General features: G+C 61.9%; 218 protein-coding genes and 2 pseudogenes (2 of these 220 cut by a window edge). 120 read left to right on the top strand and 100 right to left on the bottom strand.

Annotated features, from left to right (window positions below; genetic code table 11):
- The 7 genes from FHX03_RS16200 to FHX03_RS16230 all read left to right on the top strand — a co-directional run.
- On the top strand, nt 1-298 hold the 3' portion of the coding sequence (locus FHX03_RS16200; RefSeq protein WP_097628986.1) for a GNAT family N-acetyltransferase. Its footprint begins 182 nt before the window's first position; the window shows 298 of its 480 coding nt (coding positions 183-480); its start codon lies beyond the left edge, outside the window; its stop codon occupies nt 296-298.
- Nucleotides 299-322: 24 nt separating this feature from the next.
- Nucleotides 323-1345: a glycoside hydrolase family 3 protein gene (locus FHX03_RS16205; protein ID WP_183854538.1), complete on the top strand. Its 1023-nt coding sequence runs from the start codon at nt 323-325 to the stop codon at nt 1343-1345.
- 42 nt (nt 1346-1387) lie between these two features.
- Entirely contained in the window at nt 1388-3031 is a 1644-nt protein-coding gene (locus FHX03_RS16210) for an ABC transporter substrate-binding protein (RefSeq protein ID WP_183778112.1), read from the top strand.
- A gap of 107 nt (nt 3032-3138) precedes the next feature.
- The gene (locus FHX03_RS16215) at nt 3139-4116 is read left to right on the top strand and encodes an ABC transporter permease (RefSeq protein ID WP_097628983.1); all 978 of its coding nucleotides are present in this window, start codon (nt 3139-3141) and stop codon (nt 4114-4116) included.
- Nucleotide 4117: 1 nt separating this feature from the next.
- Nucleotides 4118-4996, top strand: a complete 879-nt coding sequence (locus tag FHX03_RS16220; RefSeq protein WP_183778110.1) for an ABC transporter permease — start codon at nt 4118-4120, stop codon at nt 4994-4996.
- Nucleotides 4993-5796, top strand: a complete 804-nt coding sequence (locus tag FHX03_RS16225; protein ID WP_183854540.1) for an ABC transporter ATP-binding protein — start codon at nt 4993-4995, stop codon at nt 5794-5796. The genes FHX03_RS16220 and FHX03_RS16225 overlap by 4 nt, the downstream gene beginning before the upstream one ends.
- A complete protein-coding gene (locus tag FHX03_RS16230; RefSeq protein WP_097628980.1) occupies nt 5793-6692 on the top strand; it encodes an ABC transporter ATP-binding protein in 900 nt (299 codons plus the stop codon). The genes FHX03_RS16225 and FHX03_RS16230 overlap by 4 nt, the downstream gene beginning before the upstream one ends.
- A gap of 6 nt (nt 6693-6698) precedes the next feature.
- Here the strand turns inward: FHX03_RS16230 and FHX03_RS16235 are convergent, their stop codons facing one another.
- Nucleotides 6699-7136, bottom strand: a complete 438-nt coding sequence (locus FHX03_RS16235; RefSeq protein WP_012555158.1) for a VOC family protein — start codon at nt 7134-7136, stop codon at nt 6699-6701.
- 243 nt (nt 7137-7379) lie between these two features.
- Between FHX03_RS16235 and FHX03_RS16240 the strand changes: the two genes are divergently transcribed.
- Nucleotides 7380-8060, top strand: coding sequence for a spermidine synthase (locus FHX03_RS16240; RefSeq protein WP_183854541.1), 681 nt, complete (start codon nt 7380-7382; stop codon nt 8058-8060).
- Between the two features lie 14 nt (nt 8061-8074).
- On the opposite strand, the gene FHX03_RS16245 is transcribed toward FHX03_RS16240, so the two are convergent.
- The 3 genes from FHX03_RS16245 to FHX03_RS16255 all read right to left on the bottom strand — a co-directional run bounded on the left by FHX03_RS16245 (nt 8075) and on the right by FHX03_RS16255 (nt 10125).
- Nucleotides 8075-8869, bottom strand: coding sequence for an HpcH/HpaI aldolase family protein (locus tag FHX03_RS16245; protein WP_097628977.1), 795 nt, complete (start codon nt 8867-8869; stop codon nt 8075-8077).
- A gap of 61 nt (nt 8870-8930) precedes the next feature.
- Complete coding sequence (locus FHX03_RS16250) at nt 8931-9131, bottom strand: hypothetical protein (protein WP_183854542.1); 201 nt, start codon at nt 9129-9131, stop codon at nt 8931-8933.
- Between the two features lie 88 nt (nt 9132-9219).
- On the bottom strand, nt 9220-10125 hold the full coding sequence (locus FHX03_RS16255) for a choline sulfate utilization transcriptional regulator (RefSeq protein ID WP_183854543.1): 906 nt from the start codon (nt 10123-10125) through the stop codon (nt 9220-9222).
- Nucleotides 10126-10219: 94 nt separating this feature from the next.
- Between FHX03_RS16255 and betC the strand changes: the two genes are divergently transcribed.
- Nucleotides 10220-11734, top strand: coding sequence for a choline-sulfatase (betC, locus tag FHX03_RS16260; protein WP_183854544.1), 1515 nt, complete (start codon nt 10220-10222; stop codon nt 11732-11734).
- Nucleotides 11735-11752: 18 nt separating this feature from the next.
- On the opposite strand, the gene FHX03_RS16265 is transcribed toward betC, so the two are convergent.
- Nucleotides 11753-12613 (bottom strand): sugar phosphate isomerase/epimerase family protein, encoded by an 861-nt coding sequence (locus FHX03_RS16265; protein WP_183854545.1) that lies wholly within the window; start codon nt 12611-12613, stop codon nt 11753-11755.
- Between the two features lie 65 nt (nt 12614-12678).
- A complete protein-coding gene (locus tag FHX03_RS16270; protein WP_183854546.1) occupies nt 12679-14049 on the bottom strand; it encodes an amidase in 1371 nt (456 codons plus the stop codon).
- A 274-nt stretch (nt 14050-14323) separates the two neighbouring features.
- On the opposite strand from FHX03_RS16270, the gene FHX03_RS16275 reads away from it, so the two are divergent.
- Entirely contained in the window at nt 14324-14602 is a 279-nt protein-coding gene (locus tag FHX03_RS16275) for a hypothetical protein (RefSeq protein WP_183778318.1), read from the top strand.
- Nucleotides 14603-14692: 90 nt separating this feature from the next.
- Entirely contained in the window at nt 14693-15124 is a 432-nt protein-coding gene (locus tag FHX03_RS16280) for a DUF1810 domain-containing protein (RefSeq protein ID WP_183854548.1), read from the top strand.
- Between the two features lie 102 nt (nt 15125-15226).
- Here FHX03_RS16280 and FHX03_RS16285 read toward each other — a convergent pair whose 3' ends face one another.
- Nucleotides 15227-15424 (bottom strand): hypothetical protein, encoded by a 198-nt coding sequence (locus FHX03_RS16285; RefSeq protein ID WP_183854550.1) that lies wholly within the window; start codon nt 15422-15424, stop codon nt 15227-15229.
- Nucleotides 15425-15495: 71 nt separating this feature from the next.
- Nucleotides 15496-16119 (bottom strand): TetR/AcrR family transcriptional regulator, encoded by a 624-nt coding sequence (locus tag FHX03_RS16290; RefSeq protein ID WP_097628969.1) that lies wholly within the window; start codon nt 16117-16119, stop codon nt 15496-15498.
- Between the two features lie 124 nt (nt 16120-16243).
- Here FHX03_RS16290 and FHX03_RS16295 point away from each other — a divergent pair, with 124 nt between their 5' ends.
- On the top strand, nt 16244-16459 hold the full coding sequence (locus FHX03_RS16295; RefSeq protein WP_183854552.1) for a hypothetical protein: 216 nt from the start codon (nt 16244-16246) through the stop codon (nt 16457-16459).
- A 55-nt stretch (nt 16460-16514) separates the two neighbouring features.
- On the opposite strand, the gene FHX03_RS16300 is transcribed toward FHX03_RS16295, so the two are convergent.
- A complete protein-coding gene (locus tag FHX03_RS16300) occupies nt 16515-17045 on the bottom strand; it encodes a winged helix DNA-binding protein (protein ID WP_183854554.1) in 531 nt (176 codons plus the stop codon).
- A gap of 85 nt (nt 17046-17130) precedes the next feature.
- On the opposite strand from FHX03_RS16300, the gene FHX03_RS16305 reads away from it, so the two are divergent.
- On the top strand, nt 17131-20742 hold the full coding sequence (locus FHX03_RS16305; protein ID WP_183854557.1) for a hydantoinase B/oxoprolinase family protein: 3612 nt from the start codon (nt 17131-17133) through the stop codon (nt 20740-20742).
- A 91-nt stretch (nt 20743-20833) separates the two neighbouring features.
- Here FHX03_RS16305 and FHX03_RS16310 read toward each other — a convergent pair whose 3' ends face one another.
- Nucleotides 20834-21691: an SDR family oxidoreductase gene (locus FHX03_RS16310; protein WP_183854559.1), complete on the bottom strand. Its 858-nt coding sequence runs from the start codon at nt 21689-21691 to the stop codon at nt 20834-20836.
- A 205-nt stretch (nt 21692-21896) separates the two neighbouring features.
- Between FHX03_RS16310 and FHX03_RS16315 the strand changes: the two genes are divergently transcribed.
- The gene (locus FHX03_RS16315) at nt 21897-22736 is read left to right on the top strand and encodes an IclR family transcriptional regulator (protein WP_131710852.1); all 840 of its coding nucleotides are present in this window, start codon (nt 21897-21899) and stop codon (nt 22734-22736) included.
- A 39-nt stretch (nt 22737-22775) separates the two neighbouring features.
- On the opposite strand, the gene FHX03_RS16320 is transcribed toward FHX03_RS16315, so the two are convergent.
- Both FHX03_RS16320 and FHX03_RS16325 read right to left on the bottom strand, forming a co-directional pair.
- Complete coding sequence (locus FHX03_RS16320) at nt 22776-23990, bottom strand: amidohydrolase/deacetylase family metallohydrolase (RefSeq protein WP_183854561.1); 1215 nt, start codon at nt 23988-23990, stop codon at nt 22776-22778.
- A 165-nt stretch (nt 23991-24155) separates the two neighbouring features.
- Entirely contained in the window at nt 24156-25025 is an 870-nt protein-coding gene (locus FHX03_RS16325; RefSeq protein WP_183854563.1) for a sigma-70 family RNA polymerase sigma factor, read from the bottom strand.
- Between the two features lie 127 nt (nt 25026-25152).
- On the opposite strand from FHX03_RS16325, the gene FHX03_RS16330 reads away from it, so the two are divergent.
- On the top strand, nt 25153-25611 hold the full coding sequence (locus FHX03_RS16330) for a carboxymuconolactone decarboxylase family protein (RefSeq protein ID WP_037074429.1): 459 nt from the start codon (nt 25153-25155) through the stop codon (nt 25609-25611).
- A gap of 48 nt (nt 25612-25659) precedes the next feature.
- On the opposite strand, the gene rhaI is transcribed toward FHX03_RS16330, so the two are convergent.
- Nucleotides 25660-26952 carry an L-rhamnose catabolism isomerase gene (rhaI, locus tag FHX03_RS16335; protein WP_183854565.1) on the bottom strand — a complete coding sequence of 431 codons (1293 nt, stop codon included), beginning with the start codon at nt 26950-26952 and terminating at the stop codon, nt 25660-25662.
- Between the two features lie 213 nt (nt 26953-27165).
- Nucleotides 27166-29262: a bifunctional rhamnulose-1-phosphate aldolase/short-chain dehydrogenase gene (locus FHX03_RS16340; protein WP_183854567.1), complete on the bottom strand. Its 2097-nt coding sequence runs from the start codon at nt 29260-29262 to the stop codon at nt 27166-27168.
- A gap of 197 nt (nt 29263-29459) precedes the next feature.
- Here FHX03_RS16340 and FHX03_RS16345 point away from each other — a divergent pair, with 197 nt between their 5' ends.
- From FHX03_RS16345 to FHX03_RS16385, 9 genes are all read left to right on the top strand, one after another.
- Nucleotides 29460-30272, top strand: coding sequence for a DeoR/GlpR family DNA-binding transcription regulator (locus tag FHX03_RS16345; protein WP_097628961.1), 813 nt, complete (start codon nt 29460-29462; stop codon nt 30270-30272).
- A gap of 48 nt (nt 30273-30320) precedes the next feature.
- Nucleotides 30321-31316: a rhamnose ABC transporter substrate-binding protein gene (gene rhaS, locus FHX03_RS16350; RefSeq protein ID WP_183854569.1), complete on the top strand. Its 996-nt coding sequence runs from the start codon at nt 30321-30323 to the stop codon at nt 31314-31316.
- 72 nt (nt 31317-31388) lie between these two features.
- The gene (locus FHX03_RS16355) at nt 31389-32924 is read left to right on the top strand and encodes a sugar ABC transporter ATP-binding protein (protein ID WP_183854571.1); all 1536 of its coding nucleotides are present in this window, start codon (nt 31389-31391) and stop codon (nt 32922-32924) included.
- A 9-nt stretch (nt 32925-32933) separates the two neighbouring features.
- A complete protein-coding gene (locus FHX03_RS16360) occupies nt 32934-33935 on the top strand; it encodes an ABC transporter permease (RefSeq protein ID WP_097628958.1) in 1002 nt (333 codons plus the stop codon).
- Nucleotides 33932-34939 (top strand): ABC transporter permease, encoded by a 1008-nt coding sequence (locus FHX03_RS16365; RefSeq protein ID WP_097628957.1) that lies wholly within the window; start codon nt 33932-33934, stop codon nt 34937-34939. The genes FHX03_RS16360 and FHX03_RS16365 overlap by 4 nt, the downstream gene beginning before the upstream one ends.
- A complete protein-coding gene (gene rhaM, locus FHX03_RS16370; RefSeq protein ID WP_183854573.1) occupies nt 34936-35256 on the top strand; it encodes an L-rhamnose mutarotase in 321 nt (106 codons plus the stop codon). The genes FHX03_RS16365 and rhaM overlap by 4 nt, the downstream gene beginning before the upstream one ends.
- A complete protein-coding gene (locus FHX03_RS16375) occupies nt 35253-36632 on the top strand; it encodes an FGGY-family carbohydrate kinase (RefSeq protein WP_183854575.1) in 1380 nt (459 codons plus the stop codon). Before rhaM ends, FHX03_RS16375 begins: the two co-directional genes overlap by 4 nt.
- A gap of 89 nt (nt 36633-36721) precedes the next feature.
- Complete coding sequence (locus FHX03_RS16380; RefSeq protein ID WP_183854577.1) at nt 36722-37480, top strand: fumarylacetoacetate hydrolase family protein; 759 nt, start codon at nt 36722-36724, stop codon at nt 37478-37480.
- 97 nt (nt 37481-37577) lie between these two features.
- Nucleotides 37578-38357: an ABC transporter ATP-binding protein gene (locus FHX03_RS16385; protein WP_183854579.1), complete on the top strand. Its 780-nt coding sequence runs from the start codon at nt 37578-37580 to the stop codon at nt 38355-38357.
- A 7-nt stretch (nt 38358-38364) separates the two neighbouring features.
- On the opposite strand, the gene mmsB is transcribed toward FHX03_RS16385, so the two are convergent.
- The 7 genes from mmsB to FHX03_RS16420 all read right to left on the bottom strand — a co-directional run bounded on the left by mmsB (nt 38365) and on the right by FHX03_RS16420 (nt 45497).
- The gene (gene mmsB, locus FHX03_RS16390) at nt 38365-39246 is read right to left on the bottom strand and encodes a 3-hydroxyisobutyrate dehydrogenase (RefSeq protein ID WP_183778059.1); all 882 of its coding nucleotides are present in this window, start codon (nt 39244-39246) and stop codon (nt 38365-38367) included.
- Between the two features lie 9 nt (nt 39247-39255).
- The gene (locus FHX03_RS16395) at nt 39256-40851 is read right to left on the bottom strand and encodes a GMC family oxidoreductase (protein WP_183778057.1); all 1596 of its coding nucleotides are present in this window, start codon (nt 40849-40851) and stop codon (nt 39256-39258) included.
- Nucleotides 40852-40919: 68 nt separating this feature from the next.
- Nucleotides 40920-41909: a branched-chain amino acid ABC transporter permease gene (locus FHX03_RS16400; protein ID WP_131710857.1), complete on the bottom strand. Its 990-nt coding sequence runs from the start codon at nt 41907-41909 to the stop codon at nt 40920-40922.
- A 1-nt stretch (nt 41910) separates the two neighbouring features.
- Nucleotides 41911-42798, bottom strand: coding sequence for a branched-chain amino acid ABC transporter permease (locus FHX03_RS16405; protein ID WP_003553893.1), 888 nt, complete (start codon nt 42796-42798; stop codon nt 41911-41913).
- A gap of 4 nt (nt 42799-42802) precedes the next feature.
- On the bottom strand, nt 42803-43504 hold the full coding sequence (locus FHX03_RS16410; protein ID WP_183854581.1) for an ABC transporter ATP-binding protein: 702 nt from the start codon (nt 43502-43504) through the stop codon (nt 42803-42805).
- Nucleotides 43504-44286, bottom strand: a complete 783-nt coding sequence (locus FHX03_RS16415; RefSeq protein ID WP_097628949.1) for an ABC transporter ATP-binding protein — start codon at nt 44284-44286, stop codon at nt 43504-43506. The genes FHX03_RS16410 and FHX03_RS16415 overlap by 1 nt, the downstream gene beginning before the upstream one ends.
- Nucleotides 44287-44291: 5 nt before the next feature.
- On the bottom strand, nt 44292-45497 hold the full coding sequence (locus tag FHX03_RS16420; protein ID WP_097628948.1) for an ABC transporter substrate-binding protein: 1206 nt from the start codon (nt 45495-45497) through the stop codon (nt 44292-44294).
- Nucleotides 45498-45672: 175 nt separating this feature from the next.
- Here FHX03_RS16420 and FHX03_RS16425 point away from each other — a divergent pair, with 175 nt between their 5' ends.
- The gene (locus tag FHX03_RS16425) at nt 45673-46626 is read left to right on the top strand and encodes a LysR family transcriptional regulator (protein ID WP_183854583.1); all 954 of its coding nucleotides are present in this window, start codon (nt 45673-45675) and stop codon (nt 46624-46626) included.
- On the opposite strand, the gene FHX03_RS16430 is transcribed toward FHX03_RS16425, so the two are convergent.
- The gene (locus FHX03_RS16430) at nt 46627-46965 is read right to left on the bottom strand and encodes a cupin domain-containing protein (protein ID WP_097629064.1); all 339 of its coding nucleotides are present in this window, start codon (nt 46963-46965) and stop codon (nt 46627-46629) included.
- A 174-nt stretch (nt 46966-47139) separates the two neighbouring features.
- Between FHX03_RS16430 and FHX03_RS16435 the strand changes: the two genes are divergently transcribed.
- From FHX03_RS16435 to FHX03_RS16450, 4 genes are all read left to right on the top strand, one after another.
- Nucleotides 47140-48327 carry an acyl-CoA dehydrogenase gene (locus tag FHX03_RS16435; RefSeq protein WP_183854584.1) on the top strand — a complete coding sequence of 396 codons (1188 nt, stop codon included), beginning with the start codon at nt 47140-47142 and terminating at the stop codon, nt 48325-48327.
- Nucleotides 48328-48416: 89 nt separating this feature from the next.
- Nucleotides 48417-48878 (top strand): DUF4126 family protein, encoded by a 462-nt coding sequence (locus FHX03_RS16440; protein ID WP_183778048.1) that lies wholly within the window; start codon nt 48417-48419, stop codon nt 48876-48878.
- Nucleotides 48875-50242: an FAD-containing oxidoreductase gene (locus FHX03_RS16445; protein WP_183854586.1), complete on the top strand. Its 1368-nt coding sequence runs from the start codon at nt 48875-48877 to the stop codon at nt 50240-50242. Before FHX03_RS16440 ends, FHX03_RS16445 begins: the two co-directional genes overlap by 4 nt.
- 33 nt (nt 50243-50275) lie before the next feature.
- The gene (locus FHX03_RS16450; RefSeq protein WP_183854588.1) at nt 50276-50845 is read left to right on the top strand and encodes a DedA family protein; all 570 of its coding nucleotides are present in this window, start codon (nt 50276-50278) and stop codon (nt 50843-50845) included.
- Nucleotides 50846-50860: 15 nt separating this feature from the next.
- On the opposite strand, the gene FHX03_RS16455 is transcribed toward FHX03_RS16450, so the two are convergent.
- A complete protein-coding gene (locus FHX03_RS16455; protein ID WP_183854590.1) occupies nt 50861-51904 on the bottom strand; it encodes an NAD(P)-dependent alcohol dehydrogenase in 1044 nt (347 codons plus the stop codon).
- Nucleotides 51905-52399: 495 nt separating this feature from the next.
- On the opposite strand from FHX03_RS16455, the gene FHX03_RS16460 reads away from it, so the two are divergent.
- The 8 genes from FHX03_RS16460 (at nt 52400) to FHX03_RS16495 (ending at nt 61730) form a co-directional block, all read left to right on the top strand.
- The gene (locus tag FHX03_RS16460) at nt 52400-52759 is read left to right on the top strand and encodes a copper resistance protein CopC (protein WP_183778039.1); all 360 of its coding nucleotides are present in this window, start codon (nt 52400-52402) and stop codon (nt 52757-52759) included.
- Nucleotides 52760-53059: 300 nt separating this feature from the next.
- Nucleotides 53060-53149: a K(+)-transporting ATPase subunit F gene (locus FHX03_RS16465; RefSeq protein ID WP_003594574.1), complete on the top strand. Its 90-nt coding sequence runs from the start codon at nt 53060-53062 to the stop codon at nt 53147-53149.
- A 69-nt stretch (nt 53150-53218) separates the two neighbouring features.
- Complete coding sequence (gene kdpA / locus FHX03_RS16470) at nt 53219-54922, top strand: potassium-transporting ATPase subunit KdpA (RefSeq protein WP_183854592.1); 1704 nt, start codon at nt 53219-53221, stop codon at nt 54920-54922.
- A 65-nt stretch (nt 54923-54987) separates the two neighbouring features.
- Nucleotides 54988-57048, top strand: coding sequence for a potassium-transporting ATPase subunit KdpB (gene kdpB / locus FHX03_RS16475; RefSeq protein ID WP_183854594.1), 2061 nt, complete (start codon nt 54988-54990; stop codon nt 57046-57048).
- 13 nt (nt 57049-57061) lie between these two features.
- Nucleotides 57062-57631 carry a potassium-transporting ATPase subunit KdpC gene (gene kdpC / locus FHX03_RS16480; RefSeq protein ID WP_183854596.1) on the top strand — a complete coding sequence of 190 codons (570 nt, stop codon included), beginning with the start codon at nt 57062-57064 and terminating at the stop codon, nt 57629-57631.
- Nucleotides 57632-57835: 204 nt separating this feature from the next.
- Nucleotides 57836-60544 (top strand): sensor histidine kinase, encoded by a 2709-nt coding sequence (locus FHX03_RS16485; protein WP_183854598.1) that lies wholly within the window; start codon nt 57836-57838, stop codon nt 60542-60544.
- The gene (locus tag FHX03_RS16490) at nt 60541-61233 is read left to right on the top strand and encodes a response regulator transcription factor (RefSeq protein ID WP_183778029.1); all 693 of its coding nucleotides are present in this window, start codon (nt 60541-60543) and stop codon (nt 61231-61233) included. The genes FHX03_RS16485 and FHX03_RS16490 overlap by 4 nt, the downstream gene beginning before the upstream one ends.
- Nucleotides 61234-61274: 41 nt before the next feature.
- Nucleotides 61275-61730: a PTS sugar transporter subunit IIA gene (locus FHX03_RS16495; protein WP_183854600.1), complete on the top strand. Its 456-nt coding sequence runs from the start codon at nt 61275-61277 to the stop codon at nt 61728-61730.
- Nucleotides 61731-61779: 49 nt separating this feature from the next.
- Here FHX03_RS16495 and FHX03_RS16500 read toward each other — a convergent pair whose 3' ends face one another.
- Entirely contained in the window at nt 61780-62796 is a 1017-nt protein-coding gene (locus FHX03_RS16500; protein ID WP_183778025.1) for a porin, read from the bottom strand.
- A 108-nt stretch (nt 62797-62904) separates the two neighbouring features.
- On the bottom strand, nt 62905-63039 hold the full coding sequence (locus FHX03_RS34930) for a hypothetical protein (protein WP_281413127.1): 135 nt from the start codon (nt 63037-63039) through the stop codon (nt 62905-62907).
- A 117-nt stretch (nt 63040-63156) separates the two neighbouring features.
- Here FHX03_RS34930 and FHX03_RS16505 point away from each other — a divergent pair, with 117 nt between their 5' ends.
- The 5 genes from FHX03_RS16505 to FHX03_RS16525 all read left to right on the top strand — a co-directional run bounded on the left by FHX03_RS16505 (nt 63157) and on the right by FHX03_RS16525 (nt 67984).
- Complete coding sequence (locus FHX03_RS16505; protein WP_183854602.1) at nt 63157-64182, top strand: sulfate ABC transporter substrate-binding protein; 1026 nt, start codon at nt 63157-63159, stop codon at nt 64180-64182.
- Between the two features lie 8 nt (nt 64183-64190).
- Nucleotides 64191-65048: a sulfate ABC transporter permease subunit CysT gene (gene cysT / locus FHX03_RS16510; protein ID WP_097625482.1), complete on the top strand. Its 858-nt coding sequence runs from the start codon at nt 64191-64193 to the stop codon at nt 65046-65048.
- Nucleotides 65038-65910 carry a sulfate ABC transporter permease subunit CysW gene (gene cysW, locus FHX03_RS16515; RefSeq protein ID WP_097625483.1) on the top strand — a complete coding sequence of 291 codons (873 nt, stop codon included), beginning with the start codon at nt 65038-65040 and terminating at the stop codon, nt 65908-65910. Before cysT ends, cysW begins: the two co-directional genes overlap by 11 nt.
- 10 nt (nt 65911-65920) lie before the next feature.
- Complete coding sequence (locus FHX03_RS16520) at nt 65921-66961, top strand: sulfate/molybdate ABC transporter ATP-binding protein (RefSeq protein WP_183778017.1); 1041 nt, start codon at nt 65921-65923, stop codon at nt 66959-66961.
- 156 nt (nt 66962-67117) lie between these two features.
- A complete protein-coding gene (locus FHX03_RS16525) occupies nt 67118-67984 on the top strand; it encodes a cell wall hydrolase (RefSeq protein ID WP_183778015.1) in 867 nt (288 codons plus the stop codon).
- A 40-nt stretch (nt 67985-68024) separates the two neighbouring features.
- Here FHX03_RS16525 and pepT read toward each other — a convergent pair whose 3' ends face one another.
- From pepT to FHX03_RS16560, 7 genes are all read right to left on the bottom strand, one after another.
- Entirely contained in the window at nt 68025-69257 is a 1233-nt protein-coding gene (gene pepT / locus FHX03_RS16530) for a peptidase T (RefSeq protein ID WP_183854604.1), read from the bottom strand.
- A 94-nt stretch (nt 69258-69351) separates the two neighbouring features.
- Complete coding sequence (locus FHX03_RS16535) at nt 69352-70410, bottom strand: ABC transporter ATP-binding protein (protein ID WP_183778011.1); 1059 nt, start codon at nt 70408-70410, stop codon at nt 69352-69354.
- Nucleotides 70411-70414: 4 nt separating this feature from the next.
- Nucleotides 70415-71245 (bottom strand): carbohydrate ABC transporter permease, encoded by an 831-nt coding sequence (locus FHX03_RS16540; protein WP_097625486.1) that lies wholly within the window; start codon nt 71243-71245, stop codon nt 70415-70417.
- Between the two features lie 4 nt (nt 71246-71249).
- On the bottom strand, nt 71250-72185 hold the full coding sequence (locus FHX03_RS16545; RefSeq protein ID WP_183778009.1) for a carbohydrate ABC transporter permease: 936 nt from the start codon (nt 72183-72185) through the stop codon (nt 71250-71252).
- 233 nt (nt 72186-72418) lie between these two features.
- The gene (locus FHX03_RS16550; protein WP_012555219.1) at nt 72419-73678 is read right to left on the bottom strand and encodes an ABC transporter substrate-binding protein; all 1260 of its coding nucleotides are present in this window, start codon (nt 73676-73678) and stop codon (nt 72419-72421) included.
- 30 nt (nt 73679-73708) lie between these two features.
- Complete coding sequence (locus FHX03_RS16555; protein ID WP_183778008.1) at nt 73709-74881, bottom strand: PLP-dependent transferase; 1173 nt, start codon at nt 74879-74881, stop codon at nt 73709-73711.
- Entirely contained in the window at nt 74878-75600 is a 723-nt protein-coding gene (locus tag FHX03_RS16560; protein ID WP_049732927.1) for a FadR/GntR family transcriptional regulator, read from the bottom strand. The genes FHX03_RS16555 and FHX03_RS16560 overlap by 4 nt, the downstream gene beginning before the upstream one ends.
- A gap of 218 nt (nt 75601-75818) precedes the next feature.
- Between FHX03_RS16560 and FHX03_RS16565 the strand changes: the two genes are divergently transcribed.
- Together FHX03_RS16565 and FHX03_RS16570 are read left to right on the top strand one after the other, a co-directional pair.
- Nucleotides 75819-76316, top strand: a complete 498-nt coding sequence (locus FHX03_RS16565) for a DUF995 domain-containing protein (protein WP_183854606.1) — start codon at nt 75819-75821, stop codon at nt 76314-76316.
- Nucleotides 76317-76634: 318 nt separating this feature from the next.
- The gene (locus tag FHX03_RS16570; protein ID WP_183778004.1) at nt 76635-77204 is read left to right on the top strand and encodes a hypothetical protein; all 570 of its coding nucleotides are present in this window, start codon (nt 76635-76637) and stop codon (nt 77202-77204) included.
- Between the two features lie 65 nt (nt 77205-77269).
- Here the strand turns inward: FHX03_RS16570 and FHX03_RS16575 are convergent, their stop codons facing one another.
- Nucleotides 77270-77809 carry a cytochrome c gene (locus FHX03_RS16575; RefSeq protein WP_183778002.1) on the bottom strand — a complete coding sequence of 180 codons (540 nt, stop codon included), beginning with the start codon at nt 77807-77809 and terminating at the stop codon, nt 77270-77272.
- A gap of 196 nt (nt 77810-78005) precedes the next feature.
- On the opposite strand from FHX03_RS16575, the gene FHX03_RS16580 reads away from it, so the two are divergent.
- From FHX03_RS16580 to FHX03_RS16610, 7 genes are all read left to right on the top strand, one after another.
- Nucleotides 78006-78509: a cytochrome b gene (locus FHX03_RS16580; protein WP_183778000.1), complete on the top strand. Its 504-nt coding sequence runs from the start codon at nt 78006-78008 to the stop codon at nt 78507-78509.
- 124 nt (nt 78510-78633) lie between these two features.
- The gene (locus FHX03_RS16585) at nt 78634-79032 is read left to right on the top strand and encodes a hypothetical protein (RefSeq protein WP_183778316.1); all 399 of its coding nucleotides are present in this window, start codon (nt 78634-78636) and stop codon (nt 79030-79032) included.
- A 92-nt stretch (nt 79033-79124) separates the two neighbouring features.
- Nucleotides 79125-79352: a hypothetical protein gene (locus FHX03_RS16590; RefSeq protein WP_183777998.1), complete on the top strand. Its 228-nt coding sequence runs from the start codon at nt 79125-79127 to the stop codon at nt 79350-79352.
- Entirely contained in the window at nt 79349-80812 is a 1464-nt protein-coding gene (locus FHX03_RS16595; RefSeq protein WP_183854608.1) for a TolC family protein, read from the top strand. The genes FHX03_RS16590 and FHX03_RS16595 overlap by 4 nt, the downstream gene beginning before the upstream one ends.
- Nucleotides 80813-80826: 14 nt before the next feature.
- The gene (locus FHX03_RS16600; RefSeq protein WP_183854610.1) at nt 80827-82173 is read left to right on the top strand and encodes a multicopper oxidase family protein; all 1347 of its coding nucleotides are present in this window, start codon (nt 80827-80829) and stop codon (nt 82171-82173) included.
- Between the two features lie 34 nt (nt 82174-82207).
- The gene (locus FHX03_RS16605; RefSeq protein WP_183854612.1) at nt 82208-82696 is read left to right on the top strand and encodes a plastocyanin/azurin family copper-binding protein; all 489 of its coding nucleotides are present in this window, start codon (nt 82208-82210) and stop codon (nt 82694-82696) included.
- A gap of 14 nt (nt 82697-82710) precedes the next feature.
- The gene (locus tag FHX03_RS16610) at nt 82711-82998 is read left to right on the top strand and encodes a copper-binding protein (protein ID WP_183854614.1); all 288 of its coding nucleotides are present in this window, start codon (nt 82711-82713) and stop codon (nt 82996-82998) included.
- Between the two features lie 188 nt (nt 82999-83186).
- On the opposite strand, the gene FHX03_RS16615 is transcribed toward FHX03_RS16610, so the two are convergent.
- The 5 genes from FHX03_RS16615 to FHX03_RS16635 all read right to left on the bottom strand — a co-directional run bounded on the left by FHX03_RS16615 (nt 83187) and on the right by FHX03_RS16635 (nt 87184).
- The gene (locus FHX03_RS16615; protein WP_183777987.1) at nt 83187-83555 is read right to left on the bottom strand and encodes a hypothetical protein; all 369 of its coding nucleotides are present in this window, start codon (nt 83553-83555) and stop codon (nt 83187-83189) included.
- A gap of 94 nt (nt 83556-83649) precedes the next feature.
- Nucleotides 83650-84033, bottom strand: coding sequence for an EF-hand domain-containing protein (locus FHX03_RS16620; RefSeq protein ID WP_183854616.1), 384 nt, complete (start codon nt 84031-84033; stop codon nt 83650-83652).
- Nucleotides 84034-84182: 149 nt separating this feature from the next.
- Nucleotides 84183-84488, bottom strand: a complete 306-nt coding sequence (locus FHX03_RS16625) for a hypothetical protein (RefSeq protein WP_183854618.1) — start codon at nt 84486-84488, stop codon at nt 84183-84185.
- A gap of 235 nt (nt 84489-84723) precedes the next feature.
- Nucleotides 84724-85539: an endonuclease/exonuclease/phosphatase family protein gene (locus FHX03_RS16630; protein WP_183777982.1), complete on the bottom strand. Its 816-nt coding sequence runs from the start codon at nt 85537-85539 to the stop codon at nt 84724-84726.
- A gap of 181 nt (nt 85540-85720) precedes the next feature.
- Nucleotides 85721-87184, bottom strand: coding sequence for a phospholipase D-like domain-containing protein (locus FHX03_RS16635; RefSeq protein ID WP_183854804.1), 1464 nt, complete (start codon nt 87182-87184; stop codon nt 85721-85723).
- 161 nt (nt 87185-87345) lie between these two features.
- Here FHX03_RS16635 and FHX03_RS16640 point away from each other — a divergent pair, with 161 nt between their 5' ends.
- From FHX03_RS16640 to FHX03_RS16655, 4 genes are all read left to right on the top strand, one after another.
- On the top strand, nt 87346-87987 hold the full coding sequence (locus FHX03_RS16640) for a UdgX family uracil-DNA binding protein (RefSeq protein ID WP_246699260.1): 642 nt from the start codon (nt 87346-87348) through the stop codon (nt 87985-87987).
- A 142-nt stretch (nt 87988-88129) separates the two neighbouring features.
- Nucleotides 88130-88384: a DUF2934 domain-containing protein gene (locus FHX03_RS16645; protein ID WP_003574663.1), complete on the top strand. Its 255-nt coding sequence runs from the start codon at nt 88130-88132 to the stop codon at nt 88382-88384.
- Nucleotides 88385-88523: 139 nt separating this feature from the next.
- Nucleotides 88524-88706, top strand: coding sequence for a hypothetical protein (locus FHX03_RS16650; protein ID WP_183777980.1), 183 nt, complete (start codon nt 88524-88526; stop codon nt 88704-88706).
- Nucleotides 88707-88717: 11 nt separating this feature from the next.
- On the top strand, nt 88718-88891 hold the full coding sequence (locus FHX03_RS16655) for a hypothetical protein (RefSeq protein WP_165503953.1): 174 nt from the start codon (nt 88718-88720) through the stop codon (nt 88889-88891).
- Between the two features lie 37 nt (nt 88892-88928).
- On the opposite strand, the gene FHX03_RS16660 is transcribed toward FHX03_RS16655, so the two are convergent.
- Nucleotides 88929-89309 carry a hypothetical protein gene (locus FHX03_RS16660; RefSeq protein ID WP_183777978.1) on the bottom strand — a complete coding sequence of 127 codons (381 nt, stop codon included), beginning with the start codon at nt 89307-89309 and terminating at the stop codon, nt 88929-88931.
- 156 nt (nt 89310-89465) lie between these two features.
- Between FHX03_RS16660 and FHX03_RS16665 the strand changes: the two genes are divergently transcribed.
- The 3 genes from FHX03_RS16665 to FHX03_RS16675 are packed head-to-tail and all read left to right on the top strand — an operon-like array spanning nt 89466 to nt 90858.
- Nucleotides 89466-89780 (top strand): plasmid stabilization protein, encoded by a 315-nt coding sequence (locus FHX03_RS16665; protein WP_131711522.1) that lies wholly within the window; start codon nt 89466-89468, stop codon nt 89778-89780.
- Nucleotides 89781-89835: 55 nt separating this feature from the next.
- A complete protein-coding gene (locus FHX03_RS16670) occupies nt 89836-90126 on the top strand; it encodes a DUF3175 domain-containing protein (protein WP_097625495.1) in 291 nt (96 codons plus the stop codon).
- A 6-nt stretch (nt 90127-90132) separates the two neighbouring features.
- Complete coding sequence (locus tag FHX03_RS16675; RefSeq protein WP_183777976.1) at nt 90133-90858, top strand: glutathione S-transferase; 726 nt, start codon at nt 90133-90135, stop codon at nt 90856-90858.
- A gap of 12 nt (nt 90859-90870) precedes the next feature.
- Here the strand turns inward: FHX03_RS16675 and ligD are convergent, their stop codons facing one another.
- The 9 genes from ligD to FHX03_RS16720 form a co-directional block, all read right to left on the bottom strand.
- Nucleotides 90871-91749: a non-homologous end-joining DNA ligase gene (ligD, locus tag FHX03_RS16680; RefSeq protein ID WP_183854620.1), complete on the bottom strand. Its 879-nt coding sequence runs from the start codon at nt 91747-91749 to the stop codon at nt 90871-90873.
- Entirely contained in the window at nt 91746-92750 is a 1005-nt protein-coding gene (locus tag FHX03_RS16685; protein WP_183854622.1) for a DNA topoisomerase IB, read from the bottom strand. Before FHX03_RS16685 ends, ligD begins: the two co-directional genes overlap by 4 nt.
- A gap of 15 nt (nt 92751-92765) precedes the next feature.
- Nucleotides 92766-94922, bottom strand: coding sequence for a glycogen debranching protein GlgX (gene glgX, locus FHX03_RS16690; protein ID WP_183854624.1), 2157 nt, complete (start codon nt 94920-94922; stop codon nt 92766-92768).
- A gap of 102 nt (nt 94923-95024) precedes the next feature.
- Nucleotides 95025-95819, bottom strand: a complete 795-nt coding sequence (locus FHX03_RS16695) for an SDR family NAD(P)-dependent oxidoreductase (protein ID WP_183777972.1) — start codon at nt 95817-95819, stop codon at nt 95025-95027.
- Nucleotides 95820-96000: 181 nt separating this feature from the next.
- Nucleotides 96001-97215 carry an MFS transporter gene (locus tag FHX03_RS16700; RefSeq protein ID WP_183777968.1) on the bottom strand — a complete coding sequence of 405 codons (1215 nt, stop codon included), beginning with the start codon at nt 97213-97215 and terminating at the stop codon, nt 96001-96003.
- A 128-nt stretch (nt 97216-97343) separates the two neighbouring features.
- Nucleotides 97344-97826, bottom strand: a complete 483-nt coding sequence (locus FHX03_RS16705) for a GNAT family N-acetyltransferase (protein WP_183777966.1) — start codon at nt 97824-97826, stop codon at nt 97344-97346.
- Between the two features lie 40 nt (nt 97827-97866).
- Nucleotides 97867-99072, bottom strand: coding sequence for a 3-oxoadipyl-CoA thiolase (pcaF, locus tag FHX03_RS16710; RefSeq protein WP_183777964.1), 1206 nt, complete (start codon nt 99070-99072; stop codon nt 97867-97869).
- A 10-nt stretch (nt 99073-99082) separates the two neighbouring features.
- Nucleotides 99083-99772, bottom strand: a complete 690-nt coding sequence (locus tag FHX03_RS16715; protein WP_183777962.1) for a CoA transferase subunit B — start codon at nt 99770-99772, stop codon at nt 99083-99085.
- Complete coding sequence (locus FHX03_RS16720) at nt 99769-100476, bottom strand: 3-oxoacid CoA-transferase subunit A (RefSeq protein ID WP_183854626.1); 708 nt, start codon at nt 100474-100476, stop codon at nt 99769-99771. Before FHX03_RS16720 ends, FHX03_RS16715 begins: the two co-directional genes overlap by 4 nt.
- Before the next feature lie 153 nt (nt 100477-100629).
- Between FHX03_RS16720 and FHX03_RS16725 the strand changes: the two genes are divergently transcribed.
- Nucleotides 100630-101388 (top strand): IclR family transcriptional regulator, encoded by a 759-nt coding sequence (locus tag FHX03_RS16725; RefSeq protein WP_183854628.1) that lies wholly within the window; start codon nt 100630-100632, stop codon nt 101386-101388.
- Between the two features lie 55 nt (nt 101389-101443).
- Here FHX03_RS16725 and FHX03_RS16730 read toward each other — a convergent pair.
- Nucleotides 101444-101761, bottom strand: a pseudogene (locus tag FHX03_RS16730) (alkaline phosphatase family protein); the annotation flags it as partial.
- Nucleotides 101762-101905: 144 nt separating this feature from the next.
- Between FHX03_RS16730 and FHX03_RS16735 the strand changes: the two are divergent.
- From FHX03_RS16735 to FHX03_RS16765, 7 genes are all read left to right on the top strand, one after another.
- A complete protein-coding gene (locus FHX03_RS16735) occupies nt 101906-102829 on the top strand; it encodes an ArsR/SmtB family transcription factor (RefSeq protein WP_097625507.1) in 924 nt (307 codons plus the stop codon).
- 210 nt (nt 102830-103039) lie between these two features.
- Nucleotides 103040-104548, top strand: a complete 1509-nt coding sequence (locus FHX03_RS16740) for an alpha-N-arabinofuranosidase (protein WP_097625508.1) — start codon at nt 103040-103042, stop codon at nt 104546-104548.
- Between the two features lie 194 nt (nt 104549-104742).
- Nucleotides 104743-106647, top strand: a complete 1905-nt coding sequence (locus FHX03_RS16745) for an ABC transporter substrate-binding protein (protein WP_097625509.1) — start codon at nt 104743-104745, stop codon at nt 106645-106647.
- Between the two features lie 119 nt (nt 106648-106766).
- Nucleotides 106767-107771 (top strand): ABC transporter permease, encoded by a 1005-nt coding sequence (locus FHX03_RS16750; RefSeq protein WP_131711530.1) that lies wholly within the window; start codon nt 106767-106769, stop codon nt 107769-107771.
- 3 nt (nt 107772-107774) lie between these two features.
- Nucleotides 107775-108632 (top strand): ABC transporter permease, encoded by an 858-nt coding sequence (locus tag FHX03_RS16755; RefSeq protein WP_097625511.1) that lies wholly within the window; start codon nt 107775-107777, stop codon nt 108630-108632.
- A 1-nt stretch (nt 108633) separates the two neighbouring features.
- Nucleotides 108634-109623 carry an ABC transporter ATP-binding protein gene (locus tag FHX03_RS16760; RefSeq protein WP_097625512.1) on the top strand — a complete coding sequence of 330 codons (990 nt, stop codon included), beginning with the start codon at nt 108634-108636 and terminating at the stop codon, nt 109621-109623.
- Nucleotides 109620-110432, top strand: coding sequence for an ABC transporter ATP-binding protein (locus FHX03_RS16765; RefSeq protein WP_183854629.1), 813 nt, complete (start codon nt 109620-109622; stop codon nt 110430-110432). Before FHX03_RS16760 ends, FHX03_RS16765 begins: the two co-directional genes overlap by 4 nt.
- Before the next feature lie 69 nt (nt 110433-110501).
- Here the strand turns inward: FHX03_RS16765 and FHX03_RS16770 are convergent, their stop codons facing one another.
- The 3 genes and pseudogenes from FHX03_RS16770 to FHX03_RS16780 form a co-directional block, all read right to left on the bottom strand.
- Entirely contained in the window at nt 110502-111248 is a 747-nt protein-coding gene (locus FHX03_RS16770; protein WP_183854631.1) for a hypothetical protein, read from the bottom strand.
- A 150-nt stretch (nt 111249-111398) separates the two neighbouring features.
- Nucleotides 111399-111557, bottom strand: a pseudogene (locus FHX03_RS16775) (DUF1778 domain-containing protein); the annotation flags it as partial.
- Nucleotides 111558-111694: 137 nt separating this feature from the next.
- Nucleotides 111695-113812, bottom strand: a complete 2118-nt coding sequence (locus FHX03_RS16780) for a carboxy terminal-processing peptidase (RefSeq protein WP_183777952.1) — start codon at nt 113810-113812, stop codon at nt 111695-111697.
- Nucleotides 113813-114481: 669 nt separating this feature from the next.
- Here FHX03_RS16780 and FHX03_RS16785 point away from each other — a divergent pair.
- Complete coding sequence (locus FHX03_RS16785; RefSeq protein ID WP_183854635.1) at nt 114482-115633, top strand: hypothetical protein; 1152 nt, start codon at nt 114482-114484, stop codon at nt 115631-115633.
- A 206-nt stretch (nt 115634-115839) separates the two neighbouring features.
- Here FHX03_RS16785 and FHX03_RS16790 read toward each other — a convergent pair whose 3' ends face one another.
- Nucleotides 115840-116751: an HNH endonuclease gene (locus FHX03_RS16790; RefSeq protein WP_183854637.1), complete on the bottom strand. Its 912-nt coding sequence runs from the start codon at nt 116749-116751 to the stop codon at nt 115840-115842.
- Nucleotides 116752-116867: 116 nt separating this feature from the next.
- On the bottom strand, nt 116868-118829 hold the full coding sequence (locus tag FHX03_RS16795; RefSeq protein ID WP_183854638.1) for an elongation factor G: 1962 nt from the start codon (nt 118827-118829) through the stop codon (nt 116868-116870).
- A 416-nt stretch (nt 118830-119245) separates the two neighbouring features.
- On the opposite strand from FHX03_RS16795, the gene FHX03_RS16800 reads away from it, so the two are divergent.
- Nucleotides 119246-120073 carry a DUF4274 domain-containing protein gene (locus FHX03_RS16800; RefSeq protein WP_183854640.1) on the top strand — a complete coding sequence of 276 codons (828 nt, stop codon included), beginning with the start codon at nt 119246-119248 and terminating at the stop codon, nt 120071-120073.
- Nucleotides 120074-120163: 90 nt separating this feature from the next.
- Here FHX03_RS16800 and FHX03_RS16805 read toward each other — a convergent pair whose 3' ends face one another.
- From FHX03_RS16805 to FHX03_RS16830, 6 genes are all read right to left on the bottom strand, one after another.
- The gene (locus tag FHX03_RS16805) at nt 120164-121534 is read right to left on the bottom strand and encodes an alpha-glucosidase/alpha-galactosidase (RefSeq protein WP_183777949.1); all 1371 of its coding nucleotides are present in this window, start codon (nt 121532-121534) and stop codon (nt 120164-120166) included.
- Nucleotides 121535-121556: 22 nt separating this feature from the next.
- A complete protein-coding gene (locus FHX03_RS16810; protein ID WP_183854642.1) occupies nt 121557-123224 on the bottom strand; it encodes an ABC transporter ATP-binding protein in 1668 nt (555 codons plus the stop codon).
- A 10-nt stretch (nt 123225-123234) separates the two neighbouring features.
- Nucleotides 123235-124374, bottom strand: coding sequence for an ABC transporter permease (locus FHX03_RS16815; protein ID WP_183777947.1), 1140 nt, complete (start codon nt 124372-124374; stop codon nt 123235-123237).
- A 1-nt stretch (nt 124375) separates the two neighbouring features.
- Entirely contained in the window at nt 124376-125383 is a 1008-nt protein-coding gene (locus FHX03_RS16820; protein WP_183777946.1) for an ABC transporter permease, read from the bottom strand.
- Nucleotides 125384-125555: 172 nt separating this feature from the next.
- Nucleotides 125556-127643, bottom strand: a complete 2088-nt coding sequence (locus tag FHX03_RS16825; RefSeq protein ID WP_183854805.1) for an ABC transporter substrate-binding protein — start codon at nt 127641-127643, stop codon at nt 125556-125558.
- 124 nt (nt 127644-127767) lie between these two features.
- Entirely contained in the window at nt 127768-129234 is a 1467-nt protein-coding gene (locus FHX03_RS16830) for an alpha-glucosidase/alpha-galactosidase (protein WP_183854644.1), read from the bottom strand.
- A gap of 245 nt (nt 129235-129479) precedes the next feature.
- Here FHX03_RS16830 and FHX03_RS16835 point away from each other — a divergent pair, with 245 nt between their 5' ends.
- The gene (locus tag FHX03_RS16835; RefSeq protein WP_131711579.1) at nt 129480-130322 is read left to right on the top strand and encodes an AraC family transcriptional regulator; all 843 of its coding nucleotides are present in this window, start codon (nt 129480-129482) and stop codon (nt 130320-130322) included.
- A gap of 22 nt (nt 130323-130344) precedes the next feature.
- On the opposite strand, the gene FHX03_RS16840 is transcribed toward FHX03_RS16835, so the two are convergent.
- On the bottom strand, nt 130345-131406 hold the full coding sequence (locus tag FHX03_RS16840; RefSeq protein ID WP_183777944.1) for a class I SAM-dependent methyltransferase: 1062 nt from the start codon (nt 131404-131406) through the stop codon (nt 130345-130347).
- Between the two features lie 420 nt (nt 131407-131826).
- Here FHX03_RS16840 and FHX03_RS16845 point away from each other — a divergent pair, with 420 nt between their 5' ends.
- From FHX03_RS16845 to FHX03_RS16865, 5 genes are read left to right on the top strand one after another with little or no spacing between them, the layout of a single operon-like run.
- Nucleotides 131827-132147, top strand: coding sequence for a helix-turn-helix transcriptional regulator (locus FHX03_RS16845; RefSeq protein WP_183777943.1), 321 nt, complete (start codon nt 131827-131829; stop codon nt 132145-132147).
- Nucleotides 132148-132150: 3 nt separating this feature from the next.
- Nucleotides 132151-132411, top strand: a complete 261-nt coding sequence (locus FHX03_RS16850; RefSeq protein WP_088940643.1) for a hypothetical protein — start codon at nt 132151-132153, stop codon at nt 132409-132411.
- Nucleotides 132412-132420: 9 nt separating this feature from the next.
- Nucleotides 132421-132660: a hypothetical protein gene (locus FHX03_RS16855; protein ID WP_097625540.1), complete on the top strand. Its 240-nt coding sequence runs from the start codon at nt 132421-132423 to the stop codon at nt 132658-132660.
- Nucleotides 132545-132805: a hypothetical protein gene (locus FHX03_RS35000; RefSeq protein ID WP_183854646.1), complete on the top strand. Its 261-nt coding sequence runs from the start codon at nt 132545-132547 to the stop codon at nt 132803-132805. Before FHX03_RS16855 ends, FHX03_RS35000 begins: the two co-directional genes overlap by 116 nt.
- 12 nt (nt 132806-132817) lie before the next feature.
- Entirely contained in the window at nt 132818-135379 is a 2562-nt protein-coding gene (locus FHX03_RS16865; RefSeq protein ID WP_183777940.1) for an FAD-dependent oxidoreductase, read from the top strand.
- A 56-nt stretch (nt 135380-135435) separates the two neighbouring features.
- Here FHX03_RS16865 and FHX03_RS16870 read toward each other — a convergent pair whose 3' ends face one another.
- Nucleotides 135436-136173 carry a phosphatase PAP2 family protein gene (locus FHX03_RS16870; protein ID WP_097625543.1) on the bottom strand — a complete coding sequence of 246 codons (738 nt, stop codon included), beginning with the start codon at nt 136171-136173 and terminating at the stop codon, nt 135436-135438.
- A gap of 158 nt (nt 136174-136331) precedes the next feature.
- On the opposite strand from FHX03_RS16870, the gene FHX03_RS16875 reads away from it, so the two are divergent.
- Complete coding sequence (locus FHX03_RS16875; protein ID WP_183854648.1) at nt 136332-136874, top strand: hypothetical protein; 543 nt, start codon at nt 136332-136334, stop codon at nt 136872-136874.
- Nucleotides 136875-136886: 12 nt separating this feature from the next.
- Here the strand turns inward: FHX03_RS16875 and hutH (FHX03_RS16880) are convergent, their stop codons facing one another.
- The 5 genes from hutH (FHX03_RS16880) to FHX03_RS16900 all read right to left on the bottom strand — a co-directional run bounded on the left by hutH (FHX03_RS16880) (nt 136887) and on the right by FHX03_RS16900 (nt 141567).
- Entirely contained in the window at nt 136887-138380 is a 1494-nt protein-coding gene (gene hutH, locus FHX03_RS16880) for a histidine ammonia-lyase (protein ID WP_183854650.1), read from the bottom strand.
- On the bottom strand, nt 138377-139153 hold the full coding sequence (locus FHX03_RS16885; RefSeq protein WP_183854652.1) for an ABC transporter ATP-binding protein: 777 nt from the start codon (nt 139151-139153) through the stop codon (nt 138377-138379). The genes hutH (FHX03_RS16880) and FHX03_RS16885 overlap by 4 nt, the downstream gene beginning before the upstream one ends.
- Before the next feature lie 25 nt (nt 139154-139178).
- Nucleotides 139179-139883: an ABC transporter permease gene (locus FHX03_RS16890; protein WP_097625545.1), complete on the bottom strand. Its 705-nt coding sequence runs from the start codon at nt 139881-139883 to the stop codon at nt 139179-139181.
- Nucleotides 139884-139893: 10 nt separating this feature from the next.
- Nucleotides 139894-140619, bottom strand: a complete 726-nt coding sequence (locus tag FHX03_RS16895) for an ABC transporter permease (protein ID WP_183777936.1) — start codon at nt 140617-140619, stop codon at nt 139894-139896.
- Nucleotides 140620-140724: 105 nt separating this feature from the next.
- Nucleotides 140725-141567: a transporter substrate-binding domain-containing protein gene (locus FHX03_RS16900; RefSeq protein WP_183854654.1), complete on the bottom strand. Its 843-nt coding sequence runs from the start codon at nt 141565-141567 to the stop codon at nt 140725-140727.
- Nucleotides 141568-141761: 194 nt separating this feature from the next.
- Here FHX03_RS16900 and hutC (FHX03_RS16905) point away from each other — a divergent pair, with 194 nt between their 5' ends.
- Nucleotides 141762-142517: a histidine utilization repressor gene (gene hutC / locus FHX03_RS16905; protein ID WP_183777934.1), complete on the top strand. Its 756-nt coding sequence runs from the start codon at nt 141762-141764 to the stop codon at nt 142515-142517.
- Between the two features lie 38 nt (nt 142518-142555).
- On the opposite strand, the gene hutC (FHX03_RS16910) is transcribed toward hutC (FHX03_RS16905), so the two are convergent.
- Both hutC (FHX03_RS16910) and FHX03_RS16915 read right to left on the bottom strand, forming a co-directional pair.
- Nucleotides 142556-143278 carry a histidine utilization repressor gene (gene hutC / locus FHX03_RS16910; RefSeq protein WP_183777933.1) on the bottom strand — a complete coding sequence of 241 codons (723 nt, stop codon included), beginning with the start codon at nt 143276-143278 and terminating at the stop codon, nt 142556-142558.
- Between the two features lie 60 nt (nt 143279-143338).
- A complete protein-coding gene (locus FHX03_RS16915) occupies nt 143339-144685 on the bottom strand; it encodes a formimidoylglutamate deiminase (RefSeq protein ID WP_183854656.1) in 1347 nt (448 codons plus the stop codon).
- A 122-nt stretch (nt 144686-144807) separates the two neighbouring features.
- Between FHX03_RS16915 and hutI the strand changes: the two genes are divergently transcribed.
- From hutI to FHX03_RS16945, 6 genes are all read left to right on the top strand, one after another.
- A complete protein-coding gene (gene hutI, locus FHX03_RS16920; protein WP_183777931.1) occupies nt 144808-146070 on the top strand; it encodes an imidazolonepropionase in 1263 nt (420 codons plus the stop codon).
- Nucleotides 146067-147602: a histidine ammonia-lyase gene (hutH, locus tag FHX03_RS16925; RefSeq protein WP_183777930.1), complete on the top strand. Its 1536-nt coding sequence runs from the start codon at nt 146067-146069 to the stop codon at nt 147600-147602. Before hutI ends, hutH (FHX03_RS16925) begins: the two co-directional genes overlap by 4 nt.
- Nucleotides 147603-147758: 156 nt before the next feature.
- Nucleotides 147759-148565 (top strand): N-formylglutamate deformylase, encoded by an 807-nt coding sequence (gene hutG / locus FHX03_RS16930; RefSeq protein WP_183854658.1) that lies wholly within the window; start codon nt 147759-147761, stop codon nt 148563-148565.
- A 24-nt stretch (nt 148566-148589) separates the two neighbouring features.
- Entirely contained in the window at nt 148590-150263 is a 1674-nt protein-coding gene (gene hutU / locus FHX03_RS16935) for a urocanate hydratase (protein ID WP_183854660.1), read from the top strand.
- 5 nt (nt 150264-150268) lie between these two features.
- Complete coding sequence (locus FHX03_RS16940; protein WP_183777927.1) at nt 150269-150844, top strand: HutD family protein; 576 nt, start codon at nt 150269-150271, stop codon at nt 150842-150844.
- A 176-nt stretch (nt 150845-151020) separates the two neighbouring features.
- Nucleotides 151021-151650: a J domain-containing protein gene (locus FHX03_RS16945; protein WP_183854662.1), complete on the top strand. Its 630-nt coding sequence runs from the start codon at nt 151021-151023 to the stop codon at nt 151648-151650.
- A 12-nt stretch (nt 151651-151662) separates the two neighbouring features.
- Here FHX03_RS16945 and FHX03_RS16950 read toward each other — a convergent pair whose 3' ends face one another.
- The gene (locus FHX03_RS16950; protein ID WP_183777925.1) at nt 151663-152364 is read right to left on the bottom strand and encodes a DUF899 family protein; all 702 of its coding nucleotides are present in this window, start codon (nt 152362-152364) and stop codon (nt 151663-151665) included.
- A 471-nt stretch (nt 152365-152835) separates the two neighbouring features.
- The gene (locus FHX03_RS16955; RefSeq protein WP_183854664.1) at nt 152836-153018 is read right to left on the bottom strand and encodes a hypothetical protein; all 183 of its coding nucleotides are present in this window, start codon (nt 153016-153018) and stop codon (nt 152836-152838) included.
- Nucleotides 153019-153088: 70 nt separating this feature from the next.
- Between FHX03_RS16955 and FHX03_RS16960 the strand changes: the two genes are divergently transcribed.
- Nucleotides 153089-153727, top strand: a complete 639-nt coding sequence (locus FHX03_RS16960; protein ID WP_183854666.1) for an alpha/beta fold hydrolase — start codon at nt 153089-153091, stop codon at nt 153725-153727.
- On the opposite strand, the gene FHX03_RS16965 is transcribed toward FHX03_RS16960, so the two are convergent.
- The 3 genes from FHX03_RS16965 to pcaQ form a co-directional block, all read right to left on the bottom strand.
- Nucleotides 153724-154395, bottom strand: a complete 672-nt coding sequence (locus tag FHX03_RS16965) for an RES family NAD+ phosphorylase (protein WP_183777922.1) — start codon at nt 154393-154395, stop codon at nt 153724-153726. The genes FHX03_RS16960 and FHX03_RS16965 overlap by 4 nt on opposite strands.
- Entirely contained in the window at nt 154392-154916 is a 525-nt protein-coding gene (locus FHX03_RS16970; RefSeq protein WP_183854668.1) for an MbcA/ParS/Xre antitoxin family protein, read from the bottom strand. The genes FHX03_RS16965 and FHX03_RS16970 overlap by 4 nt, the downstream gene beginning before the upstream one ends.
- Nucleotides 154917-154988: 72 nt before the next feature.
- Nucleotides 154989-155906 (bottom strand): pca operon transcription factor PcaQ, encoded by a 918-nt coding sequence (gene pcaQ / locus FHX03_RS16975; RefSeq protein ID WP_183777920.1) that lies wholly within the window; start codon nt 155904-155906, stop codon nt 154989-154991.
- A gap of 404 nt (nt 155907-156310) precedes the next feature.
- Here pcaQ and pcaD point away from each other — a divergent pair, with 404 nt between their 5' ends.
- From pcaD to FHX03_RS17000, 5 genes are all read left to right on the top strand, one after another.
- A complete protein-coding gene (gene pcaD / locus FHX03_RS16980) occupies nt 156311-157120 on the top strand; it encodes a 3-oxoadipate enol-lactonase (protein WP_183854670.1) in 810 nt (269 codons plus the stop codon).
- On the top strand, nt 157117-157518 hold the full coding sequence (gene pcaC, locus FHX03_RS16985) for a 4-carboxymuconolactone decarboxylase (protein ID WP_183777918.1): 402 nt from the start codon (nt 157117-157119) through the stop codon (nt 157516-157518). The genes pcaD and pcaC overlap by 4 nt, the downstream gene beginning before the upstream one ends.
- Nucleotides 157519-157527: 9 nt before the next feature.
- Nucleotides 157528-158277 carry a protocatechuate 3,4-dioxygenase subunit beta gene (pcaH, locus tag FHX03_RS16990; RefSeq protein ID WP_183854671.1) on the top strand — a complete coding sequence of 250 codons (750 nt, stop codon included), beginning with the start codon at nt 157528-157530 and terminating at the stop codon, nt 158275-158277.
- Nucleotides 158278-158279: 2 nt separating this feature from the next.
- Nucleotides 158280-158891 carry a protocatechuate 3,4-dioxygenase subunit alpha gene (gene pcaG / locus FHX03_RS16995; RefSeq protein WP_097625610.1) on the top strand — a complete coding sequence of 204 codons (612 nt, stop codon included), beginning with the start codon at nt 158280-158282 and terminating at the stop codon, nt 158889-158891.
- Nucleotides 158892-159086: 195 nt separating this feature from the next.
- Nucleotides 159087-160133 carry a 3-carboxy-cis,cis-muconate cycloisomerase gene (locus tag FHX03_RS17000; RefSeq protein ID WP_183854673.1) on the top strand — a complete coding sequence of 349 codons (1047 nt, stop codon included), beginning with the start codon at nt 159087-159089 and terminating at the stop codon, nt 160131-160133.
- Nucleotides 160134-160151: 18 nt separating this feature from the next.
- On the opposite strand, the gene FHX03_RS17005 is transcribed toward FHX03_RS17000, so the two are convergent.
- The 7 genes from FHX03_RS17005 to FHX03_RS17035 form a co-directional block, all read right to left on the bottom strand.
- Complete coding sequence (locus FHX03_RS17005) at nt 160152-160982, bottom strand: shikimate dehydrogenase family protein (RefSeq protein ID WP_183777916.1); 831 nt, start codon at nt 160980-160982, stop codon at nt 160152-160154.
- Between the two features lie 4 nt (nt 160983-160986).
- Nucleotides 160987-162054 (bottom strand): Gfo/Idh/MocA family protein, encoded by a 1068-nt coding sequence (locus FHX03_RS17010; protein ID WP_183854675.1) that lies wholly within the window; start codon nt 162052-162054, stop codon nt 160987-160989.
- A 42-nt stretch (nt 162055-162096) separates the two neighbouring features.
- Nucleotides 162097-162861, bottom strand: a complete 765-nt coding sequence (locus tag FHX03_RS17015; protein WP_281413133.1) for an amino acid ABC transporter ATP-binding protein — start codon at nt 162859-162861, stop codon at nt 162097-162099.
- Nucleotides 162862-162917: 56 nt separating this feature from the next.
- Nucleotides 162918-163559, bottom strand: a complete 642-nt coding sequence (locus FHX03_RS17020) for an amino acid ABC transporter permease (RefSeq protein ID WP_183854677.1) — start codon at nt 163557-163559, stop codon at nt 162918-162920.
- Nucleotides 163560-163568: 9 nt separating this feature from the next.
- Nucleotides 163569-164237 (bottom strand): amino acid ABC transporter permease, encoded by a 669-nt coding sequence (locus tag FHX03_RS17025; protein WP_012555312.1) that lies wholly within the window; start codon nt 164235-164237, stop codon nt 163569-163571.
- Nucleotides 164234-164683, bottom strand: a complete 450-nt coding sequence (locus FHX03_RS17030; protein ID WP_097625750.1) for a type II 3-dehydroquinate dehydratase — start codon at nt 164681-164683, stop codon at nt 164234-164236. Before FHX03_RS17030 ends, FHX03_RS17025 begins: the two co-directional genes overlap by 4 nt.
- Nucleotides 164684-164990: 307 nt before the next feature.
- A complete protein-coding gene (locus FHX03_RS17035) occupies nt 164991-165821 on the bottom strand; it encodes a transporter substrate-binding domain-containing protein (RefSeq protein WP_183777912.1) in 831 nt (276 codons plus the stop codon).
- 220 nt (nt 165822-166041) lie between these two features.
- Here FHX03_RS17035 and FHX03_RS17040 point away from each other — a divergent pair, with 220 nt between their 5' ends.
- Nucleotides 166042-167937, top strand: coding sequence for a bifunctional sugar phosphate isomerase/epimerase/4-hydroxyphenylpyruvate dioxygenase family protein (locus FHX03_RS17040; RefSeq protein ID WP_183854679.1), 1896 nt, complete (start codon nt 166042-166044; stop codon nt 167935-167937).
- 25 nt (nt 167938-167962) lie between these two features.
- Here FHX03_RS17040 and FHX03_RS17045 read toward each other — a convergent pair whose 3' ends face one another.
- Both FHX03_RS17045 and FHX03_RS17050 read right to left on the bottom strand, forming a co-directional pair.
- Complete coding sequence (locus tag FHX03_RS17045) at nt 167963-168637, bottom strand: GntR family transcriptional regulator (protein WP_183854681.1); 675 nt, start codon at nt 168635-168637, stop codon at nt 167963-167965.
- A gap of 38 nt (nt 168638-168675) precedes the next feature.
- Nucleotides 168676-169344 (bottom strand): GntR family transcriptional regulator, encoded by a 669-nt coding sequence (locus tag FHX03_RS17050; protein WP_054184068.1) that lies wholly within the window; start codon nt 169342-169344, stop codon nt 168676-168678.
- 497 nt (nt 169345-169841) lie between these two features.
- Between FHX03_RS17050 and FHX03_RS17055 the strand changes: the two genes are divergently transcribed.
- The 3 genes from FHX03_RS17055 (at nt 169842) to FHX03_RS17065 (ending at nt 172053) form a co-directional block, all read left to right on the top strand.
- Nucleotides 169842-170672 carry an MBL fold metallo-hydrolase gene (locus FHX03_RS17055; protein WP_183777908.1) on the top strand — a complete coding sequence of 277 codons (831 nt, stop codon included), beginning with the start codon at nt 169842-169844 and terminating at the stop codon, nt 170670-170672.
- Between the two features lie 116 nt (nt 170673-170788).
- Nucleotides 170789-171163: a GFA family protein gene (locus FHX03_RS17060; protein ID WP_183777907.1), complete on the top strand. Its 375-nt coding sequence runs from the start codon at nt 170789-170791 to the stop codon at nt 171161-171163.
- Nucleotides 171160-172053, top strand: a complete 894-nt coding sequence (locus tag FHX03_RS17065) for an alpha/beta fold hydrolase (protein WP_183854682.1) — start codon at nt 171160-171162, stop codon at nt 172051-172053. Before FHX03_RS17060 ends, FHX03_RS17065 begins: the two co-directional genes overlap by 4 nt.
- 33 nt (nt 172054-172086) lie before the next feature.
- Here the strand turns inward: FHX03_RS17065 and FHX03_RS17070 are convergent, their stop codons facing one another.
- Together FHX03_RS17070 and FHX03_RS17075 are read right to left on the bottom strand one after the other, a co-directional pair.
- The gene (locus FHX03_RS17070; RefSeq protein WP_183854684.1) at nt 172087-172839 is read right to left on the bottom strand and encodes a polysaccharide deacetylase family protein; all 753 of its coding nucleotides are present in this window, start codon (nt 172837-172839) and stop codon (nt 172087-172089) included.
- Nucleotides 172836-173930 carry a glycosyltransferase family 4 protein gene (locus FHX03_RS17075; protein WP_183777904.1) on the bottom strand — a complete coding sequence of 365 codons (1095 nt, stop codon included), beginning with the start codon at nt 173928-173930 and terminating at the stop codon, nt 172836-172838. Before FHX03_RS17075 ends, FHX03_RS17070 begins: the two co-directional genes overlap by 4 nt.
- A gap of 180 nt (nt 173931-174110) precedes the next feature.
- Here FHX03_RS17075 and FHX03_RS17080 point away from each other — a divergent pair, with 180 nt between their 5' ends.
- Both FHX03_RS17080 and FHX03_RS17085 read left to right on the top strand, forming a co-directional pair.
- Complete coding sequence (locus tag FHX03_RS17080; protein ID WP_183777903.1) at nt 174111-175829, top strand: adenylate/guanylate cyclase domain-containing protein; 1719 nt, start codon at nt 174111-174113, stop codon at nt 175827-175829.
- Complete coding sequence (locus FHX03_RS17085) at nt 175829-176707, top strand: FkbM family methyltransferase (RefSeq protein ID WP_183854686.1); 879 nt, start codon at nt 175829-175831, stop codon at nt 176705-176707. Before FHX03_RS17080 ends, FHX03_RS17085 begins: the two co-directional genes overlap by 1 nt.
- Before the next feature lie 207 nt (nt 176708-176914).
- On the opposite strand, the gene FHX03_RS17090 is transcribed toward FHX03_RS17085, so the two are convergent.
- The 4 genes from FHX03_RS17090 to FHX03_RS17105 all read right to left on the bottom strand — a co-directional run bounded on the left by FHX03_RS17090 (nt 176915) and on the right by FHX03_RS17105 (nt 182841).
- On the bottom strand, nt 176915-177814 hold the full coding sequence (locus FHX03_RS17090) for a hypothetical protein (RefSeq protein WP_183854688.1): 900 nt from the start codon (nt 177812-177814) through the stop codon (nt 176915-176917).
- Nucleotides 177804-181058 (bottom strand): RNA-directed DNA polymerase, encoded by a 3255-nt coding sequence (locus FHX03_RS17095; protein ID WP_183854689.1) that lies wholly within the window; start codon nt 181056-181058, stop codon nt 177804-177806. The genes FHX03_RS17090 and FHX03_RS17095 overlap by 11 nt, the downstream gene beginning before the upstream one ends.
- Entirely contained in the window at nt 181045-182082 is a 1038-nt protein-coding gene (locus FHX03_RS17100) for a toprim domain-containing protein (protein ID WP_183854691.1), read from the bottom strand. Before FHX03_RS17100 ends, FHX03_RS17095 begins: the two co-directional genes overlap by 14 nt.
- Before the next feature lie 279 nt (nt 182083-182361).
- Nucleotides 182362-182841, bottom strand: a complete 480-nt coding sequence (locus tag FHX03_RS17105) for a class I SAM-dependent methyltransferase (protein WP_183854693.1) — start codon at nt 182839-182841, stop codon at nt 182362-182364.
- A 124-nt stretch (nt 182842-182965) separates the two neighbouring features.
- Here FHX03_RS17105 and FHX03_RS17110 point away from each other — a divergent pair, with 124 nt between their 5' ends.
- Complete coding sequence (locus FHX03_RS17110; protein WP_183854695.1) at nt 182966-184141, top strand: DUF3095 domain-containing protein; 1176 nt, start codon at nt 182966-182968, stop codon at nt 184139-184141.
- Here the strand turns inward: FHX03_RS17110 and FHX03_RS17115 are convergent.
- Nucleotides 184131-185468: a nucleotide sugar dehydrogenase gene (locus tag FHX03_RS17115; RefSeq protein ID WP_183854697.1), complete on the bottom strand. Its 1338-nt coding sequence runs from the start codon at nt 185466-185468 to the stop codon at nt 184131-184133. The two genes, FHX03_RS17110 and FHX03_RS17115, sit on opposite strands and share 11 nt — an antisense overlap.
- A gap of 580 nt (nt 185469-186048) precedes the next feature.
- Here FHX03_RS17115 and FHX03_RS17120 point away from each other — a divergent pair.
- From FHX03_RS17120 to FHX03_RS17180, 13 genes are all read left to right on the top strand, one after another.
- On the top strand, nt 186049-187392 hold the full coding sequence (locus FHX03_RS17120) for an adenylate/guanylate cyclase domain-containing protein (protein WP_183854699.1): 1344 nt from the start codon (nt 186049-186051) through the stop codon (nt 187390-187392).
- Nucleotides 187393-187546: 154 nt separating this feature from the next.
- Nucleotides 187547-189442, top strand: a complete 1896-nt coding sequence (locus FHX03_RS17125; protein ID WP_183854701.1) for an ABC transporter ATP-binding protein — start codon at nt 187547-187549, stop codon at nt 189440-189442.
- Nucleotides 189436-191343 (top strand): ABC transporter substrate-binding protein, encoded by a 1908-nt coding sequence (locus tag FHX03_RS17130; RefSeq protein ID WP_183777887.1) that lies wholly within the window; start codon nt 189436-189438, stop codon nt 191341-191343. The genes FHX03_RS17125 and FHX03_RS17130 overlap by 7 nt, the downstream gene beginning before the upstream one ends.
- 3 nt (nt 191344-191346) lie before the next feature.
- Nucleotides 191347-192345: an ABC transporter permease gene (locus tag FHX03_RS17135; protein WP_088940698.1), complete on the top strand. Its 999-nt coding sequence runs from the start codon at nt 191347-191349 to the stop codon at nt 192343-192345.
- Nucleotides 192345-193517, top strand: coding sequence for an ABC transporter permease (locus tag FHX03_RS17140; RefSeq protein WP_183777885.1), 1173 nt, complete (start codon nt 192345-192347; stop codon nt 193515-193517). Before FHX03_RS17135 ends, FHX03_RS17140 begins: the two co-directional genes overlap by 1 nt.
- Before the next feature lie 97 nt (nt 193518-193614).
- A complete protein-coding gene (locus FHX03_RS17145) occupies nt 193615-194820 on the top strand; it encodes a glycosyltransferase family protein (protein WP_097625635.1) in 1206 nt (401 codons plus the stop codon).
- Between the two features lie 9 nt (nt 194821-194829).
- A complete protein-coding gene (locus FHX03_RS17150) occupies nt 194830-196077 on the top strand; it encodes a glycosyltransferase (RefSeq protein ID WP_183777884.1) in 1248 nt (415 codons plus the stop codon).
- Nucleotides 196074-197222 carry a glycosyltransferase family protein gene (locus FHX03_RS17155; protein WP_183854703.1) on the top strand — a complete coding sequence of 383 codons (1149 nt, stop codon included), beginning with the start codon at nt 196074-196076 and terminating at the stop codon, nt 197220-197222. Before FHX03_RS17150 ends, FHX03_RS17155 begins: the two co-directional genes overlap by 4 nt.
- A gap of 111 nt (nt 197223-197333) precedes the next feature.
- Nucleotides 197334-198029, top strand: coding sequence for a helix-turn-helix transcriptional regulator (locus FHX03_RS17160; RefSeq protein ID WP_183854705.1), 696 nt, complete (start codon nt 197334-197336; stop codon nt 198027-198029).
- A 66-nt stretch (nt 198030-198095) separates the two neighbouring features.
- Nucleotides 198096-198470: a VOC family protein gene (locus tag FHX03_RS17165; RefSeq protein ID WP_183777881.1), complete on the top strand. Its 375-nt coding sequence runs from the start codon at nt 198096-198098 to the stop codon at nt 198468-198470.
- A gap of 3 nt (nt 198471-198473) precedes the next feature.
- Nucleotides 198474-198926, top strand: a complete 453-nt coding sequence (locus FHX03_RS17170) for an EVE domain-containing protein (protein ID WP_183854707.1) — start codon at nt 198474-198476, stop codon at nt 198924-198926.
- Between the two features lie 378 nt (nt 198927-199304).
- Nucleotides 199305-202019 carry an ABC transporter ATP-binding protein gene (locus FHX03_RS17175; RefSeq protein ID WP_183777879.1) on the top strand — a complete coding sequence of 905 codons (2715 nt, stop codon included), beginning with the start codon at nt 199305-199307 and terminating at the stop codon, nt 202017-202019.
- Nucleotides 202020-202117: 98 nt separating this feature from the next.
- Complete coding sequence (locus tag FHX03_RS17180) at nt 202118-202585, top strand: cyclic nucleotide-binding domain-containing protein (protein ID WP_003563501.1); 468 nt, start codon at nt 202118-202120, stop codon at nt 202583-202585.
- Nucleotides 202586-203127: 542 nt separating this feature from the next.
- Here the strand turns inward: FHX03_RS17180 and FHX03_RS17185 are convergent.
- Nucleotides 203128-203655, bottom strand: coding sequence for an alpha/beta hydrolase (locus FHX03_RS17185; protein WP_246645367.1), 528 nt, complete (start codon nt 203653-203655; stop codon nt 203128-203130).
- An 80-nt stretch (nt 203656-203735) separates the two neighbouring features.
- Complete coding sequence (locus FHX03_RS17190; RefSeq protein ID WP_183777877.1) at nt 203736-205067, bottom strand: MFS transporter; 1332 nt, start codon at nt 205065-205067, stop codon at nt 203736-203738.
- 378 nt (nt 205068-205445) lie between these two features.
- Here FHX03_RS17190 and cyoA point away from each other — a divergent pair, with 378 nt between their 5' ends.
- From cyoA to FHX03_RS17220, 6 genes are all read left to right on the top strand, one after another.
- Nucleotides 205446-206639, top strand: coding sequence for a ubiquinol oxidase subunit II (gene cyoA / locus FHX03_RS17195; protein ID WP_097625643.1), 1194 nt, complete (start codon nt 205446-205448; stop codon nt 206637-206639).
- A 42-nt stretch (nt 206640-206681) separates the two neighbouring features.
- On the top strand, nt 206682-208685 hold the full coding sequence (cyoB, locus tag FHX03_RS17200; RefSeq protein WP_183854709.1) for a cytochrome o ubiquinol oxidase subunit I: 2004 nt from the start codon (nt 206682-206684) through the stop codon (nt 208683-208685).
- 5 nt (nt 208686-208690) lie between these two features.
- Nucleotides 208691-209311 carry a cytochrome o ubiquinol oxidase subunit III gene (gene cyoC, locus FHX03_RS17205; RefSeq protein ID WP_097625753.1) on the top strand — a complete coding sequence of 207 codons (621 nt, stop codon included), beginning with the start codon at nt 208691-208693 and terminating at the stop codon, nt 209309-209311.
- Nucleotides 209308-209709 carry a cytochrome o ubiquinol oxidase subunit IV gene (gene cyoD / locus FHX03_RS17210; RefSeq protein ID WP_183777874.1) on the top strand — a complete coding sequence of 134 codons (402 nt, stop codon included), beginning with the start codon at nt 209308-209310 and terminating at the stop codon, nt 209707-209709. Before cyoC ends, cyoD begins: the two co-directional genes overlap by 4 nt.
- A 46-nt stretch (nt 209710-209755) precedes the next feature.
- Entirely contained in the window at nt 209756-210514 is a 759-nt protein-coding gene (locus FHX03_RS17215) for an SURF1 family protein (RefSeq protein WP_183854710.1), read from the top strand.
- Between the two features lie 109 nt (nt 210515-210623).
- Nucleotides 210624-211793: an acyltransferase family protein gene (locus tag FHX03_RS17220; protein WP_183854712.1), complete on the top strand. Its 1170-nt coding sequence runs from the start codon at nt 210624-210626 to the stop codon at nt 211791-211793.
- 71 nt (nt 211794-211864) lie between these two features.
- On the opposite strand, the gene FHX03_RS17225 is transcribed toward FHX03_RS17220, so the two are convergent.
- From FHX03_RS17225 to FHX03_RS17235, 3 genes are all read right to left on the bottom strand, one after another.
- Entirely contained in the window at nt 211865-213793 is a 1929-nt protein-coding gene (locus FHX03_RS17225) for a PAS domain-containing sensor histidine kinase (RefSeq protein WP_183854714.1), read from the bottom strand.
- Between the two features lie 69 nt (nt 213794-213862).
- Nucleotides 213863-215269 (bottom strand): FAD/NAD(P)-binding protein, encoded by a 1407-nt coding sequence (locus FHX03_RS17230; RefSeq protein ID WP_183854716.1) that lies wholly within the window; start codon nt 215267-215269, stop codon nt 213863-213865.
- Nucleotides 215270-215566: 297 nt separating this feature from the next.
- Nucleotides 215567-216184 (bottom strand): flavodoxin family protein, encoded by a 618-nt coding sequence (locus tag FHX03_RS17235; RefSeq protein WP_183777869.1) that lies wholly within the window; start codon nt 216182-216184, stop codon nt 215567-215569.
- Nucleotides 216185-216306: 122 nt separating this feature from the next.
- Here FHX03_RS17235 and FHX03_RS17240 point away from each other — a divergent pair, with 122 nt between their 5' ends.
- The 5 genes from FHX03_RS17240 (at nt 216307) to FHX03_RS17260 (ending at nt 223230) form a co-directional block, all read left to right on the top strand.
- A complete protein-coding gene (locus tag FHX03_RS17240) occupies nt 216307-218268 on the top strand; it encodes an ABC transporter ATP-binding protein (protein WP_183854718.1) in 1962 nt (653 codons plus the stop codon).
- A gap of 219 nt (nt 218269-218487) precedes the next feature.
- Complete coding sequence (locus FHX03_RS17245) at nt 218488-220386, top strand: ABC transporter ATP-binding protein (RefSeq protein ID WP_183854720.1); 1899 nt, start codon at nt 218488-218490, stop codon at nt 220384-220386.
- Between the two features lie 95 nt (nt 220387-220481).
- Nucleotides 220482-220799 (top strand): hypothetical protein, encoded by a 318-nt coding sequence (locus FHX03_RS17250; RefSeq protein ID WP_097625652.1) that lies wholly within the window; start codon nt 220482-220484, stop codon nt 220797-220799.
- Between the two features lie 150 nt (nt 220800-220949).
- Nucleotides 220950-221990 (top strand): LacI family DNA-binding transcriptional regulator, encoded by a 1041-nt coding sequence (locus FHX03_RS17255; RefSeq protein WP_183777866.1) that lies wholly within the window; start codon nt 220950-220952, stop codon nt 221988-221990.
- 202 nt (nt 221991-222192) lie between these two features.
- Nucleotides 222193-223230, top strand: a complete 1038-nt coding sequence (locus tag FHX03_RS17260) for a LacI family DNA-binding transcriptional regulator (RefSeq protein WP_183777865.1) — start codon at nt 222193-222195, stop codon at nt 223228-223230.
- A gap of 6 nt (nt 223231-223236) precedes the next feature.
- On the opposite strand, the gene FHX03_RS17265 is transcribed toward FHX03_RS17260, so the two are convergent.
- Nucleotides 223237-224529, bottom strand: a complete 1293-nt coding sequence (locus FHX03_RS17265) for an MFS transporter (RefSeq protein WP_097625655.1) — start codon at nt 224527-224529, stop codon at nt 223237-223239.
- Between the two features lie 140 nt (nt 224530-224669).
- Entirely contained in the window at nt 224670-225869 is a 1200-nt protein-coding gene (locus tag FHX03_RS17270; protein ID WP_183777864.1) for a multidrug effflux MFS transporter, read from the bottom strand.
- A gap of 170 nt (nt 225870-226039) precedes the next feature.
- Here FHX03_RS17270 and FHX03_RS17275 point away from each other — a divergent pair, with 170 nt between their 5' ends.
- Nucleotides 226040-226777, top strand: coding sequence for a TetR/AcrR family transcriptional regulator (locus FHX03_RS17275; protein WP_183777863.1), 738 nt, complete (start codon nt 226040-226042; stop codon nt 226775-226777).
- 23 nt (nt 226778-226800) lie between these two features.
- Here FHX03_RS17275 and FHX03_RS17280 read toward each other — a convergent pair whose 3' ends face one another.
- The 3 genes from FHX03_RS17280 to FHX03_RS17290 all read right to left on the bottom strand — a co-directional run.
- On the bottom strand, nt 226801-227241 hold the full coding sequence (locus FHX03_RS17280; protein ID WP_183777862.1) for a response regulator: 441 nt from the start codon (nt 227239-227241) through the stop codon (nt 226801-226803).
- A 660-nt stretch (nt 227242-227901) separates the two neighbouring features.
- Nucleotides 227902-229128 carry an HlyD family secretion protein gene (locus FHX03_RS17285; protein ID WP_183777861.1) on the bottom strand — a complete coding sequence of 409 codons (1227 nt, stop codon included), beginning with the start codon at nt 229126-229128 and terminating at the stop codon, nt 227902-227904.
- Nucleotides 229129-229542: the 3' portion of a hypothetical protein gene (locus tag FHX03_RS17290; protein WP_097625660.1), read on the bottom strand. Its footprint extends 33 nt past the window's final position; only the last 414 of its 447 coding nucleotides appear in the window; its start codon lies beyond the right edge, outside the window; its stop codon occupies nt 229129-229131.

Here is a 229542-nt window from a genome sequence, read left to right on the forward strand (position 1 = left end):
GCCGGTTGGCTGCCTGATCGCCGTCGACGGCGGCAAGCTGCTCGGCTTTGCCTGCTACGACACGACGGCGCGCGGCTTCTTCGGCCCGACCGGCGTCGACCCGCAAGCCCGCGGCAAGGGTATCGGCCTCGCCCTGTTTTCCGCCTGCCTGCAGACCATGAAGACGCTTGGCCATGCCTATGCCTTCATCGGCGATGCCGGCCCCGTCGATTTTTACGCGAAGACCGCAGGCGCCATCATCATCCCCGCCCCCGACAAGGGCATTTACGAAGGCATGCTGAGACGCACGCCGACCTGACCATCTGATCCCGGAGTTACAGAATTGTCCTCGACCCCGCTCGCCCTTTTCGTCGGCCTTCCCAATCCAGTCCTTTCGGATGATGAATTCGCCCTGTTTCGTGAGACCAATCCGATGGGCCTCTTCGTTGGCCGGCGAAATCAGCGCGAGCCGGAGCAGACGAAGCGGCTGATCGAACGCTTTCGCGAAGCCGTCGGCCGCGACGATGCGCCTGTTTTCACCGACCAAGAAGGCGGCCGCGTGCAGCATCTCGATGCCGGCCCCTGGCCGCTGTTCCGCAGCTTCGGCCAGTTCGCCGAACTTGCGCGCCGCGATTTCGCGCTCGCCAAAAAAGCATTGCGCCTTTCCTCCCAGGCCATGGGGGCGATGATGACGGAACTTGGCCTTTCCAGCGGATGCTCGCCCGTGCTCGACCTCGTCTTCGAGACGACGAGCGCTGTCATCGGCGCCCGCTCTTTCGGCCCCGATCCTGATGTCATCGCCGCCCTCGGCCGCGAGGTGATCGACGGCCTGCTCGAGACCGGCAACATGCCGGTGATGAAGCACATTCCCGGCCATGGCCGCGCAACGCTTGATTCCCACAAGGAACGCCCGGTGGTCGATGCCAGCCGCGAGACGCTCGCTGCGACGGATTTCAAGCCCTTCGTGGCGCTGAAGGATACGCCCTGGGCCATGGTCGCCCACGTCGTCTACTCGGCCTACGACAAGGAATTGCCGGCCTCCATCTCGCCGGTCATGCACGACCTCATCCGCAACGACATGGGGTATGACGGCGTGCTGATTTCCGACTGCATCTTCATGGAATCGCTCTCCGGCACCCTGCCGGAACGCGTCAAACAGGTGCTCGAAGCCGGCTTCGACATCGCCCTCCACAGCCATGGCGACGTCAGGGAAAGCGAAGCCGCCGCCAGGGCGGCCCGGCCGCTGACGGACGCAGCTCTCAAGCGGATTGCCGCCGGCAAGGCCCGCCTCGGCAATCTCAAGATCGATGTCCGCGCAGCCCATGCTGAAGTCGAAGACATGTTTGCAAGCGCGCTGGTTTCCTGACCGGCGCGCCATCTCTCACCGCATAAAAAAGGGGAATAAGACATGAAAAAATATCTTCTTGCCGCCGCCCTGACGCTGCTTTCGGGCTCCGCAATGGCGCAAACGGTCCTGACGGCGAATATCGAACCGGCGACGACCTGGGTGCGCAACTTCAACCCGTTCAACCAGACCTCGTCGCGCCAGTCGACGCTCGATTTCATCTATGAGCCGCTGGTTATCTTCAACCGCTTCGACAGCAACAAGCCGGTCTATCGCCTGGCCGAAAGCTTCAAGCTCTCCGACGATCTGAAAAGCATCGATTTCAAGCTGCGCCCGAACCTGAAATGGTCTGATGGGAAACCGCTGACCGCAGCCGACGTCAAGTTCACCTATGATTATCTGAAGAAATTCCCGGCGCTCGACTTCGTCAGCATCTGGAGCTTCATCACCGATGTCAAAGCCGTCGACGATCAGACGGTGCGCTTCACGCTCGCCAATCCGAGCTCGCTCGCCGCCGAGCAGATTTCACAGCTGCCGATCGTTCCGGAACATGTCTGGAAGGATGTTGCCGACCCGGTCACTTTCGCCAACGAGAACCCGGTCGGCAGCGGCCCACTGACCGAGGTTCCGCGCTTCACCGGCCAGACCTACGACCAGTGCCGCAACCCGAACTATTGGGACAACGCCCATCTGAAGGTCGATTGCCTGCGCTTTCCGCAGCTTGCCGACAACAACCAGATGCTGACGGCAACGGCCGACGGCACGCTCGACTGGGGCGTCTCCTTCATTCCCGATATCGACAATGTCTATGTTTCCAAGGATCCGGCCCATTTCCACTATTGGTATTCGCCGAGCAGCATGGTCGCCTTCCTGTTCAACCTGGAAACGGCAAACGAGAACAACAAGAAGGCCTTCAACGACCTGAAATTCCGCCGGGCCGTCTCGATGGCGCTCGACCGCAAGACGATGATCGACGTCGCCGGCTACGGCTATCCGACGCTGAACGAAGATCCCGGCCTGATGGGCGAACTTTACAAGAGCTGGGCGGACCCCTCCGTCAAGGCCGATTTCGGCAAATTCGCCACCTATGATGCTGACGCCGCCAAGGCCCTGCTCGACGAAGCGGGCTATAAGGACAAGGACGGCGATGGTTTCCGCGACAATCCCGACGGCAGCAAGATCTCTTTCTCGATCATCGTGCCCAGCGCCTGGACCGACTGGATCGACACCGTCAATCTCGCCGTCGAAGGCATGCAGGCGGTCGGCATCGACGCCAGGATCGAAACGCCTGAAGAAGCCGTCTGGACCGGCAACCTTATCAACGGCACCTTCGATGCGGCGATCAACAGCCTGCCGGCCTCGGCCTCGCCCTATTATCCCTATAAGCGCGCCTTCAGCGCTTCGGACAAGGGCAAGACCCGCTTCACCGCGCAGCGCTGGTTCAATCCCGAGGTCGAAAAGCTCGTCACCGAGTTCACCCAGACCGCGGATCTTGCCAAGCAGAAGGACGCGATGAACAAGGCGCAGCGTATCGTCGCCGAGAACATGCCGATGATTCCGGTGTTCAACAATCCGAACTGGTATCAGTACAACACCAAGCGTTTCACCGGCTGGTCGACCAAGGAAAATCCCTTCGTCAATCCGTCGATCTCACGGACCAATCCGGCACGCCTCCTGAACCTGCTCGCGCTCGAGCCGGTCAAGTAAGACACCTCCCGGGAGCGGCGTCAGAGCATGATGCCGAAAAGTGTAAGCGGTTTTCGGATGACATCACGCTCATCCAGAAGCGCCGCTCCCGTCACGACGGAGTTCTCATGGCTTTTCTGCTTCGCCGCCTCGTCTTCTACATGGCAGCCTTCATCGCCGCAGCTACGATCAATTTCTTCCTGCCGCGCCTGATGCCGGGCGATCCCGTGCAGATCATGTTCTCGAGCGCCGGCACCGAATTACCGCCGGAAAGCCTGCAGGCGCTGAAGCTCACCTTTGGCTTCGTCGACGGGCCGCTCTGGCAGCAATATCTCACCTATCTCGGCAGCATCTTCACCGGCGATCTCGGCCGCTCGATCAAGTATTTCCCGCTGCCGGTCACCTCGGTGCTCGGTCATGCCCTTATCTGGACCGTCAGCCTGATGGGCACAGCGACGATCATCAGCTTTGCGCTCGGCACCCTCCTCGGCATCGCCGCCGCCTGGCGCCGCGGCAGCAGGTTCGATGTTGTCGTCTCCGTCGGCGCGATTTTCGCGACATCGGTGCCGGCCGTCGTCACCTCGCTGATCGTGCTCTTCATCTTCGGCTTCACACTCGGCTGGTTCCCGAACGGCTATGCCGCCGATCCATCGCTCGATCCGGCCTTCAGCCTGCAATATCTCGGCAGCGTCGCCTATCACGGCATCCTGCCGATGGTCACGCTCTGCACCGTGCTGATCGGCGGCTTCACCGTGACCATGCGCAACAACATGATCAACCTGATCGGCGAGGACTATATCGTCATGGCCCGCGCCAAGGGCCTTTCCGACCGGCATGTGATGCTCTGGTATGCGGCGCGCAACGCCCTGCTGCCGACCGTCTCCAGCCTTGCCATCGCCATCGGCACCATTCTCGGTGGCTCGCTGGTGACCGAGGTCGTCTATAACTATCCCGGCCTTGGCAATATTCTCTACCAGGCGATCCTCGCCCGCGATTACCCCGTCATCCAGGGCCAGCTCCTCATCATGACCGCGACCATGCTGATCGCCAATTTCATCGTCGACGTCAGTTATATCCTGCTCGACCCGCGGCTGAAGGGAGCGTGAGATGAGGAGCCTGCTGCGAAACCGCAAGGCGCTCACCGGCCTCGTCATCATCGCCGTCATCGTCATCGTCGCGATCGCAGCACCGCTGCTGACGCAATACGATCCCGCCGCCCGCACCGGGCGGCCGCACCGGCCGCCGTCGCTCGACCATATTCTCGGCACCACCCGCATCGGCCAGGATGTCTTTGCCCGGCTGATCTACGGCGCCCGCACATCGCTCGCCGTCGGCTTCGGCGCCGGGCTGCTGATCACCCTCGTCGGCACCGCGCTCGGCATCATCTCCGGCTATCGCGGCGGCAAGACCGACGAGATCATCAGCTTTTTCACCAATATGGTTCTAGTCGTTCCCAATCTGCCGCTGCTGCTCGTACTCGCCGCCTTCATCGGCCAGGCAAGCCCCGTGGTCATTGCGCTGATCCTGGGGGCCACGTCCTGGGCCTGGGGCGCCCGCGTCACCCGCGCCGAAACGCTCTCCGTCAAACACAAGGATTTCGTCAAATCCGCCGAGATGATGGGCGAGCCGCAATGGCGGATCATGACATTCGAGATCTTTCCCAACGTGATATCGATCGTCGGCATCAATTTCATCGGCAGCGTCATCTTCGCGATCATCACCGAGGCGACGCTCGAGTTTCTCGGCCTCGGCGACCCCAGAGCGATCTCCTGGGGCACCATGCTCTACAATGCGCAGAAGGCCTCTGCCCTTTCGGTCGGCGCCTGGTGGGATATCCTCACCCCCTGCTTCGCGCTCGCCTTCCTCGGCATCGGCATGTCGCTGCTGAATTTCGCCGTCGACGAGATTGCCAATCCGCGTCTGCGCACCGGCAATCACCTGAAGCGCTGGTCGCTGCTGGTCCGTTCCGGGGAGGGCCGCCTGTGACGCAGCCGCTGCTGTCGGTGAGAAATCTCACCATCGATTATATCGGCGAGGAGAAAGATTTCCGCGCCGTCGACGACGTCAATTTCGACGTCGCACCCGGCGAGGTTTTCGGGCTCGCCGGCGAATCCGGCTGCGGCAAGAGCACCATCGCCTTCGCCATCAGCCGCCTGCACAAGCCGCCGGCGCTGATCCGCAAGGAAAGCCGCATCCTGCTCGACGGCCGCGATGTGCTCGATCTCGACCAGCAGGCGCTTGCCGCCTTCCGCTGGCGCGAGGTCGCCATGGTCTTCCAGAGCGCCATGAACTCGCTGAACCCGGTGCTGCGCATCGAGACGCAATTCTACGACTTGCTGCGCACCCACAAGGGCATGAGCCGTGCTGCGGCCCGCGAGCGCACCGCCGAAATGCTGAGGCTCGTCGATATCGCGCCGGATCGCATGCGCGACTACCCGCACCAGTTTTCCGGCGGCATGCGCCAGCGCATCGTCATCGCCATCTGCATGGCGCTCGATCCGAAGCTCGTCGTCATGGACGAGCCGACGACGGCGCTCGACGTGGTCGTCCAGCGCGAAATCCTGCAGCGCATCAACGAGCTGCGCCGCCGCTTCGGTTTCTCGGTGTTGTTCATCACTCATGATCTCGGGCTGATGGTGCAATTCTGCGACCGCATCGGCATCATGCTGTCAGGCAGGCTGGTGGAGCAGAACGCGGCCGAGGCGATCTACCGGACGCCGCAGCACGACTATACGAAAAGGCTCTGGGCCTCCTTCCCCTCGCTTCACGGAGGAGTGCTGCTATGAGCGACGCCATCCTCGCGCTCGACACCGTCACCAAGAGGTTCGGCCATGGTTCGGCGGCCGTGCATGCGGCGCGCGCCATTTCCTTTTCGCTGCACGCCGGCCGGGCGCTGGCACTCGTCGGCGAATCCGGCAGCGGCAAGACGACCTGCGCCCGCATGGCGATGCGCGAATATCTGCCGACATCGGGCCGCATCCTCTATAAGGGCCGGCCGGTCGAGGCGGCGAACTCCGCCGAAATCGGCCGCTACCGCCGCTCGGTGCAGATGATCTTCCAGGACCCCTTCGCCTCGCTCAACCCCGCCCATACCATCGCCTTTCATCTCCGGCGGCCGCTGAAGCTGCATCGCCCGGAGATCAAAGGAAGCGAGATCGACGTCGCGGTCCGCGAACTGCTGACGCGCGTCAGGCTCGATCCCGATCTCGTCGCGCCAAAATATCCGCATGAACTCTCCGGCGGCCAGCGCCAGCGCGTTAACATCGCCCGCGCGCTTGCGGTCCAGCCGGAGGTGATCGTCGCGGACGAGCCGACCTCCATGCTCGACGTCTCGGTCCGCCTCGGCGTATTGAATCTGCTGAACGAGATGAAGCAGGAGATGAATCTCGGCCTGCTCTATATCACCCATGACATCGCCACCGCCCGCTATGTCGCAGAAGATATCGCCGTAATGTATGCCGGCCAGATCGTCGAATGGGGCAGCACCGCAAGAGTGATCGACAATCCGCTGCATCCCTATACAAGGCTGCTGCTCTCCGCCGTGCCCGATCCGGACGTCCGCTTCGAGGACCCGAAGGCACGCCTCAGGCCCGAGGAGGTGGAGGACATCCGCCGCCGTTCCGCTGCGCCGCAGGACGAGATCGTCGAAGCGGAGCCGCAGCATTTCATACGGATGATCTGAGGCGCCTCAGCTGAGTTCCTGGGCGAGTCCGAGGAGAAGCCCTTCGGGGCCTCTTATGTAGCAGAGCCGATATGTGTCTCCATACTGGACGACTTCGCCGACGAGCTGCGCGCCACGCGCGCGAAGCCTTTCAAGCGTGTCGTCGATGTCCTCAACGGTGAACATGACGCGGAGATAGCCAAGCGCGTTGACCGGAGCGTTGCGGTGATCTGCGACGACATCAGGCATCAGGAAGCGGGAGAGCTCGAGCCGGCTGTGGCCATCAGGTGTGCGCATCATGGCGATCTCGACACGCTGATCGCCCAGTCCAGTGATCCGCCCCGCCCATTCTCCTTCGATCATGGCCCGTCCTTCGAGCTCGAGGCCGAGTTCGCCAAAGAAATCAATCGCCACTGCGAGGTCTTCGACGACGATGCCTACATTGTCCATCCGCTTGAGCGCCATGTTTCCAATCTCCGAAAGTGTCGTTGCAATCTCCGAGGCGTCGCCTCGTGCAACAAAGGACGTGTGAGGATTCCCAGCGCCGACAACCATCCGAGCATAATTCGCTGCTCTTGACATCGGAAGCTTGAATCATGGACCGCCTCTAGCCACCGCCCCGCCTTCAAACGGTCCCGAGGCCTGCTGACTGGCCCCGCTCATCACCCTATGCTAGGGGACGGTTCTTTCAAATGAGGCGAAACCGTCATGCTGCCCTGGATCCAGCTCGATTCCGCGACCATTCCCGGCGAAGGCGGCGAACTCAGGCTGAAGCAGCGCGGCAGCGAGTTCTCGATCATGCTCGGCGCCAACGAGCTGATGAACAGCCGCCTCAGCGGCTCGGAAGAAGCGCTGGCGACCCTTTCCTGGGAGCGGATCAAGGCGCATCCGAAACCGAAGGTCCTGATCGGCGGCCTCGGCATGGGCTTTACCCTGCGCGCCGCCCTCGCCATCCTTCCCGAAAATGCCGGCGTCACCGTCGCCGAACTGGTGCCGGCCGTCGTCGCCTGGGCGCGCGGGCCGATGGCCGAGGTCTTCAAGGGCTGTCTCGACGATCCGCGCGTCGTCATCCATCAAGGCGATGTCGGCGAGGCGATCCGTGCCGGCAAGGAGGCCTATGACGCCATCCTGCTCGATGTCGACAATGGCCCGGATGGGTTGACCCGCAAATCCAACGATCGGCTCTATGATTTCGCCGGCCTGCGCGCCGCCCGCGACGCGCTTCGCCTCGGCGGCGTGCTCGCCGTCTGGTCGTCCGGCCCCGACCCCGATTTTACCCGCCGCCTGAGGGACAGCGGTTTTTCCGTCGATGCAGTCAACACCCGCGCTAACGGCAAACGCGGCGGCGCCCGCCATGTGATCTGGCTGGCGGTGAAGCCGGCCCGCTGACTAAAGCACCGTAATCAACTGGCCGACGCGATCCTGCGGGCGGCATTGATGGCGCGGCGGGCGCCTGCGCGCAACTGCGTGGTCTCGGCGCCGGCGATGACCAGGTCGAAGCCGAATTTCAATAGTTCGCCGGCCCGCTCGCCGTCGGCGGCGAACGCGCAGGCGAATTTGCCGTGGGCGCGGCAGCGCGCGACGGCATGCTGCATGGCGCTGTCGATTTCGGCAGCGTTCGGCGCCACCTGATCACCGTTAGACAGCGCAATCGAAAGATCGGAAGGGCCGATGAAAATGCCGTCGATGCCGGTCACGTCGAGAATGCCGTCGATCGCATCGAGCGCGGCGCGGGTCTCGATCATGGCGATGGCAACGGTGAGCGCATTGGCGTTCTTCAAATAATCGTCGCCCGACAGGCCGGTATGATTCAGCGCCAATGACGGCCCCCAGCTGCGCTCGCCGACGGGCGGATATTTCGTCGTCCGGACCAGGGCTCTCGCATCGTCTGCCGAATTGATCATCGGCGCGATGATGCCGGTGGCACCGGCGTCGAGCAGCCGCGAGGCGGAAGCGAAATCGCCGACTGGGATGCGCGCCAGGGCCGGCTTGCCGGCCAGGCGCACCTGCGCGATGCCATTGGCCGCCGACGGCATGTCCCACATGCCGTGCTGCATATCCAGCACGACGGCATCGAAGGCCTCCTGCGCCAGATGGTTGACGAGCATGGGGTCGGGAATGCCGACCCAGGCGGAGATCATCCCGCCCCGGCTGCCCCTGATCCGGTTCGCAAAGCCGTCTATGTCAGCTGCACCCATGCCATTCTCCCACAATTCTTCAGACCGCCGGCGGCCATTGCTGCCAGGCAGCGGCGGCGGTTCAGACTCTCTGGCGCAGTCGCGAGACGATGATCATGAGAGCAATGCCGGCCGCGGCGAGAATGGCACCCCACAACACCCAGATCGTTTGGGCTATCATGAAGCTCGACGCCGGATAAGGAAAATAGCCGCTTCCCTGTCCGATCCAGATCAGCCCGAGGAGGACCATCAGCAGTCCGATGATATATCCGATTGTTCGCATGCTTGCGTCACTTTCGCTATGGATTCGTTCCCACAATGTCGGCCGCCGCCGCCGATGGCAAGGGTTCTGCTGCGGAGAATAATCCACGTCAGCCGTTCCCTCCGACTTCGCCCATCAGCCAGGCGCCGAGGCTTTCGCTATGCGGGCTTGGAGATCGCGGCGGCACCAGCCAGTAACCGCGGTCTTGCGCCTCGAGCGGCCGGCCGGCTTCGACCAGCATGCGTGCTTGGAGCAGCGTATCGACGAGCCCCATCCAGCCGATCGCCACGCCCTGCCCGCTCAACGCAGCCTGAATGACCAGCGAGTAGGTATTGAAGCTGATATCGCCGCGGCCGGCATGGCCGTCGCGCAGGACGGAGAATTCGGTCAGATAACTGCGCCAGTCGAACCAGGGTGATGGCATCGGCGTGTCGAGATGGATCAGTACCGCCTTGGCAAGCTGCCTCGCATCCTCGCACGGGCCGTTGCGATCGAGAAATCCCTGCGTGCAGACCGGCACAACCTTTTCACGCAGCAGAAGCGTACCGATGGCGCCGAATTCCGCCCGCGTGCCGAAAACGACAGCGACATCCGCTTCGTCTCGAAAACCGGCTGAAAATCGCTGCGTCGCGACGATCTGGATGTCCGTTTCCGGATGAAGAAGCCGAAAGCCGTCCATGCGCGGGATCAGCCAAAGCGATGAAAAAGCATAGTCGGTTCTGAGCCGAACAACTGGTCGTTGGGCTTCCGCGCGGAAACTGCGGGCGAGCGCATCGAGGTCACCGACCACTTTGGCGGTGACGTCGAGAAGCCGTTCACCTTCGGCAGTCAGCGTCACGCCGCGATGCTGGCGGCGCAGCAGGCTGACGCCGAACTGCTCCTCCAGCCGGCGGATCTGGTAGCTGACGGCCGGCTGGGTAAGCCCGAGCAGCGCTGCAGCCGACGAAAAGCTCCCGAGTCTCGCGACCTCAACGAAGATGCGCATCCATCCAAGCTCAAGCGGGTGGTCTGGCATAAAAATTCCTTTATGCATGCATTCAAAAATGCCGTCTTTACAGGCGCGACAATAGGCGTTTCAATAAAATCTGCAAATAGCATAGGAAAACGACATGGCGCGCCCGAATATTCTCATCCTGATGGTGGACCAGCTGAACGGGACCTTGTTTCCCGACGGGCCTGCCGACTTCCTGCATGCGCCGCATCTGAAAGCATTGGCTGAACGTTCCGTGCGCTTCGCCAACACCTATACGGCAAGTCCGCTCTGTGCGCCGGCGCGGGCGTCCTTCATGTCCGGGCAATTGCCGAGCCGGACGCGCGTCTATGACAATGCCGCGGAATTTGCCTCCGACATTCCGACCTATGCGCATCATCTGCGCGCCGCCGGATATCAGACGGCGCTATCGGGCAAAATGCATTTCGTCGGCCCAGACCAGCTTCATGGCTTCGAGGAGCGCCTGACGACCGATATCTACCCTGCCGATTTCGGCTGGACGCCCGACTATAGCAAGCCCGGCGAGCGCATAGACTGGTGGTATCACAATTTGGGTTCGGTGACCGGCGCCGGCGTTGCCGAGATCACCAACCAGTTGGAATATGACGATGAGGTTGCCTACCACGCCACCCGCAAGCTGTTCGATCTCTCACGCGCCCACGACGGACGCCCCTGGTGCCTGACCGTCAGCTTCACCCATCCGCACGACCCCTATGTAGCACGCCGCAAATTCTGGGATCTCTATAAAGACTGCCCGGCGCTTGACCCGGCGGTGGCGCCAATCGCCTTCGAGCAACAGGACCCGCATTCGCAGCGGCTGATGAAAGCTTGCGACCACGAGGCTTTCGACATCAGCTCGGACGAAATACGGCGCGCAAGGCGAGGCTACTTCGCCAATATCTCCTATGTCGACGAGAAGATCGGCGACATTCTCGGCGTGCTGGAACGGACCCGCATGGCCGACAACACGATCATCCTCTTCGTTTCTGATCACGGCGACATGCTTGGCGACCGCGGCCTCTGGTTCAAGATGAACTTCTTCGAAGGATCGGCGCGCGTCCCGCTGATGATTGCTGCACCCGGCTGGAAGCCGAAACTCATCGAGCAGCCGGTCTCCACCCTCGACGTGACGCCGACGCTCGCCGGTCTTGCCGGGATCGACATCACCGCGTTGAAACCATGGACCGAGGGCGAGGATCTCGCGGGCCTCGCCGAGGGCACCGGCAGCCGCAGTCCCGTGCCGATGGAATATGCCGCTGAAGGTTCCGAAGCGCCACTCGTTTGCCTCAGGGACGGTCGCTACAAGCTTTCGCTCTGCGACAAGGACCCGCCGATGCTGTTCGACCTAGAAGCCGATCCTCAGGAGCTCGACAATCTGGCGGGAAAGCCGGCGCATGCCGACACCCTGGCGAGGCTTGCCGACCAGGCTAGGCGGCGCTGGAACCTTGCCGATTTCGATGCAGCCGTGCGCGAAAGCCAGGCGCGCCGCTGGGTGGTCTACGCAGCGCTGCGCAACGGTGCTTACTATCCCTGGGACTACCAGCCGCTGCAGAAGGCCTCGGAGCGCTATATGCGCAACCACATGGACCTGAACGTGCTCGAGGAAAACCAGAGGTTTCCGCGCCGGGAATGAGCGCGAAATCCTTTGGGATCAGGCCGTCCTGCGCGCCGGCGCCTCGCGCAGGAAATCCTCGATGAACTGCTTCTGCAGCAGGATGCCGTCCCATTCGTCGGGGAAGAAGGGCGAGTCGTAGATCAGCGTGAAGGGGCCGGCGTAACCGGCCCGCTCGCACATCTCCAGGCACTTGCGGTAATCCTCTGCATCGAGGCCGGCAACGGTGTAATCGGCCTTGGCATGGCAGATTTCCGCCCGGCGCATGATGTCGGCGAGACCCTCGTATTTCGCGGGCGCTGCCCAATTGCCGAGGTCGCCGTTGAGGCCGACCTTGGCGTCCAGCCGATCCAGCAGCCAGTTCATCTCCACGGGCGACGGCAGCAGGTCGAACCAGTTCTCGACGACGACGCGCACACCACTACCTTCGGCTTTTTCGGCCAACCAGCCGAGGTGACGGGCGGCACGGCTCAGGTTTTCCTCGGTCGGCTTCTGCTTGCCGGCGATGACGCGCATTCTCTGCGCTCCAAGGGAAACGGCGATATCGATCCACTGCGCCATCCATCTGACGTCGCGTTCAGCCGTCTCGGGATGGCTTGGATCGCCGTCCTCGACGAGCAGTGTCTGGAACAACACGTCCGAGGCCGTCATTGCGTCGCGCAATTCACTTAGATAGCCGGCCTCAAGGCTCGGCAGATGGAAGGAACATATCTCCAGACGATTGACGCCGCGCGCCGCAAGCGCCGCCGGCATATCGATCAGTGCCGCGGCACCAGGGCCATAGGGTTCTTTCGGCGCAGAACTTTTGTGAGGATCGGGGCTGTAGCCATAAACGGCACCGAGCAGCCGATGCAGCGACCACGTCGAAACCGCGAAGCGTCCGTTTTGCAAGATCTGCACGTGCGTTCCTCCCAGATTTCCTCCTGCCATCAATCGCAATAAAAGCCCGGCGGTTCAATTGCCAATCAGGCGAAATCGCCGCGGATGACCGGCTCGGCGGCTAGGGCAACTCCCAGCAGCGCTTCGTCGCGACGGGCGGTGGCCGAGAGCAGCAGGCCGACCGGCATGCCGAAGGCACCCGTGCCGCAGGGGATGGAGACGGCGCACCAGTCGAGGAAATTGCCGAGCGCGGTGTTGCGCAGCGTCTTGTTGTTGGTCGCGAAGAACAGCTCGTCGTCCTGCTCCAGCGGACCGATTGGCGGCGCGACATGGGCGACCGTCGGAAAAGCGAGCAGGCGGTCGCCGACAAGGCGCTCGACATCCGCGATCATCCGTTTGCGCGCATCGAGGATCGCCAGGTAATCGGCCAGGGTCGTCCTGCTTCCCAGGCGGGTGCGCATGACGACGCGGTGGTCCATCCTGTCCGCGTCCGGTCCGGCCAAGCGCTCATGGTGAAGTGCGAAAGCTTCGGCGGTGACCAGCGGGCCATATCTCGTCATCAGATCGAAAATCACGTCGAAGGCGGGAATGACGGCACGGGCAACATGGGCGCCGGCCCTTTGAAGCCGTTCCAAACCGGCCTCGAAGGCGGCGATGACGCCCGGTTCGGCTCCGTCGAAGACGATATTTTCAGGCACGAGCAGTTCCAGACCCTGCAACGGACGCTCGACGACGTCAGGCGCGATCCGGCCGCGCATCGCCGCATCGATCCACACCGCATCCCTGACGCTGCGGCAGAGCGGCCCCAGCGAATCAAGGCTCTTGGCCAGCGGATAGACGCCTTCCATCGCATGACGGCCGCGGGTCGCCTTGTAGCCGACAATGCCGTTGAAGGCGGCGGGAATGCGCACCGAGCCGCCGGTGTCCGTGCCCATCGCGACCGGCACCAGGCCGGCTGCGACGGCGACACCGGCACCCGAGGACGAGCCGCCCGGAATGCGCGGGAGATCGGTGCCACGCGGATTGACCGGCGTGCCGTAGTGCGGATTGATGCCGAGGCCGGAAAAGGCGAATTCACTCATATTGGTGCGGCCGATAGCGACCATGCCCGCCTGCCTGAGGAAGCCGACGACGGCCGCATCGCGCCTGGCCGGCGCATCGGCGGCCAGCACGACGGATCCCGCCGTCGTCGCCAGGCCTTCGATATCGAAAAGATCCTTCCAGGCGATTGGAACGCCGTCCAGCAATCCGAGCGATCGGCCTTCCCGCAGACGTTTGGAAGAGGCGCGCGCTTCCTCCATCGCGCGGCTTTCGGTCAACGTGGTGAAGACCGCCTTGTCGGCATAATCAGCGATGGTGCCGAAGAAAGCCTCGGCCACATCGACCGGATCGGCCGCGCCACCTTGAATGAGGACGGAAAGCTGGGCGACCGACATCGCGCCGAAGGATTTGCTCATGGGACGATCCACAGAAAGATGATCCTCTGGACTACCCCGGATCATTCCGGCGAGCCAGAGCATCACGATATTTTGCATTTATTAGGACGATTTTTTGAACACTGAGTTTGCAGATTGCCCCTTCAATTGCCGCGATTAAAGACACACATGCTGCACGCATGCGGGAGTCGGTCCGCCATGAGGGTTGAGAGTTTATTCTTGAGAGGCCGGCGCCGCATGTGTTGCAGGAGTAATTTAGATGACAGATTGTGAAACTTTGACCCATCGCCAGGATATGGTGACCCTCCATGTGAAAGAGGACGAAACCACCGGCTTGGGGGAGCGCGACTATGTGGAACATGTCAGCGCCCAGAAACTTTCGGGCTTCGAGCGCATTGTCGTCGTCGCCGCGCTGGCTCTCTTGAGCTTTGTCGGTTTCGCCGCATATTCTTCCAATGAGACGGACCCGGTGACGACATCGGCCATCGCTGCCCCCGCCGGCGACAGCGCGCCGCACCATCAGCCTTACGGCCATTGCCGTGAGAGCAGCCCATACGCTGAAAGGGTCTGCTGAAGGCGAGCTCGGCTCGCGCGGGTAAAATCACCTCGCCGGGCATGGAGACCTTGGCCCAGGCTGCATAATGCAGGAAAAGGGAAAAGGACCATGGCCGGTGATATCGATTACAATCTCGACCGTTTCGTCGACGCTCAGAACGGCGTCTACGAAAAAGCGCTCTTGGAGCTGAAAGCCGGGCGCAAGACCTCCCACTGGATGTGGTTCATCTTCCCTCAGATATCAGGTCTCGGCACCTCGCCAATGGCGGAAAAATACGCGATCCGCTCGGCTGAGGAAGCCACCGCCTATCTCGCCGATCCCATTCTCTCCAGCCGGCTGCTGCGCTGCGTCGAGGCGATCCTGTCGGTGGAGGGCCGATCGGCGCATGAGATCCTCGGTTCGCCCGATGACCTGAAGCTGCGCTCGTCAATGACCTTGTTTGCCGCAATCAGCGACCATGGCTCGCCCTTTCACCGCGTGATCGAGCGTTTCTATCAAGGGAAATTCGACGACCGGACGATGGATATCCTCCGGACTTAGAATAGGTGATTTGGGTCCGGTCGGCCTAATGTCGCCCGAGACTGCTCACAGCTTTCCGCACTCTCTAATTTAGAACAGGATTCAGGCAGGCCGGGCTTGAAATCATCCTGTTCTGGCGGTCCGGCCTGCTTCCAATTCGTCAATTTCGTCGGAAATTTCGCTCAGCCGCTGACGCAGGTCGCTGTCGGTGCCGTCATCGACCTCTTCCTCGCCGAAACAATAGCGCGCATCGTGAAGCTCCAGCTTGGCTTCGAGTTCGGCACGTTTGGCATACAGGCGCTTGAGATAGACGTAGTTCATCTCCCGGTCTCCACTTGTCCTCCGGTGAGGGAAAAACGGTATGGAAGCGGTAAGGTTCCCGAAAAACCGGTTCAGGCGAAAGAGGCGATCGCCGCATTGCAGGCCTTGGCGAAATGACCGCAGCAGCTGGCAGCACCCATCGCCTGACGGCTGACGCGAGCACCTTCGAGCAGCAGCGTCAGCGTATCGGCAAGAAGCTCCGGCTCGCGCGCATTGGCCGCCGAACAGAGCGCGGCCAGACGATCACGCTGTTCTGCCTTGTGGCGCTCGATCATCTCGTGGGCGGGATGGCCCTCGCCCTTCAGTTCGATGGCGGCATTGGCGAGATCGCAGCCGGCGGGCTCGCCGTTCAGACATTGCGCCCGCATCTCCACCCAAGCGTAGAGCTGGGCGCGCGGATTGCCGGGATAGGCCGCCTCCAGCTCGCGCCAGATCGCACCCGCCTTTTCCGACGCGCGGCGCAGCGTCTCGCAGACAAGCTCGTCCTTCGAGCCGAAATGCCGGTAGAGCGTCATCTTGTTGGTCAGAGCCGCGTCGGCGATGGCATCGACGCCTATGCCGCGGATGCCGCGCTCGCGGAAAAGCTCCGAGGCGGTCGAGACGATACGTTCCCGCGGCGGGATGCGATCTTCTGGAACGGCTGCGGAGATTTCATTCGAAGTTTCTGATTTTTTTGCGGACGTAGTCCTTGACATCGATGTGACCGATCGGTAACAAATGCATTGTTACTTACCGGTAACACCACCAAACGCGAAAGTCAATGAGAACACGGCAGCGCAAAGTGGAACACGGGCGACCGCCCACGAAAGGAGGACAACCATGAGAAAGACCAGAGACGACCTGACGATATCCGAAGCCCTTCGCGACCCCCTGATCGCCATGGTGTTGCGCGCCGACGGCGTGAAGCTTGAAGATTTCAAGCAACTCCTTGAGACGGCCGCCGGCAAACGCGAACCGCGCTCGACGCCGGTCGGCAACATCATTGGAGCGATCGCAAACCGCACCAATCTGCCGGCGATGCCCTGCTTCGGCTGAACACGCTGCCTGAAAATTTCGGGGGATCTCTCCCTGCCCCCGTCAAGGGCTGTCGTCAGAAAGAGGCGGCGGCCCTTGCTGCTTGATCATAGTGGCCGGAAAGCGCCCTGAGCGTCGCCGCCACCGCCGATGCCGCTGCGGCATCGAGCCCCAACCCCTTGACCGATTCCACCAGCAGCGCTTCGCGCACCGCCCGATATTTCAGGCAGATTTCCAAGCCCTTTTCGGTGGCGGCGATCAGCTTCTCCTTGCCTGCCCGCGTGCTTTTCACGAGGCCGCGCTTTTCCAGCTTCTTGATCGCATAAATCACCAGATGAGTATCCTCGACGCCGAGCACGCTGCACAGATCGCCGAGCCGTTTCGGCCGCTGCCGGTGCGCCACCGAATGCAGCACCAGAACGTCGATCGGGGCGCATCCAGGCTCGCCAGCCGCCGTCATGCAGCGTACCATCCAGCGGTCGAAGGCATTGCCGGCGAGGATAAGGCCGAACTCCAGCTCCGAAAGAGCCGGAAGCGCGCCATCGGCCAGATGTGCGGAGGAGACGATCGGCCCGATTTCCGCTTGTCTTCCACGCCCATCTGTCATGTCCACCCTCCATGATCCGAGAGGAAACGTTGACATTTTATCGATAAATCGTCAATAAATTTTCAGTTCAACAGGAGGCCGGACGATGGGCGGACAGTGGGATTTCTGGATCGATCGCGGCGGCACCTTCACCGATATCGTCGCACGCCGTCCCGACGGTGCGCTGATCGCCCACAAGCTGCTTTCGGAAAATCCGGAAGCCTATCGCGACCCGGCCGTGCACGGCATTCGCGAACTGCTCGGGCTCAAAGCCGGTGATCCTGTCCCTTCCGAGCGCATCGGCGCGGTGAAGATGGGAACGACGGTCGCCACCAATGCGCTCTTGGAACGCAAGGGGGATCCGACCCTCCTGGTGACGACCAAAGGTTTCCGCGATGCGCTGGAGATCGGCTACCAGGCCCGCGCCGATATCTTCGCCAAGAAGATCGTCAAGCCGGAACTGCTCTATGCCGGCGTCATCGAGGCCGACGAGCGCGTGCTGGCGGACGGCACGGTGGAACGTCCGCTCGACGAGGGCAGGCTGCGGCAGGCGCTCGAAGCCGCCTATGCCGAGGGCCTGCGCGCCGTCGCCATCGTCTTCGTGCACGCCTACCGCTATCCCGAGCATGAGCAACGGGCCGCCGCCATCGCGCGCGCGATCGGCTTCACACAAATCTCGCCCTCGCACGTCGTTTCCCCGCTGATCAAGCTCGTCGGCCGCGGCGACACTGCCGTCGTCGACGCCTATCTGTCCCCGGTTCTCCGGCGCTATGTCGATCAGGTCGCCACCGAACTCGGCGCCGTCGAGGGGCAAGGCCCGAAGCTGATGTTCATGCAGTCCTCCGGCGGGCTGACCGACGCGCATCTGTTCCAGGGTAAGGATGCGATCCTCTCAGGCCCCGCCGGCGGCGTGGTCGGCGCGGTCGAGGTGTCGCGCATTGCCGGCTTCGGCCAGATGATCGGCTTCGACATGGGCGGCACCTCGACGGATGTGTCGCATTACGACGGTGAACTGGAGCGCGCCTTCGAGACCGAAGTCGCCGGCGTGCGCATGCGCGCGCCGATGATGAAGATCCACACGGTGGCCGCTGGCGGCGGTTCGATCCTGAGCTTTGACGGTTCGCGCTTTCGCGTCGGCCCTGAATCAGCCGGCGCCACGCCCGGCCCGAAATCCTATCGCCGCGGCGGCCCGCTCACCGTCACCGACGCCAACATCATGACCGGCAAGCTCCTCCCGGAATTCTTCCCGGCGATCTTCGGCCCGAGACAGGACCAGCCGCTCGATGCCGGGGCGGTGCGCGCCGCCTTTGCCGAGATGGCAAAGACGATCGGCGGCGGTCGGACGGCTGAGGACGCCGCCGACGGTTTCCTCGCCATCGCTGTCGAGAACATGGCCAATGCCATCAAGAAGATCTCGGTCCAGCGCGGTTATGACGTTTCGGGCTATGCGCTCACCTGTTTCGGCGGCGCCGGCGGCCAGCATGCCTGCCTCGTCGCCGATAGCCTCGGCATGAAAAGAGTGCTGATCCACCCCTTCTCCGGCATCCTTTCGGCCTATGGCATGGGCCTCGCCGATATCCGCGCCACCCGCCAGCGCGCGGTGCTGACCGAACTTGCTACGGCGTTGGTGACGATCGGCGAGATCAGGGCCGGGTTGGAGGCGGAGGTGCGCGAGGAGTTGACGCTGCAAGGCGTCGAGGCCGCCGACATGGAGGTCGTCACCCGGCTGCACCTGCAATATAAGGGCACCGACACCGCCCTGCCCGTCGCCTTCGGGCCCCAGGAGGAGATGGTGCAGGCCTTTGCCATCGCCCATAAGAAACAGTTCGGCTTCATCTTCGAAGACCGGCCCGCTGTCGTCGATTCCATCGAAGTCGAGGGCATCGGCGGCGGCGCCGATATCGAGGAAGCTTATAGGGAGGCGAAAGTCTTCGAGCCGGAAGCGCTGCGCACGACCCGCTTCTATTCCGGCGGAACATGGCAGGACGCCGGAATTTTCAAGCGCGACGCGCTGAAGCCCGGCGCCATCCTCAGAGGGCCTGCCCTTATCATCGAAGCACATCAGACGATCGTCGTCGAAGCCGGCTGGCAGGCGCGGCTCACCGGCCACGATCATATCGTCCTCACCCGCGAGATCCCGCTTGCCCGCCATGCCGCGATCGGCACCAATGCTGATCCGGTCATGCTCGAAGTCTTCAACAATCTGTTCATGGCGATCGCCGAGCAGATGGGCGTGACGCTGCAGAACACCGCGCATTCGGTCAATATCAAGGAGCGGCTCGATTTCTCCTGCGCCGTCTTCGACCGCACCGGCGCACTCGTCGCCAATGCGCCGCATATGCCGGTGCATCTCGGCTCGATGGATCGTTCGGTCGAAACCATCATCCGCCTCAACGAAGGCCGCATCCATCCGGGCGACGTCTTCGCGCTCAACGCGCCTTATAATGGCGGCACGCATCTGCCCGACATCACCGTCGTCACCCCTGTTTTCGACGATGCCGGAGAGGGGATCCTGTTTTACGTCGCCTCGCGTGGCCATCATGCCGATATCGGCGGCAAGGCGCCGGGTTCGATGACGCCGCGAGCGACGAAGGTCGACGAGGAAGGCGTGCTGATCGACAATTTCCTGCTGGTCAACAAAGGCCGTTTCCGCGAAGCGGACTTCGCGGCGATGCTGACCGACCATCCCTATCCCGCCCGCAATCCGGCTCAGAACCTTGCCGACGTCAAGGCGCAGATCGCTGCCAACGAAAAGGGCGTGCAGGAGTTGCGCAAGACGGTTTCCCATTTCGGGCTCGACGTCGTCGAAGCCTATATGGGCCATGTGCAGGACAATGCCGAAGAAAGCGTCCGCCAGGTGATCGCCCGCCTCAGTGACAGCGAATTCACCTATCCCACCGATCAGGGCGCCGTCATCAAGGTGAAGATCACCGTCGACAGGCAGGCACGTGAGGCGACGGTCGATTTCACCGGCACGAGCGCGCAACAGCCGACCAATTTCAATGCGCCGGAACCGGTGACGCGCGCCGCCGTGCTCTATGTCTTCCGCGTCATGGTCGAGCAACCGATCCCGATGAATGCCGGCTGCCTTCGGCCGATCCGGATCATCGTGCCGGACGGGTCGATGCTTCGCCCAGCCTATCCGGCCGCCGTCGTCGCCGGCAATGTCGAGACCAGCCAGCATGTGACGAATGCGCTGTTCGGAGCGCTCGGAACGCTCGCGGCAGCCCAGGGCTCGATGAACAACCTGACCTTCGGCAACGCCGCCTATCAATATTACGAGACGATATGCGCCGGCGGCCCCGCCGGCCTGCTCAACGACGGCACCGGCTTTAGCGGTGCCGATGGCGTGCACGCGCATATGACCAATTCGCGGCTGACCGATCCCGAAGTGCTAGAATTCCGCTTTCCCGTCGTGCTCGAAGATTTCCACATCCGCCGCGGTTCTGGCGGCAAGGGACAGTATAGTTCCGGCGGCGGCACCGAGCGCACCATCCGCTTCCTGGAGATGATGGATTGCAGCATTCTGTCCTCGCATCGCACGATCCGGCCTTTCGGCCTTTTCGGCGGAGAAGACGGGCAGCTGGGAAAAACCGAGATCCGCCGCGCGAACGGCACCGTCGAAAGACTTGACGGCTGCGACCAGACAATGCTCGCCGCCGGCGACGCCGTGATCGTCACGACGCCGACCGGCGGTGGCTACGGCAAGCCGGACTGAAACGCGTCAAGTCAAACTTTGATCGACCCGCTTCAGCTCCTTGTTTCACGCATGTCTTTAACCCGGAACCGCCAATCCCAGGCGACTTGCGTCAAAGGATCGGCTTGCCGCCAGTGACCGCGATTGTCGTGCCGGAGACATAGCTCGACAAGGGATCGGCCAGCATCACATAGGCTGTAGCCAGCTCCGCCGGCTGGCCGGGCCGTTTCATCGGCACCTGCTTGCCGAAATTGCTGACGCTTTCCTCGGGCAGCGTCGAGGGAATGAGTGGCGTCCAGATCGGCCCCGGCGCCACGGCATTGGCGCGGATGCCCTTCTCGGCCAGAAGCTGGGCAAGGCCGGCGGTGAAATTCTGGATCGCGCCCTTGGTCGTCGCATAGGCAAGCAGTGTCGGGTTCGGACTGTCGGAGTTGATCGAGGCGGTGTTGATGATTGAGCTGCCGGGCTTCATATGGGGAACGGCCGCCTTGGTCAGATAGAACATCGCATGGATATTGACCTTGAAGGTCAGTTCCCACTCCTCGTCGCTGATTTCGTCGATGCTCTTGAAGCTCGCCTGATGGGCCGCATTGTTGACGAGAATGTCGATACCGCCGAGCTCCTTGACCGCCGTCTCGACGATCTGCCGGCACAGAGCCGGATCCTGGATATCGCCGCTGACCATCACGGCCTTGCGACCGGCCTCCTCGACCAGCCGCTTCGTCTCGTCGGCATCCTCATCCTCGTCGAGATAGGAAATTACGATATCGGCACCTTCCCTGGCATAGGCGATCGCCACCGCCCGGCCGATGCCGCTATCGCCGCCGGTGATGATCGCCCGCTTGCCCTTCAGCCGCTCGGAGCCGCGATAGCTTTTTTCGCCATGGTCGGGAACCGGGTCCATCTGTGCGGTAAAACCAGGCATCGGTTGTTTCTGGGACGGGAACGGCGGTGTCGGATAATTCGTCATCATGACCTCCTGGGTTCAGGATCAAACTCAGGCTGCGGTTTGTTGTTCCAAGTTTTTGATGGAGTTCTTTCCGAGCGGGCACACCGTACAGAGAATGATCTTGCTGCCACATTCCTCCGCACGATCAACCTACAAAATGTTGCGATTTGCCACAGCGACCGCTATGCCATAGTAATGTAACATGATCGCAGTTTTAACGAGGTGCATGGAATTGGACGGAAAAACATCACCCGCAGTTTACGCCGAAGACGAGGGCCATTCCGAGGAAGCCGCCGGCAAGGGCGCGCGGCGCGCGCGCGTCAGCGGTATCGACCGGGCGCTTCAGGTGATCGATCATCTCTATGAGACGGGATCGCCTGCCGGTGTCTATGCCATCGCCAAGGCCGTGAAGGCGCCGCTGTCGACCGTCTACGTCATCGTCGACGATCTGGTCGAGAAGAACATGCTGACACGCCAGGCTGATGGTTCCATCTGGCTCGGCGCACGGCTTTATCACTACGGGCTCGCCTATGCCCGGTCGCTGGATTTCATGAGCATCGCCACCCACGAAATGCACGATCTCTGCCGCCAGGCCGGCGAAACCGTGCAGGTCTGCGGCCGCGACGGTGATTATATGCTGGTGCTTGCCATGGCCGATGGCCCGAGCCACTTCCAGGTGGCGTCGCGCGTCGGCACAAGGGTGCCGCTGAACTGGACGGCGTCGGGCCGCCTGCTTGTCGGCCATCTGCCGGAAGAGGAGCGCATCGAGCTGTTCAAGCGCTGCGCCCGCTCGTCTCCGACCGGCCGCGCCGAGATCGATCCAAGCACGCTGTCGGAAGCCGCCGCCAAGGCCTTTGAGGCGCGCCTGTCGATCCAGGCGGGGGAATCGGACTATGCGGTTGCCTGCATCGCCTCGCCGATCTGCGATCGCGACGGCCACTGCGTCGCCACCATTTCCATCGTGCTGCCGGAGCAGAAAGCCTTCTCCGACGAGAACCACTATACCGCGCATGTACGCAATTCGGCGGAGCGGATCGAAAAGCTGATGGGCTGGCGCAACCGCTGAGGCTTTCCTCGGTCGCCGAACCAATCCCGGCGGCCGGTCCTAACGGTAGGAATAACCGTGGCTGTGGCGCACCAGCTTGCGCGCCCGCGGCACGTAGCGGCTGGCTGCAACGGCATCGGCGCCCATCACCGCGTAACGCGGCTCGAACAGCTTGCTGAGGACCGAAACGTCGCCGTTGGAATCCGTCGTCTCGAGTTCGCAATCGACAAGGTCGAAAATGGTGAATTCGGCTTGCGCGCCGACCAAAAGCCGGTTCTCCATCGACAGCTTGATGACCGAGGCCGGTGCATGGGTGACGGCCTCGACCACCTTGTCGAAGGGCATGCCGACGCTGAGCAGCTTCGACATCGTCGTCGCCAGGTCCCAGACCGGAAAATTCATCGAATGGCCGTGCAGGTCGGTCGAGATCGAGAACGGCAGCAGCCCGCGCGCGATCGCCGCTTCCGCCACCTTGAAGGAGAAGGAGGCGCCGCCGTGGCCGATGTCGAGGCGAATGCCCTCGGAGGCGCAGCGCTCGGCGAGATTGAAAAGATCCTCGTCCTCCATGATGCTCGAACCCGCCTTGCCGTTGAAGCAGTGGGTGACGACATCGCCGGGACCGAGGATCTCCAGCACTTCGTCATAGAGCGCCGGCGGTTCGCCGACATGCACCATCATCGGCACTTTCAGAATCTTGGCGATCTTCTTGCCGAGCTTGACAGGGGTGACACCCCAGGAGCCGGTGATGACATGGCTGGCGCGCACCTTGATGCCGACGATGTGCTCGCTGTTTTCGGCGTAGACTTCAAGGATCCGGTCGAGATCGATATCTCTTATATCCCTGAGTTCGGCGACGCGATTGCAGGCGACAAGGCCGATCGAGCCGAAGTTCAGGAAGGCCTTGATGCGCTCGCGCGAGGGCTCGATGATATATTCGCGGAAGCCATGGAAATTCGCCTCACCAGCCGAACCGGCATCGACCAGCGTCGTGACGCCGCGCTCGAGACCGCATTCGGAGGGACGAATGGAAATGTCGGTGCCCCCATGCCAGATATGCACATGCAGGTCGATCCAGCCCGGCGAGACGAAGGCGCCCTTGCCGTCGATGCGGGTCACATCCTCAGAAACGGCGAGCGCCGGACCGATCTTTGCGATTTTGCCGTCGCGATCGACGAGAATGTCGAGCGCCCCTTCGACAGTCCCCGCACCGAAAGCCATCGGTTTCACATTGGTGAGGAGGAGCGGCTTTTTCGCCTGGTCGCCGGACTTGCTCATATCGCGTCATTCCACAGTTATGTTATATAAATCTTTATAATAGAATAAAGCTGGAGGTGCGCCTGTCAAGCAAAATGACGCGACGAGGGCGGCCGCGAAAAATGCTGGCGAAGGCGCGCCAATCTGAAATCCACCTACTGAAGGAGCACCGGATCGCCGTCTGTTTCAGCTGGAAAGCACGGAATAATCGACGTGTTCGAGATAATCCGGATCTGCGAAGGCGTCGATCACCGTCACCCTCCCGTCGGCGATGGTCAGCGTCACGACGACGCGCAGTTCGTCCTTGATGCGGACGATGAATCCGACTTCGCCGTCGACGAGCGCGGCTTCCGCCGCCTGTGCCCGGCCCTTGAACAGCTCTGCGACCTCGAACGCGCCGCGCCTTCCGCCAAATGGACCGAATCGCGCTGCCGTCGCATCCGGCCGGAAGACGACATCGGGGGCAAGCACGGCAAGCAACGCCTCGAGATCACCGTTGCGCGATGCCGTCAGGAAGGCTTCCGCGATCGTCCGCTTGTGGCCGAAATCGAGATCGGGCGCCTCGTCCGTGCCCTGCACTCGGCGGCGGGCGCGGCTTGCGAGCTGCCGGGCGGCGGCGGACGTGCGGCCGATGATCGGCGCGATCTCGTCAAAAGGCAGATCGAACATGTCATGCAGCACGAAGGCGACACGCTCGGCCGGCGCCAGCGTCTGCAGCACGACGAGCAAGGCCACGCCGACCGATTCGGCGAAGGCCGCATCGCGCTCCGGATCGTTTGCCGGATCGGCGATCGCGGCATGAACCGGCATCTCCAGCGGCTCCTCCCGCCGGGTCTTGCGCGCACGCAGCATGTCGAGACAGATGCGCGCCACCACTGTCGTCAACCAGCCGCCGAGATTGCCGACGTCGGTCGTATCCGCGCGGTTGAGCCGCAGCCAGGCCTCCTGGACGGCGTCTTCAGCCTCGCTGCGCGAGCCGAGCATGCGATAGGCCGCCGCCCGCAGATGCGCCCGGTTCGCCTCGAATTGATCGGCCAGCCATTTTTTCTCGTTCATCCGTCACATTCCTTCGCTGCGTTCCGTCAAGCCCATGACGAATGAAACCCGGCCGGTGTGACAGCGCCGGCGGATCGTCGAAGAGCAAAATGCATCAAGGAGACATATCATGCAGGAAAAATTGGTCATGCAGGAGAGAATGGGAAATCCCGCCCTGGTGCTTCCCGCCGCCATGCAGGCGCTGACGGCGCTTGCGAAGGTGCCGGCCGAGGCTGGCCTTTCGCCGAAGCTGCTGGAACTCGTCAATCTGCGCGCCAGCCAGATCAACGGCTGCAGCGTCTGCATCGACGGTCATCCGCGCATCGCCAAGAAGCTCGGCGAGACCGATGAAAGGCTTTTTGCCGTCAGCGCCTGGCGCGACACGCCCTATTTCAGCGGTGCCGAGCGGGCAGCCCTTGCGCTGACCGAGGCCGTGACCCGCACCAGCGACCGTTCCGACCCCGTGCCCGACGAGATCTGGGACGAGGCGACCCGGCACTATGACGGCAAGAGCCTCGCGGCCCTCGTCATCGCCATCGCTAATATCAATGTCTGGAATCGGCTGAACATCGCCACACGGCAGATCGCCGGCGCCTGGAAGCCGTAGATGCGGTTGCCGGCAGCGAATCACCCCTACGCTGCCGGCAACTGAAGTTCAGATGATACCACCGCCGCCGGCAACCGAAGCCGGGCGCTCGGCCGCAATCTTCTTGCGGTAGCCGCTGGCGCGATAGGCCGCGATCGGGTCGATCGCGCCGCCGGACCTGCGCCGGGCTTCGGCGAGGATCGGCTCGACATCGGCGCGATAGGCGCGCTTCAGCGTTTCCGACGCCATCAACGCGTCATTGTCGTCCTGATAGCCGGACAGCGCCTTGCGGTCGACGAGCAGCGCCTGCGCGTAGGCGCGGCGGATTTCGTTGGCGCTGTTGATCAGGCTCTCAATCGGGTCGGTGACATTATGCGACTGGTCGATCATATGGGCCGGGTTGAAGTCGTTGACCCCACGCTGCTCGGCATCGACCAACTCGTTGAAGACGAGAAACAGCCGATAGGGATCGATCGCGCCGGCATCGAGATCGTCGTCGCCATATTTCGAATCGTTGAAGTGGAAGCCGCCGAGCTTGCCGAACTGGATCAGCCGGGCGACGATCATCTCGATATTGGTGTTCGGCGCATGATGGCCGAGATCGACGAGGCAATGAGCCTTGGGACCGAGCGTCTGGGCGATCAGATAGTTGGTGCCCCAATCCTGCACGATCGTCGAATAGAAGGCCGGCTCGTACATCTTGTGCTCGGTGAACAGCTTCCAATCGTCGGGCAGCGCCTGGTAAATGTCAGCCATCGAGGCGAGGTAACGCTCGAACGCCTTGGTGAAATTGCTCTGGCCGGGGAAATTCGAGCCGTCGCCGATCCAGACGGTCAGCGCCTTCGACCCGAGTGCCTTGCCGATCTCGATGCATTCGAGATTGTGCTTGACCGCCTGTGCCCGCGTCGCCGCGTCGGTGTGGCTGAGCGAGCCGTATTTGTAGGAATGGGCTTGTCCCGGCGCATCAGAGAAAGTGTTCGAATTCATTGCATCGAAGCCGAGGCCGAGCGCATCGCCCCTGGCCCTCAATTCCTTGGCATCCGCCTTGTCCCAGGGAATATGCAATGAGACATTCGGTGTCGCCTGCGTCAACTGATTGATGACGGCGCAATCGTCGAGCTTGTCGAAGATGCCGCGCGGCTCGCCCGTGCCGGGAAAGCGGGCAAAACGCGTGCCGCCGGTGCCGACACCCCAGGAGGGAACGGCGACGAAAAATTCCGCGACCTTGCGGGTGATTGCCTCGATATCGACGCCGCGGCGGTCAAGGTTCGCACCCAGCGCCTCGTAATCGGCTTTCAGTGCGGTCGCCCGCTTGTCGTTATCCGTCGCGATGAGATCCTGCGCGATCCTGAACTCGGCCATTCTTTCCTCCCACTGATGCAATTTCTACATTGGGACCGCCGTGGGGCCGCCCCTCATCCGCCTGCCGGCACCTTCTCCCCGTTCAGACGGGGAGAAGGGGGTGTGGCGCATCGTCTCCGTCCCACTCCAACATTTCGTTGGGCAAGTCCCTCTCCCCGTCACGACGGGGAGAGGGTTAGGGTGAGGGGCAGACGCATCCGCCGCCGATCAAAATTACCGCGTAAAGCTCTGCACGTTGCCGGCATCGACGTTGATGATATTGCCGGTCGATTTTGCCGAAAGGTCCGATGCCAGGAAATAGATCGCCTCGGCGATATCCTCCGGAAACACGTTGAGTTTCAGCATCGAACGCTTGCGGTAATGTTCCTCGAGATCATCCACCTCGATCTTCGAGGAGGCGGCGCGCTGCTCGCGCCATTCGCCGCTCCAGATCTTCGAACCGCGCAGCACCGCATCCGGGTTGACCGTGTTGACGCGGATGCCGGCATCGGCACCTTCCAGCGCCAGGCAGCGGGCGAGATGGATCTCGGCGGCCTTTGCGGTGCAATAGGCAGCGGCATTCGGCGAAGCGGCGAGACCGTTTTTCGAGGCGACGAAGACGATGTTGCCGCCGAGCGCCTGACGGCGGAACAGGCGGAAGGCTTCGCGCGAAACCAGGAAATAGCCGGTCGCCAGAATATCGATATTGCGGTTCCACGTCGCAAGCTCGGTGGCTTCGATCGGCGCGGAGGAGGCAATGCCAGCATTCGAGACGAGGATATCGATGCCGCCGAATTCGACCGAGGCTTCCGCAAAGGAGGCGATCACCGCATCTTCCTTGGTGACGTCAAGCCGGACGCTGCGCACCGCGTCGGCGCCAAACTTCTTGACGAAATCGGCCTCGGTGCCCTCAAGCGCCGCCTGGTCGATATCGGCAAGCACCACGCAGGCGCCCTCGCCGACGAGGCGCGCAGCGGTCGCCCGGCCGATGCCGCCGGCGCCGCCGGTGACGAAGGCCACTCGGCCGGCGAGGCTCTTCGGCTTCGGCATGCGCTGCAGCTTGGCCTCTTCGAGAAGCCAGTATTCGATATCGAAGGCTTCCTGCTCCGGCAGGCCCTGATATTCCGAGACCGTCGAAGCGCCGCGCATGACGTTGATGGCGTTGACATAGAATTCGCTGGCGATGCGCGCCGTCGCCTTGTCGCGGGCGAAGGACAGCATGCCGACGCCGGGAACGAGGAAGATGACCGGATTGGCGTCGCGCATGGCGGGCGAATTGTCATGCTTGCAGTCGTTGTAATAGCGGGCGTAATCGGCGCGGTAATCCTCCAGCGCCTGGTCGAGGCCGGCAACGATCGCGTCGACATCCGGCTTGGCGGGATCGAAATCGACGATCAGCGGGCGGATCTTGGTGCGCAGGAAATGATCGGGGCAGCTGGTGCCGAGCGCGCCGAGCGGGCGCAAATCCTTCGAATTGACGAATTCGAGCACGGCGTCCTGATCGTCGAAATGACCGAGCTTGCGCTCCTGCTTGCCGATGCGGCCGCGAATCTCAGGCATCAGCCGGGCAGCGATGGCGCGGCGTTCGGCAACCGGCAGACTCTCAGCGACGGCACCGCCGAAAATCGTCTTGCCTTCAGTCTTTTCGGCAAACCAGACGATCGCCTTGTTGATGATATCGAGCGTCAGCTCGTAGCAGGCCTTGGCATCATCAGCCCAGGTAAAGAGGCCGTGGCTTTCGAGCACGACGCCCTTGGCATTCGGGTTCGCCTTGACGAAGGCTTCGAGATCGAGGCCGAGCTGGAAGCCCGGACGGCGCCAGGGCAGCCAGCCAATCTCGGCGCCGAAGATCTGCTGCGTCAGCTCTTTGGAATTCTTCGATGCGGCAATGGCGATGATGGCGTCGGGATGCATGTGATCAACATGGGTGAACGGCACGAAGCCGTGCAGCGGCGTGTCGATCGAAGCGGCGCGGGCATTGAGGTTGAAGGTACAATGCGGCAGGAAGCCGACCATGCGGTCCTCGTCTTCGACGCCCTTATAGATTGATTTCAGCGCTTCCAGCTTGTCCTGGTAGAGTGTGGCAAAGCCGTCGAGCTTGATGGTGCCGACATCGCCGCCGGAGCCCTTGACCCAGAGCACCTTGACCGTGCCGCTGGTCAGCGGATCGGTCTCCATCACCTTCGCCGAGGTGTTGCCGCCGCCGTAATTGGTGATGCGCTTGTCGGCGCCGAGCAGGTTGGAGCGATAGAGCAGCTTGCCGGGCTCATCGAGGCCTGCCGCATATGCATCATCCCACCGGTTATCCAGAAGCCGGACGTTCGCCGCCATATCATCCTCCCATATAGGCTTGTCAGGGGCCGCGATCAGCGCGCCCTTTCGCTCACGGTATCGCGCATCAAAAGTGTGCTTGTCAATCGAAAACGATCATATTCGATTATGCTGCATCGCAATATGAAAATTTATGATCGTTTGTGATTGACAGTCATTAAGGGATGCGAAATAAATGTGACAAGAGGAGGAGCCCAATGCACGAACGCGAACGCCATCGCATCATCTTAAGCGCTGTTCAGGAAAAGTCGGTGGTGACGATCCAGGACATTGCCGAGCTGACGGAAGCTTCCGAAGCGACGATCCGGCGCGACATTGCGGCTCTTCATGTGCAGGGCAAGATCCGTCGCGTCCGCGGCGGCGCCGAAGCGGTGCATCCGCCGCAGCTCGGCAATCTCGCCGGCCGGCCCTTCCGGGTTTCAGAATCAGTCAACATCGATAAAAAACGTGCAATTGCCCGCGCAGCCGTCGATCTCTGCGAAGCGGGCGATGCCATCATCATCAATGGCGGCACGACAACCTTCCAGATGGTGCATTACATGGCCGGCCATCGCCTGCAGGTGATGACCAATTCTTTTGCCATCGCCGAACATCTGGTCAAACATTCCAAAAACACGGTGACGGTGCCGGGCGGCGCGATCTATCGCGAGCAGAGCCTCATCCTGTCGCCTTTCGACAATGACGCGATCCGCAATTTTTATGCGCGACGCATGTTCATCGGCGCCCAGGGCGTCGGCCCGCTCGGCATCATGGAGGCGGACGCCCTCATCATTCAGAGCGAGCAGAAGCTGATGCACCAGGCCGACGAACTCGTCGTCATGGTCGATTCAAGCAAATTCAATCGCCGGTCGAGCCTCATTCTCTGCGCGCTCGACCGCGTCTCTGCGATCATCACCGATGACGGGATTTCGGAAGAGGCAGCTCGCATGGTCGAGAATGCCGGTGTCCGGCTGGTTGTCGCGACCCCGGTGGCGCAGCTTGCGAAGGAGGATTCCTCGTCGGTCGCATGAGGCGCCGCCGAGGTGTGGAAGTCTAAATCTTAATGGGAGGAAAGTGACATGAAATTCGCAAAGACACTGGCGCTCGGCGCAGCGCTTGCCGTCGCTATGATGGCCGGCACTGCCAGCGCCAAGGACATCAAGATCGGCCTCGTCGTCAAGTCGCTCGGCAACGGCTTCTTCGACGCCGCCAACAAGGGCGCCCAGGAAGCCGCCAAGGAACTCGGCGGCGTAGAAGTGATCTACACCGGCCCGACCTTGACGACGGCCGAAGGCCAGATCGAAGTCATCAACTCGCTGATCGCCCAGGGCGTCGACGCCATCGCCGTCTCGGCCAACGATCCGGATGCACTTGTCCCGGCACTGAAGAAGGCGACCCAGCGCGGCATCAAGGTCATCTCCTGGGATTCGGGCGTTGCGCCGGAAGGCCGTATCCTGCAGCTCAACCCTTCGTCCAACGAGCTGATCGGCAAGATGTGCCTGACGCTCGTCAAGGACCATCTCGACGGCGGCAAGGGTGACTTCGCCATCCTGTCGGCAACCACCACCTCGACCAACCAGAACATCTGGATCGACCAGATGAAGAAGCAGCTCAAGGATTTCCCGGGTCTCAACCTCGTCACCACGGTTTACGGCGACGACCTCTCGGACAAGTCCTATCGTGAAGCCGAAGGCCTCTTGAAGTCGAACCCGAACGTCAAGGTCATCGTCGCTCCGACGACGGTCGGCGTTCTCGCCGCTTCCAAGGTCGTCGAAGACAAGGGTCTCGTCGGCAAGGTCTACGTCACCGGCCTCGGCCTGCCGTCCGAAATGGCCGGCGCGATCAAGTCGGGCGCCACCAAGGAATTCGCCATCTGGAACCCGATCGACCTCGGCTACTCCGCAACCCAGATCGCCTATCACCTGGCAAAGGGTGATGCCGATGGCAAGCCGGGCAGCGAAATCGAAGCCGGCCGCATGGGCAAGATCAAGATCGGCGACAACGGCGAAGCCGCTATGGCCGATCCCTTCGTCTACAATGCTTCGAACATCGACCAGTTCTCCAAGGTCTTCTGATCCACAGCCGACGAATAAGATCCCGGCGGCCTTGCCGCCGGGATTTCCCTTTCGACATTTGGTAGAAATCTGATGAACGCCGCCTTTCAACAAACCGTCACGGACAGCAAAACCGGCGATGCGCCCGCCATTCTGGAAATGCGCGGCATCTCCCAGATCTTTCCGGGCGTGAAAGCGCTCGACAATGTCAGCATCGCCCTTCATCCCGGCACGGTGACGGCGCTGATCGGCGAAAACGGTGCCGGCAAATCGACGCTCGTCAAGATCCTGACCGGCATCTACCGGCCGAACGAAGGCGAGATCCTGGTCGACGGCCGGCCGACGAGTTTTGCCAGCGCCCAGGCGGCAATCGATGCCGGCGTCACCGCCATCCATCAAGAAACCGTGCTTTTCGACGAGCTGACGGTTGCCGAAAACATCTTCCTCGGCCATGCGCCGCGCACGCGCCTGCGCACCATCGACTGGCAGGTGATGAACAACCGCTCGAAGACGCTGCTGACCGCGCTCGAAAGCAATATCGATCCGACCATCCGGCTCAAGGACCTCTCCATTGCGCAGCGCCATCTGGTGGCGATCGCCCGCGCTCTGTCGATCGAGGCCCGCATCGTCATTATGGACGAGCCGACGGCCGCCCTTTCCCGCAAGGAAATCGACGATCTCTTCCGCATTGTCCGGGGCCTGAAGGAACAGGGCAAGGCGATCCTCTTCATCAGCCACAAGTTCGATGAGGTTTACGAAATCGCCGACGATTTCGTCGTCTTCCGCGACGGCCGCGCCATCGGCCAGGGCCGGCTCAAGGACACGCCGCAGGACGAGATCGTCCGCATGATGGTCGGCCGCGACGTCGAGAACGCTTTCCCGAAGATCAATGTCACCATTGGCGGCCCGGTGCTGGAAATCCGCAACTACAGCCACCGCACCGAATTCCGCGACATTTCCTTCACCCTGCGCAAGGGCGAGATTCTCGGCATTTACGGGCTGATCGGCGCCGGCCGCTCGGAACTCTCCCAATCCCTCTTCGGCATCACCCGGCCGCTCTGCGGCACGATGATGCTCGAAGGCCGCGAGATCACCATCCATTCGCCACAGGATGCGATCCGCGCCGGCATCGTCTATGTGCCGGAAGAACGCGGCCGCCACGGGCTGGCACTGCCGATGCCGATCTTCCAGAACATGACGCTGCCCTCGCTCACCCGCACCTCGCGCCGCGGCTTTCTGAGAGCGGCGGAAGAATTCGCGCTTGCGCGCAAATATGCCGAGCGGCTGGATCTGCGCGCCGCCGCGCTTTCCGTGCCGGTCGGCACGCTGTCGGGCGGCAACCAGCAGAAAGTCGTCATCGGCAAATGGCTGGCGACGTCGCCGAAGGTGATCATTCTCGACGAACCCACAAAGGGCATCGACATCGGCTCGAAGGCGGCCGTGCACGGCTTTATCAGCGAACTTGCCGCCGAGGGCCTGTCGATCATCATGGTCTCTTCCGAACTGCCCGAGATCATCGGCATGTCGGACCGGGTTCTGGTGATGAAGGAAGGGCTCGCCGCCGGAATTTTCGAGCGGGCCGAACTGTCGCCGGAAGCGCTGGTGCGCGCCGCCACCGGCAATGCATGAGGTAGAAGTATGGCAAGACTGATCAGAAAACGCGAAACCCTGCTGTTCCTCATCATCGTCGTGATGATCGCGATCTTTTCGACGCGGGCAGCCGATTTCGCCACACCGGACAATCTCGCCGGCATCTTCAACGACACCTCGATCCTGATCATCCTGGCGCTGGCGCAGATGACGGTCATCCTGACGAAATCGATCGACCTGTCGGTCGCCGCCAATCTCGCCTTTACCGGCATGGCGATCGCGATGATGAATGCCGCCCATCCCGATCTGCCGCTCGTCGTGCTGATCCTGATGGCTATCGTCATCGGCGCCTGTCTCGGCGCGATCAACGGCTTTCTCGTCTGGGCGCTGGAAATCCCGCCGATCGTCGTCACCCTCGGCACGCTCACCATCTATCGCGGTATGGCCTTCGTGCTCTCGGGCGGAGCCTGGGTCAACGCCCACCAGATGACGCCGATCTTCCTGTCCGTGCCGCGCACGCCGATCCTCGGTCTGCCCGTGCTCGGCTGGGTCGGCATTATCATCGTGCTGCTGATGTATGTGCTGCTTCGATATACCCAGTTCGGCCGCTCGGCCTATGCGACCGGCGGCAATCCGACCGCGGCCGTCTATGCCGGCATCGATACGGGCTGGACAAAATTCCTCGCCTTCGTTCTGTCAGGGGCGCTCGCCGGGCTTTCGAGCTATCTCTGGGTATCGCGTTATGCCGTCGCCTATGTCGATATCGCCAACGGCTTCGAGCTCGACAGCGTGGCTGCCTGCGTCATCGGCGGCATATCGATTGCCGGCGGCGTCGGCTCGGTCGCCGGCACTGTGCTCGGCGCGCTCTTCCTCGGCGTCATCAAGAATGCGCTGCCGGTGATCGGCATTTCACCCTTCACCCAGATGGCGATCTCCGGAACCGTCATCATTCTCGCCGTCGCCTTCAACGCCCGGCGTGAACGCAACCGGGGCCGCATCATCCTGCGCGACCGCGCCGCAGCCGAGATCAGAACGGGGGCCGCAGCATGAGCACCGTGTCCACACCCGAAAAGCGGGTCATCCCCGATCGCCTCGGCACGCCGTTGCGGCGCATCGTCGCCAGCTGGGAAGTGCTGCTCTTTGGCGTCGCCGTCCTGATCTTCATCTTCAATTCCCTGGCCTCGCCCTATTTCCTCGATGCCTGGAACCTCTCCGACGCCACCTTCAACTTCACCGAAAAGGCGATGATCGCCTTCGCCATGGCGCTGCTCGTCATCTCGGGCGAAATCGACCTGTCGGTCGCTGCGATCATCGCGCTCGCTTCGACGGCGATGGGGGCGGCAGCCCAGTTCGGCATCGGCACGCCGGGCCTGGTGCTGATCGGCATCGGCACCGGCCTTGTCTGTGGCACCTTCAACGGCGTCCTGGTCTCGGTGCTGAAACTGCCGTCAATCGTCGTCACCATCGGTACGATGAGCCTTTTCCGCGGCATTTCCTATATCGTGCTCGGCGATCAGGCCTATGGCAAATATCCCGCCGACTTCGCCTATTTCGGCCAGGGTTATGTCGTCTGGGTATTCTCCTTCGAATTCGTGCTGTTCATCGTGCTGGCGATCGCCTTCGCCATTCTGCTGCATGCGACGAATTTCGGCCGGCAGGTCTATGCGATCGGCAATAACGACTTTGCCGCCCGCTTCTCCGGCATCCCGGTCGAGCGCGTCAAATTCATCCTCTTCCTGCTGACCGGCATCATGAGCGGCATCGCCGCCGTCTGTCTGACCTCGCGCCTCGGCTCGACCCGGCCGTCGATCGCGCAAGGCTGGGAGCTCGAGGTTGTCACCATGGTCGTGCTCGGCGGCATCTCGATCCTCGGCGGCTCCGGCACGATCGGCGGCGTCGTCATCGCCGCCTTCGTCATGGGCCTCGTCACCTTCGGCCTCGGCCTGCTGAACGTGCCCGGCATCGTCATGTCGATCTTCATCGGCCTGCTCCTCATCATCACCATTGCCATCCCGATCATCGCCCGCCGCATCAAGCTCATGAGTTCCCGATGACTTTGGAAAAACACGCCTTCAAGATGCAGCTCAATCCCGGCATGGAAGCCGAATACCGCAAGCGGCATGACGAAATCTGGCCGGGACTGGTCGATCTCCTGCATCAGTCGGGGGCCAGCGACTATTCCATCCATCTCGACCGGCAGACCAATACCCTGTTCGGCGTGTTGACGCGGCCGGCCGACCACACGATGGCGAGCCTGCCGGAACATCCGGTCATGAAGAAATGGTGGGCACACATGGCCGACATCATGGCTGTAAATCCGGATAATTCGCCTGTTCAAAGCGACCTCGTCACCCTCTTCCATATGCCATGACCGCTCCCTCCTATCGCCGCATCGCCGTACTCGACATCGGCAAGACCAATGCCAAGGTTGTCGTGCTCGACAGCGGGACGGGCGCCGAGATCGCCGTGCTGAAACGGCCGAACGTTACGATCAAAGCCGGCCCCTACCCGCATTACGACATAGAGGCGCTCTGGTCCTTCGCGCTCGATGCGTTGAAGCGCCTGGCGAGGGAACCGGGCTTTGACGCCATTTCGATCACCACCCACGGCGCCGCAGCCGCCCTGCTCGATCGGCACGGTCAGCTCGCCATGCCTGTGATCGACTACGAACATGAATACCCCGAGGAAATCCGCGATGCCTATACGGCCTTGCGTCCCGCCTTCGACGAAACCTTCTCGCCGCGGCTTACGATGGGCCTTAATGTCGGCGCCCAGCTGCACTACCAGAAGAGCGCCTTCCCCGAGGCATTCGCCAAGGTCGCGACTATTCTCACCTATGCGCAATATTGGACGGCGCGGCTGACCGGTGTCGCCGCCAACGAGCTGACCTCGCTCGGCTGCCACACCGACCTCTGGAACCCGAAAACATCAGACTATTCGTCGCTCGTCGACAGGCTCGGCATCCGCGCGCTGATGGCGCCGATCCGCTCCGCCTTCGATGCGCTCGGCCCGGTCCTGCCCGGGATCGCCGAAGAGCTCGGGCTTGCCGCGCCGGTGCCGGTTTATTGCGGCATTCACGATTCCAACGCCTCGCTGCTGCCGCATCTGGTCCATCGGGAAGCCCCCTTCGCCGTCGTCTCCACCGGCACCTGGGTCATCAATTTCGGCGTCGGCGGCGATCTCGATCACCTCGATGCCAAACGCGATGCGCTCGCCAATGTCGATGCCTATGGCCGGGCCGTCCCCTCCTCGCGTTTCATGGGCGGGCGGGAGTTCGAAATCCTTTCGGCCGAGATCGGTCCCGTCGGTGAAAAGGCCGCCCAGGCGGCGATCGGCCCAGCCATCGAAAAGGGCGTGATGCTGCTGCCTAACATGGCCCCCGGCTCCGGACCTTTTCCCGGCAAGGCAAGCCGCTGGATCGGCGCCGAAGGAGCGAGCCGCGAGGAGCGCCACGCCGCCGCTTGCCTCTATCTCGCTTTGATGACCGATGCCTGTCTCGGACTGATCGGCGCCAAAGGCCCGGTTATCGTCGAGGGTCCCTTTGCGCTCAACGAGACCTATCTGAAGCTGCTTGCGGCGCTTGCCGGCCGCGAGGTCCTCGCCCTTCCCGGCTCGACCGGCACCAGCCAGGGTGCCGCCCTTCTCACCGGCATCCGGCCGGTATCCGGCGCCGAAACGCGTGTTCCGCTTGCCGAGATCGCGGAGCTGGCCGCCTATCGCGATCGCTGGTACGCGGCGATGGAATAAGAGCTTTTCCAAATACGGCTCAACAACGTCCTTGCTCCCCCCTGCCTTGCGGTTAGTGTGCCCCTCGAAAATCAATTCGAGGAGACAGCATGACCGAGACATTCGATCCGCGCGGGCTCGCGGCCCGGCTTCATAGCCTGCGCCAGGCCGGCAGGCAGGAGGAAACCGGCACTTTCACGCTGCCGGCCGATCTGCATCAGGCGATGGAGGCGCAGAATTTCCTGACTTCCGCCGACGACATCTCCAGCAATGCCTGGAAGGTGACGGTCTCGCCGCAGGGCCAGGCGGTCACCGCACCGCTGCATCCCTATGCCGAGGCCGCCTCGAGCGCCAGCATCCCCTGGTATCCGGGCATGAAATTCGAAACCGAGATCGCCGTGCGCCTTGGCAGGGATCTGCCGATCCGCACCGGCACTCCCTATAGCCGCGCCGACTTGGTCGAGGCGATCTTGGCTGTCCATCTCGGCGCCGAGCTGCTGGTCAGCGCCGTCAAGGAAGGCGGCAGCGTCTCCTTTCTGCTGTTTACATCAGACCGCCTCGGCAACAGCGGCTACGTCCTCGGCCCGCAGCTCGACAAAAGCGCCGTCGATACCGCCGTCGGCACGCCGCTCAAGGTCACCCATGGCGGCCGCACGATCTATGACGGTCCGGCCCAGCATCCGAAGGGTGACGTTCTCACCTGGCTGGTCGATTACGCCAATGACGGTCTGCGCCCCGAGACATCGCTGAAGGCAGGCGCGCTGATCACCACAGGTACGTTGAGCGGCGCGATCGAACTGACCGAACCTGGCGAGATCGACATCCTGTTCGGGGACAGCAAACTGCACTTCTCCGTGTCGAAGGGTTAATGTCCGAAGCGTAAGTTGACAATTCCGGTTTAGTTTTGCAAGGAAAGGGAGGGTTCGCCCTCCCCGAACCCGTGCGACACCGAACCCGGAGCAGACCATGCCTTCGCCTTTCCTTGCGCTGTCGGGAATCGAATATGCCATCGGGCCGAAATCCATCCTGCGTGGCATCGACCTGACGCTCGAGCAGGGCCGTATCTACGGTCTGGTGGGGCCGAACGGCTCCGGCAAAAGCACGCTTTTGAAGATCATCGCCCGCCAGGTCGCGCCGAAATCCGGCGCCATCGCCTTCGGCGGCAAGCCGGCCGGTGATTGGGGCGCCCGCGAGTTTGCCCGGCATATCGCCTACATGCCGCAATTCACGCCGGCAACCGATGGGATGACCGTGCGGGAACTGATCGCGCTTGGCCGTTTTCCCTGGCACGGCACGCTCGGCCGCTTCACCGCCACCGATCGTAACAAGGTCGAGGACGCGATCGTCCGTACCGAGCTCGAGAATTTTGCCGACCGTCTCGTCGCCAACATGTCCGGCGGCGAGCGTCAGCGCGCCTGGATCGCCATGATGCTCGCCCAGGACGCCCGCTGCCTGCTGCTCGACGAGCCCACCTCCGCGCTCGACCTTGCCCATCAGGCAAGTGTCCTCTCATTGGTGCAGGAGCTCAGCCACGAACGCGGGCTGACCGTTATCCTCGTGCTGCACGATATCAACCTCGCCGCACGCTATTGCGACGCGATCGTCGCGCTCAACCGCGGCCAGATCACCGCCGAAGGCACGCCTGGCGAGATCATGCAGGCTGACAAGCTGCACTCGATTTTCGGCGTCGGCATGGGCGTCTTTCCCCATCCGGTTCGAAACGAGCCGGTCAGCTATCTCCTGTAGGTTTCGTTTAGGGCTTTTCCCGAAACATCTCGATGATGGCGGAGAAATCCCGTCCGCCGTTACCCTGCTTTTCGAAGAGCGCAAAAAGCTGGGCCGCTTCGGCACCCATCGGCGTTGACGCGCCGCTCGCCAGCGCTGCCTCCTGCGACAGTCTCAGATCCTTCAGCATCAGTGCCGCGGCAAAACCCGGCTTGTAGTCGTTGTTGGCCGGCGAGGTCGGCACCGGCCCGGGCACCGGGCAATAGGTATTGATCGACCAGCACTGGCCGGATGAAGTCGAGGCGACGTCGAACAGCGCTTGATGCGAGAGGCCGAGTTTTTCGGCGAGCACGAAGGCCTCGCATACGCCGACCATCGAGATGCCGAGGATCATGTTGTTGCAGATCTTTGCCGCCTGGCCGGCACCGGCCTCGCCGCAATGGACGATCTTCTTGCCCATCGCCTCGAGAATGGGTTTCGCCCTGGCGAAGGCCTCGTCCGAGCCGCCCGCCATGAAGGTCAGGGTGCCGGCGCTCGCCCCGCCGGTGCCGCCGGAGACGGGCGCGTCGAGCGACAGGCAGCTTGCGGCCTTGGCCATCTCATGCGCCTTGCGGCTGCTGTCGACGTCGATGGTGGAGCAATCGATGACAAGCGTGCCCTGGGCCGTGGCCTGCAGGATATCGGTCCAGGCCGTCAGCACGTGCCTGCCCTGCGGCAGCATCGTGATGACGATCTCCGCGTCCTTGACCGCCTGGCTGGCATGGCTTGCCGGCTTGACGCCGCCCGCCTCAGCCGCCTTCAGCACCGAGGCCGCGAGATCGAAGCCGAGGACCTCGTGACCCGATTTGACGAGATTGGCCGCCATCGGCCCGCCCATGTTGCCAAGCCCGATGAATGCGATCCTTGCCATGGTCTTCTCCTATCGATTGTCTTCGAGGATCATCGCCGCTGCCTTTTCGGCGATCATGATCGTCGGCGAATTGGTATTGCCCGAGGTGATCGACGGCATCACCGAGGCATCGGCGATCCTGAGCTTGCCGAGCGCCCGGAACCTCAGCCGCGGATCGACGACGCTGTCCCTGTCGGCGCCCATGCGGCAGGTGCCGACGGGATGGAAGATCGTCGTGCCGATATCGCCCGCCGCCCGCTCCAGATCGACTTCGGTCTGATAGGCGGGACCGGGCTTGAATTCCTCCGGCCGGAACCTCGCGAAGGAAGGCTGCGCGACGATCCTGCGCGTCAACCGTATCGAACGGACAGCTATGTCACGATCGCGCTGCGTCGAGAGGTACCTTGGGCTGATCGTCGGCTGCGCGGCAAAATCCGGGCTCGACAGGTGTACCGAGCCCCGGCTTTCCGGCCTCAGATTGCAGACGCTGGCCGTGATCGCCGGGAACGGATGGACGGGATCGCCGAACTTCTCCAGCGAGACCGGCTGTACGTGATATTGCAGGTCGGGCGTTTCCCGGTCCGGGCCCGAGCGGGTGAAGATGCCGAGCTGGCTCGGCGCCATCGCCATCGGCCCGGAGCGGCGGACGAGATATTCGAGCCCGATCGCCGCCTTGCCGATCAGCTTCGTCGCCTTCTCGTTCAGTGTCGGAACGCCGGTCACCTTATAGGCGAGCCGCAGTTGCAGATGGTCCTGCAGGTTCTCGCCAATGCCCTTCACCTCGGTGATGACATCGACGCCCGCCCGCTGGAGAACCTCGCCCCTGCCGATCCCTGAGAGCTCCAGAATATGCGGCGAACCGATCGACCCGGCCGAAAGGATGGTTTCCTTGCCCGCATAGGCACGTTTCGCCACGCCATCGTGCTGGAATTCGACACCGGCGACGGCCCCCTCCTCGACCAGCAGCCGCCGGACCTGCGCCTTGGTCAGAACGCTCAGGTTGGAGCGCTTGCGCGCCGGGCGCAGGAAGGCTTTGGAGGTGTTCCAGCGAATGCCGGAACGTTGGTTGACGTCGAAATAGCCGGAACCCTCGTTGCTGCCGCGGTTGAAATCCGCCGTCTCCGGAATGCCGGCTTCTCTCGCCGCCTGCTGAAAGGCATCGAGCACCGCCCAGCGCACCCGCGCTCTCTCGATGCGCCATTCGCCGCCGGCGCCGTGCATCTCGTCTTCGCCGCGATAAAAATCCTCGGACTTGCGGAAGAAGGGCAGGACATCGTCCCAGCCCCAGCCGCTGCAGCCCATCTGCAGCCAGAGATCGTAATCGCGCGCCTGGCCGCGCATATAGATCATGCCGTTGATCGACGAGCAGCCGCCGAGCACCTTGCCGCGGGGGTAGCTCAGCGCCCGGCCGTTCAATCCGGCTTCCGGCGCGGTGGTGAAACACCAGTCGGTGCGCGGATTGTTGATGCAATAGAGATAACCGACCGGGATGTGGATCCAATGGTAATTGTCGCTGCCCCCGGCTTCAAGCAGCAGCACCCGGCTCCGGCCATCGGCCGACAGCCGGTTGGCCAGCACGCAGCCGGCACTGCCCGCCCCGATGATGATATAGTCGTAACGATCCATGTGTGCCCTGCACGAACTCCAGATGCTTGCCGCTTCCCCTCCCCGCGGACGGGAAGAGGTCCGCCCGTTCAGCGGCGATAGACGAAGCCCAGCTTCCGCCCCAGCCGCGAAGCGTAGAATTCGCCGATGATGCCGCGGCGGAAGATCAGCACGCAGATCATGAAGACGATGCCGGTGATGATCGTCACCGGGAATTCCGAGGTGGCGAGGTAATTTTCCAGCGCCACCACCAGCCCGGCGCCGAAGAGCGGGCCGATCAGCGTGCCGATGCCGCCGAGCAGTGTCATCAGGATCACCTCGCCCGACATCTGCCAGGCGACGTCGGTCAGGGTCGCGAATTGGAAGACGATCGATTTCACCGCGCCCGCCAGCCCCGCAAGCGCTGCCGACATGACGAAGGCGCCGAGCTTGTAACGCGCCACGGAATAACCGAGCGAGATCGCCCGGTTTTCGTTCTCACGGATCGATTTGAGGATCATGCCGAAGGGCGAGTTGATGAAACGCCAGATGATCAGCACACCGACGATGAACACACCAAGCACGAAATAATACATGTTGGTGGAACTGTTCAGATCGATGAAGCCGAAGAGATGGCCGCGCGGCACCGACTGGATGCCGTCCTCGCCTTCGGTAAACTTCGCTTGCAGGCAGAAGAAGAAGAACATCTGCGACAGCGCCAGCGTGATCATCGCGAAGTAGATGCCTTGGCGGCGGATGGCGAAGAAGCCCATCACCAACCCGAGGAACGCCGCACCCGCCACGCCGATCAGGATTCCGAGTTCCGGCGGCAGGCCCCATGCCTTCACTGTATAGGCGGTGAAATAGGCCGCCCCGCCGAAGAAGGTGGCATGACCGAAGGACAGCAGGCCGGTATAGCCGAGCAGCAGGTTGAAGGCGCAGGCAAACAGCGCGAAGCACAGCAGCTTCATCAGGAAGATCGGATAGAAGAAGAACGGCGCCAGAAGCAGCAGCAGCAGCCCGATGGCGAGGAAGCCCGCCTGGACCGAAAGGGCGGTCCGGCTTCTTTCCGTTCGAATGGTGTCGGTGATGTCAGCCATGTCAAGCATCCCGGCCGAAGAGGCCCGCGGGCCTGATGAGAAGCACGATCGCCATGATGACGAAGATCACGATGTTTGAAGCCTCGGGATAGAAGACCTTGGTCAGGCCCTCGGCGATGCCGAGCACATAACCGGTGATGATCGCGCCCATGATCGATCCCATGCCGCCGACGACGACCACGGCGAAGACGACGATGATCATGTTCGAGCCCATCAGCGGCGAGACCTGGTAGATCGGCGCCGCCAGCACGCCGGCAAAGGCGGCAAGACCGGCGCCGAGCGCGTAGGTCAGCGTCAGCAGCACCGGCACGTTGACGCCGAAGACTTGCACCAGCACCGCGTTTTCGGTGGCGGCCCGGAGATAGGCACCGAGCTTGGTCTTCTCGATCAGCAGCCATGTGCCGAGGCAGACGACAAGCGAGACCACGACCACCCAGCCGCGATAGATCGGCAGGAACATGAAGCCGAGATTGGCCCCGCCGGCCAGTGCTGCCGGCGTCGCATAGGGCTGGCCGGAGGAGCCGTAGAGATAACGGAAGGTGCCTTCGACCGCCAGCGCCAGCCCGAAGGTGAAGAGCAGGCCATAGAGAGGATCGAGATCGTAGAGCCGGCGCAGGAACAGCCGCTCGATGATCGCCCCGGCAAGGCCGACAATGACGGGCGCCAGGATCAGCGACGGCCAATAGCCGATGCCCGCATAGGTGAGCAGCAGATATGCGACGAAGGCGCCGAGCATATATTGCGCGCCATGGGCGAAATTGATCACCCTGAGCAGGCCGAAAATGATGGCGAGGCCAAGGCTGAGCAGCGCGTAGAACGAGCCGTTGATCAGGCCGATCAGCAGTTGGCCGAGCAGCGCCTGCAGGGGAATGCCGAAGATCATCGTCATCTGGTCACACTCCCAGAACCTTGTGCAGCGTATCCATGCGCTGCGGCAGTTCGCCGACCGGCAATTCCGACACCATCTGCCCATGATCCATCAGATAGAAGCGATCGGCAATACGGCTGGCGAAACGGAAATTCTGCTCGACGAGCAGGATCGTCATGCCGCGCCCTTTCAGCGTCTGCAGCACCTCGCCGATGCGCTGGACGATGACCGGGGCGAGCCCCTCCGTCGGTTCGTCGAGAATGAGCAGCCGGACGCCGGTGCGCAGGATCCGGGCGATCGCCAGCATCTGCTGCTCGCCGCCTGACAGTTTGGTGCCGGGGCTGCCGCGGCGTTCGTAGAGATTGGGGAAGAGCTCGTAGATCTCGTCGAGCGTCATGCCGCCTTTCGCCACGACAGGCGGCAGCAGCAGGTTTTCCGACACGGTGAGCGTCGAGAAGATGCCGCGCTCCTCCGGCACGAAGCCGATGCCGCGATGCGCCGTCTTGTGCAGCGGCACCTGCATCATGTCGCGGCCGGCAAAGCTGATCCTGCCCTTGCGGGCCCGCACGATACCGGTGATGGTGCGCAGCGTCGTCGTCTTGCCCACGCCGTTGCGGCCGAGAATGGTGATGGTCTCGCCTTCGGCCACCCGCATGTCGACGCCGTGCAGGACATGGCTTTCGCCGTACCAGGCGTTCAATCCCTGAATTTCGAGGAGAGCGGCCATCAATGCTCCTCCGTGCCCATATAGGCCACGCGCACGCGCTCGTCCTGGCTGACAGTGGCATAATCGCCCTCGGCAAGGATCTCGCCGCGCTGCAGCACGGTGACATGCTGGCAGATATTGGCGACGACGGAGAGATTGTGCTCAACCATCAGCACCGCCCGGTCGCGGGCGACATCGCGGATGATCGCCGAGACGACGCCGACATCCTCAAGCCCCATGCCGGCCATCGGCTCGTCGAGCAGCAGCACCTTCGGATCGAGCGCCAGCGTCGTGGCGATCTCCAGCACCCGCTTGCGGCCATAGGAAAGATCGGCGGCGATATGATCGCGCTCCTTGGAAAGCCCGACGCTGGCGAGCAGCTGCTCGGCGCGCTCGTTCAGCCGGTCGAGCGCCGAGAGCGGCCGCCAGAACTGGGTGGAAAGATTGTTCGGCCGTTGCAGCGCCACGCGCACATTGTCGAGAACGGAGAGATGCGGGAAGACCGCCGAGATCTGGAAGGAGCGCACCAGCCCCATGCGCGCCACCCTGTCGGGCGGCGTTCCGGTGATGTCGGTGCCCATCAGCGTGATCGTGCCCGATGTCGGCTGCAGGAACTTGGTCAGCAGGTTGAAGACCGTCGTCTTGCCGGCGCCGTTCGGGCCGATCAGCGCATGCACGCTGGCATCATGCACGTCGAGATCGACGTTCTTGACGGCGGTGAAGCCGCCGAAATCGCGGCGCAGGCCGCGGGCGGATAAGACCACCCGCGGTTTTTCCTTAGTTTCAATCGCGGAAACCGCCATTGCGCTCACTTCACCAGATCGCAGCCGCTCTTGGCGGGGTCGATATAGGCTTCCTTGCCAGGAATGGTGGCGAGAACGTTGAAGTAGTCCCACGGCTCCTTGCTGTCGGCCGGCTTCTTGACCTGCAGCAGGTACATGTCGTGGATCATGCGGCCGTTGGCGCCGACCGTGCCGCCGCGACCGAAGACGTCATCGACAGGCATTTCATGCAGCTGTTTGGCGACGGCTTCCGTCTCGTCGGTGCCGGCCTTCTGCACCGCCTTCAGATATTGCGTCACCGCCGAATAGGTGCCGGTGTGGATCATATTCGGCATCTTGCCGGTGCGGGCGAAGAATTTCTTGGCGAAGGCCCGGCTTTCGTCGTCGCGATTCCAGTAAAAACCTTCGGTGAGCGTCAACCCCTGCGCCGCTTCGAGGCCGAGGCCATGGACTTCGGCGAGCGTGAAGAGCAGCGCCGCCAGATGCTGGCCGCCCTGTGTGATGCCGAATTCGGCCGCCTGCTTGATGGCGTTCGAGGTATCGAGGCCGGCATTGGCAAGGCCGATCACCTTGGCGCCTGAGGATTGCGCCTGCAGCAGGAAGGACGAGAAATCCTGAGTCGACAGCGGATGGCGGACGGCGCCGACGACCGTGCCGCCGCTCGCCTTGACATAGTCGGTGGTCTGCTGCTCCAGCGAATAGCCGAAAGCATAGTCGGCGGTCAGGAAGAACCAGCTGTCGCCGCCCTGCTTGACCAGTGCACCGCCGGTGCCGACGGCGAGCGCATGGGTGTCGTAGGCCCAATGGAAGCCGTAGGGCGAGCAGGCCTTGCCGGTGAGATCGGTCGTCGCCGCACCGGTGACGATGTCGATCTTTTTCTTTTCCTTGGCGATCGCCTGCACGGCGAGCGCCACCGACGAAGTCGTCAGTTCCATGATCGCATCCACCTGCTCGGTGTCATACCACTGGCGGGCGATGTTGGAGGCAATATCAGGCTTGTTCTGGTGGTCTGCATCGACGATCTCGACCGGCACACCAAGTACCTTCCCGCCGAAATCCTCGACCGCCATCTTGGCGGCTTCGACGGAAGACTTGCCGCCAAAATCGGCATAGACGCCCGACTGGTCGTTCAGGATGCCGATCTTGACCTTGCCGTCGGTCGCGCTCTGCGCGAGCACCGCGGTGCTGCTCGCCAGCAGAAATGCAACTGATGCAACGAGATTCTTACGCATATTCTCTCCTCCCAGAGATGAGCCAGATTGCGGTTCTGTTCAGATTTGGCCAGCCGCACTCCTCAGAACGACGGACCCTCTCCCTACGATCACGGAAATTCCGCGTTGAAGCAACGGGTGGTTTACAACTAATTCCAAACAGTATCTGTTCGTTTTTGAACAGATGGGGATCGCGATGAATAATCCGCCGCAGTTTACTTGGGACGATCTTCAGTTTTTTCTAGCCGTCGCCCGCACCGGACAGCTGTCGACGGCGGCCCGCCAGCTGCGCTCCAGCCATGCGACCGTCTCGCGGCGCATCGACCGGCTGGAATTCACCCTCAAGGTCAAGCTTTTCGAGCGCAATCCGCGCGGTTATGTGCTGACCGCCATGGGCACGCGTTTCGTCGAAACGGCCGAGAAAATGGAGCAGGAGACCGAGCGGCTGCGCGCCGACCTCGCCGATGGCTCGATGGCACAGCGCGGCCTCGTGCGCTTCAGCGCGCCCGAGGGTTTTGCCAATTTCTTCTTCGCGACCGTTCTGCACCGCTTTGCCGCCCAGCATCCCCATCTCTCGCTCGAATTGGTGACGATTCAGCAGATCATGTCGCTGTCGCGCAAGGAGGCCGATCTTTCCGTCGTGCTCGACGAGCCGAAGGGTGGGCCTTATTTTGCCGAGAAGCTGACCGATTATCACCTGCAGATCTATGGCTCGCGCGACTATCTGGCGAAAGCGCCTGCCATCACCTGCCGCGAGGACCTGCTTGAGCATCCCTTCGTCAGCTATATCGAGGAAATGATTTTCGCGCCGGGCCTGGATTATCTCAGCGATGTGCATCCGCGCATCAAGCCGCAATTCCAGAGTTCCAGCATCTTCGCCCAGCTCACCGCCACCCGAAACGGCCTCGGCCTCTGCATCCTGCCCCATTTTTTCGCCAGCCGTTATCCCGAGCTCGTGCGCGTGCTGCCCGAGGAGATCGACCTCAAGCGCCATTACTGGATCACCTGCCACCGCGACCTGAAACAGGCGCCGCGGGTGCGCGCCGTCATCGACTTTCTGCGCGAGGCGGTGCGCGGCGAGGATGCTCGCTTCGTGCCACCCTATGTCACTCCCGCCGGCCCGGCGCGTCGCTCGGAAGCCGAAAGCTGACTATTTGAGAAATTCAGCCCGGTGCGGCGTGAAGCTATCGATCAGTCGGCCCTTTTCCAGCGCCTTGACGCCGTGGACGAGATTGGGGGGCACGATGAAGCTGCCGCCCTGCTTGAGCACCTCGGTCCGGCCGTCGATCGTTACCTCGAAGCTGCCCTCGGCGACATAACTTGCCTGGATGTGCGGATGCGAATGGGCCGCACCTACGGCACCGCTCTCGAAGGCGACTTCAACCATCATCATCTCCGGAAGACAGGTCATGATGCGCCTGGTAACGCCGGGCTCGGGATTGACCCATTCGGCGCCTTCAGCCGATACGAACAGATCGCTTGACGACATTTCCGTCTCCTCGTTCCAGAATCGATCGCCGGCAAAGTGGAGCATGCCGGCGCTTTTGAAAAGATGGCGCGCCCTGTCTTTTCGATGAGGCGGCCTTCTGTTGACGCGGTCGGCTGGCGGGTTTATGCGACCTTGAGCGAGGCAAGCCTGAGTCAAGGGTGAGGAGACGCCGACATGCAGCATACGCGCGAGGTTTTCGACTGGGCCGACCCGTTCCGCCTGGTGGAGCAACTGACCGACGAGGAGCGCATGGTGCAGAATACGGCCCATGCCTATGCGCAGGAAAAGCTCGCGCCCCGCGTTCTCGACGCCTTCCGCAATGAAAAGACCGACCCTGAAATCTTCCGCGAAATGGGCGAACTCGGCCTGCTCGGCCCGACGATCTCGCCGGATTACGGCGGCGCCGGCCTCGGTTACACCGCCTACGGCCTGATCGCCCGCGAGGTCGAGCGGGTTGACAGCGGCTATCGTTCGATGATGAGCGTGCAGTCCTCGCTGGTCATGGTGCCGATCGACACCTTCGGCTCTGAGGCGCAGAAGCTGAAATACCTGCCGAAACTCGCCACCGGCGAATGGATCGGCTGTTTCGGCCTGACCGAACCCGATCACGGCTCCGATCCCGGCTCGATGGCGACACGCGCGAAAAAGGTCGACGGCGGCTACAGCCTCACCGGCTCGAAGACCTGGATCTCGAACGCGCCGATCGCCGATGTTTTCGTCGTCTGGGCCAAGACCGAGGACGGGTTTATCCGCGGTTTCATCCTCGAAAAGGGCTGGAAGGGGCTTTCGGCGCCTGCCATCCATGGCAAGGTCGGCTTGCGCGCCTCGATCACCGGCGAAGTGGTGATGGACGGGGTCTTCGTGCCCGAGGAAAATCTTCTGCCCGGCGTGACCGGCCTGAAAGGACCGTTCACCTGCCTCAACTCGGCCCGCTTCGGCATCGCCTGGGGCGCGCTTGGTGCTGCCGAGGATTGTTACGCCAGGGCGCGGCAATATACGCTGGAGCGCAAGCAGTTCGGCCGGCCGCTCGCCGCCAACCAGTTGATCCAGAAGAAGCTCGCCGACATGGCGGCGGAGATCTCGCTCGGACTGCAGGGCTGTCTGCGGCTCGGCCGCATGAAAGAGGAAGGACATCCGCCGGTGGAACTGACCTCGATCCTCAAGCGCAACAGCTGCGGCAAGACGCTGGAGATTGCGCGCGCGGCCCGCGATATGCTCGGCGGCAACGGCATCTCCGACGAATTCGGCATCGCCCGTCATCTCGTCAACCTCGAAGTAGTCAACACCTATGAGGGCACCCACGACATCCACGCGCTGATCATCGGTCGAGCGATCACCGGCATCGCCGCCTTTGCGAACTAACTCGCTTGCAGGGCAAGGCGAATTGCCACGCGCCTGACAATGTGCAACCTTCCCTCTCGCGGCACAAAGCCGGCAATGAGGGGGATCGCATGTTTCTGCTTCTTGCATTGCTGATTGGTGTCATTTCAGGCCTTCGCACCATGACGGCGCCGGCCGCCGTCGCCTGGGGCGCAGCACTCGGCTGGTTCGACCTGTCGCAGACGCCGCTTGCCTTCATGGGCTATCGCTGGACGCCGTGGATCTTCACGATCCTCGCGGTCACCGAGCTGGTCGCCGACCAGCTGCCGTCGACGCCGTCGCGCAAGGTGCCAATGCAGTTCGGTGCCCGCATCGTCTCAGGCGCGCTGTCGGGTGCTGCAATCGGGGCCGCCAGCGGCCTGCTCTTCGGCGGGCTGATAGCCGGCGTGATCGGCGCCGTCATGGGCACCTATGGCGGCGCTGCCGCCCGCAGCCGGCTTGCCGCCTCCTTCGGCAAGGACCTGCCGGCCGCCCTTATCGAGGATGCCGTAGCCGTCATCGGCGCGGTGCTGATCGTGGGAGCCGTCGCATGACAAATTTCGACGCTATCGTTATCGGCGCCGGCCAGGCCGGCCCGTCGCTTGCCGCCCGCATGGTGGAAAAGGGCATGAAGGTGGCGCTGATCGAGCGCAAATTCCTCGGTGGCACCTGCGTCAATGCCGGCTGCATGCCGACCAAGACGCTGGTCGCCAGCGCCCGGGCCGCCCATGTCGCCAGAAGCGGCGCCGCCTACGGCGTCAAGATTCCCGGCGAGATCGCCATCGATATGAAGGTGGTCAGAGCCCGCGCCGAAACCGTGACGATGAATGCCCGCAACGGCCTCATCGGCTGGCTCACCGGGATGGACGGCATGAGCGTGATCTACGGCCATGCCCGTTTCGAAGGCCCGAAGACCGTCCGCGTCAACGGCGAGACGCTGACTGCGCCGCGCATCTTCCTCAATGTCGGCGCGCGGCCTGTTATCCCCGAGCTGCCGGGTATCCATGATATCGACTACCTCACCAGCACCTCGATCATCCAGCTCGACACGCTGCCGCGGCATCTGGCGGTGATCGGCGGCAGTTATATCGGGCTGGAATTTGCGCAGATGTATCGCCGCTTCGGCGCCGAAGTCAGCGTCATCGAGCATGGCCCTAAGCTCGCATCGCGCGAGGACGAGGATATATCGGATGCGATCGCCGACATCCTGCGTGCCGAAGGCATCGGCGTGCACACCGATGCCGGCAACATTGCCTTTGCCGGAAACGGCAGCGGGGTAAGCGTCACCGCCGGCTCGGCGACAATCGATGCGAGCCATGTGCTGATCGCCACCGGCCGCACGCCGAACACCGACGATCTCGGCCTCGATGCCGCCGGCGTCGCCACCGATAAACGCGGCTTCATCACCGTCGACGACGGGCTCGCCACCAATGTCGAGGGCATCTGGGCGCTCGGCGACTGCAACGGCCACGGCGCCTTCACCCACACCTCCTACAATGATTTCGAGATCGCCGCCGCCAATCTCCTCGACGGCGACGACCGCAAGGTCTCAAGCCGCATTCCGGCCTATGCGCTCTACATCGACCCGCCGCTCGGCCGTGTCGGCATGACGGAGAAACAGGCGCGGGAGTCGGGGCGCAAGATCATGGTCTCGACCCGGCCGATGAGCCGCGTCGGCCGCGCAACCGAGCGCGGCGAGACCAGGGGCTTCATGAAGGTGATTGCCGATGCCGAGACCAAGCAGATCCTCGGCGCTGCGATCTTGGGCATCGAGGGCGACGAGGTGATCCATGGGCTTATCGACGCGATGAATGCGGGCACCACCTATCCCGCCTTGCAATGGGCGGTGCCGATCCATCCGACGGTGTCGGAGCTGATCCCGACGCTGCTTGGCGATCTGAAGCCGGTTCAGCCGTGACCTGACCTCGGGAAGAGCTGGAGGCGAACCCGCGTGTCCATCGAACTGCTGATCGAGAATTACGGCCTGCTGGCAATCTTTCTGGGCGCTGCCTTCGAAGGCGAAACGGCCGCCTTTCTCGGCGGCGTGGTCGCTCATCGCGGGTTGCTTCCCTATTGGTCGGCGTCGCTCGCAGCCATGGCCGGATCCTTCGCCGGCGATCAGTTCTGGTTCTTTGCCGGCCGTTACGCGGCCCGATGGAGCCTCGTCCGCCGGCTGATGGAAAAGCCAGCGCTCGCCCGCGTTACCCAACTTCTGGAAAAATATCCGACCGGCTTCATCCTTGCGTTTCGTTTCCTCGTCGGATTGCGCACGATCAGCCCTGTCGTCATCGGGACGACGCGGATATCGACCGGAAAATTCGTCATCCTGAACGCCATCGCCGCTTTGATCTGGGGGCAGCTTTTCACCGCGCTTGGCTATTTGTTCGGGCACGGCATCGAGCAGATATTGGGCCACATTTCCCTTCACCGCCATCTGCTGATTGCCATCGGAGCCGCGGCTGTCGCCGCCGCCGCGGCCCTTGCCTTTCGCAGAATGAGACCAAGCGCCAGGCACTCGTAGCGGCGCTTAGAGCCTTTATTCCATGACGATCTGCAGCTTGACGTCGCTCGGCCTTGCCTCGACAGCGCGATCGAAGGCCTTGATCGAATCTGCGAATGTGAAGGTCTCTGATATCAGCGGCTTCAGATCGACGCGGCCCGATGCCAAGAGCGCGATCGAGCGCTCATACTGGTGCGCGTAGCGGAACACCGTCTCGATACGGATCTCCTTGGTCGATGCCGTGGAGACATCGAAGCCGATAGGGTTGACCGGCAGGCCGACGGCGACGATGACGCCGCCCGGGCGCGGCAACGCCATGATCGTCTCCCAGGCCTTCGGCGAGCCGGAGCATTCGAAGACGACGTCGGCACCCCAATCGTCGGTCAGCCGCACGACCTCTTCGCTCAGGTTCTTATCGCGGATATTGACCGGAATGACGCCCTGATATTGCGCGGCGATATCGAGCTTCGGCTGGGCGAGATCGGCGACGATCGCCCGGGCGCAACCGCCGGCCAGGGCGGCGATCGCTACCATCGTGCCGATCGGGCCGGCGCCGAGGACGACGGCGGTATCCCCAGGCGTAATCTTCGCTTTGGCTGCCGCCTGCATGCCGACCGCGAAGGGCTCGACCATGGCGCCTTCGGCGAAGCTGACATTGTCCGGCAGCTTGAAGGTATAATTGGCGGGATGCACGACCTCAGGCGTCAGCACGCCGTGGATCGGCGGCGTCGCCCAGAAGGTCACGGCCGGGTCGATATTATACATACCGAGCCGGCTTGCCTTGGAATTCGGATCTGGAATGCCGGGTTCCATGCAGACGCGGTCGCCGACTTTCAGATGCGTCACCCCGGCCCCGACCTCGACCACCGTGCCCGCCGCCTCATGGCCAAGCACCATCGGCGCGTTGACGATGAAGGGGCCGATCTTTCCATGGGTATAATAGTGAACGTCCGAACCGCAGACGCCGACGGTATGAATCTTTATCTTCACCTGCCCCGGCCCTGTTTCGAGCGGCAGATCAATATCGCGAAGCGCAAGCTCATGCTGGCGCTCCAGTACCAGCGCACGGACTTTGGTCATGATCGGTTTCCTTCCCTTGTGCCCGCGGTTCGTCGCGTGCCGTTGAAGCGACTATAAGACTTTAAGGGGCGGCAATTCAATCGAAGAGATCAAGCTTTTGCTCAACATGCGATGAAATGCCCATTTCCTATAATCCGAAAGATTTGTCTTCCAAGACCTCCGTATGATTCCAGCCTTGACCGTCGGGGAGTACATTCTTCATTCGAGCATCCCGGCCACGAGGACAGGCAGAGAGATGAAGAAAAATCACGATAATGCCGGCGGAAATCGATCCAACGGCCCGACGATATCAAGGTCATTGCGGCAGTTCTGGCAACGGCTTGTGGACCTGATCGCCGCACTGCCGAAAGACCGCCAACCGCGGCCGGTACGTATTGTTGTAAAGACAAGGGATCGAAATCATCGCTTGCAGCGTTATTAGCCATGCGCCGGCATGGCGTCGCGGAAGCATGACGGCTCCGGCCCATGCGGATCGGCAAGATAAGGAAGACCATCATGAAGTCGATCGTGTCATTCTGTCTGTTCGCATCCCTTCTCTTCACCGCAGGTGAAGCGTCTGCGGCCCTGGAGCAAGCGTCGCTCCCGCCGCAGCAGGAAGAACGGCTGGTGCCGGCCAATCTGGAGCTCACCTTCAGCGGCCCGGTCGATCTTGCCCGCTCGACTGCCGTCCTGCTGAATGCACAGGGAACGGCGCTTCCCACCGGCAAGCCGTTTCTCTCCGGTCCTGAGGGATCGATCTTCAAGGTTCCGCTCGATCCTGCCATGGCACCCGGCGATTATACCGTCGACTGGCGCGTCCTCTCGATGGACGGCCGCAGTGCCGAAGGCCAATACCGGTTCCGGGTCGATCCTTAGCTCGCTGCCTGAAAAGCATTTATAAGATTTTTATATTGACGGCCCTCCGGCCGTCTCGAACCTTTATGGCCTCCGGCTCCATATTGAAGCCCGAGAGATCGACCGATCATCTCCACGCCAGAAAGCATGAAAGGCGGCCTTCCCCAGGGAATGACGCCCTTTGTCTTGTCTGACTCCAACAAGAACAACAGGAGTCACGATCATGATGGATATCATTCTGCTTGGCACCGCGATCCTATTCTTCGCGCTGTGCTTTGCCTACACACGAGCCTGCGACAGGCTTTGACCGGAGAAACGACGATGACCCTCGATTATATCTTGAGCGGTGCCGTGACCGTGTTTCTCACCGTCTACCTCACCTACGCTCTGCTTCGCCCAGAACGCTTTTGAAGAGAATCGGCGCTTCCGGGGTCGCGCATACGTGACCGAGAAGCCGCCGGGTATTGAAAGTTGACCTCCATGACCCTCAACGGATGGCTTCAGATCCTGCTTTATTGCGGGATCGTGCTTACGCTCGTCAAACCGCTCGGCGGCTACATGACGCATGTCTTCAGCGGCGAGCGCACCTTCCTGTCGCCCGTCCTCGTTCCGATCGAACGGGGACTTTACCGCGCGGCCGGCACCAGCGAAGGCGAGGAGCAGCATTGGACCTCCTATGCCTTCGCCATGCTGCTCTTCAATCTTCTCGGCGTCATCGCGCTTTATGCGCTGCAGCGCTTCCAAGCCGGGCTTCCCTATAATCCGGCCGGCATGGCGACCGTCCCGCCGGAGCTTGCCTTCAACACCGCCGTCAGCTTCGTCACCAATACGAATTGGCAGAACTACGGCGGCGAAAGCACCATGTCCTATCTCACCCAGATGGCCGGCTTCACCGTCCAGAACTTCGTGTCGGCCGCGACCGGCATTGCGATCGCACTCGCCTTCATCCGCGCCTTCTCGCGTGCTTCGGGCAAGGCGATCGGCAATTTCTGGGTCGATATGACGAGGGCGACCCTCTACGTGCTGCTGCCGATCTGCATCGTGCTGACGCTCGTCTATGTCTATCTCGGCGTGCCGCAGACACTCGGAGCCTATGTCAATGCGACGACGCTCGAAGGCGCGCAGCAGACGATCGCCGTCGGCCCCGTCGCCTCGCAGCTTGCGATCAAGATGCTCGGCACCAATGGCGGCGGCTTCTTCAACGCCAATTCCGCTCATCCGTTCGAAAACCCCGATGCGATCTCCAACCTCATCCAGATGGTCTCGATCTTCGCGATCGGTGCGGCGCTGACCAATGTTTTCGGCCGCATGGTCGGCAATCAGCGCCAGGGCTGGGCGATCCTCGCCACGATGGGCGTGCTGTTCCTCGCCGGGGTCGTCGTAACCTATTGGGCGGAAGCGGCCGGCAACCCGCTGATGCACGCCTTCGGTCTTGGCGGCGGCAACATGGAAGGCAAGGAAGTCCGCTTCGGCGTCGCCCTCTCCTCGCTCTTTGCCGTCATCACCACCGCCGCCTCCTGCGGCGCGGTCAACGCCATGCACGGGTCGTTCACCGCGCTTGGCGGCCTCATTCCGCTGATCAACATGCAACTCGGCGAGATCATCGTCGGCGGGGTCGGCGCCGGCTTCTACGGCATCCTGCTGTTCATCATCGTCGCCGTCTTCGTTGCCGGCCTGATGGTCGGCCGCACGCCGGAATATCTCGGCAAGAAGATCGAGGCGAAGGAAATGAAGATGGCCGTCCTTGCCATCCTCTGCCTGCCGCTCGCCATGCTGGTTTTCACCGCGATCGCCACGGTGCTGCCCTCCGCCGTCGCCTCGATCGGCACCGCCGGCCCGCACGGCTTCTCCGAAATCCTCTATGCCTATACCTCGGCTGCGGCCAATAACGGCTCGGCTTTCGGCGGACTGACGGGCAACACGCCCTGGTACAACGTGACGCTCGGCATCGGCATGCTCGCCGGCCGCTTCCTGGTCATCATCCCTGCCCTTGCCATCGCCGGTTCGCTGATCGGCAAGAAGACGGTCCCGGCCTCGGCAGGCACCTTCCCGACGGACGGCCCGCTCTTCGTCGGTCTGCTCGTCGGCACCATCCTGATCGTCGGCGGCCTGACCTTCTTCCCGGCCTTAGCACTCGGCCCCATCGTCGAGCACCTGGTCATGATCGCCGGGCAAACCTTCTGAGGCGATGCCATGACCCTTCGTCACAGGTTTCGTCCACCATCCTCGTTTCAAAGCTGGAGTCTCTTATGAGCCAGGCAAAATCCGCGAGTATCGTCGATAGTCGCATCCTCATTCCGGCCGTGGGCGCCGCCTTCAAGAAGCTCGACCCGCGCGCACTTGCCAGAAATCCGGTCATGTTCGTCGTGGCCACGGTCTCGGTGCTGACCACCGTGCTTTTCCTGCGCGACCTCGCAGCCGGCAACGGCAATCTCGGCTTCTCCTTCCAGATCAATCTCTGGCTATGGTTTACCGTGCTCTTTGCCAATTTCGCCGAAGCCGTCGCCGAAGGCCGCGGCAAGGCGCAGGCGGATTCGCTGCGCAAGGCCCGCACCGAAACCCAAGCCAAGCTGCTCGCCACCAACAATGGCAGCGACTACCGCATGGTGCCGGGCACCAGTCTCAAGGTCGGCGACGTCGTGCTGGTCGAGGCCGGCGATATCATACCTTCGGACGGCGAGGTCATCGAAGGGGTGGCCTCCGTCAACGAGGCGGCAATTACCGGCGAATCCGCCCCGGTCATCCGCGAATCCGGCGGCGACCGCTCGGCGGTCACCGGCGGCACCCAGGTGCTGTCCGACTGGATCCGCGTCCGCATCACCGCAGCCGCCGGCTCGACCTTCATCGACCGGATGATCGCGCTGGTCGAAGGCGCGGAGCGCCAGAAGACGCCGAACGAGATCGCGCTTAACATATTGCTGGCCGGCATGACGCTGATCTTCGTGCTCGCCACCGCGACGATCCCGAGCTTTGCCATCTATGCCGGCGGCTCGATCCCGATCATTGTGCTCGTCGCCCTCTTCGTCACCCTGATCCCGACGACGATCGGTGCGCTGCTGTCGGCGATCGGCATTGCCGGCATGGACCGTCTCGTCCGCTTCAACGTGCTCGCCATGTCCGGCCGCGCCGTCGAAGCTGCCGGTGACGTCGACACGCTGCTGCTCGACAAAACCGGCACGATCACGCTCGGCAACCGCCAGGCGACGAGCTTCCGCCCGGTTCGCGGCGTTTCCGAACAGGATCTCGCCGACGCCGCCCAGCTTGCCTCGCTGGCCGACGAAACGCCTGAAGGACGCTCCATCGTCGTGCTCGCCAAAGAGCAATATGCGATCCGCGGCCGTGACATGGCGAGCCTCAAGGCCACCTTCGTGCCCTTCACCGCCCAGAGCCGCATGAGCGGCGTCGACCTCGAGGGCGCTTCGATCCGCAAGGGGGCAGTCGACGCCGTGCTGACCTATGTCAACGGCGACGCCCCTTCGAAGAACGGCAGCGAGGTCGTGCGCGAACTGCAGTTGCTCGCCGACGAGGTCGCCAAATCGGGCGGCACGCCGCTCGCCGTTGCCCGCGACGGCCGGCTGCTCGGCGTCATCCAGCTGAAGGATATCGTCAAGGGCGGCATCCGGGAGCGCTTCACGGAGCTGCGCCGCATGGGCATCCGCACCGTGATGATCACAGGCGACAATCCACTGACGGCCGCGGCCATCGCTGCCGAAGCCGGCGTCGACGATTTCCTCGCCCAGGCGACGCCGGAGATGAAGCTGGCGCTGATGCGCGAGGAGCAGGCCAAGGGCAAGCTCGTCGCCATGTGCGGCGACGGCACCAACGATGCGCCGGCGCTTGCCCAGGCCGATGTCGGCGTCGCCATGAACACCGGCACGGTCGCCGCCCGCGAGGCCGGCAACATGGTCGACCTCGATAGCGACCCGACGAAGCTTATCGAGATCGTCGAGATCGGCAAGCAGCTCCTGATGACGCGCGGCGCGCTGACGACCTTTTCGATCGCCAACGACATCGCCAAATATTTCGCCATCATCCCGGCGATGTTCCTGACCTTTTACCCTCAACTCGGCGTGCTCAACATCATGGGGCTTTCGACGCCGCAAAGCGCCATCCTCTCGGCAATCATCTTCAACGCGCTTGTTATCGTCGCGCTGATCCCGTTGTCGCTGAAGGGCGTGCACTACCGTCCGATCGGCGCCGGCGCGCTTCTGTCGCGCAACCTTCTGATCTACGGCCTCGGCGGCATCATCGTCCCCTTCATCGGTATCAAAGCGATCGACCTGGCCGTCGCAGCCCTCGGCCTCGCTTAAAGGAGCAGGAACAATGTTGAAAGAACTTCGCCCGGCCGTCGTCATGATCGTCGCCACCACCGCGATCACCGGCCTTCTCTACCCCCTCGCCATGACCGGGGCGGCCCAGGCCCTCTTTCCCGCCCAGGCAAACGGCAGCCTGGTCGAGAAGAACGGCCAGGTGATCGGCTCGACACTGATCGGCCAGGCCTTCACCTCAGACAAGTATTTCCACGGCCGTCCCTCGGCTGCCGGCGACGGCTATAATGCCGCCGCCTCCAGCGGCTCGAACCTCGGCCCGACCAGCCAGAAACTGATCGATCGCGTCAAGGGCGACTACGAGGCCGCCAAGGCGACGAACCCCAATGCCGAGGTGCCCGCCGACCTCGTCACCGCATCGGGCAGCGGCCTCGATCCCGACATTTCGCCCGACGCCGCCTACTTCCAGGTGGCCCGCGTGGCCAAGGCGCGTGGCGTGGATGAGGCCAAGGTCAAGACGCTGGTCGACGGCGCCGTTCACGACCGCGAACTCGGCCTTCTCGGCGAACCCACCGTCAATGTTCTGGCGTTGAACCAGAGCCTTGATGCTTCTATGACTGAGTGAGTTTCGTTGGCTGGGTGCCGCCTTCTCTTCCCTCATCCCTGTGCTTGTCACAGGGATCCAGCAGCGTCGCGTCTGCGACGCGGGAGACTTCCTTTCACGCGAAGGACTTCGCGTGACTGGATTCCTGTGACGAGCACGGGAATGAGGGAGCAGTAGGCGTAGCGCCCGTCCTCAAGCACAGGCATTGGCAGAAAGACCACACGCATGCCAGACGACAACCGCGACCAGGCCGGCAGGCCATCGCCCGATGCGCTGCTCGAAAAAGCCCGGGCGGAAACGCGCGGCCGTCTGAAGATCTTCTTAGGCGCCGCCCCTGGCGTCGGCAAGACCTATGAGATGCTCCTCTCCGGCCGCGCCAAGATCGCCGATGGCTTCGATGTCGTCATCGGCGTCGTCGAGACCCACGGCCGCAAGGAGACCGAGGCGTTGCTCGCCGGCTTCGAGATCATCCCCCGCGTCGAAATCGACTATAAGGGAAGGCTGCTCGAGGAGATGGATCTCGACGGCATCCTCGCCCGCAGGCCAGATCTCGTGCTGGTCGACGAACTCGCCCATACCAATGCCGAGGGCAGCCGCCATCCGAAGCGCTACCTCGACGTCAAGGAGCTGCTCGACCGCGGCATCGACGTCTATTCAACGCTGAACATCCAACATGTCGAGAGCCTGAACGACGTCGTCTCGCAGATCACCCGCATCCGGGTGCGGGAGACGGTGCCGGACTCGATCATCGACCTTGCCGACGACGTCGAGATCATCGACCTGACACCGGACGACCTCATCAAGCGCCTGCATGACGGCAAGGTCTACATGCCGCGCACCGCCGAGCGGGCGCTGACCAACTATTTCACGCCCGGCAATCTGACGGCGCTGAGGGAGCTTGCGCTGCGCAAGACCGCCCAGCGTGTCGACGATCAGCTGCTCACCCATATGCAGGCCCACGCCATATCAGGCCCCTGGGCGGCGGGCGAACGCGTCCTCGTCTCGGTCGATCATCACCCGCGGTCGGCCTCGCTGGTGCGTTACGCCTCTCGCATGGCCTCGCGGCTGCGGGCGCCCTGGGCGGCCGTCTATGTCGAGACCAACCGCTCGATCAACCTCAGCGAAGCCGAGCGCGATACGATCGCCTCGACGCTGCGGCTTGCTGAGCAGCTCGGCGGCGAGGCCATCACCATCCCCGGCCGTGAGGTGGCCGACGAACTCGTCCGCCACGCCAGCGCCAACAACGTCACCCATATCGTCATCGGCGCGCCGAAGAAGCCGACCTGGCGCGACTGGTGGGGCCGCTCGATCACCGACGAGCTGATCCGCAAGGCCGGCGAGATCAGCGTCCACGTCATCTCTGGCACCGAGAAGGACGGGACCACCGCGCGCGGCGTCAAGGCGGCCGCCACCGCGCCGCAGCTGGATTTGCGGGCTTATCTGCTGGCAACCGTCTATGTCGCGATCGCGCTCGGCGTCAGCATCGTGCTCGACCAGGTCCTCGACGTGCGCAACCTCGCCCTGGTCTTCCTGATGGCGGTGCTGACCTCGGCCGTGCTGCATGGGCTGCGGCCCGCGCTTTACAGCTGCATCCTCAGCGCGCTGTCCTTCAACTTTTTCTTCCTGCCGCCACGCTACACGCTGACGATCAGCGATCCGGAAAGCGTGCTTGCCCTGTTCTTCTTTTTGGGCGTCGCCATCATCGCCAGCAATCTGACCGCGACCGTGCAGCGTCAGGCCGCCGCCGCCCGGCAGCGGGCGCGAACGACCGAGGATCTCTATCTCTTCTCGAAGAAGCTCGCCGGCACCGGCACGCTCGACGACGTGCTCTGGGCAACCGCCTTCCAGCTCGCCTCGATGCTGAAGGTCCGCGTCGTGCTGCTCTTGCCTGAGGAGGGTAGCATCGCCGTCAAGGCCGGATATCCGCCCGACGACACGCTCGACGATGCCGATATCGCCGCCGCCCGCTGGGCCTGGGAGCACAATCACGCCGCCGGCCGCGGCGCCGACACGTTGCCCGGCGCCAAGCGCCTTTACGTGCCGCTGAGAACCGGCCGCACCGCCGTCGGCGTCATCGGCCTCGACAGCGACCGACGCGACGGGCCGCTGCTGACGCCCGAGCAGCAGCGGCTGCTCGACGCGCTGGCCGACCAGGCGGCGCTTGCCATCGAACGCGTCCAGCTCGTCGCCGATGTCGACCGGGCGAGGCTCGCGGCCGAAGCCGACCGGCTGCGTTCGGCGCTGCTCACGTCGATCTCGCATGACCTGAAGACCCCGCTTGCCGCCATCCTCGGCGCCGCCGGCACGCTGCGCGATTATTTCACCTCGATGCCGGAGGAAGATCGCAGCGACCTGCTTTCCACCGTCGTCGACGAATCCGAGCGGCTCAACCGTTTCATCGCCAATCTGCTCGACATGACCAAGATCGAATCCGGCGCGATGGAGCCGAACGGCGCGCTGCATTATGCCGGCGATATCGTCGGCAGCGCACTGCGTCGCGCCGCAAAGATGCTCGAACGGCACAGAACCGAGACGAGCATTCCAGCCGACCTGCCGATGGTGCGCGTCGATCCGGTGCTGTTCGAGCAGGTGATCTTCAACCTGCTCGACAATGCCGCGAAATACGCGCCCGAAGGATCGGTGATCCATATCGGCGGCTGGGCCGATGCCGACAATGTCGTTGTGCAGGTCTCCGACGAAGGCCCGGGCATCCCGCCGGCCGATCTTACCCGTGTCTTCGACACCTTCTACCGGGTGCGCAAGGGCGATCAGGTGCGCGCCGGCACCGGGCTTGGCCTTTCCATCTGCCGCGGCTTCATCGAGGCGATGGGCGGCACGATCGCGGCCGGCAACCGGACGGGTCGCCCCGGCGCCGTCTTTACCATCCGCCTGCCGAAGCCCAACGACATTCCGAAACTGGATGAACTCAAATGACCGGTTCAGCCGTCAAAATCCTCGTCGTCGACGACGAGCCGCCGATCCGCAAACTGCTCCGCGTCGGCCTGAACGCCCAAGGTTACGAGGTGCAGGAAGCGGCAAATGCCGCCAGCGCCCGTCAGTCGGTCGCCGACAGCCTGCCCGATCTTATCGTGCTCGACCTCGGCCTGCCCGACATATCTGGCCACGACCTCTTAAAGGCGTGGCGCGATGATGGGCTATCCGTGCCCATCGTCATCCTCTCCAGCCGCACCGACGAGGCCGGCATCGTCACGGCGCTGGAAAGCGGCGCCGACGATTACGTGACCAAGCCTTTCGGCGTCAACGAACTCGGCGCCCGCATCCGCGTAGCGCTGCGCCACCGCCTGCAGCAGCAAGGGGAAAAGGCAATCTTCCAGACGGGCGGGCTGTCGATCGACCTCGTCAAGCGCATCGTCAAGGTCGACGGCCAGGACATAAAACTGTCGCCAAAGGAATACGACATCCTGCGGGTGCTCGCCCAGCACGCCGGCAAGGTGCTGACCCACCAGTTTCTCTTAAAGCAGGTATGGGGGCCGGCGGCGGATGTGCAATATCTGCGCGTCTACATCAGGCAGCTGCGGCAAAAAGTCGAACAGATTCCCGACCAGCCGCACTATATCACCACCGAGACCGGCGTCGGCTACCGGCTCAGGGAACCGGACTGACCGCCCTTGCCTCCCGCTGCCCGAACAGTATTGAGAATGACATGAACCTTCCCAACATCATCCGGCCGGAACACACCTTCATCGGCGTGCCGGCGCCGACCAAATGGCGCGCGCTGCAGGGGATAGCGGAGAAGGCCGGCAAGGCTTTCTCGGTCGACGGCCAGACCATCCTGAAAGCGCTTGAAGCGCGCGAGAAGCTCGGCTCCACAGGGATCGGCAACGGTATCGCCATTCCGCATGCGGCGATCGACGGCATGACGAGCCCGCGCGGCCTGCTCCTCAGCTTCGCCCAGCCGCTGGATTTCGAGGCGATCGACGATATCCCGACCGATATCGCGGTCGTGCTGCTTTTCGGGGAGAACAATCGCGGCGAATATCTGAACGTCTTGTCCGCCATCGCCCGGCGGCTGCAATCGGACGGCGTGCTCGCCGCCATGCGCAAGGCAAGGACGGTCGACGAATTTTATTCCGATTTCATCGCCGACTCCAGGGTATGAAAAAGGCGCGGCCCAAGGGTCGCGCCTCCTCGTCTGCAATCAGGCAATCTTAGAAATCGCGCTGGAAGCGCAGGAAGCCGAACACTTCGTCGTCGCCTTCGTCCTCATCGTGATATTGCACGCTGAGCTTCGTACGGAGATCGTCGACGATGCGATAGTCGATCGTGACGCCAGTCGTGTAGGCGCTGCCGCCTGTGAAGCCATTGCCGTCAGCTTCGAGAGCGATGTTTTCGAAGTACTGGAAGCCGGGGGTAACCGACCACTTATCGTTGATCTTCAAGGCGTATTCTGCTGCGATCGTCCATTCGGACTCTTCGTAGTAGTAGTTGGCGCCGCTTGCCCAAACGCCGGCAATGCCGAGCGTGCCCGGGCCGATGTCGGCATAGACGATACCGCGGACGGCGACTTCGCTGGTGTCGGTGTCATAACCGGCAAGCAGGTAAGCGCTGACGGCGCCGGCCTTGTAGGAAACCTGGCCTGCGACACCGAAGTTGTTCGGGCCTTCGCCCGGCTTGGTGGCATAGTCTTCTTCCAGCTCGTCGACCGAGAGACCGGCAGCGAAAGCGCCGTTCTCGTACTGATAGCGGATCGAGTTGTGGGTGGTCTCGTTGCTGGCGAGCGTATCGGTCTCGCCGCTCATGTCGTCATCCCACCAGCTGTAGAGCTTACCGACGCGGAAACCGGCGATGTCGATATAGCCTTCATCCAGCAGAGCTTCCTGATCGGAGGCATTGTCGGCATTGTAACGCAGCGTGATGACGCCGGTCAGCGTGCCGTACTCGGTGTCGTTCTTGGCCTGGAAGGTGACCTGACCGCGAGTCCAGAAGTTTACGTCGGAATCGCCGGAGATTTGGTCGCCGAAGCGCACTTCGGTACGGATGTAGCCGCCGACCGAAAGGCATGTTTCCGTCCCCGGAATATAAAAATAGCCGGTTCCGTAGGCGTCGCAAACGCGAACATATTCCACGGGCTCGGGTTCCGCCGCCACGATGGCGTCGGCTGCGCGGGCTCCGGAGGCCGCGGCAAGGGCGGCAACGGAGGCAAAAAGGATAGTTCTGATATTCATTTTGAATGGCCCTAACAGGTTTGGAATGCGAGGCACATTTCAAGGGATGCCCCCGCGTAGCGGCCGGAAAAAACGGACGCACGGTGGCCATATAGGAATCCGCAAGTGTCATCGCGGCAAAATCTGGGCAAAAATCAGCGCCACCATGGCGCTTTCGTGGAAGAACTGTGGCCGAAAAAGCACGGTCGCTCGAGTGACGGCGGGCGGCCATAAATTGGCCGCGGCCAACTTCGGCACGTCCATTTCAAAATCACCCCTTAAATGGAATGACATTCTACCAGCAGGGCCCGTGCCGGAAGAACCTTCGTTTCATTATACGACTGACTTGATAGAGTTAAGACAGATAACAGGAGGGTTCCCATGCAGACACAACGGCTCACCCGGCTCATCGCAGCCGCGGTCATGGCAGGCAGCTTCGCGATCGGGAGCATCGCTCCGGCTTTCGCGGATCAGACGTTGCTTAACGTTTCCTATGATCCGACGCGCGAATTGTACAAGGATTTCAACGCCGCATTTTCTGCGAAGTGGAAAAAGGACAACGGTGAAGCCGTGACGATCCAGGCCTCGCATGGCGGTTCCGGCGCCCAGGCCCGCTCGGTCATCGACGGTCTCGACGCCGATGTCGTGACGCTTGCCCTCGAAGGCGATATCGACGCCATCGCCAAGGCCACCGGCAAGATCCCGGCCGACTGGAAGACGAAATTCCCCAACAATTCGACGCCTTATACATCGACGATCGTCTTCCTCGTCCGCAAGGGCAACCCGAAAGGCATCAAGGATTGGGGCGACCTGGTCAAGGACGACGTGCAGGTGATCACACCGAACCCGAAGACCTCGGGCGGCGCCCGCTGGAACTTCCTCGCCGCTTGGGCATGGGCCAAGCAGGCGAATGGCGGCGACGAAGCCAAGGCGCAGGATTATGTCGCCAAGCTCCTGCAGCATGTACCGGTTCTCGATACCGGCGCGCGCGGCGCCACGACCACCTTCGTCCAGCGCGGCCTCGGCGACGTGCTGCTTGCCTGGGAAAACGAAGCCTATCTCTCGCTCGAAGAACTCGGTCCAGACCAGTTCGAGATCGTGACGCCAACCTTCTCCATCCGCGCCGACCCGCCGGTCGCCGTCGTCGACGGCAATGTCGACAAGAAGGGCACGCGCAAGGTCGCCGAAGCCTATCTCAGTTACCTCTATTCTGACGAAGGCCAGAAGATCGCCGCCAAGCATTATTACCGGCCGATCAAGCCGGAAGCTGCCGATCCCGCCGATATCGCCCGCTTCCCGAAGCTGACGCTCGCGACCATCGAAGACTTCGGCGGCTGGAAAGAAGCGCAGCCGAAATTCTTCGGCGACGGCGGGGTATTTGACCAGATCTACAAGCCGGCCCAATAATAGACTTCATGAAAGCACATAGCCCCACGCGGTGGCGGTTCAGACGGCCGAGCGTCATTCCGGGTTTCGGAATGGCGCTCGGCTTTACCTTGACCTGGCTCACCCTTCTGATTCTCATCCCGCTCTCGGGCCTTGCCGTCCGCTCGAGCGCGCTCGGCTGGGAGAAATTCTGGTCGATCGCGCTCGATCCGCGCACGCTGAACGCGCTGCGCATCAGCTTCGGCAGCGCCTTCATCGCCGCGATCGTCAATGCCGTCTTCGGCATCCTGCTTGCCTGGGTGCTGGTGCGCTACCGCTTTCCCGGCAAGCGCATCATCGACGCCATGGTCGATCTGCCGTTCGCGCTGCCGACCGCCGTTGCCGGCATCGCGCTGACGACGCTCTATGCGCCGAACGGCTGGATCGGCCAGTTCCTAACGCCGCTCGGCATCAAGATCGCCTTCACGCCGGCCGGCATCGTCGTCGCGCTGATCTTCGTCGGCCTGCCCTTCGTGGTGCGCACCGTGCAGCCGGTGATGGAAGAAATCGACAAGGAAGTGGAAGAGGCCGCAGCAACGCTCGGCGCCAACCGCTTCCAGACGATTTTCCGTGTGCTGCTGCCGGGGCTGGCGCCCGCCGTGCTCACCGGCTTTGCGCTCGCCTTTGCCCGCGGCGTTGGCGAATACGGCTCGGTCATCTTCATCGCCGGCAACCTGCCGTTCAAATCGGAGATCGCGCCGCTTTTGATCATCATCAAGCTGGAAGAGTATAATTATGCAGCGGCGACCGGCATCGCGGCGATCATGCTGATCATCTCGTTCGCCATGCTGCTCGTCATCAACCTCATCCAGAGCTGGAGCAGGCGGAGGTACGGCTATGGCGCTTGATACAACCGCTCAACCCGTGAAACTGCGTTCGGTCACCACCGAAAACCGCATCGCGCGCTTCACGCTGATCATCGTCTCACTGGTCTTCCTGCTGCTGATCCTGCTGCTGCCGCTGGCCGCCGTCTTCGTCGAGGCCTTCCGCAAGGGTGCCGGCCCCTTCATCGAGGCGCTCGGTGATGCCGAAACCTTCTCGGCGATCCGCCTGACGCTGATCGTTGCCGGGGTCAGCGTTCCCCTTAACCTCATCTTCGGGGTTGCCGCCGCCTGGGCGATCGCCAAGTTCGAGTTCAAGGGCAAGGCTTTCCTGACGACGCTGATCGACCTGCCCTTCTCGGTTTCTCCCGTCATATCGGGCCTAGTCTTCGTGCTGTTATTCGGCGCCAATACTTGGCTCGGCCAATGGCTCAGCGCCCACGACATCAAGATCCTGTTTGCGGTGCCGGGCCTGATCCTCGCCACCATGTTCGTCACCTTTCCCTTCGTCGCCCGCGAGCTGATCCCGCTGATGCAGGAACAGGGAACCGCCGACGAAGAGGCTGCCCTTTCGCTTGGCGCCAGCGGCTGGCAGACCTTCTGGCACGTGACGCTGCCGAACATCAAATGGGGCCTGCTCTACGGGGTGCTGCTCTGCAACGCCCGCGCCATGGGCGAATTCGGCGCCGTTTCGGTGGTGTCGGGCCACATCCGCGGCCAGACGAACACCATGCCGCTGCAGGTGGAGATCCTCTATAACGAGTATAATTTCACCGGCGCTTTTGCCGTCGCCACGCTCTTGGCCTTGCTGGCGCTCGTCACTCTTGTTTTGAAGACGCTGCTGGAAATGCGCTATAGCGCTGAAATCTCCGCCAGCCGGCGGCACTGAAGGATTGGGAATGGAAGTACGCGTTCAAAACATCCGCAAGGAATTCGATCGTTTTCCGGCGCTGCACGATGTCTCGCTCGGCATCCGCTCCGGCGAGCTGATCGCCCTGCTCGGCCCGTCGGGCTCCGGCAAGACGACGTTGCTGCGCCTGATCGCCGGCCTCGAAAGTCCGACGGAGGGGCAGATCTTCTTCGGCGACGAAGATGCCTCGAAGAAATCAGTGCAGCAGCGCAATATCGGCTTCGTCTTCCAGCATTATGCCCTGTTCCGCTACATGACGGTGCTCGACAACGTCTCCTTCGGCTTGAGAGTCAGAAACAGCGCGCGGCGGCCGGCCAAGGCTGATATCCGCAAGCGAGCGCTGGAACTGCTCGAGCTCGTGCAGCTCTCCGGTCTTGAAAAACGCTACCCGGCGCAGCTTTCCGGCGGCCAGCGCCAGCGTGTGGCGCTCGCCCGCGCGATGGCCGTCGAGCCGAACGTGCTGCTGCTCGACGAGCCCTTCGGGGCGCTCGACGCCCAGGTGCGCAAGGACCTGCGCAAATGGCTGCGCGAGATCCACGACCGCACCGGCCACACCACCGTCTTCGTCACCCATGACCAGGATGAGGCGCTGGAGCTTGCCGATCGCGTCGTCGTCATGAGCCAGGGTGCGATCGAGCAGGTCGGCACGCCGGATGAGGTTTACGACAATCCGAACTCGCCCTTCGTCTTTGGCTTCATCGGCCAGTCGAACTGCCTGCAGGTGGAAATCTCAGATGGCGATATTCGCTTCGAAGGCCGGTCGCTCGGCCTCAATGCCGAGGGCGAGCCGGACGGCACGGCGCAGCTCTATTTCCGCCCGCATGACGTGCGGCTCTGCGAATCAGCGGAAAACTGCATCGCCGGCCAGCCGGTTTCCAGCCGCCGCGTCGCCGGCACCCGCCACATCGAACTGGATATCGGCAATGACCGCCCGCATATCGAGATCGAGCTGCCGCCGAGCGAGGCCGACAGGCTCGACCGCCACCGCGTGGCCTTCAAGCCGACCCGCTGGAAGCTGTTCCGCAGCTGAGGGGGTGTTGTCACGGCCCGACTCCTTGCAGGACTCTCATTTGGCGAGAGGCCCTTTGGTTTTTTGTGATCTATGGTTGTTTGTATTTTTGTCACATGACGAGTAAAAGATTTTCACGTTAATAAGTAGGACTAATCCCACAGGAGGCACCTTGCGTTGAGGGCGGAGATTTCCTTTGGAATATCCCTGATCGGGATTTTGTTCGTAGGGCTGGCGGCTACAGGCTGCACGACGACACCGAAACCGGCGGCAACGGCGGCGAAGACAAAGCAACCGGCGAAAGTTACCTTCAACTACACGAACAAGGACCGCGACTGCCTGCAGCGTGCGATGTATTTCGAATCGCAGCACTCCGATGAGGACGGCTATATGGCTGTCGGAACCGTGGTCATGAACCGGCTGACGTCAGGCGCCTATCCGCCGTCGATCTGCGGCGTCGTCGCCCAGGAAAAGCAGTTTGCGCCGGGCGTGATGACGCGCGAAGTCAAGCCGCAGGCCGAAACCGAGCTGGCGACCGCCGCCGATGCGATCCTCAAAGGCGCCCGTCATCCCGCGGTCAAGGATGCGATGTTCTTCCACACCGACGGGCTGAAATTCCCTTACAACAACATGCATTATGTGGCGGTCGCCGGCGGCAACGCCTTCTACGAGAAGCGCGGCGCCGATGGCATGCTGCAAACGCCGCCGCCGCTGCCCGCCTATGAGGTGGCGATGAACTATGTGCCGGGAGAAAGCATGCTGCCGCCGCAGTTCGAGGCTTTGATCCCCTCGGCCGTTCCGGTTCCGCTTCCGGCGCCGGATCCGATGCCGACGGCGAGCACGATGTCCCCGATCAATGCGGCGCCCACGGCCGCCCATATGGCGCCCATCGCAAATCCCATGCCGATGCAGATCACGGCGCCGGTGACCGCGCCGGAAACCTCGATCGAACCGGACCCGGGAATGCGGATCGCGATCCCCATCCCCCGCCCCGCCTATGACAGCGTCATGCTGCGCGGCAGCGTCGCGGCGAACGGCGGCTAAGCCCGTCGTTCTTCCGGTTGTGGGTTAAATTGCAGGGCGCTCACGCGCGGTCTTCCCACACCTTGGCGAGTTCCACGATCGTCTTAACTGCCTTTTCCATATCCTGCCGGCTGACCCACTCGAGCGGCGAGTGGAAGGCATGGCCGCCGGCGAAGATGTTCGGGCATGGCAGTCCCATGAAGGAAAGGCGTGAGCCGTCCGTGCCGCCGCGGATGCTGCCGCGCACCGGCGTCATGCCGGCACGGCGCACGGCTTCGATGGCGTTGTCGACGATCTCCGGGTGCCGGTCGAGCACCACCTTCATGTTGCGATACTGTTCCTTGACCTGAAAATGATAGGTCGAGCCGGGATAGCCCGCCATGACCTCCTTGACGATGGCTTCGAGCATCGTTTCCTTTTCCACCAGTCCCTTGTCGGTGAAGTCGCGGATGATGAGGCTGAGCGAGGCCTTTTCCATCGAGCCGGTCACGCCGGTGGGATGGATGAATCCCTGCTTGCTCTCGGTGGTCTCCGGCGCCATCTCCTTCGGCAGCCGGTCGATGATGGCGCCGGCAATCTTGATGGCGTTTTCCATGCGGTCCTTGGCAAAGCCCGGATGAATAGCCACGCCTGAAATAGCGATCTCGACGCCATCGGCCGAGAAAGTCTCGTCCTCGATATGGCCGGCCGTCTCGCCGTCCATGGTATAGGCGAAGTCGGCACCGAGTTTCCTCAGGTCAACCTTGTTGACGCCGCGACCGACTTCCTCGTCGGGCGTGAACAGGATCTTGATCGTCCCGTGGCGGATCTCGGGATTGTCGATCAGGAACTGCGCGGCAGTCACGATTTCCGCCAGCCCCGCCTTGTCGTCGGCGCCGAGCAGGGTCGTGCCATCGGTGGTGACGATATCGTTGCCGATCTGGTTATTCAGCTCGGGATGCTCGGAAACGCGGATCACCCGGCTCGAATCGCCGGCAAGTTCGATGTCCCCGCCGGCATAGTTGCGGATGATCTGCGGCTTGACACCCGTGCCGCTGAAATCGGGCGCGGTATCCATATGCGAGCAGAAGCAGATGACCGGCACCGCCTTGTCGCTATTTCCAGGAATGGTCGCATAGACATAACCGTGTTCATCGAGATGCGCGTCGGCCAGCCCAATCTTCAGCAGTTCATCGACCAGCACCCGGCCGAGATCCTTCTGCTTTTCGGTGGTCGGCTGCGTCGACGAGGCAGGATCGGATTGCGTGTCGATAACGACATAACGGAGAAAGCGGTCGAGAACAGTGTCGGTCATGGCATCCAATCCAGCAAATCACCTGGTTGATATAATCCTCACGGACGATGCGGCAAAAGGTTTTTCCGCTCGCAATGCGTGAGGATTGACCTGATCAATCGACGCGTAGCCCCTCGTCGTCGAACACATGCAGGTACTGCGCCGGGAAAGCCACATTGACCTTCGGGCCTGCCTTCAGCGCTTCGCGATCGAGCGTGAAGATCTTGAACGGCAGGCCGTGCAGGGCAAGATGCAGGATGATGCCGAAGCCGGTGGGTTCGACGAGTTCGACATCGGTGGCAAGGCCCGCCCCGTCATTCGTCATCAGCACATGCTCCGGCCGAATGCCGAGCGTAACCTTGGCACCATCTTCAAGGGGCAGCGGCTTTGCCAGCGGAACGATCGTTCCGTCCTGCAGCTTGACGCCGCCGTCGACATAGCTCGCATCGAGAAAATTCATCCCCGGCGAGCCGATGAAGCCCGCGACGAACAGATTGGCGGGGTGATCGTAGAGTTCGAGCGGACTGCCGACCTGCTGCACCACGCCGCCGTGCATGGCGACGATCCGGTCCGCCAGCGTCATTGCCTCGATCTGGTCATGGGTCACGTAGATCGAGGTCGCCTTCAGGTCGCCGTGCAGCTTCTTGATTTCGGCACGCATCTGTTCGCGCAGGCGCGCATCGAGATTGGACAGCGGCTCGTCGAACAGGAAGGCCTTAGGCTGGCGCACGATGGCGCGGCCCATGGCGACGCGCTGGCGCTGGCCGCCGGAGAGCGCCTTCGGCCGACGTTCAAGCAGCGGATCGAGACCGAGCTTGGAGGCGGCCGCGGAGACGGCACTGGCGATCTTCTCCTTCGCCGTCTTCCGCAGTTTCAGGCTGTAGCTCATATTGCCGGCAACGTTCATATGCGGGTAAAGCGCATAGGACTGGAACACCATGGCGATGTCGCGGTCCTTGGGATGCCGCTCGTTCACCCGGGCGCCGGCAATGCGGATCTCGCCTGATGTGACGTCCTCCAGTCCGGCGATCATCCGCAGCAGCGTGGACTTGCCGCAGCCGGAGGGGCCGACGAGCACGACGAATTCGCCGTCCTTGATCTCGAGGTCGACACCGTGCAGCACCTGCACATGGCCATAGGCTTTGCGGATATTCTGGATCTCGATCGATGCCATTTGTTTAACCCTTGACCGCGCCGGCCGTCAGGCCCTGGACGAGATAACGCTGGATGAGCAGGAAGAAGAGGCCGGCCGGAATGAGCGCCATGACGCCCGCCGCCATCATCTGCCCGAAATCCACCGAGAATTTCGAAACGAAGGTGAGAAGCCCGACCGGGAAGGTCGCCGCGTCGTTGCCGTTGATCAGCATCAGCGCAAAGAGCAGTTCGCTCCAGGCGGCGGTGAAGACGAAGCCGAGTGTGGCAGCGATGCCGGGCAGCGTCAGCGGCAGGATGATCTGGCGAAAAGCCGTGAACTGCGTCGCACCGTCGATCATCGCTGCCTCTTCCAAATCCTTGGGGATACCGTCGAAGAAGGACTGCATCAGAAAGGTGGCGAAAGGCACGTTGAAGGCGGTGTAGACGATGACGAGCCCCGTCAGGCTGTTGGTCAGGTGCAAGGGCGACAGGATCTTGAAGATCGGCGCCACCAGCATGACGAGCGGGAACATCTGGGTCAGCAGCATCAGCGCGACGATCCAGTATTTCGCCCGGAAATTGAAACGCGACAATGCGTAGCCGGAAAGCGAGGCGCAGACCGTCACGGTCACCGCCGTCGAGGCCGAGACGATCAGGCTGTTCTTGAAGAAAGTCGGAAAGGCGCTGTGCTGCAGCACGAAGGCATAGTGATCCCATGTCGTGCGCGACGGCCACATGCGCACGCCTTCGCTATAGAGCAGGTCGTTCGGCGTCACCGAGACCTTGAGCAGCCAGAACAGCGGGAAGAGCGCGAAGGCGATATAGCAGAGGATTGCCAGGCGGTGCGCGATGGTGGGGATGGCGGATCGTCTCATCGGCTCAATCCTTGTTCAGCAGCGTCTGCCGTAGCAGGATGATCAGCATCGAATAGGCAAGCAGCAGCACGAGCAGCACCAGCGCGATCGCCGAGGCATAACCGAAATCGAGCCGCTTGAACGCCGTGGTGAAGATGTAGCTTGCGACGATCTGGGTGCGGTCGGCCGGCCCGCCATTGGTCATGACGACGATCAGATCGGCGAAATTTGAGATCCAGACGGTGCGCAAGAGCACGGTGATGGCGATGGTCGGCGCCAGAAACGGCAGGGTGATCGAGCGGAAGCGCTGGAACCATCCGGCGCCGTCGATCGACGCCGCCTCGTAGAGATCGCGCGGGATCGCCTGAAGGGCGGCCAGCAGCGTGATCGCGAAGAACGGAATGCCCCACCAGACATTGGCGACGATCGGCCCCCACATCGCATAATTGGGATCGGAAAGGATATTGCCCGGCTCATGCATCAGGCCGAGCCCGAAGAGCCAATGCGGGATCGGCCCGATGACCGGATTGAACAGCCAGGCCCAGTTGAGGCCGGCAAGAAAGGACGGCACGGCCCAGGGCAGGAAGACCAGCGCCTGCGCAATCGCCCTGCCCGGGAAGGGCTTGTCGAGCAGAAGCGCCAGGATAAGCCCGAAGGTAAACTGCAGGACGACGGAGGCGCCGGTCCACCAGAGCGTATTCCTCAGCGCTCCGTAAAAGGCCGGATCGCCCGCAAGCTCACGGAAATGATCGAGCCCGATGAAGCCGCCGGAAAACGGATTGAGCAGCTGGATATCGCGAAAGGCGTAGGAAACGCCCAATGTCAGCGGCACCAGCATCACCGCAATGATCAGGACCAGCGACGGCGCGCTGTAGAGATAAGGCTGCGAAGCATCGGCAAGACGACGCAGCCATGGCCTGCGGTCACGACGCATGTCGAGCGTATCGGCGGAAATGGTCATCAGATTGCAGTTTCCATCGTCTTACCCGGTTGGGAATTGGTGATGTTTCTGAATGGAGAGACCGGAGCCCCCTCATCCGACCCTTCGGGCCACCTTCTCCCCGCTGGGGAGAAGGGGAATGAGGCGCCGCCACGAGTCTCTTCTCCCCAGCGGGGGTCCGAAGGACGGGTCGAGACCGGCGGCTCGACGTAAGGCGGATGAGGGGGCTTCTGGCTCGAAGCCCCCATCACCCCTTACTTCTTGCTCAGGAACTTCTGCTGCGCCTTGGTCAGATAGTCCGCCCACTGGTCGGCCAGATCCTTCGCCGAGATATCGCCGAGCAGCGCCTGCTGCGAGGTCTTGATAGCCAGCGAATCCTTGAAGAAGGCGAACTCCTCGAGGTAGGTCGGCATCACGGTCGGCACCGTGTTCGGGTCCGCCAGTTCCTCGAACCAGCCCTTGAACTGGTCACCGGCATAGAAGGGGTCCTTCTCGGCGGCCGTATAGGCCGGCAGAGCGCCGATGCGCTTGTTCCACTCGATATTGCCTTCCGGCCCTTCGAGGGTGGCAATCAGCTTCCAGGAGAGATCCTTGTTGCCGCTGGTCGCAAACATCGACCAGCCGCCATAGCCGATCGTCGGGAAGGACTTGCCATCCGGGCCTTTCGGCAGCGGCATGACGCCGAAATCTTCCTTTTTCATCCGTTCGGCAATGGCGATCAGCGCATCCGGATCCTGGTCGAGGAAAGCACAGGTGCCGGAATAGAAGCCGGCGACGACTTCGTTGAAGCCCCAGTTGACGCTGTCCTTCGGCGCATAGCCCTTCTTATAGAGATCGACCATCCATTCGATGCCCTTGGCCCAGCCCGGGCTGTTCATCGTCGAGGTACCGTCTTCGTTGAAGTACTTGTTCGACCCGGCCATCGAGGCGGCAAAAATCATCCAGCCGTTGAGCCCGCCCGCGCCGCCGCGCATGCAGTAGCCGTATTTACCCTGCAGTTTGGAGATCTTTTCCGAAGCGGCGGTGAACTCTTCCAGCGTCTTCGGCGGCGCTGCGACGCCAGCTTCCGAAAGCAGCTTCTTATTGTAGAACATCGCCCTCAAATAGAAGCCGTAGGGCAGCATATAGGCGGTGTTCTTCACGTCGCGGCCAAGTTCGAGCGCGCGCGGCGTCAGCTCCTTGGTGTGCTCCCACTTTGCGAGATAGGGCTCGAGGCTTTCGAGCATGCCGTTATTGGCATAGAGCGACAGCCAGGTATCGGGCATCTCCATCACATCGGGCACGTCGCCGGCCGATACCATGGTCGCGAACTTCTGGAAGGCTTCGTTCCACGGCAGCGAGATGATGTCGACCTTGGTGCCGGGATTGGCGGCCTCGAATTTGCCGACGATCGATTTCAGCGTTTCGGTGCGCTCCGGGCTGGTGATGACTTCGACAAGCTTCAGCGTCGTATCGGCAAAGGCCGTACCCGCCATCATCGAAGCAAAGAGCGTCGAGATTATTAGTTTTTTCATGCTCAGTTCCCCCTTTTAGGTTCTTGGGTTTCAGGATTGCGAGGCGGCGGCGAGCGCCTCCTCGATGTCTCTCCACAGCGCCTCGGTTCCTTCGAGGCCGACATGGAGGCGTACGGATCGCGCATGGATGCCAAAGGTTTGCGCGGAATTCGGCTGTGCCTTCTGCTGCAGCACCACCTCGCCCGGTACGATCAGGCTTTCATGACCGCCCCAGCTTACACCCAATTTGAAGAGCTTGAGGTGGTCGGCGAAGGCGCGGATATCGACGCCGTCGCGGAAGATGAAGGAAAACAGGCCCGAGGTGCCGTTGAGCCCGGCCGGCAGTCGGTTGGCGAGGCCGGGATGGCAGACCGTCTCGACCACTTCGAGCTTCTGCAGGCGCCTGGCGATCTCGAGCGCCGATGCCTCATGCGCCCGCATGCGCAGCGGCAGCGTGCGCAGGCCGCGGATCAACAGCCAGGCATCGAAGGGCGAAAGCTTGCCGCCGAGATAGGGATAGGCCTCGGCCTTGATGCGGGCGATCATTTCCTTCGAGCCGGCAACGATGCCCGCCACCACATCGCTGTGGCCGCCGAGATATTTCGAGGCTGAATGGATGACGAGGTCGACGCCGAGCGTCAGCGGCCGCTGGAAGAACGGGCTTGCCCAGCTGTTGTCGATCATCGAGACGACGCCGTGGCGCTTGGCCAGCGCTGCGAGCGCGCCGACATCATGCGCCTCCATCACCCAGCTCGTCGGGCTTTCCAGGTAGAGGAGCTTGGCGCCGGGCAGTGCCTTGGCGACCGCCTCCTCGTCGCGCCCGTCGACATAGGTCACTTCGATCTTCATCCGTTTCAGGATGGTGCCGAACAGGCGGAAGGCATCGGGATAGACGTGTTTGACGGCAACGATGCGGTCGCCCGGCTCGACGAAGCTCAGCACGGATGAGGAGATCGCCGCCATGCCGCTGGCAAAACCCAGCGCATCCTCGGCACCTTCGAGCTTGGCCAGCATCTCCTCGAAGGCGCGCACCGTCGGGTTCAGCCCGCGCGTATAGGTCGGCCGTACCTTCTCGCCACGATAGACGGTGATCATCTCGTCATAATCGGAAAAGGTGAAAAGCGAGGTCTGGAAGATCGGCGGCACGACGGCGTCGGCGAAATTGCCGTCGTCGTGGGCGGTGATGATGGAGGCAAGATCGAACGGGTCTTCGCCGCTGCTCATTTGGACATTTCCTTGATGTCTTCCTCGACGATGTCGAGGATCTTCAATGTTTCCGCGCGCGCCGCCTCGGCATCCCCGGCCGCGATCGCGTTGAAAAGGGTGCGGTGGAAGGGAAAGGACCGGCGGGCGAAATCCTGCCGGTCGAACGGATGTTCCCAGAAGCGCTCGAATGTCTCGCGCATCTGCTCGAGAAGCTGGCGAAACAGCGGATTGTGGGTGGCGTCGTAAACGGCGAGATGGAAAGCCAGATCCTCCGGCCCCGAGGTGCCCTTCTCCAGATGCACCCGCTCCATCTCGTTGAGCTTTTCCTCGATGACGACAAGATCCTTCGCAGTCCGCCGCCTAGCTGCGACCATGCCCGCCTCGCACTCGATGCCGCGGCGAACCTCCAGCGTCTGCAGCAGCGCATCGCGAAGATGCACCGCATCGAAGGACAGCGGCATATGGATCGTCGCCCGGGACACCGGCTTCAACAGATAGGTGCCGCTGCCCTTGCGCGTCTCGATCACCCCGAGCGCCTGGAAATGGCGGATTGCCTCGCGAATGGTCGAACGCCCGACGGCAAGGGCCGCCATCAGCTCGCGCTCCGCCGGCAGCCGATCACCGGCCTGCAGCCGTGCATCCTCGACATAATCCGCCAGCGCATCCGTCACCTGACGCGCGCGGTCCATGGCGGGAAGCGGCCGGATCACCGGCCTGTCGCTAAGCTTTGCCTTCATGGTTCCCCATTTTTCTTGTCAGGCAGTCAGTTCGTCAAATTGGTCTGACATCTTAGCATTTATCAAAGAGCGAAATCCGTCAAGCGATGTTTGGGATAAAGTGGTGGTGGCTTGTCAAGTGACGTAACGGTAGGGCTAACGCCCTTAGCTAGATCAGGCGAATTGGCGAACATTCCGAAAAGGTGTTCCGTCACATCGTCAAAATGGAGGAACCAGCCATGAATAAGCTGTCAGTGCTCGCAGTTATTTCTGTGACGGTTATTGGCCCATCGATATCGTTCGCCAAAGATGAAGGTAAGTTGCCGAAAGGCGCCGTTGAATTGTCCGAGCAGGAAGTCAAAGATCTCTACGTCGGCAATTCGGTCAAATATGATGTCGGAGACGGGTTGGTATACTACACCTGGTCAGCGGATGGGACGTTGAAAGGCGTTAAGGTTGGAAAGAAAAAGGGAGAATACGGTTATGCGGACGGCACGTGGACCGTAACGGGCAATATGTTTTGCTTCAAATCCGACTGGAAGAACAAGGCCGGCGATGTCGTATATGTTTACCAACCGTGCAAAGCGTGGTGGCGTGTGGGTAAACAGAAATGGACCAAAAACGTTTCCGGGGACGATCAATACAACGGCGACATTTATAACAACGAGATAAAGAAGATGTCGAAGGGTGACAAGGTGACGGCAATGTTTGATACAGCAAAAGCGTCGGCCAAATAGCATGACAGCAGCAGTCGGCGGCAACGATGATCGTCAACTTGAAACTCGTCTAATAACTCGACCGCCTGAGCCCTCGAACGACAGCACCGATGGCTTTACCAGTGGCGCTTTCATCGAAGTGTAACCCACGGTGCCCTCATCTTCGCTCTGCCGCCTCCACGTCATCCGCCTTGCCGAGTTGATGGGATAGACGGGTGAAGTGTATGTTGCGGGAAGCAAAAGCCCTGATGACTTGGGTAGCATCACGCCAGGGATTGTGCCTCCAAGCTTGCCATGACCGCTTCAAAGGGTTGTGGCCCAAAGTATAGGCTGTGAAGCATGCGCGACTATGTGAAAAGTGCAGGTTTTCATCGACATATGCGCTTACTGCTGGCTTCCAAATTTCAGGAGCTCGGCTGGGAATCGCAAACGGGCAAATGCAGCTTTGCCCGTGGAAAAAGGGTTTTCTGGCTTCAGATATCCCAATCGTCGAACAGCCTGATCGGCGGCAAATTTACACTCAATGTTTCCGAAGGTTCCGGCGCCGCTGGCGACACAAGGATATTGCGCCACTTGAACGAGGCTGACCGGGCCATTGGCAAGGCTTTGGAAGAGCACATTATCGCCCGCCGTCCCCGGCCTGATCCCGATCCGGACATAGAGGTCGTCGGAGACGGCGGACCTCTCCTGTTAAAACTCGGTGATCTGGCGAAGGCAAATCCAAGACAGTGGGATGGTCCCTCCGACGTCTGGCTGCCCTACTTCAGCAAAAGCGATCTCGACGAATGGGCCGCGTTTTTGTTGCCCCGTCTTGAGCGACTGATTCGGCCGTCTACGCCTGAAATCACCGATCCGATGACGTGGACCAAGCGGTTTGACCGCCTCACGGGTCTGTTTCGCTGGAGATGAGCGGGACGTTCGACCTTGGACCACTGGCGAATGAGTGGTGCCGCCGCATGCACGGAAACCTGACGTCAGCGCTCCATCCTGAACCGAGCATGGCAGGTCGTGCAGGTCTGCAGCATCAAATGGAAAATGTGTTCGGCGGGAAGCGACGAAAGGCTCGCCGCGTTGGTGACTTGGGTTCCGAGCGGTCCGCCGCCCATCGGCTCTCCTGGCCGCATCCGCATGCGGTCGGTCATCGCCCCGGGATTGGCCTGCGCCTGCGCATCAAGTGCGCGCGCATAGACCCGAAGATCCTCCGCGAGGCGGTCGAAGCGGTCGCGCTCCTCGATGATGTCAGGCTTCGCCTCCGACCTTGCATCCTCGACGCCATCGGTGAAATGTCCAGCAAGGATCTCGCCCGACCTCTCGGCAATGGCACCGGCGGCGGCCGCGAATTGCTTCGATGAGTAAGTGTCGGGGTTTCGGAACATCTCGGCTATGGCTTTCGCCGCCGCTGCCATGGCCTTCATGTCGGCCTGTCGGTCGCTGATAATATCCGCCCTCGCCGGTGGAACCAGCGTAGACACGGCGACGATGGCGCCGAAAATGGGGGCCACTCCTGAAATCATCGAGAACCTCGCATGTGATTGACCAGCCGATCGCACCAAGTCCGGCGAGCTGAGCGATCCTCCGATCCTGTCGCAGCGAAGTCGAGCGAAAAGAGGGCGTAATGCCCCTGCACGCGGCGGGCCTCGGTCTTACGGCTGGCAGCGCACGAAGCATTAACTGCGGCAGGATAGTTTGCGGGGAGATCCGGAGGGGATGATGAAAGGCAGCTATTCGACGGCGCAGATAGGCCTTCATTGGCTGATCGCTCTGCTTCTTCCGATCCAGTACCTCACAGGCGGCAGCATCGAACGCACACATCATGCCGCCCATATGGGCGTCACACCTTCGTCGTTCGATCTCTTTCAGCACAACGTCCACAATTACGCCGGCATGCTGATTGGAGTTCTGATGGGCGTCCGGTTGCTTCTGCGCATCAAGACCCCGCCGGCGCCGCAATCGCCGGCCTCGTGGTGGCAGAAGGCCGCGGCCGGCTTTCACCACGCTCTGTACGTGGCAATTCTGATGCAAGCCGGCTTGGGTTTCGTCACCAGCTATCTCTGGTTCGGAACCGCGGCCTACCATGTCGCCCTGGCGAACATCATCCTGGCGATCGTCGCTCTCCACTTCGGCGCCGCGGCGTGGCATACACTTGTCATCAGGGACGAGACGCTTGATCGCATGATCTTTCCCCGCCGCAATCCAACCTCCGAAAAGCTGTAGACTGAGATCCACCGAGTGTCCGGCTGCCGGCGCATGATGCGCTGGCGCCACAGAATTGGCGGGAATCTCTGCCAGTCCTTCGTCGCAATTGATAATGGACGGCGTTCGATGTAATCGACACACTATGGGTCATATGTACCGAATCGCACTGAGCAGACTTCTCCTCCTGGTGCGGCTGGCGATCATCATATCGCTGGCTGGGTACAGCATTTCCAGCGTCGACGCCGCCATGCATGGCCCTGCCCTGCAAGTCGAAAAGACCGTATCGAGTGCCGCGGCCCACGGCGGCCACGACATGGCCGGCGTCTCAAGCCACAAGCACGGGCATGGCGATGCGACCGACAAGGATGGTCCTTCCAAAATCGCCAAACAGGAATGCTGCAAGGATTTTTGCGGCGGCTTCGTGCTTCTGTGCGGGGGCCAAAGCTTAGGCGGCCCGGTCGTCGCCTCGATCCGGCAGTTTAGCGACGACGAGCACGTGCTGGGGGAATTGCCGCTCCTGGATCGCCCACCGAATATCTGATGAGGGATACACCCGCTTGAGCGGGTCCAGTCGGTCGCCTGCCCGCATCCGGGCAAGAGCACCGTAGGCTATCTCTTTTTCGGAATTTCATAATGAAACCCTCGCTTTTCGTGGTGGGGCTGCCGCTTGTCGTCGGCGGCTGCGCATCCACGCTTCCTCCCGACGTGGTGGCGTCTTCCGCCGCGGTCGAAGAGCCGTCCGCGCGCCCGGTCACCTACCGGTCACCAGTTTCGGGCTATGTCACTAGGCAGCCGGTCGATCCCAAGCCGTGGCGCAGACAGAACGATCTCCAGTCTCCTCAGAAGGGAGACGCCTCATGATCGACCTCAGAAGATTCGCCACGATTCTGGCATTCCCGCTGATCTTGAGCGGCTGCGTCACGGGCGCCGAATATTCAAGCAAGCAAGCGGGCTTTGCTTCCGTTGCCGACCAGACGGCGATCGTGACAACGAAGCAGACGGTCTGGATACAGAACCAGAACCAGGCCCGATCGGTCTCCGCTCAGGTCAGAAGCCTGCTCGCCCGAAAGAAGACCCTTGATGTCGAGACTGCCGTTCAGATCGCCCTGCTCAACAACAAGGGCCTCCAGGCCGCCTATGCCGATCTCGGTGACAGCGCCGCCGACGCCTGGCAGTCGACAATGCTCGTCAACCCGACCGTCTCCATTGGCACAACGGGAATGGGCACGCCGGAGGTGGAGGCGTTCAGGACCATCGAAGGGATGATCACGACGAATATCCTGGCGCTCGCGACCAGGAACCGGGACGTGGCAATCGTTGACACCCGCTTCCGGCAGGCGCAACTGACCGCAGCCGTAAAGACGCTTCAGCTTGCCGCCGACACCCGCCGTGCCTGGATCGGAGCAGTGGCGGCCTGGGAGAATGCCGGGCAGCTCCAGCGGGCCCAGGCGACGGCGGACGCCGCTTCCGAACTGGCGGAGAAGCTGGGCGAAACTGGCGCGATGAACAAGGGCGCCCAGGCCCGCGAGCATGTGTTCGTCGCCGAACTTGCCGGAGAGACGGCAAAGGCCCGTCTGGCGGCACGCCTTGCCAAGGAGGAACTGACGCGGCTCATGGGCCTGTGGGGCACCGACCTCGACTATCAGATACCCAACAGCCTTGCGGCGCTACCCAAGACCGTCGCCAGACGAGACACCATCGAGGCCGAGGCGCTCCAAAACCGCATAGACCTTCATGTCGCAAGACTCGAACTCGAGGCCACCGCCAAGTCCTACGGGCTGACCGAGGCGACACGCTATGTCACCGACCTCGAGATTCTGACCGGCTTTGAAACGGAACGGGAAATCGAGGATGACGAGAAGAAGACGAGGACGACGGCCCAGGTCGAGCTTGAGTTCGCCATTCCGATCTTCGACACCGGAAAGGCCCGGATGCGCAAGGCTGAGCTGGCTTATATGCGGGCGGCGAACCAGCTCGCGGAGAAAGCCGTCAACGTCCGCTCGGAGGCACGCTCCGCCTACGAGGCGTACCGATCGAACTACGACATCGCGCGACACTACCGCAACAATGTCGTGCCGCTGCGCAGCAAGGTCGTGGAGGAATCCCTGCTGTCCTACAACGGCATGATCACCAACACCTTCGAACTGCTCACCGACACGCGCGACAAGATCAACTCCATCCTGCTCTCCGTCAATGCGAAACGCGACTTCTGGCTGGCCGAAGCCAGCCTCGCGCCGGCGATCTACGGCGGCGGGACGAACGCGTCGGCAGGAACCGAGGTCGCCGCTGCTTCCGAAAGCAGCGGTGGCGGCGGCCATTGAAAAAGGATCCAACCATGTTCAACAGAAGACAACTGTTCGGAGCAAGCGCGGCCCTGCTGGCGGCTGGCGCCTGGACCAAGACCTCAGCCATGGGCCTCCCCGACGCTCCGACAATGGAATCGGCGGACATGCAGCCGCCGCTCCACCCGACCTCAGGCCCCGACTATCAGCCGGTCGTCACCCTCAACGGCTGGACCCTGCCACACCGTCTGAACAACGGCGTCAAGGAATTCCACCTTGTCGCCGAACCGGTGGAGCGTGAGATGGCCGATGGCATGACCGCGTACCTGTGGGGTTACAACGGCCAGTCACCCGGACCGACGATCGAAGCGGTCGAAGGCGACCGCGTACGCATCTTCGTTACCAACAAGCTGCCGGAACACACCACCATCCATTGGCATGGAATGATCCTGCCATCGGGAATGGACGGCGTCGGCGGACTGACGCAGCCGCACATCCCCGTCGGCAAGACTTACGTCTACGAGTTCGACCTCGTGAAATCCGGCACCTTCATGTACCACCCGCATTCCGACGAGATGGTGCAAATGGCGATGGGCATGATGGGCTTCTTCGTCGTCCATCCGAAAGATCCGAAGGTCATGCGCGTCGACCGCGACTTCGTCTTCCTGCTCAACGCCTATGACATCGATCCCGGCTCCTATGTGCCACGCATCATGGAGATGACCGACTTCAACATGTGGTGCTGGAACAGCCGGGTGTTTCCCGACATCAGCCCGCTGGTCGTCTCGAAGAATGACAGGGTGCGTGTGCGCGTCGGCAACCTGACGATGACCAACCATCCCATCCACATGCATGGTTACGACTTTGAGGTAACCTGCACGGATGGCGGCTGGGTGCGTCCGGAGGCTCGCTGGCCGGAGGTCAGCATCGACATCCCGGTCGGGGCGATGCGCGCCTATGAGTTCGATGCCAAATACCTCGGGGACTGGGCGATCCATTGCCACAAGTCGCATCATACGATGAACGCGATGGGGCACGATATCCCGACCTTCATCGGCGCCGATAAGTCGAAGGTAGCCGAGAAGATCAGGAAGCTACAGCCGGAATACATGCCCATGGGCACCAAAGGGATGGCCGACATGGGCGAGATGGAAATGCCCATCCCCGAAAACACCGTTCCCATGATGACAGGCTGGGGGCCGCACGGACCCATCGAGATGGGCGGCATGTTCTCGGTGGTGAAGGTCCGCGAGGGCATTTCTGCGGACGACTACGCCGATCCGGGCTGGTACGAAAACCCGCCTGGAACGCAGGCCTGGGAGTGGACCGCCGAACTGCCGGACGCGACCAAGGCCAAAGACGCGAAGACACAAATCACACCGCAGCCGACAAAGGGCTGAGGCTCAATCCCCCACGTCCAGAAAGGATATATGCATGAAGAACTTTGTAATGGCGTTGGCGTTCGCCGCCTTGGCAAGCTCGGCTTTCGCCTCCGGCAATCACGCCGGCGGCCATGGTGAGAAAATGGCCGTCGGCGAGCCTGGCGACAAGGCCAAGGCGACGCAGACGATCCGCGTCACGATGACGGAAACCGACGACGGCAAGATGCTGTTCACCCCGGCGGTCTTCTCCGTCCGCAAGGGCCAGACGGTCAAGATCGCGATCAAGAACGCCGGGACGGTCGACCACGAGTTCGTGCTCGATCAGGAAGACAAGATCCTGGAGCACAAGAAGGTCATGGAGAAGTTCCCCGAAATGGAACATGCCGACGCCAATTCCATTCGCCTCCCGGCCGGTCAATCCGGCGAAATCGTCTGGAAGTTCACCTCCGACGGCGCGTTCAAATTCGCTTGCCTGATCCCCGGCCATTATGAGGCCGGCATGCACGGCGACGTCACCGTCGCTGGGAAGTACCCTCAATAGCAGGAGCCATGAAGATGAAATCCGCAATGATCAAAATCGGGCTGGCCGCCCTGCTCTCAGGTACCGCAGCCTTCGGTGCGTTCGCTGAGGAATTTACGAAGGGCGTCGTCAACAAGGTCGACGCCAAGGCGCAGAAAGTGACCATCAAGCATGAAGAGCTGAAGAATCTCGACATGCCTGCAATGACGATGGTCTTCCGGGTCGAAGACCCGGCTCTGCTCGAAAAGCTGAAGGAAGGTTCAAGCATCGAGTTCATCGCCGAACGCGTGAATGGCAAGCTGACCGTCACCGACGTAAAATAGTGAGCGGCTGCCGCCCGGATCGAGCCGGGCGGCAGCACATCGAGGAGTGGAGACTATGCGAGAAGCTTCATCGCAATGGCCGCCGCCGCCCCTGCGTTCCCTGACGGAAGGATGCTCGCCGCCATTCACAGAGGTCCGCCCTCCGAAGGGCTGAGGCCTCGATCGATAGACCCATGTCATGCTGCCGCTCAGGAAACCGGAGCGTTGCAGAGTGCTGCCCAGAGATCGTGCTTCCAGTCGGCCCCCATCCGCGCCGACAGGTCGACCGCGTAGTCGGCGGAGTTGATCCGCACCATGGCGGGCGAACCGCAGCGGACACTTACCTCGTGTCTTCCTCTGTCGCGATAGAGCACCGTCCCGCCACCATCGGATTCCGAAAGCATGATGACGACGTCGAAATCGAAGGCCGGATTGCGGGCGGGCCTGCCCTCCGCCAGGCTGAGGCTCACCGACCGGCTACTGCCGAACGAGGCTGTATGGAAAACTGAAAGCTCTGACGCCGCTGACAGCGATGCGGACTGCGAGCAAAGGATCAAAGTCAGAAGGACTCGGCGCATTTACCCCTCCCGCGGTCAATGCGCCTGGATCGTATCATATCCTGTGAAGCCCCGCGAGCATTCACGGACCTCCGCCGCAGATCCGCAGGGTTGATTAAGGCCGCCAGAACGCCTGCATCTCCTCGGTCGTGACCTTTCCGGCCTTATTGGCGTCCACGCTGCCGAAGATCCGTTTGTGGATCGCCGTCACCTCTTCGAAGGAAAGTGCGCCGTCGCCGTCGGTATCAGCGATTGCGAACATGATCTTCATCATCGGACCGCGCATGCCCATCATTGGCATGCCGCCCATCATGCCGCCCGGCATCATCTCAGGGCCGGACATTGCCCCCTGGCTTCCGATCATTCCCTCCATTTCCGAAGGCGAGGCGGCCTGCTGCGAGTCTGTCGGATGATGCGGATCCTCAGCAGCCGCCAGGCCTGCCCCACCCACGGTGATAGTCCCGGCCAGGAGGACAGCGTTGATAATAGTCACTCTCACATGCCTTCTCCTTTGGCTGGTCACAGGTCCTGGCGGCTGGGCAGGAGCCGGACGAATTCGAATTTATCTGCTGCGCGCCCGCGCCGCCGGGCACTGCTCGATCGACAAACGGCATCGCTTGGGCGAGAGCAGCCAGACGGCGTAGCTATTCAGCCAAAACGCGGGCTGATGAAATTGAAGATAGCCCCGAGCAATGCGCCCGTGTAGCCGCCGAAGATCACGCTTTGAACAGTTCCTAAAGCCAAGCTCCTAACGTCGAATCCCGTAAGACCCAGGAAGAACTGCAGCCATGGTTTGTGGAGGCCCCATTCGGGCGCGACGAAGCCAAGAAGCATGCAAAGCAGGAACGAAACGGCGGCAAAAACGGCCACTGTCGCGCCGAGAACTGGAACGGAAACTTGCGCTGGCGTCACAGTGGACGCATCGGAGCGGCTCTGGAAAGCTGTGTTCGCCATCATGGTTCTCCTTCGGAGTTGTTGATACCGCATGAACACACGACGACGCTAAGCCAGGTCTCCGGCGAAGTCGTTGATCCACGTCAAAAACGACGCGGGTTGTGAAGGGGAATGGCAACTATGCCGGGTTGCGGCGAGACAGTCTGTTCACGGCCGTTGGCCGAGAGCGCCTGCAGCTTCAGCCTTGCGTTCGTATAATTCACCAGCACACCAAGATTCGCGGCATTGAAAAGTCCTAGCCGCCGACCGTCTTCAAATCGACAAGCGCCTTGATCGGCAGATGATCCGAGGCGATGCGGGCAAGCGGCGTATCGTGCGCCTCCACCTCCGAAATGATCCCCTTGCGGTTGGCGATGATGCGGTCGAGGGCGAGGAGCGGCAGGCCGGCGGGGAAGCTGGGGACGGCGGGGGGCAGCGGGCCGAAGGCGGATTGGAAGGTGTTGAGCGAGGAGCGGTCGCCGAGCCGCCATTCGTTGAGATCGCCGAGCAGGATGGTCGGCATCTCCCGTCTGTCGTTGATAAGTTCGACCAGCATGCGGGCCTGCTGGGCTCTGTTGTGGCGCAGCAGGCCGAAATGCGCGGCGATGATGCGCAGCACGCCGCCCTGCTCCAGCTCGATCTCGGCCACCAGCGCGCCGCGCGGCTCCAGCCCCGGTAGCTTGACCTGGTGCACGTCGTGCACCATCCCCTTCTTGAAGAGCACGACATTGCCGTGCCAGCCATGCGCCTTGGCCATGCCGGCGACCGGCACCGGGATCAGCCCCGTCTCGCGCTCCAGCCGGCCGAGATCGAGAATGCCGGTGCGTTCGCCGAAACGCGTATCGGCCTCCTGCAGCGCGATCACATCGGCGCCGATTTCATGGATCACCCGGCTGGTGCGCTCCGGATCGAAGCGGCGATCGGTGCCGACGCATTTGTGCACGTTGTAGGAGGCGATCAGCGTTCCCACGCTGCGCGGCCGTGTTTCCGTATAGGCCGGGTCGAGCCGCTTCTTCCTGCTCCGGATCGAGGCGAGAATGCTGGAGGGAAGATTGTCTTTCTTGGCGTGCATCGGAAGGCGCGATCGTTCCGTTGATCAAAAGGCTTCTCTCGGCAGTATAGGAGGGCAAGCGGAACTTGCCATGTCAAACGCCAAAAAAACGCGCGTCGCATCGACATGCAATGCGCCGGATTTTTTTGTTTTTTGCATGTCGTCCTCCCAAAAACCGCTGCACACTTTTGGGCGATATGCATTAGAGATAGGGCGAACCCAGCCACAACACCTTTTCGAGCAGCCGCACCGGGAAGGGCCGCGCCCGCAAACCGTCGAGCGTCACCGGCGTCGCCGATTTCAGGGTTTCCTCGATATGCTCGTCGATCTCGCCGGCAAAACCTTCGTTCAGCACTTCGAGATCGACCTCGAAATTCAGCCTGAGCGAGCGCGGGTCGAGATTGGAAGAGCCGACATAGGCCCAGGTGCCGTCGATCGTCAGCAGCTTCGAATGGCTGAAGCTGCCGGTCGAGCGCCAGATGCGGCAGTACCCCTTGAGGATCTGGTCGAATTGCGCCGTCATCGCCCGGTCGACCAGCACGAGATTGTTGACCGCGGGCACGACGATATCGACTTCGACGCCGCGGCGGGCCGCCGTCACCAGGGCGCTGATCAATTCGCGGTCCGGCAGGAAATAGGGCGACATGATGCGGATCGATTGGCGCGCCACGGAAAAGGCGCCCATCAGCATCTTGTGATTGGTCTCGACGCTGCGGTCCGGCCCGGAGGCGACGATGCGCATCAGGATGGGATCACCGGGGCTGCGCTGCGGCGGTTCGATGCGCCAGGCCTCCCCGTTCAACAGCTCCTGCGTGGAGAAGCGCCAATCCTCGGCAGCAAGGTCGAAAAGATCGGCGACAACAGGGCCGGTGACGCTGAAATGGGTGTCGTGAGCAAAGCTCTCGCCGGTCGCCTCCTCGCTGAAACCGGCGCGGATGTTCATGCCGCCCGTCAGCGCAATCTTCCCGTCGACGATCAAAATCTTGCGGTGGGTACGCAAATTGGCATAGGGCAGCCGCAAGCCCATGATGACATTGCCGTTGAAGACGGCGACGGTGACGCCACCATCCCGGAGATGGCCGAGAATGCTCGGCACCGAATAACGCGCGCCGACCGCGTCGATCAGCACCCGCACCGCCACGCCGCGCTTGGCCGCCGCAATCAGCGCATCGGCGATGCGAAGGCCGATCGCGTCGCGGTCGAAAATATAGGTTTCGAGCAGGATGCTGCGCGCCGCCTCGTCGATGCTCGATTTCATCGCCGCATAGGCCTCGTCGCCGGTCTCCAGCACGTCGATCGTATTGCCCGAGGTCAACGGATTGCGCGTCACCCGGTCGCCGAGCGTCTGCAGCGCCGCAAAGCGGCGGCCAAACTGGCTGATCACCGTCTCGGCCTCGGCGTCGAACGTTTCCAGCTCGTCGATCTCGGCCGCCGGCAGCAGCGCGTCGCGTCGGATGCTCAGCGATTTGCGCCGGATGCGGTTGATGCCGGCAATCGCATAGAGCACCGCACCAATGATCGGAGACAGGATGATGACGCCGACCCAGCCGATCGCCGCACGCACCTCCTCCTTGGTCATGGCGGCATGGATCGCCGCCGCGGCCCCCATGGCGATCGATACGACAAAGAGGATATGCGGCCAGTAGGTCGACAGGAGATAGAACATCGCTGGCCAATATAGCCGCGAAACGGCAGCGTTCAATCGCGCCTGCTCTCTCCCATGACGCGAAATTTCTCGCCGTGATCATTTTGCCGGCTCGCCACCCGTTTCGCCGCGGGAACAATCCCGGCGCCCGACGATTGATCCGCAGAGATGAGGATCGCATCATGGACATCGTTGCAAACGTCGGGCCGGCCCTGGCGCTCGACGTCGCGGAGGCGGAAAGCATCGCCGAACTGCGGCATCAGGCCGAAGGCTGCAGCCGCTGTGATCTCTATAGGAATGCCACGCAGATCGTCTTCGGCGAAGGGCCCGGAAAAGCCGAGATTGTCCTTGTCGGCGAACAGCCGGGCGATCAGGAGGATGTGGCCGGCCGGCCGTTTGTCGGTCCCGCCGGCCGGTTGCTCGATCGCTGCCTTGAGGAGGCCGGCCTCGACCGACGGCGCTGTTATGTCACCAATGCCGTCAAGCACTTCAAGTTCACGCAACGGGGCAAACGGCGGCTGCACGCCAAACCCAATGCCGGCGAGATCAAGCGTTGCGCCTGGTGGCTCGGCGCCGAGATCGACATCCTCAAGCCGAAACTCGTCGTCACCCTCGGCGCAAGCGCGCTTTATGCGCTGCTCGGACCAAAGGCGAAGCTGACGCCGGAGCGCGGTCATATCCTGCAGCCGGCAAACCATCCGCCTGTCCTCGTCACCATCCACCCCTCTTATCTCCTGCGCATCCGCGACGAGGTGGAGCAGCAGCGGCTGCGCCTGGATTTCGTATCAGATCTGCACAAGGCGGCCGAGTTTCGGCTCCGATGAATGCCGATTCTCAACCCTGATATGCTGCAATGCGAAATATTTGCGGTTGCAGCACGATTTCTCTTGAAAGAGGTCCCCTCCTCTGGAACCATCCAGGCAGTATCGCGTTCGAACGACGGCATCATGTGACTGGAGATCAGCGATGGCAGAAACTCGGGACGAGTGGATCAAAAAACGTGCATACGCTCTCTGGGAAGAAGAGGGCTATCCGACAGGGCGAGAATCCATCCATTGGGAACAGGCACGGCACGAGCGCGAAGCGCTCGAGGGCTCCGCTGCCTCTTCCGACGGTAAGGAAGTCAAGCCCAAGGCGAAGCGCAGCGTCGCCGGCAGCAAGACGAACGGCGTCGTCACACCGGCGCCGAAACGGACGGCGAGCCGCAAGACGGCGCTCTGATTACCGAAATACCGAGCAACCGAATTAAAAAAGGGCGTCGTCGCGGCGCCCTTTGATGCTGTTTGTCATAAGCTTGAATTAGTTGTGCGTTATCGATTTCCGGAGGACGGGCTTCCATGCGGGGGTGAACAGAGGCCGGATGACGCTGCAAGCTTTGAGCCTTCCTGAAAAAGTTGAGCCCTCGCGCGACAACCGGGAACAAGAATATACGCTGGGTGTTTATGGCAAAACCGGGGAAGTTGCCATGAACGACGGCCGTTCCACTATCCTTTCCGTCCCGCTTGTCGCAGCCGGCAGCCGCGCTTCGATCGCGATCGTCTAGGGGTGATGGAAATGTCGCTCCTCGTCATCGCCGCACTACTCTATCTCGGGCTCGCGCTGGGTTTCATCCTTGTCGTCGATAATCTCGTCGGGCTGGTTTTCCGCGATCCGCGCGCGTCGGTGCAGCCGCCCTTCTTCAATATCGGCCGCGCCTTCGCCGCATCACAAAAGCTCCATCGGAAATAGCAGCGCTGCACCCTCGAGCGCCGCCTGTCGCCTAACCTTAACCAATACCGGCGCCGTCCAATTCGGGAAATTTGCGCATCAGATCGTCTTCGCTGATGCAGCTATCGTCACGCGCCGTCAGTTCGATCGAAATTGCGGCGACGGGATCGAGGCGACCTTTGTCGTGATGGTTGACACCATCGTGATGGTTGACACCATCGTGATAGACGGGGATGCGCGCGCCGCCCTGGCTGACCAGCACGGCATCTCGTTCGAAACCTCTTTGCAGCAGCCAGTCCCGCGGCGCCATCAGGCGGATATCGACTTCGTAGGACTGCCCTTTCCCTTGCCTGAGGCTCACCGTATAGGTCACCGGCGACACTTGGCCATTGACGTCGATCGCGCCGTTTCCATCAGCTTTGACGCTGTAGTTTTCCATTGCTCTCGGCTCCTTCCGACGGGGCTGATGCAAGACTGTCTGATCGAAAACCGGGCGGAAGCGCTTTTTGTTCCGAAATCCGGGTCGGTGATCCCAAGGCCGGAACTTTCGGCCTCGGCACCAGTTTGACCCCGTTGCACATCAAAGGAGGCGACGATGCCGAAAGGTGACAAATCCGACTATACCGACAAGCAGAAGCGCAAGGCCGAGCATATCGAGGAGGGCTACGAGGATCGCGGCGTCTCCGAGAAGGAGGCGGAACGGCGTGCCTGGGCGACGGTCAACAAGGAAAGCGGCGGCGGCAATAAGTCAGGTTCCGGCCGCGGCAAGAAGGATACGCATGTCTCCTCTGAAAAGGGCGGCCGCATAGGCGGCGCTGCATCCGCCGCACGCTCGAAGGAGGAACGGTCCGCTTCGGCGAAGAAGGCGGCCGCGACGCGCAAGCGCCATGAGCACCACAGCCACCACTAAAAATATGCGACGGCGGCGATCTGCCGGCGGCCGCATCCGGCAAAGGATTTCAGAGATGGCCAAATCGAAGAAGAAATGGTCGCAGGATGTCACCGAACACAGCGACGCGATGGACCTGAAGGAAGGCGTGTTCAAATCGGACGATCCAAAAAAGATCGCCCGCTCGGTCAAGCACTCGGCCGAGGAGAGCCATCGCCGCAAGTCGAGTCCGTTCCGCACCGCCATGTCCATGCTGACCTTCTACATCAACCGCGCCGGCGACCAGCTGACGAAAAAGCGGCGCGGCACTCTTGAAAAGGCCAAGGACGAATTGCGAAAAGACTTCGGTCGTCAACCGAAGGGATGATCAGCCATGGCATACGAGCTTTATTATTGGGACGGCCTTCAAGGCCGCGGCGAATTCGTGCGGTTGGCGCTTGAAGAGGCCGGCGCCGATTATGTCGATATCACTCGCGAGCCCGGTCGCGGTACGGATGCCATGTTCGCCCTCATGAAGAGCGACAGCGAACCGCATATTCCCTTCGCCCCGCCTTTCCTGAAGGACGGCGACCTCATTATCCCGCATGTCGCCAACATCCTGTTTTATCTCGGCCCGAAGCTCGGCCTTGCGCCTGAAGATGAAGGCCTTCGCCATGTCGCCAACGGCCTGCAGCTGACCGTCACCGATTTCGTCGCCGAAGTGCATGATACGCATCACCCGATCGACACATCGCTTTATTACGAGGACCAGAAGCCGGAAGCGAAAGCCCGCTCCGCCGCCTTCATCCGTGATCGCATTCCGAAATTCCTTGGTTATTTCGAGCGTGTGCTGCGGCAGAATCCTGCAGGTCCCGATCATATCGTCGGAAATGCGCTAACCTATGTCGATCTATCGCTTTTTCAGGTGATCGAAGGCCTCACCTACGCTTTTCCGAAAGCCATGGCGAAGCGCAAGGCGGAATATCCGGCGCTGCTTGCGCTGCATGATCGGGTGGCGAAGCGCTCGAACATTGCCCGGTATCTTGCTTCTCCACGCCGCCTCGCCTTCAACGAGGACGGGATTTTCCGGCATTATCCCGAACTCGACAGCGCCGGATGAGCGGAGAGACATTCATTCGAGCGGTGCGGCCGCATCGAAGAAATCGCGCCACGGGTCGCTCGGACGGGTCGCCAACCGCTGCGGTACATTGGCGAGGGTAAAGGCGGCCGGGCCGCTGACCTTGTTCAATTCGGTCCAATCGATCGGCATCGAAACCGGAGCCCCCGGCCGCGCCCGTGTCGAATAGGCGGCGACTGCCGTATTGCCGCGGCCGTTGCGGAGATAATCGATATAGATATGGCCGCCGCGTTTGGCCTTCGTCGCGGTTGAGAGGTATTTTTCCGGGGCGTCGGCCGACATGCTTTCGGCAAGAGAATGGGCGAAATCCTTCACCGCGGCCCAGCCGGCCTTCCGCGCAAGCGGCGCCACCACATGCAGCCCCTTGCCGCCCGAGGTCTTGACGAAAGCGGCAAGGTCGCGGGCTTCCAGGCGCGCCTTGACGTCAAGCGCGGCCGAAATCACCGCGCTCCAGGCCACGTCCTCGCCGGGATCGAGGTCCATGGTGATCATATCCGGTCTTTCCCAATTTTCGGTCGTCGTGCCCCAGGGATGAATTTCGAGCACAGCCGATTGCACCAGCGCTGTCAGACCGTCGAAATCGACAATCCGCAGCAGCTTTTCGCCGTCTATTTCCTCAGGATCGGCGACCTCCTCGATATGAGGATTCATGCCCTTCCACGCATGTTTCTGGAAAAACCGCTGGTGACCCTTGATCCCATCCGGCAACCGCAGCAGCGCCAGAGGCCGATTGACGAGATAAGGCGCCATGAACGGCCAAACCGCCGCGTAGTAATCCGCGAGCGCCTGCTTGCTCACGCCCTCGTCCGGCCAGTAGAGCCGGTCGGGATGGGTCAGGACGACCTCCGATGCGGGCGGATTTTTCAGGCTCATTCCTCGGTCTCGCGTGTGAGGAAATCAAGTAGCCTGTTTTCCTCGGCCCGCAAGCCCCGCAGTGGTTCGGCGCTCTCGATCAGCGGATGATCGTTGCCGGCAAGCGCAACGATTGCCGGATGGATATAGCTTGAGCGCGAAATTGCGGGTGTGTTGTGCAGCGCCTCGGCAGCAGCCTCAGACATCTGCTTCACCGTCGGCCGGCCGCCGCCGACAATCGTCTCGCGCGCCGCGCCGAAGGCGGCCAGCGACCCGGCCCAGGTGCGGAAGGTCTTCGCCGAGATGGGAATACCCGATATCTCGGCCAGATAGGCGTTCAACCGGCCGGAATCGATCGGCTTCAGCGCGCCGCTTTCATCCTTCCAGACGAAAAGTTGGCGGCCGGGCAGGTCGGCGATCTCCTCCAGGATTTTCTGCAGCCTGGGATGTTTGAGGCTGCGCTGGACCCGCTTGCCGCCCTTGGCGCGGAATTTCAGCTCGATCTGCCCATCGACGATCTTCAGATGGCGCTTCAGCAGCGTCGTTGCACCATAGGTGCCGTTCTCCCGGACATAGGCCTGGTTGCCGACGCGCAGATGCGCCTCGTCGAGCAGCGTCGTCAGCGCCGCAAGCACGCCGTCGATATCCTCCGCCCCGGTGTCGAGATGGCGCAGCACGGTGCGGCGCATCCTCGGCAGCGCCCGGCCGAACTCGATCAGCTGATGGAATTTTCCCGCGCTTCGAAAGGACTGCCAGTCCTTGTGATAACGGTATTGCTTGCGCCCGCGCGCATCGATGCCGGTCGCCTGCAGATGGCCGTTGTCGTAGAGGCAGATCCAGACATTCTCGTAGGCCGGCGGCAATCCGAGCGCGCCGATGCGCGCCCGCTGCAATTCATCTGCAAGCGTCGTGCCGTCGGGCATGACATAGCTGAAGCCCTTGCCCTTCCTTCGCCTGCGGATGCCTGGTTCGACGTCGCTGACATAAACGAGACCAAGTTCGGTGATGGCTTCGGCATTCATCTTTTCAGCGACCCGCTACTTGCTCCTGCGCCCGAACTGGAACCATCGGCGGCGCTGGGCCTTGGTCGCCCCCTCCGGCGGCTGGGTCTGGCCTGTCGGCGCAAAGACCGCGACGCTCTGGGCATAGACGATGACCGGGTTATCCTGCTCATGCACCGCAAAGGCATCGGTCTCCGCCCCCGTATCGAGAATCCGCGACCAATGCTGCAGCCCGTTCACCTCGGGCAGGTGGATCTGACAGTCGCCACCGGCGTTGAAGACGAGGAAAAGGTCGTCCATCGTCTCGGTATCGGGAGCATGCACGCTTCTTGAGAGATAGACGCCGAGCACCTGCAATCCATCGTCGTTCCAGGCCCCGTCATCCATGAAGCTGCCGTCCGGCTTGTACCAGGCGATCTCGATACGGCCGTCCTCACTTGTCTCCCCGGTCAGGAACCGCTCCTGGCGCAGCACCGGATGCGCCTTCCGGAAGGCGACAGCCTGGCGGCAGAAATCGAGGAAGGGATCGTCGAGCCCATCCCAGCCCGTCCAGCCGATTTCATTGTCCTGGCAATAGGCGTTGTTGTTACCGCCCTGGCTGTTGCCGAGTTCGTCGCCGGCCAGGATCATCGGCACGCCTTGAGAAAGCATCAGGGTCGCAATCATGTTGCGCCGGCGCCGCGCCCGGGCGGCATTGATGTCGGCATTATCGGTCGCGCCCTCGGCGCCCATATTGTCGGAGTGATTGTCGGAATGGCCGTCGCGGTTATCCTCGCCATTCGCCTCATTGTGCTTGCAGTCGAAGGAAACTGTATCCATCAGGGTAAAACCGTCATGGGCCGACAGAAGGTTGACCGAGGAGGTGGCGCCCCGGTCCGAATGGTTGAATTGCGGCGCCGAGCCGGTGACGCGGGCCGCCACCTCCGACACCATGCCGCCATCGCCCTTCCAGAAACGGCGCACATCGTCGCGGAACTTGTCGTTCCACTCGCGGAAGGGATGCGGGAAACCGCCGACCTGATAACCGCCCTCGCCGATATCCCAGGGTTCGGCGATCAGCTTGACGCCGGAGAGGATCGGATCCTGCCGAATGGCGCCGAAGAAGCCGCCCTGGCGGTCGAATTCCAGATCCTGTCGTCCGAGCGTGCTGGCGAGATCGAAGCGGAAGCCGTCGATATGCATGACTCCAACCCAGTAGCGCAGGCTGTCGAGCACCATGCGCATCACCATCGGATGGGCGACATTCAGCGTATTGCCGGTGCCCGTTGTATCGAAGGTGTGGCGGGGATCGTCGGGCGAGAGGATGTAATAGCTGGCATTGTCGAGGCCGCGGAAGGAGAGCGTCGGCCCTTTCTCGCTGCCCTCGGCAGTGTGGTTGTAGACCACATCCATGATCACCTCGATGCCGGCGGCATGGAACTTCCGCACCATGGTCTTGATCTCGGTGATCTTGTCGCCGGACATGTAGCGCGATTGCGGCGCGAAGAAGCCGAGCGTCTGGTAGCCCCAATAATTGCTGAGGTTCTGTTCCAGGAGATAACGATCGTCGAGGAAATACTGGATCGGCAAAAGCTCGATCGCCGAGATGCCGAGCTTGACGAGGTGATCGATGATCGGATCGCTGCACATGCCGAGAAAGGTGCCGCGCAACCGGTCCGGCACCTTCGGATGGGTCATCGTCAGGCCGCGCACATGCGCCTCGTAGATGATGGTGTCGGGCCAGGGGCGGCGGATCGCCTCTTCACCCGCCCAGTCGAAATCCGGATCCTGCACCACGCCCTTGACCATGAAGGGCGCGCTGTCGCGCTCGTCGAAGGACAGGTCGTCTTCGCCGATCTGATAGCCGAACAGGGCGTCGTCCCATTTCAGGTCGCCCGTCACCTGTTTTGCATAGGGATCGAGCAGAAGCTTGTTCGCATTGAAACGGTGGCCGGCGCCCGGGTCGTAAGGACCATGGGCGCGATAACCATAAACGGTGCCCGGCCCGACTCCGGCGATATAGCCCGACCAGATGTCGCCCTCGCGTTTCGGCAGCGGCATCCGCGCGATCTCGTTTTTTCCGTCGGGTGAAAAGAGGCAGAGCTCTATCTGTTCGGCATGCGCCGAGAAGATGGCGAAGTGAGTGCCGGAACCCGTATACTCCGCGCCGAGTTCCGGCTTGAGGAAGTCGAGTTCCGAAAATGAAAAGCTCATGATGCCCCGCTCAATGAAAAGACCAAGCGGGAAACGTCACGGTGGTTCGAAAGTTCCCTCGTCCAAGGGAAAAGGGCAGATGCCGCGCGCCGGAAGAAGGTCCTACGGCATCAGCTGGCCGCCGTTGACCTCGATGATCTGGCCGGTGATGTAGCCGGACAACGTCGGCGAAGCGAGGAAGAGATAGGCGCCGACGCAATCCTCCGATGTGCCGACGAAACCCATCGGGATCGATTTGCGCTGCAGCTCCATCTGCTCGTCATTGGTATAACGCTCGTGGAAGGGCGTGGCGATGACACCGGGCGCCACCGCGTTGACCCGGATCCTGTCGGCGACAAATTCCTTGGCATGGCCGCGGGTGATCGTCGAGACGAAGCCCTTCGATGCCGCATAAAGGATCGCCCCGTTGCCGCCGCCATTGCGGGCGGCAATCGAAGTGGTGTTGATGATGAAGCCGCCCTGCTTCTTCAGCCAGGGATGGGCCGCGCGCGTTGCCGCCAGCACCGAGCGGGCGTTGAGATCCATGACCGCGGCATAATGCGCATCGGTATATTCCGACGTCGGCTTGCGCCCCAGCATGCCTCCGGCATTGTTGATGAGTCCGTCGAGGTGGCCGAAGGTCTTCGCCGTCTCCTCGACGACGCGCTCGGTTTCGCCTTCCCGCGATACGTCGCCCTGGATTAGATGCACGATACCGCCGGCAGCCCTGATCTCCTCGGCAAGTGCCTCCGCCGGCTCGCGGCTGGCATTGTAATGCACGCCGACCTTGGCGCTCTGCGCCGCAAAAGCGCGAGCAAGCGCCGCCCCGATGCCGGTCGAGGCGCCGGTGATCAGCACGGCCTTGCCGGCGAGATCCGGGAGTTTGATCGATGCGAGCGATTGGGCAAGTTCTACCATGGCTAAGACAGCCTCCCGAAAAACCAAGGACATAGGTGATGAAACAGATTGGGGAAGTCTATCAGCCGATATCGGCGAAGGGCAATGGACGAAAGCGGGAGATTAACATCGTTGCGCAATGCCCTGTTCGGACCAAGGCCGGCTTCTCACTCCAAATATACGGCGCGGAATGCAACCTTCATCACGACGTGACCCCGACGGCCGGCTGCGGCTTCTGGCGCACGAGTGGCGGGAATGCCAGAGCGATCGCCGCAGCCCCGAGGCCGACCATCGCCGAGCCGATGAACAGCCAGGAATAATTGGCGAAGGTGTCGAAGATCCAGCCGCCGATAAGAGGGCCGAAGGCCATGCCGAGGCTGGAGAGCATCGTCGCCGCGCCGAGGACGGTGCCAATGATGCGCTGGCCGAAATACTCCCGCGCCAGTACCGCATAAAGCGGCATTACGCCGCCATAGGCGCTGCCGAAGACGATGGCGAGCGCATAAAATTGGGTCAGCTCGCTGACGAGGAGATAGGTCGCAAGAGCGCCCGCCTGCACCAGCAGTCCGGCGACCAGCACCGGCTTCACGCCGATCCTGTCGGCAAGGGTGCCATAGAGCAGCCGGCCACCGAGGCCCGCCAAGCCTTCGACGCTGTAGATGCTTACAGCCGCCATCGGGGCGACGCCGCAGATGGTCGCATAGTTGACCATATGGAAGATCGGGCCGGAATGGGCCGCACAGCAGGCAAAGAAAGTCAGGCCGAGTACGATGAATTGCGGCGACCGGAAGACTTTCGACAGCTGTGGCCGGGCGGCCTCCGCGGCAAACTCGGTGCCGGCATCGGCGGTTTCGGCCGGCGGGCGCCGAACCAAGAGGGCCACCGGCACAAGCAGCACCCAGGTTGCAATGCCGATGATCAGCATGGCGGGGCGCCATTCATAGGCCGAGATCAGCCAGCGTGCGAAAGGCGAGATGGTCATCGGCGCAACGCCCATGCCGGCGGAGACGAGCGATACGGCAAGGCCGCGGTTTTCGTCGAACCAGGCGGTTGTTGCCGCGATCATCGGCGCGAAGAAAGCGCTGGCGGCGAGGCCAACGAGGATGCCGTAAGTCAGCTGGAACTGCAGCAGCGTTTCGGCCCGGCTCGCCAGAACCAGCGCCAGACCGAGCAGCACCGAGCCGATCATCACGACGATGCGCGGGCCGAAGCGGTCGCTGGCCGCCCCCCAGAGGAAGCCGCCGACGCCCATGACGATGAAATTCAGCGTCATCGCACTGGCAATACCGACATGCGACCAGCCGGTGGCGGTGGCGATCGGTTCCTGGAAAATCGCCAGCGAGAACATCGCGCCGATGGCCACGCACGACATCAACGCGCCGACGGCAACGATGACCCAACGATAGGAAACACCCATGGCTTCAAACCTCCATGCCGACAGAGTGATTGCGACACACGGCTCTTCCGCCGCACTCCTCGCGATCTAAAGACGTTCGGACTGCTGCGATTTCGACAGCGCGCTCACATCTTTTTTCCCGTGCAGTCCTATAGGGTACGAAACATCACCAGTGCGTCGACATAACCCTCACTCGGATGAAGGAAAACGCCGGGAAGGCGGCCGACGATTTCGAAGCCGAGGGATTGCCAGAGCTCAACGGCGCGGCGGTTGCTGCTGACGACGAAATTGAACTGCATGGCGCGAAAGCCGCGGGCGCGAGCGTGCTGCAGGGAATGGTCATGCATGCGGCGGGCAACGCCGCGGCCGGCCGCGGCAGGATCGGTCATGTAACCGCAATTGCAGACATGCCGGCCGCCGCCGGCCTGGTTGGCCTTGATGTAATAGCTGCCGAGGATGACGCCATCCTCTTCGGCGACGAAGGTCTCGCGGTCCGGCCCCATCCAGTAGGCGAGCGCATCGGCTTCGGAGAGATCGCGATCGAGCGCATAGGTCTCACCGGCGCGGATCGTCGGGCCGATGATCCTCCAGATGGCGTCTCGATCGTCGTTTTCTGCGAGTCGGATCAGCATGCCCGATTTCTACAGAAGCCGGTCACCGGGCGCAACGCTCTCAGACCCTTTCGAGTGCGATCGCAATACCTTGCCCGACACCGATGCACATGGTCGACAGCGAATATTTTCCGCCGGTCTCGACAAGCTCGAGCGCCGCCGTGCCGGTGATGCGGGCACCCGACATGCCAAGCGGATGGCCGAGCGCGATCGCGCCGCCATTGCGGTTGACCCGTTGATCGTCATCGGCAATGCCTAGCGCCCGCAGCACCGCCAGCCCCTGGCTGGCAAAGGCCTCGTTGAGTTCGATGACGTCGAACTGTTCCTGGGCCATGCCGAGCCGGGCCATCAGCTTGCGCGAGGCCGGGATCGGCCCGACGCCCATCACCCGTGGCGGAACGGCGGCGGAGGCGCCGCCGAGGATGCGGGCGATCGGCGTCAGGCCGTATTTTCGCGCCGCCGCTTCCGAAGCGACGATCAGCGCCGCCGCCCCGTCATTCACACCGGAGGCATTGCCGGCCGTCACCGTGCCGCCTTCCTTCTTGAAAGGTGTGGCGAGTTTTGCCAGCGTCTCGATCGTCGTCGCGCGCGGATGCTCATCCTTGTCGACAATGACGGGCTCGCCCTTGCGCTGCGGGATGGTGACGGTGACGATCTCCTTCGCCAGACGTCCACTCGCCTGGGCGGCGGCGGCCTTCGCCTGGCTACGCACCGCAAAGCTATCCTGGTCCTCGCGGCTGACCTTATAGTCCTCGGCGACGTTCTCGCCGGTCTCCGGCATGGAATCGACGCCGTACTGCTTCTTCATCAGCGGGTTGACGAAGCGCCAGCCGATCGTCGTGTCGTGAATCTCGGCCGCCCGCGAAAAGGCCGTCTCGGCCTTCGGCATGACGAATGGCGCGCGCGACATGCTTTCGACGCCGCCCGCGATCATCAATTCGGCCTCGCCTGCGCGAATGGCGCGCGCCGCCGTGATCACCGCATCCATGCCGGAGCCGCAAAGCCGGTTGATCGTCGTGCCCGGAACGGCAATCGGCAGGCCGGCCAACAGCGCCGACATGCGCGCGACATTGCGGTTGTCCTCGCCTGCCTGGTTGGCGCAGCCGAAGATCACGTCGTCGACGGCTTCCCAGTCGACACCGCCGTTCCGCTGCATCAGCGCCTTCAGCGGAATGGCGCCGAGATCGTCGGCGCGCACCGGGGCGAGCGAGCCGGCGAAGCGGCCGATCGGCGTCCTGATATAGTCGCAGATAAAGGCTTCGGTCATGGCTTTTCCTTTAGAGTTTCGGGACGACGAGGTCGGCAACCGGCCCTACGACGTGCAGCAGCGCACCTGTCATCGCCTGCAATTCCTCCTGCGACATCGCGGCCAGCTTCTCCCGCAGGACGAAGCGCCCGTCGACGATGTCGATGACGGCATGGCTGGTATAGACGCGGGTGATGCAGGCCACACCGGTCAGCGGGAAGGTGCATTTCTCCACCAGCTTCGGCTCACCGGTCTTGGTGACGTGCTCGGTGATGACGCAGACCTGCTTGGCGCCGTGCACCAGATCCATGGCGCCGCCGACCGCCGGCACGCCCTTGCTGCCCACCCGCCAGTTGGCAAGATCGCCGCTCTGGGCGACCTGATAGGCGCCGAGGATCGCGACATCGAGATGACCGCCGCGCACCATGGCGAAGCTGTCGGCATGGTGGAAGAAGGCCGCGCCCGGTTTCAGCGTCACCGCCTTCTTGCCGGCATTGATCAGGTCCCAGTCCTCCTCACCCTCGGGCGGCGGCTCGCCGAAATTGAGGATGCCGTTTTCCGTGTGGAAGATCGCTTCGCGGCCGGGCGGCTGATAGCGGGCGACCATTTCGGGAAAGCCGATGCCGAGGTTCACATAGGCGCCGTCGGCGATATCCTGAGCGGCGCGCCAGGCGATCTGCGCATTGGAGAGCTTGATGTCTTCTCTAATATCGACGGTCATAGGTAGGCGACTCCGGCTCGAATGAGCTCTTCTTCCTGCTGCGGGCGGGGGACGGTGACGACACGGTCGACGAAGATGCCGGGTGTCACCACATGCTCGGGATCGATGCCGCCGGCCGGCACGATGGATGAAACCTGGGCGATGGTCTTTGCCGCGGCCATGCACATCAGCGGATTGAAGTTGCGGCCGGCCTTGTTGTAGGTGAGATTGCCGTGGTTATCGCCGATCTCGGCTTTGACGATGGCGAAATCGGCTTTCAACCAGCGTTCCTGCACGTAATGGCGGCCGTCGAATTCTGCGATGACCTTGCCGTTGGCGAGTTCCGTGCCATAGGCCGTCGGCGTGTAGAAAGCCGGAATGCCGGCCCCGCCGGCGCGAATGCGCTCGGCAAGCGTTCCCTGCGGCACCAGCTCAAGCTCGATTTCTCCGGCCAGATATTTGTCCGTGAAGGCGCGCGGATCCGACGAACGCGGGAACGAGCAGATCATTTTTCTGACCATGCCGGCATCGATCATCGCCGCGATGCCGATGCGGCCGTTGCCGGCATTGTTGTTGATCACGGTGAGGTTCTTCGGCCCGCGGTCGATCAAGGCGTGAATGAGCTCTATCGGCGCGCCCGAGCCGCCGAAACCACCGATCATGACGATCGCGCCGTCGCCGATCTCGGAGACGGCCTCGGCCGTACTCCCGACTGTCTTGTCCATGCGGGATTTCTCCTTGGCTAATCGAGAACTGGTTCCTCCCGTCCTCCAGTGTCAGGCATAAAGCGGGACGGCACGCGCGGCAAGAAGTTTGTGCGTTATTTGACTTTTGTTCGTATATCGCACATATTGGGTGAATCGATAAGGGGACCGAACATGCGTGAAACGGATTTTGTCAGCGGCTTTGCCCGCGGCATGAAAGTCATCGAAGCTTTCGGGGAAACGCGGCAGCGGCTGTCGATTGCCGAGGCCTCGAAGCTGACGGAGCTCGACCGCGCCACCGTGCGCCGCTCGCTGCTGACGCTGGCCGAGCTCGGCTATGCCGATTACGACGGCAAGTTCTTCACCCTGACGCCGAAGATCCTGCGGCTCGGCCATGCCTATCTCGCCGCGACGCCGCTGCCGGCACTGTTGCAGCCGCATCTCGACCATCTCTCGGAAAGCGCCGGCCAGAGCGCCTCGGCCTCGGTGCTCGACGGCACCGAAATCGTCTATATCGCCCGGGCCTCGCAGCGCCGGGTCATGTCGATCAATCTCACCCCCGGCAGCCGCCTGCCCGCCTATTGCGCCTCGATGGGCCGCGTGCTGCTCGCGGCGCTCACTGAAAACGAGGCGCGCGCCGTCCTTGCCCGCAGCGAGCTGAAGCAAAATACGCCGAAGACTCGAACCGATCCTGAGGATCTCGTCGCCGAATTCCGCCGCGTGCGCGCCGAGGGTTATGCGATCATCGACCAGGAGCTGGAGATCGGCCTCTGCTCGATCGCCGTGCCCGTCGAAAACGACCGCGGCGAAACGGTTGCGGCAATCAATATCGGCGCCCCGGCCGCCCTCGTCCCGGCGGCGGAGATGAAGGAGCGCTATCTGCCATTGCTGAAGGAAACCCAGGCCGCGTTGCGGCCGCTGCTGCGCCGGTAACGGCAAGCACGGAAAAAGGGGCGGCCCCGGTCAGCGCCGGGGCCGCCCGCAATTGTCAATGCGTCAGGTCGAGCGCGGCCGTGAGGTCACCCATCGGCGGCTGGCCGTCCGGCAGCACCGGCAGATCGTAATGCGCGGTGATGAAGCGGATGATCGATGACGTGTTATTGGGTGTGATCGACGATGCCGTCCTTGGCGAAGGGCGAGATGATGAAGGCCGGAATTCGGTTGCCCGGCCCCAACGATCGGCCTCGGCGGCGCGACGTGATCCCAGAAGCTGCCGTTTTCGTCATAGGTGACGATGACGAGCATGTCGCCCCGGGCTCTTCTCGAGATGGGAGACGATATCGGCAAGATGCTGGTCGCCGCTCGATTGCAGATCATCAATCCGTGGGAAAACCGTTACCCGCCTCCTAGAATTCCCAATCGCACACATTATCACAGTCGGCGCAGGCATCCCACTTGATGTATCACAATTCTCGATATACATCATTCCATCGGGAACGATGGGGATATAATGGAACGTTCGTTTTTAACGATTGCGGCCGGGGAGAATACTGAGGCAATCCGGGCGCTTTCGGCGCCGGCGCGGGTCGAGATGCTCAAGCTGCTCTGCGCTAAAGGGCCGATGAATATCAATGATATCGCGCAGGCGCTTTCCCTGCCGCAATCGACTGTCGCCACCGGCATTCAGATTTTGGAAGAGGCCGGCCTAGTCGAATCCCGGCTGGCCAAGGCGCGCAAGGGGAACCAGAAGATCTGCTCGGCGGTCTATAGCGAAATCCTGATCAGCTTCGAGGAAAGTGCGGCGCAACGGGCCAACAATATCATCGAAGTCGAGATGCCGGTGGGGCTCTACACCAGCTGCGATGTGCATGCGCCCTGCGGTCTTTGCTCCAGCGAAAGCGTCATCGGCCCTCTCGACGTTCCCGATTATTTCCTTGATCCACAGCGTATGCAGGCCGGGCTCGTGTGGTTCGGAAGGGGTTATGTCGAGTATAAATTCCCAAACAATGCCAAGGTCTTGAACAAGGATATCCGCGCTATCGAATTCTCTTTGGAGCTGTCGTCGGAGGTGCCCGGCACCAATGCGGACTGGCCCTCCGACATCACGCTCTGGGTCAACGGCATGGCGATCGGCACCTGGACGTCTCCAGGCGATTACGGCGACAAGCGCGGCGCCTTCACGCCGGCCTGGTGGAAGCTCGAAGGCTCGCAATATGGGATGATGAAGACGTGGCGCATCTCGACGCGCGGGACCTTCATCGATGGCGTCGCCGCCTCGAATGTCACGCTCGCCGATCTGGCGCTCGGCCAGCACTCTTCCATCCGGCTGCGCGTCGGCATCGCCGAAAATGCCGGCCATACCGGCGGCGTCAATATTTTCGGCCGCGGCTTCGGAAATCACGGCCGCGATATCATCATGCGGCTGCACGTGTGATCAATCGATATCGGAAATGCTGATTTAAAAATCACGCGATTTTCCGAGTTCTACGAAATAGGAAGTCTATTAACATTATGAAATTATGTGATATTTTCCGAAAATCAGATTAGTATGATAAAATCCGCAAGTTGGTTGACAGAACGACATTCCTGATATCAAGTTGGAGGCAAGAAAACAAAATTTCTGATACATAAACGGGAGGATCCGTTGAAGACCAATGTCGTTGCCCACCGCGATTTCCGCATCGCGACCATTGACGCCAGGCTCTACAGTTCATTTCTCGAGCATCTCGGCAGAGCGATCTACGGGGGCATCTATGAGCCCGGACATCCGACGGCCGACGAGGACGGATTCCGCCGCGACGTGCTCGATCTGGTGCGAGATCTCGACACGCCCTACTGCCGTTATCCCGGCGGCAATTTCGTCTCCGCCTATAATTGGGAAGACGGCGTCGGCCCGCGTTCGGAGCGCCCGGTTCGCCTCGACCTGGCCTGGCGCACCCGCGAAGCCAATCAGATCGGCGTCAACGAATTCGTCGACTGGTGCAAGAAGGCCAATACCAAGCCGATGCTCGCCGTCAATCTCGGCTCGCGCGGCCTGGATGCGGCCCGTAATTTCCTCGAATATTGTAATCATCCGGGCGGCACCTATTATTCCGATCTGCGTCGCAAGCACGGCTGGACCAATCCGCACGACGTCAAATTGTGGTGCCTCGGCAATGAGATGGACGGCCCCTGGCAGGTCGGCCACAAGTCGGCCTATGAATATGGCCGGCTGGCGGACGAGACGGCCAAGGCCATGCGCGGCTTCGACAAGTCGCTGGAACTCGTGGTCTGCGGCTCGTCCAATTCCGATATGAAGACCTATCCCGATTGGGAGGCTCAAGTCCTCGAGCAGTGCTACGACAGCGCCGATCATATCTCGCTGCATATGTATTTCGCCAACCGCGAGAAGAATACGCTGAATTATCTCTCCCGCGCGACTAAGCTCGATCGGTATATCACCACGATCGGCGGCGTAATCGACTATATCAAGGCAAAAAAGCGCTCGAAGAAGACGATCGGTATTTCCTTCGATGAATGGAACGTCTGGTACCATTCCAACCAGCAGGACAAGGAGATCCTGGCACGCGACGAGTGGCCGGATGCACCGCATCTGCTTGAGGACGTCTATAATTTCGAAGACGTGCTGCAGGTCGGCGGCATCCTGAACACCTTCATCCGCCGCTCCGACCGGGTGCGCATCGCCTGTATCGCCCAGCTCGTCAACGTCATCGCTCCGATCATGACCGACGACGGCGGTGCCGCCTGGCGCCAGACGATCTATTACCCCTTCTACTACGCTTCCCGATATGGCCGCGGCGCAGCGCTGCAGCTGGTCGTCGATGGCCCGACCTATGACAGCGACGAGGAGAACGACGTTCCCTATCTCGACGTCTCGGCGGTCCATTCCGAGGATGGCAAGACGCTGACCTTTTTTGCCGTCAACCGCCATCCGAACACGGCGCTCGATCTCGATGTGCGGCTGGAAGGTTTTGGGGCCGCGAGCGTCGTCGAGCAGGTGGAAATGACCCATAGCGATCTCGAAGCCGTCAACACGGCAGGGCGGCAAGATACGGTCGCGCCTGTCAAAGCCGACAGCGCCAAGATCGAGGACGGACGGTTGCGGGCGGCGCTGAAGCCGCTGTCCTACAACGTCATTCGGCTGTCGGTATGACAGCCGCCGCCGGGTAAGGCCCATTGGCCCCGGCTGAAGAGGTTCGGCTCGACTGCGAGGAGGCAGACGGCCGGAGGGATGGTTCGCTAGAGGCGGCCTGGACCTGAAGTCCCGACGTCTCTGCAAACCGACAACCGCGACGTGCCCATGCTGCCTTTGCGGCCGCCGTATCGTCGCTTTCTAGGGAGGAGTTCATGCAACAGTTGAAGAGGCTCGCATTTGGCGTCGCGCTGGCCGCACTCGGCCTGACGGCGGCGGCCAAAGCCGATGACTATACCTCCTTGCCGCGCAAGGAGACGCTCATCGTCGAAAATCCGGAAGGGACGATCAAAAATCCCGGCTGGTTCAATATCTGGGTCAATGCCGGCGCCGGTGTCTCCACCGGTCTGCAGCAGCTGACCATGGATACGCTATGGTATATCGACCCCGAGCAAGGGCTTGGCGGCGCGACCTGGGACAATTCGCTGGCCGCCGACAAGCCGCAATATAATGCCGACTTTACCGAAATGACCGTGAAACTGCGCAAGGGGCTCTTCTGGAGCGACGGCGTCGAGTTCACGGCCGACGACGTGGTCTATACCGTCAAGACCCAGATGGATCATCCCGGCATGGTCTGGAGTGCTGCCTTCTCGGTGCAGGTGGCAAGCGTCGAGGCGACCGATCCTCAGACCGTGGTGTTCAAGCTGAAGAAGCCCAATTCGCGCTTCCACGCCCTTTTCACCGTTCGCTGGAACGGCGCATGGATCATGCCCAAGCATGTGTTCGAAAAGGTCGCCGATCCGCTTCGCTACGATTTCGCCAATCCCGTCTCGCTCGGCGCCTACAAGCTCAAGGCCTACGACCCTCAGGGCAAGTGGTATACCTGGGAGAAGCGCGACGACTGGCAGAAGACGTCGCTTGCCCGCTTCGGCGAGCCGGCCCCGAAATATGTGACTTACGTCGATCCCGGCCCGCCGGATAAACGCACCATCGCCCAGCTCGAGCACAATCTCGATATCATCCACGACAATACGCCGGAGGGCATGTTCACGCTGAAGGAGAAATCCAAGTCGATCGAGACCTGGTTCCCGGGCTTCCCCTTCGCCCATCCGGATCCGACGCTGCCGGCTGTGATTTTCAATACCCAGGACCCGACCTTCAACAATCCCGACGTGCGCTGGGCGCTTGCCCTGCTGATCGACATCAAGGCCGTCGACATGGCGAGCTATCGCGGCACCGCGACGCTCTCGGCACTCGGTGTGCCGCCGACGGCGATCGCCATGAAAGACTATCAGGCGCCGATGCAGGATTGGCTGAAGGATTTCGAGATCGACACCGGCAAGCAGAAGATCAAGCCCTATGACCCGACGATCGGCCAGCAGGTCGCCGATCTCCTGCGCAAGCAGCCGAAGTTCAAGGACCAGATCCCGACCGATCCTGAGGCCATCAGCACGGCCTTCGGCTATGGCTGGTGGAAGCCGAACCCGCAGGCAGCCGCCGAGCTGCTTCAAAAGGCAGGCTTCAAGAAGAGCGGCGGCAAATGGATGACCCCTGATGGTCAGCCGTTCAGGATCCGGATGACCGTCGAGGGCGACACGCGCTCCGTCTTCACCCGGGCAGGCACGCTGATCGCCCAGCAATGGGCTGCCTTCGGCATCGATGCCAAGGCCGTGCCGACGACCAACCTCTGGCAGGTTGCACTGCAGCCTGGCGATTTCCAGGTGGCGATTGCCTGGAGCGTCGAGACATGGGGCGGCGATCCCGACCTGTCGTTCTTCCTCGACAGCTGGCACTCGCAGTTCGTGGCCAAGAAGGGCGAGAACCAGCCGCCGCGCAACTGGCAGCGCTGGAGCAATCCGGAGCTCGACAAGATCATCGAGACCATCCGCGGCATCAGCGCCGACGATCCCAAGGGCATCGAGCTCGGCAAGGATTATCTGAAGCTGGTTGCCCGCGAAATGCCGACGATCCCGCTGATGTCCTATAACGTCTTCACCTCGATGGATACGACGTATTGGACCGGTTATCCGACGATCAAGGACCCCTATACCGACCCGGTGCCGAACTGGGCCAACTCCAGGCTGATGATGGTCAAGCTGAAGCCGGCCCAACCGAAATAATCCTCCCAACGCCGGCGCTTTAGCCACGCGCCGGCTCCTTGTCGGCGGGCCCTGCCCGCCGATCCTTTCCTTCGATCCTTTCCCGGCGATGAAGGGAACCAGAGAGGAACCACTGCCTTATGACGCCCTATCTGATCTTTGTGCTGAAGCGGTTCGGTCAGTTTCTGCTCGTCGTCTTTCTTGGCGTCAGCATCACCTTCTTCGTCACCCACCTGACCCCGATCGATCCGGTCGAAGAGAGCATAGGAGCTATCACCCAGATGGGGCAGTCCGATCCGAATGCGATCGAACTGATGCGCCAGTCGCTGCGCGAGCTCTACGGCATGGAGGGCTCGATCTGGCAGCAATATCTGCACTTCTGGCTGCGGCTTGCGACCGGCGATCTCGGCCCTTCACTGTCAGCCTTTCCGACACCCGTTTCGACGATCATTCTGCGGTCCCTGCCCTGGACGATCGGGCTGATGACCGTCTCGACGCTGATCACCTTCGTGCTCGGCAATGCGCTCGGCGCGCTCGCCGGCTATTACCGGAAGAACATGGTGCTGAAGGCCGTCAGCCTCGTCTGCATCGCCCTGCTTCCCATTCCCTATTATATCCTGGCCTTCGTGCTGCTCATCCTGTTCGGCTATCTCTGGCCGGTGCTGCCGATCAATGGCGGCTACGAGATGAACGCCAATCTGGATCTCTCCTTCGCGCTGGTGCTCGATATCCTCGAACACTCGATCCTGCCGGCCCTGTCGCTGATCCTGGTGGGAGCCGGCAGCTGGCTGATCGGCATGCGGGCGCTGGTGTCCAACATCATCACCGATGATTACGTCGTCTTCGCCGAGCTCGGCGGCGTTCCGAAGCGGAAAATTCTTCGCTCCTACATCGCCCGCAACGCCATGGTGCCGCAATTCACCGGGCTTGCCATGTCGCTCGGGGCGATCTTCAACGGCACCGTCATCACCGAAATCGTCTTCGGCTATCCCGGCATCGGCAACCTGCTGATTTCGGCGGTGCATGCCGGCGATTACAGCCTGGTGCTCGGCCTCAGCGCCTTGTCGATCGTCGGCGTCGCCGCCGCCGTCTTCATCATCGACATTCTGAGCCCGCTGATCGACCCGCGCATCAAGGTGGAATAGGCCATGTTTACCATCATCCGCGACCTCGCACGTCAGAACCTGGAATTTCTCTGCGGCCTGCTGCTCTTTGCCGTCATCGTCGGGTTCATCATCCTGTCCTATTTCTCGCCCTACGCGCCGACGGACATCTATCTTCTGCCGCCCGACATGCCGCCCGACGGCGACTATTGGCTCGGCACGACATCGCGCGGACAGGACGTTTTCTGGCAGCTGACGACCGCCCTTCGCAACACCTTGTATTTCGGCATCGGCGTCGCCTTTCTCTCGCGCATCATCTCGCTGGTCGTCGGCCTCGTCGCCGGTTATGCCGGCGGCACGGTCGACCGGGTGCTGATGGCGATCAACGACAGCATCATGGTCATCCCGCAATTTCCGCTGCTGATCCTGTTCTATTTCGTGCTGAAGGACAGCATGACCTGGACGGTGCTGATCGTCATCATGGCTTCGCTCGGCTGGTCCTACGATGCGCGCCTCATCCGCTCGGTGGCGATCGGCCTGAAGACCAGGCCGTTCACCACCCAGAGCGTCTATTCCGGCATGAGCATGCGCAAGATCCTGGTCGAGGAGCACCTGCCCTATGTGCTGCCGATCGTCTTCGCCACCACGATGAACAACATGATCTGGTCGATCGGCATGGAGATCACCCTTTCGGTGCTCGGTTTCACCGATATCGAGACGCCGACCATGGGCATGATGATCTACTGGGCCAATGCGCATTCGGCGCTGATCGCCGGAATATGGTGGTGGGTGGCCGCCCCCGTCGCCGTCATCGTCATTCTGTTCCTGGCGCTCTTCCTGCTGTCGATGTCGATGAACGAATACAATGATCCGCGCAGCCGGCTGAACCGGATGGGAAGTTAGCATGGACCCTTTGGTCGAAATCGAGAACCTGAAAGCCTATTACCGCGCCTTCCTTTTCGGCGTCGACCGCGAAGTGCGCGCCGTCGACGATATCAGCCTGACGATCGGCCGCGGCGAGGTCTATGGCGTTGCCGGGGAATCGAGCAGTGGCAAGACGACGCTGATCAAAACCATCGCCGGCGCCATCCGGCCGCCGCTCAGGGTCGTCTCGGGCAGCGTCAAATTCCATTTCGCCGGCGGCACGCAGGATATTTACGCGATGAAGCCGGAGGAGCGCATGGCGCTGCGCTGGAAGCATCTGTCCTATATCATGCAGGGCTCGATGAACGTGCTCAATCCGGTGCGCCGGATCCGCCATTCCTTCACCGATTTCGCCTTTCGCCACATGGCTGTCAGCAAGCCGGTCTTCTTTGAGAAGGTCGCAACCCATCTGCAGCGGCTGAAGCTCGATCCGCATCTGCTCGACGCCTATCCCCACGAACTCTCCGGCGGCATGCGCCAGCGCATGACCATTGCGCTCGCCACCATCCTGACGCCTGAATTCATCATCGCCGACGAACCGACCACTGCGCTCGACGTCATCGTTCAGCGTGACGTGCTGTCGATGATCCGCGAAATCCAGCGCGAGATGGGTTCGTCCTTTCTGTTCGTCACCCATGATATGGGCGTTCACGCGACGGTTTCCGACCGCATCGGCATCGTTTATGCCGGGCGTCTGGTCGAGGAAGCGCCGACCGCCAAACTCTTCAGCAAGCCGCTGCATCCCTATACGCAGCATCTGGTCGGCAGCCTGCCGCGCATCGGCGATGCGACAACTAGGCCGTCGCTGGAGGGGCGCCCGCCGAACCTCGCCATGCCGCCCGAAGGCTGCCGCTTTCACCCGCGCTGTCCGAAGCGGATGGACATCTGCTCGCAAAAGGTGCCGCCGCTCGTCACCGTCGAGCCGGGGCGTCGCGTCGCCTGTTTTGCAGTTACGGGAGATCAGGTTTGACCGCTCTGCTTCACCTCTCGCATGTCACCAAAGTCTATCGCCAGGGCGGCATGCTCGGCCGGCGCCTGATCACCGCGGTCAAGGATGTCAGCTTCGAAGTTGGGGAGGAACCGGAGATCCTGTCGATCGTCGGCGAATCCGGCTCGGGCAAATCGACGATCGCCGCGATGATCCTCGGGCAGACCGCACCGACGGAAGGGCGGCTGGAATTCTCCGGCAAAACCGTCTCGATCCATAGCCGCTCCGAACGCAAGGCCTTCATGAAGGAGGTCCAGCCGGTTCTGCAAAACCCATTCGAAGCCTTCAATCCGCTGAAGCGGGTCGACCGTTACCTGTTCGAAACGGCCCGCAATCTGTCGGGCCCGGGAAAACGCATAGACCGGAAAGAAGCCGAGCGCATGGCCGATGCGGCGCTTACGCATGTCGGCCTCACCCTCGAAGAAGTGAAAGGCCGTTTCCCCCACGAACTCTCCGGCGGCCAGCTCCAGCGCGTCGCCATCGCCCGCGCGCTGATTCCGCAGCCGCGCCTGCTGGTCGCCGACGAACCGGTCTCGATGGTCGACGCATCGCTGCGCATGGCGATCGTCAACCTCTTCGGCCGGCTGAAAAACGAACTCGGCCTGTCGATCATCTACATCACCCATGATCTCGCCACCGCCTACTACGTCAGCGACAACATCATCATCATGCGCAAGGGCGAGATCGTCGAACGCGGACCGGCCCGCCCCGTGCTGGATAATCCGCAGCATCCCTATTCGCGCGCGCTCAAGGAGGCGGTGCTGGCGGCGGATTTCAGCCCGGCGATGTAGGCTCATCCCACGGCGCCTTGGTGTAGGCATGACCTGTTCGGGGCGTTTTCTATAATTCCATGGCAACCGCTAACGATTAAGCTCGTCGAAAAAAGCAACGATTGGCTCACAATCAGCGCGAAGAAGAGCGAGTCCGCTTATCGCACGCTCGGAAACGGGGACGAAGCTCTGGGCGAAGTAGGACCAGTTGTAGAACTGGTCCCCACCACCCTGCCTGACCACGAGCACTGCGTGAAACGCGAACTGGTAGTCGGTGGAACCGCCGCCGTTTGTAAACGGTGTCTGCATCCTCAAACCCGCCAATTCAGTCCATCGGCTGACTGCCTTGTACCGCCCGAGATAATCCTTGGGCACCTGCACGCAATAGGGATGTGAACCGGCGACCGCGAGTGCACGCCATTCCACAATCTTGATGTTGAGGACCGACCAAAGAAATAGGCCGGCAATAGGCCCAGCAACCGACGATATCACCACCATATGCAGCAGTTTGACCGCCCGCGCGCTATCGATCCTGCCTGGCGCGAGCGCAAGGATCGGCAGATCGACCAGGCCCGCCAGCAATACAAACAACCAGATGGCGGGACTAAACTGATCCGTCACCCATACCATTAGAGCAACAACCAGATTCATCCCGAAGTGCACAGCGACGGCTCGCCTCATTAAGCGAGAAGCCGGTTGATCCAGAATAAGGGCACCGACCGAAATGGCAAAAGCCACAAGCGGACCCGAAAACCACAACAGACACATAAGGACAGTGGTGAGGTCCCAATCGTAGTAGGCGATCGGGTGGACTGACCAGAGAAAAATCCCTGCCATCAAGGAGCACCAGCCGCAGAGCAGGATTAGGCGGAATACCGGCAATGGTCTCGAAGGTGCCGACACGGAGGACGCGGTGATATTTCTTTGATCGGATTTTTCATTTGCGATTTCGAACGTCAGAAGGGACGTCGCGGCTGGCGGCGGATGTCAGCCCGGCGATGCAGGCTCATCCCACGGCGCTTTGGTCGACATGGTTCGTTTCAGGCGGTCATTGGGCTTTGCTGGCGCGTCGAGGCGGGCAAGGTATTCGGCATAGATCTCGGGGCTGACCGTGAATATGGTCCGCTCAAGCAGCACTTCCGCACTTTTGTTCCTGGGCGAGGAGGGCATGGGAAACTCCTGTCTGGAGCAGACAGATAGCGCAACGATGCTCATCTCTACAAGCGCTGTAAAGATGGCGTCGCTACGCGCTTTGTCGGCTATCTCTCACCCAGCCGGTGTGCCTATTTCCCGTCCGCCTGTCCCGCTGGTTTCGTGGCTGCATTCAGCACGCCGTCCTGCAAACCCACCTCGTCGGCAAGAATGGCAGCGGCCTCGTCGAGCAGGACGTCTTTTGCGTTCTTGCGGGCGTTTTCGAGGGCGATATCGGCGCTCAGGCTGCGCTCGCCCGCCTCCAGGCCATCATCCCCGGCGGGGTTGTCGCCATCGCTCGCCTGCGCCCGCTCCTTGAAGCGCTTCTCGCGCGCCGCCGCTTCCTTGCGGCGTTCGGCTTCATTCAGGGAGACGATGCCTTTCTCGCGCTGCGCCTTCAGATCGGCAATGTCTTTCACCAGGCGCTGGAAATCCGGATCGCCCTTGACCCGCGCATCATGGCGGCTTTGCAATGCCGGCAGCAAGGCCGTGACATTGCCCTCGGGCGCGTATTTCGCCGGCTTGATCTCCGCCCATGGCAGGGCATTGTCATAGCTGGTCTCGCCGAAGCTTGTCGGATCAGACAGTCCCGGCAGGCTGATATCGGGGGTGACGCCGCGCAGCTGCGTCGTGCCGCCATTGACCCGGAAGAACTGGGCGATCGTCACTTTCAGCTCGCCATATTCCGGCTTGCTGTTGTGAACCATCTGGTCGAGATCGACGACCGTCTGCACCGTGCCCTTACCGAAGCTCGGCTCCCCGACGATCACGCCGCGGCCGTAATCCTGGATGGCCGCGGCAAAAATCTCCGAGGCCGAGGCAGAGCCGCGATTGATCAAGACACCCATCGGGCCTGACCAGACAGGCTCGGCAAGATCCGAGCTTTTGACCTCGATCTTGCCGTCGCTGCGGCGCTGCTGAACGACCGGACCCTTGCCGATGAAGAGGCCGGTCAAATCGATCGCCTCTTCCAATGAACCGCCGCCATTGTTGCGCAGGTCCACGAGAACGCTGTCGACCTTTTCATCCTTCAACTCGCCGAGAAGCTTGGCGACATCGCGGCTGGCGCTTTTGTAATCCTTGTCGCCTTTGGCCTTGGCTTCAAAATCCTCATAGAAGACCGGCAGGGTGATGATGCCGATCTTGCGCTCGGTATCGCCGACTTTCACGGTCTGCACGGTCTTCCTGGCGGCCTGCTTTTCCAGGCTGATCTTGTCGCGCACCAGGCTGACGACGCGATGCGTGGCATCGGCGCCGGCATCGGCCGGCAGGATGTCGAGGCGCACGACGGAGCCTTTTTTCCCGCGGATCATCTGCACGACTTCATCCAGCCGCGTGCCAACCACTTCCTTGATCGGCCCATTCTTGCCCTGACCGACGCCGGTGATGCGGTCGCCGACCGCAAGCTTGCCGGAAAGCTCAGCCGGCCCGCCGGGCACCAGCTCACGGATCGTCGTATAGTCGTCGCGCTCCTGCAGCACCGCCCCGATGCCGAACAGCGAAAGCTTCATCGATACATCGAAATCGGCCGAAGCGGCCGCGCCGAAATAATCCGTGTGCGGATCGATCGCATTCGAATAGGCGTCCATGAACGACTGGAAAACGTCGTCGCTCTTGAATTTGTAAGCGCGCTCGAGCGTGTTTTCATAGCGTTTGTCGAGCGTTTCGCGAATGGCCGCATCGGCCTTGCCGCCGAGCTTCAGCCGCAGCCAGTCGCTCTTGACACGCTTGCGCCAGAGATCATCGCTTTCTGCTTGCGACTGCGGCCAGGGCGCTTTCTCGCGCAGCACCGAATAATTGTCCTGCCCGCTGAAATCGAAATCCTGCTTCAGCAGGCTGCGCGCATAGGTCATGCGGTCGACGACGCGCTGTTCATAGGCGTTGAAGATCGCAAACGGGATCTTCAAATCCTTCCGCTCGATCGCATCGTCGATCTCGCTGCGCTCAGCCATGAACTTGTCGATATCGGCCTGCAGGAAAAGCATGCGGTCCGGATCCAACGACTTGATGAACCCATCCATGACCCTGGCCGACAAGGCATCGTCGAGCGGAACCGGCTTATAGCTATAGCGCGAGAGAAATTGCGCGCTCAACTGAGCGGCTTCCGCCTGTCGCTCCAGCGGCGCCAAAACCGGCGGCGATGCGACTTCAGCGGAGGCGGACTGTACGAGTGCAAGAAATGCACCGAGAAAAACGTAAGCTATGCGCATGCAGCGTTGATCCAATTCTTCATGCCGAGGGTGGAGGTGTGAACTAAGTGAGGCAATTGTGGTTTTTTGGCAAGCGGATGGCAATTGGAATGGTTTGAGGAGCCGCGAATCTGGTCGGAATGATGGACGGGAGGCAATGAAGCGCATTACGGATCGTCGTGTGTTCTGGGCGGCCCCGAAGCATTCGTTCTCGCCCGCTTTAGGCATTCTGGATGGATGATGGGAAAGCGCGGTTCATTGGGCCAGGCCGCTTACCGACCGTGACCGGGGTGAAAAGTTCCGGGATAACTGAAGTTGGTCGCCTTGATGTGAACCCGCGCCCTGCCGGCCAGTTGACGCCTAATCGCGACCTCGCCAGTTTGCCCAGCGTTGTCGGCCTTCGTTGAAGCAATGCGGTATCGGTATCGCGGTTCAGTTCGGCCGGCGCGCTACAAGAACCGTTCCGCCGCTACCGCGATCCGCGGTGCTGTGCGAAATCGCTATGGGTAAATACGGATCGGCTTGACCGACATCGCCATGCTTGGCATACAAAACATGGCCCTACACGCGGGCCGGTGTGCCCGCCACGCAAAGCTATGTCAGCGTTTCATTTCTGAAGTGTCACTCCGTGCCAACAGGCAGGGTCTGGCCATTAGCGGGCACATGGTCGGATCATTTCAGGACATGGATATGACCGAAGCAACAAAACTTAGCAACCTCAAGCGTCTTGCCAAACGATATGCGCGGGCCAACAGGATCACGCTACACCAAGCTCTTGATTTGGTTGCGGAGAAACTGGGATTCGCCAACTGGACCAAACTCGCTTCCGCCAGCAAGAAGGATTGGATACCGGATTCCGAACAGATGGCGAGCATCAAAGCCTTCGTTGCACGTGCACTTCCGGCGGCAGATTTTCAGGCTGGGCATCCCGAAGCTATGACCCGCCGCTTCGCATACCTCGAGCAGGCCGAACATGGCATGATCGGAGGTCATGTATACCGCCTTCAAGTGGCCTTGCACGACGTCATCATGGTGGGAGATGGGTGGAGCATCACGGTGCCTGAGAACCCTGGCGCGGCACCGATCGTCGAGACATCTACCGAAAATGATGGGAAAAGCCCGGTGTTTGACCCGGAATTCCTCCGGGAGGCACTCAGTCTGACGATAGATCGGGCCGCCCAGGTTCGTGGAGAAATCTCCACTGATTGGCCCCGACGCTCCACTAAGCCTGACCTCGACGGGGTGGTTCGCCACCCACTGAGGGGCGGCGAGTCAGGCGTGTGGTTCTGCTTGCATTGCGATAGAAAAATCGCAGGTACTCAGATCGCTCAGAACCTCTGGCATTGCCCGGGGTGTGGGGCATCTCCTCTCGACATCTTTGACACAGCGTTCTCGTGTGATGATGGCGGTGAGTCGCTTCCGTCGGTAAGGACTAACGGGGCCGTGGACAGTGACAAGCCCGATTTCCGGGTTGTCGATGACAGACCCAAACTCGACCTGAATGAAGAGAAGATCACTCTTCTCATCCGATGCGCCTTGCTTGATGACGCCACCAACATCAGCGAAAAGCTGGGCGCGCTTCAGGCTCAGATCAGTGTCGACGACGAAAATGGCGTCTGGATCTCACTTGAGGAAGACTTGTGGCCGCAGGACAAGGAGCCCATTCAGGCCTTGATTGTAGCGGCACAACTGGGAATCGAGGTTGAACTCGAATCGATGTGGTCCACGATACCCTTCGCCTGGCCGGGATTGGGCGAGCTAACCTCAAGCACGACCGAGTATACGCAAATGATGCTGGATGCGTACGCTCAGTATGAGCCCTCGCCAGATAAGAAGAAGTAGTCCGTTTGCGACCAACCTTCTTGCCCAGAAAGCCATTCTGATGGGCAGGCTGGTTGGTCGCTTCGCTTCAAACCGTCGTCGAAGCTCAGCGCGGCTGAGGCGACCGTGATCATCGCGCGGCGATCACCTAGTGATCCATGAGGAGAGCCAACGCGAGGACGGCCTTGGCGGAGATTCACGCCCAGCCCCGTATCCATCGCAAGAAATCAGTGTTTGAAGCAGTTCTCTCGATGCCACTGGAGAAATCGAGGGTGCGGCCGCTCGAATGGCCGCGACGGAACGATCGCCCTGCCAGTCCTGTTGATAACAGCTCGAACGCCGTCTGGATCGTTCGCTTGCCGTGAAATCAAAATGTCGAGCTCGTCCGTAAGACTGATCAGTCCACGATCGAACATCCAATGCGCCGTGCCGGATAGGGCAATACCATTGCTGAGAATGTCGGGGCCATTTGCCTCCACCGGCCGAATATGCGCGGCATCGACTTCCGCGCGTCCACCGCCATTGATGAGCTTCAGTCCGGTGACCGCGCAGCGTTTGTCATAGGCATGTAGAACTAGTCGACGGAATAGTCGGCTGCGGACAATCCGCGACGACAATTGCACAACGCGCTGGCGCTCTTCCTCGAATATGAACGGCGCTTGAGCTCCGTTTTCGAAACCGTCGACAGGTCGCGAAGCTGTCCCGTCGTCCAAGCGAGGTAATTCTGGCTCATGTTCATCAAGACCAGCCGACAGGATACGATTGAAATCCTCCGCGGAAATAGGCCTAACGGCAGCCTGCGCCCTTCCAGAAATTCGCCCTTCATTGTTGAGGACGCCACGTTCAATAACGCCATCTGGTCCACTGAACGGAACAACATTGATGAAATCGAGGTAGCTGCCTGGTTCGATCAGCGCCAGGTACATGCCTGTCGCCTTCGGATCCGGAATGACCTGAGCAACCTTTGCGACGGCAAAATAGCCGCGCGTTGCAACAACCTTACGCGGCTCATAGTAGATGATCCAATCTCCGGCACAGGCTAGAACACGGCCAAGATACTGGCTCGGGAACTGATACTGTTCCGCCGGACTGTCGTCGTAGATCGAATCTGAACGATGGATGAAAACCCCGAATCCCATGCAGCATGATTAGCATAGCCGACACCAATCGGCACATCGGGCCTTGTCGTCTGCACTGAAATTAAGGGCGGGCGCGAGCCCGGCTCTGTGAACGAGCATGAAGTGGCGCGAACGTTTCAGTGTGCGGTGCCTGGTTTCTCCTTTGCCCTCACAATGGCGTCCGCTTCCTTGCCGTATAGCTCCTCGAAGTGATCGAAGGTCTTGGAAAAATAACCAATGCCCTGCGTCGCCGAGCGCAGCGCCCGCGCCAGTTCCTCAAGTGCACCGCCCGGAACGAGCGCCCGGAAGATGTCCCAACCCTTGGCGGTTTCATCCCGGTCGAAGCCGAGAACCTGGCCGTTGAGGGCAGAGACGATCTGGACGAGGCTGCCCGAATAGACCGACGGAATGTGAATCTCGCTGCGGAAGACCGGCTGCATCAAGACGGTCGATCCCTCGGCAAGCGCCTGACGCACCCCCATTTTCGACGCAGTCCGGAAGGCGTGTTCCGAACTGTCGACGGCATGGTGCTGACCATCTTGCAGCGTTACGCCGACATCGATGACCTCGAAGCCTAGCGGTCCTTTCTCCATCGCTTCGCGCGCGCCCGCTTCGACGGCGGGGAAGTAATTGCGCGGAACGGCGCCGCCCTTGACTGTTTCGCCAAAGGTGAAACCCTGGCCGCGCTCGTTGGGGTGAATGCTCAGCTTCACATCCGCGAATTGCCCGGCACCACCGGTCTGTTTGCGATGGCGGTAATGAACCTCCGATTGTTTCGTGATCGTCTCGCGGTAGATCGGGCTGGGCGTTCGGTCGGTCACGGAGATGTGAAAGACTTCCGCCAGCGTTCGGCAAAGTTCACGCAGATGTACCGGCCCCTGGGCGCGGACGAGTTGAGCGCCCGTGCCTTCCTCCTGCAAGACTTTCAGGCCGCGATCCGTCTCGGAAAGTTTTGCCAGCGTTTCGGAAAGCTTGTTTTCATCGCGCTCGCTGCCCGGAACCAGGATCCTTTCAAGCATCGGCGTGGGTGGTTCCGTCCACTCAGGCGGGGCGATCACCGCGCCGGGGGTCAATAGCGAAGGGACGCGCAGATGGTCGGACTTGACGGTCGCGAAGACATCCCCCGGCGCCGGCAGAACCGCCGAATTGGACCGCCCGTTTGCGAGATTTTGGACGGCGCCGAGGCTGGAGCCGCCCAGTGATGCGCCTTGCCGCAGTCCCTCGCCAAGTGCGCGCACGAGCACCGTCTTGCCGACATTCTGGCGATGATAGGCATGGAAGCTCACGGCCACCAGCTTGCCTTCATCGACAGTTCCCGCATGAGCGAGACGCTGCCTGAGAATCCCGACCGGCGGCGCCTCGTGGCGCAGCGCCTTCATCAGCCTCATCATGCCGTTGCCGTGACTTGCAGCACCGATCAGGACCGGGATAATCCTGTTTTCCCTGAGAACCCGCGATGAAATGGCATAGAGCGCGTCGCTGGGTGGCTCGCGGTCCTCGATCAGTTCCTCGAGAAGCCAGTCATCGAATTCGGACAGATGTTCCAGGAGTTCGGTGCGCGCTTCGTGCTCACGTTCGGCAGTGCTTTCGGGGATGGCGATCAGCGCCGAAGTCTGGCCTTCCCGATAGCGCCACGCCCGTTCCGAAATCAGATCGCAACTGCCGACGATCCTGTCCCCCTCGCGGATCGGGATCTGGCGAAGCAAAAGCGTGTGGTTGGCGTAGTCTTGAAGCGCGGCGATCACATCCCTCAACCGCCCCCTCGGTTCGTCCATCCGGTTGACGAAGAGGATGCAAGGCGTCCCCGAGGCTTCGATTATCCTGAGATAGGGCGCGGCGAGCACAGCCTCCTCGGGTGCCGATGAAACGCACAATATGCAGGCGTCGCTGGCAAGAAGCGCGTGCTGCGCATGCGCCAACGCTTCGTTGGGTCCTGGCGCATCCAGTGCACACCACGCCTCGTTTCCGAAGATGAACTCTGTGAGGTTCAATCCATAAGGGGAGCTGGATTTTCTCGGCGTCCCCTCCAGCGAGCCGAGCTTTTCCACGACTGTCGATTTTCCGGTCTGCGAGGGTCCAAGCACGGTAAAGCAACGCATCAGCATTCCTCCAACTGCCATAAACACAATTTCAGCCATCATAGGATGCCCTGAACCGCTGCAAGGCGCCAGAGGTGTTCAGTTTGACAGCGCTTTGACCTGGACTTGCGTTTATCGTCATGTGAACTGGGCGGTCTGAAGTGTTCTTTCTCGTCCGCTCTCTGCAAATCTGGATGGATGATGGAAAAGCGCGGTCATCGAGCCAAGCTACTTAACGACCATGACCGGGTGAAAACTTCCAGGATAATTGGAGGAGGTTGCCTTGAAGGGAATCGAAATCTCGATCGCGTTGCTCGGTTCACACCGGGAGATGGGCAGGCTGTTACAGATGCTCAACCCAACAGTCCCACGGCCCGCAATTGCTGAGAATTGCTTTGAAGGCTAATAGGCGATCGATCATTCCCAGAGGGAGAGCGATGGCCGACACATTTGACAGTTATGATGCCGAACAACGGGCCATGATCGATTGGTTGACCGGCCGGTCTCCTGATGCTCGCCATGCCATTGCAGAAAATCTGAACTTCGACTTCGCTGAAGATGTGTTCGAGTGGATCCTGACGCAGCCGGACTGCGATCTGGCAACTGCCGCGAGCTATTTCTGGCGAACAGAACCATCCGACCTTCTCGAAAATTCTGACTCCAGGAATGAAGATAGCTTGACGGTGCAGCGGCTAATAGACCGCGTCAATGCGGGCTTTTATAGCCGGTCGGAAATTTACTATGGGGGCCAAGAGCTGTGGGAAGGCGAAGAGGTGTACAGTTGGACGGTTGAAGAAGCCGAAGACCTGCGAGAGTTCGCCCGCGCCCATGGGGCTTCCAATCTTCCCTGGACTTTACCTGAGGCGCTGGTTCCGCCGTTCGGGCACCGCGCAGTTCGCATCTTAGATGAAGAAGATCCCCTTAAATCGGAAGAACTCCAAAAGCTCTTTGCCGGGCTCGGGACAGGTTCCGGACTAATTCCAGCAAGCCTGATGGCGGCAGATCCGCCTCCAAGAAGTATGCCGCAGCCAGCGCAGCAACTCAACGTCGGAAAAAGAATAGCGACGTTGCGCAGTTCGGCTTTCACGCCGCTGTACCTTTACCTCGCATTCGTTGCGGCGGGATGGGGACTTATCTATGTCTTTGACCCTCCGAGGTTCGTATATACGCTGATGATCATCTGCTGCTTGCACTTCGGGCCGATGACATTCTGGATGGTGCGATCTGAAATGAAACGGAAGACTGAGAAACTAGCGGCCCGCTAGTAGCAAACCGCCTCATCCCAACACACGCAAAAGCCCCGCGGTCGTTGCCACACCGCGGGGCTCTTTGACGCCTAACCCGGGAGAAAAAGGTCAGGCGGCTTTAACTTTGTTGGATGTGCGGGCCCATTCCGGCAGCCAGTCGCCGTGGGTGGCGAGCAGGTCGTCGACCAGCGACCAGATCTGGTCGAGGTCGAGTTCGGCTGCGGTGTGCGGGTCCATCATCGCGGCGTGGTAGATGTGCTCGCGATTTTCCGTCATCAGCGCCTGCACCGTCAGTTCCTGGACGTTGATGTTGGTGCGGATCAGCGCGGTCAGCTGCGGCGGCAGGTCGCCGATGAAGGTCGGCTGGATGCCTGAGGCGTCGACCAGGCAAGGCACTTCGGCGGCGCAATTTTCCGGCAGCGAGGTGATGCAGCCATTGTTGCGGACGTTGCCGTAGATGACGGAGGGTTCGCCGGTCCAGACCGAGTTGATGATCGAGGAGGCATATTCCTTCGAGGGCGTCACCTCGATCTTGTCGGCGCTGCGATAGGCCTCCGCCTGGCCCTTCCAGCGCTCGATCTGCTCGATGCAGCGTTTCGGATATTCATCGAGCGGAATGCCGAATTTCTCGATCAGGTCGTCGCGGCCCTCCTTGATGAAATAGGGCGTGTATTCGGCGAAATGCTCCGAGCTTTCGGTGACGAAATAGCCGAGCCGCGTAAGCATCTCGTAGCGCACCTTGTTCGGGCAGCGCGGGTTCCAGCCGGGCTTCGGCGCCCTGCCCTCGCGGTAGCCGCGGACGAGGTCGGGATAGAGGTTGCGGTAGGAACCGTCGGCCTGGCGGTGCTCGAATTTGAGGTAGAAGGCCATGTGGTTGATGCCGGCCGCGCGGTAGCGGATTTCCTCGTAGGGAATGTCGAGATCGTGGGCCAGCTCCATCGCCGTGCCCTGCACCGAGTGGCAGAGGCCGACCTGGCGAATGGTCGGATATTTCTCCGATATCGCCCAGGTGTTGATCGCCATCGGGTTGACATATTGCAGCATGATCGCCTCGGGGCAGACGGCGAGCATGTCCTCGCAGACCTTCCAGAGATGCGGCACTGTGCGAAGCCCCCGCATGATGCCGCCGACGCCGAGCGTATCGGCGATCGTCTGGCGCAGCCCGTATTTCTTCGGCACCTCGAAATCGGTGACGGTGCAGGGCTCATAACCGCCGATCTGGAAGGCGACGACGACGAAATCGGCGCCGGCAAGCGCCTTGCGCTGGTCGGAATAGGTCTCTGCCTTGGCCTTGACCCCGAGCGTCGAGATCAGCTTGTTGACGACGATGGCGCTTTCCTCAAGCCGCTGCGGGTTGAGATCCATCAGCGCGATCGTCGCGCCCGACAGCGCCGGACGCTGCAACACGTCGCCGATGATGTTTTTCATGAAAACGGTGGAGCCAGCTCCGATGAATGTGATCTTGGGATTTGCTGCCATTATAACCTCCGGCATTCGATAGTCATGCTACCTCGAAAGCGGCTTTGACGAGCCGTTCGGTGTAGGCGGTCTTGGGATGGGATAGAACTTCGTTGACGGGGCCCTCTTCGACGATCTTGCCGTGCTGCATGACGATGACGCGGTGGCAAAGCGCCCGGACGACCTTAAGATCGTGGGAAATGAAGAGGTAACTCAGACCCCGCTCGTCCTGCAGCTTGCGCAGCAGTTCGATGATTTGGGCCTGGACGGAAAGGTCGAGCGCCGATGTCGGCTCGTCGAGCAGGATGAATTCCGGCTCCAGCGCGATAGCGCGGGCAATCGCGATGCGCTGGCGCTGGCCGCCGGAAAATTCATGCGGGAAACGCGACAGGATATTGCCGGGCATGCCGGCTGAGATCAGCGCCTCGCGCACCCGGTCCTGCCGCTCGCCCTTGGTGGCGCCCAGCCGGTTGACGACGAGCCCCTCCTCGATGATCTGGCCGATCGTCATGCGCGGGTTGAGCGAGGAGAACGGGTCCTGGAACACCACCTGCATGCGGGCCCGTAGCGGCCGCATCTCGGCGCGGGAAAGCCCGTGGATCGGCTGATGGTCGAAATGGATCTCGCCGCTATCGGGCGTATTCAGCCGCAGGATCGCCTGGCCGAAGGTCGTCTTGCCGGAGCCGGATTCACCGACGAGGCCGAGCGTCTCGTGACGGCGCAGCGTCAGATCGAGGCTGTCGACGGCGACAAGCTCGCGCATCGCCGGCTTGAGGAAGGAACCGTGGCGCAGCATGAAGGCGACGCGCACGCCCTTGGCGTCGAGGATGACATCCGATCCCGCCGGCAGCGGGTTGGCCTCGCCGCGCGGCTCGGAGGCAAGCAGATGCCTTGTATAGGCGTGCTGCGGATTGGCAAACAGCGCTTCCGTGGTGTTGTGCTCGCGCACTTCGCCATGCTGCATCACATAGACGTAATCGGAAAACTGCCGCACCACCGTCAGGTCGTGGGTGATGAGGATGACGGCCATCCCCATTTCCTTCTGCAGGTTGCGGATCAGGTTGAGGATCTGCGCCTGCACGGTGACGTCGAGCGCCGTCGTCGGCTCGTCGGCGATCAAGACGTCCGGATCGTTGGCGAGCGCCATGGCGATCATCACGCGCTGGCGCTGGCCGCCGGAAAGCTGATGCGGATATTGCCGGATGCGTGCGGCGGGGTCGGGGATCTGCACATGTTCGAGCAGTTCGAGCGCCCGCTTTTCCGCATCCCTGCGGCTCATGCGGCGATGCACGCGGATCGCCTCGACGATCTGGCTGCCGATCGTATAGATCGGATTCAGCGAGCTCATCGGCTCCTGGAAGATCATCGAGATGCGGTCGCCGCGCAGCTTGCGGCGGGCCCGCTCGGAGAATTTGAGAATATTGCTGCCGTCATAGGAAACCGTCGATTTGCCGGAGACGACGGCGCGCTTCGACAGAAGCCCCATCACCGTTCTTGCGGTCACCGATTTGCCGGAGCCGGATTCGCCGACGATGGCGATGGTCTCGCCGCGATAGAGCTGGAAGGAGACGTCCTTGACGGCTTCGACCATGCCGTCCTCGACCTTGAAATTTACCGCCACATTGCGGGCGTCGATGATTGGTGCTTCCGAGCGGCCGTCATGGTCGTGGCGGACAAGCGGGGCGAAGGAATTGACCAGGGAAAGAGCCATATCAATCACCTCAATAAGGATCGACCGCGTCGCGCAGTCCGTCGCCCAGCGCATTGAAGGCGAAGACGGTGACGAGCACGAAGCCGACGGGGGAGAGAATCCAGGGATAGGAACCGATGACCGAATAGGTCGCCGTATCCTGCAGCATCAGCCCCCAGGAGATCAGTGGCGGCTTGACGGCAAAGCCGAGGAAACCGAGGAAGGATTCGAGCAGCACGACGCTCGGTATGTGCAGTGTCACCGCGACGATGACATGGCTCATCACGTTCGGGAAAATATGCTGCATGATAATGCGCTTGTCGGTGGCGCCGACCGCCATTGCCGCCCGGACATAATCGATGCGGGCAAGTGCTAAGGTCTTGCCGCGCACCTCGCGCGACATCTGCGCCCAGCCGAGCGCCGACATGACGAAGATGACGAAGGCGAGGAAGACATTGGTCGGCGCCGTCACCGGGATCAGCGAGGTCAGCGCCAGATAGAGCGGCAATTGCGGGAAGGCGAGCACCAGCTCGACGAAGCGCTGCAGCCAGATATCGAAGGTGCCGCCGAAATAACCGGAGACCATGCCGACCGTCGTGCCGATCAGGGTGACGATGAAGACGACGGTCAGCGCGATCATCAGCGAGATGCGCGAGCCGATGATGGCGCGCGACAGCACGTCACGGCCGAACTTGTCGGTGCCGAGGAAATGCACCGGCTGGCCATCGGTCGAGCCGAAGAAGTGGCGGTCGGCCGGGATCAGGCCGAACAGCTTGTATTCGGCGCCCTTGACGAAGAAGCCAAGCAGCCTCGGATTGTCGTAATCCATTCCGACGATCGGCTGGAAGGTGACCGGGTCGAGTTCCTCGGAATCCGACAGCGCATAGACGCGCGGCTGGAAGACGAAATTGCCGTCCTTGTCGTGGAAGCTCATCACCTGCGGCGGGGCGAAGCCGACATCGGTCGCCTTCGGATCCATCGGCGCGACGAAATCGGCAAAGATCGCCATGAGCAGCAGCAGCCCGACGAGGATGAGCCCGGCCATGCCGGTCCAGGAGCGCCTGAGCCGGCGCCAGACCAGGGCGATATAGCTCTCATGCCCGCGCGATGGCTTGCTGACCGAAGGTTCGGTCGTCGTCGGCGGTGGCGGCGAGGAGTCGAAAGCCAGCATCTCAGGCTCCTTCATATTGGCGGACACGCGGGTCGAGCAGCGCCAGCAGCATGTCGGCGATGATGTTGCCGACGATCAGCGTCGCCGACAGCACCAGCATGAAGGTGGCGGTGACATAGACGTCGCCGATCGCCATCGAGCCGACGATCGCCGGGCCGACGGTCGGTAGCGCGAAGATGATGGCGGTCTCGATCTCGCCGGTCAGCATGTAGGGCAGCACGACGCCCTGATACATCACCAGCGGGTGCAGCGCATTCGGCACCGCGTGGCGCATCACCACCGCCCCGCCGGAGAGCCCCTTGGCCCTGGCCGTCTCGACATATTGGGCATTCAGCGTATCGAGCAGGTTGCCGCGCATCACCCGCATATTGTAGGCGAGCCCGCCGAAAGTGGCGATCGCCACGACCGGCCAGACATGGTGGACGAGGTCGACGAATTTCGCCCAGGACCACGGCGCCCCGCCATATTGCGGCGAGAAGAAGCTGCCGATTTCGGACACGTTGAACTGGAAGACCAGCAGATAGACGATGATCAGCGCCATCAGGAAGCGCGGCACCGTCATGCCGAGAAAGGAAACCGCCGAAAGCGTGCTGTCGATCCAGCTGTATTGGCGGGTCGCCGCCCAGATGCCGAAGCCGATGCCGAGCACGGAAGCGAAGATGTGGCAGACGAGCGCCAAGAGCAGCGTGCGCGGCAGCCGCTCGGCAACGACATCGGCGACCGGCTTGTTGTAGAACATGCTGTAGCCGAAATCGCCGCGGGTGACGATGCCGCCGATCCAGTTGACGTATTGCACGACCATCGGCTTATCCAGGCCGTGTTCGACCCGGTAGGCCTGTGCCTGGGCGTCGGCCTGGGCGTAGGAAGCGCCGCCCTGGTTGATCAGCTGCGATCTTATATAGTCGGCGTAGTCGCCGGGCGGAGCCTGGATGATCGCGAAGGTCACCACGCTCAGGATGAAGAGGACGGGGATCGCGGAGGCTATGCGCACGAGCAGGAATCGTAACATCGGACGGTCCGCTTTTCCTTGCCGCCAGTCGCTCCTTGTCGGCGCGGCCGGCTCGTTGGTCATATCCGGCCGCGCGCCACGCGCGGCCGGAAGTTCATTTCAGCTGGGAGGGAGTTCTCCGGCGCGCCGCATCGGATGCGACGCGCTCAGCTCTTTGTCCTGATGACACCGATCAGTTGATCGGGCCCTTGTCGCCGGGCTTGCCGGGCAGCTGCTCGGGGAACAGCTCATATTTGCCCTGCTTGTCGGCGGCCACCCACAGACGTTCACGGATGACCGAATCTTCAGCCCAGTTGAACATGAAGATCGGGGTGCCCTGCGGCACGTTCGAGAACCGCTTGTTGATGATCAGCGCGCCCGGATATTCGGTCAGGCCCACCGTGTTGACGTGCTCGGTCGAGATCTTCTGATATTGCTTCATCAGATCGACGCGCTCGTCGTTGCTCTGGCTTGTCGTGAACTTGTTGACGACGTCGACAAGCTCGTTTTCGAAGGGCATCAGATCGAGCTTGTCATCCTTGCCGGCGCGATGTTGCCAGCTGGTGCGCGGGCCGACGGGGGCGAGCTGCTCGGTATTCTGCACCACCGACGACAGTTCCGTCGTGTTGCGCTGGATCAGCCAGTCGAAGCGGCCGGCATAATGCGCATCGTCACGCTTGGCGCCGTCGAGCGCATTGAGGACGATCTTCAGCCCGAGCTTCTCCATCTGGCCGACGACACCTTCGGCAAGGCTCTTGTCGGTCGTGTACTGATTGTTGATCAGCATGACGATTTCGACATTCTTGCCGCCGGCCGTCCCGGCCGGGAAGTTCACGATGCCGTCGCCGTCGGTATCCTTCAGCCCTGCCTTGGCGAGTTCCGCCTTGGCGCCCTTGAGATCGAAGGGATAGTAGACGGTGGAGTTGCGGTCGTAGAAGCTGGTGCCGGACGAAAGCCCGCCCGGATAGATCGCCGTGAACGGCCCCTTGACCAGCGAGTCGCCGATCGCCTTGCGGTCGAGCGCCATGGTGACGGCCTTACGGAAGTCCTCGTTGCGGTTCAGTTCGCGGATCGCCTGGCCGCGCTCGTCCGGGCTGCCCCAGCCGTTGGCGGAAAAGTTCATGCGCAGGTTATAGCCGATGAGGCGCGGCCCGAAGGCCAGGCGGGCGGGTGCCGTCTTCTCGGCGGCACGCTTCAGCGAGGCCACGAAGTTCTCCGGCTGCTCGAGGTTGGAAATGTCGGCGGATCCCGCCACCGCCTGCACGTCGCGGTCGGCCCAGGTCGAGAGCTTGTAGTGCAGCTCATTGAGGTAAGGCAGCTGATTGCCCTTCTCGTCGACCTTCCAGTAATAGGGGTTGCGGCGCAGTACGATGATATCGTCGGAGCGATATTCCACTGGCACCCAGGCGCCCATCACCGGCATGTTCATGTATTCCGGCGGGAAGGCGTTCTTGAACTGGTCGTAGGTGTTCTTCGAATATTTCGGATGCTGGGGTTTCAGGATATGCGACGGACCCGGGCAGAAGTTCGGGTAGGACATCGTGTAGAGATATTGCTTCGGGAAGGCCTCCTTGAAGGTCCATTCGACGGTGTAATCGTCGATCTTCTTCAGCGTCGTGCCGGCGCCGAAAGCCTCCGGCGAGGCGCCGCCGCCGAGCGGCGAGACGTTCGGATCGATGACTTCGTCATCCCAGTAGAACATGATGTCGTCGGCATTGAACGGCGCACCGTCAGACCACATGGCGCCTTCGACCAGGTGCATGGTCAGCTTGTGGCCGTCGGCGGACCAATCCCAGCTCTTGGCCAGGTTCGGCAGCGGCTCGGTGTCCTGGGCTTTCACCTGGAACAGCGGCGCGGTGCGCGTCAGGCATTCGGAAAGGCCGATATCGATACCGCCCCAGCCCTGCGTCTGGCCGGCGCCGTAGTTCCAGCCTTCCGGCCGGCCGCCGATGACGTGGCGCATCGTATCGCCGTAGACGCCGATGCCGTCGGGCATGTTGCCGGTTTTGAAGACCATCGGCTCCTTCGGCAGACGGTCCTTGACCGCCGGCAGCTTGCCGGCGGAGACGAAATTCTTCGTGACCCAGTCGGGCTCGTGATATTCGGGCAGCGCCTTGAACTCGAGGATGGAGTCGCGCGCCACATAGTTGATCTTGCCTTCGGCCGGGAAATCCGGTGGCACCGGCGGCACGGTTGCCTCGGAGGCATAGGCATTCACCGCCAGAACCGAGACGCCGAGCGCCAGTCCGGCCAGAATGCTTGCGTTGCGGAAATTCATGATCGTTTCTCCCTTTTGTTCCGGAGCGCGGGTCACGCGGCTCTCTTCTCCTCGAACGATATGAAGGCGGGCCCGGTGTCATGGATTTCCCTCCCGGAAACCCATGACGACCAGCCTTCACGAAATGTCAGACGGCCTGTTTCAGCGCCGCCTTTTCCGCGCGCAGCTCTTCGATCGAGCGAACGTTGCGGCGTGCAGCGCCCGCCCAGTCGCGGGTCTGCACCTTGGATTTCGACAGCCGCTCCTTGGCGGCCGGCACGGCATCGGCATATTGCGGCAGCCAGCGCGCCTGGGCAACGACCATCTCGTCGACCATCTGCCAAACCTCCTCGGGCGTCGAGACGGCGCCGACCAGCGGGTCGTGCAGCACGGCAAGCTTCAGCAGGTCGATGTCGCCTGTGATCGCCGCATGCACCGACATGCGCTGGACGTTGATCGAGGCGATGCAGGTAGCGGCACAGGCTTCCGGCAGGGTGACGCCCGAGACCATGTTGATGCCGAAGCGGTCGACGAAGCCGGGCGATTCGATGATCGCATCGGAGGGCAGGTTGGTGATGACGCCGTTATTCTTGACGTTGAAATGGCCGCGATAGACCCGGTTCGTCTCCAGCGCCTCAAGGATGTGGCTCGCATGTTCGTTCGAGCGCTTGGCGGGGTCGATCGGCTTTGAGGCGGATTCCAGGAATTGCGGGAATTCGGTCTCGAACCAGTTGCGCGTTTCTGTGGAATGGCGGAGATAGCCGCCGGTTTCGCCGTGGATCCAGTCGGACATGTCGATCCAGCGGGTGATTTCCTCCGGCCGCTTGCGGTACCAGGGCAGGTACTCCGAAAGGTGGCCGTTGCTCTCGGTGGAATAGACGCCGAACCGCTTCAGAACGTCGATGCGCAGCTTCTCCTGCTGCGAATAGACCGGATGCGCCTCGAAGGCGGCGATCAGCTCGTCCTTGCCGATCCTGCGGCCGTTGAGGCGCAGGTCGATGAACCAGGTCTGGTGGTTGATGCCGGAACAGACATAGTCGAGTTCACCCAACGACTTGGCGCCGAGCACCTCGGCGATCTGTTCGGCGCCGTGCTGGACGCCGTGGCAGAGGCCGACGGTATCGACCTTGCCGTATTCGATCGCCGCCCAGGTGTTCATCGCCATCGGATTGGCATAGTTCAGGAATTTCGCGCCGGGCTCGGCGACCTCTCTGATATCCTTGCAGAAGTCGAGGATGACGGGGATGTTGCGCTGGCCATAGAGGATGCCGCCGGCGCAGATCGTATCGCCGACGCATTGGTCGATGCCGTATTTCAGCGGGATTCTGATATCGTCGGCATAGGCCTCAAGGCCGCCGACGCGCACGCAGCTGATGATGTAGCGCGCGCCGGTCAGTGCCTGGCGCCGGTCGGTCGTCGCCGTCACCTTGGTCGGCAATCGGTTCGCCTCGACGACCCGGTCGAGGATCGCCTTGATCATCTCCAGATTATGTTCGCTGAGATCGGTCAGCGCGAATTCAACGTCGCGAAACTCCGGAACGCACAAAATGTCGGTAAACAGCTTCTTGGTGAAACCAACGCTGCCCGCACCGATGATAGCGATTTTGAAACTCATGATCTTCACCTCGACCCAATCGAATGCTACAGAAAAGACGGCCATGAAGGATCAGGCCGCATGCTAGCGCATGCGGTTGAAAAAGCCGAAAAACTGTCTGTTTTCCTCCCGGCCGCTCTTTCGGCCGTGGTCTCTTCCCTGTTTGTCGAGCGGGATTATGCCCGAAATCGGCAAGCCGACCAGAGAAGGATTATGCTTTCAGGGGTAATTTTGTGCTGCAGAATTTGATTGCCAACGGACAGTCGATGAGGACGGTTTCGCTGCCCCGCGGCCGCCAGCGATTGCATGCCATGCCGACGAGCTCCGGCTATGAAGTGCGCGAGAACGAACCCTATGACTGGGATGGCCGCAGGCGCGGCCAGACGCCCTTCACCGTGCTGCAGCACACGATCAGCGGCACCGGCCGGCTGCGCTACCAGAACCGCAATTATCGGCTTCAGGGCGGCGATACGCTGCTGGTGCTCGTGCCGCACAATCATCGCTACTGGCTGGAGAAAGGCGACCGCTGGGAATATTTCTGGATTTCGATGAATGGCGAGGAGACGCTGCGCATTCACCAGCTGGTGCTGTCAACTGCCGGCCCGGTGCTGAAACTGCAGCCCTCGACCATAGATCACCTCGCCGACTGCAGCCTGCGCCTCGTCACCGGCGCGACCTCGCCGGGGGCTGCCTCGGCGATTGCCTATGAAGCGGCGATGGCGCTCTATGACGACGTCTTCGGCTCGCCGGCCTTTGCCGCCGAACTCAGCCTGATGCAGCCGGTGATCGACCATATCAACGCCAATCTCGAAAAGCCGTTGCCGGTCAGCGAACTTGCCGGCATCGTCGGCCTCAGCCGCGCACATTTCTCGCGCAGCTTTGCCGAGAGCGAGGGCATGCCGCCGGCCGAATTCGTGCTGCAGCAGCGGCTGCAGCGCGCCGTCAAGCTTCTCACCAAAGCGGACTTCCTGCCGGTCAAGGAAGTCGCCATCATGTGCGGCTTCGAGGATCCGAATTATTTCTCCAAGGTCTTCCGCCGAGTCTACGGCACCAACCCGACGGAATTCCGCACCACCGGCATGTATGCCAGCATCGGCAAGCTGAGATAGCCGCCGAAGGACGCCGGTTGTCTTAGGCTCGCACCTCGAACACCATGTTGAACGGGGTTTCCGTGGCGCGGCGGAAATGCGTAAAGCCGGCATCGAGCGCCACCTTGCGAAGCTTCATCTCTCCCGCCTGGGCGCCGAGCCCGAGTCCCACCTCCTGCGAGAGCGATGCCGGCGTGCAGATCATCGTCGAGGCGCCGTAATAGACGCGGCCGACGGGGTTGAGATTGTCCTTGAGATGGTCATGAGCAAAGGGCTCGACGATCAGCCAGGTGCCGTTCGGTCCAAGCGTTTCCTTGACATGCTGGCCGGCGCCGACCGGATCGCCCATGTCGTGCAGGCAGTCGAACATCGCGACCATATCATAGCCGCGGCCTGGAAATTCCGCCGCCCGGCTCTGCTCGAACGTCACACGGTCACCGACACCTGCCTCTTTCGCAGCCGCCTTGGCTTTATCGATCGACGGGCCGTGGTAATCAAAGCCGGTAAAGTGGGAGGCGGGATAGGCCTGCGCCATCAGGATGGTCGAGGCCCCATGGCCGCAGCCGACATCGGCGACTTTGGCGCCGGCCTTGAGCTTTTCCTCGACCCCGGACAGGGCGGGTATCCATTCGGCGACGAGATGGCTGTTATAACCCGGGCGGAAGAAGCGCTCGGTTCCCCGGAACAGGCAGGTGCTGTGCTCGTGCCAGCCGAGGCCCTTGCCGGTACGGAAGGCGTCGGCGACCTTCGGCTCGTCCATCCACATCGATTGCACCACCTCGAAGGCGCCGACGAAGAAGGCCGGGCTGTTTTCCTCGGCAAAGACCATCGCCTGCTCCGGCGTCAGGCTGAAACGATCGGTTTTTTCGTCATAGACGATATAATCAGCCGCAGCCTGGGCGCTCAGCCATTCCCGAAGATAACGCTCCTTCACCCCGGTCTTTTGCGAAAGCTGCTGGACGTTCATCGGCGTCCCATCGGCCATCGCCTTGAAAATTCCCACCTTGTCGCCCAGCACGACCAAGGCGCCCGACATGGCGGCGCCGACATCACCGACCAGCCGGCCGACGAGTGCATCGAGTTTCTGCATATCCGGCTCACGCATTGTTTCCTCCCACGCGCGTGTTTCAGGAATTTAAAAATTAGACTTTAATAATATTCAGTCAATCAACCTTCCCTTTCAGGGCATAAATCTGAAGTATTAAGGGTCGAAAGAATGCGGGGGGTGGAGTAACACGCGGGGTAGCTGTCAGACGCAACCGGAGCGCTGTGCAGGTGGGTTTGTGGCCCCTCCCCAACCCCTGCCACAAGGAGGAGGGGCTAACCCGCAGCATCCTTTCTGCAGATGAAACGTTGAAGTGAAAAGCGTCGGGAGCGGCATATAAGCCCCTCCCCCTTGTGGGGAGGGGTCTTGGCCAATCGCGAACCTAACAGCCGTGCTCACCATCCATGCTCTCATCATCGCTTGTGCAAGATTGCATTTTTTATATAATCCGTCCCACGACACTTTCGACGCAAGGCTATCATGACGGACCTGTCATCCGCCCAATGCCGCGCCGCGCGCGCCCTCCTGGCCTGGTCGCAGGACGATCTCTCCTCGGCCGCAAACGTCGCCAAGGCGACGATCGCCAATTTCGAGGCGGGCAAACGCTCGCCCTATGACCGGACCCTTCAGGATATGAAGCAGGCCCTGGAAGCCGGCGGCGTCGTTTTCATCCCGGAAAACGGTGGAGGGGCCGGTGTGCGCCTTGCCAAACGCGCAAATTCGATCGACACCAACGAGGCCGAAACGGTTCAATATGAAGAGTATCTCGAAAACGACGCGCCGCCCGGCGCGGGTGGCTGACTAATGACAAAGAAAGAAAAGCTGGAACACTCGGAATTGGCCGGAGAATTTACCGATGACGGGATCACCGTGCTCGTCGATATCTTCCGCACATCCGGCAGCAATGAAGACTGGACGATGGAAGTCGTCACCCAGGCCGAGGATCTGATCCGCTGGGACGAACCCTTTGCCACTGACCGGGAAGCTTTCGACGAATTCCTCGCCACTGTCGCTCGCGATGGCATTCGATCCTTTCTCGACGATGAAGAGCCGTCCGTTCACTGAGGAATCGTCGTGAAAAGCATCAATGATCTGGTCGCCTCTGCGAAAACCGTCTGCGACCGATACCGGGCCGGGCGAATGGAACGCGAGACTGTGCGCGAATGGGTCCTCGGCCTTGGCGCCTATCCAGGCCCGCATGGAGACCGCGTGCGCGAAGCGATGGATTGGTTCCGCCTGCACAATCGCGAGCCTGTTTCCGACGACATCGTGCTGGTCGATATCGACCGGCTACAGGCGATTTCAGCGCCGTGATCCCCGGGGGCGCCTGGCGTGCGCCGCTGGCGCAATCACGCCGGTCCTCGGCGGCGTAGGACCAATGACGGTCGTCAGCCTGATGCATAATGCCCGCGTCGCAAGTCGAGGGCGGCTGGCAAAATTTAGTTCGTCCGATCAGTAGAAGGAACAGCACGTGGCAGCATTTCCGGAAAAGGCAAAGGTCGTCATCATCGGCCTCGGCGGTATCGTCGGCGCCTCCATCGCGCATCATCTCGTCGAGCGCGGATGGGACGATATCGTCGGCATCGACAAGTCGGGCATCCCGACCGATATCGGCTCGACAGCCCATGCCTCGGACTTCTGTTACACCACCAGCCACGACTATCTCTCGGTCTGGACGACGCAATATTCGATCGATTTCTACGAGAAGATGGGCCACTACGCCCGCATCGGCGGCCTCGAAGTGGCGCGCACCGGCGACGATGCCTGGATGGAAGAGATCAAGCGCAAGCTGTCCTCGGCCCGCGCTTTCGGCACGCGCGCCCATTATGTCAGCCCTTCCGAGATCAAGGAAAAGTTCCCGCTGATCGAGGAAGATCAGGTGATGGGCGGCCTTTACGATCCGGATGCCGGCCTGGTCATTCCGCGCTCGCAGACCGTTGCCGGCAAGCTGGTCGATGCCGCCGAAAAGGCCGGCAAGCTGCAGGTGTTCGGCAATACGCCGGCCAAGTCGCTGATCGTCGAAGGCGGCCGCATCAAGGGCGTCGTCACCCATCGCGGCACGATCATGGCCGACCACGTCATCGTCTGCGCCGGCCTTTGGGGCCGCCTGATCGCCGAGATGGTCGGCGAAGACCTGCCGGTCATGCCGGTCGATCATCCGCTCACCTTCTTCGGTCCCTATAACGAGTTCGAAGGCACCGGCAAGGAAATCGGCTTCCCGCTGCTGCGCGACCAGGGCAACTCTGCCTATATGCGCGATACCGGCGACCCGGCGACGACCGAGGGCGGTCAGATCGAGTGGGGCTATTACGAAGCCAACAATCCGCGCATGTGCCATCCGCGCGAACTTCTCGAAAAGCACGAAGCCCGCCTTTCGCCGTCGCAGCGTGACCTCGAGATGGAACAGATCATCGAGCCGCTCGAGCGCGCCATGGAACTGACGCCGATCCTCGGCGAACTCGGCTATAACGAGGGTCACTCCTTCAACGGCCTGCTGCAGGTTTCCGCCGGCGGCGGCGCGTCCTGCGGCGAGAGCCAGAAGGTCAGGGGACTCTGGTATTGCGTTGCCATCTGGGTCAAGGACGGCCCGGGCTACGGCAAGCTGATCGCCGACTGGATGACCGACGGCCGTACCGAAATCGACCACAACAGCATCGACTACGCCCGCTTCTATCCGCATCAGTTGACCGAAGAATTCATCGAAGGCCGCTGCTACGAAGCCGCTCAGAAGATCTATTTCCCGGCAGTTCACACCCGCGAACCCTATCTATCCGGCCGCAACGCCAAGCGCTCGCCCTTCTACGAGCGCGAAAAGGAGCTGGGCGGTTACTTCATGGAACTGGGCGGTTGGGAGCGTGCACACGGCTATGCCGCCAACGAGCACCTGCTGGAGAAATATGGCGACCGCGTGCCGGTCCGCGAGAACGAATGGGACAACCGCCATTTCTGGCGGGTGTCGAATGCCGAGCATCTGGCGATGAGCGAGGATTGCGGCATCGTCAATCTCAGCCACTTCCACATGGTCGATATCGAGGGACCTGACCATGTCGAACTGATGGAATGGCTGTGCGCCGCCAAGGTCGGCGGCGATGCCAACATCGGCAAGGGCGTCTACACCCACTTCCTCGACGACGAAGGCATGGTCCGCGCCGACTTCACCGTCTTCCGCATGGCCGACCGCTGCCGTCTCGTCAACGGCGCCGATGCCGGCCCGCGCGACCTGCACTATATGAAGCGCGTCGCCGAAGATCGCGGCCTCGACGTCACCATCACCGACGTCTCGGAAAAATTCGTGACGGTCGGCATCTGGGGTCCGAACGCCCGCGACACGCTGAAGAAGGTCGTGGCCGATCCGGCCGGTCTCGATCAGGAAAACTTCGCCTTCGCAGCGATCAAGCCGATCGAAATCGCCGGCAAGACGGTCACCGCCTTCCGCATCTCTTATGTCGGCGAGCAGGGCTGGGAGCTGCATATGAAATACGAAGACGGCCTCGCCGTCTGGGATGCGCTGCGCTCGACCGGCGTGATGGCCTTCGGCGTCGAGACCTATGCAAACTCGCGCCGCATGGAAAAGAGCCTGCGCCTGCAAAACGCCGACCTGCTGACCCAGTACAACCTGATCGAAGCCGATCTCGCCCGTCCAAAGGTCAAGGAAGCCGATTTCCGCGGCAAGGCAAAACATCTGGAATACAAGGCGCGTGAGCACCAGCCGGCCATGCTCTGCACGCTCGTGATGACGGAGAATACCGACAAGTCGGGCGTCAAGCGTTATCCGCTCGGCAACCTGCCGGTCGTCGATCCCGCCACCGGGGAGGTCCTGGTCGACGAACTCGGCCGCCGCTCTTACACGACCTCGATCGCTTACGGTCCGACAGTCGGCAAGAACATTGCGCTCGCCTACCTGCCCTGGTCGCATTGCCAGGTCGGTCGCAAGCTGAATGTCGAATACTTTGCCGAGACCTATCCGGTGGAAGTCGTCGGCGTCGGCTACAAGCCGATCTACGACCCGGAAAATCTGAAGCCGCGTACGTAGCGCTCAAGCACTTGTGGCGCCCCATTCGGGCGCCACAGTCGTTCTAAGCCTATGTTCTAGTCACCGTCGCCATTGCCGTTTTCGAGGCCATCGCCCGGGGCTCGGCTCGGAACGAAGCGTTTCGAGATCAGCCAGCAGCCGAGCGCCCAGAGGGCCCCGGCGCACCATCCGGCGAAGACATCCGTCGGGTAATGGACGCCGAGATAAATCCGGCTCAGGCCGATGATGACGGCCAAGAAGACACCGGCGGCCATGACGAAGATCCGCGTCGAACGGTAACGCTGCGTGCGGGCCAGCAGTGCCCCGAGCGTCAGATAGGTCACGGCCGAGACCATGGCGTGGCCGGAGGGAAAGCTGAGATCGCTGACCTCGACGAGATGCGGGACGATGTCTGGACGCGGCCTGGCGACGAGAATCTTCAGCAGTGTGCTTGCCAACCAGCCTGATAGTACCGAGGAAAAGACGAAGATCGCGATCGGCCAGCGCCGGTCAAGCAAGAGATAGACTGTGACGAGAGCGGTCATTAGCGAGAGAACGGTGATGCCACCGAGACTGGTGATGTCGCCGACGGCATGCGTCAGCCAGCCGGGGCCGATCGGCACGCCAAGCTCACCCGGCCGTCGCAACGCCAGCAGGATCGTTTCGTCGAAACGGAGCGTCTCGCCTTCGAGAACCTCGCTCGTCAGCCGCTGCAGCACGAACAGCCCGCCCGCGACGGATGCCAGCATGATGAGCGTCAGGGGCTCATATGCGGTGAGCCTCGCCAAAAATCCGCGTCGTTGAACCTCGCTCATGCCCGCCGTCACGCTCCTTCACTTCATGTCGATCTACGCCAGATCGGCAAGGTGAGCCGCAAATTCAAGCCCTTGCGGCATTCCGAGCCAGCCGGTAGCAAAAGCTCAACCTTCTTTTGTTATGGCTGGAGCGGATTGTCCTGGAGATGATTTCGGCGATGAAAATTCTGACAGTGATGGTTCTGATGGCGGCTGTCCTGCAGCCGGTCGCGGCCTTGGGCGAGACCGAATGGATGGGTGGCGCAAGACAATGGTCGGTCGGTTTCTCAAGCGAGCGCCCTGCCTATTGCCGGCTGCTGTGGAACAGCGAGCTCGGCAAGACCATGGAATTCCGCCAGACCGTCACAGAAACCTTCTGGCTGGTCACCAAGGACAGCTGGGATATTCCGGCCGGCACCACGACCGAGGTGACGCTGACCGATCGTTCGATGACGAAAGTCGTCGCCGCCGAATTCTTCGACAAGACCACGCTTCGCCTCTGGCCGCCAGCCAGCAAAGGAAGCGGCGGCCTGAAGAAGATTATCAAGAACGCTTTTGCCGGAACCCCTGACGTACAGCTGACCTTTGCCGGCGACGAAGGTGACTGGACGCTGCCGTTGTCGCGGGTGGATCAGCTCTACCCGACGTATCGTGAGTGCCTCAAGCGGCTCGAGGCCGGCGAAAAGCCCAAGCAGGATTCCGCCACCAGCAAGCCGTTCTGACAATTTTCTGGTTCAAACGACCGCCGGCGGCGCGGTCTCGCGGATCAGGCTGCGCGCGGCCTCGATATCGCCGTTCAGCGGCCGTTCGTCGCCATAATGGGAGATGCGCTGCCGCACCGCCTGATAGACGAGATCCGTACCTGGCGCCCGCGGCGCGGTCGCCGCCAGGAAATCATGCGCCTGGGCAGCCGCCATCAGCTCGATCGCCAGAATATATTCGGCATTGTCGATCACTGCGAGCAGCTTGCCGGCGGCGGCTGTCGGATGCGCAAGGAAATCCTCCTGCAGGCCGGAGGTCAGGCCGCCGTCCATCGCCGCGGGTGCGGCGAGGCGGCGGTTGTCGTTGCTGAGGGCGGCGGCGGTATATTGGGCGATCATGAAGCCGGAATGGCTGCCGGCATCGCTCGCAAGAAACGGCGGCAGGCCGCTCACCAGCGGATTGACCAGCCGGTCCATGCGCCGTTCGCTGATCGCACCGATCTGCGCGAGCGCAATGGCGAGGCTATCGGCCGCCTGCCCGAGCGCCGGGGCGACGGCATGCGCCTCGGAGGAGACGATCGGGTTCTCCGGCGTGCCCGACACAGCCGGGTTGTCGGTGACGGAAGCGAGTTCCTGATCGGCGATGCGGGCGGAATTGTCGAAGACATCGCGGGCGGCGCCATGCGCATGCGGCACCGAGCGAAGGCTGAGGGCATCCTGGGTGCGCCGGCCGAAGGCGGCGGCGACGAGGCCGCTGCCCTGGAGGCGGGCGCGCAAGCTGGCTCCGACCTTGTCGATCCCGGCAGATGGGCGCAGCGCCAGCACCGCCTCGTCGAAGGCGGCGATCTGGCAGCCTGCCGCCTCAAGCGTCAGGGCCGCGATGGCATCGGCCCAGTCGAGCAGCGGTTCGGCGCGCGAAAGCGCGATAGCTGACAGCCCGGTTGCGCAGGCCGTGCCGTTGACGAGGCTCAGGCCCTCCTTGGCGCCGAGCACCAACGGCTGCAGGCCGATCGCCGCCAGCGCCTCGCGGCCGCTCATGCGCCGCCCGGCCACGGTGGCACTGCCTTCGCCGACCAGGACGAGCGCGGTGTGAGCGTTGTGGGTGAGATAACCGGCCGAGCCCTTCGACGGCACGTCGGGAATGCAGTCATGCTCCAGCATGGCCGTGAGATACTGGACGATCTCGCGCCGCACACCGGAATGGCCATGGGAAAAATTGGCGATCTGGGCGGCGATGATGGCGCGCACTTCGCGAGCCGCCAGCAGCGGTCCCACGCCGCAGGCGTGACTGAGCACGATGCTGCGTGACAACAGGCTCTGCGAGGCCCGATCGACCACGGTATCGGCGAGCGCTCCGACGCCGGTGTTGACGCCATAGGCGCGCACGCCGGTCTCGACGATGCGCGCAACGATGCGGCTTGCCTGCTCGACCCGCGCCCAGGCGGCCGGCGACAGCGCCAGCGCTTCCCCTGCCCCGACGCGCGCGACACCGCGCCAGGTCAGCACAGTCTCGATGGTGATCGTCATTGACCGCTTCCGAAATGGCCGATGAACTGGCGGAAGGCGGGTGTGGCGCCGCCGGTGAACATGTCGTCGGGCTTGCCGCTGCTTTCGACCAGCCCTTCGCGCATGAAGACGACGCGGTTGGAGACGTTGCGGGCAAAGCTCATCTCATGAGTGACGACGAGCATGGTCATGCCTTCTTCGGCAAGCGCGCGCATGACGCGCAGCACCTCGCCGACGAGTTCCGGATCGAGCGCCGAGGTCGGCTCGTCGAAGAGCATCACCTTCGGCTTCATCGCCAAAGCGCGGGCAATTGCGGCGCGCTGCTGCTGGCCGCCGGAGAGATGGGCGGGATAGGCGTGGCGTTTATCGGCGATCCCGACCTTTTCGAGCAGCGCTTCGGCCTCGGCAATACAGTCGGCGCGCGGCCGCTTCAGCACATGGATCGGGCCCTCGATGACGTTCTGCAGGATCGTCATATGGGACCAGAGATTGAAGGACTGGAACACCATGCCGAGCTCGGAGCGGATATGGTCCACCTGCTTCTGGCTCGCCGGCTTGCTACGCCCGTTCTTGTGCACCATCTCGATGTGCTCGCCATCGACCCAGATCTCGCCGCCGCTTGCGGTTTCGAGCATGTTGATGCAGCGCAGAAAGGTGGATTTGCCGGAGCCGGAGGCGCCGAGCAGCGAAATTACATCGCCGTCCTCAGCATCGAGGGAAATGCCGCGCAGGACCTCGTGTGTGCCGAAGCTCTTGCGGATATTGCGGACCGAAAGTCGGGTAACGCCTGGCATGATTGCTCCAATCTTCAAAAACCGCTTACGCCTTCAGCGGCTGCGGCGCAGCGCGGCGGTGTCGGGACAGCGAATATTCGAGCAGGGCCATGCCCTGCAGGATGATGAAGTTCAGCACGAGATAGATGATCGCGGCGCAGAGGAAGACTTCCATCGTGCGGTAGGTCTGCGAGATCAGCCGTTGGGCGACACCGGTGACCTCCCAGACAGTGACGAGGCTGGCGAGCGCCGTCGATTTCATCATCAGCACGATCTCGGTGGAATAGGCCGGCAGCGCATGGCGAAAGGCGATCGGCGCCAGGATGCGGCGCACCAGCAGGAAGCCGGACATGCCGATCGAGCGCGCCGCCTCGATCTCCTTCGGCGAAACGGCGCGAATGCCGCCGCGAAAAATCTCAGCCGTGTAGCCGGCGGTGCAGAGCGCCAGCGACAGCACGGCGCAGACCATCGGCTCGCGCAGGAACGGCCAGAGGAAGGAATAGCGGATGACGCCAAACTGGCCGAGGCCATAGAACACCAGGAACATCTGGATCAACAGCGGCGAGCCGCGGAAGACGAAGATGTAGCCCTTGGCGAAACCGGACAGATAGCGGTTGCCGCTGACCCGCATCGAGACGATGACGAGCGCCAGCAGGCCGCCGAAGAAGATCGACAGCGAAAACAGGATCAGCGTCGTCGGCACGGCCTTGAGCAGGGTAACCATGGTTGACGCGAGAAAGGTGAAATCCATCATCGCCTCCTTACGCCTGGCCCATGGCGGATGCCGGCATGCTGCGGTTGGCGCGGCGTTCCGCACCGTTGAAGATGCGGTCGGAAAGGCTGGTCAGGATCAGATAGAGGCAGCCGCCGGCGATGAAGAACAGGAAATATTGCCGGGTCGAACCCGCCGCCACCTGGCTGGTGCGCATCAGTTCTGCAAGGCCGGTGACCGAGATCAGCGCCGAATCCTTGAGGCTGAGCTGCCAGACATTGCCGAGGCCGGGAATGGCCAGCCGCAGCACCTGCGGCATGATGATGCGGCGAAAGCGCATGGCGCGATGCATGCCGATCGCCGAGGCCGCCTCGAGCTCACCCTTGGAGATGGCGAGGAAGGCGCCGCGGAACACCTCCGCCTGATAGGAGCCGGAAATGATGCCGACGGCCAGCGCGCCGGCGGCAAAGGAAGGCAGGCCGAGAAAACCCTCGAAACCCATCGCCTTGCCGATCGCGGTGACCGCCGAGGAGCCGCCGAAATAGATGAGATAGATGATCAGCAGTTCCGGCACGCCGCGAAACACCGTCGTATAGACATTGCCGAGCGCCACAAGAAAGGGATTGCCGGAGAGCTTCGCCCCCGCGACGATCGCGCCGAGCACCGCGCCGATCGCCAACGCCGTCGCGGTGACGGCGAGCGTCATCAAGGTGGCGAGAATGAGCAGCGCGCCCCATCCCGTCGAGCCGAAGCCAAGCAGTTCCAAGCTTGCCATATCGTCCGTTCCCCGTCCGTGGCAGTATTTTCTGGATCGAGAATAACACGCGGTCTCCGGCGACAAAGCCGGAGACCGGCGCCTGCGGCCAAAAGGCCGAAGCGCTTACTGCTGCGGGCTGACGTCGACCTGGAACCACTTCATCGAGAGGTTCTTGACGGTGCCGTCGGCGAGCGCGGACTTGATCGCCTCGCTGAACTTGTCGCGCAGATCGGTATCGGCCTTGCGGACGCCGAGGCCTTCGCCCTCGCCCCAGATCGAGCCGACGATCTCCGGACCGGTAAAGTCGAGCGCGCCGTTGGCGGTCTTGAAGGCATTGGCGAAATAGACGGCGTCGTCGAAGCCGAGGTCGATGCGGCCGTTCTGCAGGTCGAGGTCGCGGTCGGCGCCGGTCTTGTACTCGCGGATCTCGGCAATATCGCCGAAATTGTCATAGACGAACTTGGCGTAGACGGTGGCCGCCTGGATGCCGATCGTCTTGCCCTTGAAGGCTTCCTTCAGCGCGTCGATCTCCTTCACGCCGGTCTGGCCGGGCGTCATCTTGATCGTGGCGCCGGTGCCGGCGGCTTTCGCCAGCGGGCTGTCCTTGGCGGTGGCGAAGGCGGCGGGCGTGGCTGCATAGGGAATGGTGAAATCGATCACCTGCTTGCGCTCTTCGGTGATCGACAGCGCGTCCATGATGACGTCGAACTTGCCGGCGTTCAGCGCCGGGATCATGCCGTCCCAATCGGAAGCAACAAGCGTGCATTCGATCTTGGCGCGTTCGCAGAGCACCTTGGCGAGCTCCGGTTCGAAGCCGCCGAGCGTGCCGTCGGCATTGGTGAGGTTCCACGGCGCATAGGCGCCCTCGAGCGTGATCGTCGCCTTCGTCCAGTCCTTGGCGAAAGCGGGTGCTGCGAAGGCGGAAAGAGCGGCGACGCCGCAAAACAGGATTGTGCTGAATTTCATTGATGAATTCTCCTCTGGAGTTGAAACAGACCTTGCGGCACCACGCCGATCTTCGCCGGCTTGCCCTTTCCGTCCTATTTCTGTGTCGAGGACCGATTGGGAGGTTGTATATGGTACCATATGAGATATTTTGTGATATGCAAGAGGAAAGTCGATTTAGGTGGCGAATTCCATTCGTGCAAAAGGAATAGGCAATGAAGCGTTCCGGCGAGATGAAGCGCGAACTGGCGGAAAATGATAGCACGCCGCTTTACGCCGGCGTCAAGCAGGTGATCCTCGACCGCATCCACAGCGGCGAATGGCCGCCGAAATACCGCGTGCCGTCGGAAAACGAGCTGGTCGTCGAGCTCGGCGTCAGCAAGATGACCGCCAACCGGGCGCTGCGCGAACTTGCCAATGAAGGCGAACTCGTCCGCATCCAGGGCGTCGGCTCCTTCGTCGCCGAACGCAAGGGCTATTCGGCGCTGTTCGAGGTGCGCAACATCGCCGAGGAAATCGCCGAACGCGGCCATGTCCATGAGGCCTCCGTCGTCGTTCTCGCCCAGGAAACGGCCTCTCCGGAGATCGCCGACGCGCTCGAACTTGCGATCGGCGCGGCAGTCTTCCACTCACTGATCGTGCACAGCGAAAACGGCGTTCCGGTGCAGATCGAGGACCGTTTCGTCCATCCGGAGGCCGCCCCCGAATATCTCGACCAGGATTTCACCACCTTGACGCCGAACGCCTATCTGACGGCGGCCGCCCCGCTCAGCGGCTCCGAGCACGTCGTCGAGGCAGCGATGCCGCAGGCCTGGGAATGCAAGCTCCTGACCATCCTGAAGACCGAACCCTGCCTGACGATCCGCCGGCGCACATGGTCGGCAAAACAGGTGGTCTCCACAGCCCGCCTCGTCTATCCCGGCTATCGCTACCGGCTCGAGGCGCGCAGCGGCAAGATGTTCGAAGACTAAAACACCCGCGACATTGTATATGGAACCTCCGGCTACTGCTATTGCGACGCCGGCGTGAAACGCGCCACCAGGGCGTGGCGATCGCCGGGATAAGTGAAGCGCACATGGGTCACCGGCCCGGCGCCACTCCAGGTGCGGCGCTCGACCACCAGGCAGGCGGTGTTGCGGGCGATGTCGAGGGCCGCCGCCACCTCGGCGCTGGCGGAGACGGCGTGGATCCGGTGTTCGGCGGTGCTCCACGGCACCTGGTTGAGCAGCCACGGCCCCGGCGCCACCGTCAGAAAATCGGCATCGGCGGCCTCAGGTACGGTCGCAAGGCTGATCAGCCGCTCCTCCAGGCAGAAGGGCCGCGTGCCGGCATTGTGGATGCAGACCACCTCGACGACCGAGGACGCCACAGGCAGCTCCAGCCGGCGGCTGTCCTCAGCCTTGGCCTTGCGGCTCGCCGTCTTCGACACCGCGTAGGAATAGGGCAGGTTCAGCGACTGCACCTCGGCCTTGATGTCGTGGATTTCGAGAACGGCCGATTGCGCCTGCGGCTGGGTGACGAAGCTGCCGGATTTCTTGCGGCGCTCGATGAGGCCGGCCTTGGCGAGCTGGGTCAGCACCTTGTTCACCGTCATGCGCGAGACGTCATATTGGGTAGCGAGATCGACCTCGAAGGGAATACGGTGTCCCGGCGGCCATTCGCCCGAGACGATACGGCCCTCGATCTCGCCGAGGATGCGCTGGTGCAAGGTGGGATCCCTGCTTTGGTTCATCGCCACGTTCCCATTGATCTCCCGCTCTAGATCGAATGCCTGCTTATGAAAAGCGCTTTTTCAGCCAGCCAGCAATTCGCCCATCGCGGCAAGGAACCGCCGGTCGATAGCCTCGCGCCCGACATGACGCCCACCCACCACCTGCTTGCGGCCGCGCGCCCAGACGCAATCGATGGAAATGCCGCCGGCAAACAGCCAGTGATCGAGGATCTGATCGCCGGAGAGATAGGGAACGGCTGACATATCGAGCGAAACGAGATCGGCGTGATGGCCTTCGGCGATACCGGCCGGGGCTTTCAGCGCCGCACCGCCGCCGGCAAGCGCCTGGTTGAACAGGCAAAGCGCCGTCGAACCGCCGGGTGCTGCGACGACATTGCGGGCGCGCAGCGCCAGGCGCTGCGAATATTCGAGCTGGCGCAATTCTTCCGGCAAGGAGATCAGCACGTTGGAATCCGAGCCGATGCCGTAACGGCCGTCCTCTTGAAGGAAAAGGGGCGCGGCAAAGGCGCCGTCGCCGAGATTGGCCTCGGTGATCGGGCAGAGGCCGGCGATCGCGCCGCTATTCGCCATACGCCGCGTCTCGTCCTCGGTCATGTGAGTCGCATGGATCAGGCACCAGCGCTCATCCACTGGCATATGATCGAGCAGCCATTGCACCGGCCGCGCGCCCGACCAGGCGACGCAGTCCTCGACCTCCTTCACCTGCTCGGCGACATGAATATGGATCGGGCCATCGCCCGCCATCGGCACGAGCTTCGCCAATTGCTCCGGTGTTGCGGCGCGCAGGCTGTGCGGCGCAAGTCCGAGTTCGGCGCCGTCGAGCCGGCCAGTCACTGCCCGACATCCCTCCATCAGCCTTTCGAAGCTTTCGAGCGAATTGATGAATCGCCGCTGGCCGTCGATCGGCTGAGCGCCGCCGAAACCGGAATGGGCGTAGAAGACCGGCAGGAGGGTCAGACCGATCCCGGTCTCTTCGCTTGCCGCACCGATACGTTCGGCAAGCTCGGCGATATTGGCATAGGTGCCGCCATCCCTGTCGTGATGGAGATAATGGAATTCGCCGACGCGGGAAAAGCCAGCCTCAAGCATCTCCGCATAAAGCTTGGCGGCAACCGCCTCGACATGTTCAGGCGTCATCGCCAAAGCGAACTTGTACATGACCGTGCGCCAGCTCCAGAAGCTGTCGTTTGCCGGGCCGCGCACTTCGGCAAGAGCGGCCATCGCCCGCTGGAAGGCGTGGCTGTGCAGGTTGCCGATGGCCGGAACGATCAGAGCATGGCGCTCATCACCGGGCGCGGAGGCAACGCCCACCTCGAGCCGGGCGATGCGCCCGGCCTCGAGCGTCAGCCGCAGGTCCTTCTGCCAGCCTTGCGGCGTCAGAGCAGTCCTCGCGTGAAGTACGGTCATGGCCTTTTCTCCCCTTCTGCCGCGCCGCCGATCTTTCTTTTCCAGAAGAGCGCGCAAAATTTCTCTTGTCACCTGCTTATTATGTATATACATGTTTCAGCATAAGGAAAGGCGCAAAGCTGATGACCGGGAACAATTTTTCTGAAGGAACCGCATCCGCCGAGGTCAGGCCGGCGCTGTGGCGCAATGCGCGCCTGGCGACGCTCGCGCCTGACAAAGCCGGGCTCGGCATCGTCGAAAAGGGCGCCGTTCTGATCGAAAACGGCCGCATCGCCTTCTCAGGCGCCGAACGCGAGCTGCCGGCATCGGCTATCGAACGCTCCGACATCGTCGATCTCGAAGGCCGCTGGGTGACACCCGGCCTCGTCGACTGCCACACCCATATCGTTCACGGCGGCAATCGTGCTCGAGAATTCCAGATGCGCCTTGAAGGCGCGACCTACGAAGAGATCGCGCGGGCCGGTGGCGGCATCGTCTCCTCGGTTCAGGCGACCAATGCGCTGTCGGTCGAGGAACTCGTCGCCGAAGCACTGCCGCGGCTCGATACGCTGCTTGCCGAAGGCGTGACCACTGTCGAGATCAAATCCGGCTATGGCCTCAACCGGACCGGCGAAGTGAAGATGCTGCAGAGCGCCCGCCTGCTCGGCCATATCAGGCCGGTGCGCGTTGCCACCACCTATCTCGGTGCGCATGCGACGCCGGTGGATTACAAGGGCCGCAACGGCGACTATCTCGACGATGTCGTGCTGCCCGGGCTCGACGACATGTACAACCTCGGCCTTGCCGATGCCGTCGACGGCTTCTGCGAAGGCATCGCTTTTTCGACAGTCGAGATCGCCCGCGTCTTCGACAAGGCCAAAATGCTCGGCCTGCCGGTCAAGCTGCATGCCGAGCAGCTCTCCAATCTCGGCGGCGCCAAGCTGGCTGCCGCCTATGGCGCGCTGTCCTGTGATCATCTGGAATATCTCGACGAGGAGGGCGTTGCCGCAATGGCCGCAGCCGGCACCGTCGCCGTGCTGCTGCCCGGCGCCTTCTATGCCATCCATGAAAAACAGAAGCCGCCGGTGGAAGCGTTGCGCCGGGCGGGCGTGCCGATCGCGATCGCCACCGACTGCAATCCCGGCACCTCGCCGCTCACCTCGATGCTGCTGACCATGAACATGTCGGCGACGCTGTTCGGCCTCACCGTCGAGGAATGCATCGCCGGCGCCACCCGCGAAGGCGCCCGTGCGCTCGGCCTTATCGGCGAGACCGGCACGCTCGAAGCCGGCAAATCCGCCGATCTCGCCGTCTGGAATATCGAGAGCCTTGCCGAGCTCGTCTACCGCATCGGCTTCAATCCGCTTCACGCACGCGTCTTCAAGGGCGAAAGGAACGGTCGATGACCATCACGCTCCACCCGGGCTCCGTCTCGCTCAAGGATCTCGAGACCATCTATTGGACCGGTGCGCCGGCCAGGCTCGATCCCGCCTTCGATGCCGGCATCGCCAAGGCCGCCGCCCGCATCGCCGAGATCGCCGCCGGCAATGCGCCGGTTTACGGCATCAATACCGGCTTCGGCAAACTCGCCTCGATCAAGATCGACAGCGCCGACGTCGCCACGCTGCAGCGCAATCTCATCCTGTCGCATTGCTGCGGCATCGGCGCGCCGCTTCCGGAAAATATCGTCCGGCTGATCATGGCGCTGAAGCTTGTTTCGCTCGGGCGCGGCGCCTCCGGCGTCCGGCTGCAGCTGGTGCGGCTGATCGAAGGCATGCTGGATACGGGCGTTATTCCGCTGATCCCGGAAAAGGGCTCGGTCGGCGCCTCCGGCGATCTTGCCCCGCTCGCCCATATGGCGGCGGTGATGATGGGCGAGGCCGAAGCCTTCTTCGCCGGCGAACGACTTTCCGGTGCAGTGGCCCTGGAAAAGGCCGGACTGAAACCTATCGTGCTCGCCGCCAAGGAAGGCCTGGCGCTGATCAACGGCACACAGACCTCGACGGCGCTGGCGCTCGCTGGCCTCTTCCGCGCCCATCGCGCCGCGCAGTCGGCGCTCATCACCGGCGCCATGTCGACCGACGCAGCCATGGGGTCCTCGGCGCCCTTCCACGCCGATATCCACACGTTGCGCGGCCACAAGGGCCAGATCGATACCGCAGCCGCGCTTCGCGGCCTGCTCGAAAACTCCGTCATCCGCCAGAGCCATATCGAGGGCGACGAGCGCGTACAGGATCCCTATTGCATCCGGTGCCAGCCGCAGGTGGACGGCGCCTGCCTCGACCTCTTGCGTTCAGTCGCCCGCACCCTTGAAATCGAGGCCAATGCTGTCACCGACAATCCGCTGGTGCTGTCGGACAACTCGGTTGTCTCCGGTGGCAACTTCCACGCCGAACCCGTCGCCTTCGCCGCCGATCAGATAGCCCTTGCCGTCTGCGAGATCGGCGCGATCTCGCAGCGACGCATCGCGCTGCTGGTCGATCCGGTACTTTCCTACGGCCTGCCGGCCTTCCTCGCCAAAAAGCCAGGCCTGAACTCCGGCCTGATGATTGCCGAGGTCACCTCGGCGGCGCTGATGTCGGAGAACAAGCAAATGTCGCACCCGGCCTCGGTCGATTCGACCCCGACCTCGGCCAATCAGGAAGACCATGTCTCGATGGCTTGCCACGGTGCCCGGCGCCTGCTCGGCATGACCGAGAACCTGTTCGGCATCATCGGCATCGAGGCGCTGACCGCTGCGCAAGGGGTCGAGCTGCGCGCGCCGCTTGCCACCAGCCCGGAGCTTTTGAAGGCGATCGCCGCAATCCGCAGCCAGGTGCCGAGCCTCGACAGCGACCGCTATATGGCGAACGACCTCGCCGCGGCGGCCGAGCTGGTGGCGACGGGCGCACTGAATGCTTCGGTTTCGAATGGCATTCTGCCGGTTTTGGAGGGTTGAAATGATAGTGAAGAAGAAAGTCCCCTCCCCAACCCCTCCCCACAATGGGGAGGGGCTTAACCTGCGGCCCCGGCTGCATTCAATCTTGAACGCAGACCATGCGGCTGGCTCTAGCTCCTCCCCCTTGTGGGGAGGGGTTGGGGAGGGGTTTTTGCCATGACCAATCCCGTCTTCGAAATCCATCGGGGCACCTCCCCCGTCATCCTCGCTTTCCCCCATACCGGCACCGAGGTCCCGCCCGAGATCTACGACCGCCTCAACGACAACGGCCGGATTCTCGCCGATACTGACTGGCACATCCACGAGCTCTATGACGGGCTGCTCAATGATGTCACGACCGTGCGCGCCACCTTCCACCGCTATGTGATCGACGCCAACCGCGATCCAGAGGGCGTCAGCCTCTATCCCGGCCAGAACACCACCGGCCTCGTTCCCGAGACGGATTTCGACGGCAAGGCGATCTGGAAGGATGGGCAGGCGCCCGACGAGGCCGATATCGCCGCCCGGCTGCGGGATTTTCATGCGCCCTACCACGCCGCTCTTGCCGCCGAGATCGAGCGCGTCAGAGCAATGCATGGCGTGGCGGTCCTCTATGATTGCCACTCGATCCGCTCGCACATTCCCTTCCTCTTCGAAGGCAAGCTGCCGGATTTCAACATCGGCACCGATATGGGCAAGACCTGCGACGGCGCCATCGAGCAGGCGACGCTCACCGTCGTCGAAGCCGCGGAAGGCTACGACAGCGTGCTCAACGGCCGCTTCAAGGGCGGCTGGACGACGCGCCATTATGGCAGGCCGGAGACCGGCGTGCATGCGATCCAGATGGAGCTTGCGCAATCGACCCATCTGCAGGCCGAAGCACCACCCTTTGCCTACGATACCGCGAAAGCGGACAGGCTTCGCGTCCATCTCAAAGACATTCTGGTGCGCATCGAACAGATCGCGCCAGGCCTGAAACGATAACGATCACTCGACAGGGGAACCGCCATGAGCAATCCACGCCACAATATCCGCGAAATCCGTGCGCCCCGCGGCAACGAGCTCAATGCCAAGAGCTGGATGACCGAAGCGCCGCTGCGCATGCTGATGAACAATCTCGATCCCGACGTGGCGGAAAATCCGAACGAGCTCGTCGTCTATGGCGGCATCGGCCGCGCTGCCCGCACCTGGGAGGACTTCGACCGCATCGTCGCGACGCTGAAGACGCTGACGGAAGAAGAAACGCTGCTCGTCCAATCCGGCAAGCCGGTCGGCGTCTTCCGCACCCACAAGGATGCGCCGCGCGTGCTGATCGCAAATTCCAACCTCGTGCCGCATTGGGCGACCTGGGATCATTTCAACGAGCTGGATAAGAAGGGCCTTGCCATGTACGGCCAGATGACGGCCGGCTCGTGGATCTATATCGGCACGCAGGGCATCGTGCAGGGCACCTACGAGACCTTCGTCGAGGCCGGCCGCCAGCATTATGGCGGTAACCTCAAGGGCAAGTGGATCCTGACTGGCGGCCTCGGCGGCATGGGCGGCGCCCAGCCGCTCGCCGCCGTCATGGCCGGCGCCTGCTGCCTCGCCGTCGAGTGCAATCCTGACTCGATCGATTTCCGCCTGCGCACCCGCTATCTCGACGCCAAGGCCGAGACGCTTGATGAGGCGCTCGAGATGATCGACCGCTGGACCAAATCAGGCGAAGCCAAGTCCGTCGGCCTGCTCGGCAATGCCGCCGAAATCCTGCCGGAAATGGTCCGCCGCGGCATCCGCCCCGACATGGTCACCGACCAGACCTCGGCGCATGACCCGATCAACGGCTACCTGCCGAAGGGCTGGACGATGGCCGAATGGAAGGCCAAGCGCGAGAGCGATCCGAAGGCCGTGGAAAAAGCGGCGCGCGCCTCGATGCGCGAGCATGTCGAGGCGATGATCGCCTTCTGGAACGCCGGTATTCCGACACTCGACTACGGCAACAACATCCGCCAGGTAGCCAAGGAAGAAGGCCTGGAAAACGCCTTCGCCTTCCCGGGCTTCGTGCCGGCCTATATAAGACCGCTGTTCTGCCGCGGCATCGGCCCCTTCCGCTGGGCCGCCTTGTCGGGCGACCCGGAGGATATCTACAAGACCGATGCCAAGGTGAGGGAACTGACCCCCGGCAATACCCACCTGCACAACTGGCTCGACATGGCCAGAGAGCGCATCGCCTTCCAGGGCCTGCCGGCGCGCATCTGCTGGGTCGGCCTCGGCGACCGCCACCGCCTGGCTCTGGCCTTCAATGAAATGGTCAGGAATGGCGAGCTTTCCGCCCCGATCGTCATCGGCCGCGACCACCTCGATTCCGGTTCCGTCGCCTCGCCGAACCGCGAAACCGAAGCCATGAAGGACGGCTCGGACGCCGTCTCCGACTGGCCGCTGCTGAACGCGCTGCTCAACACCGCCTCGGGCGCCACCTGGGTATCGCTGCATCATGGCGGCGGCGTCGGCATGGGCTTCTCCCAGCATTCGGGCGTCGTCATCTGCGCCGATGGCACCGACGATGCGGCCAAGCGCCTCGAGCGGGTGCTCTGGAACGATCCGGCGACCGGCGTCATGCGCCACGCCGATGCCGGCTACGACATCGCCCTCGACTGCGCGAGAGACAAGGGCCTGCGCCTGCCCGGCATTCTCGGGAACTGAGCCTCATGCGGATCCTGCGCGCCGGCGACCACAAGCGCATGCCGTGGAAAAACGGTGGCGGCGAAACGGTGGAGATCGCCGTTTCGCCCGAAGATGCCGGCCTTGCCGGCTTCGACTGGCGCGTCAGCATGGCGACTGTTGCAACCGACGGGCCGTTCTCGATCTTTCCCGGCATCGACCGCACGCTGGCGATCCTTAACGGCAACGGCATGACGCTCGACATCGAAGGCAGGGCGCCGGCGCTGCTGACGACGGCGAGCGATCCCCTCGCCTTCCCGGCGGATATCCCGGTCGCGGCCAGCCTCCAGGACGGCGCCATCACCGATCTCAATGTCATGACCCGCCGCGCGGGGATTATTCACACGCTGGTGCGGCTCGAAATCGATGGCGGCAGGACCCTGCCGCTGACGGCGTCGACATGTTTGTTGCTCTGCCACCGCGGCAGCCTGTCGTTCCGGCAGGGCGACGAGACCGGCAGGCTTGCGGTCGGTGACGCGCTGCTGATGACGGATGCGGCGGGAACCGAACTCAAAATCGATGGTGACGCGACATGTTATGTCGCTTCGATCGCCGCCGGCTGATCTTGGTCCAACAGCTTGAAAAAAATGGACAATCGAAAAACGGCCCGGGTATTCGCGTGAACCGTTGCTATTTCGGGCCATGGACGTCATTCCTGCTTTCGGTCTAAACTTCGCCTTTCTGATGCAGAAGAAGACCTAGACTGCCCGCGATACCCAGGGGCAGCAGGGGAGCAGGCGTGACGGATCCATACGATATTCTCGGCGTTGAACGCGATGCGAACGAAGCGCAGCTGAAGGCCGCCTATCGGCGTCTGGCCAAGGTCGCCCACCCCGATTCGGGCGGGGATACAGAGGCTTTCGACAAGTTGCAGAAAGCCTATGGGCTGCTTCTCGATCCCGTCCGCCGCAAGGTTTATGACGATACCGGCTATGACGTCGAACTCGCCGACGCCGCCGAGTTGCAGGCGCTCGTCATGATCGAAAAGCTCGTCACCGACGCCGTGCTCGACGAGCGCGTGCCCGGAAGTTTCGATCCCGTCGCCGTCATGCAGGAAAGCCTTTCCGAGGAACTGCGCAAGGCGCGGTTCAGCAAGAGCGAGCTGGAACGCCACGCCTCGCGCATCGGCCTGCATCTGGAACGGCTCGAAAAACAGTCCGGCCGCGATGTGCTCGCTCACATGTTCCGCGCCCGCATCGAAGCGATTGGCAAGGCGGTCGCGGAAACCGAGGCGAAGATCACGGCAGCCGAACGCGCCGCCGACATGCTCGCCGGCTATGTCTACGAGGTCGATCCGTCACCGCTGCCGGAGGCTTCGGTCGCCAATCTTGAATGGATCGAAACGTCGAGAAACCGCTCCACTGGCTGACGGCCCACGACCTCAATAGGACAGCTTCGGATACCAATCCGGCGCCCGGCCTTCCGGCGTTGAATCGAGCACGGTCCAGAGCGGCATCAGATCGGGCGCGCCGCGCGGATCCTCGCCGGGGTCGGCCGTCACGACGCCCATCTCTCCGCTCCAGAAATGGCGGATGGTGCCGTCGCGCCGGGTGAAGACGTTGAAAGCGGCGTCATCGCTGCCGTCTTTGCCGATGGCGTGATAGTCGCGGCTGTATTCATCCGTCGTGTCGGAATAAAGCGGCAGGTGATGCCAGCCGCGTTCCTTCTTGAAGGCGAGCAGCCGTTCGAGCGGCGAGCGGGCGACGACGGCAAGCCCGACGCGCTGCAGCATATCAGGCACCTCGCCGTCCCAGGCCGACAGCAGCGAGGTGCACATCGGGCACGGGCGCTCCCGCTGCGGCCCGAACATATAGCTGTAGACGACCAGCGTTTCCTTGTCGGCGAAGAGTTCGCTGAAACCGATCGGCCCGTCGACGCCTTCGAAACGGTAGTCTTTCTTCACCTCGCCGCCCGGCGGCAGCGCCCGGCGCTGGACGGCCACACGTTCGATATGGCGGCGCAATTCGATCTCTTCGGCGAGCAGCGCGTCGCGGGCGCTGCGATATTCCTGGCTCTCATTGGGAAAGCGGACGCCGTTCTTTGCCGCAAGCACAGCGGCGGGGACGAGATGCTGATGATCCATGACATTTCCTCCTTCTGTTGCCGCACGATTGCAGCACATCTTTAGGATGACGATCGGCGGATGCGAAAATCGACAGCGCCGGCGAAAAAACGGCGGCAAGAAAAAATCCCACTTCGGAATCCCGAAGGACTGCCGCTTCGGGATTCCGAAATCCGCCGGGCTTTTCACGGAGGCACTGCGGAAAAACAGGCAATGATTTCAATGCGCCAACCAATTTCGGGATTCCGAAGTGCTATATAGAGTATGGTGGGAGTTCGTCACGGTCGCCCGGATCGACACAAACGCTTCCGCGAACGCATGTCTGAAAAGCAAAAAGGGCGCTCGACCCTTGCGGGGAGCGCCCTTATCCTGTCGGACAGCAAAGGGTTCGACGACGTCGATACCCACGCATCCATTTTTCAGGCAGGGCTGGTATATGCGCCCTCTCCGCCGCGGTTTCAAGGGCCGATCGGCATCATAATTTTGCGATCCCTAAAAAGCGACGCCGGTTACGGGGTTGACGACCGGCCGTTCGCTTTTGTCGGCCGCCCCAGCCGGCTGCACCGTCGGTGGCGCCAGCGATTCTGCATCGGCAGGCTCCGGCTTGTCGGGAACAGTGCCGACATCTTTGGGGCGGCGCTGCTCAGGCTTTACGTTTTCGTCATTGGTCGACATTGTCTGTCTCCTTTCAGGCAAGAAGTCACGGCCGTAGAGATGGTTCCGATGACGCTATGGAGGATTGCCGATGCTCGACAGATTTCTGCTCCAGGGGCCGCAGGATGCGCGCTTCACCATCCTATTGGCCCATGGCGCCGGCGCGCCGATGGATTCGGCGTCGATGACAGCAGCGGCGGAAGCGCTTGCCCGCGTCGGCTTCAGGGTAATCAGGTTCGAATTCGCCTATATGGCCGCCCGCCGTACCGGAGCCCGCAAGCCGCCGCCGCGGGCCGAAACGCTCAATCCCGAGTATGAAGCAGCGATTGCCGAACTCGGCGTCAGAGGCCCGCTGATCATCGGCGGCAAGTCGATGGGCGGCCGGGTCGCCAGCATGATCGCCGACGATCTCCATGGCAGGGGCAAGATCGCCGGCCTGCTCTGCCTCGGCTATCCCTTCCATCCGCCCGGCCAGCCGACCAAACTGCGCACCGCTCACCTCAAGGGGCTGACAACATCCGCGCTGATCTGCCAGGGAACGCGCGACGAATTCGGCACGCGGGACGAGGTGCCGGGCTACGATCTCTCTGACCGGATCGAAATCCTCTGGCTCGAGGACGGCGACCACGACCTGAAGCCGCGCAAGAAAATCTCCGGCTTCTCCGCTGGCGATCACCTCGCCACGATGGCGAAGACGGCAAAGGCCTGGGCGGAGCGTGTTGTGATCTAGGCCGCGAGCTTCCTGACATCGATGCGCCGGTCGGCGGCGAAAACGGTGATTTCGAAGTGGTCGGCCTGCAGCACATCGCGAATGTTGCGCGGCCGATGCGCGGCGATGTTGACGCCACCCCTCAGCCGGACGCTGTCATAGAGTATGCCGGCGCCGCCACTCAATCGCACCTCTTCACCAAGCACTTGCGACGCCGCATAGCTCGCGCCGTCATAGACATGGGGCCGCAATGTCTGCTCGCCGCGAATATCGAGATAGGCGCCGATCAGCGTGGCCGCATAGCTTCGATAGGTGCGCGCCATCGTCGCCACGCTGCGGGCGACTGCCTCTCGCCTCAAATGATGGCCGACCTCGGCGGCGGCTGTCGTCAGAGCATCGGCGGCATACCAGGCGCCGAGATCGGGGCCGTTGAAGCGCATGCCGCCGGGAGCGACGTGCAGGAACGCCGCCATCACGATGCTGGCATTCGGCGTGCCGTAAACCCATTCATCCTCGGGAAGTCGCTGGATGCGATCGGCGACGAGGCGATCATTGGTCCAGCCGACGAGGTCCATTACGGCTTCGAGATCGGCCGCCCGCGTCACCGTATCGAAAAGTCCGATCGGCGGAAATTGCGATGGGATGAGCCGGTAGGAGGGACGCGGCGCTTCGGCAAAACGCGCGCTCACCGGAAGACGATGTCCGCGTCTTCGTAAGGTGTGAAGGCCTCGTCAAGCCTATTCGGCTGCATGTAGACACCGCCTCTTGCGCCATCGAGAAACCGGCGCACGGTCATCAACCCGTCCTGGGTTCCGTTGGTCACGATATCGAGTGGCGGATACCCGCCGAAAACCGGCGCCTGATGCGGCATGCGCAGCCAGGCAACGCCAGCGCGTTCGTCGGCAAACAGCACGCCGAGCGCCTGATGGATACCGAGCACGGCGGAGATCCGGGTCAGCGTATCGACATCGAGCGTGAAGGCCCCATGCTCACGCGCCTGCTTGGCCCAGCTGTGATAGGTCGACCGGGAGGGGTAGCCGAGCGCGAGCAGACGCTGCTCTTCGCTCAAGCCCCAAAGATCGGCGATCGCCAGGAAGGTTCGCAAGGCCGGTGCACTCAGCCTTTTGCGGTTCGCCGGCGCAAACCGGCTGGTTTCCAGCCGCTGCGGCTCCAGGCTTTCCCGTTGCGCCCTGTGTCGTGCATGCTGCATAACAGCCTCCTGTCTTGAGTTAGACATAGTCCAAATCTGGGCAATTCACAAGCAGATTTAAAGAGCCGAGGCTCAGGACAGCTCGCCGGCCGCCTCGCGGACCGTCTGCATCAGGATCGATTGCGGCACCGACGGTACGGCATCGGCGCGCATCGTCAGCCCGACCGGCCCTCTAGTCTCGCTGGTATCGACCGGCAGCAGCGCCAGCCGCCCGTCGGCGACGTCATCCGCGACCACGCCGTTGGAAATGATCCAGATCGCGTCGCTTGAGCGCAGGAAGGCTCGGCCGAAGGAATCCGACACCGTCTCGATCTGGTTCGGCAGGCTGGAGACGCCGTTGGCGATGAGGAAATTTTCGACCACCGGCCGGATGATCGACCCCCGCGTCGGCATCAGCACCGTGTAATCGCCGAAACCGGCAAAGGGCGATTGGCCGCCGTCGAGCAGCGGATGGCCGGCGCGCACGGCAAACACCACCTGCTCGGAATAAAGATGCTCGAAGGAAAAGCCCGCCATCTTCTCGGCCCCCGCCAGACGGCCGACGACGATGTCGAGATCGCCGACACGAAGCTGCTCCAGCAGCACGGCGTTCTCGCCGGTGACGATCTTTACCCGGCTCCAGGTCCGCTCTTTGAGGAAGAGTTCCATCGCCCGCGGCATGATGCGCGACGACACTGTCGGCAGGGCGCCGATCCGGATCGGCGGCGCGTCGGCGAATTGCTCCTGCGAGACGGAATCGAGACCCTGGCGCAAAGCCGTCAGCGCCGCCCCGGCGTGCCGCAGAAAGACCTCGCCGTAGCGGGTAATCTTGATGCCGCGGCCGTCACGTTCGAAGACGTCGACACCCAGCGCCTGCTCCAGCTCACGGATCGTCTTCGTCACCGCCGGCTGGCTGACATGCAGCAATTCGGCCGCCTTCATGACGCTCTTCTGCCGCGCCACCTCGACAAAGGTCTGCAGGTGGCGAAACTTGACGCGGCTGTCGATCATCGTTCACATAACTCCAGGGTTATTGAAAGGCCTATAAATATCATTTTACTTAACCTGATCAACCGGTCAGTTTTGCGATTAGGAGTGTGTGCAGTTGGATGGGCTTCAAAGGCGAGCTTGGCGAGAAGCGACCCCCGCCCTCCGTCATCCTCGGGCTTGACCCGAGGATCCATGCCGCGGCTGCCGGTGGGTGTCGCGTGGATGCTCGGGTCAAACCCGAGCATGACGGAGGGCGCCAATGCCCCTCACCCTAACCCTCTCCCCGCAAGCGGGGCGAGGGGACGTGCCAAACGTGGCGTTGAGGTTGACGGAGACGGTGCGGCATATCTCCTTCTCCCCGCTGGCGGGGAGAAGGTGGCGGCAGCCGGATGAGGGGCCGCCCCGGCTGAATTGAGGAGATTGACGTGCAGTTCGCCCGCATAAACGACGTAACGATCCACTATCAGGTCATCGGCGCGCCCGCCGACCGGCCGGTGATCGTCTTTGTCAATTCGCTCGGCACGGATTTCCGCATCTGGCGCGATGTCGTCGTGCGGCTTGCCGGGGATTACGCCATCCTGCTTTACGACAAGCGCGGCCACGGGCTTTCCGATGTCGGCCAGCTCCCCTCGTCGATCGAGGATCATGCGACCGATCTCGCCGGCCTGCTCGATCTGCTTTCGGTCAAGGACGCCGTCATCTTGGGCCTCTCCGTCGGCGGCCTCATCGCCCAGTCGCTCTATCAGCGCCGGCCGGATCTCGTCGGCGCCCTCATCCTCAGCGACACCGCCCACAAGATCGGCACGGCGGAAAGCTGGAATGCCCGCATCGCCGCGGTCGAGAAAAACGGCATCGGCAGCATCGTCGACGCCATCATGGAGCGCTGGTTCACGCCTGCCTTCCGCCGGCCCGAAAACACCGCCTATTCAGGCTATTGCAACATGCTGACGCGCCAGCCGGTCGAAGGTTATATCGCCGCCTGCGAAGCGATCCGCGATGCCGATTTCACCGAAGCGGCCAAGAGGATCGCAGTGCCGACGATCTGCATCGTCGGCGACCAGGACGGCTCGACGCCGCCCGATCTCGTGCTTTCCACAGCGAAGCTGATCCCCGGTGCCCGCTACGAGGTCATTCCAGACTGCGCCCACATTCCCTGCGTCGAGCAGCCGGAAGCGCTGACGGCGATCATCCGCGCCTTCCTGACAACTCTTGCGCCTGGAGAAGCCAACCGATGAACGAGACCGCCTCCTCCGAGCGCTACCGGCAGGGCATGGCGACCCGCCGCGCCGTGCTCGGCGACGCCCATGTCGACCGCGCCGCCGCTGCGGCGACCGAATTCGACCGCCCCTTCCAGGAGCTGATCACCGAAGCCGCCTGGGGCCATGTCTGGTCGCGGCCGGCGCTGAGCAAGCGCGAGCGCTCGATCGTGACCATCGCCCTGCTCGCTGCTCTCGGCCAGGACGACGAGGTCGCCATGCATGTGCGCGCCACCGCCAACACAGGTGCGAGCCGCGAGGATGTCTGCGAGGCGCTCTTGCATGTGGCGATCTATGCCGGCGTTCCCGCCGCCAATCATGCGATCAAGATCGCCAAACAGACCTTTGCACAAATGGACGCCGAAAAGGCGGCCTGAGGGGGAGAAATGTCCGAACTACCGAACCGCAAGCCGGAGACCGGCGCCTTCTTCGCCCGCGACCGTGCCTGGCACGCGCCGGCGCTGACCCCCAGCTACAAAACCTCCGTGCTGCGCGCGCCCCAGCGCGCGCTGCTCTCGCTCGACGGCACGATCTCCGAAACAACGGGCCCGGTCTTCGGCCATTCGATGATTGGTGAGCTCGACAACGACCTGATCCTGAATTATGCGCGGCCCGGCGAAAGCGCCATCGGCGAGCGCATCATCGTCCATGGACGGGTGCTCGACGAGCGCGCCAAGCCGGTTGCGGGCGCCTTGGTCGAATTCTGGCAGGCCAATGCCGGCGGGCGCTACCGCCACAAGAAGGAAAGCTATCTGGCGGCGATCGATCCGAATTTCGGCGGCTGCGGCCGTGCCGTCACCGATGAGGAAGGCCGCTACCATTTCCGCACGGTGCGGCCCGGCGCCTATCCCTGGCCGAATGGGATCAACGACTGGCGCCCGGCGCATATTCACTTCTCGGTTTTCGGCCACGGCTTTGCCCAGCGCCTGATCACCCAGATGTATTTCGAGGGCGATCCGATGATCTGGAAATGTCCGATCGTCGGCACCATCCCCGACAAGGCAGCGATCGAACAGCTGATCGCGCCGCTCGACTGGGGCAACACCATCCCGATGGATTCACGCGCCTATAAATTCGATATCGTGCTGCGCGGCCGCCGCTCGACGATGTTCGAAAACAGGCTGGAGGGCAATTGACCATGCAGCAGCTCGGTTATCTCAAGGAAACCCCGTCGCAGACGGCAGGGCCTTATGTCCATATCGGCCTGACGCCGAATTTCTGCGACATAACGGGTGTCTACGACAGCGATCTCGGCACGGCGATGGTCAACGACAAGACGCTCGGCGAACGCATCACCGTCACCGGCCGCATTCTCGACGGCGCCGGCGCCTTGGTGCGCGATGCCGTCGTCGAGATCTGGCAGGCCGACAGCGCCGGCCTCTATAATAGCCCCTCGGAAATGCGCGGCGCCGCCGATCCCAATTTTACCGGCTGGGGCCGCTGCCCAACCCGCGCTGAAGACGGCGTCTACAGCTTCGAAACCATCAAGCCCGGCCGCGTCCCCTTCAAGGACGGCCGCAGACAAGCCCCGCACATCACCTTTTGGATCGTCGCCCGCGGCATCAATATCGGCCTGCATACGCGCATGTACTTCCCGGAGGAGACGGAAGCCAACGCCGCCGACCCGCTGCTTCAGCGCATCGAACATCGCGAGCGGGTCGCCACCGTGATCGCCACCCGCGACGGCGCCACCTGCCATTTCGACATCTATCTGCAGGGTGCCAACGAGACGGTGTTTTTGGATATTTGAGGGGCTGGCCAGCGGCTTGTACGGAGAGCCCGGCGCCCGTAGCCCCCTCACCCTTCCCTCTCCCCGAGGGGAGAGGGGATGTGCCATACGAGATGACAGCCCATAGGCGCCAGCGCTGCCTCCAAATCCCTTCTCCCCTCGGGGAGAAGGTGGCGGCAGCCGGATGAGGGGGCCACGACCACGAACGAGCAACCCATGACCGCATCGCCCTTCGACCACCCCTTCCTCTCCGGCCTGCTCGGCGACGATGAAATCGCGCCCTATTTCTCCGCCGAGGCCGACATCCGTGCCATGCTCTTCATCGAGGCTGCGTTGGCGAGGGCCGAAGCCGCGCATGGCCTGATCCCCGCCGAAGCCGCAAGGCGGATCGCCGAAATCTGCGCCGCCTTCTCCGCCGATCTGCATCGTCTGCGTGCGGCAACGGCAAGGGACGGCGTCGTCGTTCCAGAGCTTATCAAGCAGCTGCGCGCCAAAGTCGGCGAGGAAGCGGCCAAAAGCCTGCATCTCGGCGCCACCAGCCAGGATGTGATCGACACCAGCCTGATGATCCGCTTGAAGGCGGTGGTCTTCCTGTTTGCCGGCCGGCTTTCCGCCATCGTCGCCGGGCTCGATGAGCTCGATCGCCGGTTCGGCCGCAACCGGCTGATGGGTCATACCCGCATGCAGTCAGCCATCCCGATTTCCGTCAGCGACCGCCTCACTGCGTGGCGCGCGCCATTGGAGATCTATCGCGACCGGCTGACCGAGCAGAGCTTCCCCGTCCAGTTCGGCGGCGCCGCCGGCACCCTCGACAAGCTCGGACCGCAAGGCCCGGCCATCCGCGCCGCGCTCGCCCAGGAACTTGGCCTGACCGATTGCAGGCAATGGCAGAGCGGGCGTCTGCCGATCGCTGATATCGCCGGCCTGTTTGTCTCGATCTCCGGCAGCCTCGGCAAGATCGGCCAGGATATCGCTCTGCTTGCCCAGGCCGGCGGCGAAATCGAAATCGCAGGCGGCGGCACCTCGTCGGCGATGGCGCACAAGCAGAACCCGGTCGCCGCCGAAACCCTGGTCGCGCTCGCCCGCTTCAACGCCACTGCGCTGTCGGGCATCCACCAGTCCCTCGTCCATGAACAGGAACGCTCGGGTGCCGCCTGGACGCTCGAATGGCTGCTGCTGCCGCAAATGACGATGGCGACCGCCGCTTCGCTGCGGCTGGCGGGGGAACTGACAGGCAATATCAAGCGGCTCGGAACTGCCTAAAGCCGCGCGAAACGGGCATCAACCGAGCTTGGCGATGGCCCGCAGATTGTCGGCCGTCGTTGTCGGGAATTCGAAGAATTCAAGATAGGCGGGGATTTGTTCGAACAGCATATCCGTGCCGACCTGAAAGGTGCAACCGCGCGCCCGGGCCGCCTCGAGGAAAGGGGTGATCTCCTTGCTCAACACCACCTCGCCGACGAAGGTCGATGGGGAGATGCGGTCGACATCGATCGGCAGTGGGTCACCCCGCCGCATTCCAAGCGGTGTCGCGTTGACGACGATGTCGAAGCCCGTCGGGTCGAGAGAGCCGATCGTGACGTGGAGGTGGGGGTAATATGTCTTCAACCGGTCGAGCAGCGCCGCCGCGGTCGCCTCGTTGGCGTCGACGATCGCCAGATGGGCGACGCCCGCCTTCGCTAGGGATGCCGCGATCGCCGAGCCGACGCCGCCGGCGCCGACGACCAGCGCATTTGCCCCCTCGACTTTTTTGCCCTTGCGCAGAACTCCCCGCACAAAGCCCTCGCCATCGAACATGTCGCCGATCAGCCTGCCGTTCGGATCGAGACGCACCGCATTGCACGAGCCCGCGACTTTGGCGTTGGTCGAGGCTTCGTCGAGCAGTGCCATCGTCGCAATCTTGTGCGGCATGGTGATGAGCGCGCCGTGAATATTGGAGAGCCGGAAGACAAGCTTCAGGAACGCCGGATAGTCTTCCGGCCTGCAGCCCATCGGCACGACGACCGCATCGATGCCGTTCTTCTCGAAATAGGGATTGTAGATCAGAGGCGCCTTGAAGGACTCGGTGGGGTAGCCGAGGTGGGCGATGAGTTTGGTCGTCCCGGTGATCATGTGGCTAGACTTTCTGGGGATCGGCACAGGCGCCGGCGTCAGAGAGGTGGATCATCTGCCCCGAGCGCGCCGATCTCTTGATCGCTTCGACGACCCTGAGGGTGGCAAGGCCCTCCCGCCCGCTCACGAGAGGTGCTGCTTCGCCGCGAATGACATCGCAAAAATGGCTGAGCTGACGGCAAAGCGGATCGGCGGCTTCGTAAGCCACGCGCTCTTCGGCAAGCGGCTCCAGCCAATCCGGTTTCGCCGTCGCTGTCCAAAGCGTCAGATCGGGAATGCCGAGCGAACCCTTCGTGCCGCCGATCTGGTAGCAATGTCCGGCATAGCGGGGAAATGCAGGATTCTCGCCCGTCGTCGCCTCCCAGCTCCAGGGTGCGGCCACCGCATCGCTGCCGGTCAGCGTGGCGAGAACGCCGTTTGCGAACCGCAATGCGACGACTGATGTATCCTCGACGGCGTGGTGGCGCACGGCGTGCGATTCCATCGCATGCACGGCCTCGACCTCACCGAACAGAAATCGGAACAGGTCGACATCATGGATCAGGTTGACGAAGATCGGGCCGGCGCCGGCTTCCCGCCGCCAGGGGATGTCGAAATAGTCGTCCGGCTTGGCGACCCAGAAGGTGCCGTGCACCGTGACGATCCGCCCAAGCCTGCCGCTGTCGACGATCTGTTTGGCCACCTGGATCATCGGGTTGTGGCGACGATGATGACCGACGAGGAGCGGTATCCCTGCGCTTTCGCCGGCGATCACGAGCGCTGCGGCAGCGTCGACGTCGTCGGCGATCGGTTTTTCGATGAGGACGGGAATGCCGGCGGCGATAATCTCCATCGCATTCTCGACGTGAAGCTGGTTCGGCGTTGCCACGATGACGCCGTCGGGCCTGTCCTCGGGGCCGATGTCCTGGAACGACGGGTACCATTGGATGCCGGCATTGCCGGCGAAATCGCGACCGACTGGGGACGGATCGATCAAGGCGGAGAGAAGCGTTCCGGGCTCGGAGATCACGCGCTCGGCATGGCGTCTGCCGATCAGGCCGGCTCCCATGACTGCAATCTTCAATGGCTTCATCATCGGCTCCAGAATTTGACGAGGTGTCGGCCTTGAAACGGCTTATTTCCGCAGGATTTCTCCGAGAAACTTTCTGGTTCGCTCGTGCCGTGGGTTTGTGAAGAATTCGGTGGGCGGGGCTTCCTCGACGATCGCGCCGCTCGCCATAAAGATCACCCGATCGGCGACCTGGCGGGCAAAGCCCATCTCGTGGGTGACGCAGATCATCGTCATGCCCTCGTCGGCCAGCGCGATCATCGTATCCAGCACCTCCTTGACCATCTCCGGGTCGAGCGCCGAGTTCGGCTCATCGAACAGCATCACTTTCGGCCGCATGCAGAGCGCGCGCGCGATGGCGACGCGCTGCTGCTGGCCTCCCGAGAGCTGGACCGGATATTTGTCGGCCTGTTCCAGGATCTTGACCCGCTCAAGCAGCCCGCGCGCCCGGTCCTCGGCCTCCGCCCTGCCGACGCCGATCGCCTTCATCGGCGCCAGCATGCAGTTCTGCAGCACGGTCAGATGCGGAAACAGATTGAACTGCTGGAAGACCATGCCGACCTCCCGGCGGATGGCGTCGATGGTCTTGGCCTGGTCGCTGAGAACGATGCCGCCAACCCGGATCTCGCCCTTCTGGTAGGTCTCGAGATGGTTGATACAGCGGATGAGCGTCGATTTTCCGCTGCCGGAAGGCCCGCACAGGACGATCCTCTCGCCGCTGCGCACCGTCATGTTGATGTCGTGAAGGGCTTGAAACGAGCCGTACCACTTTTCCACCTGCGCCATGGCGATCATGGTTTCCGCGGCCTGGGCGGGAATGGGGCTGGTCATCGGTAGAACTCCACAATTGGCGGGCAAGGCCGCATCGAAGAACAAGGGGATGCGGATCAGCGCGCGGAAGCGGCAAACTTTCGCTCGAGGTGCGCGCCAAGGATCGTCAGCGGGCAGCACATCAGGAAGTACAGGATGCCGACGACGCCGAAGACCGTCAGCGGTTGGAAAATCTGGTTGGAGATGATGTTGCCGGCCCGCGTCAGCTCGGTGAAGCCGACGATCGAGGCAAGCGAAGTGCCTTTGATCAGCTGCACCAGGAAGCCTATCGTCGCAGGCAGCGAGATGCGCAGCGCCTGCGGCAGGATGACATCCCTCATGCGGGAGACGTATCTGAGGCTGAGCGCCTTTGCCGCTTCCGTCTGGCCGCGCGGAACCGCTTCGATCGATCCGCGCCAGATCTCGCCGAGATAGGCGCTGGCATGCAGCGTCAGGCCGATCGCGACGGCCACCCAGGCATCGAGCATCAGCCCGAGCAGGGCCAGGCCGTAATAGACCACGAAAAGCTGCATCAGAAGCGGTGTTCCCTGGAAGACGGCGATATAGCCGGCGGTCAGGCGTTCCAAGAGCGGGTTGCCCGAGACGCGGGCGAGAGCGACGCCGAGCCCGGCAATGCAGCCGCAGACAAAGCCGACGGCGGAAAGAAGCACGGTCCATTTCAGACCGATCAGGAGGAAGACGAACTCGTCGTGACCCATGGAATCCTCCTACTTGACGGGATATTTGAAGTAGCGGGCGGAAAACGCCGCAAATAGGCGCATCATCACCCAGGAAATCACGAAATAGAAAAGCGTGACCGTGAAGTAGACCTCGAAGCTCCGGAAGCTCTCCGATTCGATGCGCTGGGAAACGGAGGTCAGCTCATAGGCCGAGATCGCCGAGGCGATGCTGGTGGTCAGCGTCAACAGCACGAACTGGCTGGTCAGCGACGGATAGATCGCCCGCAATGCCGGCTTGAGGATGATCAGCCGGAAGACCTGCGCCTTGTGCAGGCCAAGCGCCAGGCCGGCTTCCATCTGCCCCTTCGGGATCGATTGGACGCCGCCGCGAATGATCTCGATCGCGTAGGCGCCGCCGTTGATGCCGAGCGCGATGATCGCCGTCGGCGTCGGATCCAGCCGGATGCCGGTGAGCGGAAGCGCGAAATAGATGAAGAAGATCTGCACCAGGAACGGCGTGTTGCGGATCAGTTCGACGAAGGCGATGACCAGCCACCGCAAGGGTTTGAGCGCGGAATCGCGCAGGGCAACCCCGCCGATCCCGATGACGATCGCCAGCAGCATTCCGCAAATGGCAAGCAGGAAGGTCCCGAGACAGCCGAGCAGAAGGCTCGGCAGCCCATCGATGACAGGGGTGAAATCCAGCTTGTAATTCATGCTTTCGCTGCTCCCGCCATGTCGGCCATTGCTTCGATGGCAAGCTCATAACCGCGGGCGCCGAAGCCGATCATGATGGCGGTGGCGACGCGCGAGATCAGCGAATTGTGGTAGATGCTTTCGCGCGCATGAACATTCGAGATGTGCAGCTCGATCTTCGGCGGATCGAACATCTTCAGCGCATCGAGAAGGGCGATCGAGGTGAAGGTATAGCCGGCCGGATTGATGATGATGCCGCAGGCTTCTTTGCGGGCCTGATGCACGCTTTCCACAAGCTCGCCCTCGAAATTGGTCTGGCGGAAGTCGACGGCAAAGCCGAGGCTCTCAGCCTTTGCCAGGCACCTGTCCCTGATATCGGCCAGCGTCGTCGAGCCATAGATCGCGGGCTCGCGCTCCCCCAGCAGGTTGAGATTCGGTCCGTTGAGCACAAAAATGGTTCTGGTCATGTCGCGCACCTCAAACGGGCCGGGCCACAAGCATGGCGGTTGTGTTGACGGGCATGGCTGCCAGCCTTCATGGATAAGATTCGTCTGGAGACGGCCGCCTGCCCCTCATCCGGCTGCCGCCACCGACCGGGGTCGAGCCGCGGGTCTCGACCCGTCCTTCGGACCCCCGTAAACGGGGCGAAGGGGATATGCCGCATCCTCTCAATCCCTCACCAGCGTTTCGTGAGGCAAGTCCCCTCGCCCCGTTTACGGGGAGAGGGTTAGGGTGAGGGGCAATCGGCAGCCACCGACGCAAACCGACGCTCGCTCAGTTCGCCGCGAACGGAATGCCTTCAAGCTTTTCCGGGAATTCCGGGACCGGCACCTTCATCCACTTGTCGTAGACGGCCTTGAGATCGCCGTTTGTCTTGATCTTGTCGATGAAGCTGTTCAGCGCCGCATTGATTTCCTTCTCGCCGAGACGCGTGCAGGCGCCGTTGTAGAGCTTCTGGAATTCAAGCTTGTTTTCGAATTCGCCCGGGCGCGCCTTGTTCACCCGGTCCATGTAGAAGATGTTGCCGCCCAGCGTATCGACCTGGCCGGAAACCAGGGCCTGAACGCTCGCAGCGTCTCCGTCATAGCGCCGGATCGTCGTGCCCTCAGGCGCGTTCTTCGTCACCTGCGTATCCTGCGCTGCACCCTTGGCGACGCCGACGCTGAACTTGGCCATGTCGGCATTCGTCTTGATCTCCGCCGATTTGGGACCGATCAGGACGATGGCATTGGCCACATAGGGCTTGCTGAACTGCACGGCCTTTGCGCGATCCGGCAGCATTGCCATGGTCGCGAACAGAACGTCGACACGCCCCGCCGTCAGCGCCGGAATGCGGTTGTTGACTTCGAGCGGCACGAACTCGACGGAAACGCCCAGTTCCTTGGCGAACAGCGTGGCGATGTCGGCGTCGAGGCCGTCCTGCTTACCGCCGCTGGTCACAAAGCCCCAGGGCGGGTTGTCGCCTTGAATTCCGACAATGATCTTACCGCGGGCCTTGATTTCGTCGGGCGTGATGGCGGCGGCCGGTTGCGCCAAGGTGACGGCAGCCACCAGGGCCGCGGCTCCGAGTATCGCGTTTCGACGCGTCAGCATAGATTTGAACATTATGTTTCCTCCTCTTTGGCGGTCGTTCGACCGGACAGCCACCTCACCTTTTGACTGTGGGAAGAATGATTGCCAGAGACGAACGTGTAAATCAACAGAGTTTTTTAAAATCATATGAGATTTTATAATGCATCAATCTATTTGAATTCCTCAAGAGATTAGCGATAATAGGTGAGAGCGATTTTTCGCAGCTGGCGGTGGATACCGAAAGGGCTTTGACATGAAGACCTCGATTGCGACTGTGACGATCAGCGGCGAACTGCCGGAGAAGCTCGAGGCGATCGCCCGGGCGGGCTTCGACGGCGTCGAAATCTTCGAGAACGATTTCCTGGCCTTCGACGGAAGCCCGGCCGATGTCGGTAAACTGGTGCGCGACCATGGACTGGAGATTACGCTGTTCCAGCCGTTTCGCGACTTCGAGGGCATGCCGGAGCCGCTTAGAAGCCGCACTTTCGACCGTGCCGAACGGAAGTTCGACGTGATGCAGCAGCTTGGAACGGATCTGGTGCTGGTCTGCTCGAACGTCTCGCCGGCCGCCATCGGCGGCATCGACCGGGCGGCCGAGGATTTCCGGGAGCTCGGCGAACGAGCCGCCCGGCGTGGTCTGAGGGTGGGCTACGAGGCGCTCGCCTGGGGTCGCCATATCAGCGACCACCGCGACGCCTGGGAGATCGTGCGGCGCGCCGATCATCCGAATGTCGGCCTCATCCTGGACAGTTTCCACACCTTGTCACGCAAGATCGACGTCAACTCGATCCGCTCGATTCCGAAAGAGAAGATCTTTATCGTCCAGCTTGCCGATGCGCCGCTGATCGACATGGACCTACTCTACTGGAGCCGCCACTTCCGCAATATGCCTGGCGAAGGAGACCTTCCCGTCACGGCCTTTACCGAAGCTGTCGCCGCCACAGGTTATGATGGCTATTTCTCCCTGGAGATTTTCAACGACCAGTTTCGAGGCGGCCTGTCGCGGCCGATCGCCGCCGATGGCCACCGCTCGCTGATCTATCTCGGCGATCAGGTGCGCCGCCATCTCGGCTCTGGCAGCATGACCGGGGCGGCGATGCCGGAACGGGCGGCCGTCAAGGGCGTCGGCTTCGTGGAGTTTGCCACGGACGAACAGGATGAAGTCGAACTGGTGGCCTTGCTGCGCACCCTCGGCTTCAAACAGACCGCCGTCCACCGCACCAAGAAAGTCTCGCTGTTCGAGCAGGGCGAGATCCGCATCCTCGTCAATGTCGATCAAGCGGGATTTGCCAATGCGGCCTATGCCGTACATGGAACGTTTGCCTATGCCATGGCGCTGGTCGTCGACGATGCCGCAATGGCTTTTGCGCGTGCGCTTGCTCTCGATGCCGAGCCCTTTGCCCAGCCGGTGGCGGAGGGTGAACTCGAGCTGCCCGCCATTCGGGGCGTCGGCGGCGGCATCGTCTATCTGATCGACGACAAGAGCGCTCTCGGCCGCTTTTCCGAAATCGACTTTCGCCCGGTCACCGACGACACCGCCACGGCGTCTGCCGGCCTTCTCCGCGTCGACCACGTCGCCCAGACGGTCGGCTATGATGAAATGCTCACCTGGCTTTTATTCTATACGTCGATCTTCGAGACCCATAAGACCCCGATGGTCGACATCATCGATCCAGCCGGGGTGGTGCGCAGCCAGGTCGTCGAGAACCAGTCGGGCGGGCTGCGCATCACTATGAACGGAGCCGAAAACCGCCGCACCCTGGCCGGACATTTCATTGCCGAGAAGTTCGGCTCCGGCATCCAACACCTGGCATTTTCGACCGACGACATCTTTGCAACCGCCGAAAAACTTCGCAGCTGCGGTTTCAGTTCCCTGCATATTTCGCCGAACTATTACGAAGACGTCGAAGCCCGCTTCGGGCTCGATCCCGTCATGACCGAGCGGCTGAAAGCGGAGAACATCCTCTATGACCGGGACGAGCACGGCGAGTATTTCCAGCTCTACAGCGGCACCTATGGAGAGGGTTTCTTTTTCGAGATCGTTGAGCGCCGTGGTTATCGCGGCTATGGCGCGCCGAACGCAATTTTCCGGATCGCCGCGCTGAAAAGACAGATGCGCCCGGAGGGAATTCCGAAAGACGTCGATTAATTTCCTGGCTTCAAAGCGATGCGCTCTAGAGAATGCGGCCGCTCTTCAGCACATGTTCGACGCCGCTATGGACGTGCCGTTTGACCACCTCGGTCGCACCGGCGACGTCACGCTGAATGGAAAGTTCGAACAACAGCCGGTGGTCGTCGACGACAGGTTTTCCGCGAAAGCTTTCGGCCAGCATATGATAACGGAGAAAGCGGTCGAAGACCGACGACAGGGTCGCCATCAACGTCTCTGAATTGCAGGCCGAGACAATTGCCTGATGGAACTCCCAATCATATCGAACCCAGTCGACCGTGCGCGAGGTGTCGCCCGCCAGCAGCTTGCGCTCCGCGGCAGCCAGGCGGTGATGGGCCGCGACGATGCGCCCTTCCCATTCGAGATTTCCCGCAGCGAATGCAAGGCCGATCGCATGCGTTTCAAGAACGATCCTCAGATCGGCAAGCTCCAGCAGCTCGCGGCGCGAAGCCGGGCTGACTTCGAAACCACGCTGCCCTTCGGCCAGAACAAGGTCTTCCGTGGTCAGGCGGCTCAGAATTTCGCGCAGCGACGAAATGCCGATGGAGTAGCGCTCCTTTGCCTGCTCCAGCTTGATCTTCGCCCCCGGCGGCAATACCCCCGAGATGATATCCTCGCGGATCTGCCGGAAAACGACATCGCTTACCGTTTCAGCCGGGTCGTGGATCTGTTTGAGCATGGCTCTTCCTGATGTTATGGCCCGGCGAGCATCCGTCGTCATTTCAACGTCCCCCGCGCCAAAGCATGCTCGACCCCGCCTTGAATGTGGAAGGCAAGCACCCGCTTGGCGGTCTCCGCATCCCGCCGCAAGGCCGCATCCAAAAGCTGTTGATGTTCTTCGGCGGCGACATCGCCCCGGTAGGACAGGGCGACCATCTGATATCTCAGATATTTGTCGAAGATGACCGAATGGGTCTGCATCAGCAGTTTCGATCCGCAGGCCGAAATCAGCGCCTGGTGGAACTCCCAGTCGTAACGCTTCCAGTCCTCGGCCCTGCTGGTATCGCCGGATGACATGACCTGCTCCATCCGCGCCAGTTTGTAGTGGGCCGCAACCAGCGGCGCCTCCCATTCCACGTCGCCACGCGCAAGGGACTGCTCCAAGGCATGGCTCTCAAGGAGCAGTCTCATCGCCGCCGTCTCCTTGAGGTCGGAAACCGACACCGGGGAGACTTCGAACCCCTTCTGTCCTTCGGCAACGACAAGCCCTTCGGAGGAGAGCCGGTTCAGCACCTCCCGCAGCGTACTGATGCTGGTCTCGTAGGACTCCTTCAGGCTTTCCAGCTTGAGCTTTTGGGCGGGCGCCAGCCGCCCGAAAATAATGTCAGCCCGAATGCGCCGGTAACTGCTCTCGGCGATGGTCTCGTTTACGACAGGCTGCAGCATTACCGAATCTCTTATATTTTTCGTATCATCAGATATATCGCTTTTCGGCGATAGCGATCAAGGAAACATTCGTGCCGCGGCGTGCACAATTTTCTCAGAGGATGCTATTTTCTGCCGAGATTGACCCTGGATGTAAATCCGGCCCCGCCGCAGCCGTGCATGCCTTGCCTTTCGGCCGCCTAGAGAGTTTTAGCGCAAGCGGGTGACAGCGGAATCAGGGTCGGATGGGCGGCAATTGTTTTTTCGATCGCGCGCAACCATCTAATAGGCATGATTTACGGGAAAATGTCCCCGCCCCAACAGCACGTTTACCGAAAACCAACCATACTGGGTTGCTTTCCGAGGCGAAAGCCGATTGCTTAGGAAAATCTACTTCTTCTTCCGCTAGCGGTTAGGAGAATGAAAGGGGACACAGGCAAACCCGTGGAATTCTGCTGCTTCGCATCGGGATAAACTATGTTTACGATGGCGGTGCGGGAAGGCCGGTTTGAAGAACGATGACGACAGAACTGTTTCAGGTAAAATTTTGGGGCGTCCGCGGCAGTATTCCCGTTTCGGGCCCCGAATTCGACCGCTACGGCGGTAACACTTCCTGCATCGAAATTCGCTGCGGAGAACACAGGATGATCTTCGACGCCGGCTCCGGCCTGCGCGAGGCGGGGCTGTCGTTGCTCGCCGACGGCGTCAGCGATGTCGACCTGTTCTTCAGCCACTGCCACTACGACCACATCATCGGCCTGCCTTTTTTCAAGGCGATCTATTACCCCTCGATCAACGTCAACATCTGGTCCGGCCATCTCGACGGCAAGATGAGCACGCGTGAGATGGTCGAGCAGTTCATCAGCCCGCCCTGGTTTCCTGTGAAGACCGATATCTGTCAGGCGACGATGAACTTCCGCGACTTCCATCCCGGCCAGGCGCTGACGCCTCACGAAGGCATCGAGATCAAGACCTTCATGCTCAACCATCCGGGCGGCGCCATCGGCTACCGCATCGAATGGCAGGGCCGGTCGGTCGCTCTGATCTACGATATCGAGCATATTCCCGGCAGCCACGACCCGGTCTCGCTGGAGATGATGAAGGACGCCGATCTCGTCGTCTACGACTGCACCTACAATGAAGACGAGATGCAGCGTTTCAAGGGCTTCGGCCATTCGACCTGGCAGCACGGCACCGAGCTGGCAAAGATCGCCGGCGCCAAACGCTTCGCCCTCTTCCACCACGCCCCCTCGCGCACCGACGAACAGCTGGCGCAGATGGAAGCCCAGGCGCAGGCCGCCTTCCCAGAATCCTTTGCCGCCCGCGACAATCAGACCGTGGTGATCTGACAGGCTGCAGGCCGCTTTCGCCGGCCGCAGTCGGTCGCGCTTGAGCTTGCTACGGAACCGATCCCGAGCCGGACCGTTTTCTCGGCATCGCAAGATCCTCGAAACGGGTGTCAGCCATGACCGTACTTTCCGGACAATGCCTATGCGGGCAGGTGCGCATCTCTGTTGCCGGCGAACCCAGCCGCGTTGGGATCTGCCATTGCATGGACTGCCGGAAGGAAAGTGGTTCGGCCTTCACCTTCTATGGGATCTGGCCCGCCGGCCAATTCGAACATGCGGGGGAAACCGGCGCGTTCCAAGGCCGGCATTTCTGCACCGGCTGCGGTTCGCGACTGTTTTCCGTCGATGACGAAGAGGCGGAAATCAAGCTTGGCATTCTCTCCGATGCGCCGACGCCGCTCGTGCCGCGCTACGAACTCTGGATCAAGCGCCGGGAAGCGTGGCTGCGGCCGGTCGAGGGCGCCGAACAGTTTGAGGAAGACCGAAAGTGAGCGCCGCCGGAGACGCTCCGACAGCGACCCTCGTCCGGCATCGCCGGATCACCGTTGCCGGCGTCGAGACGTTTTATCGCGAAGCCGGAAGACGCGATGCGCCTGTCTTGCTGCTGCCGCATGGATATCCCTGCTCCTCCTATGAATTCCGCAATCTCATGCCGCGCCTGGCTGACCGCTGGCGGTTGATTGCGCCGGACTTCCCCGGTGCCGGCTATAGCGGCACGCCCGACGATTTCGACTACAGCTTCGATGGCTACGCCGCCTGGCTGGAGGCTTTCGTCGACGTGCTGGAGATCGACCGCTTCGCCCTTTACCTCCACGATTTCGGCTCGCCCATCGGTGCGCGACTGGCCATCAAAGATCCCAGGCGCATCGTGGCGCTGATCATCCAGAACGGCGATATTCCCTACGAGGATGCGCTCGGGCCGAAATATGCGGATATCGAGGCGACGTGGTCGCTGCCGCGATCGGAGATGAGGAAGATGCTGGCCGAGGCGATCAGCAAGGAGACCTTCAAGGAGGAATTCCTCAACGACCTGCCGCCGCCTCTGGCCGCCGCCATCCCGCCGGATCTCTGGACGCTGCACTGGTCGCTGATGACGCCGCGGCGCAAGGAAATCGCCATCGACCTGATCGCCGGGCTGAAAGAGAACCGGGCGTGGTTTCCGCAGCATCGGGCATACCTCAGGGAAAACCGGCCTCCGGCCTTGATCGTCTGGGGTCCCAACGACCACTACATGCCGGAACAATCGGCGCGCGCCTATCTCCACGATCTGCCGGATGCGGAACTGCATCTGCTCGGCGGCGGCCACTGGCTGCTCGAGACGCATCTCGATGAGGTCACCGCACTGATGCGAGATTTCCTCGGGCGCGTTCATCCCAGTTGATCGGCCAACTGATCGGCCATCGACCGGCAAGCCTCACGGCTTGAGAAGTGCCGATGCCGCCGACCAGTGGACGGCGGGATGCCGTCCCGTTGCGGCAAACAAGGCCGACAGGAAATCCCAGGCGGCGGCGTCGTGCACCAGATGGTGGGTGAGCACGCCGATCGGTTCGTCGCTGCCGGCAAACCGGTCGCGCAATTCCGCCACCAACTCGGCCACCAGCTCCGCCTCGCTCCGTCCGCCGCGGGTGCCGTGCCAGTCGATGATGTCGACATGGGTGTTGAGAAGCGGTATCGGCCCGCCCTGCCTTGCCCGCCCATAGACCGAAAGCGCTGCGAAGCCGAGATCCGGCAGCGCCGGGATGAGGGTGGCGTCGATCCGGTTCCACGGCGGCACCAGCACCGGCAGGAAACGGGCCGGATGGAGCCGCTGCAGCAGCCGGAACCCGTCACCCAGCTCGCCGAGCACGATCTCCGCCGGCCGGTCACTGCCAAGCTCCTGCTTCTTCCGCTCCGGACCCGCATGGTTGCTATGCGACCAGCCATGCACGGCAACCGTCACGCCGGCCTCTGCCGCCAGCCGCGCCGCCAATGCCTCGCCCGTCAGGCCAGGAATGACGGCCAGCGTCAGGGGCACCTTGCTTTCGCCGGTTAACGCCAGCAGCCTCTCCAGATCAGGCGTCGGCTCGATCGCATCGTCGTCGCGCAGCCACAAGCGGGCCACACGGCCGGCGGCCTGCCAGCGGTCGAGCTCACGGCGCAGCGGCTCCCAGCTCGTCATGTCGGTCATCGCCTTACTCCTGTTGCCGCATTGGCTCGCAAAATTCCGTCCAGCCGCTCGGCCGCCATCGCCAGCGAGCGCTGGCCGAGCACGAAGCGGCGCGCCGCCTGGCCCATGGCGTCGCGCCTCTCCCCATCGTCCAGCAGGGCAGCCACGGCCGCGGCATAGGCGGCGACATCACCATCCGGCGTCAGCAGGCCGGTCACCCCCGCTTCGACCACGGCGGGCACCCCCGCCGTCTCCTGCGCGACGACGGGCAGGCCGGCGGCCTGGGCTTCCAGATAGGCAAGGCCGTAAGCCTCGCCGCAGCCCGGCCAGACATAGATGCCGCCGCGCCCGAGCAGACCGGCGATTTCGGCCGCATCCCGCTCGCCCAGCCATTCGATGCGGCGGGCGGGAAAGGCGGAAAACAGCGCCTCCACCTCGTGCCGCATCGGGCCATCGCCGATGACGGCAAGCGTCCAGGGCCGGTCTTCGATCAGCCGCAACGCTTTTGCCAGCATGGCATAACTTGCCATCTTGTCGCCGGCCCGCATCATCGCCACCGTCATCAGCCGCAGCGGATCGGGGGCCGGCGACACCCTCTCGAACAGCGCCGTGTCGATGAAGGGTTTCAGGCCGGCAAGCCGCGCCTGCGGAAAGGCGGCCGAAAGGCCCGCCTGGTCGCGTTCGGTGAAGCTGATACTGACGGCCGCCTGCAGGATCGCCTCGCCCACGCGTTTCTGCACGCCTGCCCAGCCGGTGCTATCGCGTTTCGCCGCATAGGACGCCTCGGCTGTGACATAGGGGATGGCGAATTCGGCGGAGATCACCGGCCCGAACGGGTCGGGCGATTTGTAATACGGGTGATAGCAGAACCAGAGTTCGGGTCGCGGCGTGGATGTCCATTTTTGCCGCAGCCGCTGCAGTTCGGCACCGATCGCCGGTTCGAGGTCGGCTGCCGCTTCCGGTGTCGCGGCATGGGTGCGGAATTCGGAGACGACCTCGACCTCGTGCCCGGCCATTTCAAGCGCCCGGATCAGCAGCCGCGCCATCAGCCGGTCGCCCGACGGCACCGGATGGTTCGGCGATTTCATCGGCGCGTAAAAAGCCACCCGCATGCACAACCCTCATATGAAGACACAGTGTTTCCGGCCGTCATGCCCGGTGGCGAAACTCCGCTATTGTCCATTTCCCTAAAACTTGCGCATAAACAGATGGAATGTGATCGCGATGGAAGCAATTCCGCCTCTTTCTCAATCTCTATGAGCCTGCGGTTGCATCGACAAGAACGGGAATGAATGACGACGGTCTCGGCCACAGGGATTTTTTCGGAGCGTATGATCAGAAGGGCGAGGCTCGGTTCCGGCCTGGTCATTTTCATCTTCGTCTTGCTGCACCTGTCGAACCATGCGATCGGCCTGATTTCCGTCTCCGCCGCCGATAAGGCTGCCCGCCTGTTCATGGCGATCTGGCGCAATCCTGTCGGGACGACCATCTTCTATTCGTCGGTTCTGATCCATATAGCGCTGGTGCTGCGCGCCATCTATATGCGCCGCAGCCTCGTCATGCCAAAGGGCGAGATGGCGCAGATCGTGCTCGGTCTGCTGATCCCGCTGCTTCTCATAGATCATGTCATCGGCACGCGCATCGCCCACGAGCTCTACGGTTATATTGATGATTACGAGACGGTCGTCGGCTCGCTGTGGATCCGGGCGCCGGCAAACGGCCTCCGGCAGGCGTTCGGTCTCCTCGCCGTCTGGATCCATGGCTGCATCGGCCTGCATTTCTGGCTGCGCTACCGCCCCTGGTACGCCGGCCTGGCGCCGCTGCTGCTGGCGCTGGCAATCCTCGTGCCGGTGCTCTCGCTGCTCGGTTTCGTTGAAATGGGTCGCACGCTGGCCGACCCCTCCTATCAGCAGGCGGTCGCCAACAGCCCCTATAAGGCGACGGTCAACACCCGTTACGCCTCGAACCCGGAGGTTCTCCGCCAGGTCTCGACGATCCGCGCCGGGCTTTACGGCGCTTTCTCAGCCGCGCTGCTGATCGTCGTCGCAGCCCGCGCCCGGCGCAGGCTGAAGGAGGCCCTCGACCAGGTGGCCGTGCATTATCCGGGCGGCGAGGTGATCCGTGTGCCGCGCGGGTTCTCGGTGCTGGAGGCAAGCCGGCTCGGCGGCCTGCCGCATTATTCCGTCTGCGGCGGCAAGGGCCAGTGTTCCACCTGCCGGGTGCAGATCCTCGGCGACTACGAGCACCTGCCGGTCCCCGACAAGATGGAAAAGACGACGCTGAGGCGCATCAATGCCGGCCCGGACGTGCGGCTTGCCTGCCAGCTTCGCCCGAACCGCGATGTCGCGGTCGCGCCGCTGCTCGTGCCGGCGCTCGAAGCCGCCCTTCCCGCCAACAGCCAGGAGACCAGCCCGGGGCGCGAACGTGAGATCGCCGTGCTCTTCGTTGACATCCGCCATTTCACCACGCTGACGGAAACGCGCCTGCCCTTCGACGTCGTCTTCCTGTTGAACCGCTATTTCGCCATCATCGGCAAGGCGGTGGAGCAGGCGGGCGGGCGGCTCGACAAGTTCATCGGCGACGGCGCCATGGCGCTATTCGGCCTCAACACCGCGCCTGAGGAAGCCTGCCGCCAGGCGCTCAAGGCGGCTGCCGCGATCGTCGCCGAGATCGAGAAGCTCGCCGCCGAACTGGCCGAGGAACTGGCGCTGCCGCTGCGCATCGCGATCGGCATCCACACCGGCCCGGCCGTCGTCGGCACGATGGGCTATGGCCGGGTGCGCAGCATGACGGCGATCGGCGATACCGTGAACGTCGCGAGCCGGCTGGAAAGTGCGGCCAAGGAATTCGAAGCGGCGATCGTCATCTCCGAACCGGTGGCGAGCCTCTCCGGCGCCGATCTTTCGGGCATCGAAAGCCGTGAAATCAGCGTACGCGGCCGCGCCCTGCCCTTGAAAGTCTATGTCATTCCGAGAGAGAAAGCGGCAGAACCGCTCGAAGGAAAAGACTGATGCCCGGCAAGCCCTGGCTCACCGCCAAATATTGGAGCCGCCGGCTGCGCAAGGCGCGCAATGCCTCGGCCTCGCGCTTCTTCGGCACTCGCTTCGGCCGCCGCCTGCTGATAGAAAATATCGGCCCGCGCGTCGTCTCGATGACGGTCGACGCCGGCGATCATCTGATGACCTTTTCGCCTTCGGATTATATCGGCCGCAAGGTCTTTCGAAAGGGTCATTTCGAGCGCGACGCGGTCGACCGGCTGATCGTCATCCTGCGCGAGCGCCGTCTCCTCAGAAAGGATGCGACGCTGCTCGAGATCGGCGGCAATATCGGCACCCAGACCGTCTATTTCGCCTTGAGCGGTACCTACGCCCGGATCGTCAGCATCGAGCCCGACCCGCGCAATTTCCCGCTGCTTGAACTCAACATCCGCCAGAACCGGCTGACGGAAAAGGTCCATCTCGTCAATTGCGCCGCCGGCGAGAGCGAAGGCGAGATCGACTTCTTCCTCAACCGCAACAATCACGGCAAGAGCAGCGCCATCCGCCAGAGCCCGACCGACAGGAAGATTAGCGTGCCGGTGAAGCCAGTGTCCGAAATCCTCGCCGGCCTGTCGATCGACCCTGGAGCAATCGGCCTCGTCTGGATGGATATCGAAGGCTACGAGCCGATCGCCTGCCGTTCGATGCAGCCCCTGCTTACCCGCCGCGTGCCGCTCCACATGGAGTTCACGCCGCTGTTCTATGGAGCCGAGGGCACGAGAGCCTTCATCTCCATGCTCGCCGGCTACTACGAGGATTGCCTCGTGCTGTTCGAGGACCGCGAGGAGGAGATGAAGGTGCGGGATCTGCCGGGAGAATTCGATCAGTATAATGTGCTGTTTTTGCCGTAGAGGCGGCCCCGTGCCGTGTAGCCCCTTCATCATCAAGGCAGCGGCGCCGGAGTGTCGGCGAGGGTTCTGAGATAGGCGATCACATCAAGCCGATCAGCTTCATCTGGCGCGCCGCGAACGTCCAGTTCGCGACCTGCCGAGCGGTTTCGATCAATACAAGGTTTTGCCTTAAAGGTGGCTTGTTTCCGGAATTAGCAGGCGTTCTGATTAAATGGCCTCGGTCTTTTTATTCAGAGTTTCCAGTGCCTCAAAGCCGGGTGGTAAGCTCTTGAACATTCCTTTTGGGCCATGTTCATTATGATGATCATCAAGATCCTTGAGAGGCAGCTCGACGACCTGCACATTGGAGAGTTTATTTCCCGAGTGCCGATAAACGGTCCTTTTGAACGGTTCCTTGAATGGCGATACAGCCATTGATCCGCCAAAAAAACCGCAGTTGCAGACAACCACATTGCAAAATACGGTTCTGGAAATAGACTCAGCGACATGATCAAATGTATTAATGTCTTGATTGTACGCAAGTATAAATAGCGTATGTATTTTCCTTCTGTACAAGACTATCCTATCCAGATCCAGAAAATCATAGCGAACTGCAACTCCAAAATTGCCGAGCGCAGCACTCTCAAATAGCCAAACTGTGGGTATTGACCCAAATTCGACGGGGTCAACGAGCTTGTTAAGCTTACTTTTTTCAGCAGGCGCGGCGTACGTTTTACCAACATAACGCGTTGCGGTCTGAGAAGCGATCTTCGTACCCTTGAGGCGAGGAGGCACAATAACCACAGCTTCGTTAGAAACTGTCGGCGGGCTTACGCTCAGAATCTTGTAATCCAGTCCGGCGATAACAATACATTCTAGCTTCTCGGCGATCTTGCGCAGTTTCGTCTCATAGCCCAACGGAATTGCCAGCTCAGGCAGGAGAACGATGTCAGGCTTTTTGTTTAATCCCCTGAGCGCAGAGAAGTAATGCCGTATCTCTTTTTTTGCCTGCCTTTCTTCATTTGGCGAAATTTTTACGGCTTTTTTCCAGGTCGCGTCCTTATCCCAGGCGACGACATGATCAAGAGATGTCTGAATGATGCCTACTATTATTTTATCATTGAGCATCGTTATCTTCCTGTTGAAGACCCTCTTCTCCCAAGGCAAAATCCTCTAATCTAAACGGAATGAGTTGCCGTGGTTGATTCCCGGAAACTGCGATCTGGTTTTTTTCGAGCGCGACTTGCGCCCGATTAATGCTTTCTGTCACCGCTCCCGGATCATTGAGAGGCGGGGCATCGAAATCAATGTCACGCAGCGTTGGTGAATTGTCTTCCCCAAAGAGACGGGGCCTGGAAGTTAGCTGAAAGTTCTCCATGCTGCGCGCAGACAAGCACCCTTCCAAGATTAGAAGCGTTCTAGAAGAAATGGCCAGTCGCTCGTACGCGGCGCGTCGTGCCAACGGATGAGCATGCTCATTCCCGCGGATATTCCATATGCGCGGTCCATCAAAGTCCAGTTGCAAAAGGCCAAGGAGAAGCCGGCCTATGCCAGCTCGTTGCCCAAGCCAGTCATCGGTACCGCTGTTAGCGCCTGTCGCCAGGAACCTGTAATCGACAAGCCTTAGTTCCGGGTCACGAACTTTCGTGGGTGCCTCACGAGCGTGATTGCGCCAGACCTCCCAGCTCGGAATGCCGGCCTCAAATTTCGTGAACCACAATGCAGGAAGCAGTACGTTGGCCGGATGCAGGTTATCTAGAGTAGCCGAACTGGCAAACAGATCATCGAAAAGATTGGCCATCAGGCCTCGAAGAATTTCTAGGGCTGTCCACTCGCTGCGGCGAGGATCAAAAGGCGATAACCCCTTAACGTACTCAAGCCATTCCAATGCACTATGTGCCCCTATACCGTCAGCTGCAAACGAAGATGACGCGCTCAGTGAACGAGCTGCGATCCTGATCGCATCATGCGGGGCAGATTCAGCGTTTGCTCTACGATCGGGATGCACCGCAATAGCCTCCCGCCACCATCCTGCGTCATCAGCAGGTATGTGTGCTTGAGGTGACAGATACCGGCGCCACCATTCCTCTGGCAAAAGCTCCGGATAACGTCGCATCGCAAGCACATCTAACCCCGTACCTGCATCCAGAGCGGGAAGGAATAGCCTTTCCCATGCATGCGAAGGACGCCCGGTGAGGCTCAGCTTCCGCTCCGTAAATTCCGCCCAGATGCCCGCGGGCCAGCCAGTCGCGGATACCCATGAAGGCGCAATTGCATCAGCCTCTTGCAGCGGTCTGCGCAACCGTGCCGCTGCACCGTATACCCTCTCGGCAAGCGGCTTATCCTCTAACGCGTCGCTCAACGCACCAACTGCAGTCAGTGATGCAAACAGCTCTTTGCGGCCGATCTCATGGAACCAAGCAGCCCGTTCGTTCGGGACGACGAACACCTTCTCATTGAGGTCTGCAATATCCTGGATATGCGCCCTGGCAGCACGTTGATCAGAGATAAGAGCGTCGGAGCTGAGCATGGTTCTGCTTGCTCTAAGCAAAGTATCTGACAATATCTGCAAAGTCAGAGCAGCATAATAATCCGCCCACACAACATTGTTGCAATCACGCTGCTCTACAATCCACAACGCAATCTCTTTGAGGCCGGCGTGACCCGTCAACAAGCAGTAGTGGCATAACCTATAAAAGAGACGCGGCTTACCTGGAAATTCCTTAAAAGCCCGCATCAACAATGAGAAACAGTGGCGATATTGCGACTTTTCATGCCTCTGGCTTTCGCTTTCCTTCTTACGAAATTCTGACCTGGCCAATTTTATTTTGTCGTCTATGCGTCTGAGTTGGGCTTTAGACGCACCGTTATTATAAAGCGCTTGACGCTCTCTTTCGAGGTCAGCGACTTCTCGTGCCTTGTCGATGAGGCCATCACTTTCCTGGACAATGAGAGGAACCAGTAGGGCAATCTGACCTGCAGCGAATGCTGCTCTCGTGTCCGGTCGAATTTCTCGCTCTGGGATGTCTGCAAGCAACAGCCATTCAAGGAGCTTAAGACGCTCTTTGAGGTCATCATCATCCATGATGTGCACATTACCGGCTGCAATTGCAGAGACCTGCCCAAGGGTCTTAGTCAGAAGTTTCGTGGGATTGAAACCGTCAATTCTCGTTTCGTCCTGAGCCTTCTGGCGTGCCATCTCAAGAGCGTCTGTTTTCTCAGCGGTGTTATTCTCTTCCGTTAGCTTCAGGTAGTCGCCCAAGCTTATAGGATCGAATTTATCTCCATTTATAGAGACACCAATTTTCTCTTCCTCAATCAGACGACGATACTGCCTAATCCATCTGCAAAGTTCATCAAAATCATATGCCAGAATTGTGTGATCATCGACATAACGGAAGTGAGCGACCGAGCGCTTTTTTTCAAGAAGCATATTCACCTTCTGATCAACAGGGATCAGAGCAGCATTGGCGAGAAAACCTGCCGCAAACAGCCCAGTTGGAATGCCCTTATCACCAGCGAACTCTGAGAACAGAGGCTCCACATTTGCAAGTAAATGATGGGGCATATCCGAGGCATCAACTTCGAATGCCAGCATCCGCGAAATCAGTATATCAAAGACCGCACGTTCGGCTGCCGGCAGATTTGCGATTAAGGCTTTGCGAATCGCCATTCGGCTGATATTCGGAAAGAAGCGCGCCAAATCAATGGACGCATGAAACAGCTCCGATCCCCTAAAATTCTTGGGTTTCTTCCAAAATTTTGGGCGAAAGTATGCTAGGTCATCAGCCTTTCCGGCAAGGAACGCCTTTTCCTCCGCTTCATCCTCTTCAGTGATAGGGGTGTCTTCAGCGCGCACTCCTGTCATCAGCCGGGCAGTTCGCACGACATGGCGGCGAAACAGCGGCCAGCTATGTTGAAACTTTCGATAAAGATGGCCGCTTGCGTGCCGGTATGGACCAATTTCAAGCTTCTTAGACTGAGGCCATTCACCGTCGTCGAACCAGGCTGCGCGATATATCCGATTGCCGTAGTTCCAAGCTGGCATGAGCGGATCCAAGCGCGGACCCAGAATGTTGACCACAGCAATCCAGGCAACCTGATCTCTTACGGCGACGTGAAAATACTGACGGTTGGCGAACGTTCCCTTGTCCATCTTTTTCGGGCGAGGAAGAGGACGTAGCTGTCTCAGAACATATGAATTGGACCGGAATTCGGCCTGGATCGACGCTAATTCGTATTCAAGATTGAGTTCAAATGCGATTATTTCAGCGTTATCGACATACCCGTCTGCACTGTGAAAAAGAGTTCTAGCTTTCTTCCAAGCGTAGTTGAGATTTTCTGGTGCAGCCAAATCATCAAACAGCGACATCATGCCCCCGAAGCATCAGATATTCATTTAAGTCCTTAACGTGGGGATTTGGTCTATTCTTTCGTACGCAGACAACACCACGAGAGGCCAGCTCGGATCGCAATTTCTGAGCTTTCGTCTCGCCTTTCAGATCCCAATCCAACAAAAGGACTATTCGCCGCCCAAGCAAGCGCAAGATTTCATCTTCCTGCAGAGCATTGGACACTCCAAGCAGCCCTATCGCTCTGAAGCGCAGTTGGTGAGCCGACATGGTATCAGGAATGCCCTCGCAAATTGCAATTTCGCGCGCGTCTGACCCCAGCACATCGAGATTATAAGTTTGTGGGCGCTTGCCGGTGAGGTAGAGATATTTTGGCCCGCTGCCAATCGATTGAGTTTGGCGCGCCTGAAGCGAGACGATCCTCCCAGCTTCTATTATCGGAAAGACGAGGTATCCTGGGCGAAATGTGAGCCGGAAGTTACCGGCGGTAGACACCTTGCTGAGAAGTCCGGCGGCCATCAGCCGCTGGAAGCCAAACTCTGCAGCCATAGACGAAGCTAAATTGCCACTCGGCATTTGGCCGACGCGGAAGTGATCAATCGTCGCGTCAGTGAAGGCTCTCGAATGCAGATAGGCGCGGCCTGTATCGCCCAAAGGGCAATTCGTCAGAAAAGCCTCATAGACTTCCGTGTCAAGGTCGGTAGGTAGCGGGGCGGAAATGCGCTGCGTTGGCGAGGGAGCTTTGAACCTGCGAGCTACAGCCGCCTGAGGATTTTCCGATCGATCGAGCAACCATTGTTTGGCTTCTCTAAAGTCGATTCTCCGATAGAAGCGAACGAAATCAATGGTGCCGCCGCGTCTGTCGCATGCGTGACATTTCCACCTAAGGCCGCAGCGGCGAACTTCAAACGAAGGATTCTTGTCCTCGTGATCCGGGAACGGACAACGTAGTGAGCCGGAACGCGGCAGGGTAACACCAAGCCACTCGCCAGCCTGCTGGACTGAAATTTGATTTAGTTTTGAAGTAACATCTTTGAAGTTCATGCCTTTAATTCGCCCGCCCAGTATACGATTTTAGGTGAGCATTGACTTTAAATGCAACGGAAAGTTCTGGTGAACTTAGGCCATAAACAGTTATTTGCATGGCAGATTGAAATGAACACCTCCGACGCAAAAAGTTACCCGTCTTCGCTATGATGAGCCGTTGCATGGCAGCAAAGCAATTGTAGCGTTGTTCTAGCCATGTCGATTTCGGAGTCTAAAGTCGGCGCGAAAGCCCAATCAGAACCGCAAGCGAGCCGTGCGGCAGCACCCAATCCCCGCCTATCCCTTCCGATACAAAAAATACCGCCCTTCCTTGATCCCCTCCGGCAACGGCAGCGCCACCAGCTCGGCATGCTCCAGCGGCAGGCCGCTCACGGCGATGCCGTTGGGGGTGAGCACGCCGGCCATCAGCTGCGGCAGCCAGGTCAGCGTCACCGCATCGATCTCGTCATGGCCGGTGCCGATATCGGCGTGGGCGAGTGCCGCGCCGATGCCGAGGAAGGCCTGGCCGGACTCGCGGATATTGCCGGTCACCATATCTTCCGCCGCCGGTGTCGAGGCCGAATAGGAGCGGACCTCCCAGTCAAAGGCGACGATGCGGCGGCCGGGGAAATTTTCGCGCAGATGGTCATAGGTGCGGCCGTTGCCGAGACCGAATTCCAGCACCGGGCCTTCGATTTCGCCGACCAGATCGATGATCGCGTTCAAAATGTCGCGTTGGGCCGTCAACCGGCGAATGAAGCTGTCGAGGCGGCTCATCTAATCCATATCCGTCATGAAATATCGTGAGCGCGTGCTAACACATGAAACCTTGCCAAGTCGATTGCCGTAAATGGGAAATGGCGTTGCAGTGGCAACATGGGTCTGTGCTAAGCTGGATGACATGAAAACCGTGACCGACGAAGAATTCTTTGCCGCCGTGCCGTTGTTCAGCGCCTTCGAGGGCGTGACCGATGCTGCAAACTACCGGCCGCTGCCGGATGGGTGGGTGCTGGCGCTTGCCGATATCGTCGGCTCGACGCAGGCAATCGCCAGCGGCCGCTACAAGGACGTCAACATGGCCGGCGCCAGCGTCATTTCGGCTGTGTTGAATGCCGTCGGCAAGGGCGATTATCCCTTCGTCTTCGGCGGCGACGGCGCGCTGATCGCGCTTCCGGGCTCGTTGGAGCAGACGGCACGCGATGCCCTTGCCGCCGTGCAGATCTGGGTCGAGGAGGATCTCGGCCTGATGCTGCGCGTCGCCATCGTTCCGGTCGCCGACACCCGCGCCGAGGGCCTTGACGTGCGCGTCGCGCGCTACTCGGCAAGCCCGCATGTCACCTATGCGATGTTCTGGGGCGGCGGCACCAGTTGGGCGGAGAGACAGATGAAGCTCGGCCATTACGCGGTCGGGCGCGCGGCGGCCGGAACACGCCCGGATCTGACCGGCCTTTCCTGCCGCTGGAGCCCGATTGATGCGCAGAACGGCGAGATCGTCTCGATCATCGCGGTTCCAGGCGAAGGCCGGCCGGGCGAAGAATTCCGCGACCTCGTCAACGGCATCGTCGCGATCACCGGCGAACAGAACCGCGGCAGCCATCCGGTGCCGGCCGATGGCCCGGAGCTTGCCTTCTCGCTGCACGGCATCAATCGCGAGGCCAAGGCCACAGCCCCCGCCGGCCGGCGCTTGCGCCAGAAGCTGATCATCTTCCTGCAGCTCGCCATCACCGTGGTCTGCTATCGGCTCGGCATTCCGCTCGGCCGCTTCGACGCACGCCGCTACAAGCGCGACGTCGCCGGCAATTCCGATTTCCGCAAGTTCGACGACGGGCTGAAAATGACGGTCGACGTCGACGCCGAACATCTGAAACGGATCGAGACGCTGCTGGAAGCGGCACGCGCCAAGGGTATTGCCCGCTACGGCCTGCATCGGCAGGCCTCGGCGCTGATGACCTGCTTCGTGCCGACGCCGATTTCGCGCGACCATATGCATTTCATCGACGGCGCGTCAGGCGGTTATGCGGTGGCTGCCAGCCGGATGACCGGAAAATCGCTTTCCGGCGTTGCCGTCACGCCTTGATGACGTGATCGGCCGAAAGGCCGAGCCGGTTGAAAACGTTGCGGGTGTCGATGATCAGCGCAGCGCTTTTTGCCAGCGTCGCATAATCGACGCTGTCATGGTCGGTGGCGACCAGCACCGCATCGTAGCCGGCGATAGTATCAGGCGTCAGCGCCGCCGATCGGCGGCCCTTCAGCGCCTGGTATTCACGTGTCGGCGGGATCTCGGCGACGAAGGGGTCGTGATAATCGGCCCGTCCGCCGCGTTCCTCGATGATCTCGATCAGCCGCAGCGACGGGCTCTCTCTTATGTCGGCGACGTTCTTCTTGTAGGCGAGCCCGATCACCAGCACCTTGCTGCGGCTCAGCGCCTTGCCGGCGCGGATATCGAGGGCTTCGGCAAGCTTGCCGACGACGTAACGCGGCATCGCCGAATTGATCTCGCCGGCGAGCTCGATGAAGCGGGTGGGCAGCTCGTATTCGCGCGATTTCCAGGTGAGATAGAAGGGGTCGATCGGGATGCAGTGGCCGCCAAGGCCGGGGCCGGGATAGAAGGGCATGTAGCCGAAGGGCTTGGTCTTGGCCGCGTCGATCACCTCCCAGACGTCGATGCCCATCGCCGCATAGACGGTCTTCAACTCGTTGACGAGGGCGATGTTGACCGAGCGGAAGATGTTTTCGGTGAGCTTCACCGCCTCGGCCGTCGCATTCGAGGAGACCGGAACGACGGTCGAGACCGCCGCGCCGTAAAAGGCCTTCATCAACGACAGCGCCTCGGGCCCGTCGCCGGCGACGACCTTCGGGATGGTGGCGGTGTGATAATGCTGATTGCCGGGATCCTCCCGCTCCGGCGAGAAGCCGACGAAGAAATCCGCGCCGGATTTCAGTCCCGTGCCTTCGAGGATGACCTTGACGATATCGTCGGTGGTGCCGGGATAAGTGGTCGATTCCAGCACGACGAGCTGGCCGGGCCGCAGATGTTGCGCGATCGAGCGCGACGTCGCCTCGACGAAGGAGAGATCGGGATCGCGATGTTTGGTCAGCGGCGTCGGCACGCAGATGATGATGACGTCGCACTCGGCAAGACCGGCAAAATCGGTGGTCGCCTGGAAGCGCCCGGCCTCGATCTCGGCCGACAGCGCCTCATTGGTGACGGCATCGATGTAAGAGCGGCGGGCATCGAGCGCCACCATCTTGGAGGGATCGATGTCGAAGCCGGTGACCGCAAAGCCGCTGCGCGCCACCGCGATTGCCAGCGGCAGGCCGACATAACCGAGCCCGATGACGCCGGCACGGGCGTTGCGGGTTTCGATCTTCTGCAAAAGCGTGTCGAAGGTGGAGATGGCCAAGGCGGGATCTTTCGGAACGGGGAAGAGGAAGCTGATCTAATGCATGATCGCGGTGAATTAAACCCGGGGGGCTCTTCTCCCCGGCGGCAATAGCGTCGGTTGGCGACCAAGACCCTTCCCCAACCCTCCCCACAAGGGGGAGGGCCAACCTGCGGCACCGGCCTGCCCTCTTTCAGCCCCAGCGTTCTCGGCGATAATTTTGAGTAGGACGACGCGGCAAGCTAAGCCCCTCCCTTGTGGGGAGGGTCCTGGGCTGCTCAAAGATCCTTACCCGGGTGTGGCCAAAATGCCCCGGCACAATCCTTTGTTGCAACTTGAGCGCACAAAAAAATTCCGCTCCCATTGTTTCGCATTTGCAGCATCCCTATTTTGACTTTCAACAATAAACTGCCGTGAAAGGACTGCCCGTCCGGTCTCCGATAGGGGACGCAGAGGGGTGCCGCTGTCGGGCTTTCGGCAGATCGTTGACAAATAATACCGCTCGTACATCCTGATTCCTTGTGACCTGCGCATAAAAATGTGCCGGCCGAGGGATTTTTGGCTCTTGGGGATGGCGTGCCTTATGAGGATCATACCGAGAATGAGCACGATCGAATCCAGCGTGTCCTCCATCCTGTTGGACCGGGTCGCTGAATGGCTGACGAACTCTTCGCTGGCCGGAGACGAGCTTGAAAACATCGTGAGCGGTTTCTGCGAAAGGATCGCGGCGGCCGGCCTGCCGATCGCGCGCGTGCATCTGACCTTTTCGATGCTGCATCCGCTTTATGACGCGCTGAGCTTTACCTGGCGGCGCGCCAGCGGCGTCACCATCGAGGGCTTCCGCATGCCGGCCGGGCAGAAGCCGGACCGTTTTCTGCAGAGCCCCTATTATTACCTGCTCGACAACAACCTGCAGCACATCCGCCGCCGGCTGATGCAGGAAGGGCCGGCCGAATTTCCGATCTTCGAGGACCTGCGCAAGGACGCAATCACCGATTACCTCGCCTTCGTGCAGCCCTTCGGCGACGGCTCGGTGCAGGGCATGATGGGCTCCTGGTCGACCGACCATCATAACGGCTTTTCCGACGACATGATCGACGCGCTTCTCCGGATGCAGAACCATCTGGCGGTTGCCGCCAAGATGGCCGTGCTCGGCAAGCTCGCCAACAACATGCTCACCACCTATCTCGGCGGCGATGCCGGCAAGCGGGTGCTGAACGGCCAGATCCGCCGCGGCGACGGCGAGACGATCCGTGCCGCGCTCGTCATGGGCGACATGCGCGAATCCACCATGTATGCCGAAAAGGAAGGCCGCCAGGCCTATATCGACACGCTGAACCAGTTCTTCGACGCGATCGCCGCGCCCTTCAACCGCAACGGCGGCGAGATCTTAAGCTTCCTCGGCGACGGCTTCCTCGCCGTCTATCCCTGCGGGCGCCACAAGGACCCGTCGAAAATCGCCTGCGAGGCAGCGCTTTCCGCCGTCCATCAGGCGCAGGCGCGGGTCGCCGAGCTCAACAAGGACCGCGAGGCGAAAGGCCTGAGCAAGGTCGGCTACGGCATCGGCCTGCATGTTGGCAACGTCATGTTCGGCAATGTCGGCCTGAAAGACCGGCTGACCTTCTCCGCCTTCGGCTCGGCCGTCAACGAGGTGCAGCGGCTGCAGATCCTGACCAAGAAATATGGCCGTGAGGTCGTCGCGAGCCAGGCTTTTGCCGGTTATTGCGGCGGCGAATGGACGACGCTCGGCGAAGAGAAGCTGCGCGGCATCCGCCAGAAGGTGACGGTGCTGCAGCCACGGGCGCCGGCCCCCGAGATCAACGTCGACGATGGCTTCCGCGAGGCGGTGCAGAACGGGCTATCCGAAGCCGAGCAAGTTATTCTCCTGCACCGCGACGCGAAGAAACACGTCGAGCGCACAACCATGGAGAAGTTCATCCAGTAAAGCCTCGAACGCCTGCTATGAATCTGCGCTTCTCGCCTGGGGAACTTCGGCGCGATGTGGTGGTTTTCCCTTGATTGTCATCAACTAGACACCCCGTTTGCGGTACGATAGTGTGCCTTAACGGGAACATAGAAGACTGGGGAATTTCATTGGTATGGCGTCTGCAGCCGATTTGTTGCGTATTGAAAATCTCGACGTCTCCTTCTCGGTTTTCGGCGACCGGCTGCGTGTCGTAAAGGAAGCCAATCTTCGCATCCTCCCGGGCAAGGTTACCGCTCTCGTCGGCGAATCCGGCTCCGGCAAGTCGGTGATCAGCCAGTCTGTGATGGGCATCCTGCCCAACCCGGCCAAGGCCTCCGGCAGCATTCTTTTCACCGATCCGCTCGACGGCAGCACGACCGATATCCTGTCGCTCTCGCGCGACAGTGAGGAAATGCGCGACCTGCGCGGCCGGCGCATGGCGACGATCTTCCAGGAGCCGATGACCTCGCTTTCGCCGCTGCATACGGTCGGAAACCAGATCAGCGAAGTGCTTTTGATCCATACCGAGATCGACAAGCAGGAAGCGCGTGAGAAGACCGAGGAAATGCTTGGCCTCGTCGGCTTCACCAATCCGCATCGCACCTACGACATGTATCCGTTCGAACTGTCCGGCGGCATGCGCCAGCGCGCGATGATCGCCATGGCGTTGATCTGCAAGCCGGCGCTGTTGATTGCCGACGAGCCGACGACGGCGCTCGACGTGACGATCCAGGCGCAGATCCTCGAATTGCTGCGCGAACTGCAGGCCAAGCTCGGCATGGCGATGCTGCTTATCACCCACGATCTCGGCATCGTCGCCAACATGGCAGACGAGGTGGTCGTCATCTATCACGGCGAGATCATGGAAGCCGGGCCGGTCGAAGCGATCTTCCGCAATCCGCAGCATGCCTATCTGAAGGCGCTGATGGCCGCCGTTCCGCATTTCGACATGAAGCCCGGCGAGCGGCTGAAGGCGCTGCGCGACGTGCCGGTCAATCTCGAGACCCTCGTCGGCAAGAAGAAGCCGTTGCAGGCGGAGGCGCCGGGCACGCTGCTTTCGGTCGCCAACCTCTCGAAAACTTATAAGACGCGCAAGCGCAGTTTTCTCGGCAAGCACGAAGCCGCCGTCGTGCACGCCGTCGACGACGTCAGCTTCGACATCCGTCGCGGCGAATGCCTTGGCCTTGTCGGCGAATCCGGTTGCGGCAAGACGACGCTCAGCAAGATCCTGATGCGCGCCATCACACCCGACAGCGGCTCGGTGGTGTTCAACGACGGCAAGGACGTGATCGACGTGCTTTCGGTACGCGGCGAGGCATTGCAGGACATGCGCACCAAGATCCAGATGGTGTTCCAGGATCCGGTCTCCTCGCTCTCGCCGCGCATGACGGTGCGCAACATCCTCAGCGAACCGCTGGAGATTCACGACCGCGGCGACAGTGACGAGCACAAGCGCAAGGTCGAAGGGCTGATGGCAGCGATCGGCCTCGACAAGCGTTACCTCAGCCGTTACCCGCACAGTTTTTCCGGCGGCCAGCGTCAACGCATCGGCATTGCCCGCGCGCTTGCCCTCGGCCCGAAGCTCATCATCCTCGACGAGCCGGTCTCGGCCCTCGACGTCTCCGTCCAGGCGCAGATCCTCAACCTGTTGAAGGACCTGCAGAAGGAACTGGGGCTGACCTATCTGTTCATCTCGCACAATCTCGCCGTCGTCGACTACATGGCCGACCGCATCGCCGTGATGTGCAAGGGCCGTATCGTCGAGATCGCGCCGCGTGAGATCATCCTGCGCGATCCGGTGCACCCCTATACGAAATCGCTGCTCGCCGCCGTCCCCTTCCCCGATCTCGATCGGCCGCTCGATTTCAAGGCGCTCCGGGAAAACGGCGCGGCAGACAAGCAAAATTGGGGTGTGACCTTCACCGCCGAGCATGACGACGCGGCCGAGCTTGCCTATGCCGATCTCGGCGACGGCCATCTAGTGCGCGCCCGCAAAGGCGCCGATGCCAAGGAGTTGCGAGGATGGTGACGCGTCGCACCTTTCTGGGCGGCCTTGTCGGCGCTGCAATCGCCCCTGCAGTGCTTCGGGCGGAGCCGACCGGCGAGCCTGAGTTTCTCAAGGAGCGGCTGGCATCGGGCAGCCTGCCCCCGATGGCCGGGCGCATTCCCGCCCGCCCGCGCATCGTCAACCTGAAGGAGATGGGGCTTGCCCCCGGCAGCTACGGCGGCACGGTGCGCACCATCATCGGCAGCCAGCGCGACATCCGCTTCATGACGATCTACGGCTATGCCCGGCTGATCGGCTACAACAAGCACCTGCAGTTCCAGCCGGATATCCTCGCTGATTTCAGCTCGGAAGACGACACGGTCTTCACCTTCAGGCTGCGCGAAGGCCATAAATGGTCCGATGGGGAGCCGTTCACGGCTGACGACTTCCGCTACTGGTGGGAAGACGTCATCCTGAACGACAAGCTGACACCGGGCGGCGGCGCGCTGGAGCTTCGCCCGCACGGCAGCCTGCCGCGTTTCGAGGTGCTCGATCCGCTGACGGTGCGCTACACTTGGGAAAAACCCAACCCGATGTTCCTGCCCACGCTGGCAGGACCGATCCCGCTCGTCATCGTCGGGCCGGCGCATTATCTCAAGCAATTCCATAAGAAGTTCCAGCCCGACCAGGCGAAGATGGAACAGATGATGCAGACCAACCGCGTCAAGAAATGGCAGGACCTGCACATCAAGATGGCCCGCTCCTACCGGCCTGAGAATCCCAACCTGCCGACGCTCGATCCCTGGCGCAACACGACGGCACTGCCGGCCGAGCAGTTCGTCTTCGAGCGCAACCCGTTCTTCCACCGCGTCGACGAGACCGGCAGGCAGCTTCCCTATCTCGACCGGTTCATCCTCAACGTCTCCTCCTCGTCGATCATCGCCGCCAAGGCGGGTGCCGGCGAGGCCGACCTGCAGGCGACCGGCATCGACTTCAACGACTACACCTTTCTGAAAGAAGCTGAGAAGCGCTTCCCGGTGAAGGTCAATCTCTGGAAGGTGGCGCGCGGCTCGCGCATCACGCTGCTGCCGAACCTCAACTGCGCCGACGAGGTATGGCGCGGCCTTTTCCGCGACGTGCGCCTGCGCCGCGCCTTGTCGCTGGCGATCGACCGGCACGAGATCAACATGGTCGCCTTCTACGGCTTGGGCACGCCGAGCGCCGATACCGTCCTGCCCGACAGCCCGCTGTTCAAGCAGGAATATGCCGACGCCTTCGTGAAGTTCGATGCCGACGAGGCCAACCGGCTGCTCGACGAGATCGGCCTGACCAAGCGCGGCGATGACGGCATAAGGCTGCTGCCGGACGGACGGCGCGCCGAGATCACCGTCGAGACCGCCGGCGAGAGCAATCTCGATACCGACGTGCTGGAGCTGGTGCACGATCACTGGGCTAATATCGGCCTTGCGCTTTATACACGCACGTCGCAGCGCGACGTCTTCCGCAACCGCGCCATGAGCGGTTCGATCATGATGTCGATCTGGTACGGCCTCGACAATGGTGTTCCCACCGCCGACATGTCGCCCTCGGGGCTGGCGCCGACGCTGGACGATCAGCTGCAATGGCCGCTCTGGGGCATGCATTACCTCTCCGCCGGCCAGGAGGGCGCCGCCCCCGACCTGCCGGAGGCGGCCGAACTGGTCGACCTGCTCGGCCAGTGGGGCTCGACGGCGAAATTCGAGGAGCGCCAGGTGATCTGGCACAAGATGCTGTCGCTCTATACGCAGCAGGTGTTCTCGATCGGGCTGATCAACAGCACGCTGCAGCCGGTCCTTTGCGCCGCCAAGCTGCAGAACCTGCCGGAGAAAGCCCTCTACGGCTTCGATCCCACCTCCTATCTCGGCATCTACATGCCGGATACATTCTGGTACAAGGAGGCCTGAGGCGTGCTCAGATACATTCTCTGGCGCATCGCCGCCATGGTGCCGACGCTCTTCGTCATTTCGGCGCTGGTTTTCACCATCATCGAGCTGCCGCCGGGCGACTTCTTCGAGAGCCAGATCGCCGAGCTGCGCGCCTCCGGCGAGACTGCCAACCTCCAGGAAATCGAGGAGATGCGCCAGCAATACGGCTTCGACAAGCCGGAGATCGTGCGCTATTTCTACTGGGTCGGCGGCATGCTGCACGGTGATTTCGGCTATTCCTTCGAATACCAGATGCCGGTTTCCGACGTGGTCGGCGAGCGCCTGTGGCTGACGATCCTCGTCTCCTTCACGACCATCCTGCTCACCTGGCTGATCGCCTTTCCGATCGGCATCTATTCGGCCACGCACCAGTATAGCTGGAGCGATTACGGGCTGACCTTCCTCGGCCTGCTCGGCATCGCCGTTCCGAATTTCATGCTGGCGCTGATCCTGATGTATTTCGCCAATATCTGGTTCGGCATCTCGATCGGCCATCTGATGGACCAGCAATATATCTCGGCGCCGATGAGCTGGGAGAAGGCGCGATCGATCCTCTCCCACCTGTGGATTCCCGTCATCATCGTCGGCACGGCGGGGACTGCCGGCATGATCCGGCGGCTGCGCGCCAACCTGCTCGACGAGATGCAGAAGCAATATGTGACGACGGCGCGCGCCAAGGGCCTGCATCCGATGCGGGCGCTGTTGAAATATCCGCTGCGCATGGCGCTCAACTTCTTCGTCGCCGATATCGGCTCGATCCTGCCGTCGATCATTTCAGGCGCCGAGATCGTCGCGATCGTGCTGTCGCTGGAGACGACGGGACCGATGCTGATCAAGGCGCTGCAAAGCCAGGACATGTATCTCGCCGGCTCCTTCCTGATGTTCCTCGCCTTCCTCAACGTCATCGGCGTTCTGATCTCCGACATCGCCCTCGGCTTCCTCGATCCCCGCATCCGTCTGCAAGGCAGGAGCACCAAATAATGTCGCCCCTTCCCGCGCCCGGCGCGCCGCTTCCCCATTACGTCTCGACCGCGCCCTTCGATCCGCTGGCGACCGAAACGATGACGGCGGCGCAATCGCGCATCCATCTCGCTTCGCAGAAACAGCTGATGTGGTGGAAGTTCAAGCAGCACAGGCTGGCCTTGATCTCCGGCATCTTTCTCGCCGCCGTCTACGCGATGATTCTGATCGTCGAGTTCCTGGCGCCCTACGGCCTGCATTCGCGCAATGTCGATTTCATCCATGCGCCACCGCAGCGCGTCCATTTCTTCGACAAGGGCAATTTCGTCGGCCCCTTCGTCTATGGCCGCAGCATGACGCTCGATCTCGACACGCTGCACCGCGTCTATACCGACCGGCCGAACGACGTGCAGCCGATCCGTTTTTTCTGCCGCGGCGATGCCTATAAATTCTGGGGTTTTGCGGCCTCGAACTATCATCTGGTCTGCCCGGCGATCGGCGGGCAGATGTTCCTGCTCGGCACCGACCGGCTCGGCCGCGACGTTCTCTCGCGCATTCTTTACGGCGCGCGGATATCGCTGACGATCGGCCTGATCGGCATTTCGATCAGCTTCCTGCTCGGCATCGTCATCGGCGGCCTTGCCGGTTATCGCGGCGGCATTTTCGATCTCGTTGTCCAGCGCCTGATCGAAGTGCTGCAATCGCTGCCGAGCCTGCCGCTATGGATGGCGCTGGCCGCCATCATGCCGGTGACCTGGAGCCCGATCGTCATCTATTTCGGCATTACCGTCATCCTCGGCATCATCGACTGGACCGGACTGGCGCGAGCCGTGCGCTCCAAGCTTCTGGCACTGCGCGAGGAGGATTACGTCCAGGCGGCACAGCTGATGGGCGCCAGTACGCCGCGCATCATCGGCCGGCATCTGGTGCCGGGCTTCATGTCGCATCTCATTGCCTCGGCGACGATTTCGATCCCCGGCATGATCCTCGGCGAGACCGCGCTCTCCTTCCTCGGCCTCGGCCTTCGCCCGCCGATCACCAGCTGGGGCATTCTGCTGACCGAGGCAAAAAGCGTCAGCGTCATCGCCTTTTATCCTTGGCTGCTCTATCCGATCATTCCTGTTGTTCTTGTCATTTTGGCGTTCAACTTTCTGGGAGACGGCTTGCGTGATGCGGCAGATCCCTACAAATAGCAGAAAACCCGGCGGCGCCTTATGGCACCGCCCCCGCCACGTGGCCTCCGGACGGTGGGGGTACTAACGCATGCTGTTCACCCCGGAGGGAACACCCATGGCCAGACGTCTCGAAGATGCGCGCATCCTCATGTACAGTCACGACACCTTCGGCCTCGGCCATCTCAGGCGCTGTCGCGCCATTGCCCATGCGCTGGTCGAGGATTATCGCGGCCTCAACATCCTGATCATTTCGGGCGCGACGATCGCCGGCGCCTTCGACTACCGCGCCCGCGTCGACTTCGTGAAGATCCCGAGCGTCATCAAGCTGCGCAACGGCGAATATACCTCGCTTGCCAGCCATATCGACCTGCACGAAACGCTGAAGATGCGCGAATCGAGCATCCGCCACACCGCCGAGACCTTCCAGCCCGACATCTTCATCGTCGACAAGGAGCCGATGGGATTGAAGGGCGAGGTCGAGGATACGCTCGCCTATCTCAAGGCCCGCGGCACCGTGCTGGTGCTCGGCCTGCGCGAAATCATGGACGCGCCGCATCTGCTCGACGCCGAGTGGAAGAGGAACGGCATCATGCAGAAGATCGACCAATATTACGACAGCGTCTGGGTCTATGGTCCGCCTGATTTCTACGATCCGCTTATGGGTCTCGACGTGCCGGCCAGCCTGCGCCGAAAGATGGATTTCGTCGGCTTTCTGCAGCGCAGCGTCTCCAAGGGCAAGAGCTCGATCAACGCCCGCAAGGATAATTACCTCCTGGTCACCACAGGCGGCGGCGGCGACGGCTCCGATCTCGTGCACGACGTGATGAACGCCTACGAGGCCGATCCGACGCTGACGCAGAAAGCGCTTGTCGTGCTCGGGCCCTATATGCCGGCCGCCGAGCGGGCCAAGCTGGTGCAGAAGGGCGAAGCCATCCCCTATATCGAGGTGATCGAGTTCGACAACCACATGGAAGAGCTGATCGACGGCGCCACCGGCGTCGTCGCCATGGGCGGCTACAACACCTATTGCGAGATCCTTTCCTTCGACAAACCGGCCCTCATCGTGCCGCGCGTCAAGCCGCGCGAGGAACAGCTGCTTCGTGCCCAGCGGGCAAGCGCGCTCGGCCTTGTCGATATGCTGCTGCCGGAACAATCGGCCGATCCCACCATCATGTCCGAGGCTCTGAAACGTCTGCCTTCCCGCCTGCCGCCGTCGAAGAGCGGCAGCAACATGCATCTTGAAGGGCTGGACCACATCTCGCAGACGGTCGGGCGATGGATCGACGGCCGCGCCAGCCACCTTTCCCTCGTCGCGGAATAGGGCACAGCCTTGCCGCCACGCCGCAAGATCCTCGTCGTGCTGAAAGGCTATCCCCGCCTTTCGGAAACCTTCATCGCCCAGGAGCTGCTCGGCTTGGAAAAGGCCGGCTTCGACCTGACGCTGATTTCGATGCGCCGGCCGACCGACAAGAAGCGCCATCCCGTGCATGACGAGATCAGGGCGCGGGTCGTCTACCTGCCGGAATATCTGCATGAGGAGCCGATCCGCGTGCTGAAAGGCCTGGTTGCCGGCTTCTCAAAACCCGGCTTCAAGGTCCTGATCAAACGTTTCCTCGCCGACCTCAAGCGCGACATCTCCCGCAACCGCTTCCGCCGTCTCGGCCAGGCGCTGGTGCTGGGACGCGAATGGCCGGATAGGGGCGAATGGCTGCATGCCCATTTCATCCACACGCCGGCTTCGGTGACGGAATATGCAAGCATCCTCACTGGCACACCCTGGACTTGTTCGGCCCATGCCAAGGATATCTGGACGTCGCCCGACTGGGAGCTGCAGGAAAAACTCGGCAGCGCCCGCTGGGCCGTCACCTGCACCAGGACAGGTTATGAGCACATGCGCGCCCTGACATCCCGCAAGGATGCCGTGCACCTGAGTTACCACGGTCTCGATCTTGCCCGTTTCGGCCATTTTGCCGGCGAGCGTTCGCAGAGAACCGGCAGCGACCCCGACGATCCCGCCTTCATCCTCAGCGTCGGCCGGGCCGTCGAGAAGAAGGGCTATGACGTGCTGCTGCGCGCGCTCGCCCTGCTACCCCATGACCTTCATTGGCGCATGGACCATATCGGCGGCGGCGAGGAGCTTGCCAAACTGAAGGCGCTCGCCAGCGAGCTCGGACTCTCCAACCGCATCGTCTGGAAGGGCGCCATGGCGCAGGAAGACGTGCTCGATCACTACCGCCGCGCCGACCTCTTCGCGCTCGCCTGCCGGATCGCCGCCAATGGCGACCGCGACGGCCTGCCGAATGTGCTTGTGGAGGCTTCGAGCCAGCGCCTCGTCTGCCTCTCGACGGCGGTATCCGGCGTGCCGGAACTTTTGGAGGACGGCGAAAACGGCCTGGTCGTGCCGCCGGAGGATCCGGGTAGGCTTGCCAAAGCGCTGGAGACGGCGATCCGCAATCCGGCGCTCCGCAAGCGCCTCGGCGACGCCGCTGAAAGGCGGGTGCGCGACGATTTCGACTATCACTCCAGCATTCGGCAGCTCACCGGCCTGTTCGAGGCCGAATGGCAGAAGGCGTCATGACGGCACCGCGCATCTTTTTCTACGTCCAGCACCTGCTGGGCATCGGCCACATCGCCCGCGCCAGCCGCATCGCCAATGCGCTCGTCAAGGACGGTTTCGACGTCACGGTAGTCACCGGCGGCCTGCCGGTGCCGGGTTTTCCCGGCGACGGCGTCAAGACCGTGGCCCTGCCGCCGGTCGTCGCCAGCAATGCCGGCTTTTCCGGCCTCGCCGACGCCAATGGCCGCCCCGCCGGTGAGGATTTCCTCAATGCCCGCCGCGATCTGCTGCTTGAGGCCTTCCATGCCGCCAGGCCCGATGTTGTCATCATCGAAGCCTTCCCCTTCGGTCGACGGCAGATGCGCTTCGAACTGCTGCCGCTGCTGGCGGCGATCGACCAGGCCGAACCGCGACCGAAGCTCCTGAGTTCGGTGCGCGACATCCTGCAAGAAAACCGCAAGGCCGGCCGCGATGCGGAGACCGCAGCATTGGTCAAGGAACATTTCGATGCGGTGCTCGTCCATGGCGACCCCGATTTCACCAGGCTTGAGGATACTTTTCCGCTGACGGCAGAGATCGCCGACAGGTTGCGTTATACCGGCCTCGTTGCAGCGCCGCCGGCGCCGGAACCGACTGAAACCTTCGACATTATCGCATCGGCAGGCGGCGGCGCGGTCGGGGCCGCGCTGATCGGCGCGGCAAAAGACGCGGCGGCCCTCCTGCCCGGCAATCTTCGCTGGCTGCTGATAGCAGGCCCGAATCTGCCGGAAGCCGATTTCGCGGCATTGTCTGAGGATGCGGCACCAAACGTGACGCTGGTCCGCTTCCGCAAGGATTTTCCCTCGCTGTTGCGCGGCGCCAAGGTCTCGATCTCGCAGGCAGGCTACAACACGGTCGGCGATCTCCTGCGTACCGAATGCCGGGCAATCCTCATCCCCTTCGTCACCGGCGGCGAAACCGAACAGACGGTGCGCGCCGAGCGGCTGCAGGCGCTGGGTCTCGCCGACATACTGCCGGAAACGGGACTGACGCCCGGCCATGTGAAGGAGGCGGTCGAAAAAGCGCTCGCCGCGCGGCGCCGCGGGGCGGTCTCGCTCGATCTCGACGGCGCTGAGAAGACCGCCGGTATCATCCGCTCCATGCTGGTCGGCAATTCGAAGTCTTGAGTATCTCAATGAGCGCAGGCGGCTAAAGAAGTGGGCGCACGGTTTCGGCAAATCCGGGCAAATCTCATCCTGCCAGTATCTGGCAGCAGCAAGCCTGTATAAGCTTACCGCATGTCCCGTTCCGAACGCCTTCTCGACCTTCTCCAGGTATTGCGCCGCCACCGCCGGCCGGTCAGTGGCGGGGTGCTGGCCGACGAGATCGGCGTCAGTATCCGCACCCTCTATCGGGATATCGCCAGCCTTCAGGCCCAAGGCGCAGCGATCGAGGGCGAACCGGGTGTCGGTTATATTTTGAAACCCGGATTTCTCCTGCCGCCGCTGATGTTTCCGCCGGAGGAGATCGAAGCGCTCGTCCTTGGCTCCCGATGGGTGGCGGATAGAGGGGACGATCATTTGCGCGATGCGGCGCGAAATGCGCTGGCGCGGATTGCCGCCGTGCTGCCGCCCGAATTGCGCGACGCACTGGATGCATCCGCCCTCCTGGTGGGGCCTGGGGTCAAACTCCCTGTCGACCAGGTCGATCCGGCGCTTCTGCGCAAGGCGATCCGCACCGAACGCAAGCTTTTGATCTCCTATAGCGACGGGGCCGGCGTGGCATCGGAGCGTGTGGTGTGGCCGTTCGCGCTGGCTTTTTTCGACCAGGTGCGCCTCCTCCTCGGCTGGTGCGAACTCCGCCAGGATTTCCGCTCGTTTCGCACGGATCGAGTTGGTCATGCGCAAGTGCTCGACGCACGGTATCCCAAGCGCAGGCAGGCGCTGCTGAAACAATGGCGGGAGATCCAGGGAATATCGCATCGTGACGCATGATACTGCCAGAATTTGGCAGTGTCTGGTCATAAGCTTCTACTGTCCAACGAACAACAGGAGCGCCTTATGACCGCCAGCAACAGCATTCTTCTCTACGTGACCGATGCCCCGACAAGCGCCCGCTTCTACACCAGCCTGCTCGGGAAGGAGCCCGTGGAGGCGAGCGCGACCTTCGCCATGTTCATCTTGCCCTCCGGCCTGGGGCTCGGTCTCTGGGGCAAAGCGGGCGTGGAGCCCGCGCCGGCAGCAGCGGGCGGCGGCTGCGACATAGGTTTTAAGGTCGCGACATCAGACATCGTCGATGCGACCCACGCCGATTGGCGGGCCAAGGGCGCTGATATTGTCATGGCGCCGACCGATCTCGATTTCGGCCGAAGCTTTGTCGCCGCCGATCCCGATGGGCATCGCCTGCGCGTCTACACCGTGACCGAGGAGGGTTGAGCCATGGCCAGAGCCTGGATCGCCGTCGCTTCCGCAGAGCATGTCCGCATCGGCCGTCAAGCCGGCTTCATGCAGGTCTGTCACGGCAAGGCATCACCCCTCAGGCGCATCACGCCTGGGGATCGCGTGATCTACTACTCGCCCACCGTCGTCTTTGGCGGCAAGGACCGCCTGCAGGCTTTCACCGCGAGCGGCGCGGCTCGTGACGGCGCGCCATACCAGGTGGAGATGGAAAGCGGTTTCAGGCCCTGGCGTCGCGATGTCGATTGGCAGCCGGCAGAGGAAACCCCGATCCGGCCCCTGCTTGACCGGCTGGCCTTCACACGGGTCGGCCCCAATTGGGGCTATCAGCTTCGCTTCGGTTTGTTCGGCATCAGTGATGAGGATGCCGACATGATCGCGGAAGCGATGAGCTGCTCCACTGCAAACGCCATGCTGCGAGCAGTCGCGGCTTGAGCGCGACCTCTCTTGAGATCTGCAATTGACGAGCCCCCGGATTTTTTCCGGGGGTTTCTTTTGCTCGCAGCGCCGATCTCCGGATGATCGCCGAGCCGCCTGCTGCCCCGCATTTCCGTTAATCGGAATCGATTCAAGGATAAAATTATTCAGCAATTCCAAGTGCTACGATGTCCTTTTCGCGTCTTTTCAGACGCACGGCGCTGCAATCCAAAATTCCTGTGATATAAGCAAAGTTCCGGCGAGAATCGGCCTTTCTGCAGCCGGTCTCTTCGCCTTGTTTTCATTGCGATATCGGCGGTCCGGCTGCATGGTCCTGTTCTCAGAATTGCTCCCCATCCCGGCCCCCGGAATTTCCCAGCACGCTGACGGTTAGCCATGGAAAAAAGCCTCGCCCGCTACATCTGGAAGAACACGCGGCTGCAGCAGCTGTGGATTCTGGCTGTCGTCGCCGCCTCGATGGTGCCCTATTTCCTGTCTTTCGACCTGCCGAAGCAGATCGTCAACGGACCGATCCAGGGCGACGGTTTCGAAGGTCCAGGCGCAAGGCAGACCTTCATGCACATCGCCTACGACATTCCGCTGATCGGCCATGTCGAATTCTTTCAAGGCTTGCAGCTCAACCGTTTCCAGATGCTGATGGCCCTCAGCCTGGTGTTCCTTGCGCTGGTGGTGCTGAACGGCCTCTTCAAGTTCTATATCAACACCTATAAGGGCCGGCTCGGCGAGCGCATGCTGCGCCGTATCCGCTTCGAACTGATCGACCGGGTCTTACGTTTTCCGCCTATCCACTTCAAGCGGGTGAAATCGGCCGAGATCGCCACGATGATCAAGGACGAGGTGGAGCCGATGGGCGGCTTCACCGGTGATGCCTTCGTCTCGCCTGCCCTTCTCGGCGGCCAGGCGATCACCGCCCTCGCCTTCATCATCGTCCAGAATTTCTGGCTCGGCATGATCGCCGCCGGCATCGTTGGCGTGCAGGCCGTCGTCATTCCCCGCATGCGCAAGCGCCTGCTGGACCTTGGCCGCCAGCGGCAGCTGACGGCGCGCGAGCTTTCCGGTCGTGTCGGCGAAATCGTCGACGGCATCGGCACGATCCACGGCAACGACACCTCCAACCTCGAGCGCGCCGACATTGCCTCGCGGCTCGGCCGGATCTTTTCGATCCGTTACGACCTTTACCAGTGGAAGTTCCTGGTGAAGTTCATCAACAACTTCCTTGCCCAGGTGACACCCTTCCTGTTCTACGCGATCGGCGGCTACTTGGCGCTGCAGGGCCGGCTCGACATCGGCCAGCTCGTCGCCGTCATATCAGCCTACAAGGACCTGCCCGGGCCATTGAAGGAGCTGATCGACTGGGACCAGATGCGCCAGGACGTGCAGGTGAAGTACCAGCAGGTCTACGAGCAGTTCAATGTCGAGCCGCTGATCGACAGCCGCATCCAGGAGCTGGCCACCGCCCCCGTCGGCGCGCTGACGAGTGCGCTCGTCGTCACCAATCTCTCACTCTCCGACGACAGCGGCGCCCGCCTCGTCGACCACGTCTCCGTCGAGATCAAGCCGAACGAGACGGTGGCGATCGTCGGCCCGAACGGCAGCGGCGCGGAAGCCTTCGCCGAAGCGCTCGGCCGCATGGTCTGGCCCGATTCCGGCCGCATCACTATCGACGGCCGCGACCTGCTGGATCTGCCGGAATCGATCACCGGCCGGCGGATCTCCTATGCCTCGGCCGATACCTTCTTCTTCCACGGCACGCTCGCCAGCAATCTGCTTTACGGCCTCAAACACGCGCCGATGACCGATCCCGTCTACGACGAGAAGGAAGCGCTCGAATATAAATGGCATTCCGTCGAGGCAGTGAAGGCCGGCAATCCGACGCTCGATCTCAACAGCGACTGGGTGGATTACCAGGCGGCCGGCGCCAGCGGGCCGGAGGATCTGCTGAAAGCCATCCGGCCGGTGCTCGACGCCGTGCTGATCTCGCAGGACATCCTCGACCTGGCGCTGCGCTCGACCGTCAATACCCACGTGCATGTTGCAGTCAGCGACCATGTCGTCGCCCTGCGCGCTTCGCTGAGAGACCGGCTGCGCGACGAAGGGCTCGACGGCATCGTCGTGCCATTCGACTTCGACGCCTATAACGCCCAGGCAACGGTCGGCGAAAACCTGCTCTTCGGCACCATGAAGCGGCCGCTGATGACCAATCGCCGGCTTGCCGCCCATCCCTATTTCCAGCAGCTGTTCCGCGAGACGGGCTTGAGCACCGATCTCTACGCCATGGGCCTGGAGATTGCAGAGAACGCCGTCGAACTCTTCCACGACCTGCCGCCGGACCATCCGTTCTTCCAGCAACTGACGTTCATGACGGCGGACGACATTCCGACCTACCAGGCGCTGCTGCAGAAGCTGCAAAGCCGCCGCTTCGAGGACGCCACACCCGAGGAACGCTCGGCCATCATCCGGCTGAGCTTTGCCTATATCGAACCCCGTCACCGCTTCGGTCTGTTGACCGACGAGCTGATGGACAAGATCGTCAGCGCCCGCAAGCAGTTCCACGAGCATATCCCGGCCGATCTCGGCGAGCTGATCGAGCGCTACGACGCCGAGCGTTTCACCCCGTCGGCAAGCCTGATGGACAATGTGCTATTCGGCCGCATCGCCTACCAGCAGGCCGACGCCTCCGATCGCATCCGCGCCATCATGGGCGAACTCTTCGACGCGCTCGATCTTTATGACGATGTCCTGTCGATCGGGCTGGAATTCGACGTCGGCTCCGGCGGCAAGCGGCTGACCATGGTGCAGCGGCAGAAGCTCAACCTGGCGCGTGCGCTGTTGAAACGCTCGGACTATTTCATTTTCAACCGGCCGCTGTCGGCGCTCGACCAGCGCGTTCAGGACCAGATCACCCGCAACATCGTCCAGGACCTGCACGAGGAAGGCAAGCGGCCGTCGATCATCTGGGTGCTCTCCAATGCGCGCCTTGCCGAGATGTTCGACCGGATCCTGCTCTTCGACCGCGGCGGCTTGGCCGAAGCCGGAAACTATCCCGAACTTTCCGAGAAAAACGGGATGTTCAAGGAACTGTTATCGTAATATTCTATAGGGGCGGCGATAGTAGGCGTTCCCGGGGGGACGCCAGGAATTGAAGGCGCCAGGTTCCAAGAACCCTGCGTCAGGGGATTGAAACGCTCATGCTGTTGAGAGACGAAGTGGAAATGCTGAGGCGCGTGCCAATCTTTTCAAGGATCGCGCCAGCCAAGCTCAAGCTTTTGGCCTTCACCTCCGACCGCATGACCTACAAGGCCGGACAGAACCTCTTCCATCAGGGCGATGTGGGCGACGCCGCCTATGTCATCCTCTCCGGTACCGCCGATATCATCGTCTCCTCGCCGGCCGGCGAGATCAAGGTCGCCGATGTCGAACTCAATTCCATCGTCGGCGAAATCGCCATCCTCTGCGATGTCTCGCGCACGGCAACGGTGCGCGCCACCTCGCCGCTCGAGGTGCTGCGCATCAGCAAGGAACACTTCCTGAAGCTGCTCAGCGACTTCCCCGAAATGGCCGTTGAAATCATGCGCGTGCTCGCCGACCGCCTGAACCACACCACCGCGGAACTGACGGCGGCCCGGGCTGCGAAGCAGCCGCAAATGGCGCAATAAGATTGCAGATCAAGATTTCGCTGGCCAAAAACGATGTGCTTGAAATGACCAGTTCGCGCGCCATCTTCTTCAACAACTTCGTGCGGAATCCAGACCGCCTCGGATCAGCTCCCCTACCCTCCCGTCATGCTCAGGCTTGCCCCAGGATCTGCAACCTGCGCAACAGGCACAGGCCATGTTGCCCGATTCGCGACGAGGATCCGCCCCGCGGCCGAGCGCGTTGGCAAAGGCGCGCACCTGCGCCGGATTGAAACCACGCTCTCATTCATATCCATCTCATCCCATCCTTGCCTAAGCGGGCTTTGCTTTCGCAAGCGGCCCCGGCGACTGTTCGGGTTCAATGGAACGGCGGACGGAGACCTGGGCTTTCCCACGGGCTTGGTGTCCCAAAGGGTGCAACGGTCTTCCATCCGCCACTGCAATAGGCAGTACTACGCCAATAGCGGGTAAAGGGAAGCTACAAAGGTGCCGGCAGGCCGATGAGGGGCTGGCGACCCGGCGGAGTAGCCTACTAAGGTCAGCCGAAGTGACGCAGATATGCGCTATGCGAAGAGGCCTTCGATGAAAGCGGCAATCTCTGCCCGTAACGGAGATCCAGCTGTCAGCGCGTCGGTACGGTAAAAATCGTGCTGCTTGCCGGCATAGGATTTCCAACGCTTGGGAACAATGTTGTTCCAGCTTTCAGGCGGCCGATATGGATCGAGTTCTCCCCAGGCTACCATTGTGGGTATATGCAATGGAGACGTTTCGAAGCGCAATCTGGTTGATGACACGCAGATCAGGGCCTGAAGCTCCAGCCCCTCTTTGACCGCATTCCACAAAGCAGTTCCACCGGCGCTAAAACCGATCCCCAAGCACGTGCGTCCGTCCATCTCGCGAAGTGCCCGAACCGCATGCCGCATGCCGTCTTCGTTGAAAAGATGGTGGTGAAGCTCGTCTCCGCGCAGACCGGCGCGACCGCTCAGGTCGGCCAGCTGTAGTAAGCGGTGCTCAGGGCACCCAACATCCAAGAGTTCGGCGAAAGTTTCGGGAAAGCCGTGGATATCGCTCACGACCAACAAGTGCTTCATCAATTTGGCGGCGCCGCTCTTCGATACCATAGAGAATGAGGCAGCACGCCGGACTTTCCGGCGTGCTGCTGCAGTTTACACTATTCGCGCTGTTCCAGTGCCCTGCTGAAGGCGAGTGCGGCCAGCGTGCAAATGGCGCCGGAGAGCAGGTAGTAGCCGACGAAGGTCAGGCCGAAGCGGCTGGAGAGGCTGAGCGCTACCAGCGGCGCGAAGCCGGCGCCGATCAGCCAGGCGAGGTCCGAGGTGAAGGCAGCGCCGGTGTAGCGATAGCCGCGGCCGAAGCGCGAGGAGATCGAGCCGGTCGCCTGGCCGAAGGACAGGCCGAGCACGCCGAAGCCGATGATGACGAAGGCGTCATGGCCGCTGTTGCCCGACGCGATCAGGATCGGCCCGACGAAGCTGAAGACGGCGATGATGACCGCGCAGATGGCAAGCTGGGCGCGCCGGCCGATGCGGTCGGCGATCAGGCCCGACGCGACGATGGCGACGATGCCGACCATGGCGCCGACCACCTGCACCACCATGAAGGCGCCGATCGGCTGGTTGCCGTAAAGGCTCATCCAGCCGAGCGGGAAAATGGTGACGAGGTGGAACATGGCGAAACTGGCGAGCGGCACGAAGGCGCCGATCAGGATGTCGCGGCCGTGAACGCGCAGAACGTCGAGGATCGGTGCGGCTTCGAGCTCGTGCTGTTCGAGCAGCGTGCCGAATTCCTTGGTCATGACCAGGCGCAGACGCGCAAACAGCGCCACGACGTTGATCGCGAAGGCGACGAAGAACGGATAACGCCAGCCCCAGGAGAGGAAATCCTCGCTGGAAAGATTGGCGACGAAATAACCGAACAGCGTGCTTGCCAGCGCAAAGCCGATCGGCGCGCCGAGCTGCGGGATCATCGCATACCAGCCGCGGTGATTGGCCGGCGCATTGAGCGCCAGCAGCGAGGCAAGACCGTCCCAGGCGCCGCCGAGCGCAAAACCCTGGCCGAGACGGAAGAGCGCCAGGAGCGCGATCGACCAGACGCCGATCTCCTCGTAACCCGGCAGGAAGGCGATCGAGGCCGTCGAGCCGCCGAGCAGGAAGAGCGCGATGGTCAGTTTGGTGCCGCGCCCGTACATCCGGTCAATCGTCATGAAGACGACGGAGCCGACGGGACGAGCGAGGAAGGCGAGCGAGAAGATGGCGAAGGAATAGAGCGTGCCCGTCAGCCGGTCGGGCGCAAATGGGAAGACGAGCTGTGGAAAGACCAGGACGGAGGCGAGGCCGTAGACGAAGAAATCGAAGAATTCCGACATGCGGCCGATGACCACGCCGATGGCGATGCTGCCTGGCGAAACCGGTTTGTCGTCGTGAATACGCCGCGCGTCGCGTTCCAGCGACGATGACGACGGTCCGTAATGCGATGTTGTTGCCATAAACGCCTCCTCGTTAAGGCGCTTCCGGCAAGGCGCCCCAAGCGTGATCTTGATCAAACCCGCAGGCTTATCAAGTCCGCAAGACTGAAATAGTTGATCATCGCGGCGCAAATGAAGCGTGGATGGGAAAAATTTGCGTGATCCGGACGGTGATTTCCCCTGCAAATGCTGGCCTGGCCGGTTCTTGCGGATATATTGAGTTGAAACATGCGCTGGCGAAAGAATCCTTCTGGATTTCCTCAGGATTTCAACGCTATAGGACAACGGCATTTACGCCGCAGTGCGGCATGCTTGCTGCACTGCGACCAAACACCTCATGTCGCGATCTGGTTCAGTGCTTTAGTCGCGGAACAAACGAAACAACAAGAGCTTAGAGACGTGCCAAAACTCATGAAGTTTTCCCGCCTTCTATCCGTCTTGCCGCTGCTTTTCCTGGCAGGATGCAACATGGTGGTCATGGCGCCGTCCGGCGACATCGCCGTGCAACAGCGTGATCTCATCGTCATCTCGACGGTGCTGATGCTTCTGATCATCATCCCGGTGATCTTCCTGACGCTGCTCTTCGCCTGGCGCTACCGCCACTCCAACACGGCCGCAACCTATGCGCCGGAATGGCACCATTCGACCCGCCTCGAAATCGTCATCTGGGCTGCGCCCCTGGCGATCATCATCGCGCTCGGCGCCGTCACCTGGATTTCCACCCATAAGCTCGATCCCTACCGCCCGCTCGACCGCCTCGATGCGGCGCGCGCCATCCCGGCCGATACCAAGCCGCTGACCGTCGAGGTCGTGGCGCTCGACTGGAAGTGGCTGTTCTTCTATCCCGAACTCGGCATCGCCACCGTCAACGAGCTCGCCGCGCCCGTGGATATGCCGATCAATTTCAAGATTACCGCCTCCTCGGTGATGAACTCCTTCTATATCCCCGCCCTTGCCGGCCAGATCTACGCCATGCCGGGCATGGAGACCAAGCTGCACGCGGTCATCAACAAAGAGGGCGAGTATGAGGGCTTCTCCGCCAATTACAGCGGCTCGGGTTTCTCGCATATGCGCTTCAAGTTCCACGGCCTCACCCGCGAAGGCTTCGACGCCTGGGTGGCCAAGGTCAAGCAGCAGGGCACCATGCTTAACCGCGACGCCTATCTGAAGCTCGAAAAGCCGAGCGAGAAGGAGCCGGTGCGCTATTATGCCGGCGCCGATGCCGATCTCTACGAGGCCATCCTCAACATGTGCGCCACGCCGGGCAAGATGTGCATGAACGAGATGATGCACATCGACATGACGGGCGGCGGCGGCAAGGAAAGTGCCGAGAATCACGACAAGCTGCAATATGACAATCGCCATGCCGACGAAGGCATCGTGGCGCCTGCCGCCACCGTGCCGGCGACGGGTGCTCCGGCGCGCAGCGAACCGGCCAACACAAGCGATGGCAACAGCATGCAGCACGACATGCCCGGGATGCAGGGCATGGACAGCACGCCCGGTGCGGGCATGCGGCATGACGGCCATTCCATGCCCGGCATGAACAACGGCGCCGATCCGGCGCCGGCGCAGCTCAACAACAACAATTAACCTGGCGCTTTGCGTCGCAAGACATAATGAACGGGTTGTTCCATGTTTTCCAATCCTGACCTCCTGAGGTTCGTCTTCGGCCGGTTGACCCTCGATGCCATCCCCTATCACGAGCCGATCCTGGTCGTGACCTTCATCGGCGTTGTCATCGGCGGCCTCGCCGTGCTCGGCGCCATCACCTATTTCAAGTTCTGGGGCCCGCTCTGGAACGACTGGATCTGCAGCGTCGATCACAAGAAGATCGGCATCATGTATGTGATCCTCGCCGTCATCATGCTGTTGCGCGGCTTCTCCGACGCCATCCTGATGCGCATCCAGCAGGCGATCGCCTTCAACGGCTCCGAAGGCTACCTGCCGCCGCACCATTACGACCAGGTGTTCACCGCCCACGGCGTCATCATGATCTTCTTCGTGGCGATGCCCTTCGTCACCGGCCTGATGAACTTCGTTGTGCCGCTGCAGATCGGCGCGCGCGACGTCTCGTTCCCGTTCCTCAACAATTTCTCCTTCTGGATGACCACCGCCGGCGCGATCATCATCATGCTGTCGCTGTTCATCGGCGAATTCGCCCAGACCGGCTGGCTCGCCTATCCGCCGCTATCGGGCGCCGCCTACAGTCCGGGTGTCGGCGTCGATTATTATATCTGGGGCCTGCAGGTGGCCGGTGTCGGCACGACGCTGTCGGGCATCAACCTGATCGCCACCATCGTCAAGATGCGCGCGCCGGGCATGACCTTCATGAAGATGCCTGTTTTCACCTGGACGGCGCTTTGCACCAACGTGCTGATCGTCGCCTCCTTCCCGATCCTGACTGCAACGCTTGCCCTGTTGTCGCTCGACCGCTATGCCGGCACGAACTTCTTCACCAATGATCTCGGCGGCAACCCGATGATGTACATCAACCTCATCTGGATCTGGGGCCATCCGGAGGTCTACATCCTGGTGCTGCCGGCCTTCGGCATATTCTCCGAAGTCGTCGCCACCTTCTCCGGCAAACGCCTCTTCGGCTACGCCTCGATGGTCTACGCCACCTGCGTGATCATGATCCTGTCCTACATCGTCTGGCTGCACCACTTCTTCACGATGGGATCGGGTGCTTCCGTCAACTCCTTCTTCGGCATCACCACGATGATCATCTCGATCCCGACGGGCGCGAAGATCTTCAACTGGCTGTTCACCATGTATCGCGGCCGCATCCGCTACGAGGTGCCGATGCTGTGGACGGTCGGCTTCATGGTGACCTTCGTCATCGGCGGCATGACCGGCGTAATGCTTGCCGTGCCGCCGGCCGACTTCGTGCTGCACAATTCGCTGTTCCTCATCGCCCATTTCCACAACGTCATCATCGGCGGCGTTCTGTTCGGCATGTTCGCCGGTGTGAACTACTGGTTCCCCAAGGCCTTCGGCTTCAAGCTCGACCCCTTCTGGGGCAAGCTGAGCTTCTGGTTCTGGCAGATCGGCTTCTGGTTCGCCTTCATGCCGCTCTATGTGCTTGGCCTGATGGGCGTCACCCGCCGCATGAGCCAGTTCGAGGATCCGTCGCTGCAGATCTGGTTCATCATCGCCGCCTTCGGCGTCGGTCTGATCGCGTTGGGAATCGCCGCCTTCCTGATCCAGATCGTCGTCAGCTTCATGAAGCGCGAGGAACTGCGTGACGATACGGGCGATCCCTGGGACGGCCGCACGCTGGAATGGTCGACCGCCTCGCCGCCACCGGATTACAACTTCGCCTTCACGCCCGTCGTCCATGACCATGACAGCTGGTACGACATGAAGAACCGTGGTTATGCGCGTCCGCTGGAAGGCTTCCGGCCGATCCATATGCCGAAGAATACCGGCACCGGCGCCATCCTCTCGGGCATCAGCGTCGCGCTGGCCTTCGGCCTGATCTGGTATATGTGGTGGCTGGTCGTCGTCTCCTTCATCGGTCTGCTGGTCGTGGCGATCGGCCATACCTTCAACTACCGACGCGACTTCCACATCCCCGCCGAAGAGGTGACCGAAACGGAAGGCAAGCGCACCGCCCTGCTTGCCGAGCAGGTGTAATGACCATGAGCGATCAGACCATCGACACATCAGAAAAGCCTGAATTCTACCTGACGGAAGATCATCATCCGGAAAACAGCACCAATCTCGGCTTCTGGCTCTACCTGATGAGCGACTGCCTGATTTTTGCGGTGCTGTTTGCCACCCACGGCGTGCTCGGTCGCAATTATGCCGCCGGCCCGTCGCCGGCCGATCTCTTCGATCTGCCGATCGTCGCCCTGAACACCTCGATGCTGCTGCTCTCCTCGATCACCTACGGCTTCGCGATGCTGCAGATGGAGCGCAACGCCAAGGCGGAAACGCTGTTCTGGCTTGCTGTCACCGGTCTGTTCGGCGCGGCCTTCATCGGGCTTGAGCTTTATGAGTTCATCCACCTGATCCACGAAGGCGCCGGGCCGACGCGCAGCGCCTTCCTCTCCTCCTTCTTCACCCTGGTCGGCACGCATGGGCTGCACGTTACCTTCGGGATCATCTGGCTGATCACGCTGATGGTGCAGGTGTCGATGCACGGGCTGGTCGAAGCCAACCGCCGTCGGCTGATGTGCCTTTCGATGTTCTGGCACTTCCTCGACGTCGTCTGGATCGGCGTCTTTTCCTTCGTCTATCTCCTGGGAGTTCTCGGATGAGTTCGCAAGCACCCGCACATGAGGATGCCCACGAGGCCCACCACGGCCACAGCCACGGCCATCAGGCCGGCCACGGCACCTTCCGCAGCTATATGGCGGGCTTCGCCCTCTCCGTCGTCCTGACCGCCATTCCTTTCTGGCTCGTCATGGCAGGCGTGTTCGCCAGCCCGCTGGTGACGGCGGTGCTCGTCATGGCCATCGGCGCCATCCAGATCGTCGTCCATATGGTCTTCTTCCTGCACATGAACCCGCGCAGCGAGGGCGGCTGGACAATGATGGCGCTGATCTTCACCATCATCATCGTCGCCATCGCGCTCTCCGGTTCCCTCTGGGTCATGCATCATCTCAACACCAACATGATGCCGATGAGCCCCGAGATGATGAAGAACATGCCGTGATGGTCACGGAGCGCCGGCGGCAGCGCCGCCGGCATCGGTTCAGCCCATGAGCGTGGCTCCTTCGGACCAACCTGAAAGACGGCCTTCCCAGGCAAAACGGGCAATCTTCTGCGTCTGCCTGGTGCTGCTTGCCGCAGCCCTCGCAGCGCTCGGCACCTGGCAGGTGCAACGCCTCTTTTGGAAGCGCGACCTCATCGCCCGCGTCGATCAGCGTGTGCATGCGGCACCGGTTCCGGCGCCGGGGCAGGCCGATTGGGATAAGGTCAATGCCGCCGAGGACGAGTATCGGCGGGTGAGTGCGACCGGGACATTGGCAAACGATAAGGAGACGCTGGTCTATGCGTCGACCGCGCTCGGCCCGGGTTATTGGGTGATGACGCCGCTGACCCTTTCCGACGGCACTGCCATTCTCGTCAATCGCGGCTTCGTACCGATGGACAGACGCGATCCGGCCACGCGCCGCGCGGGCGAATTGTCAGGCCCGATCGAGATTACCGGTCTGATCAGGATGACCGAACCGAAGGGATCGCTGTTGCAATCCAACGATGCCGCGGCCGACCGCTGGTATTCGCGCGATGTCGCGGCGATCGCTGAAAAGCGCGGCGTCGGCGCGGTCGCGCCCTATTTCATCGATGCCGATGCAACCTCCAATCCGGGCGGTCTGCCCGTCGGCGGCCTGACCGTCATCCATTTCCCCAACAACCATCTCGTCTATGCGATCACCTGGTACGGGCTGGCGACGATGGCGGTCGCCTTGCTGGTATTTATCCTTCGCGGCGAGATCGGAAGAGGCCGCCGCCAATAGTCAGAGCTCCGGCACGCGGTTGCGCCGGGCGCTTGCGCGCAACCGGATTAACACCGTGTAAAGCGATGTCCGATACTGCTTACCGGAACAGAATATTTAGAAGCTGCCCATGAACCGGCCGGATTACATTCCCAGTCTCGATGGCCTGCGCGGTATCGCCGCGCTGCTGGTCGTTCTGGCGCATGTCGGACTTATCTTTCCAACTGCATCCGCGCATTTGACCACCATGGGCAGCGAAGCGGTCGGCCTGTTTTTTGCCCTCAGCGGCTTTCTGATGGCCCATCTCTACGGTTCGCGCCCGGTGACCAAGGAAAACGTCCTTGATTTTCTGGTCAGCCGCTTTGCCCGCATCTATCCGGTTTATCTGGCTGCCGTTCTGCTTGTGGCGATACTGTCCGGCATGCAGAATCTAGACTTCGTCCAACCGTTCACCGGCGGCATCGACTTTATCCGCCATGTCCTTCTTCTGGGCTCGAGTGGCGTTTTCTGGTCAATTCCACCCGAAATTCAATTCTATCTGCTCTTCCCGATCCTGTGGCTTTGCTTGGCCCGCCCGCAGCGCTACCGCGGGATGATCGTCGGCTTCACGGTGGTCGTCGTCGTCGATGGTCTGCTCGACTTGCCGGGGCCGGGAATCATGCTCCTTTCCAAGCTCCCCTATTTTCTTTTCGGCGCCCTTGCCGGGAAGATGCATTCCTACGGGGATAATTGGACGCCATCCGCCCTCACCGGAATTTTCACGCTCTTTCTTCTGGCGGCGTTCTTCACGTACAGGCATCTCGTACTTGGTTTTTCCCCCGAATTCTGGAGCCTGCAAAGCGCCTTCGCCGCAGCCATCATTGTCGCCCTCGTTGCTCGACAACCTCCCATCGCAGTCCATGTCCTGGCAGCTGCACCTATGCGGTTTCTAGGCACGATCAGCTTCTCACTCTATCTTTTCCACGTGCCGATAATGTTCCTCGTGCATCGGAGTTTTGAATCTCTGATGCCGGAAGCGTCGCTGATCGCGGTCGCGCTTGTCATCGCCGTGGGAGGAGCATGGTTCCTGCACGAGACGATAGAAGTCCCAAGCCGACGCCTGCTCGTCGGCCTATGGCAGCATCATCGGTGGCGCGTCACCGGACGCGACATTCCGGCTGAGCGGATCGAACAGGCGATCCTCGACCTGCAAGAGACCGAGAAGCGCCTGCTGAGCAGCGCGCCGGCAGACACAGCGGTTGAACTCCAGGAGGGAGCCGACCACGACGGGGATAGAGGCGACCAGAAGCGTCGCGCATAGCACAGCCGCTCTAGCTTTTTTCGCTTTTCGCAACTCCGGACGGAAAACCGCTTCACACTTTTCTGGAACTGCTAAGAAGCGACCCGGCTGATCGCGTCGGCGAGCTGCGCCTGCGAGAAGGGCTTGCCGAGGCGGGGCAGATTTGCAATGCGCGTGCCTTCCGGGAGCTCGGCGTAACCCGTTGCGAGAATGATCGGCATCTCCGGCCATTCCTCGCGGATCACCTCGGCAAGCTCCGCACCCGTCATACGCGGCATGGCGTGGTCGCAAATCACCAGATCGACCGGCTGCTTGCGCATGATTTCAAGCGCCTCGGGACCTGCCATCGCCTCGAACACGGTGTGTCCGAGATCCTCCAGCATCAGCGTCGTATTCATCAGGACCAGACCATCGTCATCGACGGCGACGATGCGCAGCCCGCGTGGCGTATTTTCCGCACGTTGCGCCGGGTCGGCGGTGACCTCGGCCGCTTGCTCGAGCGTGACGACCGGGAACCACAATTCAGCTGTCGTGCCTTCGCCGAGGCGGCTCTTCAGCATCAGGCGGCCTCCGGACTGGGAGGCAAGACCCTGCACCATGGAAAGGCCGAGACCGGTGCCCTTGCCAACACCCTTCGTGGTGAAGAACGGCGTAATTGCCTGCTCCATCGTCTTTGCATCCATGCCCTCGCCATCATCGATCACCGCGATGCGGACATAGCGGCCGGACGGCAGCGGCCCCTTGCCCGGCGGCACTGATTCCTCGGCCGCGCGAAGCAATATCCGCCCGCCGGACGGCATGGCGTCGCGGGCGTTGACGACGAGATTGAGGATTGCCATCTCCAGCTGGTTCGGATCGGTAAGGATCGTCGGCAGCCGGATAGGGAAGGAGGTCTCGATCCTGGTGAGGGGGCCGAGCGAACGGCTCAGCATATCCATCATGCCGCGCACCAGGCCGGAGACGTCGATCGGCTCCATATGCAGTTCCTGCCGGCGGGAAAAGGCCAGCATGCGTTGCGTCAACGCCGCGCCGCGCTGGGCACCCTGCATGGCATTGTCGACAAGCGATGTCAGCGACAGATCCTGCGGCATGCGTTTCTTCAGGATTTCGAGACTGCCGAGCACGGCCATCAGCAGATTGTTGAAATCATGGGCGATACCGCCGGTCAATTGGCCGATCGCCTCCATCTTCTGCGACTGGAACAGCTCTTCCCGTGCCTGCTCCAGCGCCCGTTGAGTCTCCATCTTCTCGGTGATATCGCGGGTGATCTTTGCGAAACCAAGAACCTGGCCGTCATCGTCGCGGATGGCGTCGATGACGATACTCGCCCAGAAACGAGTGCCATCCTTGCGCACGCGCCAGCCTTCCCTCTCGAACCGCCCTTCGGCGCGGGCGATGCCCAGCGCGGTCTGCGGCACGCCGGCGGCGCGGTCCTCTGGGGTATAGAAGGTCGAGAAATGCCGGCCGATGATTTCATCAGGCCGGTAACCCTTAATCCGCTCGGCGCCGAAATTCCAGCTACTGACATTGCCGTCGGGATCGAGCATGTAAATCGCATAGTCGGAGACGCCCTGGACCAGCCGGCGGAACTGTTCCTCGCTCTGGCGGATCGCGTTTTCAGCGGCCCGGCGTTCCGTCAAATCACGCGTGATCTTGGCAAAACCGATAAGTTCGCCGGAGGGACGGCGGATCGGATCGATGATCACATGCGCCCAGAAGCGGCTGCCGTCCTTGCGCTGGCGCCAGCCCTCCCCTTCGAACCGGCCTTGCTCCCTCGCGGTGGTGAGCGCGCGCTCCGGAATGCCCGCGGCGCGGTCCTCTTCCGAATAGAAACGGGAAAAATGCTCGCCGAGAATTTCGGAAGGCTTGTAACCTTTGAAACGCTGAGCCCCGGTATTCCAGCTGGTGATGATGCCTTCAGGGCTGAGCATGTAGATGGCGTAGTCGGTGATGGCATCGACCAAAAGGCGAAAGCGTCCCTCGTCGTTAAGAGACGGGTCTTGTCGATTCAGCGCTTCCATCAGCCCCTCTTGATCACCAGCGCTGTATAACGCGGCGGCGGCCGGATGGTTCCGAAGCGGCTTCAATTTTCAGACCGCCCTGACCTGTGGATAGAACCGTTCACCGACCCGCTCGGCAGCGGCATAGGCCTGCGAGACGATTTCCGGCACGAGATCGATATCGGGCAAGCTGCCAAGGCCGAGCGGGCCGATGGCAAAAAGCCCGGCGATTGCCGAGCCGTCCTCGAAAAAAGGCTCGCCGCGCGCGTTCACCGCCAGCCCGAGCGAGAGCTCGTCCGGCATGGCAAGGCCGGCGGAAAACAGGCTCTGGATCAGCGGCGCCGAAAGATCCGGCGCCTGACAGCGGCAATCAATGATGCGCTCGGCATGGATGATCTCCTCGGCGGAGGAACCGGCCGGCGTGAAAAATAGGCCGCTCAGGCCTCGGCGGCCGGCCCGCCCGCGGCGCAGCACCGTGCGGCCTTCGGCAAGCTCGCGTTTCAGGCGCAAGTGCATCGCCTCCGGCAGGCGGTTGCGATGGCTGTCGTAGATTGCCCGCAAATGCCGGTTGAACTGGTGCTTGTCGCGGGCCGGCAACGATCGCCAAAGCGAGCGGGCATGTTTCCTTAGGCCGTTCATCACAGATTGCCAGCTACGACCCTCTTCTTCAGCCTCGCGGCAGGCCTGGCGGATGAAGCGGACGATGTCGGGAAGGCTCTCGGGCAGCGCTTCGGCCGGAAACACCGGATCGGCTGAATTCGGCGTATGGCTCTGAGGCAGGAAGCCGCGCCGGGAAATGATCGTCACCTGGCCGGCATAACCGGAATCGCGCAGCTGCAGCAGCTGGTCGACGACGCGGATGCCGCTGCCGAGCAGCACTGCATGCGGCCGTGCCACGAGGCGCTGGGCCCTGACCGGCGAAGCCTGCCGCTCCCCGGCATCGGGATCGTTCAGTCCGTAGCCGGTTGCAAGGATCACCGTATCGAATAGCGGATTGGCAGGATTGGCGCTCTCGAGCAGGAAGCGGTTGCCATGGCTCCTGCGGATTGCCACGACCGGATCGTTGCAGACTTGGACGGTAATGTCCCTGCGCGCGGCAAGCGCTTCCGAGAAACGCTGATAGACGTAATCGCTGAAGATTTCCTTCGGCACGAAGATCTGCCGGAAACCGGGGATGGCGGCCGGCACCGCGGCGCGGAAGGCGGCATTGCTGCAGAGCCAGTCGTTGAAATCGTCATTGTCGCCGACTGACACCGAGAGATCGCGCACGCGGGTGTTGAGGATCGTCGAGGCCCGCGCTGACGCCAGCGCCTGCCCGCCGCTGACCGACGAATTCGGATCGAACAGCTGCAAATGGAAAGGCGCGCGCAGCGTTTTCATCAAGGCGATGGCCGCCATCATGCCGGAAAAGCCGCGGCCGACGATCGCGATACGCGGCACGGCCGATATCTGTGCCGCCGCATTGGCTCTGGCGGAAAAAAGTCCCTGAACCGTCATCGCAACTCCTTTGCGGCTTCATCCGCACCGTGTGTCGATCGAGGTTTCAACGCATAAAAGCGGATCATGCGTTGATGAGGTTCATGCGGCCATTTACGAACATCTGCCGCAGCATCGAGGTCCGAGCCGGAGGCCTCGACAGTGCCCGAGCGGAGTAATCACGCTCGGTCTATAGTCTATTAAACTAGTCGTGTATCAAAGCGCTAAATCTCACGCATGGCAAGAGCTTTCTTGCCGTGGCGATTCAAGCCATTGAAAGATAACGGGATTTAGAAGAATCGAGGCGTTTTTTCGGCTTCAGCCGCCCTCGCCCGGATATTGCTTAGCCTTTAGAAGGCCCGCCAGATGTGCCGTATTGCGGGCCAGCATATCGACGGCTTTGGTCACTACTTTCGGGACCTTGTCGAGATCGACGAAATTGGTGGAGCCCATCGCTTCGCCGACCCAGTAGGCGACGGCATTGGCCGGTATGGTGAAGCCGACGTCGTTCAGCGCCTGGTAGATCTCGGCCGACACATGATGGGCGCCGTCCTCGTTGCCGACGACGGCGACGGCCGCGACCCTGCCGTAAGAGGCCATGCGGCCCTGATCGTCGGTCTCGTCGAGGAAGGCGTCCATGCGTTCCAGCGCCCGTTTGCAGATGCTGGAAGGCTGGCCGAGCCAGATCGGCGTCGCCATGATCAGGATATCGGCGGCGAGCACCCTGGCGCGAATATCAGGCCAGTCATCGCCTTTGCCCTCATCCGATGTGACGCCAGGCTTGACGTTGAAATCGGCAAGCCGCAGCACCTCCGTCTTGACGTCATAGGCCCACAGCGCCTTGTCGATGAGGCCGATCATCCGGTCGGTCGAAGACGGCTCCTTGGCATCGCTGGATTTCAAAGTTGCATTGAGAGCGAGGGCTTTCAGCGGCATGATCTCTCTCCGGAAATGATTGCCTGACGGGGTTGTCTGCCGCAACCCACCCGCGCGCCGATTGTTCCCTTCGGGATGCGAGGGGACCTCACGTAAAAATAACCAGTTGGTGAATTCTTTACTTGAACCCCCAAATGGAATCGGCAAAAGTGAAGGTGCTATCAATCCTTTCATGGATTTGCCGTCTTTTCGGGCCAGCGTCCGATCACACATCTATTGGAAAAAATACCGTGAGCAGCGATGCGTTAATACGCGCGACGAAGCCTTCGGCTTCGATGGCGCTTGCAACTGCGGCAGGCTGGGGCCGAGGCCTCTTCACATTGGTGCGCATCACCATGATGGCCTTCCGTCACCCCTGGCAATCGGGCTTTGCGATCGGCGCCACGCTTGTTGCCTCCACCTTCCAGCTGATGATCCCCCGCCTTCTCGGCCAGGCGGTCGACCACACGCAGATGGCGATGAGCGGCGGCGCGGCCGGCCAGGTGGCGCAGGACGCGCTTTTGACCACGGCGCTGCTCCTGCTCGGCGCCAGCGTGCTGCGCGGCCTCTTCACCATGATCCAGAACTATTACAGCGAGGCCGTCGGCCATCACATCGGCTACGAATTGCGGCTGGCCTGTTACGAAAAGATCCAGCGGCTATCCTTCAGCTTCCACGACACCGTGCATTCCGGCGACCTGATCACCATCGGCCTGCTCGATCTCGAAGGTGTGCGCATGTATTTTTCCACGGCGCTCGTCCGGATGATCCTGCTGTCGATCCTGATCGGCATCGGCGCCTATATGCTGCTGTCGACCGATATAGTGCTCGGCCTGCTGGCGCTCTCCTTCGTGCCCTTTGTCGGCTGGCGCTCCTCGGTGACGCAGCTCAGGCTGCGCGCCACCTGGCTCGACCTGCAGGAGCGGTTGTCGGTGCTGACCCGCATCATGGAAGAAAACCTCGGCGGCATCCGCGTCGTGCGAGCCTTTGCCGCGCAGGACCACGAAATGTCGAAATTCGAGGCGGCGTCGAAAAACGCGCTGGCGCTCGCCCATCAGCGCGTCGGCATCCGTGTAACCAATACCAGCGCCATGACCTTTTCCTTTTTCGCGGCGATGGGCCTGGTGCTCTTCGTCGGCGGCGGCAAGGTGATGTCGGGCGAGATCACCGTCGGCACGCTTGCCTCCTTTCTGACCTTCATGACCATTTTGCAGATGCCGGTGCGTCAGCTCGGCCTGATGGTCAATGCTTTCGCCCGCGCTTCCACCTGCGGCACACGCCTCTTCAACCTGCTCGACCTCGACATCGCGATCAAGGATGCGCCGGATGCCAGGGATTTGGCGGTGACCGACGGCGTGCTGCGCTTCGAGAATGTCAGCTTCGCCTATCCCGGTTCGGAAAAGCGCACCGTGCTCCACGATGTCTCCTTCGAAGCCAGGCGCGGCCAGACGATCGGCATCGTCGGGCCTCCGGGCAGCGGCAAGTCGACCATCGCCCATCTGATCCCGCGCTTCTACGACGTTAGCGGCGGCAAGATCACCATTGACGGCCAGGATATCCGCAAGGCGAAGCTGCAATCGCTGCGCCGGGCGGTTGCCGTCGTCCAGCAGGATTCCTTCCTCTTCACCACGACGATCGAAAACAATATCGCCTATGGCGACCCCTGGGCGAAGGAAGGCCGCATCGAACGCGCCAGCGAAAGCGCCCAGTTGCACAATTACGTGCTCGGCCTGCCCATCGGCTACGACACCGTCGTCGGCGAGCGCGGCGTTTCGCTGTCCGGCGGCCAGAGGCAGCGTCTTTCGATCGCCCGCGCGCTGATGCTGAAGCCGGCGGTAATGGTGTTCGACGATTCGACGGCGGCGATCGACGCGGCCACCGAACAGCGCATCCGCAGCGCCATGCGCCGCTATGCCGCCGACCGGGTGACGATCATCGTCGCCCATCGCCTGAGCTCGCTGATGCATGCCGATCAGATCCTGTTCGTCGAAGACGGCCGGATCGTCGAACGCGGAACGCATGCGGCGCTGCTGGCGCTTGGCGGACGCTACAAGGCGCTCTACGACCTGCAGGTGCGGCCGGGCGATGAGGTGTTGAGCGCGTGACTCCCCTCTTCTCCCCATCGGGGAAAAGTGCCGAGCAAAGCGAGGCGATGAGGGGCGAGGAGCGATAGCGACGAGTGCGCCGAGCGGAAGCGAAGGGCAAATAAGGGCGCGCGCCGTGCGGCCCCCTCATCCGCCCTCCGGGCACCTTCTCCCCGCTGGGGAGAAGAGGAAAAGCAATGAGATGCAGGCCACCGACGTCATGGCCGCAGGAGGAATGAGATGGCCGAGGAACTGGAAACCGAGCGTCCCGACGTTCGCGAGGATGGACGTCGCCCGCCGCGGGCAGTCGTCGGTTCGCATCGCGTCGAGGAGGAGATGTTCGGCAAGGCCTTCGACGGCAATATCGTCAGGCGCATCTGGGCTTTTGTTCACCCCTATCGCCGCCAGGTCGCCTGGTCGGTCGTCGCCGTCCTGACCTTCACGATGATGCAGTTGCTGATCCCGCTGATCATCCGTTACGCCATCGATCACGGCATGTCGCCGGGCGGCAGCCCTTCGGCGCTGATCTGGTCGATCGCCGCCTTCGCCGTCGCCATATCAATCAATTATGCGGCAAGCTACGCGCAGGAAACGCTGGTCGGCGGCGTCGCGGAAGACGTGCTCTTCGATATACGCAGGGCGATGTTTTCGCATCTCCAGCGCGTCTCGCTGTCCTTCATGGACAAGACCGAGGTGGGCCGGCTGATGTCGCGCCTGCAGGGCGACGTCAACTCGATGCAGGAATTCCTCGAAACCTCGGTTCTCTCGGTCGGCGACATCGTGCTGCTCTTCGGCATCGTCTTCGTGATGCTCTATCTCGATTTCAAGCTGGGGCTGCTGACGCTCTCGGTGCTGCCGGTGCTGTTCATCGTCCGGCTGTTCTGGCTGCCGCTCGCCCGCAAGTCCTTTATGGCCGCGCACGAGACCAATTCGGTGGCCAATGGCGCGCTTGCCGAAGCCATCCACGGAGTGCGCGCCGTCCAGAGCATGGACCGGCAGGGCGTCAACTTCACGCTTTACGACGACAAGGCGCATGCGAACCTCAGGACGCATCTGACGGCGGCGCGTTATGCCCAGGTGATGGTGCCGATCGTCGACAGCCTGACCGGCGTGGCGATGGCGCTCGTCATCGTCGTCGGCGGCGCCCGCGTTCTCAACCAAGCGCTCGATGTCGGCGTGCTTGTCGCCTTCCTGTTCTATATCCAGCGCTTCTTCGACCCGATCCGTTCGCTGACCCTGCAATATTCGGTGATGCAGCGCGCCATGGCCTCCGGCCAGCGGCTGACCGAGGTGCTCGATGTGCCCGTCGATATCAAGGACGCGCCCGGCGCAAAGACCCTGTCGCGTGACATGGACGGCTCGGTGGAATTCAAGGATGTCGTCTTCGGCTACAATCCGAAACATCCGGTGCTGAAACATGTGAGCTTCAAGGTCAATCCCGGCGAGACGGTGGCGCTGGTCGGGCCGACGGGCTCCGGCAAATCGAGCTGCATGTCGCTGATCCACCGCTTCTACGACGTGCAGCAGGGCCAGGTGCTGGTCGGCGGCCACGATGTGCGTGATCTGACGCAGGATTCGCTCGGAGCGCAGATCGCCATGGTGCTGCAGGAACCCTTTCTGTTCACCGGCACCGTCTTCGAAAACATCCGCTACCACAAGCTTGAGGCGACGCGCGAACAGGTGATTGAGGCGGCCAAGGCGGTCGGCGCCCATGAATTCATCATGCGCCTGCCCGATGGTTACGACAGCGTTCTCGGCGAACGCGGCGGCAATCTTTCGCTCGGCCAGCGCCAGCTTTTGAGTTTTGCCCGCGCGCTGGTGGCGGATGCCAAGATCCTGGTGCTCGACGAGGCAACGGCCAATATCGACAGCTATACCGAGATGCTGATCCAGAAGGCGCTGGTGAAGCTGCTCGAAAACCGCACCGGCCTCGTCATCGCCCATCGCCTGGCGACGATCCGCGAGGCCGACCGCATCATCGTGCTGCAGAACGGCGAAATCATCGAGAGCGGCGACCATCGCCAGCTGATGAAAAACAACAAGCTATACTCCAGGCTCTACAACCTCAATTACGCCTCTTTCGACGATATTCCCGAAGATGTCTTGGAGGAGACGACGGCGACGCAATCGGCAACCTGACGTGCGTTACCGACTGTCGCAAAGTTTGAACGAACAAACGCCTTGCTGCCGCATTTTCCTTTTATCCGGGGCGAGTGCCCACTGAGGAGAGCGTTATGAAGAGAATTATTAGCAGCCTGTTGATCGCGACGGCCCTTGTTGGATCGGCTATTCAGCCCGCTGCCGCGCGTGACCACCACCATCACGATAATACCGGCCGCATCATCGCCGGCGGCGTCGCCGCAGGAGTGGTCGGCGGCCTGATCGGCGGCGCAATCGCGAATGGTGGCCCTCGCTACGTCGATGAAGGCCCACGTTACGTAGAGAGCCCCCGCTATGTCGAGCCCCAGCCGAGGTGCTGGTATGAAGACCGCGATGTTCGCAACCGCTATGATGGCGGCTACCACGCCGAAACCGTGCGGGTCTGTGAGTAGATCTGAAGTCTGAAGCGGTGTTGAACTCGTCATCACCGCTCGACCCTCAGCCGGGGCTGCCTTCCACAGCCTCGGCTTTTCTCTGCAAAAATTCCGCCCGCCGCACCGCCTGTCATGCAACTGTCAGAGACGAGCAATAGCTGAGAGCCAATGAATGATGGTCCCGCGAACGACGGCAAAGTGCCAAAAAAAGAGCGCATGCGTTTTGTCAGCGCCGAGCAGGTAGCGCAACGGGCGGGCGTTTCGCGCTCCGCCGTGTCGCGTACCTTCACGCCGGGCGCAAGCGTTGCGCCGGCAACGCGGGAAAAGGTGCTGCGGGCGGCGGAAGAGCTCGGCTATCACGTCAATGATCTGGCGCGCGGCGTACTTGCCAATCAGAGCCGCCTGGTCGGCATCGTCGCGACGCGGCCGGAAGTCGGTTTTCGCGCGCATCTGGCCGCAGCCCTTGCTAAATCGCTGATCCGCCGCGGCAGCATTCCGATCCTCGTCAACACCGGCCAGACGGAAGAGGAGCTGCTTGCCGCCCAGAAGATGCTGATCGGTCACCGCGCCGAGGCGATGATCATCCTCTCCGGCTCGCCGCCGGCAAGTTTCCTCGAACTCGCCCAGCGAAACGGCCAGCCGCTCGTCGTCATCGGCCGGTCGGAGCCCGACGCCGACCATGTACGCGCCGGCAACACCGAAGCCTCACGGAAGGCTGCGACCGCCTTTTACGACAGTGGCCGGAGGCGGCTGGCGGTCATTGGCTCCAACTCCGGAACGCCTGCCATCGTCGAGCGTGAAAACGCCTTCCTGGCGACGGCAGAGACGCTTGGCGCATCCGTCACCGTCGCCCGCGGCGGCGATTCTGATTATGACGGCGGCGTCACCGCCGGGCGGGCGTTGTTTTCGCAGACAATCAAGCCCGACGCCGTCTTCTGCGCCAACGACCAGATCGCCTTCGGGTTGATGGATGTGGTGCGCCTGGAAGCAGGATTGCGCATTCCCGAGGAAGTCGCCGTCATCGGTTTCGACGACGTACCAGAATCCGCCTGGCTGAGCTATCAGCTGACCACCTTCCGCCAGGACCCGCTGATCATGGCGCAACGCGCCGTCGCGCTGATGGAGCGGCGGCTGGAAAATCCGGACTCGCCGCCGGCTTACGAGTGCGTCATTCCCGAACTGGTCATCCGCCGAAGCTTCCAACCGTAAGCTCTTCCCTCATGGCTTTTCGCCGAGGTCATCCTGTGGCAAGAAGGGTCATGACGCTAGAGCATGATGCCGAAAAGTGTGAGCGGTTTTCGGGCGACATCATGCTCTAATTCTTTAAATGTAGAACAGGATTCAGATTTTAGGCCAACCGGGCCTAAAATCATCCCGTTCTAGGCGCTGCATGGGAGGAAGATCGCCAGAGATGAAGGGAATCCGCCAGCTCGCCGAGCATCTCGATATTTCGATCGGTACCGTGTCGCGTGCGCTGAACGGCAAGCCCGACGTCAATGACGAAACGCGCCGGCGCGTGCTCGCTGCTGCCGAAGAACTCGGTTATGTCGCCAACCAATCGGGCCGCAGCCTTCGCCAGGGCATGACCAACGTCATCGGGCTGATGCTCGAAGTCAGCCGCGAGACGGTCGAAAACAGTGACGACTTCTTCCTCGGCGTCACCGACGGGCTGCAGAGCGTCTTTTCCCGCCACAAGCTCGATCTGGTCATGCTGCCCTGCCCCGATGACGAGGATCCGCACGAATATCTGAAGCGCATGGTGGCGCGCCGGCTCGTCGACGCAATGATCATCTCGGCGACGCGGCGCACCGACCGGCGCATCGAGCTCCTGGAAAAGGCCCGCATTCCCTTCGTGGCGCTCGGCCGCAGCGCGTCCGGCGGCAGCTATACCTGGATGGATCTCGATTTCGAGGGTGTGGCGGCCCGCGGCGTCGACCGGCTAGTCGCAAAAGGCCATCGACGGATCGCGGTGGCAGCCCCCTCCTCCGACATCAACCTCGGCTACATCTTCCTCGACAGTTATCGTCAGGCGCTGAAACGCTACGGTATCGCCTTCGACCCCGCCCTCGTCATCCGCGTGAAGTCGAGCGAACAGGGCGGCTATCAGGCAGGCCACGAACTGCTGATGATCGAAGATCGGCCGACGGCGATCATTCTGATCCACGAGCTGATGGCGATCGGGCTTTACCGCCGGCTTGCCGAGGCCGGCATCGTGCCCGGCCGCGACCTTGCCGTCGTCGGTTTCCGCGAGGAGCCGCGCACGCATTTCCTGCAGCCGTCGCTGACCTCCTTCCGCATGTCGCTGCGCGATCTCGGCGCCCAGCTCGGCGAAACGCTGCTCGCCAGCATGCCGGCCTATGCCGAGCACTATCCGCAGGGCGCCCGCAACCGGATCTGGCCGCTGGAACTCGTTCCCGGGGAAAGCGATGCTTTCACGCTTTCGCGCTGACGCCCCTCAGACCCGGCTCGGCGCCGCCGGAGGCTCCCGGCTGGACAGCTGACGCGTGACGAAGAAGACCAGGAGGGCGCCGGCGGCAAGGCAGGCGGCCAGGAAGAACATCGGCGCGATCGTGCTGCCGCTCTGATCCTTGATCCAGGGCACGACGTTCTGGGCGACGAAACCGCCGAGATTGCCGACCGAATTGATGGCGGCAAGGCCAGCGGCGGCCCCCGCACCTTTCAGGAAGCGCGAGGGCAGGCTCCAGAACACCGGCTGCGGCGCGAAGATCCCGGCGGCGGCCACGCAGAGGAAGGCGAACTGCAGGGCGTGGTTCGGGATCAGCGCCGAGAGCAGCAGGCAGGCGGCGCCGATGAAGGCGGGAATGACGATATAGGGCGTCTTCGATTGCGCCTTGTCGGCCATGGCCGGCACGGCATAGAGCGCCACCGCCACCAGCAGCCAGGGAATGATGTTGAGGAAACCGTTGACCGTGTTGCTGACACCAAAGGCCTTGACGATGGTCGGCAGCCAATAGCTCAACCCGTAGGCCGACAGCGGAAAGGCGATATAGCAAAGCGCCATCAGCAGGACGCGCGGGTCGATCAGCGCCTTGAAGCCGTTTCCGGCATGTTCGCCCATGCCGGCATTTTCCGCGGCGAGCCGGCGTTCGAGCCAGTCCTTTTCCTCACCGGTCAGGAAGCTCGCATTTTCCGGCCGGCCGGGAAGATAGAAGAAGGTGACGATGCCGGCGATGATAGCGGGAATACCGGTCGCCAGGAACACCCACTCCCAGCCGGCAAAGCCGTAGAGACCGTCGAGATCGAGCAGCACGCCGCCGAGCGGTGCGCCGACGGCATTGGCGATGGCGCTGAAGATCATGAACAACCCGACCATCCTGCCGCGATACACCGAAGGAAACCACAGCGTCAGCAGATAGAGCACGCCCGGAAAGAAGCCGGCTTCGCACACGCCGAGCAGGAAGCGCAGGATATAAAACATCGTCGCGTTCTGCGTGAAGGCGAGCGCCACGGTGACGATGCCCCAGGAGACCAGGATGCGGGCGAACCAGACGCGAGCGCCGAGCCGGTCGAGGAAGAGGTTGCTCGGCACCTCGAAAAGAAAATAACCGATGAAGAACAGCGAAGCGCCGAGGCCGTAGGCATATTCGCTCATGCCCAGCGCATCGACCATCTGCAGCTTGGCGAAGCTGACATTCTGCCGGTCGATATAGGCGATGAGATAAAGGATGCCGAGAAACGGCATCAGCTTCCAGGTGATTTTCGAGATCAGCCGCTTCTCATCGACCATTGCGTATTCTCCGGAATGACATTGCTACGTCGGAACGTAGATAGCGCCGCCCGTCAATATTCAATTGCGCGAGGTATTTTCTCCGATGCCGCAACCCTGATTGGTGGCCGCACCCGAAACCCGGATGCGGCCTGTCCTGATCATTCGGCGGCGGCAACCGCGGCACGGCGGCCGATCGTTGCCTGGGTCAGCACGAAGGCTGCGAAGGCGCAGACGGCGATGCCGGCGGCCATCGGAACGGCGGTGCCGTCGAAGAACAGGCTCGATATCACCATGGCAACGGCGGAGATGACGAAATGCAGCGTGCCCATCAGCGACGAGGCAGTGCCGGCGATGGCCCCGTGATCCTCGAGGGCGAGCACGGCGCTCGTCGGAATGACGAGGCCGAGAAAGCCGTAGCCGATGAACAGGAAGCTCGCCATGACCGGCAGCTGGTTGAAGCCCGCCGCCATCACCACGGCCATGACGACCATGGCAAGCGCGAAGGCGCTGACCGCGATCCGCATGACGCGCACCAGGCCGAAACGCTCGCCGAGCCAGCCGGTCGCCTGCGACACCGCAAAGAAGGAGACGGCGTTGATCGAGAAGGCGAAGCTGTATTGCGTCGGCGTCAGCCCGTAGTGCTGGATCAGCACGAAGGGCGAGTTGGCGAGATAGACGAGGAAGCTCGAAATGCCGAGGCCACCGATGAAGGTCAGCGTCAGAAAATTGCGATCGGAAAGCAGCAGCCGGTAGGCCGTCATGGCGCTCTTGAGGCCGCTGCCGCTGCGCTCCTTGGCCGGCCGGGTTTCCTCAAGCTGGGTGGCGAGCAAGACAAGGCCGATGAAGGCGGCAATCGTCACCGCCCAGAACACGCCGCGCCAGCCGTAGAATTCGATGACGGCACTGCCGGTCAGCGGCGCCAGGATCGGCGAAATCGAAAAGACCAGCATCAGCAGCGACATCAGCCGCGCGGCCTGCACGCCGGTATGCATGTCGCGGACGATGGCGCGGGGAATGACCATGCCGGCAGCGCCGCCGATGCCCTGGATGAAGCGGAAGGCGATCAGCGTTTCGATGTCGGTCGAGAGCGCGCAGCCGATCGAGGCCACGGCGAAGACGCCGATGCCGAGATAGAGCGGCAGCTTGCGGCCCCACATATCCGACAGCGGCCCGTAGACGAGCTGAGCAAGCGCAAAGGAGATGAAGAAAGCGAGAAGTGTCAGCTGGGTGACGTTGTTATCGGCATGCAGGTCCTGGCCGATGGAGGGCAGCGCGGGAAGATACATGTCGATGGCGAAAGGCCCGATGGCCGAGAGAAGGCCGAGAATGAGGGCCATGCGAAAGAAGGAAGCCGTCATAAGGGTGATCTTTCGTAAAGCGCGGCGAAGGCGCCGGACCGTCGCTCCGCCGCAGTGCTCTTAAGGGGTTCAATGATGATCGTTCTCGCGAAGACGGAGGCGGTAGCTCATATCTTCTGTTGAAACAGACGCGTCAATAAATTTGGACACGGATGTAAAATTAGACGCCATTGTCTAAAACGTCAAGACGCCTTATCTTCTTTGTCATGAAAGATCGCATGACACCGGCAATCCGGATGGGTGGGCATACGCAGCGCGGGCAATGCGCCAAGCGCATGTCGATCCTCGATGCCGCCGCCGACGTCTTCTGCCGCCAGGGTTTTGCCGGCGCCAGCATTGACGAGATCGCCGCCGTCGCCTGCGTCTCCCGCCAGACGATCTACAATCACTACCGTGAAAAAGAGACGCTGTTCGTCGCCGTCGTCGAGGACGTCATGACCCGCGCCAACGCCATGCTATTCTCCGTGCTGTCGAGCTTCCCTGAAAAGGCCGACAATCTGGAGGACGGGCTCACCGCCTTTGCCGTACGCCTCAACAAGAACTGCATCTGCAATCACGACGGAAAATTCCTGCGCAAGCTGGTGCAGACGGAAGGTGAGCGCTATCCGCACCTGTTCGAAAGCTGGCGCCAGCAGGGCCCAGGCAAGCTGACCACTGCCCTCTCCGCGCTTCTCGCACGGCTCGCTCATAAGGGCGCGCTCGTCATCGACGATTTCGACGTCGCCGCCCGGCAGTTCGTGGCGCTCGGCAATGCCGACCTGCAGATGATGACGCTTTTCGGCGAAACACCCAGCGATGAAGAACTGGAAGGGGCGGCACGCAATGCCGTCCGTACGTTTCTCAAGGCCTATGGCAGGCCCGCGGATGTTGCCGGCCGGCCGCCGGAGCTTGCAGCCATAGCCGGCTGACCGGGTCTCGGTCAGCCTCCTGATCAGGCAAAGACCGTCATTTGCGAGGGCACGACCGCGAACATGCCGACGCGGCGTGCGGCAAGATAATTCACCAGCTGCTGAACGACAGAAGGCATGACCGGCTTCTGCACAACGCCGACCGCGCCTTTGACGCCATCGGCGATAACTTCCGGATTGCCGGTCATGAAGACCACTGCAATGCCGTGCTCTTGCGCCAGCCGCCGGCCGATCTCCGGCCCGGTCGGGCCGTCGGCGAGATTGACGTCGACGAAGGCGATATCGGCAAGCGGCGCCAGCCGCAGCGCCTGCTCGCGATCGCTCGCAAGTCCCGCCACCTGCATCCCCATGCCTTCGACGGTCGCCCCGAGATCCAGGGCGATCAGGAATTCATCTTCGACGATCAATACTCTCTGCTTCATGAGATCATCTCGTTGCCAGTGCCGCACGACATTGGTGGCCATGATACGTCCCCTTGTTACGCCCATACTTCTAAAGAGGGATCCGCTGCGGGAGCCTATCCCGCGCGAAACTCACGGTGGTAACGGGCAATTCCACAATATGTTCCGCGGCGGAACGTGATTCGTTGGAATTAAAGTATTGTTAACGTTGATAAATTCTTAAATTGGCTGGGGAAAAACTGAATCGTGCTCAATCTCACGCCAGCCGGCTCGATGGGAGCGTGACAAGGACGATATAATTATTTCTCCCATGTGGGGTCAGAATCTGAAGCGCATTGCCGGGTGGATACCAATTCTTTGGTAGTCTTAAGCCCTCGGGGCGTATTTCGAACCTCCAGTCTCCTGCGGAGAAGGGGTCATGTTGTTTCGAAGAATGCGCGCTGTGGTGTTCTAATACACGTAATTGCATGGCCGCCGAGCAAGTTTTTCGGCGCATGTCGGTCCGCCTCCCTCAACGCCAGTCCGCACATGCACTTCCCGTTCCGGTTTTCCTTCTTGTGGCCATCCTTTCGTTCGTTCCTCTTGTTGGCTTTGCGCAGGACGCCGCCGACGTTTTTGGATTGACAACCGAACGGACGACAGTGATCCGTCTGCCCGACGAGTCGCCCACACCAAGTCTCTTCTTGAAGTCGTCGATGAAACGATCCCCGTATTGGTCTGCGTTCAATGACCCGACAGAACGAGCGTCTGAACCGGCAGGAGCAGCGCTTGAATTCGCAGAATCATCGCATGTACAAGTCCAACGGCGTCGACCATATGCAGGGCAAACCACCTAACCGTACCAATGTTTGGATCGGCGAGCGCGTCGTGATTGTTGGTATAGGCGTTGGCGATGCAACTGCTTCCAGGCGGCACGCCATCGAGCCCTCCCGGATAAAGTGGCTGCAGAAAGACCGTCAGGGTGCCAGGCTGCGCCGTCTGCTGAACGTCGATGAGTTGATCCGTCGCGCGCAATTGTCCGGCCGCGATAACTTCCTGCACGTCGGTCACGACCATCGGAATGATCGTAAACGGCTTTCCGATGCAGGTTGCTTCGGCGATCATCCCCTTTTTCATAACCTGCGCTTCGATCTGGCCGAAGCCGGCGATCAGCGTGCTTTGTCCAGCGCCTTCTGGCACAAGGATCCCGGCAGGACGCAACATTGCATTGACGACGTCCCCGCGACGCAGCGTAAACTGTTGCACAGTACCCGCGACGCCGGCCCTTACGATGGTCTTGTCGAGTTCGACCTGCGCCTGCGCCAGGGCCGCTTCGGCGCTTGCTCTTTGAGCCGGCAACTGCACGGCGATCTGTGTCTCCAGGGTCAGCTTTTTCGCGACCGTCGCATCCAGCGCTCCCTTGCGGCCGTCGATCGTCGTTGCCAGGCGTTCGACCTCGCGCCTGGCGACAGCGTTGTTCGTCAGGAGCTGCGCCTTCATCTCGTATTCGTCGACCGCCGTCTGGTAGGCACCTTGCGCCTCTTTGATCTGGCCATCGACCCCTATAAGCTCGGTCTGGGTCACCTTTATTCCAGCCTCGACTTCTGCGACGCGCCGACGGGCCGTCTCCAGCGCTGCCTGCTGTTCGGAATTATCGAGCCTGAACAGTGGCGATCCGGCCTCGACCTTCTGGTTCAGCCCGATGAAAACTTCCTCTACACGTCCGGTTGCCTCCGGCATGATCGTGACGGTTCGGAATATCGCGGTGGCAGTCCGGGCTGACGGATGGAAGTAGAAAATCATCGTGATCAGCGAAACGGTCAGAAGAAGGCAGGCGGTGATACCCCACCGGAGTTCGTACCACACCGTATAAAGCGTGATGTCGCGGCCGATCCGCTTTCCCTGACCGTAGCGCCGGAACAGATAGTCGGGGAGGATCGTCAGTATGGAGCAGAGAAGCAACTCAAACATTCAGATATCCTCTCCGTGTACGCTGGTCTTGGACGGTGACGGTATTGGCTCTGCTTCCCCAGTATCTTCCACTATCAGAGCAGGATCGCCTGTCGTTTCAGCCTGGCGGCCGGAGAGTTTGCCGAGGGACTGGGCGATTGAGTAAAGCGGCGTGGAGAAGTCGGGAATCTGAATGAAGGCCAAAAGCAGCCCGGCAATCCAGAAAAGATGGTTGTGGGTGAACAGTGAGATGAGCGCCAGGACGGCCACGATCTCCATCTGCACCTTGTTCGTACGGTGGGCTCTGCGTTCGGGAAGGGCGTGCAATTGGAAGTACAGATTTCCAACTGCGAGCACGGCCACCAGCAGAAAGACAACGACGACAACGAAAAGGTAGTCCGTCTGTCCGGGCGGAGTGATGAAAATCGGCAGGTG

Source organism: Rhizobium sp. BK456, from assembly GCF_014194045.1.
Lineage (GTDB): Bacteria > Pseudomonadota > Alphaproteobacteria > Rhizobiales > Rhizobiaceae > Rhizobium > Rhizobium redzepovicii.

Coding starts and splice junctions, on each gene's coding strand:
- cyoC (WP_097625753.1), top strand. CDS start 208,691: ATGAGCGATCAGACCATCGACACATCAGAAAAGCCTGAATTCTACCTG.
- FHX03_RS16340 (WP_183854567.1), bottom strand. CDS start 29,262: ATGGCGGCGAACGTCCGGCTTCTGGATAACCGGTGGGATGATGCATAT.
- rhaM (WP_183854573.1), top strand. CDS start 34,936: ATGACTTTGGAAAAACACGCCTTCAAGATGCAGCTCAATCCCGGCATG.
- FHX03_RS16915 (WP_183854656.1), bottom strand. CDS start 144,685: ATGACCGTACTTCACGCGAGGACTGCTCTGACGCCGCAAGGCTGGCAG.
- FHX03_RS16645 (WP_003574663.1), top strand. CDS start 88,130: ATGGCAGAAACTCGGGACGAGTGGATCAAAAAACGTGCATACGCTCTC.
- FHX03_RS17000 (WP_183854673.1), top strand. CDS start 159,087: ATGACCGCATCGCCCTTCGACCACCCCTTCCTCTCCGGCCTGCTCGGC.
- FHX03_RS16940 (WP_183777927.1), top strand. CDS start 150,269: ATGCGGATCCTGCGCGCCGGCGACCACAAGCGCATGCCGTGGAAAAAC.
- FHX03_RS16400 (WP_131710857.1), bottom strand. CDS start 41,909: ATGGCTGACATCACCGACACCATTCGAACGGAAAGAAGCCGGACCGCC.
- FHX03_RS16235 (WP_012555158.1), bottom strand. CDS start 7,136: ATGGCGCTCAAGCGGATGGACAATGTAGGCATCGTCGTCGAAGACCTC.
- pcaH (WP_183854671.1), top strand. CDS start 157,528: ATGTCCGAACTACCGAACCGCAAGCCGGAGACCGGCGCCTTCTTCGCC.
- FHX03_RS16500 (WP_183778025.1), bottom strand. CDS start 62,796: ATGAATATCAGAACTATCCTTTTTGCCTCCGTTGCCGCCCTTGCCGCG.
- FHX03_RS17125 (WP_183854701.1), top strand. CDS start 187,547: ATGGCGTCTGCAGCCGATTTGTTGCGTATTGAAAATCTCGACGTCTCC.
- cysW (WP_097625483.1), top strand. CDS start 65,038: ATGGCGCTTGATACAACCGCTCAACCCGTGAAACTGCGTTCGGTCACC.
- FHX03_RS16360 (WP_097628958.1), top strand. CDS start 32,934: ATGGCAAGACTGATCAGAAAACGCGAAACCCTGCTGTTCCTCATCATC.
- FHX03_RS16780 (WP_183777952.1), bottom strand. CDS start 113,812: ATGCGCATAGCTTACGTTTTTCTCGGTGCATTTCTTGCACTCGTACAG.
- FHX03_RS16215 (WP_097628983.1), top strand. CDS start 3,139: ATGGCTTTTCTGCTTCGCCGCCTCGTCTTCTACATGGCAGCCTTCATC.
- FHX03_RS17100 (WP_183854691.1), bottom strand. CDS start 182,082: ATGAACTTCAAAGATGTTACTTCAAAACTAAATCAAATTTCAGTCCAG.
- FHX03_RS16535 (WP_183778011.1), bottom strand. CDS start 70,410: ATGGCATCGATCGAGATCCAGAATATCCGCAAAGCCTATGGCCATGTG.
- cyoB (WP_183854709.1), top strand. CDS start 206,682: ATGTTTTCCAATCCTGACCTCCTGAGGTTCGTCTTCGGCCGGTTGACC.
- FHX03_RS17045 (WP_183854681.1), bottom strand. CDS start 168,637: ATGCTCAAACAGATCCACGACCCGGCTGAAACGGTAAGCGATGTCGTT.
- FHX03_RS17140 (WP_183777885.1), top strand. CDS start 192,345: ATGTCGCCCCTTCCCGCGCCCGGCGCGCCGCTTCCCCATTACGTCTCG.
- FHX03_RS16230 (WP_097628980.1), top strand. CDS start 5,793: ATGAGCGACGCCATCCTCGCGCTCGACACCGTCACCAAGAGGTTCGGC.
- FHX03_RS16670 (WP_097625495.1), top strand. CDS start 89,836: ATGGCCAAATCGAAGAAGAAATGGTCGCAGGATGTCACCGAACACAGC.
- FHX03_RS17185 (WP_246645367.1), bottom strand. CDS start 203,655: ATGAAGCACTTGTTGGTCGTGAGCGATATCCACGGCTTTCCCGAAACT.
- FHX03_RS17120 (WP_183854699.1), top strand. CDS start 186,049: ATGAGCACGATCGAATCCAGCGTGTCCTCCATCCTGTTGGACCGGGTC.
- FHX03_RS16835 (WP_131711579.1), top strand. CDS start 129,480: ATGAGGACGGTTTCGCTGCCCCGCGGCCGCCAGCGATTGCATGCCATG.
- FHX03_RS17245 (WP_183854720.1), top strand. CDS start 218,488: ATGGCCGAGGAACTGGAAACCGAGCGTCCCGACGTTCGCGAGGATGGA.
- FHX03_RS16375 (WP_183854575.1), top strand. CDS start 35,253: ATGACCGCTCCCTCCTATCGCCGCATCGCCGTACTCGACATCGGCAAG.
- FHX03_RS16385 (WP_183854579.1), top strand. CDS start 37,578: ATGCCTTCGCCTTTCCTTGCGCTGTCGGGAATCGAATATGCCATCGGG.
- hutC (WP_183777933.1), bottom strand. CDS start 143,278: ATGAACCAAAGCAGGGATCCCACCTTGCACCAGCGCATCCTCGGCGAG.
- kdpA (WP_183854592.1), top strand. CDS start 53,219: ATGACCCTCAACGGATGGCTTCAGATCCTGCTTTATTGCGGGATCGTG.
- FHX03_RS17015 (WP_281413133.1), bottom strand. CDS start 162,861: ATGACCAGCCCCATTCCCGCCCAGGCCGCGGAAACCATGATCGCCATG.
- FHX03_RS17040 (WP_183854679.1), top strand. CDS start 166,042: ATGAAGACCTCGATTGCGACTGTGACGATCAGCGGCGAACTGCCGGAG.
- FHX03_RS16460 (WP_183778039.1), top strand. CDS start 52,400: ATGAAGTCGATCGTGTCATTCTGTCTGTTCGCATCCCTTCTCTTCACC.
- FHX03_RS16595 (WP_183854608.1), top strand. CDS start 79,349: ATGATCGACCTCAGAAGATTCGCCACGATTCTGGCATTCCCGCTGATC.
- FHX03_RS16660 (WP_183777978.1), bottom strand. CDS start 89,309: ATGGAAAACTACAGCGTCAAAGCTGATGGAAACGGCGCGATCGACGTC.
- FHX03_RS16290 (WP_097628969.1), bottom strand. CDS start 16,119: ATGTCAAGGACTACGTCCGCAAAAAAATCAGAAACTTCGAATGAAATC.
- FHX03_RS16365 (WP_097628957.1), top strand. CDS start 33,932: ATGAGCACCGTGTCCACACCCGAAAAGCGGGTCATCCCCGATCGCCTC.
- FHX03_RS16565 (WP_183854606.1), top strand. CDS start 75,819: ATGAATAAGCTGTCAGTGCTCGCAGTTATTTCTGTGACGGTTATTGGC.
- FHX03_RS17070 (WP_183854684.1), bottom strand. CDS start 172,839: ATGACCGACATGACGAGCTGGGAGCCGCTGCGCCGTGAGCTCGACCGC.
- FHX03_RS17090 (WP_183854688.1), bottom strand. CDS start 177,814: ATGCTCAATGATAAAATAATAGTAGGCATCATTCAGACATCTCTTGAT.
- FHX03_RS17280 (WP_183777862.1), bottom strand. CDS start 227,241: ATGGCCACCAATGTCGTGCGGCACTGGCAACGAGATGATCTCATGAAG.
- kdpB (WP_183854594.1), top strand. CDS start 54,988: ATGAGCCAGGCAAAATCCGCGAGTATCGTCGATAGTCGCATCCTCATT.
- FHX03_RS17250 (WP_097625652.1), top strand. CDS start 220,482: ATGAAGAGAATTATTAGCAGCCTGTTGATCGCGACGGCCCTTGTTGGA.
- FHX03_RS16425 (WP_183854583.1), top strand. CDS start 45,673: ATGAATAATCCGCCGCAGTTTACTTGGGACGATCTTCAGTTTTTTCTA.
- FHX03_RS17190 (WP_183777877.1), bottom strand. CDS start 205,067: ATGGCAACAACATCGCATTACGGACCGTCGTCATCGTCGCTGGAACGC.
- FHX03_RS17080 (WP_183777903.1), top strand. CDS start 174,111: ATGACGACGGTCTCGGCCACAGGGATTTTTTCGGAGCGTATGATCAGA.
- kdpC (WP_183854596.1), top strand. CDS start 57,062: ATGTTGAAAGAACTTCGCCCGGCCGTCGTCATGATCGTCGCCACCACC.
- FHX03_RS17215 (WP_183854710.1), top strand. CDS start 209,756: ATGAGCGTGGCTCCTTCGGACCAACCTGAAAGACGGCCTTCCCAGGCA.
- FHX03_RS17145 (WP_097625635.1), top strand. CDS start 193,615: ATGGCCAGACGTCTCGAAGATGCGCGCATCCTCATGTACAGTCACGAC.
- FHX03_RS16790 (WP_183854637.1), bottom strand. CDS start 116,751: ATGGGATTCGGGGTTTTCATCCATCGTTCAGATTCGATCTACGACGAC.
- hutU (WP_183854660.1), top strand. CDS start 148,590: ATGAGCAATCCACGCCACAATATCCGCGAAATCCGTGCGCCCCGCGGC.
- FHX03_RS16430 (WP_097629064.1), bottom strand. CDS start 46,965: ATGTCGTCAAGCGATCTGTTCGTATCGGCTGAAGGCGCCGAATGGGTC.
- FHX03_RS16655 (WP_165503953.1), top strand. CDS start 88,718: ATGTCGCTCCTCGTCATCGCCGCACTACTCTATCTCGGGCTCGCGCTG.
- FHX03_RS16300 (WP_183854554.1), bottom strand. CDS start 17,045: ATGACAGATGGGCGTGGAAGACAAGCGGAAATCGGGCCGATCGTCTCC.
- FHX03_RS16795 (WP_183854638.1), bottom strand. CDS start 118,829: ATGCGTTGCTTTACCGTGCTTGGACCCTCGCAGACCGGAAAATCGACA.
- FHX03_RS16685 (WP_183854622.1), bottom strand. CDS start 92,750: ATGAATGCCGAAGCCATCACCGAACTTGGTCTCGTTTATGTCAGCGAC.
- FHX03_RS17165 (WP_183777881.1), top strand. CDS start 198,096: ATGACCGCCAGCAACAGCATTCTTCTCTACGTGACCGATGCCCCGACA.
- FHX03_RS16600 (WP_183854610.1), top strand. CDS start 80,827: ATGTTCAACAGAAGACAACTGTTCGGAGCAAGCGCGGCCCTGCTGGCG.
- FHX03_RS16445 (WP_183854586.1), top strand. CDS start 48,875: ATGACAAATTTCGACGCTATCGTTATCGGCGCCGGCCAGGCCGGCCCG.
- FHX03_RS16695 (WP_183777972.1), bottom strand. CDS start 95,819: ATGGTAGAACTTGCCCAATCGCTCGCATCGATCAAACTCCCGGATCTC.
- FHX03_RS17155 (WP_183854703.1), top strand. CDS start 196,074: ATGACGGCACCGCGCATCTTTTTCTACGTCCAGCACCTGCTGGGCATC.
- FHX03_RS16820 (WP_183777946.1), bottom strand. CDS start 125,383: ATGTTACGATTCCTGCTCGTGCGCATAGCCTCCGCGATCCCCGTCCTC.
- FHX03_RS16615 (WP_183777987.1), bottom strand. CDS start 83,555: ATGCGCCGAGTCCTTCTGACTTTGATCCTTTGCTCGCAGTCCGCATCG.
- FHX03_RS16320 (WP_183854561.1), bottom strand. CDS start 23,990: ATGAGCAAGTCCGGCGACCAGGCGAAAAAGCCGCTCCTCCTCACCAAT.
- FHX03_RS16395 (WP_183778057.1), bottom strand. CDS start 40,851: ATGGATCGTTACGACTATATCATCATCGGGGCGGGCAGTGCCGGCTGC.
- FHX03_RS35000 (WP_183854646.1), top strand. CDS start 132,545: ATGGAGACCGCGTGCGCGAAGCGATGGATTGGTTCCGCCTGCACAATC.
- FHX03_RS17050 (WP_054184068.1), bottom strand. CDS start 169,344: ATGCTGCAGCCTGTCGTAAACGAGACCATCGCCGAGAGCAGTTACCGG.
- FHX03_RS16345 (WP_097628961.1), top strand. CDS start 29,460: ATGCACGAACGCGAACGCCATCGCATCATCTTAAGCGCTGTTCAGGAA.
- ligD (WP_183854620.1), bottom strand. CDS start 91,749: ATGAGCCTGAAAAATCCGCCCGCATCGGAGGTCGTCCTGACCCATCCC.
- FHX03_RS16495 (WP_183854600.1), top strand. CDS start 61,275: ATGAACCTTCCCAACATCATCCGGCCGGAACACACCTTCATCGGCGTG.
- FHX03_RS17010 (WP_183854675.1), bottom strand. CDS start 162,054: ATGAAGCCATTGAAGATTGCAGTCATGGGAGCCGGCCTGATCGGCAGA.
- FHX03_RS17085 (WP_183854686.1), top strand. CDS start 175,829: ATGCCCGGCAAGCCCTGGCTCACCGCCAAATATTGGAGCCGCCGGCTG.
- FHX03_RS16960 (WP_183854666.1), top strand. CDS start 153,089: ATGCTCGACAGATTTCTGCTCCAGGGGCCGCAGGATGCGCGCTTCACC.
- FHX03_RS16310 (WP_183854559.1), bottom strand. CDS start 21,691: ATGACGAATTATCCGACACCGCCGTTCCCGTCCCAGAAACAACCGATG.
- FHX03_RS16560 (WP_049732927.1), bottom strand. CDS start 75,600: ATGAAGGCAAAGCTTAGCGACAGGCCGGTGATCCGGCCGCTTCCCGCC.
- rhaI (WP_183854565.1), bottom strand. CDS start 26,952: ATGGCCGAGTTCAGGATCGCGCAGGATCTCATCGCGACGGATAACGAC.
- FHX03_RS16325 (WP_183854563.1), bottom strand. CDS start 25,025: ATGAACGAGAAAAAATGGCTGGCCGATCAATTCGAGGCGAACCGGGCG.
- FHX03_RS16250 (WP_183854542.1), bottom strand. CDS start 9,131: ATGCGAACAATCGGATATATCATCGGACTGCTGATGGTCCTCCTCGGG.
- pcaF (WP_183777964.1), bottom strand. CDS start 99,072: ATGACCGAAGCCTTTATCTGCGACTATATCAGGACGCCGATCGGCCGC.
- FHX03_RS16415 (WP_097628949.1), bottom strand. CDS start 44,286: ATGGCGGTTTCCGCGATTGAAACTAAGGAAAAACCGCGGGTGGTCTTA.
- FHX03_RS16770 (WP_183854631.1), bottom strand. CDS start 111,248: ATGGCAGGGATTTTTCTCTGGTCAGTCCACCCGATCGCCTACTACGAT.
- FHX03_RS16270 (WP_183854546.1), bottom strand. CDS start 14,049: ATGAGCAAATCCTTCGGCGCGATGTCGGTCGCCCAGCTTTCCGTCCTC.
- FHX03_RS16590 (WP_183777998.1), top strand. CDS start 79,125: ATGAAACCCTCGCTTTTCGTGGTGGGGCTGCCGCTTGTCGTCGGCGGC.
- FHX03_RS17105 (WP_183854693.1), bottom strand. CDS start 182,841: ATGAGCCGCCTCGACAGCTTCATTCGCCGGTTGACGGCCCAACGCGAC.
- FHX03_RS16850 (WP_088940643.1), top strand. CDS start 132,151: ATGACAAAGAAAGAAAAGCTGGAACACTCGGAATTGGCCGGAGAATTT.
- FHX03_RS16840 (WP_183777944.1), bottom strand. CDS start 131,406: ATGCGTGAGCCGGATATGCAGAAACTCGATGCACTCGTCGGCCGGCTG.
- FHX03_RS16720 (WP_183854626.1), bottom strand. CDS start 100,476: ATGGACAAGACAGTCGGGAGTACGGCCGAGGCCGTCTCCGAGATCGGC.
- FHX03_RS17285 (WP_183777861.1), bottom strand. CDS start 229,128: ATGTTTGAGTTGCTTCTCTGCTCCATACTGACGATCCTCCCCGACTAT.
- FHX03_RS16630 (WP_183777982.1), bottom strand. CDS start 85,539: ATGCACGCCAAGAAAGACAATCTTCCCTCCAGCATTCTCGCCTCGATC.
- FHX03_RS17180 (WP_003563501.1), top strand. CDS start 202,118: ATGCTGTTGAGAGACGAAGTGGAAATGCTGAGGCGCGTGCCAATCTTT.
- FHX03_RS16875 (WP_183854648.1), top strand. CDS start 136,332: ATGAAAATTCTGACAGTGATGGTTCTGATGGCGGCTGTCCTGCAGCCG.
- FHX03_RS17130 (WP_183777887.1), top strand. CDS start 189,436: ATGGTGACGCGTCGCACCTTTCTGGGCGGCCTTGTCGGCGCTGCAATC.
- FHX03_RS16490 (WP_183778029.1), top strand. CDS start 60,541: ATGACCGGTTCAGCCGTCAAAATCCTCGTCGTCGACGACGAGCCGCCG.
- FHX03_RS16635 (WP_183854804.1), bottom strand. CDS start 87,184: ATGTTCTATCTCCTGTCGACCTACTGGCCGCATATCCTCTTTGTCGTA.
- FHX03_RS17055 (WP_183777908.1), top strand. CDS start 169,842: ATGACGACAGAACTGTTTCAGGTAAAATTTTGGGGCGTCCGCGGCAGT.
- mmsB (WP_183778059.1), bottom strand. CDS start 39,246: ATGGCAAGGATCGCATTCATCGGGCTTGGCAACATGGGCGGGCCGATG.
- FHX03_RS17265 (WP_097625655.1), bottom strand. CDS start 224,529: ATGGTCGATGAGAAGCGGCTGATCTCGAAAATCACCTGGAAGCTGATG.
- FHX03_RS16435 (WP_183854584.1), top strand. CDS start 47,140: ATGCAGCATACGCGCGAGGTTTTCGACTGGGCCGACCCGTTCCGCCTG.
- FHX03_RS16760 (WP_097625512.1), top strand. CDS start 108,634: ATGGACCCTTTGGTCGAAATCGAGAACCTGAAAGCCTATTACCGCGCC.
- FHX03_RS17095 (WP_183854689.1), bottom strand. CDS start 181,058: ATGTCGCTGTTTGATGATTTGGCTGCACCAGAAAATCTCAACTACGCT.
- FHX03_RS16280 (WP_183854548.1), top strand. CDS start 14,693: ATGGCCGGTGATATCGATTACAATCTCGACCGTTTCGTCGACGCTCAG.
- FHX03_RS16505 (WP_183854602.1), top strand. CDS start 63,157: ATGCAGACACAACGGCTCACCCGGCTCATCGCAGCCGCGGTCATGGCA.
- FHX03_RS16955 (WP_183854664.1), bottom strand. CDS start 153,018: ATGTCGACCAATGACGAAAACGTAAAGCCTGAGCAGCGCCGCCCCAAA.
- hutI (WP_183777931.1), top strand. CDS start 144,808: ATGACCGGGAACAATTTTTCTGAAGGAACCGCATCCGCCGAGGTCAGG.
- FHX03_RS16950 (WP_183777925.1), bottom strand. CDS start 152,364: ATGGATCATCAGCATCTCGTCCCCGCCGCTGTGCTTGCGGCAAAGAAC.
- FHX03_RS16745 (WP_097625509.1), top strand. CDS start 104,743: ATGCAACAGTTGAAGAGGCTCGCATTTGGCGTCGCGCTGGCCGCACTC.
- FHX03_RS16550 (WP_012555219.1), bottom strand. CDS start 73,678: ATGAAAAAACTAATAATCTCGACGCTCTTTGCTTCGATGATGGCGGGT.
- FHX03_RS17225 (WP_183854714.1), bottom strand. CDS start 213,793: ATGGAAGCGCTGAATCGACAAGACCCGTCTCTTAACGACGAGGGACGC.
- FHX03_RS16845 (WP_183777943.1), top strand. CDS start 131,827: ATGACGGACCTGTCATCCGCCCAATGCCGCGCCGCGCGCGCCCTCCTG.
- FHX03_RS16610 (WP_183854614.1), top strand. CDS start 82,711: ATGAAATCCGCAATGATCAAAATCGGGCTGGCCGCCCTGCTCTCAGGT.
- FHX03_RS16815 (WP_183777947.1), bottom strand. CDS start 124,374: ATGCTGGCTTTCGACTCCTCGCCGCCACCGCCGACGACGACCGAACCT.
- FHX03_RS16465 (WP_003594574.1), top strand. CDS start 53,060: ATGACCCTCGATTATATCTTGAGCGGTGCCGTGACCGTGTTTCTCACC.
- FHX03_RS16420 (WP_097628948.1), bottom strand. CDS start 45,497: ATGCGTAAGAATCTCGTTGCATCAGTTGCATTTCTGCTGGCGAGCAGC.
- FHX03_RS16440 (WP_183778048.1), top strand. CDS start 48,417: ATGTTTCTGCTTCTTGCATTGCTGATTGGTGTCATTTCAGGCCTTCGC.
- FHX03_RS16700 (WP_183777968.1), bottom strand. CDS start 97,215: ATGGGTGTTTCCTATCGTTGGGTCATCGTTGCCGTCGGCGCGTTGATG.
- FHX03_RS16890 (WP_097625545.1), bottom strand. CDS start 139,883: ATGGATTTCACCTTTCTCGCGTCAACCATGGTTACCCTGCTCAAGGCC.
- FHX03_RS16885 (WP_183854652.1), bottom strand. CDS start 139,153: ATGCCAGGCGTTACCCGACTTTCGGTCCGCAATATCCGCAAGAGCTTC.
- FHX03_RS16725 (WP_183854628.1), top strand. CDS start 100,630: ATGCGTGAAACGGATTTTGTCAGCGGCTTTGCCCGCGGCATGAAAGTC.
- FHX03_RS16455 (WP_183854590.1), bottom strand. CDS start 51,904: ATGACCAAAGTCCGTGCGCTGGTACTGGAGCGCCAGCATGAGCTTGCG.
- FHX03_RS16805 (WP_183777949.1), bottom strand. CDS start 121,534: ATGGCAGCAAATCCCAAGATCACATTCATCGGAGCTGGCTCCACCGTT.
- FHX03_RS17270 (WP_183777864.1), bottom strand. CDS start 225,869: ATGACGGCTTCCTTCTTTCGCATGGCCCTCATTCTCGGCCTTCTCTCG.
- FHX03_RS16520 (WP_183778017.1), top strand. CDS start 65,921: ATGGAAGTACGCGTTCAAAACATCCGCAAGGAATTCGATCGTTTTCCG.
- cysT (WP_097625482.1), top strand. CDS start 64,191: ATGAAAGCACATAGCCCCACGCGGTGGCGGTTCAGACGGCCGAGCGTC.
- FHX03_RS16970 (WP_183854668.1), bottom strand. CDS start 154,916: ATGCAGCATGCACGACACAGGGCGCAACGGGAAAGCCTGGAGCCGCAG.
- FHX03_RS16540 (WP_097625486.1), bottom strand. CDS start 71,245: ATGAGACGATCCGCCATCCCCACCATCGCGCACCGCCTGGCAATCCTC.
- hutC (WP_183777934.1), top strand. CDS start 141,762: ATGAAGCGTTCCGGCGAGATGAAGCGCGAACTGGCGGAAAATGATAGC.
- FHX03_RS16255 (WP_183854543.1), bottom strand. CDS start 10,125: ATGCCAGACCACCCGCTTGAGCTTGGATGGATGCGCATCTTCGTTGAG.
- FHX03_RS16575 (WP_183778002.1), bottom strand. CDS start 77,809: ATGATTTCAGGAGTGGCCCCCATTTTCGGCGCCATCGTCGCCGTGTCT.
- FHX03_RS16555 (WP_183778008.1), bottom strand. CDS start 74,881: ATGAGCAGCGGCGAAGACCCGTTCGATCTTGCCTCCATCATCACCGCC.
- FHX03_RS16830 (WP_183854644.1), bottom strand. CDS start 129,234: ATGAGTTTCAAAATCGCTATCATCGGTGCGGGCAGCGTTGGTTTCACC.
- FHX03_RS16330 (WP_037074429.1), top strand. CDS start 25,153: ATGCAGGAGAGAATGGGAAATCCCGCCCTGGTGCTTCCCGCCGCCATG.
- FHX03_RS17175 (WP_183777879.1), top strand. CDS start 199,305: ATGGAAAAAAGCCTCGCCCGCTACATCTGGAAGAACACGCGGCTGCAG.
- FHX03_RS17075 (WP_183777904.1), bottom strand. CDS start 173,930: ATGCGGGTGGCTTTTTACGCGCCGATGAAATCGCCGAACCATCCGGTG.
- FHX03_RS17035 (WP_183777912.1), bottom strand. CDS start 165,821: ATGTTCAAATCTATGCTGACGCGTCGAAACGCGATACTCGGAGCCGCG.
- pcaQ (WP_183777920.1), bottom strand. CDS start 155,906: ATGATCGACAGCCGCGTCAAGTTTCGCCACCTGCAGACCTTTGTCGAG.
- FHX03_RS16750 (WP_131711530.1), top strand. CDS start 106,767: ATGACGCCCTATCTGATCTTTGTGCTGAAGCGGTTCGGTCAGTTTCTG.
- hutH (WP_183854650.1), bottom strand. CDS start 138,380: ATGACGATCACCATCGAGACTGTGCTGACCTGGCGCGGTGTCGCGCGC.
- hutH (WP_183777930.1), top strand. CDS start 146,067: ATGACCATCACGCTCCACCCGGGCTCCGTCTCGCTCAAGGATCTCGAG.
- FHX03_RS16585 (WP_183778316.1), top strand. CDS start 78,634: ATGGGTCATATGTACCGAATCGCACTGAGCAGACTTCTCCTCCTGGTG.
- FHX03_RS16245 (WP_097628977.1), bottom strand. CDS start 8,869: ATGGGTGCAGCTGACATAGACGGCTTTGCGAACCGGATCAGGGGCAGC.
- FHX03_RS16315 (WP_131710852.1), top strand. CDS start 21,897: ATGGAATTGGACGGAAAAACATCACCCGCAGTTTACGCCGAAGACGAG.
- FHX03_RS16735 (WP_097625507.1), top strand. CDS start 101,906: ATGGAACGTTCGTTTTTAACGATTGCGGCCGGGGAGAATACTGAGGCA.
- FHX03_RS17170 (WP_183854707.1), top strand. CDS start 198,474: ATGGCCAGAGCCTGGATCGCCGTCGCTTCCGCAGAGCATGTCCGCATC.
- FHX03_RS16545 (WP_183778009.1), bottom strand. CDS start 72,185: ATGACCATTTCCGCCGATACGCTCGACATGCGTCGTGACCGCAGGCCA.
- FHX03_RS16715 (WP_183777962.1), bottom strand. CDS start 99,772: ATGACCGTCGATATTAGAGAAGACATCAAGCTCTCCAATGCGCAGATC.
- FHX03_RS34930 (WP_281413127.1), bottom strand. CDS start 63,039: ATGGACGTGCCGAAGTTGGCCGCGGCCAATTTATGGCCGCCCGCCGTC.
- FHX03_RS16900 (WP_183854654.1), bottom strand. CDS start 141,567: ATGAAATTCAGCACAATCCTGTTTTGCGGCGTCGCCGCTCTTTCCGCC.
- FHX03_RS17260 (WP_183777865.1), top strand. CDS start 222,193: ATGAAGGGAATCCGCCAGCTCGCCGAGCATCTCGATATTTCGATCGGT.
- FHX03_RS16355 (WP_183854571.1), top strand. CDS start 31,389: ATGAACGCCGCCTTTCAACAAACCGTCACGGACAGCAAAACCGGCGAT.
- FHX03_RS16650 (WP_183777980.1), top strand. CDS start 88,524: ATGACGCTGCAAGCTTTGAGCCTTCCTGAAAAAGTTGAGCCCTCGCGC.
- FHX03_RS16305 (WP_183854557.1), top strand. CDS start 17,131: ATGGGCGGACAGTGGGATTTCTGGATCGATCGCGGCGGCACCTTCACC.
- glgX (WP_183854624.1), bottom strand. CDS start 94,922: ATGAGCTTTTCATTTTCGGAACTCGACTTCCTCAAGCCGGAACTCGGC.
- FHX03_RS16800 (WP_183854640.1), top strand. CDS start 119,246: ATGGCCGACACATTTGACAGTTATGATGCCGAACAACGGGCCATGATC.
- FHX03_RS16210 (WP_183778112.1), top strand. CDS start 1,388: ATGAAAAAATATCTTCTTGCCGCCGCCCTGACGCTGCTTTCGGGCTCC.
- FHX03_RS16240 (WP_183854541.1), top strand. CDS start 7,380: ATGCTGCCCTGGATCCAGCTCGATTCCGCGACCATTCCCGGCGAAGGC.
- FHX03_RS16895 (WP_183777936.1), bottom strand. CDS start 140,619: ATGGCAAGCTTGGAACTGCTTGGCTTCGGCTCGACGGGATGGGGCGCG.
- FHX03_RS17220 (WP_183854712.1), top strand. CDS start 210,624: ATGAACCGGCCGGATTACATTCCCAGTCTCGATGGCCTGCGCGGTATC.
- FHX03_RS16380 (WP_183854577.1), top strand. CDS start 36,722: ATGACCGAGACATTCGATCCGCGCGGGCTCGCGGCCCGGCTTCATAGC.
- FHX03_RS16785 (WP_183854635.1), top strand. CDS start 114,482: ATGACCGAAGCAACAAAACTTAGCAACCTCAAGCGTCTTGCCAAACGA.
- FHX03_RS17060 (WP_183777907.1), top strand. CDS start 170,789: ATGACCGTACTTTCCGGACAATGCCTATGCGGGCAGGTGCGCATCTCT.
- FHX03_RS16665 (WP_131711522.1), top strand. CDS start 89,466: ATGCCGAAAGGTGACAAATCCGACTATACCGACAAGCAGAAGCGCAAG.
- FHX03_RS16675 (WP_183777976.1), top strand. CDS start 90,133: ATGGCATACGAGCTTTATTATTGGGACGGCCTTCAAGGCCGCGGCGAA.
- FHX03_RS16580 (WP_183778000.1), top strand. CDS start 78,006: ATGAAAGGCAGCTATTCGACGGCGCAGATAGGCCTTCATTGGCTGATC.
- FHX03_RS17160 (WP_183854705.1), top strand. CDS start 197,334: ATGTCCCGTTCCGAACGCCTTCTCGACCTTCTCCAGGTATTGCGCCGC.
- FHX03_RS16410 (WP_183854581.1), bottom strand. CDS start 43,504: ATGGCCGCTCTCCTCGAAATTCAGGGATTGAACGCCTGGTACGGCGAA.
- rhaS (WP_183854569.1), top strand. CDS start 30,321: ATGAAATTCGCAAAGACACTGGCGCTCGGCGCAGCGCTTGCCGTCGCT.
- FHX03_RS17025 (WP_012555312.1), bottom strand. CDS start 164,237: ATGAATTACAAGCTGGATTTCACCCCTGTCATCGATGGGCTGCCGAGC.
- cyoD (WP_183777874.1), top strand. CDS start 209,308: ATGAGTTCGCAAGCACCCGCACATGAGGATGCCCACGAGGCCCACCAC.
- betC (WP_183854544.1), top strand. CDS start 10,220: ATGGCGCGCCCGAATATTCTCATCCTGATGGTGGACCAGCTGAACGGG.
- FHX03_RS16405 (WP_003553893.1), bottom strand. CDS start 42,798: ATGACGATGATCTTCGGCATTCCCCTGCAGGCGCTGCTCGGCCAACTG.
- FHX03_RS16570 (WP_183778004.1), top strand. CDS start 76,635: ATGCGCGACTATGTGAAAAGTGCAGGTTTTCATCGACATATGCGCTTA.
- FHX03_RS17255 (WP_183777866.1), top strand. CDS start 220,950: ATGAATGATGGTCCCGCGAACGACGGCAAAGTGCCAAAAAAAGAGCGC.
- hutG (WP_183854658.1), top strand. CDS start 147,759: ATGACCAATCCCGTCTTCGAAATCCATCGGGGCACCTCCCCCGTCATC.
- pcaG (WP_097625610.1), top strand. CDS start 158,280: ATGCAGCAGCTCGGTTATCTCAAGGAAACCCCGTCGCAGACGGCAGGG.
- FHX03_RS16810 (WP_183854642.1), bottom strand. CDS start 123,224: ATGGCTCTTTCCCTGGTCAATTCCTTCGCCCCGCTTGTCCGCCACGAC.
- FHX03_RS17030 (WP_097625750.1), bottom strand. CDS start 164,683: ATGACCAGAACCATTTTTGTGCTCAACGGACCGAATCTCAACCTGCTG.
- FHX03_RS16220 (WP_183778110.1), top strand. CDS start 4,118: ATGAGGAGCCTGCTGCGAAACCGCAAGGCGCTCACCGGCCTCGTCATC.
- FHX03_RS16285 (WP_183854550.1), bottom strand. CDS start 15,424: ATGAACTACGTCTATCTCAAGCGCCTGTATGCCAAACGTGCCGAACTC.
- FHX03_RS16640 (WP_246699260.1), top strand. CDS start 87,346: ATGGACATCGTTGCAAACGTCGGGCCGGCCCTGGCGCTCGACGTCGCG.
- FHX03_RS16870 (WP_097625543.1), bottom strand. CDS start 136,173: ATGAGCGAGGTTCAACGACGCGGATTTTTGGCGAGGCTCACCGCATAT.
- FHX03_RS17230 (WP_183854716.1), bottom strand. CDS start 215,269: ATGACGGTTCAGGGACTTTTTTCCGCCAGAGCCAATGCGGCGGCACAG.
- FHX03_RS16625 (WP_183854618.1), bottom strand. CDS start 84,488: ATGGCGAACACAGCTTTCCAGAGCCGCTCCGATGCGTCCACTGTGACG.
- FHX03_RS17235 (WP_183777869.1), bottom strand. CDS start 216,184: ATGCCGCTGAAAGCCCTCGCTCTCAATGCAACTTTGAAATCCAGCGAT.
- pcaC (WP_183777918.1), top strand. CDS start 157,117: ATGAACGAGACCGCCTCCTCCGAGCGCTACCGGCAGGGCATGGCGACC.
- FHX03_RS16295 (WP_183854552.1), top strand. CDS start 16,244: ATGAGAAAGACCAGAGACGACCTGACGATATCCGAAGCCCTTCGCGAC.
- FHX03_RS16705 (WP_183777966.1), bottom strand. CDS start 97,826: ATGCTGATCCGACTCGCAGAAAACGACGATCGAGACGCCATCTGGAGG.
- FHX03_RS16485 (WP_183854598.1), top strand. CDS start 57,836: ATGCCAGACGACAACCGCGACCAGGCCGGCAGGCCATCGCCCGATGCG.
- FHX03_RS16605 (WP_183854612.1), top strand. CDS start 82,208: ATGAAGAACTTTGTAATGGCGTTGGCGTTCGCCGCCTTGGCAAGCTCG.
- pepT (WP_183854604.1), bottom strand. CDS start 69,257: ATGACCGACACTGTTCTCGACCGCTTTCTCCGTTATGTCGTTATCGAC.
- FHX03_RS17005 (WP_183777916.1), bottom strand. CDS start 160,982: ATGATCACCGGGACGACCAAACTCATCGCCCACCTCGGCTACCCCACC.
- FHX03_RS17020 (WP_183854677.1), bottom strand. CDS start 163,559: ATGGGTCACGACGAGTTCGTCTTCCTCCTGATCGGTCTGAAATGGACC.
- FHX03_RS17110 (WP_183854695.1), top strand. CDS start 182,966: ATGAAAACCGTGACCGACGAAGAATTCTTTGCCGCCGTGCCGTTGTTC.
- FHX03_RS16755 (WP_097625511.1), top strand. CDS start 107,775: ATGTTTACCATCATCCGCGACCTCGCACGTCAGAACCTGGAATTTCTC.
- FHX03_RS16275 (WP_183778318.1), top strand. CDS start 14,324: ATGGTGACCCTCCATGTGAAAGAGGACGAAACCACCGGCTTGGGGGAG.